Here is a 230686-nt window from a genome sequence, read left to right as displayed (position 1 = left end):
ATGGAAGGTGGCCTGATCACTCAGGTCGGCCCCTATACAACACTCCGTGACACGCTGGAGAAAGATACGACTGTTGTCTCTTACGGCGACGCCCTGATCTCGGCAGGCTTCATCGACACCCATGTGCATTACCCGCAGCTACCGGTCATCGCATCATGGGGGCGGCAGCTTCTGGAGTGGCTGGACCAGTATATCTTCCCTGCGGAAGCCGCGTTTTCGGATCCGGTGGTGGCACGGAACACCGCTCAACGGTTTCTCGGTGAACTGTTACGCGCCGGAACGACGACCGCCGCCGTTTACTGCACGGTTCATCCGCAGTCAGTGGACGCCTTCTTTATGGAGGCTGAACGGATCGGCGCACGCATGATCGCGGGCAAGGTGCTGATGGATCGCAACGCCCCCGACACCCTGCGGGACTCGGTGCAAACCGGCTACGATGATTCAGCGGCGCTTATCGGGCGCTGGCACGACAGGGGACGGCTGTCCTACGCCGTCACGCCGCGCTTCGCGATCACGAGCACTCCCGAACAGCTGGAGGCTGCCGGTCATCTGCTCCGCCAGCATGACGGGCTCTTCATGCAGACACATCTTTCCGAGAATCTGAATGAGATCGAGACCGTCGCCCGCCTGTTTCCGGAGCGCTCATCCTATCTCGATGTCTATGATCATGCCGGACTGGTCGGTCCCCGCAGCATCTTCGGTCATGGCGTCCATATTGGAGAAAAGGAGTTCTGTCGTTGCCATGAAAGCGCGGCAGGTCTGGCGCACTGCCCGACTTCCAATCTGTTTCTTGGCAGCGGTCTCTTCAAACTTTTCGAAGTACTGTCTCCAGAACGCCCGGTGCGCGTAGGGCTCGGCACCGATGTCGGCGCAGGCACCTCCCTCTCCCAGCTCCGGACACTGGGGGAAGCCTACAAGGTCGCGCAACTGACCGGAAATTCGCTGCATCCGGCGCAGGCTTTCTGGCTGGCGACCGCCGGCGGAGCCCGTTCCCTGCATCTGGACAACAGAATCGGCACGCTTGCGCCGGGCATGGAGGCAGATCTGTGCGTGCTCGATCCACATGCCTTTCCCCTGCTCGATTACAGGGCTTCCCGCTGTGAAAGCATCGAAGAGCTGCTTTTTACCCTGATGACCCTCGGCGATGAGCGTTGCATTTTAGCCACATGGGTGGGTGGGGCGTGCGTCCATACGCGCGAAAACGGCTCTTTATACGGCTAGAAACCGCAGAATTCCGCCAGTGCAACAAAACTGAAATACCTGTGTCATTCAAGCTTCACGCCGTTTTCCGTGAGCAGAGATTAACAGGGCGTCATCCCACGGCTCCGGATCAAGAGAGAGATGACCCTGTCCTCCCGTTTCCTACTTCTTTCGCTGACAGTACTGAGCGGAGCATCAGCCCTGTCAGTGTCCCCCGCACATGCTGCAACGTCTGACAGCGCAGAAGTTGCAGCGCTGCGTCGTGAAATGGCCGAAATGCGCCATGAGATGCTGAGCATGCGCTCCGAGCTGCGTCACCGGAACACGTTCCCGACCAACCATGACGGTCGGCCGGCTTCCGATCGCGGCGAAGCTCACTCATGGAAAAACGCTCACGCAGCGGCCGCCCATACGCCGAACGATTATAACGGCTCTCCGGAAGCCGGCATCGCGTTCAACCAGCCTGCGAAGATCAACTATCACGCCACAGGCGATGGTCGCCCGGCTTCCGATCGCGGCATCACCAGCTCGTGGGAAGATTTCAAGCGCGCTTCCGCCGACACGGAAGTCGTGCAGGTTGGCGGCATGAAGATCGGCTTCCCGAACGGCCGTCCGACCATCCAGTCCGAAGACGGCAAGTATGCCTTCTCGATCGGCCTCGCTTTCCATGAAGACTTCGGTGGCTTCATGGGCGTGAGCCCCAAGGCGGGCGAAGCCAAAGGCAAGTTCAACGGCTTCACGTCGAACGCACGTCGTCTGCGTATTCCGTTCACCTTCCGCTACAAGGACTGGGTCGCCAACGTCACGCCTGACTTCGGTGCAGGCAACAACGACGGCACCGTCGGTCTTTACGAAGCGAACCTGAACTACGCCGGCCTGCGCAACACCATCCTGACGGTCGGTTACTTCCAGCCGCGCGTGACCGAGGAAGACTCCGAAAGCACGAACGAATTCGAGCTCATGGAGCGTCCGGGCATCACCGACATCGTGCGTAACATCGCAGCCAGCGATGCGCGCTTCTCGATCGGCGGTCTGCACTACGAAAAGCGCTGGTGGATTGGCGCCTACTTCACGGGTCAGCAGTTCGGTGGACGTAACGCCAGCGGTTACTACGGTGGCGATGGCGCGGTCAGCGACAGCCAGACGGGCGGCACCTTCCGTGTCGCGGGTCGTCCTGTCGCAACCAAGGACTGGGATCTGCATCTCGGCATTTCCGCCATCTCGGCCTTCAAGCCGAACAATGGCACGCACGGCCGCTCCTTCACGCTCAGCCAGCGTCCTGAAGTCAACCTTGGCGAAGACAGCCTGCTCGGCACCGGCGCGATCACCAATGTGTCCCAGGTCTGGGCAGCCGGTCCTGAAGTTGGCCTTCGCTGGAAAAGCCTCGTCATCAAGAGTGAATATTATCACATCGGTGTAAACCGCTCGCACAACGCTTCAGGCCAGTCTCTCGGCAACCTGAACTTTGGCGGCTGGTATGTGGCCGCGAACTACATCCTGTTCGGCACACCGCGTGCCTACAACTACAAGGAAGGCGCTTTCGCCGCTCCGGGTGTGAAAGAGAACCAGGAATTCAACCCTGCCACCGGTCACTGGGGTGCGCTTGAAATCACCGGTCGTTACAGTGAAACGGATCTCAACAGCCAGCCCAACTCCGCCACAGGCATCCGTGGTGGCAACCAGATCGTCTGGTCGGGTGGTCTGAACTGGTATCCGAACCGCCACTTCCGCGTGATGCTGGACTACAACCACTTCATCGACCAGCGGACCAAGAACGACGGTCTCGTCAACATCGCAGGCCGCAACGGAAACTCCGTCGCCGCCCGTGTGCAGGCCGCTTTCTGATCTGCCACGACAAGGAGGAGCGGGACATACCCCGCTCCTTTTTTATCCGTGTGATGCGGTCCGATTCTCCAACCGTTCCGACCGTCTGATCACAAACAGAAAGGCAGGGAGTGAAAACTCCCTGCCTTTTGTATTTTCATAAACTGAAATTCAGAAGCGATCAGGCGACGGCGCGGGAACCATCCTGCTGCGCGGCAATTTCCCTGGACGCCATGGCGGCGGCTGCATTGCGCTGCTTCAACGCCTCACGAAGAATGCAGACAACGCCTTTGACACAGTTGCCGCACTGAGCCCGACATTTTCGAGCCGCATAGACTTCTACTGGTCGTGTCGCTCCGGCTTCCACCGCAGCGCTTACATCATGATCGGTCAGCCCGTTACAGGAGCAGATATACATCCACGTGCCTCATAGCCTTAACGCAAGGGCACGCTAGCAGAGGATGAGAACGCTTCGCAATAACGTTTCTGTCAATTAATTTGAAAAAGTGCTTTCAGGGCATGACACGCGTCTGGTCACACGCCGGATATCCGGGAAAGACCGCACATTCTTTTCCCCTTACAAATATTTCACCTTTCGTTTTCCATCCATCAGGCAGATATGTCACCCGAAACAGTTTTGAGGGAGGTGATGTGAGGGACGCTCCGCACATTCTACAGGTCATGGCGGCACGCGGTCACGGCGGCGCCGAACTGTATTCCACTGACGTCATGCTGGGTCTGCACAGGGCTGGCGTCCGACAGACCGTCGTTCTTCATCCCGACTGCCCACGCCTGAAAGAACTTGAGGACGCGGGTCTCACCATCGATACCGACACTCTGAAGCCGCCTTTTCCTCTGTGGAGAAAGTGGCGCATGACCCAGTTGATCCGCCGCCTTGAACCCTCCATCGTCCATTGCTGGATGCGCCGCGCCGCCGCGAGCATGCCCGCCAACGCCAGCCATCTTTCCGGCAACCGTCCCGTCATCGGGTGGTTCGGCAACTACCGCGACCTCAAACCCTACGCGCACTGCACGCATCTCGTGGGCTGCACGCCGGATATCGCGGAGCGGATGCGCGCCGATCCGGACTGGCATCCCGCCGACAAAGCCACGGCGACAGACCGCATCTTCTCTGCACCAACCTTTTCCTCGGTGACGCCTGCCCCCGCACTCCCGCGCTCGGAACTCGACACCCCGGAAGGCGCACGGATTCTGCTGACACTCTCACGCCTGCATTCGGCGAAAGGTCTGGAGACGCTGATCTCGGCCATGCAGCAACTGCCGGACTGTTACCTGTGGATGGCGGGTGAAGGCCCGCTGCGTGAAGCTCTGGAAGAGCAGGCGAAACAGGAAGGCGTGATCGACCGGATTCGCTTTGCAGGATGGCGGACAGACCGGGGCGCTCTTCTGGCGGCATGCGATATCTGCGTTCTTCCCTCACGCTACGAGCCTTTCGGCACCGTCATTCTGGATGCCTGGTCCACAAAAACACCTCTGGTCGCCTGCGCTGCCGCAGGTCCGCGTGCTTACATTCGCACCGGCGAAAACGGCATGCTGACGCCGATCGACGATCTCCAGGCGCTTGTCGACGCCATCCGGTCCGTACTGGGTGACAGCATCCTGAGAGAACGGATTGTCTCCGGGGGACTTGCCAATTACGAGCACGGCTTTACGCCGAAGGTCGTGATCGACCGCTGGCGGGCAATCTACGGCGCGTGTCTGGCGTCTGTCTGAACCCTTCGCGTTGTCTGCGGTTGGCGCTGGGATTGTTCAGAAGAAGAATATTCTGCGGACAGAACAACGAACCGGCAAAAGCCGGCCGTTACACTCAGCAATATTTATGAACGCAACGTCACAAAAACAGTCTTGAGTTATATCTTAAAACATATATATCGTAAGATATGTTTAAAGAGCATAAATCCAAACAGCGTTCCTCCCGCCATGCAGGAGGCGAACATTTTAAAGGCCGTCGCCAGTTCGGTGGCGGCTCCCGTCACGGTTTCGGCAGAGGCGATTTCCCTGCCGGACGCAAACTCAGTTCCGGCGAACTGCAACTGGTGCTTCTAGCGCTGCTGGAAACCCAGCCCGCGCACGGTTATGAGCTGATCCGTCTTCTTGAAGAAAAATCCGGTGGTTTTTACGCACCAAGCCCCGGCATGGTTTACCCTGCCCTCACCTACCTTGATGAGACCGGTCAGGTCACGGCGTCTCCGGAAGGCAACCGCAAACTTTATACGCTGACCGATGAAGGCAAGGCTTTTCTCGAAGCAAGCCGGGAACAGGCTGAGGGCATCCTCGAAACCCTGAAGCGGATCGGCAGCCGTATGGGCGAGGTGCGGGATGCCTTCTCGGGTGTCGACGATGCAGACCCGCGTGCTTCCGACGAATTTCACGAAGCCCGGCATGCTTTCAAACAGGCCATGATGCGTCAGCGCGGATGTGGTCCTGAAGAAAAGAAGCGTATCATCGCCATCCTCAAGCGCGCCACAGCCGAAATTCTCAACAAACCTGAATAATTCAGACTCTTTTCAATGGAGACGCGCATGAACTCATTGTCCCGGACGCCTCTGCGCGTCCGCCAGCCCGTGCGCCTGCGTATGGCGCGTGTCGCACGGGTCGAACAGCTCTCACCGCTGATGCGCCGCATCATTTTTACAGGCGATGACCTGCATGATTTCAGTTCGGCCGCAGCCGACGATCATGTCAAACTGTTCTTTCCCCTGCCTGGACAGGACGCTCCCGTCCTGCCGGATGTGGATACGGGCGGACGCCCCGCGCGCACCGCCTCACCATCCATAATCATGCGTGACTATACACCGCGTTTTTTCAAACCAGAGGCAAATGAACTTGCCATCGAGTTCGTCCTGCATGGTGACGGCCCTGCCACGACATGGGCGGCTCAGGCGAAACCCGGCCAGACACTCGGTATCGGCGGCCCGAAAGGTTCTTTCGTTGTTTCCGAAAATTACGCGCATTATCTGCTGATCGGTGATCAGACCGCACTCCCCGCCATCGCACGTCGACTGGAAGAAATGCCGGAAAGCACTCATGTCACGGCCATGATCGAGGTTGCGGACGAGCGAGAAGAGCGCCCGCTGGTGAGCAGGGCCGACGCCCGCATTGTCTGGTTACCCCGAAATGGTGTCGAAGCTGGAAAATCGACCGTTCTTCAGGAGGCTTTAAAAAGCTACTCCCCGCCGTCAGATGATCTGCATGTCTGGATCGGCGCCGAAATCGAAACTGCGCGACAGCTCCGCGCGCTGCTCATCGAAGAAAAAGGCATGACGCGAGACCACATTCGCGCTGCGGGGTACTGGCGACTTGGCGCGACGGACGGTGGAGGGCGTGTGGAAGACTGAAAAAGTTTTCGGGTATCGCCTTGTTTTACAAAAAGTCGATGCCTGAAAAGATTTTTCCGTTATCTGCACCTGACAGCAGATCTGACTCTACAGACCACGATCCCGTTTGATAACGTCCCATGCCGCGTTGATACGGGAAATCCTCACAACCGCCGCATCAATTTCAGACTGCGAGGCATTGCGCGCCGAGAGCGCATCCGGGTGATTGGCGCGCACCAGTGTCCGCCATGTGGCCCTGATTTCCTCATTGGAGGCATCTATGGAAACCCCCAGCACATCATAGGCGGCGTTCTCGGCCATGGCCGGACGGGAACGTCCACCTTCAGCCCGGCTCCAGGCCCCCGCGCTCAGACTAAACGCCTTATGCACATTTTTCAGGAACCTGATTTCAGCCGGATGCAGGGCTTCATCTTTCGCGCAATCCGCCCGTGCGACGAAAAAGAGCACACCGAGCAGATCCTCAAGCATGAGCTGATCATCACGGTAAGCCTGACCAAGCTCACGGGCGAATCGCTCGTAATCGTCCGTCCGCTGCCGGGCGAGATCGAACAGACGACCAACCTCCGGCGCGTTTTCAGGCGGAATTCTCAGGCGCGACTTGAAAGCATCGATTTCCTTGCGGTTCACCGGCGCATCGCATTTCGCAAGTTTGGCGCAGAGCAGAACGGTGCAGAGCGCGTAAAGCTGGTCTTTCTTGCCCGTTACCGCAGCAAGCTTGGCCGCGACAAAGGCCGCCGCACTGTTGGGATCAGGCGCCGCACGGGCCGCCCAGCGATCACTCCAGCCGCCCGTCGGCGGCTCCAGAAGAGACCCACGATCAGCCGCATGCCCAAGAGCCGCGCCCAGCACCGCTCCCATTCGTCCACCAACCGCAAACCCAGCCACGGTTCCGAACAGTTTGCCCCAGATAGCCATGCGGAGACTCTAGCCTTACTTCAGCGGGGACTAAAGCCCCCTTGTGGTCAGGCCAGCCAGCCCTCCGTGACAAAGCCCGGACTTCCGGCATTTTCCCGTCTTACGATGTCGTGTCCGAAGACCGGTCAATGGCCGAATGAGCAAGACCGACCAGATCATTTGCAAGGCCCGGCAGACCTGCCTGCCAGACAACGTCAGCCAGCTGAAGCAGGGAATGGGAGATCAGCATCGGACTGGCCTCGGGGCAATGCGGCAGGCGTAGAATGTTCCCTGACATGGATTTCTCATCTGAGGTCGTAGGGTTTGAAGCGTTTTTTCTCCGGGCACGTGACGCTAGAAGTGCCGGGGTTTCTGAAGGGTTAATCGGACAAGAAATTGGAGCGTTCTTCATTTTGGTAAACTGCGCATTCCTGATGAGGCAGAGAGCGCCGTCCCAGACAGATTTTACCATTCTTCCTTATGGAATGCGGTTTTTCTGCCAGTTTTCATAAATCGGGAGACGACGGCGTGACTCTATCCTGTCCCAAAGGCGAAACAGCATCTGATCTGGAGGCCTGCAACGCTGCAACACGTAATGCCGACGCCAGAGGCCGATTCGGATCACGCTTTCCGTCTATGGTTTCCACCAGTTTGCCAATTGTCTGACCTTGCTGCTGCGCCATTTCATCCAGCACAGCCCAGAATTCCGGCTCCAGCGCCACACTGGTGCCATGCCCCGAGAGAATGAGGCTGCGCTTGAGAAGATGGCGGGTCACGATCCCTGACTTTCCGACGTCAAAGACGAAAACGCACGCGCTGCCTGTCCCGCCAGCCGTTCCACCGCCCAGTCCGCTGCCTCCGCCACGACCGGATCAGGGTCATGCCGTAATCTCTCCGCTGCCGGGCGCATCGCACCATCCCCTGAATTGCCGATGGCGATGAGCACATTCCGCACAAAGCGGTTGCGTCCGATCCGCTTGATCGGCGAGCCTGAAAACAGGGCGCGGAAACCAGCATCATCAAGCGCCGCCAACTCCGACAGGCGGGGCGAGATCAGATCTTCCCGGGCCTTCAGCTTCATCACCTGCGATTCCTCGGCAAAGCGGTTCCATGGACAGGCGGACAGGCAGTCATCACAGCCATAGATATGGTTTCCCATCGCTTCCCTGAATTCGTGGGGAATGGGACCAGCATGTTCGATGGTGAGATAGGAAATGCAGCGTCGCGCGTCCAGCCGATAGGGCGCGGGGAAAGCGTTCGTCGGACAGACTTCCAGACAGCGGGAACAGCTCCCGCACTGCCCCGCCCGGTGAGGTGTCGGCGGCAGTTCGAGCGTTGTGTAGATTTCACCCAGCAGCAGCCAGCTTCCATGATCCCGCGAAACGAGGTTGGTATGCTTCCCCTGCCAGCCCAGCCCGGCCTGTTCGGCCAAAACCTTTTCCGGCACAGGCGCGGTATCGACAAAAACCTTCACCTCCGCCTCAAGCTCGGCCCGCCGGGTTTCCGCCACCAGATACTGCGCCAGATGCTTGAGCATCCCCTTGATGATGTCATGATAATCCCGGTTCCGGGCATAGACCGAAATATTGCCGCATGCCCTGTCAGCAAGCGTGGCCAGCGGATTTCCCTCCGGCGCATAGGACAGGCCGAGAGAAATCACGCTGCGGGCTTCCGGCCATAATCCGTTGGGATGCGCCCGGGATTCCACCCGCTCGGCCATCCACGTCATCGTGCCGTGGTGTCCCTGCGCAATCATGTCCCGCAGACGGTCTCCAGTCTCCGCACCGATATCCGCGTGACAGATTCCAAAGGCATGAAAACCCAGTTCCCGCGCCTTGACCTCCAGCCGGTCGACAAGCCTGTGCATCAATGTGGGAGAGGAGGAAGGCATCCCGGCTCGCTCTGTAATGGACTGGTTCTACATAATGAAAATAAAAGTTTTGGGCGTCGCCTTTTTTCAGAAAGACGATGTTCCTGAAGCTTTTGAAAAAGCTTCGCCGACAGCTTCTTCATGATTCATCAGGGACATTGCCGAACGTATCTTTGAAACAGAGCAATGGACCGCACTTCTGCTCCGTTTCCATACAGACGGGCCAACGGCCAACGCCAGCATCCGGAGACCACACGTCATCTGGATTCAGAGAGTTACTGTCACCCCGAAGCACCCCCTCTTGCAATCACAGCCCGGATATCGCACCCCATAGGCGCATTCTGCGCATCCGCCACGGAACCGAGCCCATACGCGCCAGCCAGTGGACCAGACCGGGGGATCCAACAGGACGCACTGACAGGATCAGGAGATATCCGGCTATGGATGAAACCACCGCCCCTTCCTCTGCCGACGCCCGGCATTACGAACCTCTGAAGCCGGAAGCGCAGCAGTGGTTTGAGTCGCTGCGCGACCGGATCTGCGCCGCTTTCGAGAGCATCGAAACGGAAGCCGCAGAGAAGAACGCCCCCACCCTGCCGGGACGTTCCACGGCCCCCGGACGGTTCGAACGCACCGCATGGACCCGCGAAGCTGGCGACGACGCCCACACTGAAGGTGGCGGCGTGATGAGCGTCATGCGCGGACGCGTGTTCGAGAAAGTCGGCGTCAATGTCTCGGTCGTCTCGGGCGAATTCAGCCCGGAGTTCCGCAAGTCGATCCCCGGCGCATCCGAAGACCCGCGTTTCTTCGCCACCGGCATCAGTCTGGTCGCCCATATGTGCAGCCCTGTTGTGCCGGCAGCCCATTTCAACACACGCATGATCGTCACGACACAGGGCTGGTTCGGCGGCGGTGGCGATATCACCCCGATGTTCCCCGAGAGCGAGGAAGCGCAGGACGACGCCGCCATTTTCCACGACAGCTTCCGGCAGGCCTGCGAAAAGCACGATCCCGAATATTATCCGCGCTTCAAGGCCTGGTGCGACAAATATTTCTACCTGCCGCACCGTCTGGAGCCACGCGGCTTGGGCGGCATTTTCTATGACCGCCTCCACAGCGGTGATCCGCTCATGGATTTCGCCTTTACAAAAGATGTGGGACTGGCCTTCCTTGAGTCCTTCCCCAACATCGTGCGGTCCCGCATGATGGAGCAATGGACGCCCGAACAGCGTGAGCAGCAGCTGATCCGACGCGGACGTTATGTGGAATTCAATCTGTTGCAGGACCGGGGCACGCTCTTTGGCCTGAAGACCGGCGGCCACACCGAGGCGATCCTCATGAGCATGCCTCCCGAGGTGAAATGGCCCTGACGCTCTATGGTCTGATCGCCACAGAACGGCCTTAACTTTATAGTGGTAATATTCCTGAAAATATTACCCGGACCATCTTTCAAGGAGATCTCCGAGTTTTGTCAGAAAAAGACCTGCCATCCGATACCCGTTTTTCACGAGGTCTTCCGCGGCGCTATAACCGGCGGACCCTCCTGAAGGCGGCGCTCGGCCTCACGGCAGGTTCTGGCGCAGGCTCTTTTCTGGCAGGACGCGCCTTCGCCCACCGCTCCGAAACCGACAGCCTGCTTCACGCTGCCTCAACCGCAATCCCGGCTCCGACAATCGGCACGCCGGATCTGATCGTCGCAGGCAGCCCGGGCACCGGTCCGGCCCGCTGGGCTCCCGTTCTTGCCCCGTCGCTTGAAACAACGCTGCCGACCGACGGCCCGTTGAATCTGCGTAACGTGGCGGGTCAGGATGGCGTCACAGGAGCCAATCTTTTCGATGCGCAGGCATCCGGTGAAAATGCCCTCCTCGTTCCCGGCACAGCCATCCTCGCCGCGCTGGCCGGCGATTCCCGTGTGCATTTCGATTACCAGCGCTGGCTGCCGGTCGCGCTTGTAACCGGCTCTCCGCTGGTCGTGGGACATGTCGATTTCCGCCGCTCCCTGCGGACGCTCCTCCAGAACAGACCCGTGCGCGTCGCGGTCACAACCCCTACCGGGGCAGAGCTGCCGACGCTTCTGGCCATGGCCATCCTCTCGATGCGCGCCATCCCTGTCAGCGGGCTGGCGACACGGGACACCTCCATTGAAGCGTTGCAAAGGGGCGAAGTGGATGTAGCGCAGCTCTCTCCCGGCAGCGCTACGCCGGAACTGCTCGACGCCCTGAAAACGAAGGGGTTTGTGCCGCTGTTTTCCCTGACGGCAGAGGCTGGCGGAAGCCTTCCCGACTTTGCGGGCCGGTTCACCAGCCTCCGGGGGCATGCGCCGGATCACCCGCTTTTCCCTGCCTATCAGGCTGCGGCTCACGCGGCGTCCATTGAAGCCGCACTGGTGCTCCCCATGCTCACACCTCCGGCAAGTGCTGCGCTCTGGCGGCATGCGGCTCATCTGACCGCGAGCCTGCCCGGCGTTGATGAGGTCGCCCGAAGCAGCCACACGCGCCTCACGACAGAGGCGGATGTGCTGCCCTTTTACGCCGCGCTGAGTCCGCCGCTTGCGAGCGTCCTCGCCTTTCGTCGATGGCTGTCGGCATCCTCCGTCTCCTGGCGCACCGGCTGAATAACCAGCTCCCGGGCTGTACGCCGGTCAGCCGTGCTGAAAACCATCCAGAAGACGTCCGATTTCTCCGATATCCGTTTCGGCCAGAACGCGCCGCGCAAGCAGACGACAGTCATTATAGCTGATATTGCGCACAATCTGCTTCACACGCGGCACCATGGAAGCCGACATGGAGAAGGACCGACACCCAAGCCCGATCAGAAGAGGGATCAACCGGGGATTTCCGGCGATTTCTCCACAGACCGACACGGGGCATCGCTCAAGGAAGGCGGCGGAAAGAACTTCGCCGATCATCCTCAGAACCGCCGGATGCAGCGGATTATAGAGCGCCAGCACTTCGGATGAAGCCCGGTCCGCCGCAAGGGTGTACATGGTCAGGTCGTTTGACCCGATTGCCAGAAAATCAGCGTATTGCGCCAGATGCCCCGCCGTCAGAGCGGCTGCCGGGGTTTCGACCATCACTCCCAGCGGTGGCAGGCTCTCACCGGTTTCAATGCCCTTGCGCTTCAGACGACGCGCAACCCGTTCGTAAATCTCACGGGCCGCGACAATTTCCGAAGCGACGGTGACCATCGGCAGCAGCACCCGCACCGGCCCCTTCGCCGCAGCACGCAGGATGGCCGCAAACTGCGTCTCCAGCAGATCGGGATGCTCCAGAAGAAGCCGGATGCCCCGCACACCCAGAGCCGGATTGATGGAGTCACGCCCGACAATCCCGGCGCGAATAAGCGCCTCACCCTGTTTTTCTCCGCCCCAGTCCAACACACGAATGGTCGTGGGGTCAGATCCCATGGTGGAGACGATGGCGGCGTAAATGTCGTACTGGGTCGCCTCGTCAGGAAGCGTCTCGGCGTTGATGAACAGAAATTCCGTCCGCAACAAGCCGATCCCGGCGGCGCCCGACTGCGCGATCAGAGGCAGCTCGGCCGGAAGTTCCAGATTGGCCTGCAGGCTGATCTTCTCGCCGCTGGCCATGCGCGACGACAGCCGCCGCATCCGCCCGAGTTCCTGCCGCTCCTGCGCATAGGCCGCGACCTGTCTGCGCGCCTGCCGCGTGGTGCGGGACGATGGACCGACCGTGATGCTGCCTGAGTAACCGTCCACGACCAGCGTGGCCCCATCCGTCACGTGATCGAGCAGTCCCTCGACCGCAAGCACGGCAGGCACGCCAAGAGCCCGCAACATGATGGCCGTATGTCCTGTCGAGCCGCCATCCTCGGTGACGACCGCCGCAACACGGGCCGGATCGATCAGCGCCGCGTCGGCCGGACGCAGCGTATGCGCCACCAGAATTGCGCCATTCGGCATATTGGACAGGGAGAGAAAGGATTCCCGCATGAGGTTGCGGATCACCCGGCGACCGATCTCACGAAACTCGCCAGCCCTGCGCTCCGCTGCCGCCGCATCCTCTCCGACAAGTTGCCTCTCGTCTCTGGACGCCAGCATCAGATCCGCCAGCTCAGCCGTCGCCTCATACACAGCGGCTTCGGCGGTCATGCCGTCATCCAGCCGACTGACAACGCTGTTCTGCAGACGGGAAGGCCCCAGCATACGCTGGTAGACCTCCAGCATCGGCCCGATCTCGACCTGCGTTTCTTCCGGAAGTCGGGCGATGCGATTCTGAAGTTTTTTCAGCTGGCCAATGGAACGCTCAACCGCCTCACTGAACCGGGCGTGTTCCTGCTCCCGTGTCAGACGGCTGACCCGGACCTCCGGTTCCAGCGAAGGGTCCTCTCCGACAACAAACGCCGGACCGATCGCGAAGCCTGCACCGATGGGTTCTCCATGCAGAAGATGTTCGCTGCCCGGCTCATCCATTCCACTTCTGGCGAGGTCTTCTCCGCGACCGGAACTGCGCTGAGCGTTCATTTCATCCCCATCAGAGCGTCATCCGGCCACACGAAAGCGTCTGACCGGATCAGGATATCCGTCAAATCATTACGCGACGCAGCATTCATGAACGACAGTCGAAGCCTGCTGCTCTAACCCGCCTCAGCGGCTGCTTCAGTATCTTCCCCAAACCCGCTGCCGACAAGAGCGCCCAGAGCCTCAAGCGCTTCCTTCGCCTGCACGCCTGTCGCCGACAGGGTGATGGTCGCGCCAACACCGGCCCCCAGCAGCATGAGGCCCATGATGGAACAGGCAGACACCACTTCACTGCCGTAAGTGACTGTCACTTCGGCCTTCCATTTCTCGGCTTCGGCAACAAACTTCGCCGAAGCGCGGGCATGCAACCCCTTGGCGTTCACGATCGTGACCGCCCGGGTCAGCGTCATTTCAGAAGTCTCCATCAGCCGACAGCGACCTTCCGTTCAGAGACCAGACTCACAGACGGCAGCGGTTCGGGGCAGGGTCTGTCAGAGAGCGACGGAAAGATATGGACCTGATCGCCCGCGGCTCCCTCGGAACAGCGACGCGCTCCGTCCAGGCATTGCAGGGGAAGGTGGGAAGCGCGGCTGATATATTTATGAGCGGCCCGTTCAGCCGCTGTCGCGCACTCTTCCAGCGTATGCAGATCGCGCATCTGGGCCAGCTTGACCAGCATCGGGAGATTGGCCCCGCCCAGCACTTCGATCCGTCCGGCTTCCATCATCGCGACGGCGAGGTTGGAGGGCGTACTGCCGAACATGTCGGTCACCAGCATCACCCCGTCGCCGTCATCCACACCGGCGACACAGGCTTCCAGCTCCAGACGACGCGCCACCAGATCATCATCCGGTCCGATGCTGACGGCCGCCAGTCTTTCCTGTGGCCCCACAACATGTTCCAGAGTTTCCCTCAAGGCTACACCAAGCGCGCCCTGAGTGACCAGTACAATGCCGATCATGCGTTTCCCCGCGCCATGGAATGTGACGCCGACGTTCTGTCGTCCGTATTCACGTTACTGTTGTCCACAACGGTGACATCCACCAGCCGTTCCGCCAGATCCGTCTGGATGTCGGCTTTATCATCGGCCGGTTTTCTGGCCCACCGCCAGGCCGCGGAATCCGAACCCGTGATCCCGAGCCGCGCAAGCTCCCGGTGAACCACAGCCACCGGCCCTTCCCCGCCCGGACTGTCGGAGATGTCCGCCAGCTTCCGGCCCAGCGCTTCCACCAGCGTGACGGAGCGGTGACGCCCGCCCGAGCAGCCGACGGCGATTGTCGCGTATTTCTTGCCTTCCTGCACGAAGCGCGGAATGACCAGACGCAGCATCCCGAGAATCTGGTTCAGAAACGGCTTATAGTCCGGATCAGCCTCGACATAGGCCGCCACCGGTCGGTCAAGGCCCGTCTGGGGAGCCAGCACGGGATCATAATGCGGATTTCTCAGAAAACGTGCGTCGAACACCATATCCGCTTCCCGAGGCAGGCCGGCCGGAAAGGCGAATGACATCAGCACAACCGTCAGTCCCTCATCCGGGCCGCTGTGCCATGTGCCATAGCGTGTTTCGATCAACCGACGCAGTTCCGGAGCCGAAAGGTCGGACGTATCAATGACCAGATCGGCGCCGGCCCGAAGCTTTCCGGTCAGATCCCTCTCCGAGTCGATCCCTTCCTTCACGCTGCCATGCGGCGCAAGAGGATGGCGGCGACGGGTCGCCGTGTAGCGACGCAGGAGCGTGGCTTCATCAGCCGCCGCATAGATCAGTTCTGCCCGAAGATGCGGGTTCATCCGCAGACGCGCCAAGGCTTCCAGCACGGTCGACGTGTCAAAATCCCTGGTCCGCGAATCCACACCGATCGCAATCGGACGGTTTCCCCGCGCCACGATCTCATCCAGCATGCCAAGAGGCGGATTATCGATCACTTCATGCCCAAGATCCTCCAGAATCCGGAGAATCGAGGATTTTCCTGCCCCCGACAGACCCGTGACCAGCAGGATCTGACGTAGAGGAACCTCATCGGCAGTCTGAGACGTCACCATTGAAATCCGACAAACACCCTATAATGGAGAACAAAACAGCGGAGAGCTGGCGTACCGCCTGACTTTTCGGGCAGCGCCCCCATTGGAAGACACCATCTGATACTCCGACCGGACCATGCCCGGAACGCGGTGCTCAACAGCACACCGATCATTGGCTCTGGTCAGACCATAACAGAAGCCGCCACCTCTCTGACACATTTTTGTCGCCCTCAGTTATCACTGACCAGCATGGCGCTCTGCGGCAGGAGAAAGGCTCGCCCCTCCAGACAGTCCAGCGCCACATCAATCCGCTCCGGCGCTGAAGCCATCATACCGTCCAGCGTAAGAACCGGCAGCCCGGTTTCCCCGTCAGTCAGCCCTTCCTCTGGCAGCCGGGAGAACGCCTCTCCCGGCCGGATCAGCCTGACCGCCAGATGGGGGACGACCTCCGGCACGAAGGCGCGGCGCACGATCCCCCACCCACGGACCTCGACAAGGCCTCGCAACGCCGCCGGCGCCCTGACAAGGCCGTCCTCCATCTCGATCCGGTCATCAGCCACCAGATCATAGCCGCGAGCCAGCAGGCGCAGCAGCAGATCGGACTTGCCCGCCCCCGACGCGCCGAAGATCAGCACGCCCTGTCCGCGCCGCGCGACACATCCGCCGTGAAATCGCCTTACGCGATCATCGGCTGTCATGACGCTTGCATTCTGAAATCATTACGCTCCAATAGCGTTTCTCCAGAGAAACATCTTTCTTTGCCGTTCTTTTCAGATTATGACAATTTTATGTCGCCGACCCATGTCGTGCGTCTGTGTCACACAGACGGGACCCGGCCATAAAGGACAACCCAAATGGAAGCAGCAACAGCCCTCATGCGGACCCGATATGATCGACCAGAGAATGCTCCCGTAGACTCACTGTTGCGCCTCGATACTGTTCAGCCAAGCTATGAGCATTCCCACGAAGGCATGCGTGTGCGCCGTCTGCGCGGATTCGACTCCCGGACGGGAGATTTTCCGTCCCGTATCGGCGACCAGTGCCGACTGGCCTTCTCGGCTGGAGACGCCGCTCTCGCGACACGCGGCGCATCGCTTCAGGACGTGGTGCGCGTCGTCTATCTCGTCAAGGACGCCAGCAAGCTCTCCTCATGCGGCAGTTTCGCCAGCAATGCTCTGGGCGACAACCGCCCTGCAACCACCGTGCTCGTAGTTGAGAAATTCGATCGGCCCGAAATCGAAATCGAGCTGGAGCTGATCGCCCGCATTCCGGAAAACGTCCTCGCAAGCTGATCACCAGAGCCGATAATCAGATACGATATATTAACGCTCCATTCCCTTTGGACCCGTCCCTCTGTATGAGGAAGACACAGGGCTTGAGCCTCACCGGCGATGGGACGCGCCAGCACTAGCAGCCGGGTGACAGCGGAAAGCCTCCTTTCCGTTTCCGAGGCCAGACCGCTCAGTGTCCTTTTCTCCCGACAATCCCCACGCTTCTCCTCCGGGAAATGAACAGACGCACCCGTCTCAGGGCAGCCTACAGGATGAGCTGACGCGACTTCGCCTCCGGGCCACCGCTTTCGAGCGATCGGAAGCCACGGTCGAAGCACTGCAACGTCAGATACAGGCTTACGAGAACAGCACGTTCTGGCGGCTCACCGGCCCCGCCCGCAAAGCCCTTGAACACTCCCCCCGCCTGAAGAATCTGCTGCTCGGGTCAGTCCGCTCCTGCCGGGGACTTGCGAGCGGTCGCCTCCCTGACCGCCTGCGGCATTCCCGACGGACGCAGACAACGGCGTCTTTCCACACAGAAGAGCCTCCAGCGAAGACCTCTCATGACCGTGGAAAAGACGTTTCCCACCGCGCAGAAGACCACCTTCCTCTTCGCTTTCCCCGTCATGCTTTCCCCGTTCTGAGTATCGTCATTCCGGGCTACGGGCAGGCGCCCGTCACATTGCGATGTCTGCGCTCCATCATGCGCCATCCGCCATCCTGCCCATATGAAGTGATCGTCGCGGAAGATGCGTCAGGCGACCCGGCTGTCAGCGCCCTGCGCGCCATCGAAGGGCTGGTGCTGATCGAACGCAGCGAAAATCTGGGCTTTCTGAAGAACTGCAACGAAGCGGCAAAAGCAGCGTCCGGCACATGGCTTCACCTGCTCAATAACGACACGGAAGCGCTGCCCGGCACGTTCGACGCCCTGCTATCCCGCCTGCAAACCGACGACAGCATCGGTCTGACCGGCTCGAAACTGCTCTATCCGGACGGGCGGTTGCAGGAAGCGGGCGGCATCATCTGGAACGATGGATCTGGCTGGAACTTCGGCCGCAACGATGCGCACCCTGACCGGGCAGCCTACAGCTATCCGCGCGACGTGGATTACATTTCCGGCGCGTCGATCATGCTGCGCCGCGACCTGTTCGCCACCCTCGGCGGCTTCGATGAAGCCTTTGCTCCTGCCTATTACGAGGACACGGACCTCGCCTTCCGCATCCGTGCGTCCGGGCTGCGCGTGGTGTTCGAACCGGCTTCGGCGGTCATCCATCACGAAGGCATCTCGCACGGAACGGACGAGACCAGCGGCGTGAAAGCGTATCAGGCCCGTAACCGGCAGCTGATGCTGGAACGCTGGCGCGACGTTCTGGAAGCGGAACACTTCCCGCCAGCAACGCACTTTCTGCGGGCCGCATCGCATGCCCGGGACCGCAAGACCATTCTCATCATCGACCATTATGTGCCGGAGCCCGACCGTGATGCAGGCTCCCGCACGACCATGGACGTGATCCGCGCCCTGATCGATGCCGGATGGCTGGTGAAATTCTGGCCGGAGAACCGCCAGCGTAACCACTACTCTCCCGCGCTTGAACGGCTGGGCGTGGAGATCGTGGACGAGACCTGTCCCTCCGACTTCGCGACGTGGATCTCGGAAAACGGCCCTGATCTTGACCATGTCATGATCATGCGTCCCACCATCGCCCGCGCCTTCCTGCCGGATGTGGTGCTCAACACCGATGCGCGCCGTTCCTATTATGGCCACGATATTCACTTGCTGCGACTGGAACGCGAGGCAGAAGTGACAGGCAACAGGCAGACCCGTGAAGATGCGCTCACCATGCGGCGGCTTGAGACATGGCTATGGCCGCAATTCCATGCAGTGCTGTATCTGTCGCAATACGAAGCTGATCTCGTCCGCGAACTCGCACCGAATGCACAGCCACACGCCATCGCGCCGTTCTGCTTTACCCCGGACCGGACGGTGCGCTCCATTACGCTGGGCAAAACCATCCTGTTCGTGGGTGGGTTCGGTCATCCACCCAATGTCGATGCCGCCCTCTGGCTGGTGCGGGAGATCATGCCGCTGGTGCGTCGGCACGTGCCGGACGTGCGCCTGATCCTCGCCGGATCGAAACCCGCCGCTGAAGTCCGTGCGCTGGCCGGCCCGGATGTCACCGTCACAGGCTTTGTGTCAGATGAGGAACTGGCCCGGCTCTATACGACCTCCCGCGTGGCCGCCGTGCCACTACGTTTCGGCGCTGGCGTGAAACACAAGGTTCTGGAAGCGCTGCATCAGGGGCTGCCACTTGTCACCACGCCGGTCGGTGCGGAAGGGATTGCCGGATTGGGAGATGTGGCGGCCGTAGCGGAAACGGCTGCTCTGTTTGCAGATGCGTTGCTGATGCTTCTGGAAGACGATGCGCTGTGGCGGAAGCGCTCGGATGCGGGGAAAAAGCTGATTGCTGATGGGTATTCGCCGGAACGGTTTGGTATGGTTCTTCTGGAGGCTTTGGAAGAATAAATTTCGCAGAATGATTTTAGAAACTCTGTGAAAAAGACGTGTAATCGCGCAAACAGGTGTGTGTTCGGCTCACCGGCTCAACTGAAACAGGATCAGTTTTGGACCATGCCCATGTAGGCCAAGCTCTTGAGAAAACTCTTCTTGCCTGAATAGATGCTGTCAAATCTTAAAGAGATTATATCATGGAAAATAAAATTATATACACTCACAAAAACACCTGACTTTACTTTATCGGAAAGTAACGAAACAAAAATTTCATCTTTCCATCAACGCATCTTTCAAAAACAACCAAGCACCTAATAGAGCAATTCAATACCAAAAATTATATAAAATACCAATGTAAAACAATAAAAATTCAAATTTCATGTACAAATTTAGACGATAGCGACATTTACACAAGAATTGATTTCATCTTCTGCTGCAATCACACAGAGGAACAATTCCCATACCAACAAAAAAACACGGAAACTCTCGGAAATTTAAATAAAATTATTGTAATTACACAGATAAATTTACAAAAAACAGCATGACCTTGGTGAAGTGAAAAACAGCAAATCGTGCTAGCATACAGGCGATGAGTATTTTCAAGACTGATATCTGGCGCGTCGGCGTCGTGCAGGCCGGATTTTCCGATATCTGCGCGACAGGTTCTCTCGACCCGTTCACCATTCGCTGGTTACCCAATCCGGGCCGATACCGCTTTCTGGCGGACCCGTTCGGGATATGGCGGGACGACAGGCTGCATGTCTTTGTCGAACATTATGACTATCGCACCCGCAAGGGCGAGATCCATCTCCTGATCCTGAACCGGGCATTGGAAATCATCCAACAGGGAAAGGTTCTTTCCGAACCCTGGCACCTGTCCTATCCTTTCATTTTTGAGGCGGACGGCGAAACATGGATGCTTCCCGAAGCCTGCCGCTCAGGGAGGCTCACTCTCTATCGGGCGCGCCGTTTCCCATGGGAGTGGGAAACCGTTCCGGAATTTCGTTTTCCTCACGCCGCAATCGACGCCTCTCCGATCTTTGCTGAAGGCGTATGGTGGATGTTCTATGCTCCCTCCTCTCCGCATGCGGATCGGATGGCGGCTCTCCGGCTAGCACGGGCAAACACACTGTTCGGCACATGGGAGGATGTTTCCACCCAGCCTTTAAGGCGAGGACTGGGAAGCAGCCGGATGGGCGGCACACCCCGGATCGTGGACGGGCGACTCACTCTTCCCATGCAGGACTGTACCGAGACCTATGGTGGTGCGATCCGCCTTCTGACGACTGAAACATCCCCAAATGAATCCATGAGGTTTCAGGAAAGTTTTCGGATCACCGCGCCCCACGGCGCATACCCCTTCACGGCTGGCCTGCACACACTCTCGGCTGCTGGTGACGTCACGCTTATTGATGCCAAGCGCATCCTGCGTAATGTGCCAGCGCGTGCCGGCATCGATCTCCGTCACCATATCGAAAAATGGTGGAAGCAGAGGAGTGCGCGTTGAAGATCGCCTATATCATCAATTCGGTGGAAGGCGGTGGAGCAGCCCTGCCGGTGCCAGCCGTGACCCGGGTCATGCGCGAGCGGGGTCATCATGTCGAAATCTTCGCACTCAGTCGCCGGGATGGACGCGCCATCGCCTCAATGGAGCAGGATGGGCTGCACGTGCATGTGCGGGATGGCGCTCCGGGCGACCATCTGGCCGCCTTCCTCTGGCTGATGCGCCAGATGCAGGCATTTTCGCCAACCGTGATCTGGACCTCCCTGACCCGCGCGACCCTGATGGGGCAACTCATCGGAACCTGTCGGCGCTGCCCGGTGGTGAGCTGGCAACATTCAGCCCGCCTCAAACCGGCCAACGCCAGAATGCTGCGCTTTCTGCGGTCCCGCACCTCTCTCTGGATCGCCGACTCCTGCTGTGTGGAGAAAATGACCCGGGAGACGCTGGGAATTCCATCCACGCAACTCGCCTGTTGGCCCATTTTCCGGGCAGATGCTGACGTCCCTCTGGCGACGCCCTGGCAACAGGACGAACCTGTGCGTATCGGTTCGCTCGGACGCCTGCATCCGGTCAAGGGTTATGATATTCTCTGTCAGGCTCTGACACTCCTGCGCCAGCGGGGTGATCTTCCCCCCTTTGAAGTGCTGATCGCCGGAGAAGGTGAAGAACGCAACCGTCTGGAAGACCTGATCACACGGGGTAACCTGCCGGTCCGTCTGGTAGGCTATGTTGAGCACCCCAAAAACTTTCTGGCGACCCTGCACGCCTATGTGCAGCCTTCCTTCTGGGAAGGGCTGTGTCTGGCTGCGCATGAAGCGATGCTGGCTGGTCTGCCTGTCACTGCTTCTGCAGTGGGAGAACTTCCCTTTACCATCACTGGAGAAATGGGAAGCATAGTACCACCTCGCGACCCACAGGCTCTGGCGGATGCACTTGAAAGACTGCTCCGGTCACCGGACAGGCTGTCAGCATGGGGACAGGCGGGACGTCAGCGCGTGCTCGAACGGTTCAGCGCAGCACGCTTCGACGCCACCGGACACGATATAATAGAACGTGTGGAGCGGATTGCTCAGGCGTAACGTCTAAGATAATCCACCATGGCGTCGGCTGCAGCCGGAGCAGTCGGCTGGTTGTCGGGCAGTTCGAATGTTTCGGAAAAATAGGCCGTCTGCCTGTCTCTGAACTGCGGATGGATCAGAAACGCACTGTCCAGTGCGTCGGCCAGACGGTCAGGATTATCCAGCACTTCGCCCAACTGCCAGAAGCTGTAATTACTGTCGTTTTCCCATTGTGCGTTATGAGCGTTGAGGAAGACACAGGGACGCGGACGGATCATGAATTCGGCCACCTGACTGCTGACATCTCCCAGATAGAGATCCGCCGCCATGGTGTACGTCATGTCTACGCTGCGCGTACTGCCCGGATCAATCAGCAGGTTTTCACAGCCGGAAAAACGCTGTTGCAACGCTTCTCCCGCCTCCCTGTTCCGATCGAACAGACGGATATGCGGGGCGAAAATCAGATTATAGCGATCCTGCCGTGCGAAAAAACCAAGAATCCTGTCGCCGAATTTCTCCCATGAGGACAGTCGGGAAGAGAAATGCGGATTATAGAGCACGACAGGTCGGGTGTTGTTGAAAAGCGGACATGCTGCGTGATTCATACGCTGGACGATGTCGAATTTCGCATAGGTGCCGCGATGATAACGACCGGGCGTGATGGCGCCCTGCTGAAGAAGACGTTTTTCGATCTTCTTTCCTGAAAGAACGATAAAATCGAACAGGCGCGTATCTTTTGCAAAACCGACGGCTCTGTCGCCAGCACCGTGGCGGGTCCATGCCAGACGTGGTTTCCGAACACCCATGCGCTTGAGGTAGAGAGAAGTACGTTCAGGCACGACAATGCCGCTGAACTGTGAAAAGTAGGAACGGTTCATGGCAAGAACAGCGATTTTTTCGAGTGGTCCCGGCCCCTTTTCCTCTATCCTGCGTCGCAGACGGTGAGGCATCCGCAGCAGTTCGTACGAAACCTTGCTCTCCGGATAAAAGGAGGCAAGCGTGCGGGCGTATTGCAAATGACTTTCCGTCATGCAGGCCACCTGCACTTCGACATCCGGGCTACGGGCGGCCATTTCCATCCCTATGGGAAGGGAATGCAGCGTCTGATGCGGCTGGGCTATGAAGGGCAACACAACCTTCAGCATGGCTCACTGTTTCCGTAGGGGTTGAATATGTGCCCGTCTTTTGTGGCAATGCGCTCCAGCCAACAATAGTATTCCACGTCATTTTTTTGAATGTTTTATTTCAGTGTCACAGTGTTTCACTTTCATTATATTTTCATTGCACTGCGCTGACCTGAGATAAATGGTGTATCAGGTCCGTATCAAGAACAGGCCTCCGCGCTCTCTATGGAAGGAGAGACAACCGACGGAATGACGCAGGAGCAACGGTGCCGATGATGAATGATACGGGCCTGTTTCAGAATCTTGCCCATCTGTCTGACGTGCATCTTCCTCCGATGGGAGCCCTGTCACCGAAGGCTTTTCTCGGCAAGCGTGCTCTGAGCGTGCTGTCGTGGAAACGACGCCGTTCCAGGCTGCACGCCCTCCGGACAGCGCAGGCCGTGATGGACGATATCGCCGCGTTCGCACCGGACGCCATTGCCGACACCGGTGATCTTACAAACTTTGGCCTTGCGCAGGAGTTTTCACAGGCGGCAGACTGGCTGGAGCGGATGCCGGCTCCTACCGTCGTGGTGCCGGGCAATCATGACGCCATGACGTCGGGCGCCAGAAAGCAGGCGCTTGCCGCATGGAACAGGTGGACCGCGCCGCGCGTCGAGGATTTTCCTTTTGTGCGTCGGATTGGAAATATAGCGCTTATCGGTGTGTGCAGCGCCGTCGCCAGTCCGCCCCTCATGGCCTACGGGCATGTGGACAGCGACCAGGCGGCACGCCTGCGCAAAATTCTCGAAGTCACCCGTGACGCCTGCCGGATCGTGCTGATCCATCATCCCGTGACGCCGGGTCTGGTGCCATGGCGAAAATCGCTTCTGGGATGGCGGCACGTAGCCAACGCGCTGAAAGAAGCGGGAGCGGAGCTCGTGCTGCATGGCCATTCCCATTGCGCCACGATCCGCTTCATTCCCGACACATCCATCCCACTCATCGCCACACCGTCCGCATCCCTGATGTCGGACGAACCGGACAGGGCCGCAGGCTGGAATGCTTTCCGGGTTGTCACCGAGGCCAATTACTGGCGCATCGAAATGACCCGCAGACGGATGACCGAAACCGGCGAATTCATCAGTTCCGGTCAGATTACCTGGCTGCGCCCCCGTGTTCCTGCGCAGAACGCTCCCGCGGTCCCGGATGTTTTCGACACCCCTTCAATGCCGGTCTATCAGCATGCCGTAGGCGCATGACATGAGCGCTTCCCATCACCCTCTCATTCCTTCTGTTGCACACTTCATTTTTCCGGAACGGAAAATCGTCTGGCCTCGTGCGTTCGCCGTAGCCTCCGCTGCGCAGGCCGGTATGGAGCAGGTGATCGTTCACCATGCTGGCGAATTGCCTGCCGGTCCTCAGACCGATTTCCTGCAATCTCTGGAGCGCGTGGCATTCCGTCGGCTCGACAAGACCACTCTTCTGCGGGGTGTCGAAGAAAAGACGGGCATTCATGGTCTGTCGCAGCTTTACACCCTGTCGCCGGATCAGGAGACCCGCAACTGCATTCTCAGCGCAGCGCTGATCCATGCGCATGGGGGGATTTTTCTGACGCCTGAAACCCTCATGATCGCCCCTTTCCTTCATGAGCGAACAGGGTCAGTCTTCTTCGGGTCACGGCGCGTGTCGATTACTGAACGAAGCCTTACCCTGTCCCGCGCGTTCCGACCTGACTTCATGAAGCACACCCGGAGCAATGCAAAAAAAACGCCGCGCCGGTCATCGGCTTTTGCACCTGTCTATCCGGTGTTCGGCGCGGTAGCCGGGGCGCCTTTCCTGACGCAGTGGTTGCGCGCACTCGTCGAGGACCATAACCTTCAGGCTGAAATCGTCCTGCGCGGGCTGCTGGAGAAAAACACGGATACAGGCGTGATCGTGTATCCACCGGACACGATGTACTCACTGTCGTCGCGCTCCGCCTTGCGGCTCTTTCGTCGTTCGGCTTCCAAGCGTCTCCCGTCTCTTGTGCCAAAAGGCGCGCGAGTGGTGCACTGGAAGGCGTCTCCGGCAACAAAGCCTCACGAAACCCGGATTTCTCCTGACCACGTCATGAACCATGCCTATTGCCAACCCTACAGCGCGCTGGTCTGGAACCACGCATCGGCGGTCAAGAAAATTGTCTATCTCTGACCAGAACAGGAAAAATTCCGGATGGCGTCATCCGTGAACAGACGTTCCGACGCATCCATTCTTATCGTTGAGACCGGTCGAAAAGGCGAAATGCGGCAGTGCGAGGCGCTGGCCAACGCCTGTGGCCTGCCCTGGCAATTCACCAAAAATGATCGGATTCCCGCCGACGAGCCGACACTGATCCTGTCCTTCGGCAGAGCCTTGAGGCAGGCGTGGCGTCTGAAAGCAGCCTTCGGTGGTCGCCCTCTCATCATCCAGCTCGGGCGTCCGCGTCTGAAAGCGCCATCGGAGCTGGATCTGATCCTGTTGATGCCGCAGGACGACTATCCGGAAGGTCCGCAGACGCTGCATCTGAACATGCCGCTGAACGGCGCGGATATCGCACGGTCCATCCTTTCTGCCGAAACGACACGGGGACCGCTCTCCGTTCTGCTGGGAGGGCCGACCCGTCACTTCGGCTTCAGCGAAGAAGACGCGCTGGTGCTGCTGTCCCGCGCCGAACGACTGGCCGCAGCGACAGGCACGGAACTGCGCGTCGTGCCGGGTCCGCGCACACCGGATCATGTGATGAAAATTGTCGAGGAAAGGTATCGCCACACACCCGACCGCATCGACAGGCGACCGCTCTCGACAGTTCTGAAAGAGAGCGGAAGACTGGTGGTGACGGCGGACAGCGCCTCCCTGATCGCCGACGCATGGCGGACCGGCAAACCAACCTGGCTGTATCCGCTCCCGGTCCGGCTCCCACCTGTCCAGCGCCTGAAGATCATGGCGGACCGTATCACACCGGAACTCCGCAATACGCTGATCCGGAGAGGCTGGCTTGCCGGTGGGACTGACTTCACCCGCTGGCACCGGGCGCTTGTCCAGCAGGGACTTGTACGGCCATTGACGGAACAGGGCCTGAGAGAGCCAGACTGGCGCATCCCGTTTCCGACAGCGGATGAGGAATTACAGGCGTGCCGTGACCGGGTTCTCGCGCTGATCGCTGACAGAAAACCTGCCTCCAGCCGTATGGAAAGATGACGCTATTGCCGTTGCAAGACCGGACCTGTGTCGTCACCGTCACCTATGGCGAGCGCACGCATCTTCTTGCCGAAGTGCTGCGGGCAGCCTTCCGCTGCGGGGCGGCCTGCGCAGTCGTCGTGGACAATGGCACACCCCATTCAGCACAGGAGGCGCTCGCCTCGCTGCGGGATGAATTCGGAGCGGATGCCCTGCATGTCGTACGGCTGGCGGAGAATGAAGGCTCGGCGGGCGGTTTCCATGCCGGTCTGGCCTATGCGGCGCGTCTCCACGACATGCGTTTCGTCTGGGTGCTGGACGACGACAATGTACCGGACGAGGATGCTGTCTTCGTTCTGCTCGACCGCTGGAAACGTCTCGGCGCGGACGAACGCAACGCCATGATGAGCTTCCGCGTGGACAAGCGACAGTATCGCAAGGTGCTGGACCGCAAAACCCTGCACTGGGTCGAGCCTGACGCGTTCTTCGACTTCAATCTGGCGCATCTGTGGAACGGTGGAAAACGGAAAGCCGCGATCCGGGAAGGCTGTTTTGAACTCGGTGTCGCGGCCTATGGCGGCTTCTGGTTCGCCCGCTCGTGGCTCGACCGGATCGCCCTGCCGCCACAGCGTTATCACCTCTATTTCGATGATTACGCCTTCTCACAGCAGATTCCGGCTGCGGGCGGGCATATCTGGCTCTGTCCCGAAAGCCGTCTCCGTGACATCGACGAATCCTGGCGTGCGAACCGAAAGGCCATTCACCCCTGGCTGGACCCGAAGACCGAGGAACGGCGCGCTTTCTGCACGATCCGCAATCGGCTCTGGCTGGAACGGTCGCTGGCGACCTCGCCGATCCTGCATCGTCTCAATATGGCGCTCTACCTGCTGGTGAAGGTGATCGCGCCCAATCTTGGGACCGTTTTGACGCGCCCCGGTTCAGCGTCCGCCTTCCTGCGCCGGTTCAGACTGATCCGCCGCGCCTTCCGCGCCGGACTGTCCTGAATGACCGAGCCGTCGGGAAAAGACCACCGCGCCGACAAGGCAGGACAGAAAGACCCCGGCGCTTGAGGCCAGCGTGGCCAGACAGGCGCCTGTCAGATGGAAGTAACGGGTCAGCAGGTAGAGCGCGGGGAAGTAGAGCAGCGTGACGAAAACGCGCGTTCTGACGAGGAGCCGCAACTGGCCCGTCACGATCAGCAGCGGCTCCAGCGGCACGATCAGCAGGCTGAAAATGGCCGCCAGCAGCATCATCGTGATATAGAACGACGTGTGCGACACATGCACATGCAGCAGGGCGCGGAAGATCTGCGATCCCGCCACAGCCGTCAGGAGAATCAGGAACGCCGAGATGGCGAGCAGGATTCCGAAAATGGACAGCGTGACTTTCCGGAGTCCCGCCCAATCCTGCCGGTCGCGCATCTTGACAAGTTCCGGATACAGCACCGGTGAAATCAGTTGGGCAGGCGTTACGATGCCGGAAGCGATCTGCCGGCACACCCGAAAGATCGCGGCTTCGGCTGTGCCGATCTGCTTGCCGACAATCAGCGTCGCGACATGCGTGGAGGCGGAGGCCAGCGTCTGGTTGAGACTGACGCCCCGCGTGAAAGCCCACATGCCTTCGCCTTTCCAGCGCCAGTGCCGGAACGCCTCGAAATAACCGAAGGAAGCCCGCCGCCTGAGAATGGACAGGGCGAAGGCTGTGTAAAGGCCATAATCGAACAGCACGGCCGCCGCCCAGATGAGCAGGAACCAGCCCACGCCCAGATGCAGCGCATAAGCCAGCAGCACACCGCACATCTTGCCGAACGCCGTGAAACCGTCCGTGATCGGCACCAGCCGGAAACGCCCGGCCAGACGCAGCACGCCGTGACACCAGCCGGTGTACATGAAGGGCGCGACGCAGGCGTACAGCAGGGCCAGTGTGCGCTCATGATGCGTCCAGCCAACACTTGGGGCGTAGAGGATCACGACGACAAGGCTGAGAACCAGCGCCACCAGAGCCGACAGTCCGTCGAGGCGGATGCAGAAGGAAACGACCTGCCTGAAACGCCCCATCTCGCCATCGAAAAACGCATCGCTCCCGAAGCGGATCAGCGTCTGCCATGTCTGGAGACGTGAAAGCGTCGAACCGGTCATGGCGAGGGAGTGGATAAGGATCAGCAGCCCGAAATCAGCCAGCCCCAGCGCGCGCACGGCGAACGCCATATAGACGAAGCTGCACAGCGCGGTCAGGATCCGCCCGAGCGTCAGCATGCTGACATTGCGGAAGATCGAGTGGAAAGTGGAGCGGCTCCGGGTCATGCGGGCTTTCTGGTTGGCTGACAGTGGCCGAGGCGTACCGTCCCGGCTTTTGACATATCGAAAGGGATCGAAAAACCTTCTTTATCCGACACACCGTCAGGGAGAGCGCTATCGAACCCCAAACAGCACGAAGTCGCAGGACATGAGCCGGACGCGCTTCAGGAGCAAAATCTCATGAAGCTGTCACACCGGTTCCGGGCAAGCCTGATAAACAGCCATGCGTCTGTTTTTACAGCGGATCCGTGTTTGCAAACAGGACCATATCAGGCAATTTCAGGGACGGGTGATCCGCTTTGTGGCCCCCCGACAGACAGGAATATGAAGATTTTGAGGCTCCATTCCGAATGTGAGGCAGAAGGCGGCATTCTTCTGCATTTGCAAAATATACAAGAACCTGCCTTTTCTGTATGGTCCCGTCCGCCTGCCCCATCCGGCAGTCGGGGCGGATTGAGAATTATGGCGGTTACCGGCGAGAATAATGTTTGATTTTGCCTGGTCGGAATTTGCGCTGATCGGCGTGGTGGCGCTTCTGGTCATCGGACCAAAAGACATGCCCGCCGCCATCCGCTCCGTTGCTAAAGTCGTCAGGAAAGCCCGCAGTCTGGCCTCTGATTTTCAGGGGCATGTGGATGAGATGGTCCGGGAAGCGGATCTGGGCGACGTGCGGGATCAGGTCCGCCAGCTCCGCTCCCTCAATGTCCGTAACCAGATCATGCGGACCATCGACAATGACGGCAGTCTGCGCCGCACATTCGATGATCCCGCGCTGAAGGGCCGCCCGTTCGACGACAGACCGAAAAGCCTCCCCGCCACTGACGCGCCGGACCTGATTCCGCCACCGCCACGAGAGAATGTCGGCTCATCGCCTCTGGGTATAGAACCGCTCTCCTTTACAGGCAGCACACCAGTAACCGGGCCGGATCAGGCGCCCGCCGTGGTGCCTCCCGCCATCGCCCGCCGCATCGCCTCCGCGTGGCCGCGCCTTCGCACGCCCGCCATTCTTCCTCCGTCACGGGTGCTGCATGGCGACAGACGGGTCGCCCCTTTCATCGCGCCTGTTTCTGATACGCCCACACCGGATGTTCAACACTCACAAGACCAGACTTCGCCCCCAGACCAGACGAGGAACGACCTGTCGTGACGACGACTGACAATCCGATTCACGACGAACCCATGCCGCTGCTCGAACATCTGATCGAGTTGCGTCGCCGTCTGATCTGGTCCGCCGTTACCTTCGCCATCGCGTTCGCGGTCTGCTACCATTATGCGCAGGACATCTATCTGTTCCTCGCCCGGCCGCTCGGCGACATCATGCGCCAGAAGGGCGAGCAGCCGCACCTGATCTACACGGCGCTGTACGAGGCGTTCTTCACCTATATCCGCGTGGCGGCGTTTGGCGCGGCGTTCATTTCCTTCCCGATGATCTCCACGCAGCTCTGGATGTTCATTGCGCCCGGCCTGTACCGCTCGGAAAAACGCGCCTTCGCGCCGTTCCTGATCGCAACGCCAATCCTGTTCCTGATGGGCGCGGCGCTGGCCTACTATTTCATCTTCCCGATGGCGTGGAAGTTCTTCCTGTCCTTCCAGACCAGTGGTGGTGCGGACGGTCTCCAGATCGAACTTCAGGCCAAGGTGTCCGAGTATCTGACACTGGTGATGAAACTCATCATGGCGTTCGGCATTGCCTTCGAACTGCCCGTGGCGCTGACCCTGCTGGCGATGGTCGGCATCGTCACCTCCGAGCAGCTCAGGAAATTCCGCCGTTACGCGATTGTCGGCGCATTTGTCGCCGCGGCCATCCTGACGCCGCCGGATGTGATCACCCAGACGGGCCTCGCAGTGCCGCTGGTCATCCTTTACGAAATTTCCATTATCTCGGCGCGACTTGTTGAGCCGAAAAGGCCCTCCGAAACAGAAGAGGGCGAGACTGAAGAGAAAGAGGCTTCCTGATGCACGACCTTCGCGCCCTGCGCGCCGACCCCGCCGGTTTTGACGCCGATCTGGCCCGTCGCGGTATGGAGCCTGTGTCGGAGAAGGTCATGGCGCTCGACGAGGAGCGCCGCGCCGCCCAGACCGCGCTTCAGGAGAAGCAGACACGCCGGAATGCGCTGGCCAAGGAAATCGGCACGATCAAGCGCAACAAGGGCGACAGCGCAGTGCAGGAGGCGGAAGCCATCCGCCTGCGCGAAGAGATGGAAGCGCTGGAAATGCGCGCCCAGTCTCTCGACGCCGAGGTAAAGGCCGTTCTGGAAGTGCTGCCCAACCGTCTGGACGCCTCTGTCCCTCCCGGTCCGGACGAGACAGCCAACGTGCAGGTGAAGCAGTGGGGCGAACCGAAGACCTTCTCCTTCACGCCGAAGCAGCATTTCGAACTCGGCGAGGCCATGCAGCAGAATGGCCAGCCGCAGATGGACTTCGCCACGGCCACCAAACTGTCCGGCGCACGTTTTGTCCTTCTGCGCGGCGGCATCGCCCGGCTGGAGCGGGCGCTGGGTCAGTTCATGCTCGACCAGCATGTAAATGAGCACGGTTATACCGAGACCCATGTGCCGGTTCTGGTCAATGAGGCCGCAATGTATGGCACGGACAAGCTGCCGAAATTCGCCGATCAGTCCTTCCACACCGAGGACGACCGCTGGCTGGTGCCGACCGCAGAAGTACCGCTGACGGCTTCTGTGATGGGTGACATTCTCGACGCGGCTCAACTGCCGATCCGCATGACGGCGCTCTCGCTGTGCTTCCGTTCGGAAGCCGGGTCCGCCGGGCGCGACGTGCGCGGCATGCTCCGCCAGCACCAGTTCGAAAAGGTGGAGATGGTCTCCGTCACCACGCCGGAAGAGAGTGAAGCCGAGCATGAGCGCATGACGCTGTGTGCCGAAAAGATTCTTGAGCTTCTGGAAATCCCCTATCGTCGTATGCTGCTCTGCGCGGGCGACACCGGCTTTGGCGCGGCCAAGACCTTCGATCTGGAAGCGTGGATTCCGGGTCAGCAGGCATGGCGCGAGATCTCGTCCTGCTCGAACACCAAGGATTTTCAGGCACGCCGCATGAGCGCCCGCTATCGTGCGCCGGACCAGAAAGCGCCTGTCTTCGTTCACACACTGAACGGCTCGGGCCTTGCGGTGGGGCGCACTCTGATTGCGGTGATGGAGAACTGGCAGAACGAGGATGGCAGCATCACCGTGCCGCCGGTTCTGCGGCCTTACATGGGTGGTATCGAGCGGCTGGTCTGAAGGAGGGAGGCATCTGAAGAGTCTTAATCACGACTTTTCTGCCTGACTTTCCTATCATGTGGGGTTTCAGGGGCTCTGCCCCTAACCCCGCCAAAGGCTCGCCTTTGAAAACCGCTTGCCATCAACAAATGGGGTCAAGGGGCCTGCGGTCCCTTGCGGGCGCGGGCAGAGCCCGCATAAGGCGACCGTCCCGTTTACGCTTCCATCGCCCTGATCTTGCGATGCAGCGTCGACCGGCTGACCCCCAGTAACCGGGCAGCCGGGGCCACCTTGCCGCCTGACATGGCCAGCGCGCCCTCAATCACCGCCCGCTCGGCTTCCTGAAAATCCGGAACACCACGTCCACGCGTGCCAAGGTCGAAGCAGACATTGCAACCTGTATCGCCGAGGTTCAGCATCTGACGGGCAGCAAAGGTTGCTCCCACAACCACACGGGATTCATCCAGCGCCACCATCGGCAGCGAGATATCACTGCTTTCACCCAGCAGAACGACAGTGTGGGAACCGTAAGCCTGCAGAAAGCTCCGGCGCTCGATACGCCGGGCCGCATCCACCAGCACCGCTTCCATCATGATGGCGATGCGGCCTTCAGGGTCGGGACGGGTGGCGCTGGCGTTCAGTGCGCCGGCCACGCGTCCGTCCGGTCCGTAAAACGGCACAGCCGAACAGGCCAGATAGCGCAGGCTGAGCAACCAGTGCTGGTTCATGTGCACCGTGACGGGACGTCCTTCGGCGAGGCTGGTGCCGATGCCGTTGGTGCCCACCCGTTTCTCCGACCAACAGGCGCCCGGCCAGAGATGCCAGCGCCGATTTCCCTTTTCCTGTGGAGGATCGCCACGGCGCGCGAGGACGGTGCCATTCGGGTCCGCGAGCAGCACGGTATAATCCAGCGTCGAGACAATGCCATGCAGCCGGTCCAGTTCCGGCTCCGTCGTCTTCATGAGCGGCCCCATACGGGCACAGGCCTGCCTGAGTTCCGCGCCACAGAGCAGTTCAATGCACCCCTCGCCCGTCGGGGGAATGGCGTAAAGCGAAGCGCACCGCGTCCAGGAAGCACGAAGACCAGCAGGGATCATCGCCAGACGATCTGGAGTGACCAGCACGGCTTCGCTCATGACCTACACGCTCCCTGTGGATGTTGCATTCCCATTGAACTCTGTAGCGATACCGCGACAGTCTCTTTCTAACCTCGTCACGTACGTGTGACCAGCCTGAAAGCTCCCTTACCCGAAACGCTGCAACACCTCTTTTCTTGCTCCCGGATGGTGCGGATACCGGCAAGCCGCACAAGAATAAATAAAAACGAGGAATGTCATGCAGATTTCAAGGGATATCCTGACACGATCCTATCGCGCCATGCGCACGATTCGGGACTTCGAAGAACGACTGCATGTCGAATTCGCCACCGGAGAGATTCCGGGCTTTGTCCATCTCTACTGCGGAGAGGAAGCATCCGGCGTGGGCGTCTGCGCCCATCTGACTGACACGGACACCATCGCCAGCACGCACCGCGGACACGGGCACTGCATTGCAAAAGGCGTTGCCGTGGACGGCATGATGGCCGAAATCTATGGCCGTCAGACGGGCGTCTGTCGTGGCAAGGGCGGCTCCATGCATATCGCGGATCTGTCACTCGGCATGCTGGGCGCCAACGGCATCGTGGGAGGCGGACCACCGCTGATCTGCGGCGCGGCGCTCTCACACAAACTCCTGAAAGATAACGGCGTTGCCGTCGCTTTTTATGGAGATGGCGCCTCCAACGAAGGCAGCACGCTGGAAAGCCTCAACCTCGCTACCGTATGGCAGCTCCCGGCGGTCTTTGTCGTGGAGGATAATGGTTACGGTGAAGCGACAGGGGCTTCCTACGCCTGCGCCGGAACACAGAAAGACCGGGCTGCGGGCTTCGGCATGCCCTATTTCGAATGCGACGGCACCGATTTCTTCGCTGTCTATGAAACCGCTGGTGAAGCCATCTCACACGCCCGCTCAGGCAAGGGACCGGCGATGCTGCATGTGCATCTTTCCCGCTGGTATGGCCATTTCGAAGGCGACGCCATGACCTACAGAGCAGAGGGAGAAGTTGCGAGAGAACGTGCCGAGCACGACTGCCTTGTCAATTTCAGGAAGCATGTAACCGAAATCAGTCTTCTTGAAGGTTCGGCGCTGGACGATATCGACGCTTCGGTAAAAAGCGAGATTGACGCCGCTGTCGCCGCTGCCAAGGCGGCTCCTCTTCCGGAAGAGGCTGATCTGATGAAGGATGTTTACGTCTCCTACTGATCTCTCTTGCAAAAAAGGATAATAATATGAGCAGGAAAAGCTTTCGTCAGGCCATCAATGAAGCCCTACGGCAGGAAATGCGTCGTGATCCCCGCGTGATCCTTATGGGTGAGGATGTTGCTGGCGGACGCGGCGGCACATCCGGCGTGAAAGATGCGTGGGGTGGCGTTCTGGGTGTCACCAAAGGCCTTCTGACGGAATTTGGAGAAGACCGCGTTCTGGACACTCCCATTACCGAGGCCTCCTATATCGGTGCGGCGGCAGGTGCGGCGGCAACCGGTCTTCGTCCGGTCGCGGAGCTGATGTTTGTCGATTTTGTCGGCTGCTGTCTCGATCAGATCATGAATCAGGCGGCCAAATTCCGCTACATGTTCGGCGGCAAGGCGCGCACTCCGCTCGTGATCCGGGCCATGTATGGCGCGGGCTTCAACGCCGCCGCCCAGCACAGTCAGGCGCTCTATCCGCTCTTCACTCACATTCCCGGCCTGAAGGTGGTCGTGCCATCCTCACCCTACGAGGCAAAGGGGCTGCTCATCGAAGCCATCCGTGATGATGATCCTGTGATCTTTCTTGAAAACAAGGTCATGTATGACGATGAGGAGGATGTTCCGGATGAGCCGTACACCATCCCGTTCGGTGAGGCCAACCTGACACGTGAGGGAGACGACGTCACGATTGTCGCCTTTGGCCGCATGGTCAATCTCGCCAATCAGGCCGCAGACCGTCTGGAAAAGGATGGCATTTCCTGCACGGTGATCGATCCGCGGACAACTTCACCGCTGGATACAGGCACAATCCTCGACTGCGTGGCCGATACAGGCCGTCTTGTGATTGTTGATGAATCCAGCCCGCGCTGCAATCTGGCGACCGATGTCGCCGCTCTGGTCGCGGAAGAAGCGTTCGACGCCCTGAAGGCGCCGATCCGGCGGGTTGTGCCTCCCCACACCCCGGTCCCCTTCGCAACGGTTCTTGAAAATCTTTACATGCCCAGCGTGGAAAAAATTGAAGCGGCCGTTCGTTCCGTTGCTGCCTATCGCGTGAAAGAGGAGGCCTGATTTATGAGTGGCACCATCACACCGATCACCATGCCGAAATTCGGTCTGGCCATGACTGAAGGAAAGCTGGCGAGCTGGAGCCTCCCTGTCGGCAAGGAAGTCAAGGCGGGAGATGAACTGGCTGATATCGAGACCAGCAAGATTACAAACGGCTATGAAAGTCCCGCTGCCGGAATTCTGCGCAGGCAGGTTGCGCCGGAAGGGGAAATGCTGCCCGTCGGTGCGCTGATTGGTATTCTGGCTGATGCCGACGTTTCCGATTCCGAGATTGATGCCTTCATTCAGCATTTCAACGACAATTTTTCTTCAGGGGATGCGGAAGATAAAAACAGCGATACAACTGCCCGCAGAACGGTGGACGTTGGCGATCTCAAGATCTCCGTGCAGGAAAGCGGAAATAAAGAGACAGGAACGGCTGTCCTTCTCATTCATGGTTTTGGAGGAGATGTAAGCAACTGGATGCTGACACAGTCAGCGCTGGCTTCCTCGCATCATGTGATCGCTTTCGATCTGCCCGGACATGGCGAATCCACAAAACAGGTTGGAGACGGCACACCAGCTGGATTTGCAAAAACTGTTGAAGACCTGATCAAGGCGCTGGATCTGCCTGCCGCGCATGTCGTCGGACATTCTCTCGGCGGCGCGATAGCGCTGGAACTGGCGAAATCCTCTCCCGATCTGGTAAAGAGCCTGACCCTGATTGCACCAGCCGGTCTGGGTCAGGACATCAACATGAATTTCATCAATGGTTTCATTGATGCAGACAGACGCAAAACGCTTGAACCTGTCCTGCAATATCTTGTCCACGACAAAAGCCTTATTTCCCGGCAGATGGTGGAAGGAATCATCCGCTACAAACGGCTGGATGGCGTAGTCAGTGGTTTGAAAACCATTGCCTCCGCAAGCTTCCCAGATGGAAAACAGTCTGTTTCACTCAGATCGGTTCTGGAAACATTCGAAAAACCCATCCAGATTCTGTGGGGAGAGCAGGACGAGATTCTGTCCACAAAAGACGCTGACGGCCTCCCTGCCGCAATCAGCGTGACCCGTTTTCCTGAAACCGGCCATATGCCGCAGCTCGAGCAGGCTGCCGCAGTGAATACATCGATCAGCCAGTTCATCGAATAGCTGACCTTTCGCACGGTGCAGTAAAAACCGCACCGTGCGTTTTCACGGGACTTCTCAGAAAGAAGATCGAGAATCCACATAGTCCTTCATGAATTCCAGATATCCAATAACGCCAAAAACTTTGCGGCCACCCTGAAAACACGCATATAAAATACAGTATAAATAAAAGTTTTGGTTAAGCTTTTTTAAAAGCTTCAAATGACCATGTTTTTCTAAAAATACATCAAAACATTCCATCGCTGATCACACATCAAAATCAGCAGATCATTTTTTATATGTGCTACTCACAACAATGCGAGACAGCCTTATCGCAACCATTCCGCCAGAAGCCCGTTCTCCTCGTGACCACGCAACACTTCACAGGAGATTTTCATGGCGATCACTATTCCACCACAGAGCCAGGATCATCAGCCCGGTGTTGAAGGCAAAATGAAGCCTCTGGCCGTCCATATCCGCCCTGATTACAAGGGTAGCGGCAAGCTCACTGGCAAAAAAGCCCTTATAACCGGCGGTGACAGCGGCATTGGCCGGGCGGCGGCACTGCATTTTGCGCGCGAAGGGGCCGATATCGCCATCGTTTATCTTGAAGAGCATGAAGACGCCAAGGAAACGGCCCGTCTGATCGAAGCAGAAGGACGCAAGGTCGTTCTCATCCCCGGTGACGTCTCTTCCAGCACGTTCTGTAATGAAGCTGTCGAAAAAGCCGTTTCCCATCTGGGCGGCCTTGATATCGTCGTCAATAATGCAGGCGTGCAGTATGTCAGCAGTGATCTGACTGACATCACGGATGAAGTCTGGCAGCGGCACATGGATGTCAACATCAACGGCTATTTCTATATAACCCGTGCTGCGCTGAAACATCTGAAATCCGGTGCGTCGATTATCTCCACCTCTTCAATCAACGCCTTTGCCGGCAACAAGTCGCTGGTGGCCTACACCACCACCAAGGCCGCAGAAATGGGCTTCACGAGGGCGCTGGCTCTTCAGCTCGCAGAGAAAAAAATCCGTGTGAATGCGGTGGCGCCCGGTCCGATCTGGACACCGCTGCAGCCTGCAAGCTGGGGTCCTGTCGATCCGCAGGCCGTCGCCGATATGGGCAAGAGCACACCAATGGGACGCATTGGCGAGCCCAGTGAGATGGGACCTGCCTATGTCTATCTGGCATCGGAAGATTCCTCCTACGTCACCGGGCAGACGCTCCACGTCAACGGGGGCATGATCATCAATGGCTGAAATGCTGCCTTCCCTGATGGTGCCAACTTCAAGCTGGCTCCGTCGCTCCGTGCATCGCCGCTGGCTGGACCATCAGGGATTGCGGCTCCTCGATTTTTCAAAACCTTCCCGCATGAAACTGGGCTTCGGTCCGCTCGATGAGGAAGGGGTTCTTACCACCGACGCCTCACCGGACACCATTCTCACAGCCCGCATGACGCATTCCTATGCAATCTCCGCCATGCGGGGCGTACCGGGCTGCCTGCCGTTGGCCGAGCATGGTGTCACGGCTCTACGGGAGGGGTTGAAGGACAAGCTTCATGGCGGGTGGTTCACCGCGCCTCCGGAGACCCTGAAGACCGCCCAGAAGAAGCGGAAAGAGAACTACCTTCACGCCTTTGTCGCACTTGCTGCTTCTTCGGCGCATGTCGCAGGTGTGGCGGGAGCCAGCGCGCTCCTCAAAGATGCTGCGCATATCTGGGAAACCCATTTCTGGAGCGAAGAAGAAGGCGTTTTCCGGGAAAGTTTCGCCGCCGACTGGTCGGATGAAGAAAACTACCGCGGCGCAAACTCCAACATGCATTCGGTGGAAGCCTGCATGGCTCTGGCCGATGTGCTTGATGCCCCCATCTGGCGCATCCGCGCCCTGCGTAGTGCTGAACGCTTCATTCATCATTTCGCCCGTGAAAACGGCTATGCGGTTCCGGAGCATTTCGACCGGAGCTGGAAACGTCTGGACGACTATAACCGCGACAAGCCGACGGATGACCTGCGTCCCTTCGGCATGACGCCGGGACATTTCGTGGAGTGGTCCCATCTCCTGCTCAAGCTGGAAGCTGCTCTGCTGCGTCAGGACGGGCACGCGCCGTTCTGGCTGCTGACCGATGCGATCGGGCTGTTCAGCACCGGCATGAAAGCCGGCTGGTCACGCAGCGGAACGGGCGGGCTGCTGTACACTGTCGATTTCCAGCTTGAACCGGTCGTCCAGAACAAGCCGCACTGGTGTCAGGCTGAAGCGCTGACAGCAGCAGCGGCCCTGCTGAAGCGGACGGGTCATGCTTCCTACGAGACGTGGTACCGGAAAATATGGGATTTCATTGATCTGCACATGATCGATCGGAAAAAGGGTGGGTGGATTCAGGAACTGGATGCCGACAATCATCCGTCTGAAGCCGTGTATCCCGGCAAGGCCGATCTCTACCATGCCTGGCAGGCGACATTGAATCCGCTTCTGCCACTATCACCCAGTTTCGCAACCGCCATTTCGGAACTGGATGGCTGAGTCTTTTTTAACTGCGGTAACCTTCGGGGCTTCGCCACAAGCCCCACAAAGGGACACAGTCCCTTTGATCCCATTCTGCTAAAACTAAATGGGTGAAGGGATCAGTGATCCCTTCCGGGTGCAGGGCGGAGCTCTGCTTACAAAACACACTGCCGAAAACTGACAGCAGCCTTCCATTACCTCAGTAAGGCAGCCAGTTCCTGTCGCCACTTTCCTTGCACGCCTTGTCACCGACGCTCATGCGGGCGGCTTTCAACGTATTGCGCAACAGGCAGGCGATGGTCATCGGTCCCACGCCACCCGGAACCGGCGTAATGCGTCCGGCAATGGGCGCAACCTCGTCAAAGTCTACATCGCCGACCAGTCGGGTCTTGCCACCCTCTGTCGGGATGCGGGTGATCCCGACATCAATGACGGCCGCACCGGGCTTCACCCAGTCCTTCTTCACCAGCCCGCTCTTGCCTGTCGCGACAACCAGAATATCCGCCGTGCGGGAAATCGCCGCCGGATCAACCGTGTCGATATGACAGATGGAAACCGTGCACCCCTCATTGAGCAGCAGCAGCGCCATGGGCTTGCCGACCAGATTGGACGCGCCGATGACGGTGGCGTTCAGGCCGCGCAGATCACCAAGCTCGGATTTCAGCAGCATCAGGCAACCAAGCGGCGTGCACGGGATAATCCCCGGCAATCCGGTCATCAGACGCCCGGCATTGACCTCGCCAAGACCATCGACATCCTTGTTCGGCGCGATGGCGTTGGTGACACGGAACGGGTCGATATGCTTCGGCAGCGGCAGCTGCACGAGGATGCCGTGAATCTCCGGATCCTCATTCAGACGCTCGATCAGGTGCAGCAGGGACTCTTCCGACGTCGTCTCGGGCAGCATGTGCATGAAGGAACGCATACCCACGCGATGCGTCTCCAGCGCCTTGTTCCGCACATAGACTTCGCTCGCGGGGTCATTGCCGACCAGCACCACCGCCAGACCCGGTGTCACACCGTGCTTTTCGTGGAAGGCCCGCACCTCCTCCGCCGTCTTCTGACGCAGGTTTTTCGCGAAAGCCTTGCCGTCGATCAGTCGGGCTCCAGCATTTTTCCCAGCGTCTCCCGTGGAACCGCTGGCTGTTTCTGACGCTGTCTTTTCGGACATTGGGCTTGGCCTTCCATGGGTGCTAGAATGGACGGGTCGTATCAAAAGGCAGGAGGCGACATGGAACAGGCTGCTCAGACACCGCCGCTCAGTGACACGTTACCGGATGACGACACTGGGTCGCAGCGTATACGCACGAACTTCATGAGCGACAATGTGGGACCGGTCTGTCCTGAGATTCTGGCCGCCATCACGGCCGCGAATACGGGCGATGCGCCTGCCCATGGCGATGACGCCTGGACCGCCCGCCTCGAAGCCCGCGCCTCTGAAGTCTTTGAAGCCGAAGTGCGGGTTTTCCCTGTCGCAACAGGCACGGCGGCGAACGGTCTCGCGCTCACGGCCCTGACGCCGCCATGGGGAGCCATCCTGTGCGACGAGAGTTCCCATATTTTCCGTCGGGAATGCGGCGCGCCGGAATTCTTCACCAGCGGGGCCAAGCTGTGCCCGATTCCGTCGGCGGAAGGCCGGATGCACACGGACCTGCTGTCCCGCACGATCGCCGACCTTCAGGCGGGCGGGCGACGACTGAGCCGCCCCAGCGCCCTTTCCCTTTCACAGGCTTCGGAGTGGGGGACTGTCTACACGATTGAGCAGCTGGTCGAATTGACGACGCTTGCGCACGACGCCGGCATGGGCGTGCATATGGACGGCGCCCGCTTCGGCAATGCGCTGGCGCATCTGGGCTGCTCGCCTGCGGATGCGACCTGGCGCGCCGGTGTGGACATTCTCTCGCTTGGCGCGACCAAGAGTGGCGCTCTGGCTGCCGAGATGGTCGTGACCTTCGACACGACCCTTGCCGAAGATATGGAACGGCGCATCAAGCGCGCCGGCCACCTCTGGTCCAAACAGCGCTTCATTAGCGCGCAGATTCTGGCGTGGCTGGAAAATGACCTGTGGCTGCACAATGCGCGACAGGCCAACGAGATGGCGGGGCGTCTCGCGCGCGGTCTCCTGCGTCATCCTGCCGCGACCCTGCCGTTCGATACACAGGCGAACGAAGTCTTCGCCATCCTGCCCGAGCTTCTGGTGCAGGGACTTGAAGCGGCTGGATACGTTTTCCTCCGCAGGACTGCCCCTCCCGGCGTGGAAGGCACGCTGGTGCGCTTTGTCACGTCTTACGACACGCAGGCCGCCGATATTGACGCGCTGCTTGAGGCGCTGGCGTCCATAGAATAATGAATACGCTCCATCTTTTGGCTGAAACCCACCTGATGGAGCATGATTCATCTTTTTCTGGGACACATTCCCGTCTGAATTGATAAAGTTTTCAGGCGTCGCCTTTTTTCAGAAAGGCGACGCCTTCTGAAGCTTTTTGAAAAAGCTTCATCAAAAACTTCCTGATGGTTTAAATGGATTTTCGCAGGTGAACTTTAAAAACCCTGTTACCAGCTGAATCCTATACTGGCCTGAGCGTTTCGCCGCTCTCCATAATAACAGTATTCTCCATCAGCACCGTAAGCAAAGCAGTTCGAAATATAGTGTTTGTCGAAAAGGTTACGGACATTGGCTGATACTTTCCACCCCCGGAGTGAGCTGGACAGATTGGCGAGATCATAGGCCACGGAAGCGTCGAAAAGCGCATATTGCGGAAGCCAGACACTGCCGTAAGTCGCTTCACCGCCATAGGCCCGGGCTGAATACCGCATCCCGCCACCAAAACCGAAGCCCTTTAACTTTCCTTTTGGCATCGTATAAAATGCGAACAGGGAAGCATTTCCCTTGCCCGACTGGATAAGCGGTTTTCCGGTTGAGTCGTCATGCACTTTCTGGACGCTCACAGCCGCGGTGATCATGAGATTTTTATAGGGCTGTGCATGCGCCTCGAACTCAAAACCATCCGAATGAACAAGGCCACTCTGGATATTGTATCCCGTGTTGGCGACTGAAACGAGAACATTGCTCTGTTCGATATGAAACCCGGCTGCCGTAAACAGAACTGAGGTTCCGGGGATCTGATATTTCACGCCACCTTCAAGCTGTTTTCCCAGAGAAGGGTTTGCCTGTCGCATGGTGGCGCCTCCGTCATTGGAAACAAGCCCCGATTGCGGCTGGAAAGAAGTCGAATAACTGATGTAAGGCGCAAGACCGAAATCGAAATGATACAGACCCGAAGCACGCCATGTGATCTGACCAGCACTCTGATGGGTATCTGTCTGGCCAATCCGCTCGATCTGGTCTGAACTATACCAGTCATGGCGAATACTTCCTGTCAGGATCAGACGCTTCCAGCGAATCTCATCCTGACCATAGGCGCCGATCTGGTGTGATCTTGTCACATAGTCCAGAGACGGTGTCAGAGCGGGGATGTCCATGTGATAATCCGGATGCAGGACATCCAGATCCGGCGCATCACCATAAGCTTCGTGATCATCTGCTCTCTGCTGCATGTAGTCGAAGCCGAACATCATCACATGACGCAACGGCCCCGTGCGGACATGCCCCTTGAACTGGCTGTCGAAAGCAAGATTATAGGTATGTTCCTGCGTTCCATAGGCAGAACGGGACAGCATCTGGCCACCGCTGCCATCGTCGCTGTCATAATAACCGTTGTTGTAGACACTGCGGTAGATCGTCCTGATGTCATCGTAACGACCACGCGTGCTGAAACTCCAGTCATCATTGAAATTATGGTTGAACATATAGGTGAGCGCGCCATGCCGACGATTGAATTTCTCGGAAGGCACATCGCCGTCATAGAAATTTCGGGGCAGGTAGCCATAGGATGCCCGTTTGAGGGAACCGACCAGCGGGACGCCACCGTAAGAGCCGTTTTCAGGATCATACTGATAGTTGCCCAACAGGGTCAGTGTGGTCGGACCGTCTCCTCCGAACGTGAAGGACGGACTGATGCTGAAACGTCGGCTTCCTGTCCTGCTGAGTTGGGTATGCTGTCCATTCGCCGTCCCGTAAATACGGTACCGCACGAGCCCGTCCTTCGTCGCAAAGCCACCAACATCGGCATCGACACGATAGAGATCGAACATACCGCCTGTTGTGGTCACACCACCATAAAACCGTTGATTGGTCGGCAGTTTGCTCGACAACGCCGTGAGACCGCCCGGACTGGACTGTCCGTACAGCGCGGAGGCTGGGCCTTTCAGAATCTCGACCCGGTCAAGACGGAACGTATCGGTCTGGGCAACAGCAAAACCTGTTGGGCTATCCTGTAATTTCAGTCCATCAAGGAAGGTCGGCACGGTAAAGCCACGCAGGTCGTAGAGGTCATAGCGTGTCCCTTCACCGCCACGGGTGTCGGCTGTCACACCTGCTGCGTAACGTATGGCCTGATTGAGATTCAGCACACCGCGCGCATCCATCTCGTCGCGTGTAATGACAGTAACCGACTGCGCCGTCTCGACCAGAGGCGTGTTCGTCTTGGTCGCGGAAGAAGCCACGGTTGCCGGTATGTGGCCACGTACCTTGATCCGTTCAACAGTTGTCGCACGCCTTGCGGCAGGGCTGCCGGAAGAAGCCGCCGTGGTCTGCTCCGTCGCTGTCGTTCCGGAATGTCGTGGCCCATCAGGCGTTTTTTTCTCCTGATCTGCGGCAAGAGCGGCGTCACTCAGAACAAGCGAGAAAAGAGCCGAATAAATGATCCTGTAGCGCTGCATGCCCCACTCATTTCGTGACCGGCCTCTGCTACGTGAGGCGCGGCGGTGCGTGTTAATATTAAGAATAAGTCTTAGTTGCGCACCTAACCACATTCGGGACCCGTAGCAACCGACAAGACTGCGGTTGGCCCGAACACGAGCAAATTCTGCCTGATCGCTGACGCCGGGCCGCCAGACAGGCCTGCGGCTCAGGGAGCGTCAGCAGAATTTTGATCTGGAAATGAAGAGCTATAGCCTTATGGTGTCGGAGACACCGAAAGAACTACAATTGTGAACGTGGCTCCGAATTGAAGCGCAGGGTACGGGGCGCAACACCGAAAGTCCGGTGGAACATGGTGCTGAAACTGCTGGCGTTATCATACCCGAGATCGAACGCCACCTTTGAAATTGGCTGGCCCGCGGCGATGCGGGATGCGGCTTCTATCACCCGCACCCTGCGACGCCATGCCGCGAACCCCATGCCCATTTCCTGTTGAAAGAGCCGGGTAAAAGTACGGCGCGCCATGCCGGTTTCACGAGCCCAGTAATCAATGTCATGACAATCGCCCGGCTGAAGCATGATCGCCTCGCACACACGACGCAGCCGGGGATCGGATGGCAGAAGCAGGCGCTCCGCAATCCGGGGTGCGCGTCTGATTTCATCGACCAGCAACCGGGCGATCACCGACATCCGCTCATCCATGGTGAACTCAAAGCGCATGGCAACAATTTCGTCCACCAGTCCCCGCACCAAAGTGGAAAGATCGAACATCTTGCAGGGAAGATCAGGGCCGACGAATTCAGAATCAACATACACGACCTGAAACATCAGGTCGGTCCGGCAGTTTGCCTGATGAAGCGTGTTGGCGGGAATCCACATGCCCTGACCGGGACCCAGCACGAAACTTTTGTCCAGTGTGTTGATCGTTACGCTTCCTGCCAGAAACACCGACAGTTGCGCCCGGTCATGAGCGTGGAAACCATCCACAAAACCACCGGTATAGCTGTCAGAAAATCCCACGACAGGAGGTGGATGACAGGGCAGATCGGCTGTCCGTTTCATGATGCTACGCCCCCTCCGCCTTGCGCCATCAGTTTCGACACAGAAAGTATCCGTCAAAAGCTAATATCAGCTCTGTCCCCGGATTTCACGCGAACAGAGTATCATCGGTCGTTGCTGATCTCTCAGGATCGACCAGATCGGTGCACATAAGCCACCCCCATTCTTGTCATGGGTAAAGGGGAGGAGCACGTCCATCGCTCACGACCGGAAGATCGACATGGCTTTCCAGTGGGCCGCCCACAGCGATGCGCTGATGCGCCATCCGATAGTCTGCCGGATGGGCAAGAAAGATATTACGAACAAAGCTCTGCGGGTTGCGGTCATAGAGCGGGAACCAACTCGACTGGATCTGCACGACAATCCTGTGACCCGGCTGAAACGTATGGGAAACTTCTGGCAGGACGATCCGATAGGACTGAAGCACATCTGATCGCAAAGGCTCTGGATGCTCCAGGGATTTCCTGTATCGCCCCCTGAAAATATCCATCGCAACCGGCATGAGAGCGCCCGACACACCCGCCCCCGGCCTTGAGGCCGCAGGACAGGCGTCGATCAGCTTCACCACCCAGTCAGCGTCGGTCCCGCTGGTTGAGGCTCCGAGATGAGCGATCGGAGCGCCCTGCACCGTCAGGGGTTGGGTCAGCACATCCGATGAGAAGGTCAGCACGTCATTGCGCCCCGTGACGAAGCGCTGATCAGCCGCCAGCCAGGTTTCATCCGACACCACACCTCCTGCATCCGGCATGAAAGGAACGGGGTGAGCAGGGTCGGAGCGATATTCCAGTGTGTGCGTTTGCCCTGGACCGGCCGTAAAACCCAATCTGTGCTCAGGAAGGAGATAAAGCGGACGGGTCGTGGTGGCGGGCGGCCAGTCCGGGAGATCAAGCCACTGTCCGGAACCAGACCGGAACACCGTGACGGGCGCTACAGTCATCGGCGTTCCCTTGAGATAATGCGCGAGGAAGGGCGTCAGCACATCCTGACGCCACCATGCGGCAGTGTCCTGTCCCCATCGCAAAGCGCCCACAGCGGTCCCGTCTTCCAAAGCCTGCGCATGTCGCCAGGGTCCGATCGTCAGGAACGAGGTGTCCGCGCGTCTGCCCTGTGGCCGGAGCGCTTTCCAGACAGCAAGCGCTCCATAGAGATCTTCCTGATCCCACAAGCCGTGAACCAGCATCAGGGGAATGTGCGGAGGATGTGCGGCCAGAACACGATCAAGCGCTCTGGCCTGCCAGTAAGAATCATAGGCAGGATGGGCAAGAATTTCGCGCCAGAAAACCACATCGTCGATACCGTGATGATGCCCGAAGGCGCCGGCAGATCCTTCCTGCAGGAAAGCGCGAGCCTGCTCGCTGACGGTGGTGGGAAGAGAAATATCGGCATGTTTTCCATCCGCGCCGATCTGCGGAATCAATAACTGTCGAAAAGCACCATTATGAAACCAGTCGTCGCCGCGCCATCCATCGACCATCGGGTTGACGGCGACTGCTACCTTCACAGCCGGATGCACGTCGATCAGGCCCATCAGGGTGGTGAAGCCGTCATAGGAGGTGCCGATCAGTCCGACCTGACCATCGGTTTCGGCAACATGATGAACCAGCCAGTCGATCGTGTCGTAAGCGTCAGTGGATTCATCCGTAGAGGTGTGATTGTCTGCCGTATGGGCCAGCGGCCCCGTGACAACAAACTCTCCTCCCGATCGGTTCTGACCGCGGACATCCTGCAAAACCCGGATATAGGGGCCTCCCACAAGCCGTTTTCCCCAGCCGTCAAACGGGCTGGTCTCGCTCCGGTCATCCATCTGGCCGGTAATGTCGTCTGCCCCATAGATTGTTCTTGTGAGCAGGATCGGCAGACGGTTCGCTCCACCGGAAACCTCTTTGGGAAGCAGGATCACCGTATGCAGCCGGACACCATCCCGCATGGAAATATCGACAGTATAACGACGATCTTTCTGCTCAGGGGGCGTCTTATGACTGATTGCGGACGTGCAGGCTGCGAGCAGCAGGGAAATGACACCTGCCGCCATCATGCGCTGGCTTTTTTGGGTGATCGCACCCGCCATTGACCGGAACCAGCCAGAGATTTTTGTTTCGGAATGGCGTAGTGGAAGCTGAAAAGATTTCCGGATCAAAGGCGAGGGTAACCTGGGGGTCATGCATGGGTCCGGTATAGGCTACTGACTATCGTCAAAAAGATGAATCTGCTGAAAAATTCAGACAGGATGACAACAAAGCATAATGGCGATTCCACTCCCGCTTCAATCAAACGGGCATGTTTCGAAGCCTGAGTCCAATTGCTTCGGGCGGTGTGTCGATTGTTTCTTACAAAGAGAATACCTTTAAATCTCGTGTCATCAAGGTACACATCCCCCCTGGACCATTGCGCCTCTTCCAAAATCTTCAGAAACAGGCCAGACGTTCCGCTATAAGATCATAAGCGGCGTCAACATCACATTCCCTTAGAAACAGAACATTCTTTGATAAATCGCTGACGCCCCACCAGTCCACGACCGTTATACCCATTGTCAGTTCACTGCCGGTCTCCACGCGCACATTGACCTGCCGCCCACGATAGAGATCCGGCTTGAGGAGCCAGAGCACGGTGTTCGGGTCATGCAGCGGTCCGCCGTCCGTACCGTATTTGTTGGCTTCAAAGCGTTTCTCGAACCGCAACCAGTCGGCAACGACCGGACCGACACGGTTGGGAATGGCCGCAAGGCGGGCCAGACGGGCGGCACTCGTATGCAGCGTGTGCGTCACGTCCAGCGGCAGCATGGTGATCGGAATGCCTGATTCCAGCACGATGGCGGCGGCATGGGGATCGACATAGACATTGAATTCCGCGCTGGGCGTAATGTTGCCAACCTCCGAAAAGGCGCCCGACATGGTGACAATCCGGCCGATGCGTGTCCGCAACGCGGGCTCGCGTGACAGGGCCAGAGCAAGGTTGGTCATGGGACCGATGGCGCAGATCGTGATCGTCCCGGCCGGGTTCTCCATGACTGTGCGGATGAGGAAATCGACCGCATGCTCGGGAGAGGCCGCCGTCACCGGCTCAGGCAGATCCGCTCCTTCAAAACCCGTCCGGCCATGCACATGCGTGGCGTTGACGGGCGCACGCAGCAATGGGCGTTCCGCTCCCCGACACACCGGAATATCGGGACGACCACCCAGTTCCATCGTCTTCAGGGCATTGATGGTCGCCTGATCGACATCGACATTCCCTGAAACCGTGGTGACACCAAGCAACTCGATCTCGGGACTGACGAGAGCGAGGAGAATTGTCAGGGCGTCATCCTGTCCGGGATCTGTGTCGATGATGATTTTCAACGCTTTGTCTCCTCGTGTGGCGGCCCTGACCTCAAATCCGCACGAGCGGTCCATTGCCACGGCAACAGAAGCCTAGCCTCTGGAAGCGGCTTCGTCAGCAGCCCTCTTCATGCTTCGGATGTTCTTTTTCTGTGGGGCCTTCAGAGGATGGACAAGGCGACTCATCTGGCTTTCAGGGGCGAGGTCATTCGACAATGGAAAGGAGAACGGATTGTTCGCTGGTGTCATCCCGTTCATAGCCATGAATAATAGTTTTGAATATCTCCTTTCATTTTAAAACAAAAAAGAATTCAAAACCAGAAACAGACTCTTCGCACCGGACAGGAGTTCGCCCAGACAATCCACCACAAAATCACTGTGTCTCTGAATTTTTCTCCAGCAACCTTGAAAAACTCGTCCCTCACCAGCCTCAACCATACAATTATTCCCGACTTCTTAACGATAAAGACGATTCCGCAATGATTTAACCAAAAAGTCACAATTTCACATCACGAGATGCAATAGGGCTTCTCCGGCAAAACCACCGATCTCAACCGCCGTTTCCGGAACGATGCCCCATGAGCGATGAAATTTCTCTGGATCAGAACCAGACCTATACAAATGATGATGATCTGGTCACAAAGAAAACAACCGTAACGGCCACGCTTGATGAAATCTCCTTTCTGACGATCGCCAACAGCGGCACTCTGGAATCGACAACAAAACGGGGTATCGACACGTCAGGAGACGCCGCGTCCGGTACCGTGCTGGTCATTGAGAACAGCGGCACGATCAGCGGCAGCGATGACGGTATCCGCGTCGATTCAGATCTCCCCGACGGTGCGCTGGCCCTGATCAATACCGGCACGATTGAATCGACGACCGATGGGCAGGCCGTCGATTTCAACTCGATCGCCACAAACGACATCACGCTGATCTTCAATGTGGGTGACGGTGAAATCATCTCCACGGATGCGGACGCCCTGCGCCCCGGCAACAATGCCGTCATCTTCAACACCGGCACGATCGACGCTGGCGGCATCAACGGCGCCACGAAAAATGACGGTATCGATTTTCAGGATTACGGCGGCATCGTCCTGAATAACGGCACCATCACCGGCGCCCGACACGCCATTACCAGCAGTGAAAACGCCATTGTCATCAACGGCGCCAATGGCGTCATTCTGGGTCGCGACGGTTCAGGCGTGGGATCCGATGGCGACGGAACAGTCTTCAATTACGGCACCATCACCGGGGCCTATGACGGATCGGACACCGGAGATGGCGATGGTGTCGATATCGACGGTTACGCCACGATCACCAATTACGGGACCATTCAGGGGACCGGTGCGGGCGGCAACGGCAGCGACGGCCTCCCCAACGGGAGTGAAGGCGTGTCGATCGGTGGTGGTGACATCCTGAATGCCGCCAACGCCACCATCAGCGGGGCCAATAACGGCATTCTGGTCGATGACAGCAGTCAGGGTAATGCGCCGTATGCCACGACCATCGTCAATGCGGGCATCATTCAGGGGCTGGACGGTTACGGCATCCACATCACCGATACATTCGGCGACACCATCACCAACGCCGGTTACATCTCCGGCACCACGTACGCCATCCTGCTCGGCTCGGGTGATGATACGCTGAACATCCTGACCGGATCAGAGATTGACGGCACGGTGGATGGAGGAGCAGGCTCCAACACCGTCAATCTTGCCGGAACAGGCACCTTTGACGGCGCCGAGAACTTCCAGACCATGACCGTCTCCGGCAACTGGATCCTGACCGGCGACCAGTCCTACGATCTGGTAGCGCTCAATACCGGCGCCACACTGACACTAGAAGGCGCGGCGTTCTCCACGCAGACCATCGCGTTTTCCTCCAGCGGCACACTGATCCTTGACGCCGCGGACTCTTTCTCCTCCGCCGTCATCAACATGAGCGCCAGTGACTATATTGATTTCTCGGCGCTGGCTTACAGCACGGATGCGACCGTTCAGGCGTCCAGCAACACTGTCACCGTCACGTCCGGAAGCACCTCCTACACGCTGACGGTTTCTCTGGCGGACACTGTGAACCAGTTCGCGCTGGCGGCGGATGAGGACGGCTCTCTGCTGCTTACGGCGGTCGTCTGCTTCCTGCCGGGCAGCCTCGTCGAAACGGCGACAGGCGCTGTCGCGGTGGAAGACCTTCAGTCCGGCATGATGGTCCCCACCTTTGATCGTGGAGCCGCGCTGCTGAAGGAAATCGTCTGGGTGGGCCGACAGGATGTGCGTGTGCAGGCCGACCTGCCGCCGGATATGGCTGGCTGTCCGGTGCGTATCCGCAAGGGCGCTCTGGCGGACAATGTGCCGTTTACCGACCTTCTGGTGACGCCGGAACATTGCCTGTGGTTCGATGGTCGTTTCGTGCCGGTGCGGATGCTCGTCAATGGGCGCAACATTGCCTATGACCGCACCATCCGCTCCTACACCTGCTACCATGTCGAAACACGGGAGCATGCGGTCATCCGCGTCAACGGGCTGCTGACCGAAAGCTATCTGGACACAGGCAACCGTCGCAATTTCCGCCCCGTTACGGACGAACGTGTCGTGGCCGCCTTCTCCGGCAAGTCCAAAAGCTGGGAAACCGACGCCGCAGGACTTCTCTGTGTCGATCGCGCCTTTGTGGAGCCGCTGTTCAACACGTTTGCCGAGCGTGCCGTCGCCACGGATGCTCATGAAGCGCCAGCCCTTATTCATGATCCGGCACTGCGCCTTCAGTTACCGGATGGCACGTCGCTGGCCCCTGTTTCGACAGCGGATGGCCGGTTTACTTTCCATCTTCCGGCTGCTGTTTCTCAGGTCAGCATTGTGTCGCGGGCTTCGCGCCCCTGTGACGTCATTGGTCCTTTCATAGACGACCGTCGTTTTCTCGGTGTGCTCGTGGGAGAGGTCACTCTTGATGTCGGGGAGCATTCACATTCCATCACAACCCATCTGACCAAAGAAGGTGAAGGATGGGACGTGCAGGAAGCCGTTCCGATGCGCTGGACTCAGGGAGAAGCCACTCTGGACCTTCCGTTTTACGAAGCGGACGAACATGCGGTTCTGACGCTCCAGCTCCATGCGGCCGGACCGTATCTTGAGGATACGCATATCGACCTGCGTCGCTGTGCGTAAAAACTGACTTCTGACGATCTCTGCTTCGAGTTTCGGAGATCGTCAGGCTTCGGTGAATGGTGTTTCCGCCCTTCGGCTGGAGCAGAAAGACAAGATGATATAGCCTTCCTTCACCATGCTTACATTTTCCCGTCTCCTCACATTCCCTCTCGTGGCAGCCTCTCTCTGGGTCGTTCTGCCGGACATTGCGCATGCAGATCCGGCGCCAGTCCTTGATGAAGCCGCCCTCAGCGCCCAGTCGGTTCTGGCAACGGTCGGAGCCGCGCGCTTCACGGCGCCGGATTTCCAGCCAGGCACCCTCCGTCACATGGTGATGTTTCGTTTTCGTCCCGAAGTGACAGCAGCCTTACGCAATGAAGTGACAAAGCGCTTTCTCGCCCTCGCCAGCCTGTCCCGTCGCGCGGACGGCAAACCAGTCGTGGTGTCTATCGAAGCTGGTCCGCAGAACAGCGGCGAGAACAGTGACCTTGGCCTGCAGGAAGGCTATCTGGTGACTTTCAGGTCTGAAGGTGACCGGAATTTCTATGTCGGTCGTCCCGTTGTCACGGATGCCCGCTATTTCGACGCCGCACATGATGCATTCAAGACGTTTGCCGGTCCGTACCTGGAAAAAGTCGTGGTTTTTGATTTTCCTGTCAGTGCTGTGAACAAGCCATAACAGACCGTCCTGCGTCCGCCATCAGAAACGCGGGCTCTGTCCTTCCATGACAAGGGGAAGGAGGAGGGAATGAGCGGCTATGGCATCTCATTCCCTCTGTCCATCATCTACCGGGTGTCTCCAGACGAACCCAGGAAAAAGAAATTTTCTGCTGGCGATCCATGACTCCAGCCGCTCATTGCAGCCTTATATCAAAAGTAAAAACAAGAAATTCTACAAAGCGTCTCCCCCTCAAATATATCATAAAATGTCTACTGCATATTGATGTTGACAATGATTCTCATTTTCGTAGAAGCCATTTTCTCTAAAATGTGAATGCGGAAGAGTTTCATGCGGCAATCGCGATATCTGACACGCAGCGCCGTGCCCGTCGCCATCATGGCGTCACTCGGATCGACTGCCTGGGCAGCACAACCTGTCGCAACCGTGGACGGGAAAAAATCCACGAGCGGAAAAGTCAGCAGACCGACGCCCGGTCATGAAGTCATTGTCGTGACCGCCACCGGTCTGTCACATGCCGCCGCCAGCACAAAAACGCGCACGCCAATTATTGAATCGCCTCAGACAATCTCGATTGTCAGTCGAGAAGAGATCGAACTGAGAGCGTCTCCGACCATTGCTGACGCTCTGGCCTATACGGCAGGCGTACAGGCCGAACCCAGTGGTATCGACAGCCGTGTTGACGAGGTTTCCGTCCGGGGCTTCGGTGCGGGCGGATTTTCGTCCAACAACAATTTTGTCGATGGTCTGCGCCTGCCGGCAGGAGGCCAATGGACGCGCACCTCCTTCGATCCGTTCGCCCTTCAGCAGATCGAAGTCCTCAAGGGACCGTCAGGCGCTCTGTATGGTCAGACTGCGCCCGGTGGCATCATCAACCTGACCACCAAGAAACCCACCGAGACAAGTCACGGAGAGTTCTTTACCCAGACAGCCGGTTATACGGATCTCGCCAACTGGCAGGGACAGGCCGCCGGAGATGTGTCCGGCAAACTCAACAAGCAGGGGACCCTTCTGGGCCGCGTGGTCGCCCTTGCCCGTTACGGCGGCACGCAGGTCAACAGCGTCATGAACGGGCGCTATTACGTCTCCCCCAGCCTGACCTGGAAATATGCTCCCGGCTCATCATGGACCCTTCTGGCGCAGTATCAGCGCGACGCAGGCGGCTCCACCTTCCAGTTCCTGCCCAGGACCGGAACGCTGGTGCCCTCAAAAGGCAGATATATCGCCAACGACGCCAATATCGGTGAACCCGACTGGGACAAATTCGATCGCACACAGGCGCTCGCAGGCTCCTTTCTGGAACACAAATTCAGCCGCTTCCTGACGGTCCGTAACAATACCCGCTACACCTATCTCGACAATCTTTATAGAGCGACCGTTCTGAGCGGCGACACACTCACAGCCTGCCCCGGATCGGTCCGCGGATGTGTCGCGGGTGAAACCGTCAACCGCCGCGCCGTGGAAGGACGAGGCCGTTCCCAGGGCGTGGCGATGGACACGCAGGCTGAAGGGCATGTGAAAACTGGTCCTGTACAGCACACCCTTCTTGTCGGAACTGACTATTTCTACACAAGCTGGGAGAGCTCCCGCGATCTGGTTTCGCCTTCTCTCGTGCTGCCCATGCTGGATATTTTCAATCCCTCATCCCGTGGAGTGGGAGGCTATTCAGGTGGTCTCACTCCACAGGTCTATAGCGCCACAAAATCCTATCAGAACGGCGTTTATTTTCAGGACCAGATGAAGTTTGATCGTCTGCGTGTCACGGTTGGTGGACGGCAGGACTGGGCGACTGACGACACGCTCAACATCCTGACGCGCCAACGCTATGTCACATCTTCCAACAAGTTCACATGGCGTGCAGGCGCGGTCTATCTGCTGGATTTCGGGCTGGCTCCCTATTTCAGCTATGCGACTTCGTTCCAGCCTCAGGTTTCCGATCCCTCAACCGCGCTGGATGGGAAGCCGTTCAAGCCGACCACGGGCGATCAGTATGAGGCCGGCCTGCGTTATCAGTACAAGAAAAGTATTTATGTTACTTTTGGCGCCTATCAGATCAAACAGAAGAACATGACCACACCCGCATCGGATGGTGAAATGTGCGGAACAGCCACCTGTTACGTGCAGACCGGAGAGGGGCGTGTCAGAGGTCTGGAACTGGAAGGCCGCGCCAACCTTCCATGGGATATGTCGGTTATCTTTACAGGAACGCGCAGCGACCCCAGAGTTACGAAATCGAACACGGCTTACCAGATCGGCAACTATCTGCCACAGGCTCCCAAATGGATGGCTTCCCTGTTTGTCGATCAGCGTATTCGTCGTGGCGCTTTCCGGGGAGCGGGCGTTGGCGGCGGCGTGCGTTACACCGGGCACAGCTACGGCGATACGAACAACACACTGTCCATTCCCGGCTATACCGTCTTTGACATGTTCCTGCGTTATGATTTTGGACAAGCCCATCCACAGTATGATGGTTTGTCTTTCTCGGCCAACGTCCGCAACATTGCCAACAAGCGGTTTGTGGCGACCTGCACGGCCGTATCCGCCTGCTATTACGGACAGGGCAGAAGTCTGACAATGCGTCTGGAATATCGCTGGTGATGCAGCCTGATCTTTTCCTTGCGATCGGAAGCATGGCCACAGTGTTCGCAGGCATGATGTTCTACTGCGCTTCCGTCCAGCAGAGATTTTTTGCACAGCGCCTGTCGGGCAGCATGGGCGTGGGGGGCGGCGCTCTCCTCACCCTATGCGCAGTGGTGTGTTTTACGTACATCATGAGTCTGACAACGGCTCTGTTCATGACCGTGGTTCTACTGATGTTATGGCTTTGCCTTCTGCCGCCTGGAATCGCTCTCGTGAAATCACGCGGTGAACAGCGATGACACTCGATAACAGCGAGTGGAAAGGGAAACTCTCCGCTGGCATTATTCCGGGAGCCGGTCTGGCATTGGGAAGCATGGGGATCGCCGGCCTGCTCTGTCACACGACGGGCAGTCCCATGACGCTCTCCGCCCAGGCCCTTCTGTGGTCAGCAACATTCGTATGGATCGTTTCTGTCTGTACCTGTTTCCTGTTTCCTTCCGGACGCAAGGCCTGGATAGGGCTGGGTAGCGGCTGCGCTCTCGTCTGGCTGCTTTTTTTCATTCTGAAGAACATGATCCGATGAAACTTCGTGAAGATATTGTCGCTGTCTATCGGGAAGTTCACAGCTGGGTCGGCATACTGGCTGCTCTTTTTCTTTTTGTCGCGTTCTATGCTGGCGCAGTCAGCATGTTTGAACAAACATTACAAAACTGGCTGACACCGGAAAGCCATTTGCCTGCACCCGTGTCGCTCGACCGCACTCCCGAACTGATGGAAAAGGCCTTTGCCGCTTTTCCGGATGCACGTCGAAATTACACCATTGTACTGGCGCCAGATAAAACCCAGCCCGCCCGTCTGATCTGGCCCCAGAATCCGACAAGCCATGAACATGGGCCAATCCCTCTTGTCGCCGCTGCTCTCGATACAAATGGAATACTGATTACGGAGAAACAGCCGCCTTCGGAAACGGCGCATTTCATTGACGTCCTGCACCAGCGTGTGGGGCTGCCTTTACCGGAAGACGTGGCGATGCCCTTCATGGGTGTGGTTGCACTGGCCTACGCCGTTGCGCTGGTATCGGGTGTGATCGCCTTTCTGCCTGCACTGAAGCGAACTCTCTTTGCTGTCAGACTTGAAGGCGGCAAGCGCCGGGCGTGGCTCGATCTGCACAATGTTTTCGGTTTTTTCTCGCTGCCCTTTCATATCGTCATGGCGATCACGTCAGTGCTTTTTGCATTCCACGAACCGATTTATGCCGTGCAGAACATGCTCTTTCATAACGAGACCCATCCGGCTCATGCCCGACCGCATCCTGCGCCCGCACGGGATGCTGTCTCACTCATGACACCCGCTGCTCTTGTCGCGTCTCTCGCCCAGCAGGCGCCGGGCTTTGAGCCCGATACGCTGAATTATACCATACGGCCCGGCCCAGGCGGTGGAACGCTCACTCTTCGTGTCGCGGGGCATGACCCGCGTTTTGTAATGCGCGGTCCCAACGCCGGGTTTGCAGTCATGGACCCGGCAAGCGGTCGTATTCTTTCGACTGATTATCTACCCGGCCACCAGTCAGGCGGATTTGCAACGATCACTTCTTTCTTCAGTCTGCATTTTGGCAGCTATGGTGGTTACCCTGTTCGCTGGGCTTATCTTGTGCTTGGATTTGGCGGGGCTTTTCTGTTCTATACTGGCAATCAGCTCTGGATCATGGCGCGACAACGACGTGAACGCGCCACCGGTCTTGTCTCTGAAACACGCGGTTCACGCATTCTTTCCTCACTGACCATCGGATGCACGACAGGCTGCATGACCGGTATCGCAGCCATCATCACTTTTGCCGCCATCGCCCACGCTCCAATGGCGTACACGCCGGTCGCCCTGATCTATTACACGACCTTCCTGCTCTGCACGTTGCTGGCTTTTATTCTGCCCACACAGAGCAAGGCGCAGGTGCTTTTCTGTCTTGCTGCGCTCAGTCATATTGCCCTGGCTATGGCTGCGCTGACACGAGGCTTGAGCCTTGGCGATGACACCTCATTCATCGTCGCCGCTCTGGCGTTCATTCTGGCTCTCCTTTTCTTCATGGTGGCGAAGAAAAGAGGATATTCAGCACTCATTTCGCTGAAAAAAGCTCTGTAAATTTTACAGAAGCGTTTTTCAAACAGATTCGGGGAATATCGCCTTTTTGAAAAAAGGCGATGCCCAAAAACTTTTATTATTCGCCATCCGCCTGCTGATTGCGAATAGCTTTATCCCACCAGAAAAACGCTTTCTGATAGCGTGATGTTTTCTACTTCACGCAACCGGCGGAATGAGCGGCTGCGGCACCTCGTCCTCGCTCCAGTCCCCGGCCTGCCATTCGGCGCGAAGATGCTCCGCATGTGCCGAAAGCACACCATCCACAATGGCCGCACGGATGCCGCGCATCAGTCGCTGATAATAGGCAAGGTTGTGCCATGTCAGCAGCATCGGACCGAGGATTTCATCAGCGCGGAACAGATGGTGCAGATAGGCGCGGGAATGACGCGTGCAGGCAAGACAGTCGCAGTGCGGCGACAGCGGGCGTGCATCGAGCGCGAAACGGGCGTTGCGCAGGTTGATGTGACCGCGCTCGGTATAGGCGCGCGCCGTACGCCCGGCGCGCGTCGGCATCACGCAGTCGAACATGTCCACTCCACGCATCACACTGCCGAGCAGGTCGTCTGGCGTGCCGACGCCCATCAGATAGCGCGGTTTATCATCGGGCATGAGCGGCGTTGTCACGTCGAGCGTGGAGAACATCAGTTCCTGCCCTTCGCCCACCGCGAGGCCGCCGATGGCGTAGCCCTCGAAACCGATATCCGTCAGCGCCTTCACGCTCTCGGCGCGTAGTTCCGGCTCCGTACCCCCCTGCACGATGCCGAACTGGCCATAGCCTTCACGCTGGATGAACGCCTCGCGGGAACGGGCGGCCCAGCGCATCGACATCCGCATGGAAGCGGCGATGGCTTCGGGTGCCGCGGGAAGAGCCGGACACTCGTCGAAGCACATGGTGATGGTCGCATCCAGAGCATGCTGGATGTCGGTCGAACGCTGCGGGTCGAGGCGATGTTTCGAGCCGTCGATATGCGACTGGAACGTCACGCCATCCTGATCGAGCTTGCGCAGGGCGCCCAGCGACATGACCTGAAACCCGCCTGAATCCGTCAGGATCGGACCGGACCAGTCCATGAATTTGTGCAGGCCACCGAGTTGCTTCACCCGCTCCGCACCCGGACGCAGCATCAGGTGATAGGTGTTGCCCAGCACGATCCCCGCACCTGTCGAACGCACGGCGTCCATGGTCATGGCCTTCACCGTGCCAGCCGTGCCGACGGGCATGAAGGTCGGCGTCTGGACCGGGCCGTGCGCCGTGTGCAGCGTGCCGGCACGGGCCTGACCGTCGGTGGACTCGCAGATCCAGCGGAAAGTGCTGCTCATGATGTTCGACCTCTTGTCGTGGCGTTATGGGGCTCTGCCCCATGCCCCGGCAGGAAGCACGGCTTCCTGCACCTTGATTTGTTAAAAATGGTTTCCAAAGGCGTGCCTTTGGTGGGGTGTGGGGCAAAGCCCCGATAGGGAAAGGGCTTTACTCTTGACCCGCCAAAGGCTGTGCCTTTGGAAATCGTTTGTTGTGTCATGGGGTTTCCGCTCTGCGCAGCAGACAGGCGTCGCCATAAGAATAGAAGCGGTAACCGTCGCGAACCGCGTGGTCATATGCCGCCTTCATCCGCTCCGTGCCAGCAAAGGCGCAGACCAGCATGAAAAGTGTCGAGCGTGGCAGATGGAAGTTGGTCATCAGCATATCGACGGCGCGGAACTTGAAGCCGGGATGAATGAAGATCGACGTATCACCATCGAACGGCATCACCCGGCCCTCTTCCGAAACGGAACTTTCCAGCAGCCGCAAGGTGGTTGTACCAACCGCGATAATACGACCGCCCCGCTCTTTCACAGCGTTGATCCGGTCCGCCGTCTCCTGCGTGATGATGCCACGCTCGGCGTGCATGTGGTGGCCAGAAAGCGTCTCGGCCCGCACGGGCAGGAACGTGCCCGCACCGACATGCAGCGTCAGTGTTTCGCGCCCAACACCGGCTTCATCGATGCGACGAAGGAGGTCGGGCGTGAAATGCAGCCCCGCCGTCGGGGCCGCGACCGCCCCGCGATGCTCGGCGAAGATGGTGCGGTAATCGTTCTGATCCTCGGCGGTCGGACCTTGTGGACGAGCGATATAAGGAGGAAGCGCCAGCGCCCCGGCGGTCTGAAGGAACGTATCGAACGCGTCGCCTTCCGCGCTGAAACGCAGGGTCGCACCACCCTGCCCGTCGAGCGAAGCCACCTCGGCCGTGTCGTCAGTGCCGGGAAAGGCCAGCGTATCGCCCAGCTTGAGCCGCTTGGCGTTGCGGATCAGCGCACTCCACGAGCCATCTGCCTGATGCTGGTCGAGCGTGACGCCGATTTTCGCTTCTCCGCGCAGAGCATGAAGCTGCGCCGGAATGACCGCCGTGTCGTTGGCGACCAGCATATCTCCTTCCCGCAGCAGACCCGGCAGATCGGACACACGACGATCAATGAAAGGAGCCGTCGGATCGGCAGGCACATCCAGCAGGCGAGCGCTCTCACGCGGTCGCGCCGGATGCTGTGCAATCGAGCTCTCGGGGAGATGAAAATCGAAATCGGCGGTGCGGTCGTCCATACGGCCAGCATTTACGGAATTTGGCGGTTCTGTGCCAGCCATCATGAGAAAAATGATCCTATCCGGTGGAACAGGCGCCGCCGCCAGAATGTTCAGGGAGAGGAACGCGGTCGTAAGCTCTTCCGTGATTTCTGGCGCTTTGCTTTCGACCATGCCTGCTGCGACGCCTTCCGGCAGAGATCGAACAGATCCATGGATGGCTATGCTGCGCATCGATCGTCTGACCAGCGCTTACCCCACGCCTTTGCAGCGGCGGCGGCATTAGATCCTCGAGAGCAGACAACCCTGCTCAGCAGATCCTCACCAAGTGTGCGGATCATTGTTTGGTTCATCTTGCGCGGGCCCGCTCTTCTGGCAGGAGCCGTGAAACCTGCCCGAATGGACACGACAGACCTCGTATCCATTTTGAAAGAGGGAAGAATAATCACATCTCAATTTTAATCCGGCGCTCTTCAACATGCCGCCCAGAAAGCCCGAATCCGAGATTCTCCCTTGCGTTTGTTCTTATTTTGTTCCAAGAAAGAACAAACGCGAACAAATCCTTAACAAGACGTTTTTTGCCGGATCGCTGCGATTTTCTCGCAGAGGCGTCTTGATAAGAACAGATTACGGAACATATGCGGAACAGGGATAATTCCCCATGCCGCACATTGCGGGAAGGGTCAGGCTTGTGACAGACTCGTCAATCAGTGCGGTTTTTACACCTGACGAACCATCATTGTTCGCCCTCATGGGAGGAACAACCGGTGGAAACGGGTTTCGAGGAATGGACATGGACAAGACGAAGGCCCTTGAAGGGGCGCTGAGCCAGATTGAGCGTGCTTTCGGCAAAGGGTCGATCATGCGCCTCGGACAGCGTCCGAAAGAAGAAGCGGATGCGATCTCCACCGGCTCGCTCGGTCTTGATATCGCGCTCGGCATCGGCGGTATGCCGCGTGGACGTATTGTCGAGATCTATGGGCCGGAAAGCTCGGGCAAGACGACACTGGCGCTGCACATCATTGCCGAAGCCCAGAAAAAGGGCGGCACCTGCGCCTTTATCGACGCCGAGCACGCCCTTGACCCCGGTTACGCCCGCAAGCTGGGCGTGGATGTGGACAACCTGCTGATCAGTCAGCCGGATGCAGGTGAACAGGCGCTTGAGATCGCCGACACACTCGTTCGTTCCGGCGCTGTTGACGTGCTGGTGGTGGACAGTGTCGCGGCCCTCGTCCCCCGGGCGGAACTGGAAGGCGATATGGGCGACAGCCACGTCGGCCTTCATGCCCGTCTGATGAGTCAGGCGCTGCGTAAGCTGACCGGCACGGTCTCACGCTCCAACACGCTGCTGGTGTTCCTGAACCAGATCCGTCTGAAGATCGGCGTGATGTTCGGTAATCCGGAGACGACGACAGGCGGTAACGCCCTGAAATTCTACGCTTCCGTGCGTCTGGACATCCGTCGTATCGGGTCCATCAAGGACAAGGACGAAGTCGTCGGCAACCAGACCCGCGTGAAAGTGGTCAAGAACAAGATGGCCCCTCCGTTCCGGCAGGTGGAATTCGACATCATGTATGGCGAAGGCATCAGCAAGATGGGCGAACTGATCGATCTCGGCGTAAAGGCCGGCGTGGTCGAGAAGTCGGGGGCTTGGTTCTCCTATGACAGCCAGCGCGTTGGTCAGGGTCGTGAAAACGCCAAGAACTTCCTTCGCGAGCATCCGGAAATGGCGCATGCCATTGAACATCGCGTCCGCGAACAGGCCGGTGTGGTGGCCGAAGCCATGATGGACGGCCCGGACGAGGGCGAAGAGAACTGAGTTTGCAAGATGTTTTCCTCCGGTGTCAGGAATATCCCTGACACCGGAACCGTCTTTTTTCATTTGATCAGTACAGTTTGATCAGTACAGAACGATAAAAACCTTTTTCGTGTAGAATATTTATTCTGTCGCATTCTTTTCAGAACGACACTTCCATTACGATTTAAGCATCTGAATTTTTCTTGATAAAATCTCTAAAAAACAATATTAAATCGCTGCTGAATCAAAACGCGCTCTGACCGCGCCCCCTTCTGCTGCACGCACTTTACGGCCCCATCAGACAGAACGATCCTTGTGTGTTAAATACCCCTGTCAGCTACAAGGCAGAGGTCTCATGGTCGCCGCATCCGCACTCCGCATCGTCCCACCAGCAGGTCCGCTGAACGGCCACATCGAGCTGCCGGGATCGAAATCCATCACCAACCGTGCCCTGCTGCTTGCGGCTCTGGCTGATGGAGAAAGCCATCTGACCGGCGCTCTCAAAAGCGACGACACGCTCTACATGGCCGCAGCGCTACGCCTGATGGGTGTCGGTATTGAAGAGCCGACGGACACCAGCTTTGTCGTGAAGGGAAGCGGCACATTCACAGCGCCTCCCGAGCCCCTGTTTCTAGGCAACGCCGGAACCGCTGTCCGTTTTCTGACCGCCGCAGCGCCATATGTGAATGGCACGGTCGTTCTGGACGGCAACGCCCACATGCAGAAGCGCCCGATTGCGCCGCTGATCTCGGCCCTGTCCTCTCTGGGCGTCACCATTTCAGCCCCGACGGGTTGCCCACCGGTCACAGTGAATGGCACGGGGCGCCTTTCCGGTGGACGGGTCACAATCGATGCCGGTCTTTCCAGCCAGTATATCTCGGCCATTCTGATGGCCGCCGGGCGGGCCGACGCTCCCACGGACGTGGTGCTGGAAGGAAGCAGCCTCGACGCGCGGGGCTATGTCGATCTCACTGTCGCTGCCATGAAAGCTTTCGGCGGCAAGGTTGAGCCGCAGGGAGAGATGAGCTGGCAGGTCACACCGTCGCCCTACAAGGCGACTGACTTCCGGATTGAACCGGACGCCTCCGCCGCCACCTATCTCTGGGCCGCCGCCGCCCTGACCGGTGGGAAGATTGATGTGGGTCTCGCTCCGGAATCCTTCTCCCAGCCGGATGCGAAAGCCTTCAGCATGATCTCGCTTTTTCCGCATATGCCTGCGGAAATCGATGGTTCACAGATGCAGGACGCCGTCCCCACTCTGGCCGTACTGGCAGCCTTCAACGCCACACCCGTGCGCTTTGTCGGCATCCGCAATCTGCGGGTCAAGGAATGCGATCGCATCTCCGCGCTTTCCACTGAGCTCAACCGGATCAAAGCCGGTCTGGCGCGGGAGGAAGGAGACGACCTGATTGTGAACAGTGATCCCGCTCTGGCAGGACAGTTACTTCCAGCGAGGATCGAAACCTATTCCGATCACCGTATCGCCATGGCGTTCGCACTGGCAGGTCTGAAAATCGACGGCATCACCATTCTGGATCCTGCCTGCGTCGGCAAGACCTATCCCGGATACTGGGATGTGCTGAACAGCCTTGGTGTTTCTCTGATCAATGAGTGACATCAGCTGATCTCAAACCCCACAAAGGGACGCAGTCCCTTTGATCCCGACCTGTTGGAATAAAGGGCTGGGGACTCTTCAGGTATAGGGAAGAGCCCAGCCCCCTGTCTGCTTTAACAGGTCATGATCGAGGAAGCCGGGTCGCTCCGCCAAAACATCTTTCACAAAGTGGCTGCCGTCACCCTGTGAACCGGAGAAGCTGAAGCCGTCGGAATGGTGAGGTCGTCTCCGCTGAATGTGGTCACCCTCCATCCGCTCTCCGTAACCTGATCCGCAATGGCTATGGTGGGAGAGGGCGCACAGAAAATCACTCGATCACCTGCGTGAATCACGCTCGCCGGAGTGACCAGCAGCAGACTGCCCTGCCTGAAAGATGGCTCATAGACTGCGCTATCAAGCCGGATGGCGTAGTCATGCGGTCCGGCGTCTGCAAACGGAGAGCTGACCTCCGCCCAGAGATGCGGGACGGGCAGATGGGCACGATCAAACAGCTCGGCCGACCCAAGCCGGGAAAATTCGGCAACCCTTATGCGTCCGGCAGTCGGTCTGCGTTCCAGATCGTCCTGCCCGTGCTTCACATCCCCATCCAGATAGCTGGCGAAGTCACGCCACGGCATGTCGGCTGTCCGCAGTAACTCCAGCATGGTTTCCATCCGGGGCAGGCGAACCCGCCCATCAGTCGTGTACCGTTTCGACGGATTGAGCGCCGTGGGATCAAGCCCGGCGGCACGCGCCAGCCCGGAAGGCGTGAGGCCTTTCTCAAAAGCAAGCCGATCAATGGCGTTCCATACCTGCTCTGACCGGTCCCCTCTCATTTCTGCTTCAGAACCTCGGAGCGATGGCGCACCTCACCATCCTGCGTGATGTGAAAACGGCTGTCCTCCCCGACACAGGCCAGCCCCTTGCGCGTCAGCCGCTCAAGACAGGGCTCATCTTTCAGCCCGTGCGGCCGTCCATGCCTGCCGGAGAGACTGAGGCGATGCAGCGCTGACCGGCAGCATGTTTCAAGATAGGGTTCATTCCACATGAAGCGAATGTCCGTAATCCGACCGCATTGCGCAACAGCCAATCGGTCTGCAATGAGGCCCATGCGTTCACTTCGGGTGGCATGACGGCCATTCAGCCTGTATAGGAAGCCAGCTTTCCCTTTGAACAGGACGTCACATGAGCGCAGAATTCACAGACTACAAGGTCAAGGACATTTCCCTCGCAGAGTGGGGCCGCAAGGAAATCTCCCTGGCCGAGGACGAAATGCCCGGCCTGATGGCGCTGCGTGAAGAGTATGGCGCAAGCCAGCCGCTCAAGGGCGCCCGTATCGCCGGCTGCCTGCACATGACGATCCAGACCGCCGTGCTGATCGAGACGCTGGTCGCTCTCGGTGCGACTGTCCGCTGGTCGTCCTGCAACATCTTCTCGACGCAGGATCACGCCGCCGCCGCCATCGCCGCTGCGAACATCCCCGTTTTCGCCTGGAAAGGCCTGAACGACGAAGAGTTCGACTGGTGCATCGAGCAGACCATCAAGGGACCGGACGGCTGGACGCCGAACATGATCCTTGATGACGGCGGCGATCTCACCGTCATGATGCACGACAAGTTCCCGGAACTGCTGAACGACGTGCGCGGCCTGTCCGAAGAGACGACCACAGGCGTTCACCGTCTGTGGAAGATGCAGAAGGAAGGCACGCTCAAGGTTCCGGCGATCAACGTCAATGACAGCGTGACCAAGTCCAAGTTCGACAACCTGTATGGCTGCCGTGAGAGCCTCGTTGACGCGATCCGTCGTGGCACCGACGTGATGATGGCCGGCAAGGTCGCCGTCGTCGCCGGTTATGGCGACGTGGGCAAGGGCTCTGCCGCTTCCCTGCGCAACGCCGGCTGCCGCGTGCTCGTGACCGAAATCGACCCGATCTGCGCTCTGCAGGCGGCGATGGAAGGCTACGAGGTCGTGACGATGGAAGACGCCGCGCCGCGTGGCGACATCTTCGTGACGGCGACGGGCAACGAGGGTGTGATCCGTCTCGAGCACATGCGCGAGATGAAGCACCGCGCCATCGTCTGCAACATCGGTCACTTCGATTCCGAGATTCAGGTCGGTGCGCTGCGCAACTTCAAGTGGGACAACATCAAGCCGCAGGTGGACGAGGTTATCCTCTCCAGCGGCAAGAGCCTGATCCTGCTGTCCGAAGGCCGTCTGGTGAACCTTGGCAACGCCACGGGTCATCCGTCCTTCGTGATGTCAGCTTCCTTCACCAACCAGACGCTCGCCCAGATCGAACTGTGGACGGCGAAGCCGGGTCAGTATGAGGCGAAGGTCTACACGCTGCCCAAGAAGCTCGACGAAAAGGTCGCCGCCCTTCATTTGGCCAAAGTTGGCGCGCATCTTTCGAAACTAAGCCAGGAGCAGGCCGATTATATCGGTGTGCCGGTCAACGGTCCCTTCAAGCACGAAGAATACCGTTACTGATTGGCCGTGTGCTTCCCGTCTCAGAGCGGGGAGCACCGCACATGTGTGCGATTTCTGAACCCAGAGAGGGAGTTCTCTCATGAGCATTTTCGGTAAGATCGTCTCCGCCATTTTCGGCCATGCTGAGGCCGCAACGCCTGCCGCAGCCGGATCGACGGCCCCGGCCGCAACGCCGGCTGCTGGTAGTGCAGGCGCTCCGGCGGCAGCGGCTCCTGCTGCACCTGTCGATGTCGACGCCGTTCTGACCGCTCTGGCGGCGAAGTCCGGCCAGCAGCTGAACTGGAAAGAGTCGATCGTTGATCTCCTCAAGCTGCTCGGTCTGGACAGCTCGCTTGAAGCACGCAAGCAGCTGGCGACTGAGCTGAAATACACGGGCGACCAGAATGACTCAGCCACCATGAATGTGTGGCTGATCAAGGAAGTCCGTCAGAAGCTGGCGGAAAACGGTGGCAAGATGCCTGCCGGTCTCTGATTTTTCAGAGCTTCGGTAAAGCAGGAAGGAGAGCTTTATGCTCTCCTTTTTTATTGGCGTTTACAGATGCCTGTGTGGTGATTTCTGAGAGCTTTACCCAAATCCCACAAAGGGACACAGCCGCTCTGGTCTCGGCTGTTAAATAAATCAGATGAAAGCCTGCGTCCTCTTTCTGAACGCTGAGCATAACCACCTGAAACGATAGTCCGGCTTTTGGCAGGTCTGCTGCCCGTGCTCTCCCCTTCTTGAGAGAACTCAGGCCAGCAACAGGAAACCATCGATTTATAATGTTTTGAAACGAAGTGTAATGTTCGTCTGATCTTTAGAAGTGCCTTTAATATCCGGAAATAGGATCGACCTCGAAAAAAATCGGGGGCCTGTGCATATGAAACTTCTGGTGATCAATCGCGACTGCGACGTGGAACGTTATGACAGTTTCTGTCAGATGAACGGTGCTATTGCAGACATCGGGCGTTTCAGTGCGATCGATGGTCAGACACTCGACACGCAGGAATTACAGTCGGCGGGTCTCATCGCGCCTGACCTTGACTACAGTCGGGGCGCTGTTGGCTCGGCGCTTTCCCACATCCTTCTGTGGAATGCTGTGGTGGAAAATGATCAGGCAGTCACCATCTTTGAAGACGACGCCATTCTGAGCTGCAATTTTCAGGAAGAATCCAGGAGAATCATAGAATCCCTTGGAAATGAGTGGGATATTATTCTCTGGGGCTATAATTACGACGTCAATCTTGTCTTCGATCTGCTGCCCGGCGTCACCTATTGCGTCGCAAACTTCAACCAGACGCTGATGCGTCTTGGCGTCGAGCGTTATCGCAGTCGCCCCATCAGTGCGTCACCTTTCAAACTGTTCAAGGCTCTGGGAATCTGTGGTTACGCCATCTCCCCCAGAGGAGCGCGTCGCCTGCTCGATCTCTGCCTGCCGCTCCAGAACGCTGAATACTGGTATCGCAGAACCAATGAAACGCTGCGCAATACATCGCTCGATCATGTCATGTGCCATCACTATGAAAAGATAGACGCTTTCTGCTGTTTTCCTTCTCTCTGCATTTCCAGAAACGAGAACGCAAAATCGACAATCATCAACCCGTAACACGCTGAAGCCGCAATACGTCGATCGGTCTGTAAGGATGCACCATGATCCTGCTCGAAAATGACAGAACCCTGATTCTCCACACACCCAAATGTGGCGGGAAAGCTTTGCGGAAGGCATTTTCATCCATCGCGGCAGCAGGCCCCTGGTGGGACTGGACATGGCTCCGCCCAACAGGAGAATGGGTCGATCAGGCTCATGTGCCGCTCCATATCCTGCGTCAGACAGAAGAGTGGGATCAGATCCGTTCTTACACGGTCATTTCGGTCGTTCGTGATCCCTGGCCGCGATTTGTGAGTTCTCTGAAAGAACACATGAAACAGCACAGGAAAAGAAACGCACTGCAGGTTCTGGAAGAACTCGATGAAGTGCGGATTTCATATGATCCGCGCTACATCCACTTTATTCCTCAGTTCCGTTTCACACATCTCGGCAACAAGAGATATGCCGATTTTATCGTACGCACGGAATCCCTGCCTGAAGACCTGAGGGCCGTGGGAATGATCGGCGGCATGAGTAACGATTTTTTCAAGGCTGTGGATACTCTCCCTCCCTTGCCGACATCTGATCCAGAAAGCCTTCCTGCAGAAGTTGAGCAGAAGATGAAGTCGCTTCTCATGAGATTTTACCGGCGGGATTATGCTCTTTTCGGTTATATCCCTCCATCAGACGATGAAGCCGTTCCCGCAGGCTTCGATGCCCTCCTCATGGACCCTTTATGTGGGGGAGAATGGAATGGCTACGCGGCCGCGGCTCCTGCCTATGAACGGTTTGTGCGTCACAGCACAAAAGATTTTCTGATTTCTCATCTTACTGCAGAAGTTCAGGAATTACGGCAGAGGCTTCGCTCCTCCTGATACAAGGCGTCATTGATCCCGCAGATAATTTACAAATTCTTTTTAGACCTTAAATTTCATGTTCTCATTTCAAGGATTCTGAATGATGACCGTTGCGATTTATGGGATCAGATCATGTGACACAATGAAAAAGGCGATGGCCTGGCTGGATGCGCATGACATCGCTTACACGTTTCATGATTACAAGAAGGAAGGCGTGGACCGCACCCGTCTACTCGACTGGATCAAGGAAGCAGGCTGGGCAGAACTGATCAATCGTTCCGGCACGACATTCCGGAAGCTGCCTGATGCAGACAAGACTGATCTGACCGAGGAAAAAGCCGTTCAGCTCATGCTCAGCAATCCTTCCATGATCCGCCGCCCGGTTCTGGAAGCATCAAGGCTGCTCATCGGATTCAAGCCTGAAAAATATGCTGAATTCTTCAAAAGCTGAATAGCCTCCCTGCATTGCATACCGTTTCAGGCAGTCATGCACGACCGTCAGGGAACAATCACGGTTTTGATCAGTTAGGGACTGTATGCGCGCCTGTCATCATGACGGATGCAAGGCGATTTCCCGTTTCCTGACGGGCTGGTTCCGGCCGCCGACACAAGGCTGCCGACCTTATGGCCCAGAGCCAGAATCGCATTTCACGAGATTTCAGAAGCAGGGATTTACGTATGCCTTCCCAGACACGATATGACCTTTTTATTGATGGCTCCTGGAGAAAACCCACCAGCGGCAAGTGGACGGAAATCCGCAACCCGGCAACAGGTGATGTTGTTGGAGAAGCTGCGAAAGGACAGGAGCAGGACGTCAATGCTGCGGTAGAGGCCGCCAGCAAAGCCTTTCCGGCATGGCGCGATACGCCAGCTTCAAAGCGTGCTGATGCTCTCTATAAACTGCGCGATCTGGTGGAGCGCGACAAAGAGACACTCGCCAGAACCATCACCTCCGAAATGGGGAAGCCGCTGAAAGAAGCTCAGGGAGAAGTGGATTTTGCCATCTCCCTGCTGCGTTTTGCTGCGGAAAATATCCGTCGTCTTCAGGGGGAGATCATTCCCGGAGAACGCCCCGGCGAGAAAATCCTGATCGACCGAGTGCCACATGGCGTCGTGGGAGCTATCGCCGCATGGAACTTCCCGCTGGCGCTCTGTGCGCGCAAAATTGCGCCGGCGGTTGCTGCTGGCAACACCATTGTCCTCAAACCCCATGAACTGACGCCTCTTTCCGGACTGGCGCTGGCGAAGCTGGTTGAGGAAGCAGGTATCCCGGCCGGTGTAATCAATATCGTGACCGGCGACGGGCCGGAAGTCGGTGTGCCCATCGTCGCGCATCCGGACACGAAGCTGATCACCATGACGGGTTCAACGCCTGCCGGTAAGAAGATCATGGCGGCCGCCGCCGAGCATCTCAAGGAAGTGCGCCTCGAACTGGGCGGCAAGGCTCCCTTTATTGTCATGGATGATGCTGATCTCGACAAGGCTGTCGAAGCTGCCGTCATGGCCCGTTTCGGCAATGCCGGGCAGGTCTGCACCAGTAATGAGCGGACCTATGTGCACGAAGCCGTTTATGACCGGTTTGCCGAGAAGTTACGCGAGAAAATCAAAGCGCTGAACGTCGGGGACCCGATGGACCCGAAGACGGATATGGGACCCAAGGTCAGCGAAGATGAACTGAAAAAGGTTCATGAAATCGTTGAAAAGGCCGTGTCGCAGGGCGCAAAGCTGGAAATCGGTGGTCAGCGTCTGAAGGGCGGCATTTATGACAAAGGCAGTTTCTATGCGCCGACCCTGCTGACAGGTGTAACGCATGAGATGGACGTTGCCCGAAACGAGGTGTTCGGCCCCGTGCTGTCACTGATGAAAGTGCGCGACTTTGACGAGGCGCTGGAGCGGGCCAACGACTGCCGTTACGGACTTTCGGCTTACCTGTTCACGAAAGATCTCGCCACAATCCTGCGCATGACGCGGGAGCTGAACTTTGGTGAAGTCTACGTCAATCGTGAAGGCGGTGAGGAGCCGCAGGGCTTCCATCATGGCTATGGTGAAAGCGGTCTCGGTGGCGAAGACGGTCAACACGGGCTGGAAGCGTACGTGGATACGAAAACCATCTACCTGAACGCCTGATATAAAAAGGGCGGATATCCCCATGGGAATATCCGCCCTGAAACAGGAAAAAGTTTTTGGTGAAGCTTTTTCCAAAAAGCTTCAGAATACGTTGCCTTTTTAAAAAAAGGCGACACCAAAAGACTTTAATTAAATCAATGAGCAGCTCCCTCATCCGGCAGCGTGTAAGCAATGATCTCATCGCTCACATCCGGTGAATGGCTCATGCCGCCTGCGGAAATCACCACATATTCCTTACCGGTTTTTGGAGAGCGGAACACCAGCGGAGCCGCCGGAGCACCAGCAGGAAGACGCGCCTTCCATACTTCCTCACCCGTCAGCGAGTTCAACGCGCGCAGGTAGTAATCCTGTGTGCCAGCAAAGAACACCAGACCGGATGCGGTCGCCGTGGGACCGCCAAGCGTCGGCAGACCAAGCGGCACATCCATGCGCGTCTTCAGCCCCATCGGCCCCGTGTCCTTCACCGTGCCGAGCGGCACCTGCCACAGCAGCTTCTTGCTGCGCAGATCAATGGCGCTCATCGTGCCGAAGGGCGGCGTGTTGCAGGGTACGGCGAGCGGTGATTGCAGAATGTCGATGCGGACGCCCTGATAGGGGCCAGCAACCTGCGGACGCAGCGTGCCCATGAAGCCCGGAACCTCGTCCATCGAGATCTTGTAGTGCGAGGCATTGTTTTTGTTCACCAGCATCATACGCAATGGAACACGCATGTCGTTGACGAACATCAGACCACGGGCCTCGTCGATGGAAACGCCACCCCAGTTCATGCCGCCGAGCAGGCTCGGATATTCGATATAGGGCTTCTCGCCGGGAGGTGTGAACGCCCCTTCATAAACCGAATTGCGGAACATGATGCGGCAGTAAAGCTGGTCGAACGTGCTCACGCCCCACATGGAACTTTCGGTCAGCGGCCTGGCGCCGATGTCAGGCATCCCCACGGAGAAAGGCTGTGTCGGTGAGAGATGCTCCCCGTCCGCCGCGGGCTGTGTAGCGACTTTCTTTTCAACAACATCCGTCACCGGCTGGCCCGTGCGACGATCCACGACGAAGATGTTGCCGGTCTTGGTCGTCTGGATCAGGGCGGGAACGGTCTCGCCCTGCTTGTTGGTCACATCGAACAGAACCGGCTGGGAGGGAAGGTCATAGTCCCAGACATCGTGATGCACGGTCTGGAACACCCATTTCGTCTGGCCGGTCGAAGCATCGACAGCGACGATGGCCCCACCGAACTTTTCCTTCACGGCATCGCGGTCGCCACCCCAGTAATCCGGCGGTCCGTTGCCGGTCGGCAGATAGACGAGGTTGAGCGCGCGGTCATAGGTCGGGATGGTCCACACATTGGGTGTTTCCAGCGTGTAGGTCCTGCTCGGATCAGCCGCGTTGGCGTTGTCCGGATCACCCACATCCCAGGCCCATGTGAGCGCGCCGGTGCGCACGTCATAGGCGCGGACCACACCAGACGGTTCACCATGCACGATGTCCCGCACCCAGCCGCCAATGACCGCCGTATGACCCATCACCACAGGAATACCCGTCGGATGATAGCGTTTGCCGTTTTCCGCTGGCCCCATGCGCGGCTTCAGATCGACAACGCCGTTATCGCCAAACTTCGGACAGAGCTTGCCGGTGTGGGCGTCCAGACCGATCAGACGGGCATCGACCGTGTTGACGATAATGCTCTGGCGGCACGGCACGTCCGGCTCAGCCGCCTTGTCCTCGGCGGACAGCGTCTGGTCCTTGTCTGTGTCGTAGTATCCGACGCCGCGACAGGTGACATGCTCCGCCGAGTGCGCCTGTGGGTCGAACTTCCAGAGCGCCTTGCCTGTATCACCGTCAATGGCCGTGACCAGATTTTCCGGTGTGCAGGAATACAGCACGTTGCCGATCTGCTGCGGCGTGTTTTCATCGACACCCGTGCCTGCGCCGGTCAGGCGGCGGCCCGTGTGATAAACCCAAGCAACCTGAAGACGGCCGACATTCTCGGGCGTGATCTGGCTGTAAGGCACGTAGCGCGTGCCGTGCTCATTCCGGGCGAAATACTGCCAGTCCTCGGACACGTCTTCCTTTGCAACAGCGAGAGGCGGCTGCTTGCTGAATCCGGTGTCGTTGTGGATCGCGCCATGAGGCGAGAACGCCTCAAACAGGGTGAGCAGCAGGCAGCATGTCAGCGCCAGCCCACCCAGCATGCTCTGCTTGCGCGTCTTCGGTGTGAAAGACTGAAGCGTTGCGGCAGCCCACAGACTGAGGACGAACAGAATGGTCGGGACGACCAGACGCGGCAGAAGCGCCCAGTATCCGAACTCTGGCGTATCGAACATGGCCCAAAGCAGGGTAGCGACAAAGACGCCGGTCGAGAAAGGCAGCGCAATCCGCTGTTTCAGCACCAGCAGAATGGCGAGGACGATGTAACCGAAACCCGCGAACAGATAGTACAGCGAGCCACCGAGCATGACGAGATTGAAGCCACCTGCGGCAAGACCTGCTCCGATGAGCAGGCAGAGCAACGCGACCAGAACACGCCAGCCATCAAGTAAGCCGAGCTTCCGGTAAGTGGGCTGAAGATCACCCATAAAACACTCCAGAGCACATCCCGGCGGATGTCGGGATATTTTGAAAATTTGCCCGCTTCCTCTGGCTGAAAAAACAGAGGGCGCATAGTAAAAAATCTTTGTGCGGAGTGCGTCCTAGATCAGAGAGTTGAGGCGGCTGGCTTTTCTGAGAAAACGGTATTCCAGTCACAGGAACGATCCAACCGGAACAGAGTCAGCATTGACTGCTGTTTAATGGGAGAAAACGGAGCCAGACTGTCGTAAAATCTGTCTGACCCTATACCGACAGAAACCACAGCAGCCTGAAGGCGTTGAAACAAAAAGAGCCGCGGCAGTAACGTGCGGCAGCCGGTCTCCACGCCCGGACTCTGGAGGGAAATTAGCCTTGCATGGTCGAATACACAATTCTTACGCTGTGTTTTCAGAGCTTCCAATCCACAGATCTGAAGGCTCCCATAATGGATAACCAGTATTACAGTGAACGGCTACGGCGCTTGATTTTTCACTTGTAAAAATCTGTTCAAAGGAATGCTGTATCAGGGACCCTGCTTCGTGCCACTCTCTTTTATACATGTATAAGTAACGCACCAAAAAGTTCAAAATACCAAATTCAATTAATTCATTGCGTTATAATTTTACACACAATGGTTAACAAATTATTATTTCATTGACTTTTCCTTATAAAATAAACGATAATTTTATTTATTTTCTGTAGCCTGGAGCGTTTTTATGAGCGGGAACTCTACGGGATCAAGTATTCCTGATGTCATTTATGATGGCGGAACATACAGCGTTGAAGCGGGAATGTCGGTTTCCGGTGTCACCATTACCAGTGGGACCCTGAATGTCGCAGGCAGCGCTTCTGGAACCCAGGTCATTGGTTCTTCCAACGTTTATTCTTCTCAGGGGAGTGACGCCTCAGCCAAAGAGTATGTCCTTTCAGGCGGCGTGGAAACCCAGACAACGGTCAGCGATGGTTTTGTCAGTGTAGCAAGTGGCGGTTCCATCATTTCTGCATCAGCATCGGCGTCTGCCCTTGTCGCCGATGGCGGCACGATCGAGACCTTGCAGGCTACTTCCAATACAACAGTTTTCGCAATAAACGGCGGCACGATCAACTCGGGATCAGTATTGTCGTGGGGAAACATCACTGTTGATGATAAAAGTTACCTAAAAAACTGCACTGTAGGAGGCAGCAGTTACCTGAATATAGACAAGGGCGCAAAACTCGAGAACGTCACCATACAGAGTGGCAGTACCCTGAGCATGAATCCCGGGACGGTCTCGGCAACAGTCACGGACGCAGACTTTCAGGGCATCACACTAAACTCCGGCTCCGTCATTTCGGTTGCACAGGGAGCAATATCTGATTTTCATCTCGGTGCAGGAAATGTCCTTGCCATCAACAATGGTGTTTCCGCCAGCAATCTTGTGATTGCCGGCATAGAGACCGTCAGCTGGAATGGACATGATCAGAACAGCATCATTCAAAGTGGCGGAACGCAGCAGGTTCTGATCTCTGCCGTGACTTCAGGTGTGATCGTGTCATCGGGTGGAGAGCAGATTGTTTCATCCGGCGGCATCGCCTTTGAAACACATCTTGAAAGCGGCGGCAGTGTTTATGTTTCATCCGGTGGTTCCATCGTCAATTCTGACGACACACAGCTTTCACAGGGCGTGGTCAATCTTGATGGAGGAAGCATCGTCTTTACTGGCGACACAACGCTGAGCAGCGGCGTGATTTCCGGTTCCGGTTCCATCGTGCAGGAAGGAAGCGGCTCACTCCATATCGCCAGTGACGACGGTCTGTCCGGTTTTTCCGGAACCATCTACGTCACGGACGGAAAGCTTGTTGTTTCTGATATTTCTGATCTGCATTCAGCTTCTCTCGAATTCATGGATGGTCACACAGGCTCGCTTGTCATCAGCGGCTCGACATCTCCTTCAGGTATAATAGGGGATATCGATATAGGCGATACGATAGAACTGTCTTCTCTGACCTGGCAGGACGGTCTTACGACGCATCTTGATGGCACCAATACTCTTCAGATCGAGCAATCTGACGGCACTGTTGTGGGAACCCTCAATCTCGGCGACGCCAATTATACATGGTCTTCCTTTGTTCTCAGCAAAGGCGGTGACGGCGGCACAGTTATCGCTCTGGATGACAATAGTTCTCCAGGCGTGAGCGCGGATACGATATTTTCCAGCAACACCTCCAACGTCAATGTGAGTGGGACTGCTGCCGTCACAAATGGTGCTACAGTCAGCAATATGAGCATATCCGCCGCTACATTATATGGAGACGGCACGACAGGTCATCTGGTTCTGTATAATGGAACGAAGTCATTCTATACGAATATCAATCGGAATACAGAAGAAGTTATCAGGAAAGGAGCCTCCTCTTATAACTCCACAATAACGGGTGGAAATGAGCAGGTTTACGGAAACAGTTATAACTCTCAATTCACGACATGGACACAGGATAATTTTCAGCAGGTCGGCGCGTCCCAGTATATCTATTCCGGTGGAATTTCTGATGGCGCCACTTTTACACCAAGCGTTTATTCCATGCGACCCGGCTACTATGTGGGAACGACCGCCAATCAGTATATCTATTCTGGCGGGATTTCAAAAAATACAACACTATCAGGCGCAGAATATAGCGGATTTTCTGTTCCAGAAACCAAATATGTGACGGTCTACGCCCAATCTGTAGAGACAATTTACGGTGGCGGCATGGCCATAAATACCACCATTACACAATACGGTATTGTCAACGCGGCAAGCGGAGCGACACTGACCAACGCCGTTCTGGATGGCGGCGCGCTCAACATGGCGTCTGACACGATTATTTCCGGTGGGCTGACTTTTAAAAATGGCAGTATCTACCTAACCGACATGAAATATGCAGAAGAAAACGCCCTGCAGGTTTCACTGGACGGCAATGATAATCTTCTCATAACAGATGGAACCATCTCCAAGGAGATCCATCTCAATGGCGACTATTCGAATGCTTTCAATATAACACACGACGCTCAGGGAAATGTGTTTGTCACCTATGGCACACCTGCTCCCTGCTATGGCCGGGGTACCCTGATAGACATGCAGGACGGCAGAAAATGCGTTGAGGATATTGTCATAGGTGACGTCGTGAAAACAGCCGACGGGCAGGATCGCCCAGTGCGCTGGGTTGGATACCGTGCTTATGACGGTCTGTTCGCCAGAGGAAATCCCGATCTGATTCCTGTCGTTTTCAGAAAAGGGTCTCTTGGAAAGGGATTGCCGGAACGGGATCTGACGGTTTCACCACTCCATGCCATGTTTATCGAAGGCTGGCTGATCCCCGCCCACTGTCTGGTGAACAACAGAACCATTGTTCGCAGCGCCATCGGTGAAAAGCTGGAGTATTTCCATATCGAGCTTGAAACGCACGATATTCTTCTGGCTGAAGGTGCGCCCGCAGAAAGCTTTGTGGACGATCAGAGCCGCAACATGTTCCACAATGCTCACACATTCCATGAACTGTATCCTCATGCAGACCTGAGCGAAGCGCTCTATTGCGCCCCAAGACTGGAAGAAGGTGTGGTGCTGGAACATATCCGGCAAAAGCTTGATGGGGCAGATAAGCCTATAGAAGCTGTTTCTGTGTGCCTTGAAGATGTGACCGACACCATGATCAAAGGTTATGTGACGGGCAGCATGCTCAATCATGATGCGACTGTATTGAGTGTTTCAATCAATGATACTCACATCGGTTATGTGACTGCCGATCAGAGTGACACAAGCGGTCGGCGATATTTTGTATATGGTCTGACACGCTCTCAAAGACTGTCAGGAGATGAAAAGATCCAGATCACTCATCTTCAGGCTGGTCAGAAGCAGGCTGCATGAAATAATGAGAAGAGTAGATTGACCAACCACCAGGTTTCTCGTGAAGATCACTGGAGTATGTCCTGCACATACATACCGGCATTCTACTCTTCCTGTTTTTCCAGTGTGTTCTCACGGATTTCCTGCGAATAATCCGCGTCCGGACGCGCTCCCTCCGGACGGCGGATACGGCTCATCTTTTTCAAGGTTGGAAAATCGTATTTCTGATCCAGAAAGCCAAGATCATATGCCAGAGAGGCAGTATAACCGCTGAGCAGAACCCGCCAGTCAAGACGATAACGCCAGCGTGCATCAGCACGTTGCAGAATTCCGGTCGTGCAGTTGTCTGTCAGCGTGTTGTACCACTGGGGATGTGTGTTCAGACTGTGAATTTCAGTGAGATAACTGAGAAACAGACGCCGTTCTGTCTCCGACGCCAGTTGCAGATGATAAAGATAGACACGTTCCTTACGGATATCGGTCCTGACGCCGATCAGGTCGCGTTCATCGGCTGTCACATAGAACAGCTCATAATGATGAAAGAAACCGGCGATGGTCGAATAGGAAAAGCGCTTCTGTCTTCTGGTTTCGATCGAAATCGCCAGATGTCGGCCATCACTGAAGCCGAATGACAGGAAAACATGGGCGATGGCGTCACCGGCCCAGTAGGATGTGACAAGATCAACCCCGGACAACTTGTCGAGATCATAGTCAGCATCATAGTAAGATGGTGTGTAATCACTCTCGGTTTTGTAAGTAAAATTCCTCACATGACTGACATGTACCATGTGCCCATCAAGCTGCGTATCAGCCGGAATGGCGTATTCACCTGCCCAGATACGGTCATTACGAGGCGGATCGGTCAGATACCATCCCCAGAAACCCACCATGAGAAACGTACAGCCGAACAGCCTGATTTTTCCATTCCACCGAAGGCACGCCAAGAAGAGAACAGGAAAAAGAACAGCAAGGCCGGCCCGCAACCAGTCAGGGAAAATGGTCGAATACCAGAACGCCGCCGTGCCAAACAGCAGCATCACGCCGCAGGCCAGATAGCAGAACCATCGTCCGACTTTCTTGCTCATTATTTCCAGCTTCTCTCAGTCGGCACATATTCGCCACCGATATGCACGATATTCCTTTTCTCCATATCGCCCGAAGGTGGTTTGTCACTGGACGTTTCCATAATCTGCCGAAACAGGATACGTCGGACTTCCGCAATCGTCACGGGATTCGACTGGGTGGAATGCTCGGAGTGTTTCACAACCAGTTCGGAATTGACGTAGGGCACATGAGCACTTTCATAATCCACGACACCGTCGCTGGCAGTTGGTGACGGCCCGTTTTCCGTCACGGGGATGATGGAATGCGCCTCGACCTCCGGAGCAACTTCAATCGCGGCAAGGGACTGGATGAAACTGCTCTGCGGCGACATGCCGTAAACACTGGCCACCCGCCAGGGGCTCATATCCAGTCGCAACGCATCGTCGGCCTGAACAAGCTGGTTCAGAACATGCGTAACTGTAAAAGGAAATGTTATCATCCTGCCCAGAAAGCGTGATACGGAAAGCGTCGCCAGATAGCTGCCATGCTGCGGGGTCGAGATGAACACGACGTTCTTCACCTCCGGCATCACGGACGGAAACAGGGCTTCTCTCAGCAGGTCTCTGGTTTTCATCGTCAGATCCAACCGATCGAGAGGCACGGAAACCATCCCATCCCAGAGACGGTTTCCGGCATTGATCACCAGCATCTTGGAGAGCAGTCCGCCCTGACTGTGGCCGATCAGGGTGATGTGACCAAGCGCCGGGTCCGCCTGCACGCCACCAAGGTTATGGATGGCTTCCTGCAATGATTCCCTGAGTTGAATGGCGGAATACGGGATGGGATTACCCGTGCTGTAAGAGAAAACCCAGAATTCAAAATGTTTGCGGATTTCCCGGTCCGCCAGCAGATCATTGATCATGTTGGCCCAGCGTCCGGCGCTGGACGCGGTGCCATGGACCAGCACAACCGGCATGCGGCCCTTCTTGTGCGGTTCGATCGCAGCAAGCTGAAGCCGTTTGTGGTCGTCAAAATAACGACCATTCAGAAATCCGATATATTCCGCGGACCAGTCGACCGACTCACTCAGGCTGATGGCGCGGGCAGTGGTGGGATCATACTGTAACGGAACCTGATGGCTGTCTTCGCGACGTTCCACAGCATTGTCACTGGCCGTCAGAATCAATCGGCCTGACATATGATCGGACAGGACCTGTTCCCTTGCATGGTCAATCTTCATGAAAAGGCTGACCGGAACGCGCATCTTGTCCGAAATCTGGAAGGAGTGTGTCTCCCCCGCGTTCATCTGCGGAATGGCGGCAAGCGGCTCCCCCAGCCCGGGTTCGGTATAGATGTTGTTCAGTCCGCTGACCGTAAAACGGGCTGTCGGGCGGAAATCCGTCAGAGTATGGCCATGCCAGTTCAGGTCGTCAGGATTGGCCTGCAACTCCAGCCGTCCGACAGGCAGCGTCCAGACCTGCGAACCTACTCTGGCCGGGGAGCCGAGCGCCTCTGTCAGGGCCAGCATGTAGAGATCGCACGCCTGACGGAAATGCTCGTCATACGGGCTGGGGCGCTCTCCCTCCGGCGCGTCCGGCGACAGATAGGCGTAGGCATATAGAGCTGCCGTCATGAACAGAGCCGGATCATGGTGACGGCGCGCCAGCAGATAGTTCAGTTCCGCCAGAGCAAATATCTGGGATGAAACATCATCGGAATAGAACCCTGTCTGCGTTGCCGCCCGGAGGGAGGCAAGCGCCTTTTCAGGCTGTGTTTTCCAGACTGAAAGCAGGTTCTGTCGTTGCAGAACCGTATGGGTCGAGGCGCTGAACTGATCGGTCGCCAGAGCGCTGCGGGTACGCGCCCTGTAAGCATCGACCAGACTGAGACGGTGGATGGAAACCGGTGAACAACCTGAAAGCACTAATAGAACAGACATCCCCGCAACCGTCCGCCACACACCTTTCCGCCTCAAACTTCCTGCTCCCTGCATCAACCCGACCTGCCATATTCAGTATGTCGTTACCCTGACCTCACGCACTCTGACCACATACAGCACATCAGTTCTGATGTTCCGAACCTGTCACGGAAACCGGCTGGCCAAAAAAACACCCTGCCTCCAAACCGGAAGCAGGGCGTATCAGTCACCGAAGTCGTAAGGAACGATTACTTCTTCGCGGCCTCAAGAGACGCCTTGATGATCTCGCCAGCACGGGCCTTGTCGCCCCAGCCGGTGACCTTCACCCACTTGCCCTTCTCCAGATCCTTGTAGCGCGTGAAGAAATGCTCGATTTCCTGAATCAGGATCTCGGGCAGATCCTCGATCTTCTCGACCTTGGAGAACTGCGGGTGGATCTTGTCGTGCGGCACGCACAGGATCTTCTCGTCCTGACCGGCCTCGTCTTCCATCAGCAGCACGCCGATCGGACGCGCGCGGATCACGCAGCCCGGAACGACATTGCGCGGTGTGAGGACCATGGCGTCAGCCGGATCACCATCAGCGGCCAGCGTGTTCGGGATAAAGCCATAGGCTGCCGGGTAAGCCATCGGCGTGAACAGGAAGCGATCGACAAACAGCGCGCCGCTTTCCTTGTCGATCTCATATTTGACGGAAGACCCCTGCGGGATCTCGATCACGACGTTGATGTCGTTCGGCACGTCCTTGCCGGGGGAAAGTTTCGAGACGTCCATCGTCCTGCTCCATATGGATAAATTGCGGGCGAAGCGTAGCCCTGCGCCGCTTTCTTGCCAAGACAGACATATTTCCTTGCACTGGACGCTTGCAAAATGGGTTGGGTTGCGCGAATTGAAAAGCCGCCTGCGCGCCCGTAGCTCAATTGGTTAGAGCGGGCCGCTCATAACGGCTTGGTTGCGGGTTCAAGTCCTGCCGGGCGCAGGCGTCTCCATCGGCCGGGTTAAAACCCGTTCGATGTTCGCCCTCTCTGGCCATCTCAGGGCCGGTCCTTCCATTACTGTCACGGAGTTTCGTCTCATGGCGCCATATCAATATGTCTATGTGATGAAGGACCTGACCAAGTCCTATCCGGGCGGTCGTGAAGTCTTCAAGGGCATCACCCTGTCCTTCATGCCGGGCGCCAAGATCGGTGTTCTCGGTGTCAACGGCGCCGGTAAATCGACCCTGCTCAAGATCATGGCCGGGATCGACAAGGAATATGGTGGCGAGGCCTGGGCCGCTGAAGGCGTAAAGGTCGGTTACCTCGAACAGGAGCCGAAACTCGACCCGAACCTGACGGTCGGTGAAAACGCCGCACAGGGTTTTGGCGACCTGAAGAAGGCGGTGGATCGCTTCAACGAGATTTCCGCCAAATTCGCCGAGCCTATGGACGAGGACGAGATGACTGCGCTCCTCGCCGAGCAGGCCGATCTTCAGGAGAAGATCGACGCCGGTGACGGCTGGGAACTCGACCGCAAGCTGGAAATCGCGCTTGACGCGCTGCGCTGCCCGCCTGCCGACAGTCCCGTGGACAAGCTGTCCGGTGGTGAGCGCCGTCGCGTTGCGCTGTGCCGTCTGCTGCTGGAAAAGCCTGATCTGCTGCTGCTTGACGAACCGACCAACCATCTTGACGCCGAGAGCGTGGCCTGGCTCGAAAAGACCCTGCGTGACTACGAAGGCACCGTCATGGTCATCACCCATGACCGTTACTTCCTCGACAACGTGACCAACTGGATCCTCGAAATCGAGCGCGGTCGCGGCTATCCGTTTGAAGGCAACTACTCCTCCTGGCTGGAACAGAAGCGCAAGCGTCTGGCGCAGGAAGAGAAGGAAGAGAGTGGCCGTCAGCGGGCTCTTGCGGCCGAGCAGGAGTGGATTGCCTCCAGCCCGAAGGCCCGTCAGGCGAAGAGCAAGGCCCGTATCACCAAATACGAAGAGCTGCTGGCCAAGAGCAACGAAAAGGCGAACGGCACGGCGGAAATCGTCATCACCCCCGGCCCCCGTCTGGGCAATGTGGTGATCGAGGCGGAAGACCTGACAAAAGGCTTTGGCGACCATCTGCTGATCGACAAGCTGAACTTCAAGCTGCCGCCGGGTGGCATTGTCGGTGTGATCGGACCGAACGGTGCGGGTAAGTCCACGCTGTTCAAGATGATCACCGGACAGGAGCAGCCGGACAGCGGCAAGCTGACCATCGGTGATACGGTTGAACTCGGTTATGTCGACCAGTCCCGCGACAGTCTCGATGACAACAAGACTGTCTGGGAAGAGATTTCCGGCGGCACGGATGTCATCTATCTCGGCAAGCGTGCGGTTGCCTCCCGCGCCTATGTCGGTGCGTTCAACTTCAAAGGCGCCGACCAGCAGAAGAAGGTCGGCATCCTTTCGGGTGGTGAGCGTAACCGTGTTCATCTTGCGAAGATGCTGCGCAAGGAAAGCAACGTCATCCTGCTCGATGAGCCGACCAACGATCTAGACGTTGATACGCTGCGTGCGCTGGAAGACGCGCTGGCTGAATATCCGGGCTGCGCCGTTATCATCTCCCATGATCGCTGGTTCCTTGACCGTCTGGCCACGCATATCCTCGCCTTTGAGGGTGACAGCCATGTCGAATGGTTCGAGGGTAACTTCCAGGCCTATGAGGAAGACAAGAAGCGTCGTCTGGGCGATGCCTCGGTCGAGCCGAGCCGGATCAAGTATCGTCCGCTGGCGCGATAAGCCGGGCTGCAGGGTAGGGAGTTTTACGGGGCGTTGGCCCCGTGCCCCACAAAGGGACTGTGTCCCTTTGATCCCGACCTGCTTTTTTATCCTGTGAAAGTAAAAGCAGAATTTTTCTGTCGAGAGTGTTTCTGTGTAATTGCTGAACGGCTCTCCCCCTTAAATCATCCCAAAATTTTTATTGTTCATAATCAACACGCCGACACCAAAATTCTGCCGGTTTCCGTTTTACAAATTCACGTCAGGGTGTTTCTGATAGATCATCCATGAGCCTTCATATCCTCCGCACTGCCCGCCTCACACTGACGCCAGTTTCCTGGCGCGACATGGAGGACATTGCACGCCTCAAGGCGGATGGCGGCGCATTCGCCATGATGCTCGGTGGTGTGCGCAATCGTCAGCAGGCGGAAGCGGAGATGGTGTCAGACATCACCTTCTGGGCGAAACACGGTACCGGCATGTTTGCCATCCGCGAGAACGGAAGACTGATCGGCATTACGGGCGTGCATGAACGACCGGACGGGCGGGGTGCCGCTCTGAGGTTCGCCATCTATCCATGGGCCTCCGGACGGGGGCTCGCACGGGAAGCGGCGGCGGCGGCGCTCCGTCACGCGCATGCTGCGGGCCTGTCCCGTGTGGTGGCCGTCGCACGGGACAGCAATATCGCCTCCCGCAAAGTGCTGGGGGGCATAGGCATGAGGGTCTGTGACCATTTCATGCGCGGCGGACATGAAATGCTGGTGTTCGAGAGCGTGACCAGCAAAGCTCCGCTCTCGTCGCGGGAAACGGATGGGAGAATATCTTCGCTTTAGAGAGAAATGCTTTCTGAAGAGGCTGGCAGTTTTCCGCTGGAAAGCCTTTCCAATAGCGTTTTTCTATATTTTCTTTGAATATGAATACTACAAAATAAAAACAGTTATCTGTGTTTGATAATCAGGAATACCCTGTCTTCTTTCATTTAAATGTAGGACAGGTCAGTGACTTCAAGCGAGGGGATGTTCTTCTTGTGGATCATGCTCACCTGTCCTTCTGATTTTATCAGGAAGACAGCAGTTCCCACACCCCGCCCCTTCCGCAACTGATGTGGGGACGTTCATAATCCCCGGACAAAAAATCATGAGCATACGCTCTGGAATATATAAAAGAGAAAATCATTGTCATTTTTCAAAGGATATTTAGGTCTTCTGGTGACTGGTCCGGCTGCTGTCGCCATGGAAACCGCAGGGGGAGGCTATGCCAGACAATCCATAGCCTTCACCTCTCTTGGAGATGGACGACGCACGTTGTCTGTTTCTCAGTCCTGCAGTTTTGGTTATGCAACCACCGACTGGGGTTCTGTAACAGCCCTGGCTCTTTACGCTGACAATACGGCGACTTCAGAGCCTCTTGTTGCATGGTCGGTCTCACCTCGCACGATCAGCGTGGGACAAACATATTCCGTAGCTTCTGAATATTTATCCTTACTGATTCAGCGGGAAGGATTTTTCTCGGCTAATGATCAGATCGGAACCACGGAAAGTGGCACCGCTCTTATCGCTCGCCAGCCAGTCTCTATTTCCGCCGGCGTGATGACACCTGCCATGGCAGGCAGCACTTCGACGTCCGGTTCTGATGGTGACTCCCTTACATTATCCCAGCTCAATCAGGTTCTGTCTCAGTTGATGCAGGGGTTACCCACTTCTGACCCGGGAGATGGAACCTCTCTCTGGCTGAACGCCAATCTTCTGTCTCTGTCTGTAAAAAGCTAGAATAAACTTTCCTGTTTATGCAATCACATGAACGGGCTTTTCTCTGATATAATTTCAAATATAAAAAGAAAATTTCATTCATGTCCGACAGTCACAATGCTTATACAGAAGACAAGTTTCCGCTCATTCCTGAAAACGGCATTGATCCCCGTGAATTTGCTAAAAACAACGCCACAGCGACAACTACAGGATTCACCTTCCAGTCGGGTTCCGGGTCATCTTCAGGCACAACAGGGAATACGACTGCTCCCGTAAAAATCATTACAAATCCAGGAAGTCTTCTGCAGATTACTTTTCCTGAACAGGGTGACATGACCTACGACATCACACCAAACATGCCACTCACCCTGTCTCTGGCTGGCGGAACAACAGGTATCCTGCAACGCCTTACCGTTATCCTTCATCAACCTGGTGAGGGCGGAATTGCTGTCTCCTTACCTTCCGCTCATTACAAGGATGGAGCAAAGCCTGATGTCAGTCTTGAAGCAGGAGCCACGACCATCATCTCCTACATCACCGATGATGGTGGGAAAACGATTTACGGCGGACTCTAAAAAAGAAAAAATTTATGGATATAACAACACTTATCAATAACATACTACAATTCATACCGCCTTCCTATCTCGCCACGACAACTGCAATCATTTCTTTTATCATAGCAACCTGCGCCCTGATCATGCGCTTCTGGAAACCTCCTTCGAAAGAGTCCCGCTGGATCGGCATCTATCACATTGTCAGCGCTGTGGGGCAGGCACGGGGATGGAACGCCAGCGCCTATCAGCCCGACAGAAAAGCAATCATGGTTCCCACCTCAAAAGATCGTTCAGAAGTTGCGGAAAACCTTGGTCTTGATGTCAAACAGACCCGGCCCTGAATAGAGATTCAAACAAAAAATCCCTTTCCTTATTATAAAGGAAAGGGATTTTTCTAATACGTAATCAATCCGTTCGGACAGATCTATCTAAACGGATGAAAATCACTCAGACAGTTCAGAGAACGATTATTCGTCACCCTTACTGTCAGCATGCTCGATAGCATGGATCTGATCCTGCAGGGCACGTATCTTGTCATGACGATCTTTCGCAGCAGAGATCTGCTCAGCCGTCAGAATGTCATGCACCTTGACGGCCGTCGCCTCACGCGCGGCATTCTGCTTGGCGTCCAGAGCATTCTGTTCCGTTACCAGGGCATCCAGTTTCGCCTGATCAACCTTGCCCGGCGTCAGCATGATTGCTTCAAACTGGTCGTGAAGATCATGCTCCTGCTTGCGCAGGGCCTTCATGTCTTCATGGCCCTGCCTGAAGATCTTCTTGACCGAATCCTTCTGTTTGGCAGTCAGGTTCACTCCCTCAAGGAAGGGAAGTCCACCCGGTCCACAGCCATGTGGGCCCATGGGAGGCTGAGGCTGGGCATGAGCCTGACCCATAGCCATCGCACCAACAGTCATAACAGCAATCAGAAAAGAACTACGTGACATAATCACCATCCATTCTTCAAACGGGAGAGACCTGTTGCTCTCCGTTTTTCTGAGAATGAGAAGACCAATGATACGTGTCAAAAAAATCGCAACTTTGCTACGAAATGTAAGGCTATTCTATCCGTTTGATGAAAGACGCCTTTATTAAAATGGTTTAACAATCACCATGATAACAATAACCATCATGAGAACTGTCGGCACTTCATTCGCTATTCTGTAAAATCGTTCCGAATGCGTATTTCTGTCGCAGGCAAACTCTTTGCGCCATCGGGCGCAGAAGCCGTGAAAAATGAACATGCAGACAAGAGCGGCAACTTTCACATGCCACCAGCCGTAGGACCAGCTTATCACGCCCGGAATACTGACAAGAAGCATTCCAAAAAGCAGGGAAGACACCATAGCCGGGGTCGTAATCGCTCGCAGAAGGCGACGCTCCATGATCTTGAAACGTTCACTCTCCTCGGAACCTGCCGCAACCTGACAGTGATAGACAAACAGTCTGGGCAGATAAAAGAGCCCTGCCATCCAGGCCATGACCGACATGACGTGAAACGCCTTGATCCACGGATACCATGGCAGCAGCATTTCACTCACGACGCGTCTGCTTTGTTCTGTTCATCCAGAACATTCCCCAGCAGAACAGGCAGTTCGGACAGGGCATTGATCCTGACCAGCCCCGGCCATACAGGAATGGGGGCCGGTTCAGCCCTCAGAAGAACACAGGCCATCCCTGCCGCAAGAGCCGCTTTCGCTCCTGTATCGCTGTCTTCAATGACAACACAGTTCGCAGGAGGGACGCCTTCCTCTTCCGCCGCCTTCAGATAGACAGCGGGATCAGGCTTGGGCGCGTGCATGTCGGTTGCCGAGTGGATACGCCCCTCCAGCAGTTCAGCCAGACCACTTGTGCGGAATTTCGCATTCATCTCCAGCATGGATGAATTCGATCCGACCCGAACCGGGAGTCCTAGGGCCGCAACCTTTTCCAGCATCTCCCGCGCACCGTCGATCATATCGACGGACACAGTGAAGGACTCTACAAAACGATCCCTCATGAGAATGGGCCAGTCCTGCGGAAGGGCGGTGTCGGTCCTCTCCTCGATTTCCTTCTTCAGAAGCGTCAGAGCCTTGCCGCCAAACTGCGTCATGGCTTCTGCGTCTGTAATATCCCACCCGGCCTGACGGGCGTCTTCAGCAATCAGACGGCAGCTTGTGCCTTCGCTGTCGATCAGCACACCATCGCAATCAAAAATGACAAGCTGTAACTGGCCGTCGGAAGCAAGCGCGGATGTCATGGTCAGACGGTCCGCAATGCTGCGATCAGGTCACCGACATGTTCGGTCGGCGTCTCGGGCAGAACGCCGTGACCCAGATTGAACACATGAGGACGACCTCGACCGGCCTCCCGGATCGCCAGAGCTTCCTGCAACATGGCTTCACCGCCAGCCAGCACGGCAACCGGATCAAGATTGCCCTGCAGCACCAGATCGGAACGGACCTGCGAAGCGACCGTGGTCAGATCGGCGCCGGTATCGAGCGCCATCGCGTCCACGCCTGTTTCCCGTGCATATTCTGGAGCCATGACGCCGGCGAGCCTAGGGAAACCGATCACCGGCACGTCCGGATAACGGTCTTTCAGAAATTTCACGATCTGGCGCGTCGGGTTGATGACATGACGGCGGAATTCCCGCGGAGGCAGCAGTCCTGACCATGAGTCGAACAGCATCACCGCCTGTGCGCCTGCCTCGATCTGATCCGCGAGCATGGAAGCTGTCGTTTCGGTAAGAAGATCGATGAGGCGATCAAACAGCGCGGGATCACGGAACGCCATCAGACGGGTCTGGGCAAATTCCTTCGAACTGCCGCCATCGACCATGTAGCAGCTCACCGTGAAGGGAGCGCCGGCAAAACCGATCAGCGTGACGGTATCAGGTTCGGCAATGCCAACCTGCCCTCCAAGCGCTTTCCGCACCCGTCTCAGTGTTTCCGCGACGGGCGCCGTACGCTCCGGAATGCGCTTCGGGTCCAGCCTGTCCAGATCGGCCCGACTGCGGATCGGAGTGAGCACAGGGCCGCGTTTTTCAATGAATTCCAGAGATTGTCCCATGGCCCACGGCAGCACGAGAATATCCGAGAACAGAATGGCCCCATCCATGGCGAAACGGCGAATGGGTTGCAGCGTGATTTCCGTCGCCAGTTCCGGCGTCATGCAGCGTGTCAGGAAATCGGCCTTTTCCCGAAGCGCCCGGAACTCCGGCAGGAAACGCCCAGCCTGACGCATCAGCCAGACTGGCGGTGGCCACATCGCCTCGCCCTTCAGTGTGCGAAGAAGTCGTCGGTTCTCATCGGTTCCGTATGGGGCGTTCACTATCCGTCTACCGTCCGTTTCATCAGTCCCTCATCTCTAACGAATAAAAGAAAATAAAGAAATGATGAGGTTTCTATAGGGGGTGTGTATGTCGGGGTACCCACCTTTCCGAAAATGTACCCCAGTTTTCCCCGACTGTGTACAGAATGTATCCTCGCGGAAAATAAGGGTTTTCGAGAGTTATCCAGAAAAACCCCCAGAAGCCCTGTGTACAACTCACAGTGTCGGGTGAAGACTCACTTGTCCACGGTACTCGGTACTCATTGTGAAGAGGCCAGGTACTATCCCCATGTACCCCAGTACCGCACAAAGTACTCGGTACAGTACTCACTGAAGTACTAACGGTATGAATGATGGATTATCCTTGTTCAGCTCAGCGGAATGGAAGGCGCAGGAAAAATGATCGACTCGAGTACTGGTGAATATGAAGTACTGACGCCTCCCTGTTTCTCTCTGGTTCTGGCCAGCGGTTCCTCTGCACGACAGGCTCTGTTGAGGGACAGCGGTATTGCTTTCACTGTTAGAACGCAGGCGATTGATGAGTCTCTCCATAAGGAAGAAGGTCGTCAGGCCGGCGAGAGTGCCGCCAGCGTTGCTCTTCGTCTGGCGGCTGCAAAAGCACAGGTGGTCAGTCGTGAAGCCGACCAACATAACGCCTTTGTCATAGGGGCGGATCAGATGCTGAGCTGTGAGGGAGAATGGTTCGACAAGCCGGACTCCCGGCAGTCCGCCAGAGCGCAGTTATGTCGCCTGAGAGGAAAGACACACTTTCTTCATAGTGCGGTCGTGCTGTGCAGGCGGGGGGAAGTCGTCTGGTCGCATGTAGAAGAGCCGAATCTGGAGATGCGCGATTTTTCTGATGCGTTTCTTGATGCCTATCTTGAGGCGGAGGGAGAGGCCTGTTTAGCGAGTGTCGGCGCTTACAGGCTTGAGGGACCGGGTATCCAGCTTTTCAGCCGGATTGAGGGGGAATATTCCGCCATTCTGGGTCTGCCGTTGCTTTCCCTGTTTGAAGTGCTTCGCTCGCAGGGCGTGCTTCCCGGTTAATCAAGGACGTGGGCATTAAAGGGCTTGTCACGGGCACACCAACAGGATATATGCGCGTCACCCGGACGGTCTGTCACTGACAGGACGTCCTGATGGGGCCATAGCTCAGTTGGGAGAGCGCCTGAATGGCATTCAGGAGGTCGTCGGTTCGATCCCGATTGGCTCCACCAGATTTTCTGGTAATATCCAATAAAATCAAATAGATTTGCGGCAAGATCATAATCTTGCTCTGTATTGTGTCGCTCTTATGGACATAATCGGAGCGCTGTTCCGAGACATGAAAAAAGTTTCGGGCCCTGATCTGCGCCGGAATATTCTGAAACAGCTGTCAGGCTGACGTCACGAACCTTTTGCTCTTCGATGACTATCGCGTGCGCACTTGCGGGCCAGAGTTGATGATCTGCAAGACAAGAACCGCGCAAGTTGGGGTTGCTTTTACTACATGGCAGCTTACGCGGTGTAATGAGAAGTATTGCCAGCACCGGGCCTGACAGTCTTTCATTCGACTGGATGGTGATCACCACTCATGTTCGTTCCGACAGTCCGACATGTTTTCTGCTTGATCGACAGGGCGTGCTTCAAACCATGAAACGCGACCCGGATGGACCATGCTTCTGGATTGATCCGCATCTCTACAAGCTGTTGCATTTGCAAAATTACTTGGATGAGATTGGGACCGTCTGAAAAGATGGACTGATAAAGACCTTCTCTGGTCGCCATTCGTGACGCTGCTGACTTCCAGTGCTTCTCCTGAAGCAGATTCCGTTGTGACCGTCTTTAACATATCAGACGGCTCTCTGTGATACGGTCGAAATATTATCGAACAGATCATTCGGGTTCCTCGTGAAAACCAAACTTTTTTACCGTGAAAAGCCTTTTTTACACCGTCCGGCCTGGGGAATAGGTCTGATCATGGCGCTGTCAGTTTCGTTGACTGTTCCCGCCGTTGCTCAACACTCTGAAACGCTACCCTCTGGTGTTCCAGCCTTTCTTGATGAGATTCATGGTGCGGAGGCTCAGGATTGGGTCGAACGTCAGAACCGCAAGACTGTTTCCGTGCTGGAAGCGGATCCGCGATATCGGGATCTTTACGATCAGATCCTTTCCGCCGAGCAGAGCAGGAACCGTCTTGATGAACCAGAGTTTCTGGGCGGAAACATCTGGAATTTCTGGCAGGACGGACACCATCCGCGTGGAATCTGGCGACGCACTACTCTCGCGTCCTATCGTCAGCTGCTGACAGGCTGGCAAACGAAACTGGATGTCGACGCCCTTGCTTCCAAAGAGCATGAAAACTGGGTTTTTGAAGGCGCTGACTGTCTCAGGCCAAAAGATCGCTACTGCCTGATCTCTCTTTCGTCCGGGGGGGAAGATGCCCGGACACTCAGGGAATATGATACGCAGGCCGGTCTGTTCATTCTGAACGGTCTGACTCTGCCCCGCGCCAAGCAGACTGCAGCCTGGGTCGATCGTGACACGCTTCTGGTGGGGCGTGACTGGGACGGAACCGGCGATATGCTGACGACATCCGGATATCCATTCGTGATCAGGCGCGTTATCAGAAATGAGCCTTTTGATCAGGCGCTCGAGATCTACAGAGGTGAAAAGGACGATGTCGCCGTTGATCCTCTGACCGTAACAGATGGTGATGGCAACAGGATCTTTCTTATCCGGCGTTCTCCGGCATTCTTTTCCAGTCGGTTTGCCGTGCTCGAAGGGATGGAGACTGCTTTTCAGGGCAGGCAGAAGGGAACACTGCGCTGGCTGACATTACCTGATCGGGTTGATCTGAAGGGAATGATCCACGGAACGCTTGTGTTCAGTCTTGAAGAAGACTGGACACAAGCCGGTGAGAACAGCATTCCTGCTGGCAGTCTTGTCGCACTCGATCCGCACGATCCTCAGGCCAAACCGGAAATTCTGTTTGTTCCTGATTCCGGAAAAGTTCTTGAAAACGCGGCCGTCACCAGAAATACGATCATCGTGACCTATCTGGAGCATGTGCAGGGGCGCGCCATGGTTCTGCACGCCTCCCCGGACGCCAAGAATCGCTGGCATCAGGTGGTTCTGCCGCTCCCGGACATGTCATCCGTTCATATTGTCGATACGGATCAGTCTTCCGACGCAGCTTTTCTGAAAGTGGAAAGTTTTCTGTCCCCACCACAACTCTGGCTGGTGGGCACCACTCAGCCGGGTCTGGAAAAAATACGGCAGATAAAACCGCTGTTCAATGCGGATGAACTTGCAGTCGAGCAGCTTCAGGCACGCTCGCCCGATGGAGCCGAAATCCCGTATTTCCTTGTTCGCCCAAGGAATATGACACGGGATGGCACGCACCCAACCCTGCTGACAGCATATGGCGGTTTTCTCTCTTCCGTTACACCCCGGTATGATCCTGTCATCGGCCGCGCATGGCTGGCTCATGGCGGCGTCTATGCCGTCGCCAATATCCGTGGTGGCGGAGAGTTCGGTCCGGCCTGGCACGAAGCCGGAAAAACGATCCATCGTCAGAAGGTCTTTGACGATTTTACCGCTGTTGGACGCGATCTGGTGAAAAGAGGAGTAACGTCCCGAGACAGGCTGGGTATCCGCGGCCGGTCGAATGGCGGACTGCTCATGGGCGTCGCTTTTACGCAACATCCTGAGCTATGGAGAGCGGTGATCATCGGTGTGCCGCTTCTCGACATGGTCAATTATGAAAGCCTCGCCGCAGGGGCTTCCTGGGCCGACGAATACGGATCAATGAAAAATCCTGACGAGGCCCGCTTTCTTCAGTCAATCTCACCTCTTCAGCATCTGAAAGCTGATGTGAAGTATCCCACGCCTTTCATTTTCACCTCAACCTCCGATGATCGTGTCGGTCCGGTACATGCGCGGCGGTTTGCTGCGAGACTGGAAGCGCTCAAAAAGCCGTTTTTCTATTATGAAGATGTAGAAGGCGGGCACTCGGGAACTGTGAATGCGGAAGAAGTCGCGCATGAACGGGCGCTTGAGGCGGTCTATCTGGTGCAGCAGCTTATGTCAGGTCAGTAAATGTCCAGCCGTCTCCTGGAAACAATCTGTCTATCTCTCAGCTTTTCTGTATCAAAAAACTTTTGACTGAATGAAAGCCGATCAGACTTTACAGCAGACGGGTCACTTTCAGAACCAGCCATGTTCCCAGCATGATCAGGAAGCACAGCCCTCCGGCAATGACGGTTCCCCATTCACCGCTGGTCAGAAACATGCCGGCGGTGTTCATACCGAAGAAGCCGGTCACGAATGTTGCCGGCAGCATCAGGGTCGTACCGACAGAAACGATGTAAAGCCGTCGGTTCGTTTCTTCCGCCTGCCCCGATGTCAGTTCGTCCTGCAATGACCGGGCGCGATCCTGAAGCGCCAGAAGGTCATCCAGCGCGCCGTGGATCTGCCGCTCGGACCGGTCTTTCAGATCATCCTCGGCCCATTCCGGAATTTCCAGTTCCTCATCATGAAGTATACGATTGACCGGCGAGATGACACGACGCAGTTCGGTCGAACGACGACGCACCTGACCGAGCATGCCGCCCATGCGGCCAAGATCCGTATCGCGGTCGAGCAGCAGCAGCACGTCTTCGGCGCGATCAAGCTGGTCATCCAGACGGGAGAGCGTGCGCCGGGCCGTATCGGCGAATTCCAGCAACGCCATGTCCACAAGACCCGCCGGGTTATCCGGCATTTTCTTGCGATGCAGTTCCCTATAGACGACGCCAAGAGCCGGGACCGGATGCCGACGTGTTGTGATCAGCAGATTGGGACGCATGGCGAAGCGCCAGACACAGACATCGCGGTCGTCATCCGAAGCGGCATCATCGAAAGCCGGAAGAGCGCCATAAACCAGATCATCGTCGCCTTCGAGACGCGGTCCGACATCCGTGCTCGTAAGGGTCTGTTTCGCATCGTCTGTCAGCGTGGGAATGGCTTCGACCTGCGCCCGTGAACGGGTGTGCACGATGTCGAAATGCAGCCAGGCCCAGCCTTCTGCCGGGAAGGACAGATCTTCCAGACACCGGGTCGCCTCTTCGGCTGATAGTTTGACCGGCGTGTTTTCCGACGCATTTTCAGGCTGGCAATGGATGGCCCACACCAGACCGTCGGCCAGGGCATTGTTGACCTCGGAGGGAAGCGGAATGGCTGCTCTGGTTGCTGGCATTATGTCCCCTCCTTTCATTCATGCTTCAGGAAAACGTGGCGGATGAGAGACAGAATGTCTCAATATCAATATGGGCAGTGATCTTGCACAGGATAGATTGACTGACAATGCATCGTCTCCGCCAAAGCACTGACATCTTTCCGGAGGAAGAGCGTGCAGACCGTGCATTTTGACAGAATTTCAGCCGGCTCCCCGCGAAGCGTGACATAAAACGGTCAACAAACTCGGTGGCGTCGGACTGTGCTGTCCGGTGAGACCGTCCCGATCAGGGGACAGGCACGCTGTGGAGGGGCAGAGTGACCTGTGCTCGCAGGCCGCCGCCCGGACGATTGTCCAGAGAGAACGTCCCGTCCGCCCGCTCCACTTCACGCTTGACGATGGCAAGCCCCAGACCAAGGCCGCCGGTTCTGCGCGAACGGGAGGCTTCCACACGATAGAACGGGGTTGTGACCCGGCTGATCTCCGTCTCCGGAATGCCGGGACCGTCATCGTCGATATTCACAATCACATGTCTTGCCGTCAGATGTACGGAAATGGCGGCTGATCCGGCATAATGCAAGGCGTTTTCAACAAGATTTGTGAACACTCTTTTGATGGCGAGTGACGGCAGCACGAGCGGCAGCCGGTCCGGGCCTTCATAGGTCACGGTGTCGCCCCGGTCCGTGGCGTTGTCCATGATGGTCATCAGGATGGCTGCCAGATCGGTCGCGCGTGTGGCTTCCCGTTCTTTCTCGCCCGAGAGATAGGCCAGCACGCCATCCACCATGGCTTCCATCTCGTCGATATCGGCTTCGATGGCGTCCTGCGCTTCCGTATCCCCGATAAAACCGGCGCGCAGACGCAGACGCGCCAGAGGCGTGCGGAGATCATGCGAAACCGCCGCAAGTGCTTCGGTGCGATCTTCGATCAGATGCGTAATACGGGTCTGCATCGCATTGATGGCGTGCGCCAGTCGCCTGACCTCCTTGGGGCCTTTCTCGGCAAGCGGCTCCCAGTCACCAGCCCCTATCGTGTCGGCGACGGTTGCGAGCGCCCGCAAAGGCAGGCTGAGCGCGTGAACCAGCATGGCTGCGACCAGCAGAACAGCCAGCGTGACAATGGCGGCAGTGGCCAGTCCCTGCGTGACGACGTGACTGCGCAGGATGTCCGGCGCGGTGAAGGAGATCTGGCTTCTGTCGTTCAGTTCGACCGTGCCGCCGATATCCGTCCAGCGTCCGGCTCCCCCCGTGTAGAGCTGCAACGCCGAATGGCCGAGAATGGGATTGGCCTTTACCAGCCGCGCATGCAGCTGGTTCATGCCCTTGGGCTCCTGATGAATCTCAAGAACAGCGGTGGCAGGCCGCCAACTGATACGCAGATCGTCCGTGGACAGCATGGTGGACAGCATCGCACGGGTATTGGCAGGCGCACCGTCAATCACGCGGACATCGGTGGCCAGCCGCTCCCCGATCAGGTCGAAGCGATCGCTGTCCTCGATATAGGCTTCCGCGTGCTCGTAGAGCGTCCAGCTGGCGACGAAGACGATGCCGATCGACGCCAGAAGCACGAACAGCACGCGTCCCATGAGACCTCGCGGCCAGAGACGGATCAGTCTTTCACGTGGAGCAGTGTTGTCCGGCTGCACGGAAATGTCCGCTGTCAGACCCGTTCAACCGGCGCGGTGAAGATATAGCCCTGTCCCCGAACGGTCCGGATCAGGTTGTCGGCTTCCGTGCCCAGCTTGCGGCGCAGACGGCTGACCAGCACGTCGATGGAGCGGTCTGACACGTCGCCAAGGCGGGTGCGGGAGAGTTCCAGCAGCCGATCACGGCCGATCACCCGCTGCGGGTTATCGAGGAAACTGACCAGCAGATCATGCTCGGCGCCGGAAATTTCGACCACTGCGCCGGAGGGATCGTACAGTTCCCGGCGGCGCAGATCGAGCGACCAGCCCGCGAAGTTGATGACTTCCTTGCGCTGACGTCCGGCGGCGATAGCCGGGGCCGCACTGTTCTGGCCACGGCGGAGGACGGCCCGCACACGCGCCAGAAGTTCCTTCTGCCCGAACGGCTTGGCGACATAGTCATCCGCCCCGAGCTCAAGCCCCAGAACACGATCGAGTTCCTCGCCACGCGCGGAGACCATGATGATGGGGATATGAGCGAAGGACGCGTCTTCCACGCCTCCCTTGATGCCGCCCTGCCGGAGACTGCGACACAGGTCGAGACCGTTCATGCCGGGCATCATCACGTCGAGGATGATGAGATCGGCAGTCTCGGTTTCAAGCGCTTCCCACATGGAGCGGGCGTCAGGAACCGCACGGATGCGATAACCGTCCGCCTGAAGCGTCCGGCTCAGAAGGGTTCGCATGCCGGCGTCGTCCTCAACTACGAGAATACGGGTTGGGAGATCCTGCAAATCGGCGTCGTGCGAGACTTGTTGATTCATTTTTTTCGCATGGTCCGGTTCGTGAAACAGACTGAAACTCTAGTCGCTTTATTGCTGGCAGTCGAGAAGAGCACGCAACTCTGCTATGCGAACTGCTCATTTGTGCGGCAGATCAGGCCTCCGCCCAGCACGCGGGTGCCGTCATACAGCACACAGGCCTGCCCCGGAGCGGGAAGCGCCGGCTCGTCCAGAATGACCTCGGCTCCGTCGCCGAAAGGCCGGACCGTCGCCGCACGGGGCTTCTCGCGGGCCCGGAGCTGCACCATGCACCGTACCCCCTCGCCACTGGCTTCGGTCGGGGGTGTGATGAGCCAGTTCATGTCCCGCAGGTGACAGACGGTGGCCATTGAACTTTCACGCGGGGCTACGACGATGCGTCGCTTGCCGGGCTCGATCGCCACGACCATCTGCCGCTCACCAGCGATCTGGGCCGCATCGCCGAGGCGCTTGGTCTGGCCGACGGTAAAGCGCGTCACGCCCTCATGGTGGCCAAGGACGTTGCCCTGACGGTCCACGATCTCGCCTTCACCGCGGGTGTCGGGGCGAAGCGTTTCAACCAGATCGGAATAATTGCCTTTGGGGATGAAACACAGATCCTGACTGTCCGGCTTGTCGGCCACCAGCAGACCAAACCGCTCCGCTTCCTGGCGCACGGCGTCCTTGTCGGGCATCTCACCCAGTGGGAAGCGCAGATAGTCGAGTTGGTCGCGGGTGGTGGCGAACAGGAACCAGCTCTGATCGCGGTCGGCGTCCACGGGGCGATGCATCTCGGCTCCGCTGGAGCCTTCGACACGACGGACATAGTGGCCGGTCGCCATGGCGTCCGCACCGATATCCTTCGCCAGACCGAGCAGATCGGTGAACTTCACGCCCTGATTGCAGGACACGCAGGGAACAGGCGTTTCACCCTGGGCATAGGAACTGGCGAAGCGTTCGATCACGCTCTGACGGAAGCGTTCTTCGGCGTCGATGACGTAATGCGGGATGCCCAGCCGTTCCGCGACTTCGCGGGCGTCCTGAATGTCACGTCCCGCACAGCACGCGCCCTTCTTGGCTTCTCCACGGGTGTCGTAGAGTTGCAACGTGGCGCCGATGACCTCATGCCCCTGTTCGACCAGACGCGCAGCGACAACGGAACTGTCGACGCCCCCGGACATGGCAACGAGAATACGCATGATGGTCAGACCCCTTTCACGGGAAGAACGTCCGGCCTCCGCCGTCGTTCTTCCGACGGGACCGGGGTGGGCTCAGCTTTTGCGAGGCAGACGAACGGTCAGGCCGTCCAGCGCATCGCTCATGATGATCTGGCAGCCGAGACGGGATGTTGCCTCAAGTCCGAAGGCGAGGTCCAGCATATCCTCTTCATCTTCGGTCGCTGGCGAGAGTTTCGGCGCCCATGACGGATCAACGATCACATGGCATGTCGCGCAGGCCAGCGATCCCTCGCAGGCGCCTTCCAGATCGACGCCGTGCTTGTGGGCAATCTCCAGAACGGAAAGACCAACAGGCGCATCGACCTTGCGCTCGGTACCATCGGGCTCGACGAAAATCATGTGAGGCATTTCGGAGTTCTCGCTCAGTCTGTCCTATCGGGTGAAGCGTTCTGCCCGCACCCTCTGTGCTGCGTCGGCAAGCAACTCTGCCACACGCACGATATCGGCGGGCGTGGTAAAGCGTCCGGGCGAGAGACGCAAGCTTTCCGCCGCTTCCGTGGGGTTCAGACCCATGGCCGTCAGCACGTAGGACGGGGCCAGATCCGCCGAGGAACAGGCCGATCCGACCGACAGCGCCATCTCTGGAAGCGCTTCCATGACCTGTGCCGCCGGAGCGCCGCGAAGGCGAAGGCTGATGATCCCCGGCAGGCGGCGGGCCTCTTCCGCGTTGATGACAAAAGGTGTCTGTCGTTCGCGCAGACCGTGAAACAGTTCCTGCGCGAGCGTGGAGAGGCGCTTGTCATCGGCCTGCCACTCAGTGCGGGCAATGCGGGCGGCCTCGCCAAATCCTGCGATCAGGGTGGAGGGGAGGGTGCCGGACCTTAATCCCCGCTCCTGTCCACCGCCCGAGAACAGAGGCTCCAGCCGGACGCGGGGGCGTCTGCGGACAAAAAGCGCGCCCACCCCTTTGGGACCGTACATCTTGTGAGCGGAAATGGAGGCGAGATCGAGATTTAGCGCCCTGACATCGATCGCCATCTTACCCGCCGCCTGCGCAAGGTCCGAATGCAGGAGAGCGCCTGCTTCTTTTACAATGCGCCCCAGACCGGGCAGATCCTGCATCACTCCCGTCTCGTTATTGGCGGCCATGATGCTGACCAGCGCCGTGGGGACGGTCAGCGCATCCCGAAGAGCGTTCGGATCGACCCGGCCGTTATGGTCCACGCCGAGAATGACGGGGTCGAAGCCTTCCTGCGCCAGATCCTGCACGCTTTCCAGAACACATTTATGTTCCGTCGCCACCGTGATGATGCGTCTGCGCCCGTCGCCCTGTCCGGCGCGAAAGCGCGCTGCTCCCTTGATGGCCAGATTGTTCGCCTCCGTCGCGCCGGAGGTGAAGATGATCTCTCTCGGATCGCCACCGACCAGCGCCGCTACATGCCCGCGCGCCAGTTCGACGGCTTCGGCGGCGCGTTTTCCGGGCGCATGGGTGTCGCTGTGGGGATTGGCGAATTCCTCGGAAAAGAGAGGCGCCATGACCGCCATGACGCGCGCATCGCATGGCGTGCTGGCGGCATTGTCGAGATAGATCTCCTGCATGGTTCTCTTTCATGACGACAGGGAATGAGGCTGTCTCAAGAAAATGGTCGGTGCTCTGCCGAAGCACAAGGGCGAGCCGATAGCATGGCGTTTTCAGAGGAGAGAGGAAAAAGTCTTCTCGAATAACATGTTGATAACAGCTCATTATTTTCAGACGCTAATTTTTAGATGATAATAATTCTTAGTTTCATGGACATTGCATGGCTGATATGTCACAAACCCGTGATCAGCAACGTCTCAGGTCACAAAGGTTGGCGTACAGATGCCTTCAGTATCCACTTCATTCAGGCATGCTCCCCGCTGCGGGATAACTGTTCTGGCTTTTCTGTCGTTCATGAGCGTGAACGCGCAGGCTGCTGTAACCGTTGATCCTGACGAGGATAAAAAACAGCCATCGCTCAGCGCTGGAAAAGCGGATTCAAAAAAGCGTGCTGATAAAAAGACCGATCTGAAAAAAAACGGATCCGAGGCGAATGAGGTTCCGGGAAGCATTGAACAGCTTCTGGTGCTGGGACGCAGGCCGAACGCCACGACGGACGGTACCGGAACCTATACGGTGCGCGCAGTCACCACGACAAAGATGCTGATGAAACCACAGGATGTTCCGCAATCGATTTCGGTCCTGAGCACACAGCAGATGAAGGACCAGAATCTGAACACGATCGATGCGGCGCTGAAGCAGGTCGCGGGCGTGAACGTCAATCTGTACGGTGATGGAACTGCTGGTTATTCTGCTCGAGGTTTTCAGTTACAGGCGCAGTATGATGGCGTGCCCACTTCCGGCAGCCTTAATCTCAGCCAGCAGTATGATCTGGCCATCTATGACCGGATCGAGGTTCTCCGTGGCCCCAGTGGATTGCTGCAGGGAGCGGGAACACCTGCCGGTAGTGTGAATTTCGTTCACAAGCGACCGACGGACCAGTTTCAGGCGAACGGTTCCTTTTCCGCCGGCTCCTGGAATAACTACCACGCCATGATTGACGTTGGCGGGCCCATAGGAAATTCAAAAATCGTGTCCACACGACTGGTCATGGCCGGGACGGATCGGGACTTCTTTTACAAGAACGCCTCGGATCGCCGCTGGACCATTTACTCTGCGACCGATTTCCGCCTGACGCACCATGATACGCTGAGCGTCATGGTGTCCTATCAGGGGAATGACACGACCCGTTTCATGGGGCTTCCACGCAGTGCTACGGGCGGTGACCTGAATCTGGCGCGCAGCACCTTCATTGGCTCCAACTGGAATACTTCCTCCGCGCCGATGGTGGAGGTTGAGGGGCAGTGGGAGCATGTCTTCAGTCATGGCTGGCGGGCGAGGGTGAATGGTCGTCACCGGACATCCGACACGACGCTGCAATATGCCTATGTCAGCAGCTACAATGCTGCCGCCCAGACTGCGAACTTCACCGCGGCGAACACGAAGTATAGCGAGGTCAATGACGGCGTTGATGGTTACTTCACCGGTCCGGTTCATCTGTTTGGCCAGACACACACGCTCATGGCCGGTGCCGATTACAATCATTACGTTTATCAGGGCGGCGGGGCCTCGCTGACGGCGACCAGCAATCCCCAGTTGAGGGGCATTTCCATTTTCTCGCCTGACCGGCTCTCATCCATCACACTGCCGACCATCAGGAACCGGTATCGTGAGCCGAGTGACCAGTGGGGTGTCTATGGTCAGGCGCTCATCAAGCCCGTTTCCACCTTTTCCATTCTGCTGGGCGGACGGATCAGCGGGTATGTGAGCAAGGAGCAGCAGCTTGGTCCGACACGCGGTCCGATGGAAACTTCCATCAACCAGCAGGGAATACTGACTCCCTACATTGGTGGGGTATGGCGCGTCATTCCGGCCATTTCACTCTATGCCAGCTATACGTCGATTTTCTCGCCGCAATCGGCTTACGATACACAGGGCCGTCTTGCGCCCGTCCGAGGCAACCAGATCGAGGGTGGCATCAAGGGCGATCTCTTTAATCACGGTCTCGGTTTTACGGTTGCTGGTTACAAGATCATCGAGCGGAATGAGTCGATCTATAACAGCAGTCTGGGCATGGTCTGCGGACCGTCTCACAACGACGACTGTTACCTGTCCACCGGCAAGACCCGCAGTCAGGGCGCTGAAGTGGAAGTTATCGGTCGTCCCGCTCGGGGATGGGATATCAATGCCAGCTATACCTTCAATGACAACACCATCCTGAACAATGGAAACGCTACTCAGGCGGGGCTGGCTTATGCGCCCAACTCTCCCCGTCATCTGTGGAAACTCTGGACGCATTATCGCTTCGAGCCCTATGTCGGCGCCGAGAACAATATCTGGAGCATCGGAGGGGGCATCAACGCCCAGAGCGGAACATTCGGCACCAATCGTCTTGTCACGCAAAAAGGCTATATAGTCGCGTCGGCCCAGGTCGGGTATCAGTGGAACCGTCATCTGGAAGCCACTGCGACGCTCAACAATATTTCCAACACACGCTATTATCAGCGTCTGGGAAATCTGAATTACTACAACTACTACGGAGAACCACGGAATTTCATGTTCACACTGCGCTCCAATTTTTAAAAGCTGAAATTACCCGTGATCCGTCAACGAAAAATAACTGTTGTTTCAACGCTCGCCATGACAGCACGTCTTGCGCTGTCTTTTATTCTGGCATGGACCTGCGTGCATTTCATTACTCTGGGATCGCCTCGCTGGGGAGCGGGAAGCCGCCATGACGCCACAATACTGGGACAGATGATTGCGGTCCTGCTTTTTCCAGCCCTGTTTCTGATCGCTTTTGGAAACTGGCGGAAATTTTCAGGTCCGATTTTTGTCAGTTCTACAGGTGTAGTTTTTTATCTTTTAAGTCTTGTGCAAAAATGATTCCCGATACGTTAAGAGCGCGTATGGGATGGCTGCATGCGTGGATAGGCTTTCTGTCCGGGCTGCTGCTTGTGTGTGTGTTCATCACAGGCACTCTGGCCGTGTTCGATACGGAACTGACGCGCTGGCTTCAGCCGGAGGTGCCCCCGACAGCCGCCGCACTGAATGATACGGCTCTCGATAAAATGCTGCCTTCTGTCAGGGTCCTTCTGTTGAAAGGAGAGAAGCCTTTTATCGCGCTGCCCTCAGAGCGCGATCCTGTCCTGCGTCTGTCCTATCATGATGGACATGAAGTCCTGACACAGCCTTTCGCTCCACAGAGCGGACAGCAGATAGCGACAAGGCAAACTGTAGGAGGCACATTCTTCTATGATCTGCATTACACTCTGCGATCAGGGAGCGTGGGCATCACTTTCGTCACCTTTGCCGGACTCATGCTTCTCACGGTTCTGGTTTCAGGCGTCATCATCCATCTGAAGGCGCTGATTCCGGATCTTCTTGTTTTAAGGCCGTTTGCAGCACGCCTTCGCGCATGGCTCGATGTGCATGTTCTGGCTAGTGTGCCGTTTCTGCCCTTCGTGTTCATGATGGCTTATACGGGAACTTTTCTGCATACACGATCCGTGTTGCCGCCAGAGTCCTATGTAAGTCTGGCGAAAGAGATGCTCGTTCCCTCTCCCCGGAAAAGCGGGCCTGCTTCTCCAGACAGGGAGGTGCCACAGCTTCCATCTCTCCCGCCTCTTCTCCATACAGCAGAAAAAACCCTCGGCATTGGTCAGGTCGGTTCCATTCTTTTCCTGCCAGACACTATTCTGTTTATGCGCACGGATGCTTCAGGACCTTTAAGGACCAGAGAGCATGTGGATTTTTCTTACGACAGCCACTTTGTAAGACATGTTCTTCTGACCAGTCCGCTCACCCGGACACAGCAGGTTATGGAGGGAATCCATTACATACGCTGGGGCGGTGCGGGAATGCGCTGGCTGTATTTCTTTTCCGGTTCAATCACGACAATCATGATTGCGAGTGGACTGATCCTTTTCCTGATGAAAAGACGGAAAACATCTGGTGATCGACCGCTCTTTCAACTGGCTGAGGGACTCTCCATCAGTGTTCTTGTTGGGTTGCCTCTCGCCTGTGCCGGATTGCTTTGGGGCAATCGTCTGATTCCACAAGGATATGAAAACAGGATCAACACAGAAGTATTGGTGTTCTTTTCCATCTGGACGGTTGCTGCATTTTTCGGATTTTCAGGATGCTTCATTAAAAAATCTTTTGAAACATGGAAAATTCTACTTGTTGCTTTTTCACTCCTGACGGTTGGTATTGGATTTCTGGATGCTTTGACCCGACCAGGGTGGCAACTGGTCCATACTCCAACGGTCTTCGCTGCCGTTGATCTGATAGCTTTCGGTATGGGGCTGATCTCTTTGCAGATAGCAAGGCGTCTCTCATGATTTTCATCTGTTGCCTTCTCTGGACTGTCAGTCTGTCGATTCAGGCTGCGGCTGATCTCAGGATGCAGAGAATTTCCGGATTTGAGAGACTGGTTCTGCCTCGCTGGGTCATGATTTTTCGCTGGATCTGTCCACTGACCGGGCTATGGCTTTGTGCAAATGAAAGCCTTTCCACAGCGATTTTCGTATGGCTTGGGACGTTTTCTGTAGCAGCCGTTCTGGTCGCAGTAGGTTGGGCCACCGGCTCACGTTGGAAACAGATAAGAAAACAGGTTTGATTCAGACGTCTTCTGTTGAAGCTTTTTCCAAAAAACTTCGGGGGCATGGTCCTTTAAAAAGACCATGCCCCCGAATATCAACAGATACCCTGAACCAACCGATTACTCGGCAGGCACATAAACCTTGCCGCCAGCCTCACGGAACTCGCGGCTTTTTTCTTCCATGCCGGCGATGCGTTGCGCATCGTCGCGGATATCCTGCGAAATCCGCATCGAGCAGAACTTCGGACCACACATTGAGCAGAAATGTGCTGTCTTGTGCGCGTCTTTCGGCAATGTCTCGTCGTGATAGGCGCGGGCCGTATCCGGATCGAGAGACAGCTTGAACTGATCTTCCCAACGGAATGAGAAACGCGCGCGACTGAGTGCATCGTCACGTAGCTTGGCGGAAGGATGCCCCTTGGCCAGATCGGCTGCATGGGCTGCAAGTCGGTAGGTAATCACACCAACTTTCACATCGTCGCGGTTGGGCAGTCCGAGATGCTCTTTTGGCGTGACGTAGCAGAGCATCGCCGTGCCGAACCAGCCGATCATCGCGGCGCCAATGGCGGACGTGATGTGATCGTAACCCGGTGCAATATCTGTCGTTAACGGGCCAAGCGTATAGAAGGGAGCCTCGTGACATTCCTTCAGCTGCTTGTCCATATTGGCCTTGATCTTGTGCATCGGCACATGTCCGGGACCTTCGATCATGACCTGACAGCCCTTCGCCCAGGCGATCTTGGTCAGTTCACCAAGCGTTTCCAGTTCGGCGAACTGCGCGGCGTCGTTGGCGTCGGAAATGGAGCCCGGACGCAGACCATCGCCGAGAGAGAACGAGACGTCATACTTGCGCATGATATCGCAGATGTCCGCAAAATGCTCGTAGAGGAAGCTCTCGCGGTGCTCCATCAGACACCAGCTCGCCATGATCGAGCCACCACGTGAAACGATGCCGGTCACGCGCTCGGCAGTCAGCGGAATATGGGCAAGCCGCACGCCTGCATGGATGGTGAAGTAATCGACGCCCTGTTCGGCCTGCTCGATCAGCGTGTCACGGAAGACTTCCCATGAAAGCTTGCTGACATCACCGCCGACTTTCTCAAGCGCCTGATAAAGCGGAACGGTGCCGATCGGTGTCGGAGCGTTGCGCAGGATCCAGTCGCGGATGTTGTGGATGTTCCGCCCTGTCGAAAGATCCATCACCGTGTCCGCACCCCAGCGGATCGACCAGACCAGCTTTTCCACTTCCTCGGCGGCGGAAGAGGTGACGGCGGAATTGCCGATATTGGCGTTCACCTTCACAAGGAAGTTGCGACCGATGATGACCGGCTCAAGCTCCGGGTGGTTGATGTTGGCGGGGATGATGGCGCGCCCCCGGGCGATCTCGTCACGTACGAATTCCGGTGTGACGAACTCTGGAATGGCGGCTCCGAAATCCTCGCCATCGGCCCGACGTGCGGCGGCGCCTTCGGCAGCTTTCAGACGGCCAAGATTTTCACGGTGAGCGACATAAATCATCTCCTCCGTGATGATTCCAGCCTGCGCGAATTCATACTGTGTGACATGCTTTGCCGCGCCTGCTTCGAGAACCGTATGGGGCGCAGGACATGGATCGACGAGGTTATCGCCGGTCGCGCCGCCATTGTCCTCCGGTCTCACCGTGCGGGGCGTGGCCTTGCTGAAGCCGCGTTTCGCTAGCCACTCTGAACGAACTTTCGGCAGCCCTTTCGCGACGTCGATATTGATGTTGGTGTCCGTATAGGGACCGGATGTATCGTAGAGGCGTACCGGTTCTTCGTTCGCTGATGGATTGAGTGCGATCTCGCGAAACGGCACACGAATCTCGGGGTGGTTTTCCGGGCTTGAATAGATTTTTCTTGAGCCCCAGACGGGACCTGTTGTGACATGGCCCGGTGCGGGAGCCTTGGTGTCGGGGCCTTTGGGTGTAATATGGTTCATGACGACGTCCTCGCGTGCTTGCGAAGAACGGGCCGAGCCGGATGGGTCTGCCGTGGGTATGGGGGCGCACGGCGCTGCTCGCGACCAGACCAGTCCCTCCGCCGGTATTAACCGGATCAGGTTCCCCAACGCTGATAGAAGCGCTGGCAGGGTCGCTGCGCCGTCCTTTGCAGAACATGCAGCCTCTCAGTTCCTCTGGCGGAACCCCCCTTGGTAGGCGCTATGAGGCAACAAACGTGGCTCACTGTCAATCAGTGGTTTGATTGGACACGGTGACTGTCAGAAACGTGATGTGTCTGTCTTGAGTGCAATACTTCGTTTTCTGCATACACGCTGTCTTTCGCGGCTCATTCCCAATCATGACAGCAAGGAAGATGTCTGCGGAAGCCGGAACATGCTTCTGCAGCAAAAACGGATGAAACAGAGGATTGATTCGGAGAGCCTGTAAATTCGCTGGATTGTCTGGCACCCTGACGCGGAGAGAACTCTTATTGATCTGAGGAAGGAAGCGCGGTTCATGGCAGAGGCAGGCATCAAACTGGACGAAAGCTGGCGTGTAGCCCTGCAGAAAGAGTTCGACTCACCTTACATGAAGGACCTCAAGGCGTTTCTTCAGGAAGAAAAAAAGGCCGGAAAGATGATCTTTCCGCGTGGCCCGGAATGGTTCCGTGCTCTCAACCTGACGCCTCTCGGTTCTGTCAAGGTCGTCATTCTCGGACAGGATCCCTATCACGGGGCGGGGCAGGCGCACGGTTTATGCTTCAGCGTGCGAAAGAACGTGCGTATTCCGCCTTCTCTCAAGAATATCTACAAGGAAATGCTGAGCGATCTTGGAATTCCTCCCGCTCATCATGGCAATCTGACGTCATGGGCCAGGCAGGGTGTACTGCTTCTCAACAGCGTGCTGACCGTGGAACAGGGACGTGCAGCGTCTCATCAGCGGCACGGTTGGGAGCGATTTACCGACGCGGTTATCGCCTGCGTCAATGAGCAGAAAACACCAGTCGTTTTCATATTATGGGGCAGTTACGCACAGAAGAAAGCGGCTTTTGTCGACAGTTCACGGCATCTCGTGCTGAAGGCCTCTCATCCTTCTCCCCTTTCGGCCCATACAGGTTTTTTCGGGCAGCGCTATTTTTCAAAAGCCAATGCTTTTCTGGCAGAGCATGGATTGAAGCCGATTGACTGGCGTCTTCCTGATGACCCTGAAGAAGACTGAGTGTTTTATACTGATCTGGAAATATCGCGCACCATGACGATGGCGTCCGAGCCATCGTCATAATAGCGTTTGCGGGTGCCTGCTGTGACAAAGTCGCACGTTCTATAGAGCGTTTCTGCTGATACGTTTTTTGTGGAAACTTCCAGAAACAGTCTTGTGATCTTCTTCCTTTCCAATTCCCGTTCGACTGTCTCAAGTAGTTTTCTGGCGACGCCACGCCGTCTCCATTCTGGCGAGACAGCCAGAGTCAGGATTTCGGCTTCATCCAGAACAGTTCTGATCAGGATAAAACCAACAGGTTCTCCCTGTAAGGATGCGAGAAACGCCTGCGTGCCGGGCGTAGCAAACAGCTCTGCAAACGCGCTTTCCGACCAGCGTGCAGTTCCTTCAAACGCGCTTGCATGAAGCGCCGCCAGAACAGCAGAAAAATTCGATCCACTTTCGGAAATGACAAGACCAGACAGAGGAGTCATTGAGGCCTTGCTCGCAGACCCGCAGCAGGTAGCCTGGCTTCCGGAGGATCGACATACAGAGGAAGAGCCGGGCGGGACGCGATATGGCCCTCTAACCGGCTCAGCCCAGCTTTTGCGATCTCCTGCATGGATGCCTCTCCCTGGATTGGAAAAGCCACGAGAGCGCCAGGAGCTTTAAGAAGAACATCATCAACGACATCCCCTGCGATCAGCCAGTGTCCTGAGGGCGCTTCCCAGTCGGCCTGTCTGACAGCAACGACAGAACCGGATGTCAGACTATCGGGAGCAGCGCTTTCAACAAACCAGCGACCACTTCTTGCCGCCATTACACAGAGCCATCCGTCAAGATCGTGCTGTGTAACATAAGCGGAAAGCGCGCTGGCCAGCGCCTCGCCCCGTGTCACGCCGACGACCGGGCAGTCACATCCAAAGGCCAGACCGGCTGCGAGAGAGCAGGACGTTCTCAAGCCGGTGAACGAGCCGGGCCCGATCACGACGACGACAAGGTCGGGCCGTTCCCATCGTGCATCTTTCAGAACCTCGTCCAGAAGGCAGGCCATGTTGCCAATGCCCTCATGTCCGACTTCGGTGCGGCAGGACAGAACCTGAAACGCACTGCCATCCTGTAATACGCAGGCCACACGCGCCTGCACAGTCGCTGGTGCGGCATCAAGCACGACAATGCGATGGGTGGTGGTCACAGGATGCGGCATGCTTCATCGAAAGGCAGGCGCGGCGCACGCGGAGTTTCAACCGGCTCGCCGTAACCGAGGCAGACGAGAAAATTTGCCCGCCATCCTTCTCCGGCCAGAAATGTGTCCTCGACGATGGACGCATCAAAACCGGACATGGGAAGGGCATCCAGTCCCAGAGCGCGCGCGGCCATGATCAGGTAGGCCCCTTCCAGCGAACTGTTCCGGAACGCGGTTTCTTCTGAAAGTCCTACGTCTGAGGCGAACCATGTGCGCAGATCCGGGTCGCAGCCCAGACGGGAGAAATATTCAAAGAAAAGCGGATCATATCCCACAATCGCCACGACAGGTGCTGTCATGGCCTTCTCGATGTTGCCCTGCGACAGCCCCTGTTTCAACCGTTGCTTTGCATCCTGACTGGTGAGAAAGACAAAGCGCGCGGGCGAGCTGTTGCCGGATGTGGGCCCGGTCTTCACAAGGTCATACAGCGCCCGAAGCGTGTCTTCCGGGATGGGCTGATCGGTCCACTTCTCCGGTGTCCGTGCCGTGCGAAACAGATGGTCCAGAGCACTCTCATCAAGCGACATAACGGCTTTCCTCACCACTTTCTGCCTGTGTGAATACCGTTGTGTGGATCGTGTTTCCAGTGACGAGTTTCTTTCTATGGATTTTCGTGATGGTCTTTTCGTAACGGCCTGTAGAAAATCCGGATGAAAATAAAAGTTTTCGGGCGTCGCCTTTTTTCAAGAAGGACGAAATTGTCCGAAGCTTTTTTCAAAAAGCTTCACCAAAAACTTCCATATGGTCAGGAAGCGTAAAGCGCCTCGATCTTTTCATCCGTCAGAACGTCTGCAGGAGACCCGCACTCCATCAGTCTGCCGCTTCGCATCAGTAGCGCCTCGTCAAAAATCTGGCGGGCCCTGATGGGATCATGCGTGGTGCACAGGATGGTGTAGCCGGTTCCGGCCAGTTCACGCAGCCGGGTCCAGAGCCGTTTCTGCTGTCCGAAATCGAGAGCGGACGCCGGTTCATCAAGCAGCAGCGTCCGCCCGCCCTGCGCCAGTGCCCGGGCAATCAGCACAGCCTGCTGCTCTCCTCCGGAAAGCTGCGCATAGGCCCGACCAGCAAGGTGAGCGATGTTCATGAGACGCAGGGCGTGTGCGACCGCCTCCTGATCGTCCTTGCCGGCAAGAAGGCCAAAGCGGGCATGGGACAGACGGCCCATGGCGACCATATCTTCGACCGAGTAGGCAAAGGCGACAGAGTGGGTCTGCGGCACATAGGCGATACGACGGGCCGTTTCACGGGGCGACAGGGTGGACAGGTCTTCCCCGTTCAGAAGCACCTTCCCTGCCACCTTCTCCAGACCAAGGACTGCGCGCAGCAGGGTTGTCTTCCCTGCCCCGTTGGGACCAAGCAGGCAGGCGAGAACGCCATCGCCGATCGTGAAAGATACATCGTCCAGCACCAACCGATGATCCCGCGTGCATGTGAGATGCCGAGCCTCAAGGGTCATCGCCAGTTGCCTCGCAGGCTGGTTTTTACACGCGGAAGCAGCAACAGAAACAGGATCACGCCGGACAGTTCGGTCATGATGCCCACCGGAATTTCCGCTGCTGAAAGGTTGCGGGCGAGATCGTCTGAAAAGGTCAGGAAGATCGCGCCGGTCAGGGCGCTCATCGGCAGCACGAGACGGTTGCCGGGGCCGACAAGCAGTCGGGCGATATGCGGGATGACAAGCCCGACCCAGCCGATGATGCCGGTCATGGAGACGGTCAGCGCACAGAGCAGCGTCGCCAGCGCCACGACCAGATTCCTCACGAGGCGCACAGGTACGCCGAGGCTGCGGGCTTCGTCATCCCCCATGCTGAGTGCATCCAGATATCGTCCCATGACGCACAGGGCGGCCATTGCGCACACCATCGGGACCGTGACCAGCGACAGGGTTTCGGGCGTGACGCGGGACAGGGTTCCAAGGAGCCAGAACACGATATCGGGAAGCTGGCTGTCGGGATCAGCCAGATATTTGAGGATCGACAGCAGGGACGTGAAAAGGGCGTTGCTGACCAGTCCACCGAAAATCAGCATCAGGACCGAACTGTCGCCTGACAGGCGGGCGATGCCGGTTCCGAGAAGCACGGCCAGCGTTGAGCTCGCAAACGCCGAGACGCCGATCATCCACTGCGGCATATGCAGCACGATGCCGAGCGCCGCCCCAAATCCAGCGCCGCTGAGCGCGCCGAGAATGCCGGGAGAGACTAGCGGATTGCGGAACACGGCCTGATAGGACGCGCCCGAGACGGAAAGCGCCGCGCCAGTCAGGAGAGCGGCACACAGTCGTGGCAGACGGATATGCGCCAGAACGGAACAGGCGACGCTGTGGCAGGCGGCTTTGGTGGTGCTGAAAGACGACAGGAGGAACTCTGAAAGCTCATGAAACGGTATGGGATACCGTCCGATACAGAGCGAAGCCGCTGCAACGATCAGGAGAAGGACGAATGTCGTTGCAAGAGTAGCCGGTCCTTTCATGCTGGAGGCTGGGCCGCCAGAATGCGTCGCGCTTCATCCTGCGTCAGATCATAAGAGAAAAAGCGGCGATAGAAAGCACGCGTGATCTCCACCATATCTGTTTCGTGAAAAAGCTCTGGGTGAATAACAGTCGCCGCCCACTGAATCTGCAGGGCAAATTCTGTTCCATACCGGTCCCACGGAAAAACACCGACGGGGTTGCGGTAAACCTTTCCCGCTTTCACGGCGTTCAGTTCATTCCAGACCGGTCCGTCAGTTTTTGGTTCAGGATCTCCGCTCATCCCACCCAGAATAATGATGTCAGGATTCCATGCCGCAATCTGTTCCAGAGAAACCGGGCGTTTGGACCCTTTGATCTCTCCTGCCGCGTTCCGGCCTCCGGCCAGACGGATCCATTCGTCAATCATCGTGCCCGCACCATCAACCTTCAGGGGAGAAAGCGAGAGAATGTGCAGCACACGCGGGCGGGATGTCTCGGGGGTGTTCGTCAGCCGGGATGCGAGAGTTTTCTGCGTCTCAGCGAGATAGGCGCGATAGTCATGCGCAATCTCCTGCGCATGGGGCGTTCCGAGAATAGTGGCGGTCAGATCAAGACAACTGAGTAATCCGGCCGTGTCGTGAAACTCGACGCCAACCGTGGGGATGCCGGTTTTCCGATAACTTTCCACACCCGAAAGAGAGGGAGTGGCAAAAACCAGATCAACGTGACCTGCCAACAGAGTTTCGGCAGTCGGTGTGGTTGAGGGTAACTGGGTGGCGTTACGCAGGGCTGGCGCCAGACGGTACATCCAGGGGGACATGCTCTCCCGCTCCACCGTCATGGCGATAGCCGATGCGCCTCCGAGCATGACAGGCAGTTCGTTATGCGCATACCAGAGATCCGCAATATGAGTGGGTCTGGCGGGTAATTCGCTGACCACGCCAGTCATGTCCGTCAGCGTTCTTGTTTCGGCCGAGGCGGGATACGGTAATGCCCAGACAGCGGCGGCAAGGGCGAATATTTTCATTTTCCTGAGAAAATATCTGAGCATACTCTGTTTCCTTGTCTGCCGTGCTCCGGGATATGTGCAGGGTCTCGTTCCCTCCGGATATAGACAGGAAGCGCCTGGACGTCGAGGACCGGCCGCGTTCCACAGATCGTTAATTTTTAGATAGTGGCATTACATAAGTTACAATTCGAGGATTTTGGCGCAGTTTTCCGGGAACCCTTTTGTTTCCTTTTCGTTAGATTTTTTCACGGGCCTGAGGGGCTCGGAGTGTAATTCCAGCTTCTGAAACGGACCTGTGGCGGCATGCGTCTGACTTTACATACGGACTATGCGCTGAGAGCGCTTATTTTTCTTACCTGGACAACGGATCGTCTTGCTTCCATTCGGGAAATTGCAACGACATACGGGATTTCTGAGAATCATCTGGTCAAAATTGTTCACAAGCTTGGCCAGCAGGGTTTTATTGAAACGGTTCGGGGTCGTAACGGAGGTATCCGGCTGGCTCGTGATGCAAGCCAGATATATGTAGGCGACGTTGTTCGCGTTACCGAAGAGGGACTGGATGCTGTTCCCAGCGCAAAAAAGGGACAATCGGCTGAAGAACCGGGCCGTCTTCTGCCTCAGAGCCGCTTCCGGGAAGTGGTGAACGTCGCACTGAAGGCCTTCATGGCTGTTCTTGATGAAACCAGACTGTCAGATCTGATTTTCGATGAGCAGAAGCAGATGCTCGGTATTGCCACCAGTCCCCGGTCACGTCTTTTCAAGCAGGATGAAAGCAGGGAAGAGGTCGTCAGGATTGCATCAACTACGGTGGCGTGAAATCCGATCTCTGTCACGTCCGTAAAACAGGTTTCGATCAAGAAAGGCTCCGGAGAGAAATCTCCGGAGCCTTTTTCAATGCAACAGATTTCAGCCCCGACGGATGTCCGGAGCCTTGGCTTCTTCCGACAGGCGCGTGACGGCCTCGTCCAGCGTCAGCATTTCCTGATCCGCGCCGCCGAGACGACGCATCGCCACCGTTCCGGCCTCCGCTTCCTTGCGGCCCACCACCAGAATGACCGGCACGCGGGCGACGCTGTGTTCGCGGATCTTGGCGTTGATCTTGTCCGCGCGGGTATCGGACTCGACCGTGAGACCGGCCTTGCGCAGACGGGCGACAACTTCTTCCGCGTAGGGCGCGGCGTCACTGACAATGCTGGCCACGACAACCTGCATCGGAGCCAGCCACAGCGGGAACTTGCCCGCATGCTGCTCGATCAGGATGCCGATGAAACGCTCGAACGAACCGAGGATGGCGCGGTGCAGCATGACCGGGCGATGACGGGCGCTGTCCTCGCCGATGTAACTGGCGTCCAGACGTTCCGGCAGCACGAGATCGACCTGTAGCGTGCCGCACTGCCAGTCACGACCGATGGCGTCACGCAGTACGAACTCCAGCTTCGGACCGTAGAACGCGCCTTCGCCGTGGTTATATTCATACTCCACGCCGGCGATTTCACAGGCCTGCTTGAGTGCGGCTTCGGCCTTGTCCCAGACCTCGTCGGAACCGGAACGCTGCTCCGGACGGTCCGAGAACTTGATGCGGAAATGCTCGAAGCCGAGATCCTTGTAGACCTCCGTCAGCATCTCGACGAACAGAACGGTTTCCTGCGCAATCTGGTCTTCCGTGCAGAAGATATGCGCGTCGTCCTGCGTGAAGCCACGCACGCGCATGATGCCGTGCAGCGAACCGGACGGCTCATAACGGTGGCATGCACCGAACTCGGCCATACGCAGCGGCAGTTCACGGTAGGAGCGCAGGCCGTGACGGAAGATCTGCACATGGCACGGGCAGTTCATCGGTTTGAGCGCGAGGGTCTTGTCCTCGTCCTCGACGGTGGCGATGAACATGTGGTGGCGATATTTGTCCCAGTGACCGGACGCCTCCCACAGAGCGCGGTCCACGAGCTGCGGTGTGCGGACTTCCTCATACCCGGCGCGGGTCTGGGCGCGACGCATGTAGTCCTGCAACGCCGTGTAGAGACGCCAGCCCTTGGCGTGCCAGAAGACCTGACCGACGGCTTCTTCCTGAATGTGGAAGAGATCCATCTCCTTGCCGATCCGGCGATGGTCGCGGCGCTCGGCTTCCTCAAGCTGGTGCAGATGCGCTTCCAGCTCTTTTTTGTCGCGCCATGCGGTGCCGTAAATACGGGTCAGCATGGGGTTGCGATGATCGCCGCGCCAGTAGGCACCCGCCACTTTCATCAGCTTGAAGGCGTTACCGACATCGCCGGTGGTGCGCAGATGCGGGCCACGGCAGAGATCGAGCCACTCGCCCTGACGATAGATCGAGATTTCCTCGTCACCCGGCAGATCGCGGATCAGTTCGGCCTTGAAGCGCTCGCCACGGTCCTCGAAGAACCGGATCGCTTCGTCGCGCGGCCATGTCTCACGGGTAAACGGTGCGTTGGCCTTGATGATCTCGTGCATCCGCTGCTCGATAGCCGTGAAATCTTCCGGCTTGAACGGCTCGTTGCGGTAGAAGTCGTAATAGAAGCCGTTCTCGATCGACGGGCCGATGGTGACCTGCGTGCCGGGAAACAGTGACTGCACCGCTTCCGCCAGCACATGGGCGGCGTCATGGCGGATCATCTCCAGCGCTTCCGTGTCTTTGCGGGTCACGAAGCGGATGGAGGCGTCCTGTTCGACAGCGCGGTCCATGTCGCGGAGCTGTCCGTCAACTTCGATGGCGAGCGCCGCCTTGGCGAGGCCGGGACCGATGGACGCGGCGATGTCCGTGCCCGTCACCGGACCGTCAAACTGGCGAACGGAACCGTCTGGCAGGGTGATGGCAGGCATGGACAGGTGCTCCAGGCATTGAATGAGGCGGACGACCGGGATGGGCGTCCTTATGGGGAAGGCCGACTTTAATGGCGTCAGCCGAGGGCGGAGACAACCCTATCCACGGAAAGAGTTGCCATATCGTGCACCCGGAGCACACGAACCTGCTCGGCAGACCGCCCGATGGGCGCGGTGAGGCCGGGATCGCTCTCGGCCGAGAATAGCACAAGGCAGCGACAGCCAACGGCGGCGGCGAGGTGCATCGGGCCGGTATCGTTGCCGATGGCGATTGTGGCCCCCGCGCATATGCCGCCCAGATCAAGGATGGATGTCTTTCCTGTCAGGTCAACGGCTTCGGGGCAGGCTGACTGAATGACGGCCGCCAGAGACGTATCCGCCCCGCTGCCGATGACAACCGGCGTCAGGCCCGTCGCCGCAAGATGAGCCGCCAGCTCGCCATAGCGTTCCGCCGCCCATCTTTTTCCCGGACGATGTGGCGCTGCTCCCGGCACGAGGACGACGTAGGGTGCGCTCAGCTGCGCGGTGAACCGGCGGCCCTGTGTGGTGAGCCATCCGAGATCTGCCACTTCCGGCACCTCCTCCATCCCGGCCACCCGGAGTTGGTCGCGCTGACGGGTGCGGGTGTGCATAAGGGTGCGGCTGGGATTGGTGTGAGAAAGAGTTCCACTGCCTCCGATACCGGACCAGTCAGCTTTTCCAGTCAGGCGACGATATCCGCTGGAGCGACCGGAGGTCTGGAGGTCATAGATCCGGTCGAAGCCGTTCAACTGCTGTCTGAGCCGCTTCATCCCCCGGAAATCGGTAATTTTCGGGCGCGTATCAATCTCGATCTGGTCGAACCACGGGCTGGCCTCGGCAAGCTCGCGGAACGGCGCTGTCGTCAGCAGGGTGATGGAGGCATCCGGGTGATGGGCGCGGATGGCGGCGAAGGCAGGAAAACTCTGCACGAAATCACCAAGGGCGCTGAGGCGGATGACAAGAATGCGCATCATGGACGGCAGATTGCCCTGCCCTGCCCTTTCACGCCAGTGGGACATACCTGTGGGGAGCGTATCAGTGAGCGTCCGGAACGGGAGCGGCCGCAGAGGCGTGCAGCGTCACAGTGCTCGGCGGAAGCGCATCCGGATCGGAGGCGAGAACCGTCAGATCCTGTCGCGCCAGATCGGCCTCGTGGGAATCCGGCTCGAGAGAAATGACCTTTTCCCAGTCGGCGCGCGCGCCTTCCGGGTTGTTCAGGCGCTGACGGATGATGCCACGTTCAAGCAGGGAGGTCGTGTCATCAGGCTCAAGCGTCAGAGACTGCTCAATATCGGTTTGCGCCTGCGTTATCGCATCCGTCTGAACTTCCGCCATCGCTTTCAGCCTGTGTGTCTCCGCCGCAAGGAGCGGATTATCAGCGAGCGGCGTCAGATCACGGATGACGGTCTGTGGCTGATCCAGCTGAAGGAGCGCCCGGTCTTTCAACAGGCGGAGGGCGATGGATTCCGGCGTCAGGGTCAGTCCGTATCCTGCGGCGTCAGCGGCTTTGCCGGGCATGGCCGCAGCGAACCAGGCGCGGGCGGCGTCGGCGGCGACATTGGCCCGCTCCTCCGTGGAATCATCGTCAGCGCCCGCTTCGTGTCTGGCCGCTTCATGCGCCAGCTGATCGAGCTGCTCCGCCCCGGCGAGAGCGTCTCCGGTCATGACTTCCGCAACCGCCCGGCAGTGTCCGATAGCCCGTTCGTTACCGGCGACCATGTGGCTGGACACATAATCGTCCACATCAGAGGGATCGTCATCCAGAAGGGCGAGGCATTCGGACAGGACAAAAGGAGGTTGCGTAACCGCTGCCGCCGCACGGGCGGCGCTGGCCCCGGTCGCCAGGGAGGCGAGCAGCATGAGGGTCGTTGCTGTCGGGCAGCCTGAGAACTGGACAGATTTCCGCTGTCCCGCTGCCTCGTGTGATGAAAGCAGAGGTTCGGAAACCAGAGACGGAGAAGAGGCCGGACCAGTCATGGGAGCCATTGAGGGCAGGGATGACGTTGTGGTCAAGGCCGAACGAAAAAAGAGACAACAAGGTGCGGGATCGGCTGGTCCGTGCTATCCGCGGAAATTATGAATGCGTTAACTCGTAGGCCAGTCATTCTTCAGGTTCTGCCTGCCCTTGATGCGGGCGGGGTGGAACGTGGCACCGTTGAAATGGTGCAGGCCATCGCAAAGGCTGGTGGAATGCCGCTTGTCGCCAGCGCGGAAGGGCGGCTGGCCCCGATGATCGCATACTATGGCGGTCGCCATATTCCGCTGGAACTTGGCAGGAAGTCGCCCTTCGCCATTCTGCGGAATGCGCGGAAACTCAGAGCGATCATCAGAAAGGAAAAGGTCAGTCTGGTCCACGCCCGTTCGCGCGCGCCGGCGTGGGCCGCGAAGCTGGCCTGCCGGTCTCGCGGGGTTCCTTTCATCACCACGTGGCACGGGGTGCATAATGCGAACTTCCGGGGGAAAAAGGCCTATAACGCCGTGCTGGCCGCAGGCGACCGTGTCATTGCCATCAGCCAGTTCATCGCAGACCGGCTGAGGCGGGAATACGCGGTCGGGGAGGATCGTCTTCGCACCATCCCGCGGGGCGCGGATACGGTGCAGTTCGACCCTGAAAACGTGCGTGGCGATCGGGTCAGCGCTGTTCTGAATTCATGGAACATCGAGGATGATGGCGCCGCGATCATTCTCATGCCGGCCCGGCTGACGGAATGGAAAGGGCAGGGGCTGCTGCTGGAAGCGCTTGCCATCATGATACGGGAGAGGGGAACGACGCGCCCGTGGGTCTGTGTGTTCGCGGGAGAAACGCCGGAGAAATCGACCTTTCCCGCCCAGCTCAAGTCGCGTGTTGTCGAACTCGGTCTGACCCCGCATGTGCGTTTTGGCGGTCATTGCACGGACATGCCCGCAGCCCTGGCTTTGTCCGAAATGGTGATCGTGCCGTCCCTGCGACCGGAACCGTTCGGGCGCGTCGTGGTCGAGGCGCAGGCGATGGCGCGTCCGGTCATTGTCGCGGCGCACGGAGCAGCGGTGGAGACAGTCCAGCATGGTGAAACCGGTCTGCTGTTTCCGCCTGGAGATGCGCGGGTTCTTGCGGAAATGATCGCCGCCACTCTGGAAGCGACGGATGAAGAGCGTATGGCTTTGGGTCATGCGGCCCGGCTCAATGTGCTGGAGCACTATACGACCCGGTCCATGCAGCAGGCGACGCTGGCGGTTTACGATGAAATGCTGGGGGAGGGCCTGGCTGGTCGTTTTGCGGAGCACGATGCCGGAAAGTAGCGGATTTCGGGGTTTTACCCTGTGCCCACAGAGGGGCGCGGCCCTTCGATCCCGGTTTGTCAGAAAATATAAAAAGTTTTTGGTGAAGCTTTTTTCAAAAAGCTTTGGGAACATCTTTTCAGAAAAAACACGCTCAATAAAAATTTCACTGTTTACGATCCAAAAGGTTTCCCAAAGGACCAGCATGACCAGAGACCCCAAGCTGATCCAGTCTGTCGAACGGGCCACCGCCATACTGGAGATCATCGCGCAGCAGGGCGGTGCTGCTTCACTCAGACAGATCGCCGCTCTGGCCGGTATCCGCAAAACGACCGCGCACAATATTCTGCAAACGCTGAACAGCCTTGGGTATGTCCGGCGGCGTTCCGGGGATATGCGGTATTATCTTGGCGGCCGCATCCTGAATCTGGCGCGTATTGCGGGAAATGACAGTGCTACACGCGAGAAATTAAGACCTGTTCTGGAAAACATCGCACACAAAACCGATCAGACCGTCTGGCTTGCCGTGCCGAGCGGAGACGAGGCGGCGTATCTCGACATCGTGGATTTCAGAAACCCGGACAGGGCCTCCGTGCACGCACCTTTCAGGGAGAAGCTGGAAGGTTCCGCTGTGGGGCTGGTCTTTCTGGCGTTTATTCCCGGCATGGCCAGACGTCTGGCCCGCTCTCTCACCGACGCGTCCATCTCATCCGCCACGGAGGCGATCGAAGCCGTGCGCGCCAGAGGTTACGCGCTTGATCTCGAAAATTATCATTCCGGCGTACACGGCGTCGCCATTCCCTGGCGGGAAAACGGCGAGGTTCTGGCCAGCCTGTGTGTCACCGGGCCCGCCGCCGAACTGCCGCAGCAGAAGCTGGTGCAGATGGCGTGGATGATGATGAAGCTCCAGACGGATTCCGTTCAACCATAGTGAATAAATCTCCATTTCACGGTCTGCCGTATTCCATTGTGTGCCAACTGCCTTAGCGTGCGGGTTTTTCTGCACGATTGAGGTTGTCTGATGAAACTCTCTGTTGCTTCCGCCATGATCGAGGCTGCGCTTGCCGAGGCTGAAAAGCGGAAGGTGGCTGTCTGCATCACGGTTGTGGACGCAGCCGCATGGCCTGTGGCCTTTGCCCGCATGGACGGCGCACCCCTCGGGGTGATCGATGTCAGCAGCAAGAAGGCGAAAACCGCTGTTCTGTTCCATATGGACAGCGAGACGTTCGCCAAGGTCGCTCACCCCAATGGAGAAGCCTATTCACTGGAAAACACGAACGGCGGCCTCACCAGCTTCGGCGGCGGTCTGCTCCTGAAAACGGCGGATGGCGTCATCGCCGGAGCTATTGGCGTTTCGGGAGCCAGCACCGAAGATGACATCGCCATTGGCCGTATCGCCGCCCGTGTGCTTACACCTGCCTGATCACAAGCGTCCTGTTTTCCTGACAGGCTTATACCCGGATCTTTCATGACGACAGATACTGCACCAGCGACTGCACCGGCCGAGTTCGCCCCCGTGCCGGTCCCGCCACCACATGGTCGCACCGCTGCTTTCCTTGTTCTGACTTTCGGCACATTCGTGGTCGGCACCGGCGAGTTCGCCATCATGGGCATGCTGCCCGAGTTTGCGGCCTCGCTGAATCTTTCGACCGCCGATGCGGGTTACGCCATTACGGCCTATGCCCTTGGCGTGGTGATCGGCGCGCCGCTGATCACCATTCTGGGCGCACGACTGTCCCGGCGTGAACTGCTGCTGCTGCTCTATGTGCTGTTCTGCGGCGGCAATCTGCTCAGCATCGTCATGCCGACCGCAGGGCTGATCGAGATCGGACGATTCATCACCGGCCTCCCACATGGCGCGCTGTTTGGCATCTCCGCACTTGTTGCGGCGTCGATGGTCGATCACTCCCGCCGGGGCTGGGCGGTGGGGCGGGTTCTGTCCGGCATCGCCATCGCCACACTGGTCGGCGCACCCTTCTCCACCTTCGCGGCCGATCATTTCGGCTGGCGTGTGTCCTACCTGATCATCGGCCTGTGCGGTCTGATCACCTTCGCGGGCGTCTGGCGCTACATCCCTGCGGACAAGCCCAACCGAAAGAACTCTCCGCTGAAGGAAGTGACTGCGCTGTTCAACGCGCAGGTTCTGCTGACACTGCTGACCGCCGCCATCGGCTTTGGTGGCATGTTCACCATCTATACCTATCTCACCAGTGTTCTTCAGAATGTGACCCATGTGCCTGAATGGGAAATCATGACGTTCATGATCGTCTGGGGCGCGGGAATGCTTGCGGGTGCGAATGTCGGAGCCTGGCTGGTTGACCGCAATCTCTCGTTGGCCGCCATTCTGGCGCTTTCGGGAAGTGCGATCGGTATGCTGGTGTTTCCATTCGTGCTGCACAATCCGGCACTGCTTATGATCGATGTGTTCCTGATCCCGACTTTTGTGAACGCTCTCGGTCCGGCCCTTCAGACCCGGCTCATGGACTTTGCAGGAGACGCCCAGACACTCGCCGCCTCCCTCAATCACTCGGCGTTCAATGTCGCCAACGCGATGGGGGCTTCGCTGGGGAGCGCCCTGCTGGCGGCTCAGTACAGCTACGGCTCTCTGGGCATCGGGGCGGCTCTGCTCTCTGTCGGAGGTCTGGTGGTTTACCTTCTGGCGCTTGCCCTGCTGAAACGCTCTCTGGTTCCTGCCTGATAGATGTTTATAATTTACCTGTTTTACCCGGGAGCAACGGCTTCCGGGTTTTTATGAGAGCAGATATCAAGCATCGCCTGTCGTGGTGAAAAAACTGCTCCTGTCAGGGTAGGGATTTCGGTCTCTCGATTTGCTCATCAGCCTGTGTCTGTAGCGCATCGTCTATGATCCTTTCCGGCCCTTATCCTCCGATACGACAAAAATCTGCTTTCTCTGCCAGCCTTTTCGGAACTGGAACAGTGGATAACGGCTTGATGGGCGCTTTCTGAAGTGTGCCGTCAGTTAATCCGAACGACAGCCAAGACGGGTTGAATGTTGCGCATTGCTATGCGTTCAGTCTGGCACACAATCGTCTGATTTTAATGCAGCGAAAGGCCGGTTTTCTCTTGGAGGGATGACTGCTGTTATCTGCCTGTTCCGGAAGGCAATACGGACGGGCGGCGCAGCGTCATATCCCTGCCAGCGATTAAAGGCTTCTGGATCGACTTTATCTGTCGGGTGGCTGCAATCGTGACTTGTTGTTTCGAGTTTGTAATTTAATGAGGATTGTACATTACAAGTTCGAAAAATTCCTTCGACATCAATGTGTTTGCGCTTTGAAATTACGACGGATTACCAAATTCTTAACGTGACCTTTTAAAAGCCACAATATAAAAGGAAAAATTACCAACAGGAGCATGTCACCCCGACGTGACAGCAACGAAATCCATGCCGGGAAACCTCTGGTCAGCCCGTCTGGTGGACGATCATAAAATTATAAGGGAATGGAATGGCCACAGTAATCTGGACTGGCGCAGCAGGCAACGACTGGACCGTTTCGGACAACTGGCAGGGTAACAGCTGGAATGGGGACAATGTCCCGCAGAGTTATGACTCTGTGGTGTTCAACGAAGGTGCGGATGTCGTTCTGTCGCAGAATGAGTCTGTCGGCGGCATTACTGTGAACGGGGCTGTAACCCTTTCGTCGAATGCGCAGTTTCTCGACAACGGAAACTACAGTCTTTCCCTTTCACAAGGCTCTGTGCTGACCCTGAACGATATCACCCTGACGACGAAGGAAATGGCTGGTGATTCAGCCAATGCGACGATCGTTCTAAAGGAAGCCGGCCTGACCGTTCAGTATGGAAATACGCTGAAGGGAACCGTCGTCTTCAATGATGTAAGTAATCCTGACGGCAGCGTCAGTGGCTCAACTCTTAACGTCGTCTATTATGACAGCGGCAATACATCCAATGCTGTCATAAAGAATTTCAGCAATTATGATAAAATCATTATCTCCGGAAATGAGCCGGACAATGTCCATCTCGTCCTGAACAGTGATGGTGTCACCTACAGTTTGCAGGGTACCCTCTGGGGTGCGACGCAGACGCTTTTCAGCAATATCGCACTGGCGGCGGGCGTAACGCCGGCCGACTTCACCTATACGCAAAATAGCGATGGCACCTACACATTTGCCTGCTTTCTTGCGGATTCCATGATCCTTACACCGCGGGGAGAAGTGCCGGTTCAGGATATCCTGATCGGTGATGATGTTGTGAGCATGGTCAACGGTCTTCCTGAAATCAGGAAGGTCGTCTGGACTGGCGTCACGCATGTTTCCGTACGCGCCGATCTCCCGGATGATGAGGCAGGCTATCCGGTGCGTATCCTGAAAGGGGCTTTCAGCCAGAATGTGCCCTGGAAAGACATGCTGATTACATCAGAACATTGTCTTTATCTTGAAGGCCGTTTCATCCCGGCTCGCCTGCTCGTCAATGGGCGTTCCATCTTCTACGACCGGACAATCACGTCCTACGATTACTATCACGTGGAAACAGAGCGGCATTCGATCCTTTCCGCCGATGGTGTACTGACGGAAAGTTATCTCGATACCGGCAACCGTTCTTCTTTCCGGCAGTCCGGCACCGTGGCTGCGTTGCCTCTGTCACGTTCCCTGTCATGGGAAAATGACGCCGCGGCTCCTCTGGAAGTCAGCCCTTCCTTTACCGCGCCCCTGTTTCATCAGATTGAAACGCGCGCCATTCGTAATGGACTGGACAATCGCGCGCCTCGTGCGGACACGACCACTGATCCACAACTGCGTCTGATGACCGATGGCGGGACGTTCATTCCTCCAGAGCGGCAGACTGGGCAGTTTGCGTTTTTCACCATTCCTGCAGGTGTAAAATCCGTCCGTCTTCTTTCCCGCTCAAGCCGTCCGCATGATGCTGTTGGGGCTTATATCGATGACCGACGCTCCCTCGGCGTGCTCGTCGGACGAATTGTGATGTCGCAGGGCAAAAGCAACCATGCGCTGACACGTCATCACCAGAGCGCACCTCTCGATGGCTGGTTTCCGTCTGAATCCTCCGGCGCACGCTGGACTTCAGGAAACGCCGCCATTCTGCTCGAAGGCATTGACCCAACCCATGAGAGGCTTCTGGCTGTCGAAATCCTGTCGGCAGGACCTTACGTTGTTGAAAGCGCGCCTGTTCCTTCGGAGAAACTGACGGCCTGATACAGCGAAGAGTGTCTGACCCTTCGCTTCATCCACAATCAGACTGGAGAGGCTAATTCCGACACAACGGGAAATGCGGAACATACTCGACTGTTTTTATCGTAAAGATGCGCCCTGATCCTTTCTGGATCAGGGCGTTTTCGACTCAGCCGTCCGCTCGGCGAACCACGGCGTCATCCGACGGATAGCCTCCCTGATCCGGTCTGTTGACACGGCGAAACTGAAGCGGATGAAATGTTTCCCATCCACCGGATCGAAATCGATCCCTGGCGCTGTCGCCACGCCGGTGTCTTCCAGCAGGCGGGTGCAGAACGCGAGACTGTCATCCGTCAGATGGCCGATATCGGCATAGATGTAGAAAGCGCCATCCGGTGGCGCGATATGCCGCAGTCCCCAGACGGGCAACGCCGCAAGCAACAGATCCCGATTGCACCGATAGGTTTCCAGATGGCCGTCAAGTTCGTCACGACACTCGAACGCCACCAGAGCCGCATGCTGACTCAGTGAGGATGGTGTGAGAAACATGTTGCCCATCCGGGCCTTTACGGCGTCAATCCGCTCTTCAGGCGCGACAAGCCAGCCGAGCCGCCAGGGCGCCATGCTGAAATATTTGGAAAAGCTGTTCACCACCAGCGCATTATCATCATATTCGAGAACGCTGTGTGTCGGCTTTCCAAAACTCAGACCGTGATAGATTTCATCGGAGACGATGCGGATGCCCCGTGCACGGCAGACCTCCACGATTGCGGAAAGCTCTTCCCCTGAGAGAATGGTGCCGGTCGGATTGGCGGGACTTGCAATAATCAAACCGTCCGGCGCTGGAGACAGGGCGGCGACAGCCTCTGCGGTCAGTTGGAAGCGCACGGATTCACCGCAGGGAATCTCGACGGCTTCCATGTGAAGCGCGCGGAGCGTGTTGCGATAGGCCACGTAACCGGGCCTCGCCAGCGCGATCCGCATGCCCGGCACGAAACAGCCTGTCAGGGCCAGCACGAGCGCAACCGACGCCCCCGCAGTCAGCGTGATCCGGTCCGGGGTCAGCGTTACACCGTAGCTTTCTGCGTAATGCCGGGCGATCCGTTCCTTGAGCGGCTCACTCTCCCAGTAGCCCATCGGATCGGTATCCAGCACATGATGCGCCCGGGCCACCGCCGCTTTCGGCGCGCTGGTCGAGGGCTGCCCGAATTCCATGTGAATGATGCTTCGACCGTCCGCTGCCAGACGGTGCGCCAGAGTGCTGAGCGTCACGGTGTGAAACGGATCAATCTCGGGAACAGTCATCAGCAGGTCCAACAGGTTGCGGAAGGACGTCCATCCTGCCCCAAACCCTCTGTCCCGGCCATGTCTTACAGGAATTGATGAGTATTTCCTGATGCAATCCTGTATAGCATTGTGCATATTATGCGGGCGAACCCGCTCTCACCACGCAGATCAGAGACCGACCGTGCCGAACGCAGACAGCACCCGCCGCAGCCTCCCGGACGTTTTCGCAACTGTCCACGTTCCCGGTCCCGGTGCTTCCGCGTTGAAACGGTTTCTCGCTTTTGCCGGTCCCGGCTACCTCATCTCGGTCGGCTACATGGACCCTGGCAACTGGGCGACAGACCTGCAGGGCGGTGCGCAGTTCGGCTATGCGCTGCTCAGTGTCATCCTGCTCTCCAACCTGATGGCGATCCTGCTTCAGGCTCTGTCGGCGCGACTTGGCATCGCTACGGGACTGGATCTCGCACAGGCCTGCCGGGAGCGGTTTCCGCGCGGGATCAACCTGCTGCTGTGGATTGCCTGTGAACTGGCTATCATCGCCTGTGATCTGGCGGAAGTGATCGGCACGGCCATCGCCCTGCAACTCCTGTTCGGCTTTTCCCTGCTGACAGGCTCCCTGCTCTCGGCGCTGGATGCGTTCATCGTGCTGCTGCTGATGGGGCGAGGCTTTCGCTATCTGGAAGCCTTCATCATCGGACTGCTGTGCATCATCGCCGGGTGCTTCGCCGCGCAACTGGTCATGGCCCGCCCTCCGATGGGGGGCATCCTGCACGGCTTCATCCCCACAACCAGCATTCTGACCAACCATGCGATGCTCTACATCGCCATCGGCATCGTCGGCGCGACGGTCATGCCGCATAACCTCTACCTGCACTCCTCCATCGTGCAGACCCGCGCCTATGAGCGGACGCCAGACGGTAAGCGTGAGGCCATCCGCTTCGCCACGCTCGACAGCACCATCGCCCTGTCACTGGCGCTGTTCATCAACGCCGCCATTCTGATCGTGGCTGCGGCCGCCTTTCATGAAACAGGCCATAGCGACGTGGCGGAGATCAGCGTGGCCTACCATCTGCTCTCTCCCGTGCTCGGCGCGGCGCTGGCCTCGACCCTGTTCGCCGTGGCCCTGCTGGCAGCGGGGATGAACTCGACCATCACCGGCACGCTGGCCGGACAGATCGTGATGGAAGGGTTCCTGCATCTGCGTCTGCCCGACTGGGCGCGGCGGCTGGTGACACGCGCCCTCGCCATTGTGCCGGTCGTGATCGCCTCCGTGTGGTTCGGCGACAAAAGCGTGGATAATCTGCTGCTCCTGAGTCAGGTGATCCTGTCCATGCAGCTTCCCTTCGCCGTGGTGCCGCTGGTCTGGTTCGTCACGCGGCGCGACATGATGGGACCGTTCACCATCTCCCGGCCTGTCGCGTGGCTGGCATGGCTGGTGTCGGGCATTATTCTCGCGCTGAACTTCAAGCTGCTTTACGACACGTTGCTGGGATGAGTTATTGGCGTAAGAAACTGCCCACAAAACGGGTTATACTTTCGCTGTACTGTTTCTCCGCATGACCTCTGCACAATGCGAGAGACTGTTTCCCGGTCATTTCGACACACTAGGTTTGACTTACACACACAAGCGCAGTCATCATACGCAATGAAACCGGACGCCCGCTCCCCACAGGCAGCGGGCCGTTTCTGTTTCAGCCCTTTCAATTCCCAAGCTGGACACACGGCTCTCATGATTTCCGCCCTGATGCCTACCTACAACCGCGCCGACCTCGCCTTTGAGCGGGGAGAGGGCGCCTGGCTGTACACAACGGACGGGCGACGATTTCTTGATTTCGCGGCAGGTATCGCCACCTGCTCCGTGGGGCACGCCAATCCGCAACTGGTGAAAGCCATTACCGAACAGGCCGCGAAGGTCATGCACGTTTCCAACCTGTTCCGGGTGCCGCAGGCCGAACGCCTCGCCGCCCGGCTGGTGGAGGCGACGTTCGCGGACAGCGTGTTCTTCTGTAATTCCGGCGCGGAGGCGAATGAAGGGATGGTGAAGGCCATCCGTCGTGCGCAGGCGAAGAGTGGCCATCCCGAGCGGACCCGCATCCTGTGCTTCGAAGGCGCATTCCATGGCCGCACGCTGGGCATGCTGTCCGCCACGGGCAACCCGACCTATCTCGACGGGTTCGGTGAACGTGCGCCGGGTTTCGACCATGTGCCGCTCAACAACATGAACGCGGTCCGTGATGCCGTGACGCCGGAAACCGCTGGTGTGATGCTGGAACCCATTCAGGGCGAAAGCGGCATCAAAGCGGCGGACAGGCGGTTCCTGCAGGAACTCCGCGCCATGTGTGACGAGTTCGGCCTGTTCCTCGGTTTTGACGAAGTACAGACCGGCGTGGGCCGCACCGGCCGGCTGTTCGCCCATGAGTGGTCGGGTGTGAATCCCGATGTCATGTCGGCGGCCAAAGGACTGGGTGGCGGGTTCCCCATCGGTGCGATCCTGGCCCGCGAAGCAGTGGCGAAACATCTGACTCCAGGCACGCACGGCACCACGTTTGGCGGCAATCCGCTGGCCTGCGCAGCAGCGAACGCTGTTCTGGATATTCTGCTGGCCCCCGGCTTTCTGGAGCAGGTGCGGGAGCGCGCCGCGTTTCTCGACACGAAGCTGGATGCGCTGATCAAAGATTTTCCCGACATTTTCTCGGAGCGTCGGGGGCTGGGACTGATGATCGGTCTCCGCTGTGTTCCCAAAGTGTCCGATGTGCTTGCCGCCGCTCAGGCAGCCGGACTTCTCGCCGTCTCCGCCGGAGACAATGTTCTGCGGCTCGTGCCGCCTCTCATCATCTCGGAACAGGATTGTCTTGCGGCCGTAAAGTGTCTCCGTCAGGCAGCCGAAACCGTCCGGGCCGCTATTCTGGAGACGACTTCGTGACGACCTCTGCCAAGACCCCTTCCCCGGCGCATCAGCCTGCCGGGAAGGAGATCCGCCACTTTCTTGATCTGCGCGATCTGGACAAGACCACGCTCAGACAGATCATCGACGTCGCGGCTGGCATGAAGCGGATGCAGCATGGCAGAAGCCGTCCGCTGCACCCGGCGAAGCCGCTGGAGGGCCGGGCGCTTGGCATCCTGTTGTCCAAGCCTTCCACCCGGACCCGTGTTTCCTTTGAAGTCGGCGCCCGTCAGCTGGGCGGTGACGCCGTCGTGCTGTCCGCAGGCGACACACAGTTGGGCCGTGGAGAGTCCGTGCAGGATACGGCGCGGGTTCTCTCGCGCTTTCTGGACGCCATCGTTCTGCGCACGGGCCGTACCGCCGCCCTGCACGAACTTGCCCGCTGGAGCTCCGTCCCGGTCATCAACGGCCTGACGCCGGATTCTCACCCGGTCCAGATCCTCGCGGACATCATGACGTTCGAGGAGCACAGGGGACCGATCGCGGGCCGCACTCTGGCGTGGGTCGGTGACGGCAACAATGTCGCCGCTTCCCTGATCGAAGCCGCGGCCCAGTTCGACTTCACCCTCCGCGTCGCCACGCCGAAGCAGCTGACGCCAAAACCGGAGGTCGTCGCCTGGGCGCGTCAGCAGGGTGCGAAGCTGGTTCTCACCAATGACCCACAGGAAGCCGTGGACGGCGCGGACTGTATTCTGACCGACACATGGGTCAGCATGTCCGATGAAGCCGCCGCCGAGCGCATCACGCTTCTGGAGCCTTACCGGGTGGACAGGGCGCTCATGCAGCGTGCGGCCAGGGACGCCCTGTTCATGCACTGTCTCCCGGCCCATATCGGAGAGGAAGTGACCGAGGACGTGTTCGAAAGTCCGGCTTCGGTGGTGTTCGATGAAGCTGAAAACCGGCTTCATGCCCAGAAGGGCCTGCTTGTCTGGGCGCTGGGCGGCGAGGACTGGACACGGTTTGGGGAGGAAGCGAAATGAGCGACGACAAAGCCGAAAATATCGTTGGAACAGGCCCTGAGGACGGTCCGCTTCAGATTTCCGCTACGGAAGACGGTCCGGCTGCTCCGGGCTGGCTGGAGCCGGAAGTGGACAAGGCGTTCGCCACGCTCGGCCTGCCTGCGGACAGGCTCCGTTCCTTTCGGGATTCCTATATCGACTGCCTTGCCTCGGCGCCCCGCAGTCAGGATCTCGATGTCGCCCATGACGCCTGTCGGCAGGGACTTCTCACCGCCCTGAAGTCGGCTTTCCCACTGGATGATGAAAAGCAGCAGGCTTTCAGGCAGACGCTGGAGGCTCTGGAAGCCCGGCTCACGGCTGACCTGTAAATCCGGTCATGGCGTGACCATATAGGGTTTTCTTCGGTGGCCGACAGGCTCGCGAAGAAGGACCGAAAAAGGAGAGGCATGTTGGAAACCCCTGCGTTTCTTGATCGCGATCGACCGGATGTGCCGGATATCGTTGTCCCCGGGGGGGTGACGCCTTTCCATCTGGCCGGTCGGCCGGTGCGTGGGCGTCTGGTCCGCCCCGGAAAGCTGGCTGACGCCATTCTCACGCGGCATAACCATGCGCCTGCCATCTCCGCTCTGGGCGGAAAAGCGCTCGCGCTTGTCGCCGGACTGGCCAGCGCCCTGAAATTTCAGGGCTCCTTCTCGTTGCAGATCAAGGGTGACGGCCCGGTCAGTCTTCTGCTGGCGGACTGCACCGACACTGGCGGCCTGCGCTTCTATGCCCGGCAGGATCAGGAACAGCTCGACGCGCTGCTTGCTTCCGGCAAACAGGTCACTGACCGTGACCTGACCGGAAACGGTTACCTCGCCCTGACGGTCGATCAGGGACCGGAGATGGACCGGCATCAGGGGATCGTTGAAATCACGGGTGACAGCCTCGCCGAGATGGCGATGCATTACTTCCAGACCAGTGAGCAGCACGCCTGCTGGACCATGCTGGCGGCGAAGCATATGGATGCGGGCTGGCGGTCCGGCGGGCTTATTCTTGAGCGGATCGCTGGCGGTGGTGGTTCGGAGGCCGATACTGACCTCTCCGATGGCCTCAATGAGCAGGGCGAGGATGCGTGGAACACGGCTCTTGCGCTTGCCGGGACGCTGACGGACGCCGAGTTGCTGGATGATGCGCTTCCTGCTGAAGAGTTGCTGTATCGTCTGTTCCATGAAGAGGATCTGGTCGTCGGACAGTCCCGGGCGCTTGCGTACGGATGTCGCTGTTCGAAAGCGAAACTGTCCGATGTTCTCTCGCGTTTCTCCGATGATGATCTCGACCATATGGTCGAGGACGGCGTCATCAGGATGACGTGCGAGTTCTGCAACCATGACTTCTGTTTCGGCCGCAATGAAGTCGGGGCGTTATCCGTTGCGGATTGACGTCTTTCCGATGGGCGAAAAACAGAAATGTCGCTAAAGTATTCAGCCAGACACTGAGGCAGCAGAGACAATATGCCCGAGGCATCGCAGGACAAAGTCGCTCCGGCAAAAGACGGAAGCATTGTCATTACTTTTCAGGGGCAGGCGCATACGCTGACTGTCAATCATCGTCCTCTCGTAAAGTTCTATCCCGGCTGGGCTCCGTTTGCCCTGCATGTCAGCCTGTTGCCTCTGCCGGTTCTGCGTCTGCGCCACGAGAAGGGAGCGGAGGCGCTCTGGTTTCTTGATCCGTCCTTCAATTATCGCACCAGTCGTTTCGCGGCCCTCACACCCGAAGAACGGAACGCCATCGTCGATGCCCTTGCGCCCTATTTCAAGGCGCTGATCTCCTCGGCTCTGGAGGCGCTTCGCCCCTCAACGCTTCAGCTTACGGAGAAGGTGCGCAATCTGGGGCGTGTTCTGTGTGAAGAGATTCTGTCCGCCTGGCTGGAGCGTTTCCCGCCGCCGGGTCGCTTCACTCCCCAGATGCTGCCGCAGGACGGTCTCTCATTCAGGGCCGAAAGTCCGCCGCTGAAGGCGACTGCTTTCCTGCAATTACTGTCTGTCGCACATGGGCTGACGTCAAAGACGTCTCCTGTCATCCTGTCTCCTTATGGCGGCGCCATTCTGCGTGGTTTTCCGCTGCTGCGCCTGCCTGATATGGAACTCACCCGGTTTGCTGACCCAGCCGCTAATATCGTGCTGTATATCGGCACTCTGAAACCGTCCGCAGATACTGAGATCGCTGTAATCTACTGTCCCCAGCAGGATATCATCCTGATGGAGAGGGATACGGATCTCGCCCGGCTCATTCCGGTGCGGCTGCTGTCGCTCTTTATCGGCAATCCGGACTCCGTCGAACTGGCTCCAAGAGAACTGACCGTGGACTTCGGTAAAGCCGGACTGTCCGGAGCCTTTGCGTTGGGTGCGGCGTCTTCGCTGCCGACATCCGTTCCCACCCTGCCCGGCAACTGGCCCAATCGACAAAACAGAACCTGATCAGCCGGATTTCCAAATACTTTCCGTTTATCCCAATCTGGCAGATAGTGCTCTTCAAAGAAACGCATGTCCGGTCAGGGTATCGTCTGGTCGGTAGTTCAAAATGGAGAATGGTGGGATGTCTCATATCCGCAAATGGCTCACTGTTACGCCCCGTTTCAGCCGTCAGGCCATGCGCCGGACAACGATGTTCAGTGCGCTTGCCGCGCTCACCCTGATCGCGGGCTGCTCATCATCAGACAATGCGATGACTGCCTTTCCCCCGTATCAGTATGGTTATCTCAACCAGATCCATCTGAACGTCGCCAGTTTGCAGGTGGCCGATCATGGTGCGCCGGGTTCAGTTCCGGGTGATGAGTCGGCGAATGCGCCCATTCCGCCAGATCAGGCCCTGACCCAGATGGCCCAGCAGAGGCTTGTAGCCGCCGGTCAGTCTGGCTCCGCCATTTTCACGATTGACGGCGCCTCGATTGTTCATGAGCCGGGCGGCACTCTGTCCGGGAAGATGGACACACATCTCGACATACAGTCCTCCACGGGCCAGCAGGTGGGAGAAGTGGAGGCGCATGTCACGCGCACCATGAAGCCTGATCTGAGCAAGGGTGATGCCGACAGCCGCGCCAATCTCTACGAGATCACGCGCCAGATGATGCAGGACATGAATGTCGAGCTGGAATTCCAGATCAGGAACAAGCTGAAGGACTGGCTGGTCGATGCGGGCGGCATGCCCACGGCAGCGGCAATCCAGACGGAATCCCTTGGCGGAAGCGCCGCGACGTCGGCGTCCTCTGCCGATACCGGCAGCGGCGTGACGACGACTGCCGCGGCACCCGCTTCGTCTGCTGCTCCCACCTCTCCAGCAGTTAAGGAAGCGGTCCCGGCCTCTGCGTCCTCTCAGTCGACTTCTGTTGAGTCTTCAGAGCCGAATGCGATTTTCCCTGGCGGCGTGGCGGATGACGCGACGGAGGCCACCAGCACGACCACAAAGGCGCGCTCTCCTGCCGCAGGCTATCTGAAAGCGCCTGCAAGCGTCACAAATCCCTGATTGCTGTTCCTGAAAGAGCCATCCTGTGAGGTGGCTCTTTCAACAGCCTGTGGTCTCCTTTGTGGCCCGATTTCAGAAGCTTTTTGGAAAAAGCTTCACCAAAAACTTCCGATGATTTTCAGACAGATAGACAGTATCCTTCTGTAATAATTCCTGATTCTTTCAGGATGTATTAAGGATCAGTTGTGCCGGAGCGGCTTCTTTTGTGGAAGACGGTTGAGCACAAAGCTCAGTTTCCACCTGCCGTGACGTTCTCATAACTCGACCAGTGAAGCGCCAGTTCCCGCACAACCGTGCTGCCAACCAGCCATGCCGCATCAAGAGAAGGGATGAAACCTGAAAAGCCGGTTTCATCAGCTTCTTCTTTTAGAAGAGCAGCCGCGCTTTCACCTGTCGGCGGCATGTCGTAATTGCTTGCCGCTCGCAGGATCAGCACGCGATTGATATCCACCCGTCCGGCTTTCGCCTGTGCGGAGAGAGCCTGCATCAGGCCGATATCTTCTTCCGCCGTGGTTGCGAACGTCCCCTGATTGTCGGTCCAGTATCTGACCCAGCGCTCCGCCCAGCCGTTCATCTTCGCGCCGACCCAGAAGGTTTCGGAAGAAAGCGTATCGCCTACCATGACCTGTGGCGGTTTCTGTGCGGCGGGGTAGTCCTTGTAGCGCGCACGGCTGGCCTGAAGGGAGGGCGCATCCGGGATGGTGACCGTGTGCGTCAAGGTATAGGCCCAGTTCACAAGGTGGGGATTGAGCGTATAGCCCATGTCGCCCCACTGTGAATGCAGCGCGGGCACCGGATGTAATGTCGGGCTGGCTCCCTGCACTGGTACAAAACCATCCGGCCAGTCAGAGGGAATTTCCCGCGCGTCGATCATATGGGCCAACCCGCCATTGATGACACGTGGCGCCCAGACCGCCGAACCGACAGACCCGAAATTCGGATTGATCCCGCCGATTCCGGCAAGCAGGAAATAGGCTTTTCGCAGATCAAAGCGCGGGTCAAGCACCAGTCCCGTCATGGCCGAGGCCATGTGCGATGGTCCCTCTCCCGTCACAATGCCCAGAACATGCAGGTCAGGATTATAACGCAGGACTTCATGATAGCTGCCCCGGGCCGGCAGCTCTTCGCTGAGTGGAAGTTTCTCCACCCAGTGCTGGAACTCTCCGGGCATGTCGCCTGTATCATTGCCGAGTTCGAATGTCGTCACAACCACGACCCGCACTGGTATTTTCGCAAGACTGGCAGCCTGGGCCTGAGACAGCACACTCCACACGGCAAGCGGGAGGCAGGCAAGGGAGGCAGGGAGGCGCATCAGGAAGTCCTTCAGGAAAAAGCCGGTTCAGTTCTTGAGTGGCTGGCCGGTCGCCACCTGATGCTCAAACTGGCTGAACTGATTTTCGAGATCCCATTGCAGTCGGGCTTTCTGGCTGTGTGCGAGCAGTTCCCTGCATAGGCCCTCCGGTTCCGCCTCTCTGGTGTCGACATCCGCACAGGCGGCCGCACGATGAAAAGGCTTTGTGCCGTCCCACAGGCTTTCTCCCGCGACAAATCCGTGCTCCAGCCCCATGCGGGATAGATCCTTCAGATCAGTGTAGGACAGGGCGTAGGTTTTCGCGGCCCGAAGATATTCATCGGTCAGGGTGATGCGTGAAACGCCTTCGTCGTCGGTGGACAGAGCGACCGGCACACCGTGTTCGCGGTAGGTCACGAACGGATGGGCGTTATCCTTGATGTCGAGGATCTGTTCATTGCTGCTCAGATTGATCTCGACGAGGATATTCCGCTTCGCCATTTCCGCGAGCAGGCCGTAAGGATCACGCTCCTGCATGATGTCCACGCCATGCCCGATCCGCGATGCACCGGCAATCTCGACTGCCTGCCGGATATGATTGTCCAGCCCTCCTGGAGCGACCAGCCCCGGAGACAGCTCGCCAGCATGCAGGGAGAGTTTCACCTTTGGCCAGCGCTCTGAAAGCGTGTGGAACATCTGCATATGCAGTGTGTAATCCTGCATGGCGATCGGATTGTCTTCCGGTCCGACGATATTGATGCCGACAAAGCGGCTGTCGGCGGTGGCCAGCGTGTAGCCGAAAGCGATCTGGGCCAGCACCATGCCGGGCGGCATCGTTCTGATCGTCTGGTAGAGATACCGGACCGCCACATGACAGCCGGGGGCGGCCTCACTGGTCCCGCACTTCATGGTCGCGCGAGCCTTGCGTTCCATGGAGTCCGTCTCTTCTCGCGCCAGTCTCACCAGATGGTTGAGATGAGGGACGACGCGGATTTCCGCCTGGGCGATATCGCTCTCACGACTGATCCTGCAAGAGGAGCCCAGCCGGGCCACGGCGTTCAGTTGCGGCGACACCATCAGTTCGACATAGGTGACATGATCCCGCGCCGCCTGAGAGAGGGCATCCACCAGCATGTCAGCGTCATGACCGGTTGTGGCGGGCAGGAATTTGTCGAATGTCGCAAAGAAATGGTCATGGCCTGACCGGTCCTGCGGCGAAGGGACAAAATTCCGCATCGAAATGGCGTCAATCGTCTGCGTGTAGAGGGCCTGATCCTGCATGATCCGGGCGGCCGGGATCGCGTCCTTTGAGGTGTGGAAGCCAAAGGCGCAGCGGGTCGGGCCGATCGCTCCCGTCTCCGGGTTCACGCAGAGCTGATCCTGTTTCGCCCATTCCAGAAGGCGTTCCGCGTAAATGGCGCCGACCAGATGGTTGTGCAGATCCGCCCCCTTCGGGAAGGCGCGCATGAAGAGGGAAAGCTCCTGCGGACTGGAGCGGATGGCTTCAAAACGGCTTGAGACTGCCGCCTGATCGGGGCTGCCCGGAGAGGCGGCAAACGCCACGGTTACAAACGGAAGGCTCAGCAGAGCTGGCAGAAAACGTCGGATCATTGCCTGCATGGTGTGCTTTTCACGTTAGGATGACAATTGCGGACAATATCGTGTTCACCTTGACGATGCTATCTGATGGGGTAGCACGGTAATCCGCCTGATGTCAGGAGACAGCGCATGCTGAAGAAACAGTCTTCCCCCCATTTCGTTTCCCGGATCGGGCGGGTGGTTCTGAAACGCGGCATGATCTGCCCGAAACGACGGAGTCTGCGCGTTGCGCTGCTGCTGACGGCCTTCGCGCTGCCCAGTTCTCTGACGACCCTCCACGCAGCGGATACCGGTGCGACGCCTGTGCAGGACGCGGGCAGAATCTTCGCGCCTCTGGCGTACCCCGATGCACCGAATGTCTATCGTTCCGGCAGCGGTCGCCGGGGACCACAGGCCTGGCAGAACAGGGCTGACTACGACATTAAGGTGACGATCGACCCGACCAACCGGACACTGTCCGGCAGCGAGATCATCACCTACACCAATAACAGCCCCGACGCTCTGGACGCACTGTGGGTGCAGCTCGATCAGAATATCTATCGGGAAGGCTCAAGAGCGGATTTCGTCAATCCCGAGCGGCATGAGCACCATACCGACGGCATCGCCATCGAGAGCGTGTCCATTGAGGATGAGGGCCGAAGCACGCCGCTGGTGCCGGTCATCTCCGATACACGCATGCAGCTTGCGCTGGCTGATCCGATGCAGAAGGGGGAGAAGCGGAAAATCCGTATTGTCTGGCATTATACCGTGCCGGGCGAGTGGGGTGGCCGCACCGCCGTTTCCCCCAGCAGGAACGGCGATATTTATGAAATAGCGCAGTTCTATCCCCGTATGGCCGTATATGATGACATTCGGGGATGGGATGCAGCGCCCTATCTCGGCCAGGAATTTTATCTGGAATACGGAGATTTCGACTACAGCGTCACCGTGCCGTCGCGTTTTGTCGTTGCTGGCTCTGGCGCACTTGTGAATCCCGCTGAAGTGCTGACGCAGGAGCAGCGTGACCGTCTGGCGCAGGCGGCGAAAAGCGAACAGCGGATCATGATCCGCACACAGGCAGAGGTCGAAGGCGCACAGCTTCCGCCGCCTCAGCCTGAAGCAACCCCTCCCGCGAAGAAGGGAGCCACCGAGCCGGATAAAAAAGCGGAGCCGCCGCAACCCGCGACCAGAACATGGCACTTCCGGATGGCCAATACCCGCGACGTGGCGTTCATGGCCTCCGCCGCCTTCCTGTGGGACGCCGCGAAGCTGGATCTGCCGCCTCTCTCAACGGGGAACGAGAAGGACAGGCAGCCTGCGCCCCGTCTGGCCATGTCCTTCTATCCTGTCGAAGGCATTGGCGCGCATGGATGGGACCGGTCCACGGCCTATGTGAAACACGCGATCGAGTATTTTTCGTCGCAATGGTCGCCCTATCCCTGGCCTAACGTCATCAATGCGGCAGGGCATGGCGCGAGCATGGAATATCCCGGTATCGCTTTTGGGGACACCAAAAAGCGGGATCCCGACCTTTTCGCCATGACGACCCATGAACTCGGCCATCAGTGGTTTCCCATGATGGTCGGGTCGAACGAGCGACGGCACGCCTTCATGGATGAAGGGTTTGACACTTTCATCGACACGATGGCGGCCACCCACTTCAACGGCGGAGAATTCGCCCCGAAACGGGATGCGGAATACGCGGCGCAAACCGGCAAACCCGCCATCGACATCGTCTCGTTGCTCAGGGACAGGGCAGCGCCCGTTCTGATGGCGCCCTCTGATACGGTTTCAGAGACGTACCGGCATGATCTGACCTATTTCAAGTCGGCTTATGGGCTGACGTTGCTGAGAGAGCAGATCCTCGGACCGGACCGCTTCGACCGGGCTTTGCGTGGTTACATAAAGGAGTGGTCTTTCCATCACCCCACGCCGTCAGATTTCTTCCGTTTCATGAACAGCGAGACGGGTGAGGATCTCTCCTGGTTCTGGCGTGGCTGGTATTTCAATAACTGGGCTGCCGATTATGCGGTGGGGGCAGTGTCCTATGCGGGAAATGATCCCAGGAACGGCGCCATCATTCCGGTCATCAACAAGGGACGGCTACCTTTGCCGGTGGTTCTGCAGGTGACATGGATGGACGGCAGTTCCGCCCGTATCCGCATCCCTACGGAAGCGTGGATGCTGCGCAGTCAACTGAACGTGCAGGTTGCCGGTAACCAGCTGGTCCGCACCGCCATTCTTGATCCCGACAAGAGCATCCCGGATATTGACCGCAGCAACAACAGTTTTGGAGAAATTCCGACGGCGTTTCCTGCCGCCGCTGGGCATTGAAGACGTTGCGGGTGGCAAACAGCCTTTCCGTCCGGTAAGCCAAAAATACTGCACGCATTGTCCGGAAGGCCGACATGCGTGCGGGGAATGCGAGCGTTACAAAAGAGCACAGGCTGCCCGGACAAGGTCGTTATTCAGTCACAAAACTGTGGCGAATGCTGCTTACATTCTGTTGTTGTCCGTATGATATCCTCGGTGGCGCAGGCCCCGGGTGACCCCCATATGGATATTATGGCCTTCCTTGGATGGCCCCCTGTCGTTTTTTGATCCCGTGCCCTGTCACGCAGAAAGATCTGATCGAAATTCCTGGAGAAGCGCCGTGAACATCAACCGTTTCAAGTTGCTGCAGAAGGCTGCTGTTGTTGCCCTGTCCACCTCGGTTCTCACACCGGCCTTCGCTCATCCGGGCGGAGGCGGTGGTGGCTTTGGCGGTGGCGGCGGTGGTTTTCATGGTGGTGGGGGCGGCGGCTTTGGCGGCGGAGGTGGTGGATTCCGCGGTGGCGGTGGCGGCGGCGGTTTCCGAGGCGGCCCGGGTGGTGGCTTCCACGGCGGTGGCTTTGGGGGTGGTCCAGGCGGTGGTTTCCATGGTGGAGGCCTTGGAGGGGGCTTCCGTGGCGGTGGTCCCGGTGGTTTTCGTGGAGGCGGTTTTGGCGGACGTGGTCCCGGCTGGGGCGGTGGCTGGCGTGGCGGCTGGGGAGGCTGGGGCGGCGGTTGGGGTGGACCCGGCTGGGGTTGGGGCTGGGGTGGATATCCCGCCTATTACGGCTGGGGCGGCTACCCATACTGGGGCGGTTACGGCGGCTGGGGTTGGGGCTGGGGCTGGGGCGCTCCGTTTGCTTTCGGGACCCTGTTAGGAATGTCCGTCGGAGCAGCCGCCGCAGAACCCGGATATTATGGTGACTACTACCAGCAGTCGGGAGGGTATGCTCAGCCTCCCGGTGATTATTCCCAGGGCTACGCCCAGCCCTATGGAAACGCCTATTATGGCGGGTATCAGCAGGCACCCGCGCCAGCTGCGACGCAGGTGCCCAGCAATGTCGTCACCTGCTCGCCGGGGCTGTATTTCAACAGGCTGACCGAAAGCTGTGATCGGCGGTAAAGGCCTGTTGTCCTGAGTGCTGAAGACAGAAAACCCCGCCGGACAGGGGCTGGCGGGGCATCGGCGTCATGAAAGCGGGATGGTGTGTAACTACCCCATAAGGCTGCTCATCATCTGGCGCGCCATGAAGGGCTCCACGAGATATTGCAGCACCAGCAGGATGACCAGCGGCGACAGATCGACATTCCCGAAGCTGGGAAGAATGTTCCGGAGGGGCGTCAGGACCGGCTCCACCACGGCGTTCAGAAAGCGGCCAATCTGCCAGACAATCCGGTTTCGTGTGTCCAGCACACCGAAAGAATACAACATACTGAAAACACAGTAGATGATGATGACCGCTTCATAGAGCTTTACCACCGTCAGAAGCAGGCGCCACAGATCATACACGGAAAGCTGTATCCTCTTGCAAAAACGTCAGGCGCATTGTGCGCACGGTTGCGCAGACTACAGGAGACCCGGAACGAAGCACAATACGGTTTGGCTCCTCCCCGCGGATATGGCTTGACAGTTTCCGGAGGCAGGCTATCTACCTTCTGGCAAAGGCGGGGCTGTAGCTCAGATGGGAGAGCGCCTCGTTCGCAATGAGGAGGTCAGGGGTTCGATCCCCCTCAGCTCCACCAGCCGCCTTGTGCTTCGCCGGTAAGATCAGTGTTGAAACGGTGAGGCGATGCCTCGCCAAATGTGTGGTGTGGATAAAACCGCCAGCGTGCCGGGTTGACCGGAAATCTGATGAAACATGAAGAGTTTCGCCCTGGTGAGTCATTCTGGACTCCTTCGGGCGAATGGCACTGTACCGATATTGGTCGCAGAACAATTGTCGCTATCCAGCTTGAGACAAACCTTGAGCCGTCATGGTTCAAGGGACCGCCTTATGCTATCCCTGAAGTTGTGTTCGACGAATACGACTTCGCAGTCTGCTACCCGAGCGAAGAAGCCATGTTTGCTGACAGGGCAGCGCAGGAGGCGTTTAAGCCAGTGCCGGGAAACTACGGAGAAGGATGAGCCCTCGCAAAGGACCGCCACGTCATATTCAGGCGTCATAAATCCTGTTGGCCGGACGCATTCTCCGAGGGAGCGCGGGAGATTGGTCCCATGAGGACTTTCAGATTATGGCGGCAGGGTCAGGACAAGACCGCTCCCCCGGATGTGACTGAATGAAATGTCCGGCATCAACCTCCTGTGAAGGATAATCGGTTTCTCTGTGTCGTTTCAGGCGTGCAGAGAGGAACTGGTGCAATGCGGACGTTTTCAGGTCTCATGATGGGCCTCATGGTGCTGGCGTCACCTGTCATGGCGCAGGATTACTCCAATGGCCCGGCGACAAAGAGCAGCGGTCAGTGGGACTACTCCACCGGCAGTCAGTCCGCATCACCTGGCGACAGTTATGAAGGCTATCCTCCTCCCCCGACGCAGGTCATCATTTCACCGGGAATGGGCGGAGGTTATGGCGGCTATGCTGGTGGCGTCAGCACGACATCCCGGAATGGACAGACATCGCAATCAGGGGGGCGCGGGAATGGCGTCAGTCCCGGTGGTGTCGGGTGGGGCAATACCGGTATGGGAAATGTGGGCGCAGGAAATATCGGTGCTGGCAATGTTGGAGCGGGAAACGTCGGATACGGCAATACCGGCGGCAGGAACCGATAAGGCCATCAGGTTAGAATGATCTCGATATGTTCTTTTTGGGGGCGCAATCCCCTGTAAATCCGTGAGAAGCGTCCTATATTGTTCAGTCTGAACACAAGGACATACGACCGGACGATGACAGCCAAACCCGTTGCAGGCCCCGCCATTCGTGTGAAGGGCGCTCGCGCCCATAATCTCAAGTCCGTTGACGTAGATATCCCGCGTGATCAGATGACGGTCATCACCGGCCTGTCAGGGTCAGGCAAATCGTCGCTTGCGTTCGATACGATCTACGCGGAAGGCCAGCGCCGCTACGTCGAAAGCCTGTCCGCCTATGCCCGCCAGTTTCTGGAACTGATGGGCAAGCCGGACATGGACTCCATCGAAGGACTTTCGCCGGCCATTTCCATCGAGCAGAAGACGACCTCCAAGAACCCGCGTTCGACGGTCGGAACAGTCACCGAGATCCATGACTATATGCGTCTCCTGTGGGCGCGTGCGGGTGTGCCGTACTCACCCGCCACGGGTCTGCCGATCGAGGCGCAGACGGTCAGCCAGATGGTGGACCGTGTCATGGCCATGCCGGAGGGCATGCGTCTGATGCTGCTGGCTCCGGTCATCCGTGACCGCAAAGGCGAGTATCGCAAGGAACTGGCCGAGCTTCAGCGCAAGGGTTTTGCCCGCGTGAAAGTTGATGGCGAACTCTACGACATTGAGGATGTTCCCAATCTGAATCGCAAGCTGCGCCACACGGTCGAGGCGGTGGTGGACCGGATTGTCGTCAAACCCGGTATTGAAAGCCGTCTGGCCGACAGTTTTGAAACGGCGCTCTCCCTGTCGGACGGTCTTGTCTATGCGGAAGAAGTGAAGCGGGACAGCAAGGAGCCTGCGGAACGCACGGTGTTTTCCTCGCGGTTCGCCTGTCCTGTCAGCGGTTTTACGCTCGAAGAGATCGAACCGCGTCTGTTCTCGTTCAACGCGCCGCAGGGGGCCTGCCCGGCCTGTGACGGTATCGGCACCGAGACCTTCTTCGATCCGCGTCTGATCGTGCCGGATGAGCGTCTGTCTCTGGCGCAGGGAGCCGTCGCGCCCTGGCGGAACGACAAGACGCCGCTGTATGAGCAGACGCTCCAGAGTCTGGCGAAGCATCTTGATATCAGCATGGACACGCCGTGGTGTGATCTGCCGGAAGAGGCGCGTTCCGTCATTCTCGATGGAACAGAGGAAGACGTACACTTCGTCTATCGTGATGGTGGAAAGTCCCACACGCTGACAAAGCCGTTCGAGGGCGCTGTGGCGAGCCTTCAGCGCAGGCTGCGCAATACGGACAGTATCTGGCAGAAAGAGGAACTTTCCCGCTATCAGGCGGACAAGCCGTGTCATGTCTGTAATGGCGCGCGTCTGAAACCTGAAGCGCTTTCCGTCAAGGTTGCGGGATTCAATATCGCGCAGGCGTCAGACCTTTCGATCCGTGACGCGCATGACTGGTTTGAGGACGTCCTGCCGACCCTGACGCCGCAGCGTGCGGAAATTGCCCGTCGTATCCTGCGTGAAATCAATGACCGACTGAAATTCCTTGTCGATGTCGGGCTGGATTATCTGACGCTGTCCCGTGGCTCGGCGACCCTGTCGGGTGGTGAAAGCCAGCGTATCCGTCTGGCCAGTCAGATCGGCTCTGGTCTGACGGGTGTGCTTTATGTGCTGGATGAGCCTTCCATCGGGCTGCACCAGCGCGATAACGAGCGGCTTTTGGCGACGCTGCAACGTCTGAAAGCTCTTGGAAATACCCTGATCGTTGTCGAGCATGACGAGGACGCCATCCGCAGCGCGGACTGGCTGATCGACATGGGGCCGGGCGCGGGTGTGAAGGGCGGCACGGTGATCGCCAGCGGCACACCGACCGAAGTCGCCGCCTGCAAGGACAGTCTGACCGGCGCGTATCTGTCTGGCCGCAAGCGCATCGAAGTGCCGAAGGAACGCCGTCCGATCGATCCGAAGCGATTTGTGACGGTTCGTGGTGCGACAGGCAACAATCTCAAGGATGTGACTGCCAAATTCCCGCTCGGCACCTTCACCTGTGTCACGGGCGTGTCGGGTGGCGGCAAATCCACGCTTGTCATCGATACACTCTACAAGACCCTCTCCCGGCGTCTGATGGGCTCGTCGCAGACCCCTGCGCCGTGCGAGCGTGTGGACGGGCTGGAACTGCTCGACAAGATCATCGACATCAATCAGTCACCGATCGGTCGGACGCCGCGCTCCAACCCGGCGACCTACACCGACCTGTTTACGCCAATCCGTGACTGGTTCGCGGAACTTCCTGAAAGCAAGGCGCGTGGTTACAAGCCGGGGCGCTTCTCCTTCAACGTAAAAGGTGGTCGCTGCGAAGCCTGTCAGGGCGACGGCGTCATCAAGATCGAGATGCACTTCCTGCCCGACGTGTTCGTCACCTGCGATGCCTGTAAAGGCGCCCGCTATAATCGTGAAACATTGGAAGTGAAGTTCAAGGGCAAGTCGATTGCCGACGTGCTGGCGATGAGCGTGGACGAGGCGCTGCCCTATTTCGAGGCGCAGAACCGTATTCGCGATCGTCTCGCCATTCTTCAGAAAGTCGGCCTCGGCTACGTCGCTCTTGGCCAGCAGGCCACCACCCTTTCCGGTGGTGAGGCGCAGCGTGTGAAGCTCTCCAAGGAACTGGCGCGGCGTGCGACAGGCCGCACGATGTATATTCTTGATGAGCCCACCACAGGTTTGCACACGGAGGACGTCCGCAAGCTGCTGGAAGTGCTTCATGCGCTGGTCGATCAGGGAAACACCGTCGTGGTGATCGAGCACAATCTGGAAGTCATCAAGACCGCAGACTGGATTATCGACATCGGCCCCGAAGGCGGCAGCGGCGGCGGTGAAGTCGTGGCCGAAGGCACGCCGGAAGAGATCGTTCAGTGCAAGGCCAGCCACACAGGGCGCTTCCTCGCACCGCTTCTGATGTAGGAAGGGGATTCTTTGCCGTCAGCGGCGAAGAGGCCTGCGCGTGGGCGGAAGAAGAAGGTGGGGTGATTGTTGGGTGTGTTGGGGGGGGATTCAAGGGCGCTGCCCTTGACCCGCAAAGGGGCGTGGCCCCTTTGATCCTGATTTGTGGAAGGTAGACTATGTCTGCTTTCGCCTTCCCAAGTCGGGCATATTTTCCAAGCAACAGCTTTCTGTATAGCTGACATGAGCAGCACGATCTCTTGGAGGCGAGTTGGGCGCAACGTCGGTCAACGGCTACGGTCGTTCGCGACTGTTTGCATTCATTAGCCAATGACTTAGGCGAAAAATTTGGACCGACCCGGTTGAAACTCGATGCGGTTTCCCTTTGGTAGCACCTCCCAAGCGATGACTTGGTACTCTTTCGGTTTCACCACTTCCGGCCGCGGAGCGGTTCGGCGTGTTGTTACGCGCTCTGCAAATCTGAAATCTTGATAAGGTTCGAAGAGTTCCCTAAGCATCTTGAACCTGACAGGGACAAGCGGTACTAACGGGGTGGTGTGAATGACATTGCTATCGTGACGGAGTAATGGCCGACGGTGCGGCCTAGTCCTAGCGTCCGAAAAAGCCGAATGGTCGAAGATCTCCTTGAGCTTTGCACCAGTGCCCGCGAGCAGGAAAATGCAACGGGCATTTTCGTGGTGGGCGATGAGTTCGAGTCTGACGAGATCCCACAAGATTTCCTTTGTCGATGGCGTGGTGCGCCCCGCCCATTTCGTCTCGACGGCAAGTACGATTTTGCCGCTTTCGTCGTGAACGATGAAGTCGACCTGCGGCCTCCGACCGGCACCTTTCTTAATCGACGCGAGTAATGGATGGGTGAATTCTGCCTTGACTCTATTTCCTGTTCTGGCAGCCAAAATCTGGCCGACTGCCGAGGTCAGGTATTTTTCGCTGAAAAGACCGGTGCGATCGCAGGCTCGCTCAAACTCAAGCCATGCCGCAACGCCACCTGTAAGCACTTTTGCGAAGTCCATCAGATTGTTAACCCTATCTAGTCGCTCTTCAGCGATAGTTCCAGAACTCCGCATCTGGCTAGCGCAATCAACGGTGGCTTCTCGACCTAGGCTTTCAAAACCCGCCTAAGAATACTCCTCCATAGGTTGACGTTCGAAAAGCGGCGCGACACATGACGATAGAAGAGTGGATTTCAGGATCATGATTAGGTGATCGCTTGCATGTTGGACATACAAATATCCAAATCGCGTTCCACATTGAAGACATGACGAATAGCCCTTAGATTGATGCCTACCTACGACAGGAAGGTAAATTAAGTGATGGCTGCTTGTCGATATTGCCAGAATCGCAACAGAAACATAGGAAGTTTCAAGAAAATTAGAAGGGTTCTACTATTCACAGGTTGAATAATTTGCTAAATAACTGCTCAGAGCAGGAATATTCAAAATAACTTAAGATAAAAAGAAATGTGATGTCGGAAAAAATAAAATTTGACAGTCAAGACTATGCAATAAAGTGTCTTCTTTCCACAAGCAGCGCAGAGGAAATTATTTCAGAAACAAAAGAGTATAAAAATATTTTTTTTGAAATAAAAAATGATAACACTACAGTAGGATATTTCTTTCCTCATGAAGAATTTCTTAATATTATTATGACTGGAAAACAAAAATATTACCAAGGAAATGGAGACGCTATCAGATCACTTTTTCTAATCACTAACAAATCGGCTATTAAATCCTCAAAACTACTAGACGAGAATGACGATTGGCTCGAGACTAAATTGGATTCTGAATATTTAGATAATATTCGACAAAAAATTATTTACTTATCTGATATAGACAAGAAGCAAAATAGTAAAGTGTTCCTTAATTATTTATATCACGTTCTTACTCATGGGGAAAAAGCAGAGAAAATATGGAAACTAATAGGAGATAATTTATCTAATCACCTAACATTTAACCACATCCCTTCAGACGCAAGCTTCCAAGATTCTAGCAACAAGGATGGTGGTATCGATGATTTAAGAGAAACGAGATTTGGATTAATGGCGACCCAAGTGAAAGGAGGAAAAGTCTATACCGGAACCGTAGTAGATTCCGAAACGGTCGCAAATAACTTCTTTATAACTAATGATCCAAACAAATTTTCAGAACGTGCACGTCGCAAGAGAATAAAAAAATGGTCGTTTCTTGCGGGACCTTTTGTTGTTCCTAAAATAGAATATAATAGCACAATAAATATAAAACATGCTGATGATGCGCTACTTATCCACTATTTAGCCATAGGGAAAAATTGTCCCCGCGATCTAACACAGAAGGGATACTCAGCAAATTGGCCCACAGAACCACCTCATAGAGAAGACGAAAGGTTTTTGTTTGTGACAGGGCTCGATATTATCGTAATAAATGGAGGCGATACAATAACTAAATTGGATACAACCATGACAAGTCAAGATGGTTATTTATTTCTAAAAGGGATCATAAATTCACTTAATCAATGTGGCTAGTGTAGATGCGATATTTATCTACGCCTTAAGAGATTGGAGCATCATGACTGGTCAACATACTGACAGAGCCTGAATGTAAAATTTGGACTTCACAAAACGTTTTCGAACGATTCCACCGCGTTAATAATGACCGTCGACATCAAGTCCAAACAGATTGATCCGCTCATTGTGTTGGGGGGAGCGTTAGCGGCATGATTATGTCGAGCAAAACTAATGTCAATTTTCAAGCAATTGCATGACCGCCATATGTGACTTTTGTTACAAACCGGACTTTCTGGTTCCCCTCCAAGCAAGACATCCACCAACAGGTTTCCAAAGGCACCACCTTTGGTGGGGTCCGGGGCAAAGCCCCTCTACCCTCGCCCCCAGCACAACACTCCCTCGACCTTACCGCCGTTCTTTCTGTTTCCGTGTCCGGCTCTGCTGCCGCAGCACGCTTTCGATCCACTCGTTGAGCTTGCGGGTGGTGTCTTCGGCTGATTCCAGATCCGGGTAGGTCTCCGGGAAACGCAGCGCCAGCCAGCGCCATGCGACGAGCCGCTTGTGACGCTTCTCGGCGCGTTCAAGCTCTTCCCGGCCTGCACGGTCGGGTGCCGGGAGACGACCTGTGCCGGGTGGCGGGATACGGGCCCCGGCGGCGTGGTCGGCGGCCCAGCCGACAAGACGGCTGATGCCGTTGTCACGGTCATCGACGGGACACATGGCGTAGGTCCAGCGCTGGGTGAGATCGAGCCCTTCCACGCCTTCCAGAGCGGACGCAATGGCGAAGGGCTGCTCCATGTCCGACAGACGGTAGTTGGGGTCGTCGTGACGAAGCACGGCGCGGCGGATGCGGGCCAGCACACCGTAGAGACTGTCGGAGCCAATTTCCGTGGCGATAGCGCGGACGATGTCGGCATCCGGCTGCACGAGCGGACGCAGTTCGTCGGGCGGGACCGGATCGGCGTTGAGGTGTTCGCGGATGAAGCGCGGGCTGCCAGCGTCGGCCAGCACGGCGACAATGCCTTCCTCGTGCTTGCCGTAACGGCCCGCACGACCACCGATCTGCTTGACCTCCTGAATGGTCAGATCGCGGGTCTGGCGACCATCGAACTTTCTGAGAGCCGCGAACACCACGCGACGGATGGACAGGTTGAGCCCCATGCCAATGGCGTCGGTGGCGATCAGGATGTCCGCAGCGCCCGAGTTGAAGCGCTGGGCCTCGGCGCGACGGACTTCCGGGCTGAGCGCGCCATAGACGACGGCCACGCGACGACCGCGCTCCATCAGGGCGGCGCGCAGGTCCAGCACTTCACGGCGGGAGAAGGCGATCAGGGCGTCGCCGGCTTTGAGTTCATTGAGCCGGACGGGGGCTGACGCCGCTTTCAGCGGGCTTTTGCGCTGGAGGGAGATTTCGTCGATCGGGTCGCCACAGAGTTCGGCGATGCGGCGGACCATCGGGATACATTCGGGCGCGCCGAGAATGTAGAGGTGGCGGGCGGGCGCACCCATGATCGCGGCGGTCCAGGCGGCGCCCCGGTCGGGGTCGAAGAGCATCTGCGCCTCGTCGATGATGGCGACATCGACGGGGTTGAAGAAGGGGCACATCTCGACCGTCGCGGCGAGATGTTTGCTTCCGTGCGCGACGATGCGCTCTTCACCGGTGGAGAGCGAGGCTTCCACGCCACGGGCCGCCAGAGCCTCGCGGAACTCGTGGGCGAGGAGACGCAGGGGAGCCAGCGCAAGGCCGCTCTCGGCTTTTGCCAGCGCATCGAGCGCCGTGTGGGACTTGCCGCTGTTGGTGGGGCCTGTGACGAGCGTGATGCGGCGTTCAAGAGCACGGGCCGTGCGGAAATGGGCGGCATAGCGGTCGAGGGCCGCCACACGGGCGATGACCGAGTTGGCGACGTGTTTGCCGACCCTGGGCGGTTCCGGCAGCGGCGCATCCCGCCGTCCGTCACGGTCGCGTCCGCGCTTCTGTTTGCGGTCGAAGAGTTCTTCGCTGATCCGACGCCATTCGGGCAGGGCAGGGCGCAGGGCGATCAGTTCGTTGGGATCGAACTCCCAGAGTTCCTGTCCGTCCTTCTGGAGGATGCGGCGGGCGACCGGGATGCGGTTCTCGGCGATCCAGCGCAGCGCCTCGCGGTGCGAGCAGCGGAGGATGGCGGGCACTTCCTGAAAGCGGACGAGGCTGCTTTCCCAGTCCTCAAGGCGCTTTTCTTCGCTCTCGCGTCGGGCGCGGGCGGTCTGCTGGATGGAGGCTTCCTGACGGGCGCGGGCCTCCTCGGCTGCCTGCGCCCGGTCGACAAAGCGATCACGGTCGGAGACATTGAAGGCGTCGGCGATGGCGTCAGCCAGCCGTGCGGTCTGGGCTGCGGAGAGGACGCGCCCGGTGTCGAGCAGGTCGGCCTGCATACCCGCCAACGCTTCTCTGGGCGTGTCGCCAAGCTCATGGAAGCGGGCGGCCATGACCGGTTTGAGGGCGGCGAAAAGATCGTCGTCCGTGGCGTTGGGCTTCTCGACTGTGCTGGCCGCCTGCTCCATGTCCTCGCGCGAGATCCAGATGCGTCCGTCCCGACGGGTCTGGTCCATCAGCCGGGATGCCCAGCGCTTGCGCCTGACGGCGCAGAGAGCGCTGATGAAGACCTCGTCAGGCACTTCCTGCGCGCCGGGTGTCAGGGCGCGTCCTATGCGTCTGAGAAGGGCGGGTTCTTCCCGTGGTTCAATGGCAAGCGCCGTGCGGGTCAGAGCGGTCTGGAGAGCGGCTCTGGCGGGAGAGGTCGTCTCCGGCAGTGCGGAGGCGAGGGAGAGCGTATTGGTCGGGCGGGAGCCGCTTGGCGCATTCATGATGCTGATTGTGCGCGATCCGCCGCACGCGAACAATAGCGGACACAGGCAGGGCGTGTGACGTTTTGCCGAAAAAGCGCAGTGTGTTGGCACAGTCCTTTGACGTCAGGCCAAAACCCCGTCAGTCCATCAAACATAAAAAAGCCGACCGGCGTGACCCGGTCGGCTTTCGTAAGGTGACAGCCTTGTAGGGGGACGGAGCTTACTGAAGCTCCTGACCCTTCTTCGTCAGGTCGCTGCAAAGCTTGACGCGCTTGGACTTGTCGAGCGTGGAGACATCGAACGGCGTGGATGTGGCGTTCGACAGCAGACCCTGTCCACCGAGCGAGTAGTTCTGGTCATTCTTCACATCGGCGCGCTTCGCCAGCTTGCGGGCGACGCTGCGGGATGTCGTGCTGTTCACATACTTCTTGTGGATGCAGTAGGACAGCAGGCCCGCGACATTGCCGGGTGTGGCGTTGTCGATGGATGGCAGACCGTTTTCACCGAGAGCGCCCGGGGTTGCAGCTGTGGCCGCACCGGTAATGCCCTTCACCATCTGCGCGCCTTCTGTGGGCGCGGAAGCGGCGTTGGCCGGGTTGGTTACAGGCAGAGCGCCATTCGGGGCGGTCGACAGGGTCGTGCCGGCCGGAAGCTGCTGGGCTGCAGTCTGGGCATGAGCTGCGCTGAATGAAGCGAGCGCCATGCCGAACGATGCGACAAGAGCGATATGCCGTGATGCGAACATGAAAACCTCTTACAGATAATGCGACCTGTTGATGCACCCGGATCAGCATATTTTCTTGCTTTTGACCGCTGGTGCAGGTCGCTTTCGTGTGACTAAACATCGCAGCGCATGAAAAGTTTCATAGCGATCGAATAATCATCATCTGATAATTTTGTGTAAGTCTGCTGCCGGGGTCCGAAGACCCAGTATACCACAATATGTTGTAGAGGTTATTGTGGGGAGCGGCATATATGCCTGCCCGCGACTACAGTCGTCGCTGTTTTCTTCAGAACCGACTGCCACTGTCAGTTCCGGGAAATATTTCTTGAAATGTTGAGGAGGTAATCCTGGTGGGCGCACAAGGGCTCGAACCTTGGACCCGCTGATTAAGAGTCAGCTGCTCTACCAACTGAGCTATGCGCCCAGGATTTCCAGTTCCAGACCCGCAGGCTTGGAATAAGGCGGGCTTTTAACAGCCGTTCCGCTTCAGTGCAAGAGTGAAATCGCACTTATCTGTTAAGAAGTGCGAGCAATCCATCAAGCTGATCCAGTGTGCGGTAGGAAAAGCGGAGTGTCCCACCCTTGCCATCGAACTGAATCTGAACCGGAAGTCCGAGTTTCGCCGTGAGATCGCGCTCCAGCATGGCGATTTCGGGATCACGCCGCTCCCGCACCGGCTTCTGCTGCACGGGCTGCGCTGCGTCCCTGAGGGCCTTCTGTGCGAGCGCTTCGGTCTGTCGGACAGACAGGTCCCGTGCGATGACATCCTTTGCCGCCGCTACAGGATTCGGATGGGTCAGAAGCGCTCTGGCATGGCCCGCTGAGAGGCGGCCTTCCACGACATCCGAGCGGAGTGCGGAAGGGAGACGCAGAAGCCGCAGGGTGTTTGTGATGTGCGGGCGGGATTTGCCGATGGCCCGCGCGAGTTCCTCCTGAGTCAGGCGATAATCCTCGATCAGGCGGCTGAAACCTTCGGCTTCTTCCATCGGATTGAGATCGGCTCGCTGGAGGTTCTCCACCAAAGCGGCGGCCATGGCGTCCGTGTCGTCGAGTTCACGCACCAGAACCGGCACATCGTGGAGGCCTGCCTGCTGTGCTGCGCGCCACCGACGCTCCCCGCCGATGATCTGGTAGGTGCCGGGCTTGTCCGGGTGCGGACGGGCCAGAAGCGGCTGAAGAATACCCCGGGCGCGGATGGATTCCGCAAGCTCGCTCAGCGCTTCCGGAGCAAAGTTCTGGCGTGGCTGAAAGGGGCTGGGCTCCAGGGATTCGACGGGCAATGAAGAAACGCCGTTGCGCGCCATCTGGGGAGCCGCTGTTTCGCCAGCATCTGAGGTGGGTGCCGGTTCTGTCGGGGCCGGCTGTTCACCAAGCAGGGCGGCGAGTCCGCGACCAAGACGTGGACGGGCGGGGGATTTCTTCGTGCTCACGCTCGGAACCTCAGTTGCTCGTGTTTTCAAGACGCTTGCGCAGTTCAAGCGCAAGAGCCGTGTAGGACGTCGCACCGCTGGAGCGCGGGTCATAGGTCATGACAGGCGTGCCATGGCTCTGGGCTTCGGAGATGCGGATGTTGCGCGGGATGATTGTTTCCATGACAGCCTCACCGAAAAAGCTGCGGGCGTCAGCCGCGACGAGTTCGGAGAGATTGTTGCGGCGATCATACATCGTCAGGACGATACCTGTGGTCTGAAGCGCCGGATTGAACTGCTTCTTGACCTTCTCGATGGTGCGGGTCAGGTGGCTGATGCCCTCAAGCGCAAAGAACTCGCATTGCAGGGGCGCGATGACGCCGTCGGCGGCCACGAGCGCGTTGAGGGTCAGCAGGCCGAGACTCGGCGGGCAGTCTATGATGATATAGTCAGTGGAACCCGCCAGAGACCTGATGGCGGATTTCAGCCGCTGCTCGCGCTCATCTTCGGTGATCAGCTCAATCTCTGCGCCGACAAGTTCCGTGCTGGCCGAGATCACGCCAAGGTTTTCGATGTCGGTTTTCTGCACCAGTGCGGAGGCTTCGGCCTCGCCCATGAGCAGGGTGTAGGAGCCGCGTTTGCGGGCGTTATATTCCACACCGATTCCGGTTGAAGCGTTGCCCTGTGGGTCGAGATCGATCAGCACAACCCTCTGCCCGCTCTGGGCAAGGGCTGCGGCAAGATTGATGGCTGTCGTTGTCTTGCCGACGCCTCCCTTCTGGTTGGCTACGGCGAGGGTAATGGGCTGGGCCGATCCGCGTGCCGGATGCGAGGCTGGTTTCGAAGTTTTCGTATTCTTTCTGGATTCAGACACGCCTGATATCGCTTATTTTCAGAATGGTGCCGCCCGGAGTGCGACTGGGAATATGTGTGACTGTCATGTGCCAGTCGCGCTCGGCATTGGTCAACTCATCGGCGGCCTGCTGCCCCTTCAGAAACAGCGCATAGCCGTCATCTGTGACAAGTTTTTCCGTCCAGGTGAGAAGTTGCGACAGATTTGCCAGAGCGCGCGCGGTGACGACCGGAGCAGGCGGCACGGTGGCCGCTTCGATTCTCTGGTTGACTACGGTTGTCCGGCAACCGGTTGCGCGGCTGGCTTCGCGCAGAAAAGTGGCCTTACGCCGGTCTGATTCAACCAGCGTCACGTCTGCATCCGCCGCGATGGCGAGAATCAGCCCCGGAAACCCGCCGCCCGAACCCAGATCGGTCACGCGCGTGCCGCGCTCGATCAATGGGACAAGTTGCAGACTGTCGAGGATGTGGCGCTCCCACAGGTGGGGCACATCGCCGGGAGAAATCAGATTGATCTTCGCCGTCCACCGGACCAGCAGATCGGCAAAACATGTCAGACGGTCCAGTGTTTCACGTGAAACGCCGGGAATGGAAGCGGGTGGTGTAGGGGTCATGCGGCCTGCCTGATGTGGGCGAGAAGGGCGACCAGAGCCGAGGGGGTAATGCCCGGAATTCTCTGGGCTGCGGCGAAGTTGGCCGGACGAACCCGCTCGAACCGTTCTTTCATTTCGGCACTCAGACCGCCGACCTGACTGAAGTCAAAGCTCTCAGGAATGGTGACAGCGGCCTCGGCATGAAGCTGTCTGATTTCCCGCTCCTGCCGGATCAGGTAGCCGCTGTAACGGGCCTCTGTTTCCACATGCAGGCGCACACGGTGAGGCAGTTTGGCGAACCATGGAGCCAGTCGTCCGGCGATGGACGTGTCTCCGCCCGACGCCATGATTTCAAAAAGAGACCGCCTGCGGCCATCCTGTGAGGCAGTGCCTCCCGCATGGGTAATATCTGTCGGGAGCCATGTCTCTGCTCTGGCGCGTTCTGTTGCGGCCTGAAGTTCCGCACTAACTCTCTCGAACTGACGGGCGCGTTCCGTGCCGACACATCCACAGGCAATGCCGAGAGGTGTAAGGCGAAGATCGGCATTGTCGGCTCGTAAAGTCAGCCGATACTCCGCGCGCGAGGTGAACATGCGATAGGGTTCGGAAACACCCTGTGTTACGAGGTCATCAATCATGACGCCCAGATAGGCCTCGCTGCGGCTGATGGTCAGCGCATCGCTTCCGGCAGCGCGACGTGCGGCGTTGATGCCGGCCAGAAGACCCTGCGCTCCGGCTTCTTCATAACCCGTGGTGCCGTTGATCTGTCCTGCCATAAACAGGCCGGGGATCGCCCGGAGTTCCAGCGAGTGAGAGAGCGCCCGCGGATCAATGTAATCATACTCCACGGCGTAACCGGGGCGGACGATGCGGGCCTGCTCCAGTCCGGGAATGGTGCGGATCATCTGCTCCTGCACAAAGGGTGGCAGGCTGGTCGAAATGCCATTGGGGTAGACCAGATCGCCACCCGGATTGCCGGGAAGCGCCTCCGGTTCCAGGAAAATCTGATGGGAAGTTTTTTCGGCAAAGCGGACGACCTTGTCCTCAATGGACGGGCAGTAGCGGGGACCGAGTCCGGCAATGGCGCCACCGTAAACAGCAGACAGATGAATGTGCTCACGGATGATGGCGTGGGTTTTTTCATTGGTCGCTGTGATGCGGCAACTCACCTGTGGATTGGTGATGCTGGTCGTCAGATAGGAAAACGGTTCTGGCTCGACGTCGCCCCGATCTTCCGGAAGCGAGTCCCAGTCGATGCTGGCGCGGTCGATGCGGGCAGGGGTGCCGGTCTTGAGACGACCCATAGGTAGCCCCAAAGCTTCGAGACGCAGGCCAAGCGCATTGGCGGGCAGGTCGCCGACACGTCCTGCTGGCTCGGTCTCATGGCCGAAATGAATGATGCCTCGGAGAAAGGTTCCGGCAGCGATGACAACGGCCGGGGCCAGAAAGCGTCGACCATCTTCGCAGACGACACCGGCCACTGTTTCTTCGGAGGTCAGGAGCAGATCACCAACAGCCGCTTCGATAATGGTCAGATTGTCGGTCGCGCGCAGAAGATCATGAATCGCGCTGCGATACAGTCCGCGATCGGCCTGAGCACGGGGGCCATGCACGGCAGGCCCTTTTGAGCGGTTTAGAAGTTTGAAATGGATTCCGGCGGCGTCAGCGGCGCGACCCATCAGTCCGTCGAGCGCATCGATTTCGCGGACCAGATGGCCCTTGCCAATGCCGCCGATCGCGGGGTTGCAGGACATGGCGCCGACGGTGTCCATGCGATGCGTGAGAAGAACTGTTTTCGCCCCACAGCGGGCCGCCGCTGCGGCCGCCTCGCAGCCCGCGTGTCCGCCTCCGACGACGATGACATCGAACTGCGTTTCCATGGTGATTTCCTCTTACTTCCCGATGCAGAACTGACCGAAGATGGTATCCAGTATATCTTCAACGCCGACTTCGCCAGTCAGGCGTCCCAGTGCGCGCATGGCCAGACGCAATTCCTCACCGCGCATTTCCGGCCAATCCATGCTCAGCGCCGCTTCCAGGCTGGCCGAAGCGGCCTCCGCCGCAGCCCGGTGGCGTGCGCGTGTCAGGGGTGGCGGCCCGCTTCCTTGTGTCAGTTTGAGGGCTTCTCTTTCAAGCGTTTTTCGCAGTTCGGGAACGCCATCGCCCGTTTGCAGACTGATGCCGAGCACGGGATGCGAGTCCAGTGTGGCGGGAGGAAGCATCAGATCGGTCTTGTTGCAGACGAGAAGCGCCTGAGGAAGTGGCTCGGGATAGGGTTGGTCTGAGGGGAAGAGTTGCAGGACGAAGTCCGAATGTTCCACGTGAAACATCGCTCGCCGGACGCCTTCCGCTTCGATCGGATCGTTCGTCTCACGCAGGCCCGCTGTGTCGACGAATGAGACTTTCACTCCGGCCAGAATGGTCGCGATTTCAATCGTGTCGCGTGTGGTGCCCGCTATGGGAGAGACAATCGCGGCGTCCCGTTCGGCGAGCAGATTCAGAAGGCTGGATTTTCCGGCATTTGGTGGGCCGACAATGGAGAAGACAAGCCCGCGACGGATTCTCTCACCGCGTTCTCCATCCGCAAGGTGGTGGCGGATCTCCGTGTTGAGCGTCGCGATTTCGCCCAGAAGAGCGTTCTCCACTTCCGGAGGAAGTTCCTCGTCAGGAAAATCGATCAGGGCTTCCTGCTGGGCAAGGACACCGCGCAGTCTGTTCGCCCAGTTCTTGTAAAGCGCCCCGAGAGCGCCGTCAGCCTGAGCGAGAGCCTGCTTGCGCTGCGCCTCCGTCTCGGCCTCGATCAGGTCAGCGATACCCTCGGCTTCCGTCAGATCGACACGTCCGTGCATGAAAGCCCGGCGTGTGAATTCTCCCGGTTCAGCTGGACGTGCTCCTGCTGCCACCAGAGCGTCGGCAGTAGCGGAAATAATGGCCGGTCCGGCGTGAAGATGGAGTTCGAAACTGTCTTCGCCGGTATAGCTGTTGGGGCCGGGGGACCAGACGACAACGGCGTCGTCCAGATGGTCTTCCTGTTGTGCTGCGTTGCGCCAGATCTTGCGAAAGGACGTTCGGCGTGGTGCGGGGAGTTGGCCGGCAAGGGTGCGGAGAATGTGGTCGCTGCCAGCGCCGCTGACCCGCATGATGGCGATGGCCCCGCGTCCCGATCCTGTGGCGAGGGCAAAGACTGGCGGTAGGGCATGATGGTGAACTGATGCGTCTGACGGCATGATGTGCAGTATCTCGTTCGAAAATCTTAAGTGAATATTGACGTGAGGCGGGCTGGCGCTGACAAGAGGTAGCACGTCCTGCCCACATCTGTGTGGCCATATTGTCGGAGTGATCCCATGCCCCAGTTGTCCCTGCATTCTCCGTTGGGGCCTCTTACGATAACGGAAGAAGACGGCGCGATCATTGCTCTGGACTGGGGATGGGGACGTGACCAGACCGAGACGCCTCTGCTGTGTGAAGCGCGGGACTGGCTGGATCAATGGTTTGATGCGCCGACAGGTTCGTTCCCTTATCCGATGAAGCCGTGGGGGACGGAGTACCAGAAGAAGGTCTGGGCTGCGCTCTGCGAGATTCCTCTTGGCGAAACCCGGACCTACAAGCAGATAGCGGAACAGGTCGGTGGTTCGCCTCGTTCCGTCGGGCAGTCCGTGGGGCGTAACCCGCTGCCGATCCTGATCCCCTGTCATCGTGTCGTGGCTGCACACGGTCTGGGGGGGTATTCTGGTGATGGCGGTTTGGATGACAAGATCTGGTTGCTGGAATTTGAAGGGGCGTCGTTGCCTTGAATTTTTGAGAGCGTAGCCGTGTATTCTGTTTGGGAATAACAGAACGAAGCGGGTTTGTTGTTTGGGTCAAATGCTCCTTGGATGGCTGGTAGTGTTTGTCCCGTCAGATGATTGTGGAAAGAATACAGGTCATGACGGATCTTCCGGTTGAACCGAAAGTCATTGTTGGTTTGGCGACTTCGGGACGTGCGCCTGTTCTGGCGTCTCTCATCAGGGAGCTGAACCGGCAGAGTGTAAGACCGGACAGGATTGTCATCTGCTATAAGAACCCGACCGATATCGAAGGCGTCACGCCCGCACTTGTGCCGGGATGTGATCTTGTCCTGCTTCAGGGTAGTCGTGGCCTGCCTGCGCAAAGAAACGTCATTCTGGACCATGCGCGGGATGCGGACATTGTGCTGTTCCTTGATGATGATTTCTTTCCACAGCATGACTACATCGAGAAAATGCTGGCCGTTTTCAGGAGCGACAGTCGCATTGCCGGAATGACTGGCAAGGTTCTGGAGGATGGCGCCGTCGGTCCCGGACTGACGGTGGAGCACGCGCTTGCGGCTCTCGCGAAACCGGTGGCCTCGCGGGACAACGCGATTGTTGATGTCTTTAATACCTACGGCTGCAACATGGCTTTTCGTATGGATGTAATCAGACATACAGGCATCCGTTTTGATGAACACCTGCCTTTGTATGCCTGGTATGAAGACATCGATTTTTCAAGGCGCATTCTGCCCTATGGCCGCATTGTCCGGGGAGAAGGCGCGCAGGGTATTCATCTGGGTAGCAAAAAAGGCAAAACATCCGGCGTGCGCTTGGGATATTCCCAGATCGTCAATCCGCTGTACCTTGCCCGCAAGGGATCGTATCTCTGGGGACATGCCTTCAGAAGCGCTGGACGTCATACACTGATCAATGTCGTCAGAAGTGTTCGCCCGGAACCATGGGTCGACCGGAAAGGGCGCATGAAAGGAAACTGGCTTGCCTGGAGGGACGTGCTGCGCGGACGTCTCCAGCCCGGGCATATTCTGGATCTGTAAAAGTGACTGTTTTCGGCGTGAAATGAACTGGTAGGTTAATGCGTTTTTCCCTTGTAATCCCGACTCTCGATCGCCCTCGGGATGTAAGGGCCTTTCTGGATGCTCTGGCTCGTCAGACCTTCCGGGATCTTGAAGTCATTCTCGTGGACCAGAGTGGGAGTGATATCTACGATTCTGTTGTGGCGGACTTTTCGGAGATCCTGCCCATCCGGCATATCAGGATCGATGTCCAAAAATGTCGTTATGCCTGCATTGTCGGTGCATCCCATGCGACAGGAGACATCATCGCTTTTCCGGACGATGACTGCCTTTATCTTCCGGATACATTGGCGCAGGTTGACGCCAGTTTCAGGAAAAACCCCTCTCTGGGCCTGTTGACTGGCGCTGTGCTGAATCAGCATGGACGTCCTTCGCAGATGGGACGGTGGCTGACTGCCAGCGCAAGGCTGAATGAAAGCAACATCTGGACGGGGCTGGTGGAGTTCAACATGTTCATCCGTCGGGCCGCGTATGAAGCTGTTGGCGGGTTTGACGTCAACATGGGCCCCGGCTGTCGGTTCGTTGCTGCGGAAGGGCAGGATCTGGGGCTGCGGCTGCTGGCGCATGGCGTAAAGGGTTATTTCGACCCGCGGATTCAGGTGATGCATCCGGACAAGCCGACTGACGTGAATCTGACGCGCGCCAGAAGTTACGCCAGAGGGATGGGGTACGCACTGCGCAAAAATGCAGCACCCTGCACTGTGCTTCTGGAGTTTGTGATCAGGCCTGTTGGTGGAATCCTCTTCAACATCCTGAAAGGTGACCGACATACAGCGCTTTATCATGCGTATGTGTTGCTGGGGCGCGTGGAAGGATATTATTCATCCGCAGCCAGACAGGCTCAGAGAAGCCTGAGAGGCAAGACCTGAAACTTTCTAATGATCTCTTTATTTAGAATTTTCTAAATAAAGAAGTATTTATCTATTTTAGATATGAATACTTCCAATAACCATGTCTGTATTCAAAATATGAAACGAAGCGCTGAGGCAGAAAATCTATAGATTCGTTCGCGATTAAAATAAAAATCACGAAAAAACAGTGTGTTGTTTATACGTTGCAGCTTTTTTACATGTTATTCGTTTGATAAAAGTTAACAAGGCGTATAAACGTGTACCGAAAAGTATCTGTAACAATTGTCTTCTGCGTACATCCTGACTGTTCTTCAGGGAGGGATGTGCGACGGATGTCCGGTCTCTGACCGGCTTTCAGCGAACGAGGTCCGTAGATGGCTACAACTTACTGGAATGGGTCAACGTCGGACGATTTTTTCGATCCCACGAACTGGTCGAATGAAGACCTTCCTCAGAGTCACACATGTCAGGCAGCCACCATTGCCGGGACCAGTGAAGATGATCGCGCTGTCGCTGTGGCGAATGCCGTGTCTTACGGACAGATACATTCGCTCAGCATCGGTGATTACGGCACCCTGAAGATCACGGCGCAGGCCTCTTCAACGGATGCTGGAAACGTATTCTCGACCTACGGTATGGAAATCGCTCCGACCGGTGAGCTGATCGTCGATACGTCGTCGCAGGTGGAGCTGGGCCTCTACACGCAGAATCGTGGCGGTACGATCACGATCATTGATAACCCGGGCAAGGTTGTTCTGGATGGCAACAGCCTGAACGGAACCGGCACGCTCAATCTGGTCAACTCCACGCTGGGCAGTGCGGAAGCGCCGATCCATATCCCGGATATGGACATCACGCTCCAGAACGGCAGCACGCTTTATACCGGCTGGAACACGACCGGAAGCTCGATCACGTTTGATCCGTCCTCGACCAACACGGTTGTTCTGGACGCAAATGATTCGACGATTTCGACAGCCATTTACGGCGTTTCAGAGAATTCGCAGTTTGCCATCAACGGCACCGAAGGGGTTACGCCTGCCAGCGCCAATGTTGTGGCGAATGGTGACGGTTCATACAGCTACACCATCTCCTTCACGAACGGGCATTCCCTGACGCTGTCCGATATCGTGCCGGCTGACGGGTTTGTTCCCGGTTCGGTGTCGTTCAGTAAGGATGCCGCAGGTGACTGGCTGTTTACAGAGCAGAACGCCAGCACCGTCACGCCTGACTATGCGTCCACAACACAGCATGAACAGCTTCAGGCCGTTGTCACGCATGCTGACGATGTCGGTTCCGGCACAGCAGCAACGACCAATGGCTACACAAACCACTCATCCGTAGCGACGGACACCTTCATCGGCACAGGCACGGAAAGCAATCCGGCGAGCTGGTCTGACACCAGTAACTGGTCTCAGGGTGATATCCCGCAGTCAGACAGCTGCTTCCACGCCTCTCTTTCAGGCTCGGACACAGATCCGCTTTACGTCGTCGCCGATCAGTCAAATGTGGGGCAGTTCGTCAGCCTTTCGGTCAATCCGAACGCCACACTGACCATTACGGCCAATAACCCCCAGAACCCGAACAGCTACGTGTTCTCAACGGCGGGTTTTGAAGTTCGCGGCAACGGTGTGCTGAACATCGATACCCCGGCGAAGGTCGAGCTTGGCGGCGTCAGCGCCATGGACGGCACGCTGAACATCACGGGCAATGATGGAAATGTCGTTTTCGACAGCAGCCATCTTGCTGGTGGCGGAACGCTGAATCTGTCGAACTCCACGCTGGGCACACAGGCCAATTCGATGATGGTCGATCTGCCGCAGATCAACCTGACGGATGACAGCACGTTCTATGCACGGCTGTATGGCAACACGAGCACGATCAGCTTCGATGACAGCAGCAACACGCTTGTTCTGGCTGGTGACACGAAGCAGATCGATACGACTTTTGTCGGGGTCAATGCGAACACGCATTTCGCCATTGATGCTGACCTGAACACGCAGCCGACTGCGGCCGTCTATACGAAAAACGATGACGGCAGCTATTCGCTGGCGATCACACTCGATAACGGTCAGACCTACACGCTGTCTCACATCGAAACGGCTGACGGCTTTGTTCCAGGCTCTTCGACATTCTCGAAAGATGCCGCTGGTGACTGGCTGATCAACACGGTCGCGACCGATGTCTGCTTTGTTGAGGGCACGCTCATTCGCACAACGCGCGGTGATGTGGCTGTTGAAGACCTGTCCGTTGGTGATGAACTGATTGTCGTCGATGCCGACGCTAGCAGCCGTCCTGTTGTCTGGGTCGGTTTCCAGAACGCTGTCATACGTCCGGAACTTGATGATGCCGACGCGGGCTATCCGGTTCGTATCCTCAAGGGCGCCATTTCCGAGAATGTGCCGTCTGCTGATCTTCTGGTCACAGCCGAGCACGGTCTGTATCTCGAAGGCGGCTTTGTGCCGGTGCGTATGCTGGTGAACGGGTCGAGCATTTTCTATGATCGCTCCGTGACGTCCTATCGCTACTTCCATGTCGAAACAGAGCGTCACAGCATCATTCTTGCTGAGAATGTTGCTACAGAAAGCTATCTCGACACGGGTAATCGTCGCTCGTTCACTGGTGGCGCTGTCGTTTCGCTGACTTCACGTCATCTGACATGGGCGGACGCTGCGGCGCCTCTGCTCACAGACCGTGAGACGGTGGAAGGCCTGCACCAGCGTATCTCCGCACGGGCAGTGAACGCTCTTGGTCTCGCTGTCCCTGCCAGGCAGCCTCTGACACGGAAATCAGATCTGTCGTTCCGCACACTTTCCGGGCAGACGCTGCGTCGTCTGGACGAAAAGAATGGCGTTGTGACAGTCGAAGTTCCTGAAAATGTCACGGAAATCCGGATCTGCTCGCGTGCGGACAGACCGTCTGACATCGTCGGTCCGTTTGTCGATGACCGTCGTATGCTCGGTGTTCTGGTGGGCAGCGTGACCCTGCTGGAAGGCGGTTCCTATGGTCGTGCTGTCAACAGCCACCTCGACGGACAGTCTCATGTCGGCTGGCATGGTGTTGAGAAGAATGCTTCGGTTCGCTGGACCAACGGAGACGCTGTTCTCGATCTTGGTGAGAGAGTGCTGAATACAAAAGCTCTGCTCAAAATCCAGATTGCAGCAGCCGGTCCCTACCGTCTTGAGGCAAATGGAAAGACCCTTCGTCTCTGCGCCTGAATGACGCTCTGACGAGTGATTGAAAAGGCCGTAGCAGGAAATCTGCTACGGCCCTTTTTTTATGGCGCATGTGTTTTGCAGGCAGGAGAGAAAGCGGCGCTATAACCGATGAAACCGGTTTGTCTGCTTCCGGAAGTAAAAAGATGCGAAAAGACTTTTGATTTAGCAGGCGGGCAGTTCGCCTGCTCTTGTTGCTCTCTGGCGTGATCAGACTTTTTAGATAGATCCGTGCTTGCGAAAAATTACCCTGGAATTTTTCTGGAGACGATCAGCCTCCAGTTTTGAAACCGCTTTTTATATCGGCGGTCTGTTCATAAGCGAGAATGCGCTGCACACGTTCGCCCGACCATTCCCGCTTCTCCAGCCAGCGTTTGTATCTTTGCTGAAGCGTATAACGCAGCCATCGGCCTGTAGACATGCGCTTTCTGTATGGCGCGAGTTCTGGAAAAGTGCCGGTGATTTCATCGTAAGGTGAGGAGGCCGTCACATCCCAGGGCGGCAGGTCGGCATCCCAGGGCTTGGGAGATGACATGAAGTGATAGATACAGGGCGCAATGATGGAATCCAGACCGATATTTCTGAAGAAGATCGGAAAGTTCCACGCAAAAGACATGGAAAGACGATGGGAGCGCCCGACGAGATTGAGAACATCCTGATCGGGATAACGTGTTTTCGACTGGAACAGTCCAAACTTTTCCCATGCTTCCCGTCCTATGCGCCCCCAGCCAGCGCGATCGGCGTAAAGAACGCCGGAATTGAAATACTGTTTTGCGTCATCATCAGAAAAACCGAACGCGGAAAAATGCTCCAGAAATGAACGGGCCGCCGGATCATCATCGCCCACGGCAAAACTCATGGGGTCCGTTACGGCTCCAAATGTTCCGTCAGCAAGCGGCTGTTTCAGGAGGCGGTCCAGATCGCCGCGTATCTGGGTATCTCCGTCCACATACAGGAAGCGTTCGTAAGGAGTGGGCAAAAGATCATCGAGAAAGAGGCGGGCCAGCATGGCGGGTGCATGTCCGATATCTCTGGCCGTATAGCAGAGAAAGACAATATCGTTCTGATCGCACAGTCTGGAAAAGATTTTTTGTGTGGCAGGATCTATATCGATTCCGATCAGCAGAATATCGGTGAGATCCCTGCTGGTATTGCGTCTCGCCTGTATGGCGCTGACGAAGCTTGGGAACAGGTAGCCGACGTCGGATGTGTAGCAGACACAGACTTTAGGCATGGAAACTCCCTACAGACGACAGCACTGCTTTTGTTCGGTTTCTGAATATCGTTTTCTGTCCTGAAAATATGCTCAGGCAGGTATGATTATGAAACATATAAAGGGTTGTTTCACAATAATTTATTCAGAGTAACCAGCGGGCTTGGGTGTTTCTTTTCAGTCAGGAAGTAGACCAGATGATGCTTTCACTGCCTCAGTTTGAAACCATCCTGAAAATATAAGCGATTTCCAGTCAGTTCTGTTCGATCGCCCGTACGACCATATCCGGAGTCAGAACCTGTGGCAGGATACGTCCTTCCGCATGAGGCGGATAATAAACATATAGCGGCACGCCATCGCGCCCATGCTCACGCAGGAACGTGGTGATGTCCGCATCCCTGCTGGTCCAGTCGCCTTTCATGAAAACAATGCCATGCTCGACAAAGGCTTTCTGAACGACGGAGCTTTCGAGCGCTACGTGATCATTGACGAGGCAGGTGATGCACCATGCCGCCGTCATGTCCACGAAAACGGGTTTTCCGTCCTGCCGCAGAGCCGCGAGACGTGCCGGTGAGAATACTGTTCCCGCGCCAGCGTCTGCATCCGAGGAATGTGCGGGCGTTTCCGATGATGACGACAGGAGAGGCAGTAATGCGAAGGGAGACAGGGCGGCAAGGATCGACGCAAGCATGACCAGACGGGAGCGTCGGGAGGAGATCGTCCGGGAAAGGGTCATGAGCCAGCCGCTGAAACCCAGAGCCAGAAGCCCGGCGCAACCGATCGCTACCGGGGTGCCGCCGCCCTGCTGTGCAAGAACCCAGACCAGCCAGATACAGGTCGCAAATATGGGAAAAGCCAGAATCTGTCGGAAGATATCCATCCAGCGGCCGGGGCGGGGAAGAAACCGTCCGGCGTTCGGGACAAGGGTCAGTGCCAGATAGGGGCTGGCCAGTCCAAGACCCATGGCCAGAAAAATACCGAGCGCCGCCAGAGATGGAGCGGCGAGCGCGCCTGCGATGGCGGCTCCCATGAAGGGCGCCGTGCAGGGGGTCGCCACAAGAACGGCGAGCAGCCCGGTCAGAAAATCACCCGGAAGTCCACGATGCCGGGTCAGAATGGACTGCCCGGCGCTGATGACGGGTAATTCAAAAGCGCCAAGCTGGCCCAGTCCGACCGCAAACAGAAACCAGCAGATTGCCGCGACAAACACAGGAGACTGGAACTGGAAACCCCACCCGGCGGACAGCCCGGCATGACGCACCACCAGCATCACAGCGCCAAGAAGTCCGAACATCGCCAGCACGCCCGCCGTGTAGGCGAGGCCGCTCTGAAAATGCTTCCGGTCTTCATGCAGGCGTAAAATCGCCAGAGCTTTCATGGCCAGAACCGGAAAGACACAGGGCATCAGGTTCAGGATCAGACCGCCCAGAAAGGCAAAGGCCACCAGAGCCGGCCAGCCAGTCTCCGGCACAGGATTCACAGTCACTGCAACAGGCGTGGCGCTGAAGGACAGGACGCTTCTTTCATTGGCCGCATCCCGCAACTCCAGAAGACCGGTAAAGGATTTCCCTTCGGCAAATCCTTCCTCCGGTTTCAGTCGAAGCGTCATCCGATCCTGATCGACCGTCAGGGGTTGTGGCGCGACCTGATCAATGCGTCCGGCGACGTCCGGGATGACCCATGCCTGTTTTACAGCCTGCGAGGAGAAGCCATTACCCTGCACGGTGAGCAGGCCATCTGGCGTGACGGTTGTCTGAAAAGGGGAGGAGCGGGGCTGCTGTTCTGCTGCACGCCTGAAGAGAGGTGCCTGCGCGGAGGGAGTGGCTGGTCCTATGGGGAGGTCGAGGTGGAAGTCGGCCTGTTCCGGAACGCAGACGGCAGCACACACAAGCCAGTCTGCATGAGCGCTGATGGTCACGCTCCGACCTTGCGCATCGGCAGCCTGAGGTGTGACCGTGACTGGCAGCAGCACGTCGCCGGTATAGCCGTAAGACATCAGCGGGCCTTCCGGCAGACGTTCCGGCGCGGGCCACTCAATGGCGTCCGCTTTCCCGGAGAGGTTGCCGGAGAGCGTGACAGTGAGGTTCACCGGCTCTCCCGCATCACCGGGGTTTTTCCAGTAGGTGTGCCAGCCGGGTTTCAGATGCAGGAGCAGCCCGGCCTTGAAAGGATGTCCTGCTTCGATCCGGTCACTGTCGGACACAAGACTGGCTGTGTCCCGTTCGCTTGTGACCGGCTGGCTTTCAGCAGCGGAGGCGGACAGGGAGAAGAACAGTCCGGCAAGCGCGAGGAAGCTGGTGGACAGGGGGCGGAGAGTGCGCAGGGTCGCGCTCCTGTGGCTGTGACGGATGGACGGATCTCTTTACAGCAAAGAGGCGGCGGCGGGGAGCGGCGTTCTGCCCCATGAAACAGGCATCCCATTCCGGAAGATTGCTCCGATCCACACCTCCCGTCATAACCGCTGCATGAACGACAGAACCACCCTCATTGCCAATCTCCTGAACGCACCGGGCGATGAACTCCCCGTTCGGGCCTGCCTGCCTGTTCTGACCGAGACGCTGGAAATACAGCCCAATGCCGTGCTGGTGGCCCCTCCGGGAGCAGGCAAGACCACGCTCGCCCCACTGGCTCTGCTTGAGGCGACATGGCGCGGGGAGGGCGAGCGGATCATCATGCTCGAACCCAGACGGCTGGCGGCACGGGCGGCGGCGCAGAGGATGGCGTCCCTGCTGGGTGAGCGGGCCGGGGAGACGGTCGGGTTTCGCACACGGCTTGAAAGCGCCGTCTCGGAGGCGACCCGCATCGAGGTTGTGACGGAAGGGCTGTTCCTGCGTCGTCTGCTGTCCGATCCGACACTGGACGATGTGGCCTGTGTGATCTTCGACGAAATCCACGAGCGGTCTCTGGACGCCGATCTGGCGCTCGCCTTCTGCCTTGATCTTCAGCAGACGCTGCGCCCCGATCTCCGCCTGCTCGCCATGTCGGCGACGGCGGATACGGCGACGTTGTGTGATCTGATGCAGGCTCCGGTCGTGGAGAGCGAGGGGCGACAGTTTCCCGTCGAAATCCGCCATGCGAAACGCGACCTGACTTCGCCGCGAGATCTGCCGATGGAAGCCGCGCGTGCCGTGCGCGAGATGCTGGCGGAACACGAAGGCGACATTCTCGTGTTTCTGCCGGGAACCGGCGAAATCAGACGCGCCATGGCGGAACTGCAGGGCGTGTCGGCTCTGGTGCTGCCCCTGCATGGCGAACTGCCTCCCGCCGAACAGGCCCGTGTGCTGACGCCTGAGTCCGATGGTCGGCGTCGCGTGATTCTTTCGACTTCCATCGCCGAAACGTCGCTGACTGTGCCCGGTGTGCGCATCGTGATTGACGGCGGTTTTCGCCGTGCGCCGCGTTTCGATCCCGGAGCCGGACTGGCCCGACTTGAGACGATGCGCATCTCCCGTGCGGCGGCGACGCAGCGGTCTGGTCGTGCGGGGCGTGAAGCGCCGGGTTTCAGTCTCCGGCTGTGGACGGAAGCGACCGGTCGCGGTCTCACGCCGCATGATCGCCCGGAAATTCTGGACGCCGACCTGTCCGATTTCGTGCTGGCCACCAGCCTGTGGGGCGACGCCATGGGTGGAGAGAGTGCGCTCCGTTTTCCTGATACACCTCCGGCGGGCGGGATCGCGGCTGCGCGTGAACTGCTGGGGCAGTTGGGCGCTGTGAACGAAGAGGGACACCCGACGGAACTGGGGCGTAGAATGGCGTCGCTCGGCACGCATCCGCGTCTGGCGGCGATGATGGTGGCCGCCCGTAATCCGCCCGAAGCGGCGCTGGCGGCCGATCTGGCCGCGCTGCTGGAGGAACGTGATCCTCTGCGGCCTCGAATGGGCGGACGTTCCGGCGGACCTCCGCCCGTCCCGCCAGCTGACCTGTCCCTTCGTCTGGAGCTCATTGCCGGTGGCGATCATCCGGACGCTGACCGAGGCGCTCTGGCGCGGATCAGGCAGGCGGCGGGGCAGTTCAGACGTCGCCTCGGGCTACGCGTACAGACACCCGCAGTGGGAGATGTGGCTGCCCTCGTGGCGGCCGGGTTCCCTGATCGCATTGCACAGGCGCGGGGAGAGCCGGGAAGCTATCGCCTGTCCGGCGGAGGCAGCGCCCGCATCAGCAAGGCGGACAGATTGGGAGAGGGGAAGTTGCTGGCGGTAGCCTCCCTGTTCCTGCGGAAAAGCGCTGAGATCAGGCTGGCCGCGCCGCTCGATCCAAACAACCTTCCGCAGGCGCTGCTGGACAGGGCGACCGAGCAGGTGGAAACGGCGCTCGACTCGACCACCGGCTCGATCATTGCGCGTCGTCGGTTGCGTGTGGGTGCGCTGGTCCTGCGGGACCGGACCGAAACGGTAAAGTGCGAAGACGCTTCGGAACTGCTGCTGGCGCAGGTGGCTGGCTCGCTCGACACGGCTCTGACATGGACCGAGGCGGCCCGGCAGTTTCAGGCCCGTGTCATTGTTTCACGGGAAACACTCGGTCGGACCGATCTCCCGGATCTGTCGAATGAGGCGCTTTCCGCCACTGTCGCGGAATGGCTGTCACCCTGGCTGAATGGCGTGACGACGCTGACTGCGCTGAAGGGACTCGATCTTCTGGCGATCCTGCGTAGTTGTCTGCCTCATGCGGAACTGGTCGCGCTGGACCGGGATCTGCCGACCGAACTCACCCTGAAAGGCGGGCGCGTGAGGTTGGATTATACCGAGCCTGTCCCGGTTGCTGCTGCGCGGGCGCAAACCTTCTACGGCACGACGGAGACACCGCGTCTGGCTGGCGGTCGGGTGCCACTGCGTCTGGCGTTGCTGTCTCCCGCCGGACGTCCGCAGGCGTTAACGGCGGATCTGGCGTCTTTCTGGTCGAACGGATGGCTGGACATGCGGCGCGACATGCGGGGCCGCTATCCACGCCATGACTGGCCGGAGAACCCGGCTGTGGCGTCCCCGCCCGAGCCACGAAAAAGACACTAAGACGCGGCATCCGTGCCACAGTGTGACATAAATTAGCAGCAGTACTGTATCGTTAGGGTTGTATTCACGTTTCGTTTATCTCAACGCATGAGGGTGTGATGAAGATGCTGAACGCATAATGACCGGACTATCCTGCTTTCGGCCTTCCCGTCTGCGCCTCGGTCGGCGTCGGGACTGGCTTTCTTCGCCGGCCAGAGGCCGCTTCGCTTTCTCCCTGCTGTCCGCTGGTCTTCTGGCCGGGCAAGGGTTTGAGGCGTCCAGGGCTCATGCTGATGGCGTGGCGGCTTCCCCGGCAGTTTCTGCCGCCAGTTCCCCTGTCAGCGGTCCGGTCAGCAATGACATGGCGGCTGTGCTGGGGGTCGCACGCCCTCTGACATTTGCCCCTCTTGTCAAAAAGGTGGGACCTGCCGTCGTCAATATCGCCGTGACGCGGGACATCAATCCCTCCAGCAGCAAACGTCTGCACGTTCTGCCGGACGTCAAGGGAACGCCTCTTGAGCGCCGGTTCCGGGAGCGTCTGCGGCGGCATGGCGAGGAGATGCTTGGGGCAGGTTCCGGCTTCATCATCGATCCGTCCGGCATCATCGTGACCAATAATCACGTCGTCGGCGACGCATCGAATATCACGGTGTCCCTGTCCAACGGGCATGAGCTTCCGGCGCGCGTCCTCGGCGTGGATGACCTGACGGATATTGCCGTCATCAAGGTCGAGAGTCTGACGCCGCTGCCTTATGTGAAATGGGGCGAGAGCCGGCAGGTGCAGGTCGGCGACTGGATCATGGCGGCGGGCAATCCGTTCGGCCTGGGTTCCTCCATTACGGCGGGGATCGTATCGGCGCGTGGACGCGATATTGGTGCGAGTCCGTTCGACGACTTCCTGCAACTTGATGCGCCGATCAATCCGGGCAATTCCGGTGGTCCAACCTTCAACATGCAGGGCGAGGTGATCGCCATCAATACCGCCATCGTCTCGCCTACAGGCGGCTCGGTGGGCATCGGCTTCTCCATTCCTTCCGAGCTTGTGATTCCGGTGGTCGAGGCCCTGCGGACCAGCGGTCATATCGAGCGCGGGTGGCTGGGCGTGACGCTTGAGGATGAAGAAGGGCAGGACGGAGCGAGGGTCGTCGATGCTGACAAGGGCGGCGCAGCCCAGCTCGCCGGTCTCAGGAAGAACGATTTCATCATTACGGTGGGGGCCGAGCATGTGGAAAACGCCCGCACTCTCATTCGTATCATCGCCGCCACAAAGCCCGGAACAACGCTGCCTCTGACCGTAAGGCGCAAGGCTGTCGTGCTGAAAATGCAGGTATCCATCGGTACACGACCTGTTGATGACGGACGTTATGGTGATGGTGACGACCAGTGACGTCGACAGGAAGAATCCGGATTTCTATTGTGGTGAAAGAGAGACTGGAACTGTCTTGAGGCGGTTCCAATGAGTCGCGCTCGGTGATGATCAGTCTTCACCGGGATAAGTATAAATCAAATAAGGTGAGAACACTTGATCTTGACGGTTCCCGTACGCACATAATGCGATTATATGCTAGCAGGGATTCGGGAGCCCGGAGGGGTTGCCGCGCTTTGTGCCGTCACGTTGACAGGAGCTTACCATACCAAGACCACCCATTCCCACCCCGCCTAATCGTGAGGGGCCCCGCGTAAACGAAGAGATCCGCATTCCTCAGGTCCGCCTGATTGATGAGGAAGGCGAAATGCAGGGCGTGATGACGACGCGTGAGGCTCTGGCCCGTGCTTATGGCGTCGGACTGGATCTTCTTGAAATCAGCCCGAACGCGGAACCGCCGGTCTGCAAGATACTTGATTACGGCAAGTACAAGTATGAGCAGCAGAAAAAGCGTAATGAAGCGCGGAAGAAGCAGAAGGTCATCGAGATCAAGGAAGTCAAGGTTCGTCCGAACATCGACGAAAATGACTACCAGGTTAAGATGCGTTCCATGAAGTCGTTCATTGGCGATGGTGACAAGGTCAAGGTCACGCTCCGTTTTCGTGGACGAGAGATGGCTCATCAGGACCTCGGCGTGAAGGTTCTGGAGCGTATCCGCAACGAGATGGAAGAAGAAGCCAAGGTCGAGCAGATGCCAAGGCTTGAAAACCGTCAGATGGTTATGGTCCTCGCACCGCGCTGAATCAGGGCGGTTGAAGACAGGAAAAGGGGCGCTGGACAGAGCTTGTTCAGCGCCCCTTTTTTGTGTTTTGTGGAATCAGGATCAAACGGTCTGCACCCCTTTGTGGGTGTGGGACAAAGTCCCATCAATAACCGTCTGGCAGTGACGCCGTTGTCATCCCCCGGAAATTTTACTCCTCGTCCGAAGGCTCTGTTTCCAGTGGAGGAGGCAGGCGACGGTCGGACTTCGCGTGGCCGATCGCTTCCCCGCCATGTTCACGGCTGGTGGAAGTCTCTGCCTGAGGCAGGTGGATGACAAACCGGGCGCCCAGCACCTTTCCGGAGGAATCCATCCGGTTTTCTGCTCGGATGGTGCCTTTCAGCGCCTGAATGATCTGCCTGCTGATGGACAGACCAAGACCGGAATGTTGTCCGAAATGCTCTGATTTCGGACGCTCGGAATAGAAGCGATCAAAGACGGAATCGAGTTTTGAGGCGGGGATGCCTGGCCCTTCGTCAGCAACCGACAGCTCCACGAAGGGACCGGCTGCATGCGCCTCCAGCCAGATATGCGCTTTGGGCGGCGAGAAGGAAATGGCGTTGCCGATCAGGTTGCGCAGGACTTGCACAAGCCGGTCCTCGACCGCCAGAGCGCGGAGCGGATGCGCAGGCGTGTCATCATGGACGCTCACAATAATTTCCGGCTGCTCGGGCTTGCGGGTGGACTGATGGATTTCGGCAAGAAGGGAAAGCAGCGGCCCTATCGCCACAGGCGTTGCGCGCGCACGCGACAGTTCCGCATCCAGTCGGCTGGCGTCGGAGATATCGGTGATCAGACGGTCCAGTCTGCGGACATCCTCCGCGATGATGGTCAGGAGACGCCTCTGACGCTCCACGTCGTCAATGCGAAGGAGTGTCTCGATGGCGGAGCGGATGGATGTCAGCGGGTTCTTGATCTCGTGCGACACATCGGCTGCAAAGCGCTCGATCGCATCCATGCGTGTCCACAGGGCCTGCGTGCTGTCCTGAAGTGCGCGGGCGAGGTCGCCGATCTCGTCGCTTCGACCCAGCAGGCTGCTGGGCACGGTGCCGGAGCGTCCGGAGCTTTCCCGCATGATGTGCGCGGAGGTGGCGAGCCGCAGCAGCGGGCGTGCGATGGTCAGCGACAGGTACCAGGACAGCAGAACCATGATCGCCATGGCCAGCAGGAAAAGCGACAGGATGGAAGAGCGGATCTTGAAGAGCGATGTATCGATCGCCTCGCCGGTCCGCGTCAGTTGCAGAATGCCGACCGTCTGTCCGTCATGGACGATAGGTTCCGCGATGGTGATGACCAGCGTGTGATTTTCCGTCCGGCGGATGTAGGGCGGCGTTTCCACCTCATCGAAGGAATGGTCGTTCGGGGCTTTCGTATTGTGGTGTCGGGGATGGCCATCGTCCCGCAGGGGGCTGTCATCCACGCCGCCGACGAGAAAATCGATAACCGATCGCATGATGCCCGGATGGGGAGGCGGTTCCGTGACTTCTCCCTGCGGGAGGGTGTTCTGCGTCTCCGGCGGCGGCGGGTCGCTCGCAATATGATGCGCCAGTTTTTCCTGATGGCTGTCGGCGATCAGTTGTCCGTCAGGCGAATAGACACGCGCATCGGCCCGGGGGCTCGGTTCCGTGAGACGCAGCAGAAGCGGACGCGTCAGCCCCGGCTCAAGCGTGTAGGCCTCGGTGGGAAGAGCCGGGTTGCGACGTGAATGAGTGCTCGGATTCTGGGTGACGGCGCTCTGACCAAGAGCGCCCGCATAGATACGCGCCTGCTCACGCAACGCTCCGACTTCGGCCGCCAGCAGGCTGTTGCGGAACTGGTTGAGAAACAGCAGCGTCATGCCGAAAACGGCGAGCGGCAGGATGTTGACCAGCAGGATGCGACGCATCAGCGGCGAGATCAGCCGCTTCGGTGCGTCGGCGTCACGCTGTCTGGAAGGCGACAGAAAGGTCGTGGCCTTCAGTATTGTCCGGCGACAGAAGGCGAGGACGCGCGCAACAGGAGCAGGAAGGTCCGGCTTCGCTCCGGCCAGCTTTCTGATCTCACCCGACAGTTGGGTCAGGCTGGCGGGAAGGGACGCTTTCCGATGCGGGTCGCCTTCCGGTGGAGTGGTCACCGTTCTTCCTCTGCCGGCCTCATGGCTCAGTCTTCCTTGTAGCGGTAACCGATGCCGTACAGCGTTTCGATCTGGTTGAAGGCGTCATCGACCTGCCGGAATTTCTTCCGCACGCGCTTGATGTGGCTGTCGATGGTCCTGTCATCAACATAGATGTTGTCGCCGTAAGCCGCGTCGATCAGCTGGTCGCGGGATTTGACCAGTCCGGGACGGGAGGCAAGCGCCTTGACCAGCAGGAACTCGGTGACGGTCAGGGGAACATCGGTGCCTTTCCACTGACACCGGTGGCGGGCCTCGTCGAGCGTCAGATCACCGCGGACCAGAGTGTTGCTGGTGATTTCCCCGGCTGCCTCGGCGCGATTGACGTCGTTGCGGCGCAGGAGCGCGCGGATGCGCTCGATCAGAAGCCGCTGCGAAAAAGGTTTTGTGATGTAATCGTCTGCTCCCAGCCGCAGCCCCATCAACTGATCAACCTCTTCATCCTTGGAGGAAAGGAAGATGATGGGCAGGTTGGAGCGGGCGCGGAGCCGCTGAAGGAGTTCCATGCCATCCATGCGCGGCATCTTGATATCAAGAACGGCCAGATCCACCGGGCGGCTGGTCAGATCCTGAAGGGCCTGCTCTCCATCAATAAAGGCGCGAACGGCATATCCCTCGGCTTCCAGCGTCATCTGGACGGAGGTCAGGATGTTGCGATCATCATCAACCAGCGCAATCGTCTGTTTTTCTGTCACGAAATCGATTCCCTCCGGGGCGCTGGCGCACCCGTTCTGTGGCTTCATCAAGAGCAAACTGAGTTGATAATAGCCGGGTCTGACATGCCGGGCTACCGGGGGCGGCGGTCAGTGTTTTATTTTTAGAAGGTTCAGGGGATTAATGCTGATGGCAAATGCAAATAATGAAAGCAAAAATTAACCATCGGGCGTGCATCCTGAAGCGGAAGGAGGCGGGAGAAATGCATCTGGCTGTGGGCTGAGCATAAAATTCGTCCGGTCTGCCTTCTTGTCGATTGCTCCGAGGATGCCTAATTCTTACCCTATGACGAACATGACAGACACCCACGAGGCCGGATCGCCAGCGGATGAGGCGGCGACTGACCTCAACGAGCACCATTCCTCCGTTCATGGAGACGCGGCAGCTGATGATCAGGCGTCTTCGTCTGATCAGGTGATGAGCGCGGCCAGCAGCCGGATCAAGGAACTGGAAGCGCAACTGGCTGAAGAGCACGACAAATGGATGCGCTCTGAAGCCGAAATGCAGAATCTTCGGACCCGCACAAAGCGTGAGATCGACGATGCGCGTCAGTACGCCGTGCAGAAATTCGCACGCGATGTCGTGGAAGCGGCTGAGAACCTGAAGCGTGGACTCGCCAGTCTGCCGCCGAAAACCGAAGGTGAAGACAGCATCATCACCAAGATGCGTGAAGGGATTGAAGGCACGGAACGGTCGTTCCTGTCCATCCTCGAGCGTCATGGTGTTGTGTGCCACGATCCTGCAGGACAGGCTTTTGACGCCAATCATCATCAGGCCATGGCGGAGCAGCCCAGCCCTGAGCACGAGACGGGAACCGTCATTCAGGCCTGGACGCCCACATGGACGCTGCATGGCCGTCTGCTGAAACCGGCGATGGTTGTTGTTGCCAAGAATTGAGTCCGGACGTGTCGATTTTCGGGAGCGACAACTCTTGAAAGCCCGACATGAGGCTCCTACATCGGATTTAAAGATGATGTAGCCAGCCGCTGTTTATGGCAGGACTATTGAAATAAGGGGCGCATCCGGTGCTTCGGGCCGAGTGCGACCGCTGAAAGAGGATTAGTTATATGAGCAAAGTTATCGGTATTGACCTTGGTACGACCAACTCCTGCGTAGCGATCCGCGAGGGTAACGAAACAAAGGTTATCGAGAACAGCGAAGGCGCACGCACGACGCCGTCGATGGTGGCGTTCACCGAAGGTGGTGAAATGCTCGTCGGACAGGCCGCGAAGCGTCAGGCCGTCACCAACCCGGCCAACACCCTGTATGCCGTGAAGCGTCTGATCGGTCGTCGCTTTGACGATCCGACCGTCCAGAAGGACAAGGAACTCGTTCCCTACGCCATCGTGAAGGGTGACAATGGCGACGCATGGGTCGAGGCACGTGGCAAGAGCTACGCACCTTCCCAGATCGCAGCCTTCGTGCTCGGCAAGATGAAGGAAACAGCCGAGTCCTATCTCGGCGAGAAAGTGACCCAGGCGGTCATCACGGTTCCGGCTTACTTCAACGACGCCCAGCGTCAGGCCACGAAAGACGCCGGTAAGATCGCGGGTCTTGAAGTCCTGCGTATCATCAACGAGCCGACGGCTGCTGCGCTGGCTTATGGTCTTGAGAAGAAGAACGGCGGCACGGTCGCGGTTTATGACCTTGGCGGCGGCACCTTCGACGTTTCGGTTCTCGAGATCTCCGATGGTGTGATCGAAGTGAAGTCCACCAACGGTGACACGTTCCTCGGTGGTGAAGACTTCGACAACCGGATCATCGACTTCCTCGCCAGCGAGTTCAAGCGTGATCAGGGCATTGACCTGAAGTCCGACAAGCTGGCTCTGCAGCGTCTGAAGGAAGCTGCCGAAAAGGCGAAGATCGAGCTGTCTTCTTCCAAGGAGACCGAGATCAACCTGCCGTTCATCACGGCTGACGCTTCGGGTCCGAAGCATCTCGTGGTGAAGCTGACCCGTGCGAAGCTGGAAAGCCTCGTTGACGACCTGATCGCCCGCACGATGGAGCCCTGTAAGGCTGCTCTGAAGGACGCAGGTCTGAATGGTTCCCAGATCGACGAAGTCATTCTCGTCGGCGGCATGACCCGTATGCCGAAGGTGATCGAAGCCGTTAAAGAGTTCTTCGGCAAAGAGCCTGCCCGTAACGTGAACCCCGACGAAGTCGTGGCGATCGGTGCGGCCATTCAGGGCGCGGTCCTGAAGGGTGACGTGAAGGACGTTCTGCTTCTCGACGTGACGCCGCTGTCGCTTGGTATCGAAACGCTGGGTGGCGTGTTCACCCGTCTGATCGACCGCAATACGACGATTCCGACGAAGAAGAGCCAGACCTTCTCCACGGCTGAAGACAACCAGAACGCCGTGACCATCAAGGTCTATCAGGGTGAGCGTGAGATGGCGGCTGACAACAAGCTGCTGGGCAACTTCGACCTGACCGGTATCGCTCCGGCTCCTCGTGGCGTGCCGCAGATCGAAGTGACCTTCGACATCGACGCCAACGGCATTGTCTCCGTGTCCGCCAAGGACAAGGCGACCGGCAAGGAGCAGCAGATCAAGATCCAGGCTTCTGGTGGTCTGTCCGATGCCGACATCGACAAGATGGTCAAGGACGCGGAAGCGAACGCAACGGCTGACAAGGCGAAGCGTGAAGCGGTCGAAACCCGCAACAACGCCGAGGGTCTGGTCAATCAGGTCGAGAAGTCTCTGTCCGAGGCAGGCGACAAGGTTCCGGCTGCTGACCGTAGCGAAGCGGAAAGCGCCGTTGCCGCAGTCAAATCGGCCCTTGAAGGCACGGATGCCGAGGCGCTGAAATCTGCCTCCGAGCGTCTGACGCAGGCTGCGATGAAGATCGGTGAAGCGGTCTACAAGGCTGAGCAGGCTGGGGGTGCGGGTGCCGAAGGCGCCGCTGCCGGTGGTGCAAAGCCTGACGACAAGGTGGTTGACGCCGATTTTGAAGAAATCGACGACAACAAAAAAGGCTGAGCGGAAACTGTCCTGACAGGGTGACCGGGTAGAACCGGTTTACCCTGCAAGGTAGAAACGCCGTATCTTCAAGGCGCCCGCTCCATCCATTGGGGCGGGCGTCATCTTTTATGTCCTCCCGGCGTCATGATGCGACGCGTGCGAGAGGGAGCCCGCTTACGAGGAAATCAATGGCCACGAAACTTGATTATTACGCTGTTCTGGAAGTCTCTCGAGAAGTCTCTTCTGATGAACTGAAAAAGGCGTACCGCAAGCAGGCCATGAAATATCATCCGGATCGCAATGCCGGAGATGCGTCAGCGGAAGAGCGCTTCAAGCAGATCAACGAAGCCTATGACGTTCTGAAAGATGCCGACAAGCGCGCGGCCTATGACCGCTTCGGTCATGCGGCGTTCGAAGGCGGTGGCGGTGGTCCCGGCGGGTTCGATTTTGGTGGCGGCTTTGCCGGAGGCGGTCTGGGCGACATCTTCGAGCAGATGTTCGGCGACATGATGGGCGGTCGTCGCGGCGGCGGCGGTGGACGGAGCGCCGGCGCCGATATCCAGACACAGGTCGAGATCACGCTGGCGGAAGCCTTCACGGGCATCAAGAAATCCATCACCATCAAGACACGTGTCATGTGCGAGTCCTGTGATGGCACCGGTTCGAAGGACAAGGAAGCCGGTGTCGAGGTCTGCCCGAGCTGTCACGGTGCCGGGAAGGTCCGTGCGCAGCAGGGTTTCTTCGTGGTCGAACGCCCATGCCCGAGCTGCCATGGCGCAGGTCGTGTCATCAAGGATCCGTGCCCGGCCTGTCATGGTGTTGGCACGATAGAGCAGCCGCGCACGCTGGAGATTGCGATTCCGGCCGGTGTTGAAGACGGCACGCGGATCAGATTGTCCGGTGAAGGTCAGTCGGGTGGAAAGGGCGCTCCGTCGGGAGACCTGTATGTCCATATCGCCGTTCAGGCCAGCGAACTGTTCCAGCGTGACGGCTCCAACATTTACTGCCGTGTGCCGCTGCGTATGGCGCAGGCCGCGCTCGGTACCGAAGTTGAAGTGCCAGTGGTTGATGGCGGCCGGGCCAGTGTGAAAATCCCGGCCGGAACGCAGAGCGGCGAACATTTCCGTTTGAGAGGAAAAGGTTTTTCCGTACTGCGGTCGTCGTCGCGGGGCGACATGTACGTGCAGGTCGTCGTGGAGACTCCGCAGAATCTTTCCAAACGCCAGAAGGAGCTTCTGGAAGAGTTTGAAAAGGAAGCGGGTGAGCATGTGAAAAGCAGCCCGGAACATGCAGGCTTTTTTTCACGTGTGAAGGACTTTTTTGAAGGCCGGAGTTGAGGGCCTTCAAAAACACAGATCGATCCGCCTGAAAACTGATTCAAAAGCGTCTTATCCGAGCTTCTTTTGAATCAGACAGGGGGCTCTGGTGAAGCTTTTTCAGAACGCTTCAGAGGTGCCGCCCTTTTTAAAAATGGCGGCGCCAGAAACTTTTATCATAAATCCCTCCTTTTCATTTTTCCCTGTTCTGCGCGGGCGGCGTTTCATGCCGTGGTGAGGAGGAGAGTGTTCCCTTCGTGGTCGTAGGAATAGGCTGCGACTCCGCAGGGCGTCCGCTGCCTGGTGGCGTATCGTTTTTGGAAGCCTGTCCTGCGAACGGATATTCACTCAGAATATGCTGGGCGACCTGCGGATAACGGTTCATCAGACCGAGCAGGGTGCCGTTGGTCCATCCGAAGCCGATCTGCATCGGATACTCGCCACCGCCCGCACCGCCTGTCGGGCTGATTTCAGGATTGACAACATCGTATTTTTCAAGAAGTACGCCGCTTTTTTCATAAGTGCCGATGACGCGCTCCATCCAGCGTTGCGCAATATCCTGCGCCAGAACATCCTCGCCATACAGATTGAGACCCTTGATCGCCATCCATTGCAGCGGGGCCCATCCGTTGGGAGAATCCCACTGTTGTCCGCTGGTCACATCTGTTGCCACAAGCCCGCCGGGTTTCAGCAGCTTTGCCTTGAGGGTTTTCGCGACAATATGCGCCTGCTGGTTTGTGGCCATGTGCAGGAACAGAGGCACGGCCGTTGCCGTTGACAGCACATCGGTCAGCTTTCCCGTTTTCCAGTCGTAATCGTAGAAAGCGCCTCTTTTCTGATCCCACAGCACGCGTCGGATAGCGGCGATGCGTCGGTCAGCATCAGCCTTATAGAAAGCGGCCTTCTGTTTGTTTCCTGTAAGCTCGTAGGCACGGGAAAGAGTTTGCGCGAGATGGGCCACCATGCAGCTCATCTCGATCGTGATGAGGTCGGTTGTGTGAATGGAAGAGAGCGTATGGCGGTCCATCAGCCAGCGTGACGAGAAATCCCATCCTGTTTCTGACCCGGCCCGCAGATCGCGCCATACCTCGGAAGAGGGACGGGAGGTAGACGCCGCTGTGGCGATGTCCTGCGGGTAACTCTCATCGCGGGGGGTATCGAGATCATCCCATGGGCGCGTCAGCAGGGTGCCGTCTTTCAGTCGGACAGCATGTCGCCAGGCATGGCCGGGCGCGAGCTTCGCTTCTCCATCTGTCCAGTATTCATATTCGCGTTGTAGTTCAGGCAGATACTTGATGTAGGTCTTGTTGCCGTCGTGACTGGCCAGCAGGTCTGTCATCAACGCGAAGAAAGCGGGCTGCGAGCGGCCGAGATAGTAGGTGCGGCTGCCATTCGGAATATGTCCGTAGCGGTCGATCAGCGACGCCAGATCCCTGTAGGTGGAGCGCATCAGATCAATGCGTCCGCCCTCATACAGGCCGATCATCGTGAAATAGGTGTCCCAGTAATACAGTTCCGTAAAACGGCCTCCGGGAACAACGTATTTTTCCGGTAAAGGCAGAAGCGATGACCAGGGAACAGGGGTATCCGGCTGCCGGGTCAGCACATCCCACATGCCCGCGATGTAATCCTTCACGTTTTCGCCCGGCTTGCGCTGATAGGCGGCAGAGGTGATGGCCGGGATCGTGAAATAGGTGGCGACGAAGGTTTTCAGGTCAAAGCCCGGGTCGTTCTTCTGCGCTCTCCATGTGGCCAGAATCTCTTCCGGCGGTCGATTGGGATAGGCGTCCGCGGCGGCTTTCGCGTCGATGAAGATGTGGGCCTTTCCGATGGCGGAAAACAGACCGTCCAGAGCGATCGAGGGCGGACGCAGATCCTGCTGTGACGGCAGTCTTGGAGCCTGAGGCGGAGGAGTGATGGCGGGATGCAGGATAACGGTGGGCACCCGGGCTGGCGGGGGGCCAGCTTCATCGCGAAAATCGGAAGTCATTACCGGCTCTCCTGGCGCTGTGGTCTGCGCAGAGACCGGCCATGACGATAGCAGGGAGGAGGCGAAAAGACTGGAGGCCAGTGAACATGCGAGGAAAGAAAAAGGGTAGCGCCTCAAGAGAAATCCTTTCGTGCGACCGTGTCCCTGTGGGATAATGACGCGATAACCGCCTGCGGGTTTTCCGGGTCGGAAGAAACCAGTTATGACATAAGGGCGTATCGTGATGGTGAACGCCAGTCAGGACGTTCCCACTTTCTACCCCGGAGTTTTGCCCATGTCGTCCACTGCCTCAACCCGGAATGTTGCTGTCTCTGCCGGAGAAAAGAGTGTGCAGTCCTCGGTCGCGGGGCTTGGGCCTCTTGCCGCGACGGATCATCTTTTCTTCGAGCGCGCCGGTGGTCTGCTGAGTCGGGACGAAGCGGAGAGCATGACCGCCCATGCGCTGGAAGGCATGGAGGACGGCGAACTCTTTCTCGAATACCGCGAAAGTGAAGGGCTGGCGCTTGATGACGGAGTCATCCGGTCAGCATCCTTCGATACATCCAGTGGCTTTGGTCTGCGGAGCGTGCTGGGTGAGGAAACCGGGTTCGCCCACTCCGACGAGATCAGCAAGTCCTCTCTCCGGCGCGCTGCTGAGACGGTCTCCGCCGTAAGGAATGGCCGGTCCGGCATCATGGCGCCCCCGCCACGCTCAACCAACTCGCGCCTCTACAGCGACAATAACCCGCTGCATGAGACGGATTTCGCCCGTCGGGCGGCGCTGCTCGGCCAGATCGACGCTTATGCGCGTGGGAAAGACAGTCGGGTCGTGCAGGTGATGGCGTCCATCGCGTCCGAGTGGCAGGCGGTGCAGATCATCCGGGCTGACGGGCTGAGAGTCGCGGATATCCGTCCGCTGGTGCGCCTGAATGTCTCCGTCGTGGTGGAGAAAGATGGTCGTCGCGAGAGCGGTTCCTATGGGTTTGGTGGTCGTTACAGTGTGACGAAACTGCTGGAAGAAAATGCCTGGCAGCACGGTGTGAATGAGGCGTTGCGGACAGCTCTGATCAATCTGGATGCGCGTCCTGCTCCCGCTGGGGAAATGGAGATCGTCCTTGGCTCCGGCTGGCCAGGCATTCTTCTGCATGAAGCGGTCGGTCACGGTCTGGAGGGCGACTTCAACCGCAAGAAAACCTCCATGTTCTCGGATCTGATGGGAAAGCGCGTCGCCAGTCCCGGCGTGACGGTTGTGGATGACGGCACATTGCCTGATCGTCGCGGCAGTCTGACGGTTGACGATGAAGGCACGCCTTCAGGCAGAACGGTGATGATCGAGGACGGTATCCTGACGGGTTTCATTCAGGATCGTCTGAACGCTCGTCTGATGGGCGTTGCGCCCACAGGGAATGGGCGTCGTCAGTCTTACGGCTATATGCCGCTGCCCCGTATGACCAACACGCTCATGCTGGCGGGACAGGCGAGCACTGACGATATGATCCGGTCAGTGAAACGAGGCCTCTATGCGGTGAACTTCGGTGGTGGCCAGGTGGACATTACATCCGGGAAATTCGTGTTCGCGGCTTCCGAAGCCTACATGATCGAGGATGGAAAAGTGACGGCGCCGGTCAAGGGGGCGACACTGATCGGCAATGGTGCGGACGCGATGACCTCCATTTCCATGATCGGCTCCGATATGGCGCTTGATCCGGGGATCGGCACCTGTGGCAAAGCCGGGCAGGGTGTTCCTGTCGGGGTGGGGCAGCCGACCCTGAAAATGACTGGTCTGACCGTGGGAGGCACAGCATCCTGATCAGGTAAAAAGGTTCTGCTCTTTTGCTAAAAATGCAGAGTGACGCAGGATTCTATTTGATAAGTCTCAGACCGCTGCTTGTGACGATGCTTGAGAGAGACGATGTGAGCGCATTTTTAATGGCCGGCCCATCGTCAGCCTCGAAGTAATAGTCGGAGCTTGTGGCGCAGGCCTGCATGGCTCCCTCCATGGAGCCTGTCCCCGTTGTCGGCAGGGGGGCAATCAGGGTGTTATACTGCTGCGATCCATAAATGGGATAGTAAGGCACCCATACAGAGAGAAGAGTCACCCCCATCTGCTTTAGGGTATTGCAGGCGGCCTGATAATTCACGGTTACTATATGCTGATAGCTGTTAGCGGTGCTGTAGATGTCCTGCGCCCCATCAGAAATGAAAATGACATAGGTTCTTTGGCTGTTTTCGCTTTCACCCTGTCCAACATTTGTAAGTTGGCCGGCAATGGTGTTCAGCGCGTCACTCGTCCTTGTATATCCGAGGATGGGCATGGGAACGGCAGTTTCGAGATCGATGGTGGAGGCTACGGACGTCGCCGCGGCAATATCAGTCGTGGGTGCCTGTATCTGCTGTATTGTTGTTCCGTAAGTCGTAATGCTTGCTGTGATATTGTTTTGATCTTTATTTGAATAGTCTACAAGCTGCGCCATGAATGTCTGAATGGCCTGATTGACATAGTCGATTTTTAGGTTGATCCCGGCCTGCTGCGCTGTAACCCGCGTATTGCATGGCGGAAGTCCGAAAAAATTAGAGGATGATTTTTTCGTGCAGGATCCCCGGTAACCGTTTGGATCGTGGCAGGCGAATGCGCACTGAGCAGAACTGTTTTCAAGGGCGGATATATCTGCGGGAGTGCCGCCGATTCCCATGGAATTTGAAATATCCACCAGAAATATAATCTGAATGTAGGAATTGCCGAGCGTCATGGTGGCGGTGGAAGTGACCGAGACAGGAATCCCACCGCCGGGAAGAACGCCCGACATGAAAAGAGAGGTTTTTCTCGAAAGGGTGACTGTAACGTTCCCCGAATAGGTGGAAAGGGACGTATAGGCCACCTGGATGTCGGGGACGGTGGAACCCGCCGGCGTATTCGCCGCCACATAGCTTTGAACAGTCGTCTGGGCCAGGGCGGCGATGTCGGACTGGCTCATCGTGGTGCTGGCGCTAGCCTGTGCCGCCTGAACGGTTTTTTCTGCCTGAAGGGCCGCGGCGTCGGAGATTCCCTGCAGCGTTTTTTTGTTCTGAACAGCAGCTCCGAGGTTTATGGCCGCAGCAACCCCTATGACCGCCACCGAAGTGCTGACGGCAACCATAAGGCTCACCCCACCGTTCCGGCAGTTATAAAACCTCTGAAATCCAAACATTGTGACGTGTCAAAACCGTTTGTGATTGCTAAATCACACAAGTAAGGATCAAGGCGTTGATAAATTATTAATCTACGACGGAATTACAGGCTGAAATCATTAAAAATCACTTTATTCCGTCATTGCTCCCCTGAAATTTTCAGTCTTGTTTATGGTTTCAATATCGAAACAGGCACTGAAGCATTAATGAGGAACAAAAAACTTCAGAACAGAAGCGGCTGCGATAAATCCGACGGTGCTCATGGCCCATATGGCGATGAACCATCCGAACCGGCGGAGCAGACTGCGGGGGGCTTTCTCCCCCCGGCCGGAAACGATGGCGTCAGTGATACGCATCGGCTTCTGTGACCTTTCCGCGGAAGACGCGATAGGAATAGACCGTATAGGTCAGGATGATGGGCAGCAGAATGGCTGTGCCCACCAACTGGAAGGCCTGACTGGAGGGGGGAGAGGATACATCCCACAGGGTCAGGGACGGCGGCACCATATAGGGGAAAATGGAAATCCCTAGGCCGGTGAAGCAGAGAAAGAACCAGCCCAGCGCGCAGAGAAACGGCGCTACTGGATGCTCTCTCTGCAACCCACGCACAAACAGGAACGCCAGAAGGATCACCAGCACAGGCACCGGCGCGACAAACAGGATGTTCGGCCAGTCTGTCCAGCGTACGAGGTAAGGCTCGTGCAGCATGGGTGTCCACAGACTGACGGCGACAATACCCACGAAAAGACCGATGGCCAGACGCCGCGCCCAGTGACGGCAACTTGCTTCCAGCACGCCCGTTGTGCGCCAGACCAGCCAGCAGGCGCCAAGCAGTGCGTAGCCGCACATCACGGACAGTCCGCAAAGAATGCTGAAGGGGGTCAGCCAGTCGAGCGGACCGCCGTTGAAGGCGCCTTTCGTCACGGACACGCCCTGAATGACGCCACCCAGAATCGCGCCCTGACAGAATGCGGCTGTCGCCGATCCCCCCATGAAGGCGATGTCCCAGAGTCCGGACCGTCCGCTATCCCGTGTCATGATACGGAATTCAAAGGCGACCCCGCGAAAGATCAGCGCCAGAACCATGAGAAGAATCGGGAGGTACAACGCCGGCAGCAGGGTGGCGTAGGCGCCGGGGAAGACGCCATAAAGCGTGGCTCCCCCGAGTATCATCCAGGTCTCATTGCCATCCCACACGGGGGCGACAGTATTGACCATGACATCCCGTCGTCCCTGATCCCGCTCGACGGCGAACAGCATGCCGATCCCGAGGTCGAAGCCATCCAGAATGACATAGATAAGGATTGCGGCGGCAAGGATCACCGTCCAGATGACCGGCAGCCAGTAAGCAGCACCACTCATTGTATCACGCTCCGTGGTCTGGAGAGGAAAGGACGGTTTCGGGATGAGACCGTGTGCCGAGAACCGAAGCCGTGCCCTGTTCGCTCAGGTCATGCTCGCCTTCTTCCGGCTGACGGCTCAGCATGCGGAGAAGAATGCCGATCCCGGTGCCGAAGACGATGACATACACCACGACGAACGCTGTCATGGAGATGGCCATGCTGGGCAGCATGATGGGAGAAACGCTGTCAGCCGTTCTGAGCAGGCCGTAAACGGTCCATGGCTGACGCCCGACTTCAGTCGTCACCCAGCCGCAGAGCAGGGCGAGAAAGCCTGACGGCGCCATGACGAGCGCCATTCTGTGCAGAAGCGGGCTTGTAAACAGCCTGCCACGCCAGCGCATGTAGAGAGACAGGAAGCCGGTCGCCGCCATCAGCATGCCGAGCGCGATCATGATGCGGAAGGTAAAGAAGATGATCGGTGACGGAGGACGCTGATCCGCCGGGAAGTCCTTCATGCCCGGCACTTTGCCGTCAAGGCTGTGTGTCAGGATCAGGGAACCGGCGAAGGGAAGCTTGATGGCGTAGTCGGTATGCTCGGTTTTCATGTTCGGAATACCGAACAGGATTTCCGGAGCACGGCTTTCCGTTTCCCAGTCGCCTTCCAGTGCGGCAATTTTCACGGGCTGATGCTTCAGCGTGTTCAGACCATGCGCATCACCGGCAAGAATCTGGAGAGGAGCCACGATGGTCGCCATCCACATCGCCATGGAGAACATGACTTTCACGGGCTGGCTGATGGGCAGCCCTTTCCGCCTGTCCCGCATCATATGCCACGCGGCGGTGCCGCCGATGATGAACGCGACAGACAGGAAAGCCGCCATTCCCATATGCACAAGGCGATAGGGGAAGGAGGGATTGAAGATGATCGCCAGCCAGTCCTCCGGCATGAAGCGTCCGGTTGCAGGATCGATGCTGTAGCCTGCAGGAGTCTGCATCCATGAATTGGAAGCCAGAATCCATGTCATGGAGATCAGGGTTCCGACCGAGACGCAGCAGGTGGCGGCGAAATGCAGTCCGCGTCCGACCTTGTTCATTCCGAAAAGCATGACGCCCAGAAAGCCGGCTTCCAGAAAGAACGCTGTCATCACTTCATAGGACAGCAGAACGCCCGTAATCGGTCCGGCCTTCTGGGAGAAGACGGACCAGTTGGTGCCGAATTCGTAAGACATCACCAGTCCGGAGACGACGCCCATTCCGAACACGACAGAAAAGATCTTGATCCAGTAACGGTAGAGATCGAGATAGACCTGTTTGTCCGTCCTGAGCCACAGTCCTTCCAGCACAGCCAGATAGGCGGCCAGCCCGATAGAAAAAGCAGGAAAAACGATATGAACGCCTACGGTAAAGGCGAACTGAAAGCGGGCCAGAAGTAGTGCTGATGCCGCGGAGACCATTCGGGCGCTCCTTGAATTATCGCATGAAGGTAATTCGTTTTATAACGTCTGACGGTTCAGACAAGTTGCGCTGGAATTTTTTATTTATATCAGAACCGATTATGCAAATAATAATGCGTATCAATAAGGAATCTTTTTTGGCCAGATTGTTTTCAATGGGTTTGATGCGGCTTCAGAAACGTTTTTATCTGCAGGACAACGTTGGATCGTTTTTTAACAGTGAAAGTTTTTGGTGGCATTTTTTCAAAAAGATTCAGAGGGTGTTGCCTTTTTTGAAAGGCAACACCCAGAAGCCTATTTTGATTCAGGCAGGTCCCTGTCAGGAAAGTCCGGCTCCCTGTGTTTCAAGTAGCAGACGGAACATCTGAGACCCGCAGCACATATAAAGCTCGTTCCTTTTGGGGCCACCGAAAGTAAGATTGGAGCATCCGAACGGCAGGCGAATGCGTCCGATCAGTTTTCCGGCCGGGTTGTAACAGAGGACGCCCGCCAGTCCGAAAGGGCCGGAGGCCCCACACCACAGATTGCCGAATACGTCTGCCCGTATGCCGTCCGGAATCATGTTGTGATTTTCAAGCATGAAGGAACAGAAGACGCGGCGATTCCGGGGAAGGCCATCCACCATGTCGAACGCATAGATCACGTGCTGAGCGCCACTTTGGGAAGAATTTGAGGTCGTGCCAGTGGCGTAAAAAATCTTCTGATCTGGTGAAAAGCACAGACCATTCGGGGAAGGGACGTCTTCCGGAGAAAGGACGGCTTTGAGCTGGCCGTTCTGGCCATCGACCCGGAAAATATGAACGGCCTGTCGGGCATGACCGGCGAACTGAACCGGGATCTCAGTGCCCAGTGTCCACCGTAACTTACCGGTGGGGTTGGCACCGTTTCCGGGTGAATCCGGGTGCCCTTCGATCAGGGTGTCGCCATAGGCCGGGTCAGTAAACCATATGCTGTTGTCGAGCGGATTGACGATAACGTCGTTGGGAGAATTGAGTGGTTTTCCGTTGAAAGAGTCCGCGATGACACTGCAACTTCCGTCATGCTCCCAGCGGATGACACGCCGCATGTCATGTTCGCAGGTGATGATGCGCCCCTGTGTATCGAGGGTGTTGCCGTTGCTGTGATAGCTTTCCTGCCGAAAAATGGACAGAGATCCTTCACCCGATTCAGCCGGGGGAATCAGACGGTATTGCTGGCTGCGGATGGTGTCGCTGAGCAGCAGAATGCGGGCTTCACCAAGCCAGGTTGGGCCTTCGAGCCAGCCGCCGCCTGTCAGCACGCGCTGGATGGGCGTGTTGGGAAACAGCAGATCCCTGAAGGAGGAATCGAGGCTGATGACATCCGGGTCAGGCAGGAAGCTGGTTGGAGCCTGACCGGCCCATGAGCGGGGAGGCGAGGATATGGTTGATGGTGGTTCGGGTTGTGCTGACGCCGCTTTCACGGTTGATGCGGCCACCATGCTGAGACCGGTGGCAAGAAATGTCCGTCGTCCGGTCAGTGTCGGCATGAATACAGTCCCCCGATTGGCTTCTCTGTTCGATGATCCGGACTGGCGTGAGAGGCCCGGTTCTCTGGTCTCGACAGAGTATGGTTTAAAGCATGCAGAATTTACAGATCAATACATCTTGCGTTTTCAGTCTTTACAGTTCCAGCCTCCCGTAACGGATCAAATGCACCATATCGGGTGGGGTGGAAACAGTGAGGAGACCGCATGAAAACGGATGAGATTCTCCGCGAACTGGCGCCACAGGGCGTCATCAGAACGGCGATCAATCTGGGCAATCCTGTTCTGGCATGTCGCGATACGACAACTGGCGAACTGGCTGGTGTTTCAGTCGATCTCGCCAGAGAAGTCGGGCGACGGCTGGGTGTGGAGATTGAGTTCAGGCCGTTTGATGCCGCAGGCAAGGTGACGCAGGCTGTTTCGTCCGGCGAACTGGATATGATGTTTCTGGCGGTGGACCCGGTTCGAGCAGCCGAGATCCTTTTTACCGCGCCTTATGTTGTCATCGAAGGAACCTATCTTGTCCGTGACGATGCGCCTTATCAGGCTGTCGAGGATCTGGACCGCGCCGGGGTTCGTATCGCTGTTGGAAAAGGAGCCGCCTACGACCTGTTTCTGACACGCCATCTGCAACAGGCTTCTCTGGAACGGGCGGCCACTTCGCCTGACGCCATTGCCCTTTTCGTGGAGCAGAAACTGGATGCAGCCGCTGGTGTGCGTCAGCCTTTGACAGCTTATGCTGCGGACAATCCGGGCTATCGGGTGCTTCCCGGACGTTTCACGGCGATCGAACAGGGAATGGGCGTTCCGAAAGGGCGTGAAATCGCGAGAGCCTGGTTACAGGACTTTGTTGAGGACGTGAAAAAAAGCGGTCTGATAAGGATATTACTGGATCAGCATGGGCAGAGCGCAGCCAGCGTTGCACCGCCTTCGGTCGGTTGGCCTGCTTTCTGAGTGGTGAAGTCTCATGTTGCAGGTCTGAGAAAGACGGGTTCGTCATTTGGCCGCCAGGGATTGAAACGATGCATGATCTGCCCGAAACGACGTGAGGATATGAAGTCTCTGAGCCATGTTTGCAGATGGGGGATCTTCTGCGCTTCGAACCATTCTGAATCCGTTGCAGCAAACTGGCGCACAAAAGGCGCTATGGCGGCGTCCGTAAGACCAAAGCGTGCTCCGTTCAGAAAAGATGTGGTTCCCAGAAGTTTTTCCAGATCAAGAAGAATCTGCAACGCTTCATGGCGGTGGTGATGTGGATCGCTTTGATGGCGGGTGGCGTATTTGTAAAGATCGAGATGGTGTTTGAAGAGTGTGTCATTTCGCTCGATCAGATCGAAGCGGGCGTTTTCCAGCCAGTTTTCAGGATCGGATTGAGAGAGCGTCCATTTCATGATGTCCAGACTTTGGTCAATAACGCGGCTTTCTGACAAAACGAGGACAGGCACGGTGCCTTTTGGCGACGCGTTCAGCATTGCCTCGGGTTTTGCTGATAGCTTGATTTCCCGACATTCACAGACGGTCCCGCTGGACAGAAGAGCGAGGCGCGCCCGCATTGCGTAGGGGCAGCGTCGGAAAGTGTAGAGAACAGGGAATGTCATTTTTGCACGCAAACTGGCCTGAATGAACAAAGTGAGTGACTCTGTTTAAGAGAACTATAGGAGAAAATGAATCTGATCATTCCTGAATTTCCCTGAAAACTGCGCCGGACGATGATCAGTCAAAAATTTCCAGAAGGATACTTCGTGAATCCAGAAGAAGTTTCTGGTGCAGCTTTTTCAAAAAGCTACGGAAAACGTCACGATCAGGAAAACCGGATGAGACCTGTCGCGACACTCCGCTCGACGCCCCACAAAGAAGCAAAATTATTTTTGAATCTATCCTTTTGGGCGCAGCATTGTTCGCAGGGCAGAGTGATGTCCGATGGTAGGACACAAAAAAAGCCGCCCTGATGGGCGGCTCTTCCAGACGGCATTACTGCCAATCTTTAATCACGCAGCCTTAAGATTGACTGCGGATTTCTTGCCATTACGGCCAGCTTCGATCTCGTATGAAATCTGCTGCCCTTCATTAAGCGAAGCCATACCGGCGCGCTCAAGGGCTGTAATGTGGACGAATACATCCGGGGAGCCATCCTCCGGCTGAATGAATCCAAAACCTTTTGTAGAATTAAACCACTTTACGGTGCCTGTTGTCATAACGAGGCTCCTTTTTAACATGGTGGTCGCGCACAGAACACGTGCACAATCGTAACTTCCAACGGGACAGACTGACACAACGTGCATCAGCGACCCTCATATAGAGCATCCACCGAGGAGGTTATTCACATAAAGGAGAGTGAAAAGCAAGAAAAATAATCGCATTTCATCAGATTGGTAAAATAATAAATGTTACGGAATGTGTTTTTTCCTGCGAAATAAGCTTTTTATTTTTTAGGTAATATTTTCCATTGCAGAAAGACGCATAGAAATAAGTGGAAATGAGGCGAGGGCTTCTGGCTGATAAAATCATCGGAAGAAGCCTCGTTCTGCCAGCCATCCTCCAGCCTCCGTGCTGGCGGCCCACCCAAAAAAGCAAAGCCGAAATTCAGGGGAGTGTTTGGCGCTGGAGGCAGCCTGCCCTTGAACAGAAAGCTCCGACAGCCCATTTTCTTCCGCAGATCATTTGATCCGAATTTGTTTGCAGGAGTTTCACTATGTCCTACGCGCTGCTTGATGCCGCCCGTGTCGCCAAGGCCGCCAAGACGTCCCTCGACGTGCTCAAGGCCGCCAACGAGTCCTCGGAAGCGCATCAGCGTAAAACGATCATGGTCGAGCGTATTGCCGCCCTCGCTCTCGCCGCCTCGGAGTCGCCGAAGAATGATGGCGTGACACTGACGTCGGAAGAGTTCTGGCTGATCAGCCTCAACTGGTAACCGAAAGAGTCCACACGATAAGGAGTCCCTCCCATGGCGTTCACCTTGACGAGCCCGGCTTTCAGCAATGGTGCCGTGATGCCTCAGGCGCAGGTCTATTCCGGTATGGGGCAGACGGGGGGCAATCTGTCTCCTCCGCTGCAGTGGGACGGGGCTCCAGCCGGAACAAAGAGCTTTGTGGTCACGCTTTATGATCCTGATGCTCCCACCGGTTCAGGCTGGTGGCATTGGGTCGTCGCCAATATCCCGGCAGGCGTGACTTCACTGCCTGAAGGTGCGGGTTTGGGTAAGGGTGGCCTCCCCGAGGGCGCACTTGAAGTGCGGACCGACTTTGGCGTTCCTGGCTATGGCGGAGCCGCGCCTCCTCCCGGTCACATGCATCGTTATGTGTTTACCGTCACGGCGCTGGATGTTCCAAAGCTTGAAGTGAGTGCCGATTCCAGCCCGGCTCTTGTTGGGTTCATGGTGCATCATCACCGTCTGGCGTCGGCCCGGCTGACTGTTATTTACGGTTCCGGCGCAAAAAGCCCATAATTCCGTGACTATGATATGGTGAGATGACGTCTTTGGAATGGGGTTGCTGTTTTTGCATCCTGTTCCCACCTTAAACACAGGGTAGTCCGGCCAGCACGGCCATGAGGGATCAAGCAGATGAATAGCCAGGAACGCGATCTGATATCTAACTTCATTGCGCGTGTCGGCGGGGCGCCGCAGGCCAGTGCAGGGAGTGTGCCATCCACCAACCCGTCCCTGCCGCCGATTGATCCCGAAGCGGATGCCTTCATCGCCCAGAACTTCCAGAAATATCCGGAAGCCCGTTATCGCATCACCCAGATGGCTGTGGTGCAGGAAGCGGCGCTCGTCGAGGCCCAGAACCGTATCCGCGAGCTGCAGTTCCAGCTTCAGCAGGCGCAGCAGGCCCTGCAACAGGCCCAGCAGTCAAAAGGCAGTTCGGGCGGTTTCCTTGGCGGACTGTTCGGCGGTGGTCAGCAGCGCCCGCAGCAGGCGCCGCCTCCGGGGTGGGGCGGTCAGCCGCAGGGCTATGCCCAGCAGCCGCAGATGCAGCCCATGCCTCCGGGGTTCCAGCCCGGCATGTTCCGTCAGGGCGGATCGGGTTTCCTTGGGTCGGCTCTGACAACTGCTGCTGGTGTTGCTGGCGGCATGATGGCTGCGAACGCGCTTGAGGGCCTGTTCAGTGGTCATCATGGTGCAGGTGACATGAGCGGAAACGCAGCCGGTGGCTGGGGCGCTCCCGATCAGACGGTCGTCAACAACTATTATGGTGATTCGGCCGGTGGAGCTGGCGCGCCTGATCCGTTTGCGGGCGCAGGCACCACGGCTGATTCGGGCTTCGACGCCGATGGTGGCGGCAATGATGGCTGGGGTGGCGATGGCGGCGGCGACTGGGGTGGCGGAGACGATCAGTCGTTCTGATTGAATCCGTCGATTCTCCAGTTCTTTCATCCACACTCTTACGTTCTGAGTTTGGTTTTCCGGCCCGGTTCTCTTTCGTGAGGACCGGGTCTTTTTATTTGATGGGAAGGTGAAGCAGGATTCCCCCTTCCATTCCTTGATTTCAACAAGTCGGGATCAAAGGGACTGCCCCCCTTGTGGAAGGCAGGGGCAAGGCCCCCAAAGGACAGTTATCTCTGCATGTAACTCCGATCTGATTTGGCCAAACAGCCAGCATTTCCCTGTCATCCAGCAAGCCCGCGGCCTGTGGCTTCATCGCAACAGACGACGAAAAGAGCCGGAGAAAGACAGAGGAGCCTCAACCACCCGCGCTGTTTCGCGTTCACAATGCTGGCGGCCGCCCTGATCAGGGGGCGGGAGCGTGGTGGTGAGAGCCATTCACACAATGGCAACTGATTGCATCCGGGCGGCGACGTGTTAGACAGGGCAGTAGATAGACGCTCAGAGAAGCATAACATGTTCGTCCTGCTGGCTGGCCTTGCGGTCCCGGAGAGGGCTGACGGGGTAACGGAGAGACTGACGGGCATGGGCTCAGTGAAGGAAGACCTGCATCTGGAACCTTTTTCCAGTGCTTCGGGCCGTTCGGTGAAAACCCGCATCCGCGCTTTCCGTAACGGAACACTGATGCTCGGGACGCTGGTTCTTGCTGGCTGTTCCTCCTGGGTGGCCCCCAAGCCGACCGATCCTGACGCGCTGGCCGAATATAAAGAAGCCAACGACAAATATGAGCCTCTCAACCGCAAGATGTACAATCTTTCGGTGACGGTGGATAAATACTCCATGCGCCCTGTCGCCAAGGCCTATGTCTGGGCCGTGCCGGTTCCCGTGCGTAAGTCGCTCGGCAACATGGTCCAGACCATGAACGAGCCTGTGGTGTTCTTTAATGACGTCGGCGCAGGCAAGCCGCGTCGTGCGGGAGACGCTTTCGTCCGCTGGTGCATCAACATGGTGGCCGGTGTCGGTGGTTTCATCGACGTGGCGAAGTATGCGGGTTATCCGCACCACGACAATGACGGCGGTCTGACCCTTGCCACGTGGGGTATCGCTTCCGGGCCGTATCTTTTCCTGCCCATGATGGGGCCGTCCACTATCCGTGACGGCATCGGCTATGGTCTGGATCAGGGGCTTTCTCCGTGGAACTATGTTCCGCGTGGCTACGGCCTGCTGACGTTCAACTGGGCCTATAACATCATGGGCGTCATCAACACCCGGGCCAATCATCTTGACGATCTGGATCAGGTGCAGCGCGATGCGCTTGATCCGTATGCGACCATCCGCAGTGCGTATCAGCAGCAGCGCAAGGCCATGGCGGATGCTATCAAGAACGACCATCGGGCGACTGTTCCCGACTGGTATAATTGATCCGCCTTAAGAAGATTCCAGAAGAAGACCAGGGGCAGAGTTATTATGAAGATCAGTTTTACCCGCCGCTTCCTGCTCGGAACGCTTGTCGCAGCCGGTCTGGCGTCCGGCGTTGCGCGCCCGGCTTCTGCTGAGCAATCCGCTACGGCATTTGTTCACAGCCTCGGTGATCGTCTGGTTACGATCGTGAACAGCAACCTGTCAGGGGCGCAGAAGAAGGAAAAGGTTCTTCCCATTCTGCAGAGTGACGTGGATGTCGACGCCATCGGACGCTTCTGTCTCGGGCGGTACTGGCGTACGGCGACGCCGGAGCAGCAGGCCGAGTATCTGAATCTGTTCCGTCAGGTGCTGGTCAATACGATCACCGACAAGCTGGGTGATTACCGCGGCGTCAGCTTCACGATCGGCGGGGCTACGCCCAAGGGTGAGGATCAGTCTGTCGACACGATCCTGCATCGCCCGCAGCAGGCCGACGCCAATCTTGAATGGATTGTCAGCACCAGCAGCGGGTCTCCGAAGGTTGTGGACGTCCTTGCCGAAGGCGCAAGCCTTCGTCTGACGCAGCGTCAGGATTATGCGTCCTTCATCCAGCAGCATGGCGGTCAGGTTTCAGCAATCCTGAGTGCGCTGAAGCTGCAGGTCGAGCGTCATAAAACAGCCAAACCCGGCTGATCCGCATTTCACAATGCGGTGACGCAATGCAACGGCATCCTTTCAGGGATGCCGTTTTTTTGTGCCTTTTTCTTCAGTCACGGTCTGGGATGGCGCTGTTTCTGGAATGCGGAAGTATGCCTGTAAAATGCGCTGAATCGGCGGAATTGCGCCTGTGACTCCGTGGGTGACGCCCGGATGCTGTGTGAAAGACATCCCCCTCCAACCTGCACGGTCCGGCAGGATGATCAGCGCCGGGACGAGCGGGTTTGGTGGTCTCCTTCCATACGACTCATGACTGGTCGCATGAGGTTCTGGGCGCTAAGGTCTGCGCAGAATTATCGTACCGAACCCTGTGAGTACGCCGTGCACCCGATCATTCTTACACTCGTCACCTATCTGCCGCTTCTGGGCGGTCTGGCCATTCTGCTCGCCAAGGGCGCACCGGAGACGGCGGATCGGACTGGTCGCTGGATCGCATTGTGGACGAGCCTCGCGGTGCTCGCGCTCTCCGTGGTCATGTGGGTCGGTTTCGATCCGCAGATACCGGGCGCGCAGTATGAGACCCAACTGGCGTGGATGCCGAATTTCGGCATTTCGTACCATACGGGCGTCGATGGCGTCAGTCTCGTCTTCGTTCTGCTGACGGCTTTCCTGACGCCGCTTTCGATCGGGGCCGGGTGGCGGAGCGTGCAGGGGCGCGCCTGTGACTTCATGGCCGCTGTCATGTTCCTTGAAACGGCGCTGATGGGCCTGTTCTCGGCGCTCGATCTTGTCGTGTTCTACATGTTCTATGAGGCGACCCTGATCCCGGCGAGCCTGATGATCGGCGTGTGGGGCGGTCCGAAGCGCATCTGGGCGTCGCTCCAGTTCTTCCTGTTCACCTTCGGTGGCTCACTGTTCATGCTCGTCGCGTTGGTGGCGATGTGGAACATGGCGGGCACGACCGATATTCCGGCGCTGATGCAGGGGCATTTCTCGCTCTCCGTACAGTGCTGGCTGCTGATGGCCTTCGTCATCGCCTTCGGTGTGAAACTGCCGCTGTTCCCGCTGCACGCCTGGCTGCCGGACGCCTATACGGAAGCGCCCACGCCGACCACGGCCCTTCTTTCGGGCGTTCTCTCCAAGACCGGCGCTTACGGTCTGTTGCGCTTTGGCGTGCTGATGTTCCCTGATGCGGTGCATCGTTTCGCGCCCTATATCCTGCCGCTCGGCGTGATCGCCATCATCTACGCCGCTTTCATCGCCTTCGCGCAGAAGGACATGAAGAAGGTCATCGCCTATTCCTCCTTCTCGCACATGGGCATGATCGCGGTCGGTCTGTTCACCCTCAACGCCGAGGGTGTGGACGGCGCGATCTATCAGATGCTCTCGCATGGCGTGGTGATTGCGGCGCTGTTCTTCTGCGTCGCCGCCATCGCGTGGCGCGCCGAGACCCGCGACATCTCAGCCCTTGGTGGCGTGGCGTTCCGCATGCCCGCGCTGGCTTCTCTGGCCATGCTGTTCACGATGGCCAACGTCGGCCTGCCGGGAACAGGCTCCTTCGTGGGTGAACTGCTGGTCCTGATGGGCGCGATCCATGTCTCCTTCTGGCTGGCGCTTCTGGCCGGGACGACAATGATCATGGGCGCGGTCTATATGCTGGCGCTCTATCGGGATGTGATCTTCGGTTCCGTGAAAGGCACCGTCAGTCTGCTACGGGACCTGACGCCCGCCGAGATGATGGTGCTGGTGCCGCTGGCAGTGGTCACGCTGTGGATGGGTGTCCATCCGGCGTCCTTCACCAGCCTGTTCGATCCCGTGATCGTGCATGCCCTTGGCGCACCCAATCAGGAAGCCATGGCGCACACGGCGCATCAGGTGATTGCTGCCCGGTAAAGCGGCGGCATCCCGTCAGTTTTTGGCGGAGGCGGGTAAACGGCTCCGAGAAGACCTGGCCTCCGCGTATCATGGCCCCTTGCGGCCTCTGGACTGTTTCGTTTCAGAGGCCGCAAGGGGTTTCTTTTTCGTAAAATAGATAATGGACATACCCTTGGACGGAGGGGCGCTTTCCGGACAAAGGACGGAACTGATCCGTTGTTCTTCGGGAATCCGATAAGGCTCGTCCCGGCGCATGGACAAAACTCCAGCTTCGCTTTCTGATGCAGAAGAATTCACTGACTTGAACAGGGATGATCGTCTTATGCGCAGGCAGGAAAAGGCTGGCCCAGATACGGTTTGTTTCTAAGAAATCTTCAGGAACACGTCATGCAAACAGAAGACGTGGAGTCCACATTGCAGCCCCGGTTGAAGGGGAGAGGTGGCAACGTGACCTGAAGGCTCTCTGCTTTCAAATGTCACCACACAATAGATACGGTTTTCATATTTTTGATATGCGTGATCTTTTGACGAAAAATCGTTCGGATATGATCGAAAACCACTTCGCAACATAAATGAAACTTTAGCGTAACATTCATCCTTCAGATAAGAATAATTCTCTTTTACTTCATGTTGTTCGCCCTGACTGTGAATGGCAACGGCATAGCGGCTTGCTTGTACCTCAGGTGCCATTTTGCATTCTTCTTTCGATAAAGAATCTTCTGAGGAGTCCGCGTCGGTCAGTGCGCTGGAACGGGCCATGTTTCGCCCGATCCCGCTGTGGCTCCTGCTGCTGTCACTCGTGACGGGGGTTGTCGTGATGATCGGCTTTGGCGGCCTTGTCCTGCATCCGCCTCGTCAGACGCTGGTGCGGGAAAGCACGCTCTGGCTGGCGAATATTCCTTCCGTTCTGAAAAAGACGGTCAAAAGCGTTACGAAAATCCCGAGAAGCTATGCTCCTTCGTCCTATGACGAGCGTCTGCCAGAAGGGCTCTGGCGGAATCCGGATCAGCCTTTTGTCGATGATGGCTATGTGCTGGTGCGGGCGTTCGATGAAAATCTGAAGCGTTCCGTTGTCCGCCTGATCAGTCTGCGCGATGGAACGGTTGTCCATCAGTACGCGCCCGACATCCGCACGATGAATAGCCGTTCGACCTTTGTCTCGCCGTTGATTGATGTCCGGCGCGACCGGGATGCCCGACGTAATCTCATGATGCACCCGCTGCTCATGCCCGATGGCGGCATCGTCATTCACGACAGTTCACCGCTGGCCCGCTTCGATGCCTGCGGACATATGGAATGGATGATCGACGGCATCTTCCATCATTCGCTCGAGCGTGATGGTGACGGCAATCTCTGGGCCCCCTTCCGGTATCCGAAGGCGAAAGTTCCTGATGTCGGGCCGCTCTTCGAGGATGAGAGCATCATGAAGGTCAGCCCTGACGGGAAGATTCTCCATGAAGTGCGGATCGCCGACATTCTCGACAGCAACCAGCTTGGCTGGCTCTGGCGCGGGCGGCCTTACACGGATGATCCGTTCCATCTGAACGATGTGCAGCCGGTTCTGAAATCCGGCCCTTACTGGCTGGCGGGTGATCTGTTCATCAGCCTGCGCAACCTGTCGCTCGTCATGCTGTACCGTCCCTCGACCGGGAAAGTCCTGTGGTGGAGATCCAACTTCTCGCACATGCAGCATGATGTCAGCATCATCGACGACCACCGGATTGCCGTGTTCGACAATAACTGGCGGGTTGCCGCGCCCGAAGGCGAGGTCGATGGCTTCAACCGGGTGGCTGTCTACGATTTCGCCACGGACAGCGCCAGCTATCCCCTTGATGATGCGATGAAAAAGCTCCGCGTCCATACACGGGCGCAGGGACGCGCCACACCGCTTCCGAACGGGGACTTCATGATCGAGGAAACCGAAGGAGGGCGGCTGATGCGCGTCGCGCCTGATGGCGCCGTCCGGTGGCGTTACATCGCCGCCACGCCTTCCATGCGTCGTCTGGAACTGCGCTGGAGCCGATACGTGGATCCTGCCAGCAATCAGGAAGCAATCACCCTAGCGAAAGATGCAAAATGCAACTGACCACACCCGCTCTCTGTCGTCTGGGCGCTTTTGCCCTGCTCATCGCCGGACCGACTCCGGCGCTCGCTTACATGGGGCCCGGCCTCGGACTTGGTGCGATCGGCAGCGCGCTGGGTATCGTGGGGGCCGTGTTGCTCGCAATCGTTTCGGTGGTCTGGTACCCGTTCAAGCGCATGCTGCGCCGGATGCGTGGGAGCAGCGCCTCCGCTCCGGCAACTCGCCGGCAGTCAACACCGCAATCGTGAACCGGTCCGTCAAGACCGCCTTTTTTCCTCCGGACGGCGCTGAAGCATTTCAGGAGTGGTCTGCTTGATCGGCGTCGTCGTTCTGCTGCTGGCCACGCTGGCGTCCATCGAACTGGTCTGGGCGACCGGTGTTCTGCGTTGCCTGATGGACGTGAACCGGATGGGTCGGCGAGCCACCCGTATCGTCACGCGTCGTCACGTGTCCGAATGGGCCAAGGAACGGGCGATGCGGCTGATGTCCGGTCGCCTCATGGCGCAATCCCTGCGTGGGCTGGCGCTGATTGCCGTGGTCGCCTCTCCCCTGCTTCTGGCCATGGCGGTGGACAGGCTGTGGCCTTACGGGTTCGCGCAGGCCTTTACCCACTGGCCCACGCGCGTGGCGCTGCTGGTGATTTCGCTCGCCTATCTGTTCACACGCCGCCGTTTCCGGAACGCCGCGTCCACATCGGCTGGGGAGAAAGGACCGGGGGCGGAGCGCCTGTTGCAGCGCGTGGCGTTGGGCAATCGCGCCATGCTGGAGATCACCTTCGACATCGAGCGCGCACGTTACAAACCGTGGAAAGACGACGCGCCACAGCCCGGTCCGTTGTTTGTCACAGGTCTTGCGCGGGCAGGCACGACCATCCTGACGCGCCTGCTGCACGAACAGTATGGCATGGCGTCCCTCACATACCGTGATCTCCCGTTTCCACTGGCGCCCAATAGCTGGGCCAAACTGTCGGCTGGTTTCAAGCGGCAGGTGGAACGGTCCGAGCGTGGCCATGGCGATGGCATCTTCCACGATCTCGACAGCGCGGAGGCCATCGAAGAGGTCTTCTGGCGTCACTTCGAAGGCAAACGCTATGTGGGAGCCGACGGTCTTTCTCCCGTTCCGCCGCTCCCCGAAACGGTCGACGCCTTCCGCGATTATGTCGGTCTGATCCGTCGGCGCTATGACGGCGCGCGCTATCTCTCGAAGAACAACGCCAATGTGCTACGTCTGCCCGCGCTGATCGAGGCGTTTCCACAGGCCGTGCTGGTCCATCCGTTCCGTGCGCCGCTGCAACAGGCGGAGTCGTTGCGTCGCCAGCATGAGCAGGCCCTGCAACTGGCCGCCGATGATCCGTTCCGGCTGGAATTCATGCGCTGGCTTGGGCATTACGAATTTGGCGGCGATCAACGGCCTTTCCTGTTTCCCGGCCACCCTGCGGCGGACGGCGACCGGGGTACGATAGACTACTGGCTCCAGTTATGGGTCAGCGTCTATTCGGCCCTGCTCAACGCTGAAAAGGCCGTTCAGGCACGACAGGTCTTCGTTGATTACGAGACGATCTGCGCGGAAAAAACCACGATTTCCGCACCACTGTCGCACGCGCTGGCTCTCCCTTCAGACTGGGATCTGTCGAGCCTGCGTGTCGCTTCGCCACGCGCCGTAAGTGGGGCTGGTCAGCAGATGCTGGAACAGGCTGACGCGGTGCATGCAGCCCTTCGCGCCCGCAGTGCCCAGATTATCGGCTGACTCCACGAAAGCGCGGCATGAAGAGCGCCAGCAGGATCGCTACGTGGTCATTGATGCCGCAAGGGGGCTGGGCATCCTCGGTATAGGGCTTTGCAATGCTCCCGGTTTTGCGGCGCCCCTGAGCCAGGCCGACCAGCTTCCTGCGCTGGCGTCGCAGATGGACCGTTTTCTGTGGGTTGCTGAACAGACGCTCATGCAGGGCCGGTTTGTGGCTCTCTTTTCCCTTCTGTTCGGCCTGTCCATGCTCTGGGTTGGCGGCGACGGCCATGACCCGGCAGCCAGCGCCCGTCTGACCCGTCGGCTTTGCTGGCTGGCCGCGTTCGGCGTGCTGCACGGTGCGCTGTTGTGGTGGGGCGATATTCTTCTGCCCTATGCGCTGACCGGACTGATCCTGCGGCCGTGCCGTTGCTGGTCAGCCCGTCGTCTGCTGACTGTTGGCGCGGTGGCATATGTAACTGGCGTTGCATTGCTGCGGATCGACGGTCTGGTTGCGCTGTGGAGCGGCGGTCACATTGCAGGGCCTGTTCCCCGGAATACACAGGTTCTGTCGCCCTCTTTTCTGTTCCTGATAAAAGAGAATGCGGCTGACTGGCTCATCTCGTTGCCGCAGACTCTGCCTGCCGTAATGCTTGCCAGTGGCCCGCTTATGCTGATCGGGATGGGATTGTGGCGCGCAGGCCGCTTCCTCCCACGCGCAACTCCCCCATGGGACGTGTGGTTTCTGATCGGCGGTATTGTGGCTGCGCTGGTGTCCCTGCCATTGGTCCTGATGCAGATCGGCGCACTCCCTGCGTATGGAGACCTGCACTCAGCAGATATGGCGTTTCTGTCCGTTACGGTGCGGCTGCTGGTTGCGCCTTTCGGAGCGCTCGGTTGGCTCTGGATTGTGGCGCATACGACAAAAGCGCAGGAAATGTTGGCTCCAGTGGGCAGACTGGCGCTCAGCGCCTATCTCAGCCAGTCATTGCTGGCGCGGCTCTGTCTGCTTGTTGCGCCGGGGTACTATGGAGGCGTGCCGTATGCCCCGCTTATGGCGCTGGCAGGTTTGCTGGTGCTGCTGCAAGCCGCTGGAGCACGGTTTTGGTGTCGCCGGGGCTGGGCTGGGCCCGCTGAAACAGTGTGGCGACGGCTTTATCGCAGAGCGTCACTTTGATGAGCCCTTATCTGGAGACGCAGGATCTTCCTTAAGGAAAAATTGTCGTTCGAGCGGGTTATGCCCGACGGTTGGAGCGCCCCGCTTGGTACTGTGTCGCACCGTCGACGATGCGGCTTGCTACGCGGTTCAGAGTCAATTTCGGAGACTGGCGCGGCAGACTGTTGTCATGCTGAGCAGGGGTGTTCTGTGCCCGTGTTTCTGTTGTTTTCAGAGACATCCATCTTGTTTCATGTCACATCATTCTGAAACTTCATTGCCAGTCGCTGGTTATATTTTTATCGTAGCACCACAGCGCGACGCTGTCGGATGAATGCGTCTGCACCCGATGCAATCGGGACTGTCTGACACTCTGTTCGGGCATGATGTCGTATCAGGCATTCAGGTAATCATAATAATCCGGGAGATCACCATGCGTATTCCTGATCTTACATTGAATGACGGACTGTCGTTTCCTGTTCTGACGTTCGGAACCTATAAAATGAATGGTAAACCCGGTGTTGATGGCATGAAAAGCGCCATTGAGGCGGGGTACCATGCCCTTGATAGCGCCTTCAATTATGAAAACGAGGGTGCGGTCGGGAAAGCTGTCCGTGAAAGCGGCCACAAGCGCGAGCATCTGCGTATCGCGTCCAAACTTCCGGGACGCCATCACAAATTTGACGAAGCGATCCTGACGATTGAAGAATCTCTCTATCGCGCCCAGCTCGACTATTATGATCTTTATTATATCCACTGGCCCAATCCGAAACAGGGACTTTATGTCGAGGCGTGGAAGGCTCTGATCGAAGCCAGGAAGCGCGGTTATGTAAAATCCATCGCCGTCTGCAATTTTCTGCCCGAACATATTGATCGGCTGAAAGAAGAAACTGGCGTTTTGCCGAGCATCAACCAGATCGAACTTCATCCGTATTTCCCGCAGGAAGACATGCGGGCTTATAACAGGAAGCACGGTATTCTGACGCAATCCTGGAGTCCGCTGGGGCGAGCCAACGATCTTCTCACGAACCCTGTCCTGGAAAAGATCGCTGGTAGCCACAAGAAATCGGTCGCACAGGTTATTCTGCGCTGGCATCACCAGCTGGGATGCGTTCCCATTCCGAAGGCCGCCAGTCACAAACGTCAGATGGAAAACAAATCCATTTTTGATTTTTCCCTGACCGAAGACGATATGAAGAACATTGCTTCGCTGGCGCGTCCGGATGGACGATTGAAGGGGCAGGATCCTGCCGTTTACGAAGAATTCTGATTTCACAAAAAAAAGGGCGTGTCTTCAATGAAGTTGAAGACACGCCCTTTGGTTTTTATCGCCGTCGATAGAATGCTGTCCGCAGGATTTCCCGAAAACGTCACCCGGACCTATCGGGAGGCGTAAGGAGTTTAGTCAACAACCTGTTCGACAGAGACAATCTCCGGAACGTAATGACGGAGCATGTTTTCGACGCCGTGCTTGAGCGTTGCTCCCGAGGACGGGCAGCCAGAGCAGGCGCCCTGCATGCTCAGGCGGACAATGCCCTCCCGGTATCCACGGAAAACAATGTCACCGCCATCACTGGCGACGGCCGGGCGGACACGTGTCTCAAGGAGCTCCTTGATCTGCTGGACGATCTCTTCATCGCCGGGCGTCACGGGATCTTCAACCGATGCAGCGCCAGCTTCGACAGTCGGGCGACCGGAGACGAAGTGGTCCACCAGAGCGGAAAGCACCAGCGGCTTGAGTTCGGCCCAGTCTTCGGAATCCGCCTTGGTCACGGAGACGAAGTCCGATCCCATGAAGACCCGCGAGACGCCCGGCAATTCGAACAGGGCTTCAGCCAGCAGAGACCGCCCGGCGACAGCATCCGCATCGATGAAGTCAATGGTGCCGGCCTCGCCGGTCACATCGCGGCCGGGAAGGAATTTCAGGGTGTTGGGGTTGGGTGTACCCTCGGTTTCGATAAACATGACAAACTCTCCTTCAGGCGCACCACCGGCGCTGATTCTGCCAGTCAAAGCATTCCGGCCGTCAAAGAGGACTTTTTGAGTCCTGTATCTCTTTCAGGAGATGAGCCAGCCGACCCGGAAACGCAAGCCCTCCCGGGTAATATCAGTTCCCTGTTGCGCGGGAAGCGGGGGCACTTCCCATAAGGCATGGCGCTGAGAAGCGTGTGGTATGTCGTGCGGCGAACGTTTGAATCTGTATCTTCATTCAGGCGGAACAGGCAGTGAAAAGAAGACGCGTGTAAACAGAGGAACGACGCGACGTGCTTCTCACCGGATCTTCGGTCGCGGGCTGATCTGTGCGGCGAAGATCGTGGCCAGCCAGAACATGTACCACATGGGGGCGGGCCCTTTCACGACCTGTGCAAAATCAGTCATCGAACTGACCAGTGTGTGAAGCAGGATGGCGATGCTAAGCGGACGCGCACTCTTTGCAAAAGACGAAAAGAGGCTTTTGCACACGGTACCGAGATAAACCATCAGGGCGACGACCCCGACGGCGCCGGCGTAAAGCCATGTCGAAAGCAGCAGATTGTGGGGAAAAGGTTCCCCGGGCGTATTGAATTTCGAAGCGGGACCGTGTCCGAACACAGGCATCTGGCAAATGTCACGCCAAGCGAGAGACCATAGCATGAAACGATGGGAGTCTCCGCGTCCGATCTGCTCCTGAACAAGATGGAAAACCCCGACATCCATCCGGAGTCCGATCACCGTTATGACAGCGAGGACGGGAAGGGCTGTGAGTATGGTTTTCGGATACTTCATCCCGGCGAGGACCGGCACGGCCAGCAGGATCCCCATGAGGGGGCCCCGGCTTCCCGTCAGAAGAATAAAAACAAGCGCGGCTAACGTTGCGGCCCAGTAACGCCACTGGTGCAGGGAAAGAGCTTTCGACAGCGCCATCAGAAGGATCGTTCCCATGATGACAGCGCCGAGAATGGGATGTCGTGTCAGTCCCCATCCCTGCATTCGCAGAATGTCGCCTTCCCAGGGAAGGGGTTGAAAACCAAGACGCAGGATCAGGGCGATCAGGATATTGATCATACCGGCCCCGATCATCAGTCTGATGAGACGCTCCCGGTAATTGGTCTGTTGCGTAAAGGCATCGGTCAGCAGAAAGACGAAAATGGACGTGCAGAGGATGTTCCACATCCAGAAAGCCGACGCGCCAATCTGCGAAGGCGCAGTCACATTGACCATCGCGCTGATGCAGAAAGAGAGCATGATACCGCCCGCGGCAAGAAGCGGAGCAGGGCAGGACTTCAGGCGGACATCAAAGTCTTTTTTGCAGATGGCATAGATGAAAAGCGGGATGATCCCGATATAGAAAACATCCGACCACACTGGCTCATTGGGAAGAATGAAGCCTGAGCCGATAAAGAGCAGCATCAGTTCGTGCAGGAGCGTTCGACGGTCCTCCCGCCACAGACGCGCCAGAAAACGGGGAGAGGCGAGCACCGTCTTCACCAGGGCATCGTTTCCGGGGCGCACTCATCCATGATCACGTCGATCATGAACTGAGCCACAGCCTGTTCGTTGAACCGCTCCGCATAACGGGCGCGACCGGCTGAGCCTGTCCGCATGCGCACCTCAGGTTCGGCGGAAAGGTGGGCAAGTTTTTCGACCAGTTCGTCAATACTTGAAAAGAACAGCATCTCTTCTTCAGAGAAATAATCCGTGTACCCAGTCGCCCGTTCAATCGCCACGACACAGCCGTTACCCGCCAGATGCGCGATACGATCGGATGTGTAGAGATAGTAATCGGCGCGTCGGGAAAGATTCAGCCCTATGGCGCTGGTTTCCAGAGTTTTCTGATACCGTGCGCCTGAAAAATGTGGGCGTCCCTCAATGCCGCCCAGCGCCATTCGGAGAGATGGCAGCCGTGCGCCGATAAGTCCGATAAATTCATCCATGTCCCATTCCCGACCACAGATTTCACGGAGGGGGCGGGAAGGGTGGCCGCAGGCATAGAACAGGTCGTTGGGCAGGGTGCGGATCAGATCCGCACGACCGGTCTCGACGGAGAAATCCACGGGGTTTGGGAGAAAACTCATGGCATGCCCGCCAGCACGCATCCGTTCGAGTGGTTCGCCCGCTGTTGAAATGAAGGTTTTATCCACGACAGCCAGCTTGCGGCGGATGCGTTGCACATTGTCCGGCTCAAACAGCGGGTCCACGTTCCACTGCGCAATCCGCACACCCGGAACGATATCCCGGATGGCCGCGAGTGTATCCGGCTCGATCATATCCGCATGACCCATCAGCAGGATATCGGGGCAATGCTGACGACAGAATGCCATAAGAGCCTTGTTGACCGCACGCCGCCCGAACTTGCGGTTCCCGAAAGGGGAGGCGGCCCTTGCGACATCGCGCTCGGCAAAATTGAGCACGAGATGGCCCCGCCGGATGAGACCGTTCGACAGTTTGATCTGGACGGAATGCCTCGGTCCCACACGCAGACCGGTCATGAATGGACCGACATGGATAATGGTGAGGGAGGATTTGTGCATACCTTAAGATGCTGCCTTATCTGTCAGGGCCTTTCGACCAGTAATAGCGTACAGATTATGGCAGGCTTTTGGCAGATGCCATACAGTCGGGTCGATCTTTTGCTTTCTGATGCTCGGGAGCCGTAAACATCACGACAGGGAGAAGTCCTGTCCGCCTGCTATGCCCCGATTACAGCAGAACCCAGGAAAACGTCTCGTAACTCAGACATTCCCGTGCCCATCCCGAAACGAAATCCTCCACGATCGAGACGAAAGTTCCGTCCTCTGCGCGAATGCTTCCGCGTTTGCCCTGTTTTACCACCGACAGATTTCCCGGCGTCGTTCTCAGGGAAATGATATTTTCCTGTTTTTCAAGGAAGAAGCTCTTTCCAAAGTAAGACACTGTCGGATAGACGACGCCATCATATTCAATGGAACCGACGGGTGCCGCATCGCCTTCCATCCAGACGATGTTCGAACTCGTGAACTGCCGTCTTTTAAGCGAATATCCGAGCGTTCGGCCTCGGTGATCCAGAAAGATGGAACGGCCTTCGATAAACGGGTCATCCTTCAGGGAGGACAGAAGAAACGTCCCGGTCGCATGGTAACAGATCATCGCCCTGAGCAGGGATCGCGCCTGATGGGTGTATCCCCGGTTGTTCAGAAGGGCGGCCAGCCTGTAAAAGACGGTTTCATCATTCAGGATGGTGTCCATCTTTCTCACTTCCGCAAAACGGCGGCTTGCAAGAAGTTGCCAGGTCAGAAGCGGATGCCGTTCGAAACCGGCCCGAATGCGATTGTAAACATTGACCGCATTCTGGCGGCGGAAGACGCGTGTCTGTCGCGCCAGCAGGGCCTGACGCTCCCGTGCCGGACGACCTGATTGGGCTGTCTCGATCAGCGCCATCAGGTTTTGACTGCCCTTGAGGCTTTCATAGACGATATGACCGGCGCTCGGGACGTTGACGAGACCGACGAGAGTATCTGAACGACCCAGCGTATAGCTGAGAATGGTCTCAGCAACGTGTCGGTCACCCGCATGGTGGCGATCATAGAGAATGAAGATGTCGCCGCTGATATCCTCCCGCTTGATCCCCATTCCACGCATGGCCGGCGTACAGAGCGCCGCCCATTCCGGGATGACGGCCGTTTCCCGGTCATCAATGGAAAGCTGGGGCGCGAGGGCTATCGTGACGTCCGTCTTGAGTAACATTGAGTATTTGATGGCGGCATAGGCTCCGGCGGACAGACCGAAAGCGATTGTCTTCCTGTAGCCTGCACAGTAGCGCCAGATGATTTCCAGCGCCTTGATCATGTTGGGAGAATAATACCAGTTACGTTTCTTGGTCGTAATGCCGATGCATGAAACATCATGCTTCCGGAAGACAGGCTTGCCGAAGTAAAGAGTGTAGGCGCTTTCCTCGTGGCCAATGCCAATAAACGTAATAACAAGAAAATCAGAGTCTCCTTTGTGAAAATGAACAACGATATCTTCACTGTCGAAAATAATCTGATCGTTCATTTACGCACCTGGAAACGATAACCTCATTCACTCCTTTATAGATAAAAATATAAAAAAGATAACTTGTAATTAAAATGAGAATTAATGTCTGTTCCTGTGGACGTTTCTCACATTCGGCAGATGTGGGGGAGGGATCTGCACTGTGGGAAGTGGCTCAAGAACGGGAGCCGGAAGCGGAACATTCGGGATCACCATCCGCCAGGGCAGAATCCTGATGGAAATATGCTTCTCGACCGGCTTCACCATGATCTTTCCGGGGCGCGTCATGTAAAACAGACCCGCAGCGTAAATAACGAGCAGGCACAGCAGAACCCCGACTTTCCCGCCCCGTTGGCGGGGGCGTTGCGGCATGCCGGGGACAGGAACGGACAGGAGGGCGCGCTTCATCTTTCAGCCGCTAGCCCATCAATCCTCTCCATGCAATCAGTTTGCTTTCGTTTCGGTCCCGCTTCACATTGCCTTAACAGCCATTCAGAGACAGCCGTGCCCTTTCAGCCCACTTCCGTCTTCCCATGATCAGCCTGCTCGATCCGGCCGTCATTATCCTCTGGCTTGCCGCTCTTACCGCCGGATCGCTCGCTCTTTCCGGAGCCTTGCCGTGGAAGCGGTCAAAAGTCCGCTCACCGGAGGATCTTCTGGATGCGCACCGCAGTCTGCCTGCATGGGCCATCTGCCTGTCCATTGTCGCCACCGAGACCTCGACGCTGACGGTCATCAGCGTGCCCGGCATCGCCTACACGCAGGGAATGGTGTTTGTCGGCCTCGGCGGCGGTTATCTGCTGGGCCGTATCATTGTCGCCCGCTACCTGCTGCCGCTTTACATGCGCGGCGACCTCGCCAGCGCCTACCAGTATCTCGCCCTGCGTTTTGGACGACGGATGCAGCGACTCGCCGCCGTCACGTTCCTCGTCACGCGACTGCTGGCGGAGGCCGTGCGGCTGTTCGCCTCCACTCTGCCCATCTGCGCCCTGCTCGCCGCACGGGGCATGTCGTTGTCGCCTTTTGCTGTTCTGCTCGGCCTGACCGGACTGACTGCGCTTTACACCGCTATCGGAGGGCTTCGTGCTGTCGTGTGGTCAGATGCGGCGCAGTTCCTGCTCTACAGTTTCGGGGCCGCGCTCTGTGCCTTTCTGCTCTGGCGGCATCTCACGCCGGAGCAGATGGCTCTTCTCCCCGGGTCCGGCCATCTGCTGCCTTTCGCATTTCATGCGCCTGTTCTGACAAGTCCGTACGCGCCACTGACGGCGCTTCTTGGCGGGGCGGTCCTTGCGATGGCGTCGCATGGAACGGACCAGCTCATGGTGCAACGCGCTCTCGCGGCCCGCTCGTTGCGTGACGCGCAACGGGCCATGATCGGCAGCGCCTTTGTGGTGACGATGCTGTTCGCCCTGCTGTCTCTGGTCGGCATATTCCTGTGGGCGCGTCATGGCGGACTGCCTCTCCCGGCGCTGGGACTCAGTTCCCCGGACGAACTCTTTCCCCGTTTCATCGTCAATGACCTGCCCACCGGTCTGTCCGGTCTGCTTGTCGCGGCGATCATCAGCGCCACGATGGGTTCCCTGTCTTCGGCGCTGAACGCCATGACCGGATCGACCTTTGCCGATCTGATCGGAACGGCGCGTCCTGCCAGCCGCGCCGTGACATGGAGCGTCACCGGGTTCTGGGCGCTGGCGCTCATCGCCACGGCCTGTGCGTTTTCAGCCTCAGCCCAGTCGGTGCTTCTGTTCGGTTTCCAGATCGCGGGCTATTCCTACGGCGCGCTGCTGGGAGCGTTTCTGCTTGGACTGCTGTGCCGTCGTGTGACGGAAAACGGGGCGATCGTGGCTTTTACAGTCACCGTGCTGGGCATGGCTGCGCTGATTGCAGGCGTTCATCCCGGAGGGACCAGTATCGCCTTTCCATGGCTGGTCCCTCTTGGCGTCTGCGTCACCTTCCTCGTCGGCCTGCCGCTTTCTCGCGTTGTCGGTCGTCCATGACGGTCCGCAGACAAATAGCTTCCGGGAACGGGCTGTTACGAAGAGCCCTGTAGCGGGGAGGCTCAGAAAGTAATGCCAGCCCGCATGCCCACGATATTGCCACCCGTCACGCCCGGATACTGACTGGTGCGGTTATTCACATGTGCATAGGTATAGTTCAGCATCAGGCGTGCATAGTTCACAAGATACCAGTTGATCCCGGCAGTTGTGGTCCAGGCATTTCCGCCGGAGGGGATGTCTTTCGCATCCAGCCAGTCTCCACGCAGAGCGACTTCCCACGCGCCGGGACCGCCATCCAGAACAGGGGAAAGCACGCGAGGAGCGGCCCACTGGCCGGTATGGGCAAAGTAGTTGGGAGTTTCTCCTGTCAGGAACAGGCCCGCCTGAAGGCTGGCGGCCTGCATGGTGCCGGTATGACCTCCCAGATCCACTCCGTTATAGCTGTTGCGGAACTGCATGTGCCGTGCCCCATATTCTCCCAGAAGCCACGCCGATTTCCAGATTGCGAAAAACTCCAGACCACCGGCGATGGAGTTCGCAAGCGGCACCGTGTTGATGCGCGCAGAGAAAGCATCATCCGTGCGGGCGAGCAGTCTGATGTTCTGGGTAAACTGTGCGGTGGGTTTGACGTCTTCATAAAATCCCCATGCGCCGAGATGGATCAGTGATTCTTTCGAGCGATAGGGAATCCAGTGCGCACGGGCTTCATAGGTCAGGTCATCGCGAAGGTTGCTCGAGCTATTGACCGAATTGACGTCATCACCCGAAATCTGGGCGGCGAAATGCCAGTTTTCGCCAAAGATCTTGAAAGCGCCACCGAGACCATACCATCCCTTGACCGGCAGAATGGCGTTGGCGACCAGATCGCGGTCCAGAAAGACTGTCGCATCCGATCCTGTAGAGCCGTCAAAACTGCGTTCGTTAAATTTGTTGCCCAGACTGAATTCGGTCAGATGTCCACCGAACTTCATGCTCCATGTCGCAAAGGCGCTCATGACGGAAGGGCTGTTGTCGGCAAAGTCACTTTCAAACACCCATGACAGCTGTTTGGCCCGTCCTTCCACGCCGAGCCGCGCCGCGCGAAGCCGTGTGCGGGAGACGTTCTGATCATGATAATCCGAGCCGAACGATGCGCCGTAATCCGCCAGAATACGTCCACGAATGCGGATGGAATACTGACCGTCAGGTGTGGTGATCGCGGGGAGACCCCGGCCCCATTTCAATACGAGCCCACCCACTGTCGTCGTATGAGAAGAGTAGGGAATGGTCGATTCAACACCATAGACCGGAGCCGAGCCTGAGGGCATGGCCGACACTGCGCCGGAGGTTCCGGGAGCTGCAGCTTTCAGAGGGTAGTTGGACAGGCCGGGATCAGAGAGTGCGGTGGATGTCGTATGAGGAGCGGCCGCATTGCTGAAAACAGGCGTGACGTCGGGATCGGTGCCCGGCTTTCTTTCGCTTGCGGAAGACGCTGTCTGCGTATTTCCATGAATGGGCATCCGCACATGAGGCTGGTTCACTTCAGCGACGCTCTGATGGTGCGCCACCGATGCCGGCGCTTTGTGGACCGGGGCATGTTCGATGGCATCCAGACGACTTTGCAGGGCCTGAATCTGTCTGGCCTGTGATTTTACCAGCTCAGCCAGAGCACGCACATCCACGCCGCCGGTATCCGCCGCCAGGGCCTGAGCCGACCAGAACAGGGAGGCGGTGCCGCCAGACAGAAGCAGGGTACGCAGGGGTTTTTTCTGGATGTACATCGGACGCAGTTCTTATAAATCGGGGTGTCGGTTGATCATTGAAGCCGTGTCAGGAAACGGAGGGTTTCCTGTCATAGGGCCGTGCAACCAGAGTGGCGATCAGTCCGCAGACTGCGGCAAGGGAAAGCCATAGGCCGGGCATGGAACGGTCATGTGTTGTTCCGATCAGCCAGGTGCAGATGGCTGGAGTAAAGCCGCCAATGCAGGTCGCCAGACTATAGGCCAGGGAAAACCCTGTTGTCCGTATGCGGGGAGGCACAATTTCCGTCAGGAAAGGGACAGCTCCGCCATTATAGGCGCTGTAAATCAGTGCAAGCCATAATTCGACAATCATCAGATGAATGAAGGATGGATCAGCAGTCAGCCATTTCATGGCTGGCCATGCTGTTGCGATCGCAAGAATGGTTGAGCCAGTCAGAAGAGGCTTGCGGCCGATGCGGTCAGACAGCGCTCCAAATAATGGTAATGCGAGAAAATTCATTATGCCTACACAGAGCGTCACAATCAGGGCGTCGCGCGATGACAGATGCAGGACGGCGTGTCCGAAAGCCGGTGTATAAGCTGTGATGACGTAAAATGATGTGGTGGTCATCAGCACCATCATGATTCCGGTCAGGCAGATGCGCCAGTCTTTCAGCAGAGCCGAAAGCGTTTCACGAAATGTGGGGTGATGATGGATCTTCTCGAAAGATTCGGTCTCTTTCAGATTGCGTCGTAGAAAAAAGAGAACCGGAACAATCAGGCAGCCGATCAGCAGGGGGACACGCCACCCCCATGAGGCCATCTGGTCTGGCTCAATGAAAGCCGTCAGAGTCACGCCGATGGCGGCTGCGGCCATCACGGCCACCTGTTGCGAGGCGGACTGAAAGGCGACGACAAAGCCGCGTGTTCTGTCCGTTGCAATTTCGGAGAGATAGACTGAGGTCGATCCCAGTTCGACGCCAGCGGAGAAGCCCTGCAGAAGCCGTCCGCACAGAATAAGCAGCGGTGCGATAAACCCGATTGTCGCATAGCTCGGGGTCAGGGTGAGGGAGAGTGTTCCCACTGACATGAGCGCGAGCGTGAGAAGCAGTCCTTTTCTCCGGCCGATCCGGTCCACATAAGCGCCCAGAATGATGGCGCCCAGCGGACGCATGAGAAATCCTGCGCCGAATGTCGCAAATGACTGCAGAAGCTGGGCTGAAGGATCTTTGGAAGGAAAAAAAGCCGCGCCAATGGCCGCTGCATAATAACCGAACACCATAAAATCATACATTTCCAGCATGTTTCCGCTGGTGACCTGAATGATGGCTCGCACAGGATGCTGTGTTCGCTGGTGTGCTGCGGATGTTGGCAGGGAAGAGACTGATTCGGGAGTGCTGGTCATGGACGGGTCACATTCTCACTTTTTGGCAGGCCTCTAATTCGCTTGACGCCTTACGCTCAAAATCATGCATTTGTTTCAAATGTGTCTATCCATAAAAGACAGCCTGCCTCGTTTACGACGGAAAAGTGATATGTTTGTCGCACTTCGGGGCTGCGATCACAGGACTGCTGGAGCAGGATCAGGCTGGAGGTATTGAAATTTCATGCTTCTTTGGGAACGCAGAAACTCTTTCCCGGCCATGCGTTTATGTGAATGACGGGCACGTTCCGGCGAGGCAGGAGGCTGCATGAATATACGAGACAATCGGGCCGAGAATCGCTTTGAGACAGAAGTGGATCAGGTCACGGCGTGGCTGGACTATGCGAAATCGAGCGAGAGCCTGACCATCCTGCATACCGACGTGCCCGAAGCGCTGGCTGGGCGGGGTGTAGGGTCGGCGCTTGTGAGGCACGCCTGTGACGTTGCGCGGGCAGAGGGCCTGAAACTGGTTTCGCACTGCTCATTCGCAACAGCGTGGATGAAAAAGAATATGAAATAAAAATGGAGTATTTAAAATCAGAGTGAATTTTTTGGGTATTGTTTGAAAAATACCCCATTCTGTCGTATGGTATTTGGAAATAGATATGGAGATAGACAGAAATCATGATTGCAGAAAAGAATCTTTCCAGTCTTCCTGTTGGAGTGAATGGTCCTCTTTACGATATCAAAAAGATAAAAAACGGTATTCTTCATTTTGGGGTTGGTAATTTTTTTCGTGCTCATGAAGCCTTCTATGTTGATGAAATTCTCAAGGATGATCCGGAATGGGGGATTGTCGGCGTCGGGCTTACGGGAAGCGAGCGCTCCAGAAAAAAGGCAGAGACCTTCACCGCTCAGGATTGCCTCTATTCGCTGACCGCACCCTCACCCTCTGGAGAACACTCCACGCGGATCATCGGATGCCTGCGGGACTATCTTCTTGCTCCGGCAGATCCTGAAGCCGTGTTGAAACACCTTGCTGATCCGGCGATCCGCATCGTTTCCATGACCATCACAGAAGGTGGTTACAATATGGATGAGAAAACCGGAGAGTTTGATCTCGAGGGCGAAAGCGTCAAGGCAGATCTTCAGAATCCGGAAAAGCCTTCCACCGTTTTCGGCTATGTCGTGGAGGGGTTGCGCCGTCGTCGTGAGGCTGGTCTTCCCGCCTTTACCGTCATGTCCTGCGACAACCTGCGTCACAATGGCAACGTCGCCCGCAAGGCGTTCCTCGGCTACGCCCGCGCCCGCGATGCGGATCTTGCCAGTTGGATCGAGGACAACGCCACGTTCCCCAACAGCATGGTGGACCGCATCACTCCCACCGTCACGCCGGACATCTATGACAGGCTGAACAAGGAAAGTGGTCTGGATGATGATCTTCCTGTCATGGCCGAAGATTTTCATCAGTGGGTCATGGAAGACCGGTTCGCGGATGGACGGCCGCCACTGGAAAAGGCTGGCGTGCAGTTCGTCGAGGACGTGACGCCCTATGAGCAGGTGAAGATCCGCATGCTCAACGCTTCACACATCATGCTGTGCTTCCCCGGCATTCTCGTCGGTTATGAGTATGTTGCTGAAGCCGTGAAAGATTCCGATCTGCGTGGCAATGTCGAGACATTCCTGAACGAAGATGTCATTCCCACGCTCAAGGCGCCTGAAGGTCTGAGCCTTGAAGACTATCGTGACAGTGTGCTGCACCGCTTTTCCAATGCGGCGATGGGCGACCAGACGCTTCGGATTGCGGGTGATGGCAGCTCGAAGATTCAGGTCTTCTGGACGGATACGGTCAGAAAGGCGCTCGAAGGTAAGCGCGACATCGCCCGCATCGCTTTCGGCATGGCGGCCTATCTCGAAATGCTGCGCGGTGTGAACGAGAAGGGCGATCACTACACGCCCAACGAGCCGACGTTCAGGGACGCCCAGTGGAAGCTCGCAAAGTCTGACGATTTCACAACGGCGCTGGGCCTGCCCGCTTTCGACGCATGGCGGGATCTGGACACTACAGCTCTCGATCAGAAAGTGGTCGAAATCCGCAAGATCATTCGGGAAAAAGGGGTGAAGGCGGCGTTGCCTGCACGGTGATGGCGGGGGCTTTGCCCCCTACCCCACAAAGGGGCGCGGCCCCTTTGATCGTAGATTATTTCTGGTTAGGCGTTGCTTGTTAATATGTAAAAATATCCGGATAAATAGGCTTGTCTTTTTTATTTTTATTAAGCTCAATTATTACAATATCTTTTGTTTTTGCATCTTTGAAGAAACGATTCGAAGAAAAGTTTGGTATGGTTTCGCGACGATCTTCATAGAGATTTGATATAACATTGAGAGCTTCAGGAATACACTGCGTCGCTTGCTCAACATTCCATCGATCCTTTCCATCTCTGGTGCAGATCTGGCTTATCGCAAATAGAACGTGGAAGGCTCCGTCAATTATTGAGATTTCTCCTTTCTTTAAAGGGATTTCTTTGCTTATATTCTTTCTTACATTTTTTTTGTGCTCATCTATTTTTTTCATTATTAGATACGAGTTAAGAAGTTTTTCGGCGGTTAGTTGCTCTGAAAACACTGTTTCATACAGATCACCAAAAACGCGGCCTCTATCTTTCTTCGCAACCTCAGGAAACCCAACTGCATAAGCAAGGTATGCTTGCCCAGCACTTAATGCATCCACCCTAAGGTCGGATGATTGCTCAGAGTGCTGGCTCGTTTTTCTTTCGTAATAATATCCTATGTCAAGAATGGATTCTTCTAATTGTCTCTGTTGTCGATCGTTTGAGCGTAAGTCTCTTACATTTATTGGTGTTTGACTGTTGGTTGTTTCAGAGATTGTCGATTTAACTTCATCGGATGTTGTTTCTATTATTCTGGTTAAGATTATGACATCTTCTACTTTATTGGCATCTGCTTTATTCGCTTCAAACAAACAATTCGATGTTTGTCCACCGTTAACAATTTGAACGTTGTGCAGTTTTAGTTTTGGCGCACGTTTTGATGGTGCTACGTCGATTTTATCGCAAGTCATTGTAATTCCGTTATTCTGATACCAAAACATATGGTTTTGATCAGATAGTGCGGATTCTATAATTCTCTTGTTAATCCTGTTTTGTTTTTTTAAGTATATTCTTACATTTTGATCGAAAATCTTCATATCTACATTTTCTGGATCTTCCGTCGATCTGATCATATTTATAATGTCTGGTGCAGATATTGAACAAACAATTCCTTTTATATTTCGGTCTACACGTTCAAAAAAGTTAGTATCAACTACAGTTATCTCTCGGTTGAGTGAAGGGGCTTTTTTTTCCAAAAAGAAATCAGATAATGTATCCAGATCGTGCATCTCAAAGGATATAGCTCTATATCTTGAAAATGCCGTATTCACTCTTTTGGTTTCGGCTTCGGTTAACGGCGCCATATTTCCCACGAAATGAACCGTGAGTGTAGCGTTAGGCTCTGATAATATATCTATTGCATCTTTTATCTTTTCTCTTAATATTGGATTTGATGATGTTAGAGCTTCATGATCGTGTCCAGTTAAGTCAACGATGAAGGATGCTATTTTATCAATTTCTCCACTTGGGAAGTTGTTTTTTGCCTTATCAAAACTTGAAACACACTTTGCTTGAAATAGATGAATATCTTTTCGGCTGTCGCGATCATCAATAAAAAGTGCATCTACTCCTCTATCATCACTGCCGTCGGTGATAGAATCTATCGCTTGATCCAAATCTATTTCTAAGATGGCCGAGGCAGCTACAGCTGTAAGAGCTTTTGTTCTGTTTAACTCATCATTCTCATTCATGACATTAGAAATTTTTTGTTCTAGAGCGTTCCAATCAAATCTATTGGCCATGTGAAAATACTCCATGTTTGACAGATAGTTAGCATATTATGCAGGAAAATTAAAAAGGGTAGTTTTTGTGAAAATAGATCATTTTATTTGGGCAGATTCTTCGATTTGCTTCATCCAAGTAGCTGGATTAAAAAATAAAATTATTTTTTTCTATTGATCGTAAAACGCTTCCTTTCGCAGATCTCAAACGACCCTCTCCCCACCCACAAACGCCTCCGTCACCTCAAACCCTTCATCCATCACCACCAGATCGGCCCGCAGTCCCGGTGCGATGCGTCCGCGATCGTGCAGGCCGAGATAGGCGGCGGGGCTGGTCGAGGTGAGGCGGCTTGCGGCGGGGAGGGACACGCCGCCCACTGTCACGGCGTTGCGTAATGCGACGTCGAACGTCAGCACGCTGCCCGCAAGGGTGCCGTCGGGAAGTCGCACAGCGCCGTCGCGGATGACAACATCCTGTCCGCCAAGCTGGCTCGGCCCTTCTGGTTGCCCGGTGCCGCGCATGGCGTCGGTCACGAACAGCAGCCGCTCGCCCATGACACGGGACGCCAGACGGAATGTGGCCGGGTGAACGTGGTGGGTGTCGAAGATCATCTCGGCATAACCGGCGTCGCTGCACATCAGTGCCGTGACAGGGCCGGGATTGCGGCTCTGGATCGGGGCCATGGCGTTGAACAGATGGGTCGCGCCGATGGTGCCTCCGGCAGCGCAGACACGGCAGATCGCCTGTTCCGTTTCTTCATAACCGGCGACGGTATGACCGAGGCTGACGCGCACACCGGCCTCCGCAAAGCGGCGCATGGCGGTGTCGGCGTGATCGAGTTCCGGCGCGAGGGTGACGACGCGGACGATGCCGGTCTCCAGCGCCTCCTCTACACGGTCCGGCGTCGGCGGAATGGCGAAAGGGGGCTGTGCGCCCAGCTTGTGCGGGCTGACGAACGGCCCTTCCAGATGCGCGCCGTGGATGGCCGGCCCATTCCCCGATGGGGCGTTGCGTGCCTCCGCCACCGCCCGCAGCGCGCCCATCACCTCGCGCCAGGGGCTGGTGATGGTGGTGGGCAGAATGGTCGTGGTGCCGTGTGTCAGGTGAAAGCGCGACAGGCGGTGAATGGCCGCGACTCCGTCCATGGTGTCGGCTCCGTCGCCGCCGTGAACATGTCCGTCGATGAAGCCGGGCAGGATGAAACGCCGTCCCGCATCGGGACGCGGCGTGACCGACTGGATGCCGGTTTCGTCGAAGACCACCTCACCGGAAACAACGCGATCAGGGAGAACGATCTGGCCGGTCAGTTTCATGGCGGACGGTCTTTCAGTTGCCGGAAGGAACCTTGGGAATATGGCGCGAGGTCGCCTCTCGCAAGCCTGTCAGCCCCATGCGTTGCACCGCCACAACCAGAAACAGAGCACCATGAAGAAGTTTCTGGTGAAGTGTTTTCCAAAAAGCTTCAGAGACCGTTACCCTTTGAAAACGCCCCGGAAACCTTCACTGATCACCCATAAAGTTCTTCCATGCACTCCCCTGAGGACGTGTCAGCACAATATGGGCCCGGCAGTTCGGCGTGCCGTAGACGCCAACAATGGTGTCGCCTTCAGGATGGCCTTCGAATACCATCGGCAGGGGACGCTCCTTCATGTCCTTGAGCAGCAGCTGGGCGTGAAAGCGCTTGTGACTCTTGTCCGGCACGCCGCGCAGCACCAGCGTGCCGGTGCCCGGCGCAAAAAACAGTTTTTCAGACCTCACCTGCAGAACGGAAGGTTTCTCATCCGGGCAGGTTCCCTTGTCGGTCACCAGCGTCCCGATCCAGTCGCCGAGCGGATCATCCTGCGCTGAAGCAAGGGCGGGCGAGGCCGTGCCGCCGAGCAGACCTCCGGCCAGCAGACCCCCGATCAGCAGATGGGCGCGAAGCGTGTGTGAAACGGAAAAGCGCATGAACGGGACCTCTGGCTGATACGGGTTGCGGACGCCATCCTAACCCAAATATGAGGGAAACGGGTGACGTCGGCGCACGCTCGTCCTATACCGCGCCAAAAGCATGCTGCAATGTAGTGCGTCACCCCGATGTCGTGCCTTAAGGAGCCCTTCATGTCCGCCAAAGATCAGGACGCCGCCACACCCGCCCTCGACGCCTCCCTGCACGCCGATCGGATCCTGATCCTTGATTTCGGCTCACAGGTGACGCAGCTCATCGCCCGCCGCGTGCGCGAGAGCGGCGTTTACTGCGAAATCTGGCCGTTCACGGCGAGCGACGAGCGTATCCGTAAGTTTGCGCCGCGCGGCGTCATCCTCTCTGGCGGTCCGGCCAGCGTGCATGACAAGGGTGCGCCGACCATCCCTGACGTGGTGTTTGCGCTGAACGTGCCGGTGCTCGGCATCTGCTACGGCCAGCAGGCCATGTGCAACCAGCTTGGCGGCAAGGTCGAAGGCTCCGACCACCGCGAGTTCGGTCGCGCCTTTGTGGACATCACCGAGGACTGCGCCCTGTTCCGTGGCGCATGGGCGCGTGGCGGCCGTGAGCAGGTGTGGATGAGCCACGGTGACCGCGTGACGAAACTGCCGCCCGGCTTCCGCGCCGTGGCGATCTCCGAGGGTGCGCCGTTCGCTGTGATCGCCGACGAGGGGCGCCGCATGTATGGCGTGCAGTTCCACCCGGAAGTGGTTCACACACCGCATGGCGCGGCGCTGCTGAAGAACTTCACCCACAATGTCGCGGGCTGCACCGGCACATGGACGATGGCCCGGTTCCGCGATGTCGAGATTGAGAAGATCCGTCAGCAGGTGGGCGACAAGCGGGTGATCTGCGGCCTGTCCGGTGGCGTGGATTCCTCCGTCGCCGCCGTACTGATCCATCAGGCCATCGGTGACCAGCTCACCTGCATCTTCGTCGATCACGGTATGCTCCGTGCGGGCGAGGCCGAGGAAGTGGTCAAGACGTTCCGTGGCCAGTTCAATATCAAGCTGATCCACCGCGACGCATCCGACATGTTCCTCTCGGCGCTGGAAGGCGTCACGGACCCGGAGATCAAGCGCAAGACCATCGGCCGTCTGTTTATCGAAGTGTTCGAGGAAGAGGCCGCCAAGATCGGCGGCGCGGAGTTCCTCGCGCAGGGCACGCTCTATCCGGATGTGATCGAGAGTGTCAGCTTCACCGGCGGCCCTTCCGTCACTATCAAGTCGCATCACAATGTCGGTGGGCTGCCCGAGCGCATGAACATGAAGCTCGTCGAGCCACTGCGTGAGCTGTTCAAGGACGAGGTCCGTGATCTTGGTCGCGAGCTGGATATTCCGGAGAGCATCGTCGGCCGTCATCCGTTCCCCGGACCGGGTCTGGCCATCCGCATTCCGAGCGACAGCATCACCCGCGAGAAGCTGGACCTGCTGCGCAAGGCGGATTCCATCTATCTGGAAGAGATCCGTAATGCCGGTCTCTATGACGCCATCTGGCAGGCCTTCGCCGTGCTGCTGCCGGTCCGCACGGTCGGCGTGATGGGCGATGGCCGCACTTACGATCAGGCCGTGGCGCTGCGTGCTGTCACCAGCACGGACGGCATGACGGCGGATGTGTATCCGTTCGACATGGGGTTTCTGAACCGCGTGGCGAGCCGCATCGTCAACGAGGTGCGCGGCATCAACCGCGTGACGTATGACATCACGTCCAAGCCGCCCGGTACGATTGAGTGGGAGTGAGGGGGTATATAACTCATTGATTTAATTTAATAAATCAATGAAAAATGGCGATGTTTCCCACATCATCAATGGCATTTTTCATGGTATTCGGGTGACGCGCCATTGAAGAATACGCCGATACCATGAACGGGTGTCTGACCCCATCATGGTATCGGGTGAGCCTCACGACTACGTAGAGAGCATAGCGTTCATCCACTGATAAAGAAGGCGCATCAGTTGCGGACCGCGCCGGTCGTCCCGCGACAAGCGGCAATAGACACAGGCATCAATCACGCTGCTTACTGGAGCGCGTCGATATTCTGGGCATGATGGAATGACTGAGAAGGGTGGATTAAAGACAGGTGGTTTTGGGCTCGATTGAGAGGAAACGCACATCCCTTCTTCGAGTGGCGCCCTGCATCGTCGTTCGGTATGTTACTGAGAGGATGGAGCATCTGGACGTGATGACAGCAGATAAGCAGCCAGAAAAACGATCCGCTAGAAAGCGGGCCGAGGCGATACGGGACTTCCGGTGCAAAAACCTTATCGTCGTCATCGAAGACCCGGAAAACCCGCGTAATATCGGTACCGTTATCCGAAACGTAAACGCCCTTGGCGCAGAAAAAGTATATGTGATCGATCCTCGCCGGATTCTGTCAGACGACTGGAGCGAATTACGCACCGAGCCAAAATTGTCGAAACTATCTGTGTCCGCAGTGAAGTGGACATTCGTTAAGCGCTTCGACAGTACCGAAGATTGCCTTGTGCATCTCGAAAAGAACCATTTCGTATCAGTCGTTACGTCACCTCATAGAAAAGGTAAAAATAATACTCTCCTTCATGAAGGAGATTACACCGAACATGCGAAGTTGGCTGTTTGGTTTGGGAGCGAGACAAAGGGGATTAGCGACCTCGCAGTCGAACGAAGTGAACGGTGTGTATCGATACCCATGTTTGGGATGATCGAAAGCCTCAATCTCGGGACAAGCTCCGGCATTGTCCTCTACGAAATTACAAAGCAGCGGCGACAGTATCAAAGTCGCTACAGGCTGCGTGATCGCCGGGGTGAGCGTGAGGTGCCGCTACCTACTATTCTTGCTGAAGAGGCATAATTCGGCGCACTTCCGCAAGTGAGGACGATCCTTAATGACGGCTCCCAGTCATGGTGTTTTCATGGTATCAGGCGATGAGGTGTACGCAAGGCATTGAAATATAATGTTTTTTTTGCGATATAATAATCGAGTGGGAGTGGGGCCACGTCTGGTTTGTTGCTATTTTGAAAAGCCCGCATAAATGCGGGTCTTTTTCTCAGACGCTTCTGTTTCTGAGGAAAAGACGCAGCAAATTCACGGATCAAATGTCAAAAACCACTATAAATAACAAAGAAGTTTCTGGAGAATATTTTTCAAAAATCTTTAGAGAGCATCAGTCTCTTTAAAGAAGATAGTATCCCTGAAAAGGAAGCGGCGTTCTAAGCCGCTTCCATCAGCTTCCGCACCAGAACAAGATCCGCAGGCTTGTCCACATCCACAGCCGCACGGCCATCCGGCATGAAGACAAACTTCCCCTGTGCGCCAGTCAGCTTCAGAATGCGCGCCAGCAGGTTTTTCGTTCCCAGACGCTTCAGCAGAAATCGCAGCAGGATGGAAGGGCCGAGCAGCCAGCCCATCCGGAGCGGGTGCTTGCGTTCCTTTTCGACTTTCCGCCACAGCATGGCGACTCTCGCGGAAGCATGTGTACGGAAAAGGAAAAGATTGCAGCCAGAAAAGGCGACATCGGAAAGGCGGATGAAGGTTCGGCGTGTTCCCGGAACATCCCGCGTCACAGCGGCTTCGCTGGCGACACCGACGGCGATGTCGGCGCTTCCGGCATCGTCGAGGAAAAACTGCACCCATTCCGGTCGCAGAAGCGGGTTGTCCGCCGTGGTGACCAGAAGCGGTGTTCCGCAATCACGGATCGCGGCAAGAACGCTCGCGCTCGGTCCCTGAGCGGCATCCATCGTTTCCACACCGTCTGGAAGAATGCCGTCCAGAACAGAAGGGTTTTCAATACAGACAAGAATGCGCCCGATACACGGCACTGCGAGAAGCGTATCGAGCACATGCGTGATCATCGGTTTTCCGGCAATCGGGATCAGCGCCTTGTGCGAAAGCCCGGCGGCGACCGCCATCGGATCAGCGGCTCCTGCGCGCGACCCGGCCAGAACGATCGCTGTCAGTCCGGATTCACTTGCGCCGGACTCAGTCACGCCGCATCACGGTTGGCTGAACGGGTGGAAGGACGGGCGCCGTCGGGACGATCGCGTGGGGGAGAGCCGGTCAGCTTCATGACCCACGGATACCGCTTCGCCTGCTCCAGATTGTAGCCGAGGTTGAACACGCTCGGGCTGCGGGGACGGGCGCGCGCCTCTTCATAGAAAGAGCCGAACGCACGATCCACGACATAGCTGGTGATGCCGAAATTGCCGTCTTCATCATGGAAGTGATGCAGGACGTGCCACGCCTTCATCCGCTGGATCCAAGCCGCCTTCGGCTTGTAGTTCAGATGCTGGATGCAGTGAAAGAATTCGTAAATACAAGTGATCGTCACACCCGCGCCGAAAGCCGTTGCAGCGGCTCCCCAGCCGCCGATCAGCCAGCCGACGGGAATCGTCACGGCGCCGATGGTGGGCAGAGTCGTTGCAGGCGCGCCGAACAGAACATCCAGCAGATGCGGGTCCTGATGATGATCGAAGTGGATGCGCTTCCACAGCGAGGCGGTCCAGCGGGATTTGTAGAGCCACTGTCCATGCAGAATCCAGCGGTGCAGGGAGTACCAGACGACCGGATAGACCAGCATGACGGCGAGGATGGATGTGATTGTCGCACCCCAGCCGGCGAAGAAGTGTACGCTGAGAATGACGCTGACCACAATGAGGACGAAATACAGCAGAATCGTCGGATAGGTCAGATAGGCGATCCAGAGCTGACGCAGATTCATCTTGCCGAGATCGAAGCTCCGCCCGGACCTGATGGTCGGATTCCGCAGGGTGCCACTCATTTGTCTTCGTTCCTTAATAACGCGGTGCCTGCGGCCAGTGCAAAGATGATAAGGCCGGGGACAGTCGCGACCGGAGCCGGTAGGAGACCTGCGTTGCCCATCGCACGGAACATGCCCTGCACAATGATGAACAACAGACCGGCGCCGAGGCACCAGACCGGCAGCCAGCTCCTCAGCCCTGTTCTGGGGGGTATATAGATCACCGGCATCGCCAATAAAAGCATGACGATCAGAGCGAGGGGTCTGAGAAAGCGCTCGAACAGGGCCGCGCGGAGGTAACCGGGCGTCTGGTTGGTGGCGATTTTGCCGTGTAGCGCATCCAGAATCATGCCTGAAGACAGGGGAGCGGCGTCCATCGAAAGCCGCAGCATGTCGTTCGGCCCGAACGGATTTTTCCACAGGGCGTCAAGAACCGTGCTCTCGTTCGCCGTGGTGTCCAGCTCGGCGAACGAGACCGTCGCACAGTGAATGTCGGACAGGTGCCAGCCGCTGTAGCTGTAAACGGCGTGCTCTGCGTGCAGGGTGCGCAGAATCCGTCCGTCCGCGGTGCGGTCATACAGATCGACATTGAACGCCTCCCGACCCGATCGGGCGATATAGCCGACATGCGCGAGCTCACTGTCGGTCGCGGGGAGTCCGATGGCGGACCCCATGCAGGCCTGGGCGACACCATCGGGAACGTGAAACCAGAACGCCTTGCCGTTGGCCGGAGTCGGATTGGTGCGGTTCCACCACGATGCAAGAGCCAGTTCCGAGCGCGGCGTGATCTGATCCTCCAGCACGCACCCGAACAGTCCGATCAGAATCGCGGACGGCAGCAGCTTCCTCAGAAAACCCCACGGAGAAAGACCCGCCGCCCTGAGGATGGCGATTTCACTGGAGATGGTCATCTGCGTGAACATCAGCAACCCGGCGATCAGCACGCTGAGGGGCAGGGCGGTCTGGAGCATCGCGGGCAGATGCAGCCCCATGTAGGTCAGCACGCCCTTGACGCCGAGGTGACGCTTGAGGATCGGCGTCATCTGCTCAAGGAGCGCGAGAATCTCCATGAGGGCGATGAGGATGCCGCAGCACATCACCGTGCGGGAAATGAGCGTGCGGGAAAGATAGCGCAGAAGAACGTGGCGGGGACCTTTTGCGATCCGCTCTTCGGTCATCGGGCTCCCTCCACTATATCCCCGGAGGAGCCTGTGGGAGGAGTCGCAGGGCGACTGCGCCGGATCGGCAGGATGCTGGCCCGGAACAGCAGCAGCAGGGTGCAGGCGGTGCAGAACACGACGGTCGGCAGCCAGATGACCAGAAGCGGCGAGGATTTGCCGCTGGCGATCAGGCTCTCTCCAAGCTGGAGGATATGGTCATAGGTCACCAGCAGCAGGACTGCGACCGCGAGTCCGGCGCTGCCCCGTCTGCGTTTGCCGATCACGGCCAGAGCCGTGGCGAGAACGGGAATGAAAGGGATCGACAGACTGCGGGCCAGCCGGAAATTCAGTTCGGCCCGCATGTTCGTCAGGGGAATGTCGTTGCTGTCCGAGACCTCGGGAGCCGGTATCAGATCTGTATCCGTGTCCCGTGACGTGTCCGTCTTCGCGGCATGGCGAACCGCGTCGATCTTACGGGCGAGTTCACGCGAGGTCAGTTCACGCTCATCATCGCCACGGGTACGGAACGTCGCCTTGTTCGTGCGGCTGATCAGACGTTGTGCATGATCGAAAGTCGTCACGGTGGGTTGCACACCGGGCCGGATGGTCAGGATCGAGCCATGGAACAGCTCGATCTGGACTTCTCCCTTGGCGGCGTCCGTGCGGAGGGAGCCGGTCTGCGCCGTGATGTCGCGTTCCTTGCCCTCGCTCAGATCCCTGATGAACACGCCTTTCAGCTGCGACCCTGCGTGACTGACATGGTCGGCTGTCAGCATCAGGCGAGGGGAGGGGGACGCGAACATGCCGGACTGAAGAACGGGCGCCCATCCGGCGTGGCTGGCGAAATAGAATCCTTCCCGGAACTGGTAACGGGCATGGGGCTGGATATAGCCGTAAAGCAGAATCGAAAGCAGCCCGATCGCAGCGCCCGTCAGCGCGAAAGGGCGACAGATGCGCGCCAGAGAGACGCCGCTGCTCATCAGGGCGTCGATCTCGTCGCCCTCACTCATGCGTCGGATGACCGTGAAGACGGACACGCACAGCGCGGCGGGCATGGCCAGCCCCAGATAGTGGGGCATCAGGTCGGCCAGGAGCCGCAGCAGGGTGAAAAACGGACTGGCCTCGGACGCCAGCACGTTGAGAAGCACCAGAAGCCGTTCGAGCAGGAGCGCGATCAGCACTACCGAAACGGCGATGACAAAGGGTGGAATGGTCTGACCCAGCAGGTAGGTGTCGAGTGTGCCGGGACGAATCCAGGAGGGCAGCCTCGCCAGAGGCGGCCTGTAGCGGTCATTCCCCGGTGTCGTCACAGCACGGACTCTTTCGTGGGCCGGATGTCCGCTTCTGCTCGCAGGGCGGGGCGTGTGAAGCGGGTCGTCCGGAAGTCATGAAGCTGCCCGTCCGGTGCAAGGCGACGGGATTCCACCGTGATCTGCCAGTCACGGTCTTCCTTGTGGATGCTGATCCTGTTCCAGCCTGCCGCCCGTTTCAGACTATGGCCCGGTCTGTGCGACGCGGAGGTGACGCCGATGACCGGGATCTCGCTGTCGGGTATCGTGCTGAATGTCCCCTGATGGGAGTGGCCGTGCAGGACCATCTCCGCACCGGCGGACCGGACGGCTTCCGTGAAACGATCCAGCCCCCGTAACGCCTTGCTCCAGAGAACCAAGCCCTTGCGTGGCGGGTGATGAATCATGACGACGCGGCACAGTCCCTGCTCACCCGTGCGCCGGAGCAGTTCGGCCATTCTGTCGATCTGGATGTCACTGACCCGGCCAGAGGCGAAAAAGGGCGGTGAGGGAACGGCGGAACTGACGCCGATCAGGGCGGCGTCTCCGACTCTCAGGAAAACGGGAGTCTCCTCATCAGGCATGCCGCCGACATCGCGCCACAGTCCCGGCCCGTCCGCCCAGGACGCCCGGATCATGGTGTCGTGGTTGCCGGGGATGACGGCGCGGGGTGTCGGCAGGCGATCGAGCCATCGCGTGGCGGCGATACATTCCTCGCGCGTGCCCAGATTGGTGAGATCGCCGGTGATGGCCAGCGCATCGGCTCCGCAGGCGTCGATATCGCGCATGACGGCGGCGAGCGCCCTGGTTCTGTGAATATGACGTCTGTTGAAGCGCCATGAGATCATGCTGATGATCCGCTTGATCGCCCATTCCCTACGGGACGGCACGATTTCGAGCGGCAGATGTGGATCAGACAGATGTGCCAGAACGGCTGACAAGGTGCGGCTTCCTGACCTGCCTGTGCAGATCCCTTGAGGGTCACGGTTCCTGAAAGGGGCCTTGCTCCCAATCTGCTGCATCGATCCCCCAAACCGCCCGGTCAATCAAGAGTGCTGAGGGTGGAATTAATAGGCAGCGTTCTTCTCTACACCAGAACGCATCTTTTTTCGAAGCCCGCAAAGCTGCGGGTCAGGCTATCAATTAAACGCCATGATCCACAGGGATGGTCTGCGTGCGACGCATGACCGGGACCGCCGTGCGCAGAGAGGCCAGAGCCGGAAATGTGACAAGTCTGCGATGCACGTCTATATGACGCCGCGTATTCACGAAATGAGCCGTCCGGGACGGTGGTCTGGAAAGAGCGGATTGCCGAATGCCTGAACGCGTAGCCCTGATTCATAATCCGCGCAGTCGTCGTAATATAAAGAGCGGTGGGCAATTCGCCGAGCAGGCCCGAGCGGCGCTAGGTCCGCTCTTTATATGCCCTGAAGGCCGGAACGGGCTGGTCGAAGCGATTGAAGAACTGGCGCGTCAGGATGTCCGCGTGATTGCGGTGGATGGCGGCGACGGAACTGTCAGTCATGTCATCAGCGCTGTCCTGAACGCCTATCCTCACGAGCGTCTTCCGGCTCTCTCCATCCTGCCGTCAGGCAACACCAACCTGATCGCCAGTGATGTGGGATGCAGTCTGAGGGAAATGCCTGCTCTGACGCGCCTTCTGGAGAAAGCGGGGCAGGGAACGCTGATGAACGACGTGTCCTGGCGTCAGCCGGTCATTGTTTCATGGAGCGACCCGGACCGACAGCCCGTCGCCGGGATGTTCGGTGGGCTGGCGGCCTTCACCCGCGCCATCGAGCTGGCGCACAACCCCGCCATTCTCGACCGTTACGCTCATGACACGGCCATTTTCGCGACCGTTCTGTGGGGATTGCGGCTTTTTTTCAGGAAAGAAGTTCGGAACCAGTGGCTCGGCGGTTCCCCGATGACCGTTACCGTGGACGGTGGAGCACCGGATGCTCATCCCCGCTTTCTTTTCCTCTGCACGGGGCTGCACAAGCTGTCCCGCGGCGCCTGGCCTTTCTGGCTTGATTCCAGTCCGACAGGCGGCCTGATCTATCTCGATATTCTCGGACATCCGCCCCGTCTGGCGCGGAATCTTTTCTCGGTTCTGCGGGGGCGTATCTCGGCTCGACTGCGAGGTTCCAATGCCTATCGCAGTGGCATGGCGGCGACCATCAGCATCAGCACACAGGATCGTCTGGTGATGGATGGGGAAGAACTGGAGGCTGGTGCGGATGGTCTGCTGCATCTGACGGAGGGGCCGCGCATGGCCTTTGTCCGATGCTGACCTCCGACCGGACACTGGCATCGGCGCGTGCGGCGGGTGTGGTGGCCCGGACCGTGGTCGCTGAACTGACGGAACCCGTTCCCCCCATCATCACCCGCTTCGTGGAACGCATGATCGGATCGGCGCGGCCTGTCGGCGTTCTGTTTTATGGTTCGCTGGTGAGGACGCTGACAAAGGGCGATACGACGCCCGAAGCTCTCGCAGAGGGTGTGCTCGATTTCTATGTGATCGTGGACCGGCAGGCGGACTGGCCGCGCGGTCGGCTGGCGCGTCTGGCGAACGCCGTGCTGCCGCCGAATGTCGAATATCATGAGCATGAAATCGACGGCGTGCCGCTCCGGGCCAAGGTGGCGATCCTGACACTGGCCCAGTTCCGTCGTCTGACACGGCCTCAAAGCCGGGACACGACCATCTGGTCGCGCTTTTCCCAGCCGGTCCGTCTCGTCTGGGTGCGTGATTCCGGGGCTGCGGATTCCCTGCTGCGGTGCGTTGTCCGCGCTGTTGGTACCGCCGCCCGCTGGGCTGCCGAACTGGGGCCGGAGCACGGTCGGCCGGAACAGTATTGGGAGGCGCTTTTCCGCAGGACCTACGCCGCGGAACTGAGAGTCGAGAAAACCGGCCGCTCCCGCAGTCTGATCGAAGGCGAGGAGGCCCGGTTCAGCCAGCTTCTGACGGCGTCCTGGGTGGCCGGAGGGCTGGAAGCCTCTGTTCTGTCTGACGGAGAGATTGCGCCGGATATTGCGCCTGCCGAGCATACAACCGCCCTTCGTCGTTGGACGGCCCGTGCACGGCTGGGCCGTCCGCTGAACGTTGCGCGCCTGATCAAGGGAGCGTTCACCTTTACCGGTGGAGCGCAGTATCTGGTCTGGAAAATCCAGCGTCACAGCGGGATCGCCATAACGCTCACCCCGTTTGCCGAACGCCATCCGATCCTGTGCGCGCCGGCTGTACTGTGGCGACTGGCCCGGGCTGGAGTTTTCTCGCGGTCGTCCTGAGTGATGTGAGGGAATTCGGAAGAAAAAGAAGCAGGAAGACTTTTGTGTGTCTGGAAGTCGGTTTGCTCGACTATGGCATCTTTCAATCAACCAAAGTTTTGTTTCTTTTTTGAAAGAATACCCCTTCCTCTCCGCCAACCGGGAAAATCCATCAGGCATGTCCCGGCCACGTATGGGAAAGCCGCGCGCTTTACGGTAGGAAAAATCAGGCAAAACAATCATCGGGAGCCACAGGCTCCCTGTCCGGACGGGAGTGTCTTTGCATGGCGCGGTCAGCACTTGTTCTCGGTGGAGGCATGGTCGGTGTCAGCACCGCATGGCACCTTCAGCAGCGTGGTTACGACGTCGTTCTGGTTGAGCGCGGCGAGCCGGGACGTGAGACGTCCTACGGCAATGCCGGGCTGATCCAGCGCGAGGCCGTCGAGCCTTACGCCTTTCCGCATGATTTCCAGAAACTGGTGCAGGTCGCGCTCAGGCAGGGGAATGATGTCAATTACCGCCTGTCCGATCTGGCCGCCATCGCGCCCCGGCTGGTGGAATACTGGTGGAATTCCGGACCAAAGCGTTATGACACGATCACACGCGGCTTCGAGGCCCTGATCCGTCACTGTCTGACCGAGCATGACCGCATGATTGATGCGGCGGGCGCTGGAGATCTGGTCAGACACGGCGGCTGGACCCAGATCTTCCGCACGGAAAAGGGATTCGCTGACGGCGCCGCCAGAGCGCGTCATCTCGCCCGTGAGTTTGGCGTCGAAGGCCGGATTCTCGACAGTGCGACGCTGTCCCGTGCGGAACCTGCCCTGCATCGCAAAATGACGGGCGGCGTTTACTGGCCATCTCCCTACAGCGTGAAAGACCCCGGCGCGCTCGTGCAGCGTTATGCTGATCTGTTCGTCGCCGGTGGTGGGAAGATCGTGCATGGCGACGCCCGGACGCTGGCGCATCTGGCTTCAGGCTGGACGGTCCGGACGGCTGACGGACCGGTGTCCGCCGAGCAGGCGGTCATTGCGCTGGGGCCGTGGTCTTCCGATCTGACGCGCTCCATGGGGTATAAATTCCCGCTCTTCGTGAAGCGCGGCTATCATCGTCACTTCAGATGGGACGGTCATCTCAACGCGCCGATGATCGACACGGATGCCGGCGTGGCGCTGCTGCCGATGGCGCAGGGGCTGCGTGTCACCACGGGAGCCGAGTTCGCCCTGCGGGATGCGCCGCCTTCATGGAAGCAGATTCTGAAAAGCGAGAAGCTGGCGCGGGAAATGCTGGATATCGGCGAGGCGGTGGAAACGACGCCGTGGATAGGAAGCCGTCCCTGCGTGGCCGACATGCTGCCGATCATCGGCGAGGCCCCGGCCCACACCGGGCTGTGGTTCCACTTTGGCCACGCGCATCAGGGCTTCACGCTCGGTCCGGCGACTGGCCGCCTGTGCGCCGAGATGATGAAGGGTGAAACGCCTTACATCGACCCGCTGCCGTATCGTCCGACCCGGTTCCGCTTCGGACGTCGCGCTTTTCCTGTGTAAGGAAACAAGTCAAAGGTTTTTGGGTGCCGCCTTTTTTCAAAAAGGCGGCACCCAAAAACTTCTTTATGCTTGAGAAAGGCGGAATGAGCCGCCTCGCCACTGCCCTCAGGCAGAAGCAGGCAGTCGCGCCATAGCTTCGCCGAAGATCTCCACGGCGCGGTCAATCTGCTCGCTGGTATGCGTCGCCATGACGGAGCAGCGCAGTAGCGGATGATGGTCCGGCGTTGCGGGCGGCAGGCTCAGATTGACGTAGAGGCCGAGGCTGAGGAGCGTGTTCCACAGCATGATGGCTTCCGGAATCGTCTCCAGAACCACACCGACAACCGGGCTGACCGTCTTGCCCGTCGTCAGGCCAAGCCTGTTGAGGCCAGCGTGGAAGCGGGCCGCATTGTCCATCAGGCGTGTGCGGAGTTCCGGCTGCGCTTCCATGTCGTCCAGCGCGGCCATGGTCGCCGCGATGACTTCCGGCGGCAGCGAGGCGGTGAACATGTAGGGGCGGCAGTGCAGGCGCACCAGTTCCAGTTCAGGATGACGGGAGACACAGTAACCGCCCACGGTGCCGAGACTCTTGGAGAAGGTGCCGACAATGAAATCGACATCGTCTTCCACGCCGGCGGCTTCCGCCACACCGCGCCCGTTCGGGCCGAGTACGCCGAAGGAATGGGCCTCGTCCACCAGAAGGGTCGAGCCGGTCTCGCGCTTCACAGCGGCCATTTCCGCCATGGGAACGACGTTGCCGGTCATCGAGTAGATGCCTTCGACCACCACCAGCTTCGCGCCCGGTTCGTCCTTGATCCGGTTCAGGCGCTTGTGCAGGTCGTCCGGGTCGTTGTGCCGGAAACGGATGACCTGCGCGTGACCGAGACGGCTGGCGTCATAGATGCTGGCATGACTGTCGGCGTCCAGCAGCAGGTAGTCGCCCTTGCCGGCCAGCGTGGAGATCATGCCGAGATTGGCCTGGTAGCCTGTCGAGAAGACCATGCAGTGCTTCTGGTGAAAGAAGCTGGCGATGCGCTGCTCAAGCTGTTCGTGCAGACTCTGCGTGCCGTTGGCGATGCGTGAGCCGGTCGTGCCGACGCCACGGGCCTTCACGGCCTTTACGGCAGCCTCAATGGCGCGCGGAGACTGGCTCAGGCCAAGATAGTTGTTGGTGCCGAACAGAAGGGTCTCGCGGCCTTCGATAATCCCGACGGTCGATGACAGCGGACGCTCGATGACGACGGAGAACGGATTGCGCCCTCCCTCGGCCTGCAGCTCGGCGAGGCGCTGTTCGACGCCACGGAATTTGTCGAAGATGCTCATGACCAATCAGCCGCCCTTCTTCAGGGAGACGATGCATTCAGCGAGGTCGTCGATCGTGCGGATCTCGGCCAGACGGTCGAGAGGCACGGACACGTCCAGCTCATCCTCGATTTCCATGACGAAATTCATGACCGCGAGCGAGTCGAACGCGAGGTCTTCGACAATCTTGCTGGATCCGTTGATGTCACGGGGCACCTTGGGATTGGCAAGGAGCTTGTTGATGATCAGAGCCGAGACGTCCTGAACCGTTTCACTCATTCGGGCACCTTAAAACAGTCATTGCGGAGTAACCTGTGAAGGCATCTCTCCGCTCAACTGCGGGGTTATGGCGGAAAAGCCGGTCATTCGCCAGAGGTAATGTCACGCCCCAGGCGCCGCCCGGATGTGACAGGAGGACATCGGGGCGGAGGAAGCCCTGTGAACCGGGCCTTGAGCCGCCCCGAAATCAGGCGGCGGACTGTGTGTGTTCGTCGAGCCGGTTGAAAGCGCCTGCCAGAAGCATCGTCTTGGCCTTGGCCCGGGTGAGCTTGCCGGAAGAGGTCTGCGGCAGGGAGTGCGGCGGCAGCAGGATCACGGTCGCGTCCACGCCGTGACGCCGGAAGACCGAGCTGACCTGTTCGGTCAGAGACGTGCGGGCTTCGGGAGACGTGGCGCGACAATGGACCAGCGCCACGACCTTTTCCTCGCGATTCTCTTCGACGGAAAAGACCGCCACGTCATGGTTGCGGAGTCCCTCGATCTCGTTCTCGGCGCTCCATTCAAGATCCTGCGGCCAGATATTCCGACCGTTGATGATGATGAGGTCTTTGGCCCGGCCGGTCACAACAATCTGTCCATCCAGCATGTAGCCAAGATCGCCCGTGTTCAGCCATCCGTCGGCGCTGAGAGCCTCGGCGCTTTCTTTCGGGAGGCGGAAATAGCCGCTCATCAGGCTGGGGCCGCGCGCATAGATCGTGCCGATATGGCGCTCCGGCTGAACGGAACCGTTGGGCGCCCGGACCTCGATTTCATGGCCGGGCAGAACCTCGCCGCACAGCACGAAGGTCCGCAGCAGGTGGGACGGGTCATTGCAGGGATGCGCCACGCCTTCCGTTTCCAGACGACGCAGGTCGATCGTATCGGTCCGCAGGCCGACATTCAGCGGAGCGAAGCTGATGGCGAGCGTGGCTTCAGCCATGCCGTAGCTGGCGACGAATGCGCGGGCGTCGAATCCCTGCGAAGCGAAACGCTCGGCGAAGTTCTCAAGGATATGGGGGCGAATCATGTCGCCACCGATTCCAGCGACACGCCAGGTTGAAAGATCGATGTCGGCAGCGCCGGAGCGCCGTGAGCAGAGATCGTAGCCAAAGGACGGGCTGTAGGACAGCGTGCCCTTGTTGCGGGAGATCAGGTCCAGCCAGACATGCGGACGGCGCGCGAACTCACGTGTTGGCAGCAGGTCCACGGTCAGCTGACAGGCCATCGGCGTCAGGAAGAATCCGACGAGTCCCATGTCATGGTAGAGCGGCAGCCAAGAGACGCAGCGGTCGCCTGTCTCACGGACCTGAAGGCCGTCATGGCTGATGGAGTGGGCGTTGGCCATGCCGGAGCGCTGGGTCACGCAGACACCCTTCGGGAAGCGCGTGCTGCCCGAGGAGAACTGGAGATAGGACAGATCGTCCGGTCTGATGGTCGGCAGGAGACGCTCGGCGGCGGGAAGCTCCATCAGCTGGGCCGGTGAGCCACCAAACTTCAGGTCGAAGCCGGCGATGATGTCATCTGTCCAGCCAGCGATGATCTCCGGCACCACAATGGCCGAGACATCGGCGGTCTCGATCATGCCGCGGATCGTGCCGACATACGTCTCACGACCACCGAATGCGACAGGCAGCGGCATGGGTGTGGCGACAAGGCCGGCATACTGGCAGCCAAAGAAGATACGGGCGAAATCACCGTCGCTCTCTGCGATGAGGCCGACGCGATCTCCAGCTTGAAGCCCGAGCGTCAGCAGTCGGCGCGCCATTTCACGGGCCTGTTCGCGCAGCAGGCTGTAAGGCAGCGCTTCGAGCAGGACGCCACGCCCGGAATAGATGTTGTATCCCGCAGTGCCTTCGGCAGCGTAGTCCAGCGCTTCCGTGAAGGTCGCGAAATCACCGTAACGACGCTTCTGGTTGGAAGCGGTGGGAACGGGAGTGGGAGTCGTGTCCTGAAAGCCAGTGATGGTAGGCATGCTTTCGATACGGGATATGACAGTCATTCAGCTGGCCATTCTCAGGTAATATGACAACCGCTTTGCGGGCCGACGAAGGGGTAGAGACTTATCGCCGTTTCTGTCGGATTTGAGGCCTATATAATATTTTTGCCGTTTTATGAAAGGTTGCGCCGTGATCGGCGGCTTCCGATCCCTTTATCAGTCCCTGTTTTCTCACCTGCGTATCGGTCCGAAACTCTGATCGTGTGCGGACGTTTCTGGTTTAATATTATGTTTTTAAACGATATATTTTCTGGTCCTGTTTTTGAGGCGATGCTGACCCTCAGGGGTGAAACGGGCATGGAAGATATGATGCCGCAGCATTCCGCGAGACTGTTCGGTCAAGAGTTTCCAGAAAATTAAAAAAAGAAATTTCTGAATATATACAAACAGTTTTGTGAAAATTCCTGTTCTATGGGGGTGCTCTCATGAAACGGAGGGAAATAATTTTTGTTGCCTGATTGTGTCCCTGTTCAGATGGAAAAATAACGGTTTAGGCGCGGTGGGCCGTTGGTTTCGTCGTTCGCTTTGTAGGACTCCTCGTGCGGGAGTTTTGAGCCTCATAAGTGCAGAAATAAGCCTTCACCTGTTGTGGGCTGAGGTGAATATCCGGTGCCTATCTGTCGTTCTTGCATGCCTCAGCGGTCGCGTTTGCCTGCTCTTCATGGATGAGGGGCGGCATAAACGACGTAAGCACTATGTTCTGGGGCGTTACAGTTCGCGCTTTTGCGTGCTCTGCTGTGCAGCCAGTCCCTATATATGGTGGCTACCAGAGTCACCGTGACTGTCTGATGTGGGCAAGAGCCAGACGTGCGCCATTTTGGTGCTCTCGACTGATGGACGTCCTCAGCCAACCGCTCCCCCGCTCAATCTCTGCTCAGGAAAATAGAACGGTCCCCACAAGATAGGAGCGCCGGATAAAAGCAGGGGGCCGTATTCTCTCTTAAGGGGTGCCTGAAGGTTAGAGGTAGCGATCCGGTCTGGCGCCTCTTTTTTTCGAAGTGGGGTGGAGATTCTCAGGCGGCGCTGGGCAACCGGAGTGTTTGTGTGTGCCTGGTTCCTGACTGCTCTCGTGAGCCGAGAGTGATCTTCGTGGCGTGTATTAGATTCGGAGCGTCGTTTTTTTGGGAGTTCCCAGGCTTTGGCTGGCGGGATTGAGCAGGAATCGGTTGATGTTGTTCGTCTGTATGGGGCTCTTGGTGGTGGCTGGGAGGGAGCTTTCTGATTTTATTGGTTTAATTTTCCTTGGTTTTCTGGGGTTTTTGGTTGGTTTTTGGATTTTCTGTGAGATTTTTTGTGAAAGTGTGTTGACGGTATTTGTTTGTGGGGCTTATAAGCCGCTCAC

192 protein-coding genes and 4 tRNA genes (1 of these 196 cut by a window edge) are annotated in these 230686 nt (G+C 57.8%); 104 read left to right on the top strand and 92 right to left on the bottom strand.

Translation table 11 applies throughout. The features are described from left to right. Together guaD and GVI59_RS05200 are read left to right on the top strand one after the other, a co-directional pair. Positions 1 to 1221: the 3' portion of a guanine deaminase gene (guaD, locus tag GVI59_RS05205; RefSeq protein WP_173573235.1), read on the top strand. 117 nt of this gene lie to the left of the window's left edge; 1221 of the gene's 1338 nt are visible here — the last part of the coding sequence; its start codon lies off the left edge, out of view; its stop codon occupies positions 1219 to 1221. Between the two features lie 120 nt (positions 1222 to 1341). Further along, a complete protein-coding gene (locus GVI59_RS05200; RefSeq protein WP_173573234.1) occupies positions 1342 to 3045 on the top strand; it encodes an OprO/OprP family phosphate-selective porin in 1704 nt (567 codons plus the stop codon). Between the two features lie 160 nt (positions 3046 to 3205). Here GVI59_RS05200 and GVI59_RS05195 read toward each other — a convergent pair whose 3' ends face one another. Further along, positions 3206 to 3442: a (2Fe-2S)-binding protein gene (locus GVI59_RS05195; RefSeq protein ID WP_173573233.1), complete on the bottom strand. Its 237-nt coding sequence runs from the start codon at positions 3440 to 3442 to the stop codon at positions 3206 to 3208. A 233-nt stretch (positions 3443 to 3675) separates the two neighbouring features. On the opposite strand from GVI59_RS05195, the gene GVI59_RS05190 reads away from it, so the two are divergent. The 3 genes from GVI59_RS05190 to GVI59_RS05180 all read left to right on the top strand — a co-directional run bounded on the left by GVI59_RS05190 (position 3676) and on the right by GVI59_RS05180 (position 6383). Next, positions 3676 to 4758, top strand: a complete 1083-nt coding sequence (locus GVI59_RS05190) for a glycosyltransferase (RefSeq protein ID WP_338422067.1) — start codon at positions 3676 to 3678, stop codon at positions 4756 to 4758. 167 nt (positions 4759 to 4925) lie between these two features. Further along, on the top strand, positions 4926 to 5540 hold the full coding sequence (locus GVI59_RS05185; RefSeq protein ID WP_173573232.1) for a PadR family transcriptional regulator: 615 nt from the start codon (positions 4926 to 4928) through the stop codon (positions 5538 to 5540). A 27-nt stretch (positions 5541 to 5567) separates the two neighbouring features. Beyond that, on the top strand, positions 5568 to 6383 hold the full coding sequence (locus GVI59_RS05180) for a siderophore-interacting protein (RefSeq protein ID WP_242012954.1): 816 nt from the start codon (positions 5568 to 5570) through the stop codon (positions 6381 to 6383). Positions 6384 to 6470: 87 nt separating this feature from the next. Here GVI59_RS05180 and GVI59_RS05175 read toward each other — a convergent pair whose 3' ends face one another. The 4 genes from GVI59_RS05175 to queG all read right to left on the bottom strand — a co-directional run bounded on the left by GVI59_RS05175 (position 6471) and on the right by queG (position 9168). Next, positions 6471 to 7298 carry a TerB family tellurite resistance protein gene (locus tag GVI59_RS05175; protein WP_173573230.1) on the bottom strand — a complete coding sequence of 276 codons (828 nt, stop codon included), beginning with the start codon at positions 7296 to 7298 and terminating at the stop codon, positions 6471 to 6473. Positions 7299 to 7398: 100 nt separating this feature from the next. Continuing rightward, positions 7399 to 7575 carry a hypothetical protein gene (locus tag GVI59_RS05170; RefSeq protein ID WP_173573229.1) on the bottom strand — a complete coding sequence of 59 codons (177 nt, stop codon included), beginning with the start codon at positions 7573 to 7575 and terminating at the stop codon, positions 7399 to 7401. 208 nt (positions 7576 to 7783) lie between these two features. Next, on the bottom strand, positions 7784 to 8053 hold the full coding sequence (locus GVI59_RS05165) for a ribbon-helix-helix domain-containing protein (RefSeq protein ID WP_173573228.1): 270 nt from the start codon (positions 8051 to 8053) through the stop codon (positions 7784 to 7786). Further along, complete coding sequence (queG, locus tag GVI59_RS05160; RefSeq protein WP_173573227.1) at positions 8050 to 9168, bottom strand: tRNA epoxyqueuosine(34) reductase QueG; 1119 nt, start codon at positions 9166 to 9168, stop codon at positions 8050 to 8052. Before queG ends, GVI59_RS05165 begins: the two co-directional genes overlap by 4 nt. A 419-nt stretch (positions 9169 to 9587) precedes the next feature. On the opposite strand from queG, the gene hemF reads away from it, so the two are divergent. Beyond that, positions 9588 to 10517: an oxygen-dependent coproporphyrinogen oxidase gene (gene hemF / locus GVI59_RS05155; protein ID WP_173573226.1), complete on the top strand. Its 930-nt coding sequence runs from the start codon at positions 9588 to 9590 to the stop codon at positions 10515 to 10517. Between the two features lie 98 nt (positions 10518 to 10615). Beyond that, positions 10616 to 11761, top strand: a complete 1146-nt coding sequence (locus GVI59_RS05150; RefSeq protein ID WP_173573225.1) for a hypothetical protein — start codon at positions 10616 to 10618, stop codon at positions 11759 to 11761. Positions 11762 to 11788: 27 nt separating this feature from the next. Here GVI59_RS05150 and ptsP read toward each other — a convergent pair whose 3' ends face one another. The 5 genes from ptsP to GVI59_RS05125 form a co-directional block, all read right to left on the bottom strand. Next, on the bottom strand, positions 11789 to 13630 hold the full coding sequence (gene ptsP / locus GVI59_RS05145; protein ID WP_173573224.1) for a phosphoenolpyruvate--protein phosphotransferase: 1842 nt from the start codon (positions 13628 to 13630) through the stop codon (positions 11789 to 11791). A gap of 113 nt (positions 13631 to 13743) precedes the next feature. Continuing rightward, positions 13744 to 14052: an HPr family phosphocarrier protein gene (locus GVI59_RS05140; RefSeq protein ID WP_173573223.1), complete on the bottom strand. Its 309-nt coding sequence runs from the start codon at positions 14050 to 14052 to the stop codon at positions 13744 to 13746. Continuing rightward, complete coding sequence (locus GVI59_RS05135; protein ID WP_173573222.1) at positions 14052 to 14588, bottom strand: PTS sugar transporter subunit IIA; 537 nt, start codon at positions 14586 to 14588, stop codon at positions 14052 to 14054. Before GVI59_RS05135 ends, GVI59_RS05140 begins: the two co-directional genes overlap by 1 nt. After that, on the bottom strand, positions 14585 to 15667 hold the full coding sequence (rapZ, locus tag GVI59_RS05130; protein ID WP_173573221.1) for an RNase adapter RapZ: 1083 nt from the start codon (positions 15665 to 15667) through the stop codon (positions 14585 to 14587). Before rapZ ends, GVI59_RS05135 begins: the two co-directional genes overlap by 4 nt. Positions 15668 to 15876: 209 nt before the next feature. After that, the gene (locus GVI59_RS05125; protein WP_173573220.1) at positions 15877 to 16344 is read right to left on the bottom strand and encodes an HPr kinase/phosphorylase; all 468 of its coding nucleotides are present in this window, start codon (positions 16342 to 16344) and stop codon (positions 15877 to 15879) included. 156 nt (positions 16345 to 16500) lie between these two features. Between GVI59_RS05125 and GVI59_RS05120 the strand changes: the two genes are divergently transcribed. The 4 genes from GVI59_RS05120 to GVI59_RS05105 all read left to right on the top strand — a co-directional run bounded on the left by GVI59_RS05120 (position 16501) and on the right by GVI59_RS05105 (position 22009). After that, positions 16501 to 16938, top strand: a complete 438-nt coding sequence (locus GVI59_RS05120; protein ID WP_173573219.1) for a Rid family hydrolase — start codon at positions 16501 to 16503, stop codon at positions 16936 to 16938. A gap of 172 nt (positions 16939 to 17110) precedes the next feature. Next, a complete protein-coding gene (locus GVI59_RS05115) occupies positions 17111 to 19441 on the top strand; it encodes a glycosyltransferase (RefSeq protein WP_173573218.1) in 2331 nt (776 codons plus the stop codon). 574 nt (positions 19442 to 20015) lie between these two features. After that, positions 20016 to 20933: a glucosamine inositolphosphorylceramide transferase family protein gene (locus GVI59_RS05110; RefSeq protein ID WP_173573217.1), complete on the top strand. Its 918-nt coding sequence runs from the start codon at positions 20016 to 20018 to the stop codon at positions 20931 to 20933. After that, on the top strand, positions 20930 to 22009 hold the full coding sequence (locus GVI59_RS05105) for a glycosyltransferase (protein ID WP_408736603.1): 1080 nt from the start codon (positions 20930 to 20932) through the stop codon (positions 22007 to 22009). The genes GVI59_RS05110 and GVI59_RS05105 overlap by 4 nt, the downstream gene beginning before the upstream one ends. On the opposite strand, the gene GVI59_RS05100 is transcribed toward GVI59_RS05105, so the two are convergent. Continuing rightward, on the bottom strand, positions 22000 to 23133 hold the full coding sequence (locus GVI59_RS05100; RefSeq protein WP_173573215.1) for a sensor domain-containing protein: 1134 nt from the start codon (positions 23131 to 23133) through the stop codon (positions 22000 to 22002). The genes GVI59_RS05105 and GVI59_RS05100 overlap by 10 nt on opposite strands. 251 nt (positions 23134 to 23384) lie before the next feature. Here GVI59_RS05100 and GVI59_RS05095 point away from each other — a divergent pair, with 251 nt between their 5' ends. Genes GVI59_RS05095 through GVI59_RS05080 form a run of 4 tightly spaced genes read left to right on the top strand, consistent with a single transcriptional unit; the run spans position 23385 to position 27293 of the window. Continuing rightward, on the top strand, positions 23385 to 24353 hold the full coding sequence (locus GVI59_RS05095) for a metallophosphoesterase family protein (RefSeq protein ID WP_242012953.1): 969 nt from the start codon (positions 23385 to 23387) through the stop codon (positions 24351 to 24353). Position 24354: 1 nt separating this feature from the next. Next, on the top strand, positions 24355 to 25284 hold the full coding sequence (locus tag GVI59_RS05090; protein WP_173573214.1) for a hypothetical protein: 930 nt from the start codon (positions 24355 to 24357) through the stop codon (positions 25282 to 25284). A gap of 33 nt (positions 25285 to 25317) precedes the next feature. Further along, positions 25318 to 26310: an ELM1/GtrOC1 family putative glycosyltransferase gene (locus GVI59_RS05085; RefSeq protein ID WP_338422066.1), complete on the top strand. Its 993-nt coding sequence runs from the start codon at positions 25318 to 25320 to the stop codon at positions 26308 to 26310. Beyond that, positions 26307 to 27293, top strand: a complete 987-nt coding sequence (locus GVI59_RS05080) for a glycosyltransferase (protein WP_173573212.1) — start codon at positions 26307 to 26309, stop codon at positions 27291 to 27293. The genes GVI59_RS05085 and GVI59_RS05080 overlap by 4 nt, the downstream gene beginning before the upstream one ends. On the opposite strand, the gene GVI59_RS05075 is transcribed toward GVI59_RS05080, so the two are convergent. Then, entirely contained in the window at positions 27228 to 28592 is a 1365-nt protein-coding gene (locus GVI59_RS05075; RefSeq protein WP_173573211.1) for a lipopolysaccharide biosynthesis protein, read from the bottom strand. The two genes, GVI59_RS05080 and GVI59_RS05075, sit on opposite strands and share 66 nt — an antisense overlap. Positions 28593 to 29070: 478 nt before the next feature. On the opposite strand from GVI59_RS05075, the gene tatB reads away from it, so the two are divergent. Genes tatB through serS form a run of 3 tightly spaced genes read left to right on the top strand, consistent with a single transcriptional unit; the run spans position 29071 to position 31825 of the window. Then, positions 29071 to 29733, top strand: a complete 663-nt coding sequence (gene tatB / locus GVI59_RS05070; protein ID WP_173573210.1) for a Sec-independent protein translocase protein TatB — start codon at positions 29071 to 29073, stop codon at positions 29731 to 29733. Positions 29734 to 29765: 32 nt separating this feature from the next. Next, positions 29766 to 30542, top strand: coding sequence for a twin-arginine translocase subunit TatC (tatC, locus tag GVI59_RS05065; RefSeq protein ID WP_173573319.1), 777 nt, complete (start codon positions 29766 to 29768; stop codon positions 30540 to 30542). Further along, the gene (serS, locus tag GVI59_RS05060) at positions 30542 to 31825 is read left to right on the top strand and encodes a serine--tRNA ligase (RefSeq protein WP_173573209.1); all 1284 of its coding nucleotides are present in this window, start codon (positions 30542 to 30544) and stop codon (positions 31823 to 31825) included. Before tatC ends, serS begins: the two co-directional genes overlap by 1 nt. Before the next feature lie 194 nt (positions 31826 to 32019). On the opposite strand, the gene GVI59_RS05055 is transcribed toward serS, so the two are convergent. Next, positions 32020 to 32940, bottom strand: a complete 921-nt coding sequence (locus GVI59_RS05055) for a helix-turn-helix domain-containing protein (RefSeq protein WP_173573208.1) — start codon at positions 32938 to 32940, stop codon at positions 32020 to 32022. Positions 32941 to 33139: 199 nt separating this feature from the next. Between GVI59_RS05055 and GVI59_RS05050 the strand changes: the two genes are divergently transcribed. The 5 genes from GVI59_RS05050 to GVI59_RS05030 all read left to right on the top strand — a co-directional run bounded on the left by GVI59_RS05050 (position 33140) and on the right by GVI59_RS05030 (position 38782). Beyond that, the gene (locus tag GVI59_RS05050) at positions 33140 to 34105 is read left to right on the top strand and encodes a thiamine pyrophosphate-dependent dehydrogenase E1 component subunit alpha (protein WP_173573207.1); all 966 of its coding nucleotides are present in this window, start codon (positions 33140 to 33142) and stop codon (positions 34103 to 34105) included. Positions 34106 to 34131: 26 nt separating this feature from the next. Then, positions 34132 to 35160, top strand: a complete 1029-nt coding sequence (locus GVI59_RS05045) for an alpha-ketoacid dehydrogenase subunit beta (RefSeq protein WP_173573206.1) — start codon at positions 34132 to 34134, stop codon at positions 35158 to 35160. Between the two features lie 3 nt (positions 35161 to 35163). Further along, positions 35164 to 36288, top strand: a complete 1125-nt coding sequence (locus GVI59_RS05040; RefSeq protein ID WP_173573205.1) for an acetoin dehydrogenase dihydrolipoyllysine-residue acetyltransferase subunit — start codon at positions 35164 to 35166, stop codon at positions 36286 to 36288. A gap of 372 nt (positions 36289 to 36660) precedes the next feature. Next, positions 36661 to 37521, top strand: coding sequence for a glucose 1-dehydrogenase (locus GVI59_RS05035; RefSeq protein WP_173573204.1), 861 nt, complete (start codon positions 36661 to 36663; stop codon positions 37519 to 37521). Further along, complete coding sequence (locus GVI59_RS05030; RefSeq protein ID WP_173573203.1) at positions 37514 to 38782, top strand: AGE family epimerase/isomerase; 1269 nt, start codon at positions 37514 to 37516, stop codon at positions 38780 to 38782. Before GVI59_RS05035 ends, GVI59_RS05030 begins: the two co-directional genes overlap by 8 nt. 181 nt (positions 38783 to 38963) lie before the next feature. Here GVI59_RS05030 and folD read toward each other — a convergent pair whose 3' ends face one another. After that, a complete protein-coding gene (folD, locus tag GVI59_RS05025; protein ID WP_173573202.1) occupies positions 38964 to 39935 on the bottom strand; it encodes a bifunctional methylenetetrahydrofolate dehydrogenase/methenyltetrahydrofolate cyclohydrolase FolD in 972 nt (323 codons plus the stop codon). 60 nt (positions 39936 to 39995) lie between these two features. Between folD and GVI59_RS05020 the strand changes: the two genes are divergently transcribed. Further along, a complete protein-coding gene (locus GVI59_RS05020) occupies positions 39996 to 41111 on the top strand; it encodes a threonine aldolase family protein (protein ID WP_173573201.1) in 1116 nt (371 codons plus the stop codon). A gap of 206 nt (positions 41112 to 41317) precedes the next feature. On the opposite strand, the gene GVI59_RS05015 is transcribed toward GVI59_RS05020, so the two are convergent. The 4 genes from GVI59_RS05015 to GVI59_RS05000 all read right to left on the bottom strand — a co-directional run bounded on the left by GVI59_RS05015 (position 41318) and on the right by GVI59_RS05000 (position 47920). Beyond that, positions 41318 to 43546, bottom strand: a complete 2229-nt coding sequence (locus GVI59_RS05015; RefSeq protein WP_173573200.1) for a TonB-dependent siderophore receptor — start codon at positions 43544 to 43546, stop codon at positions 41318 to 41320. Positions 43547 to 43808: 262 nt separating this feature from the next. Further along, positions 43809 to 44588 (bottom strand): AraC family transcriptional regulator, encoded by a 780-nt coding sequence (locus tag GVI59_RS05010; protein ID WP_173573199.1) that lies wholly within the window; start codon positions 44586 to 44588, stop codon positions 43809 to 43811. Positions 44589 to 44754: 166 nt separating this feature from the next. Beyond that, on the bottom strand, positions 44755 to 46653 hold the full coding sequence (locus GVI59_RS05005) for a CocE/NonD family hydrolase (protein ID WP_173573198.1): 1899 nt from the start codon (positions 46651 to 46653) through the stop codon (positions 44755 to 44757). Positions 46654 to 46990: 337 nt separating this feature from the next. Continuing rightward, positions 46991 to 47920, bottom strand: a complete 930-nt coding sequence (locus GVI59_RS05000) for a nucleoside hydrolase (RefSeq protein WP_173573197.1) — start codon at positions 47918 to 47920, stop codon at positions 46991 to 46993. Between the two features lie 557 nt (positions 47921 to 48477). Here GVI59_RS05000 and GVI59_RS04995 point away from each other — a divergent pair. From GVI59_RS04995 to GVI59_RS04970, 6 genes are all read left to right on the top strand, one after another. Further along, the gene (locus GVI59_RS04995) at positions 48478 to 51063 is read left to right on the top strand and encodes a Hint domain-containing protein (protein ID WP_173573196.1); all 2586 of its coding nucleotides are present in this window, start codon (positions 48478 to 48480) and stop codon (positions 51061 to 51063) included. Positions 51064 to 51178: 115 nt separating this feature from the next. After that, on the top strand, positions 51179 to 51721 hold the full coding sequence (locus tag GVI59_RS04990) for a Dabb family protein (RefSeq protein WP_173573195.1): 543 nt from the start codon (positions 51179 to 51181) through the stop codon (positions 51719 to 51721). 330 nt (positions 51722 to 52051) lie between these two features. Next, positions 52052 to 54319: a TonB-dependent siderophore receptor gene (locus tag GVI59_RS04985; protein WP_173573194.1), complete on the top strand. Its 2268-nt coding sequence runs from the start codon at positions 52052 to 52054 to the stop codon at positions 54317 to 54319. Beyond that, positions 54319 to 54600 (top strand): hypothetical protein, encoded by a 282-nt coding sequence (locus GVI59_RS04980; protein WP_173573193.1) that lies wholly within the window; start codon positions 54319 to 54321, stop codon positions 54598 to 54600. Before GVI59_RS04985 ends, GVI59_RS04980 begins: the two co-directional genes overlap by 1 nt. After that, positions 54597 to 54884 (top strand): hypothetical protein, encoded by a 288-nt coding sequence (locus GVI59_RS04975; protein ID WP_173573192.1) that lies wholly within the window; start codon positions 54597 to 54599, stop codon positions 54882 to 54884. Before GVI59_RS04980 ends, GVI59_RS04975 begins: the two co-directional genes overlap by 4 nt. Beyond that, positions 54881 to 56437, top strand: coding sequence for a PepSY-associated TM helix domain-containing protein (locus GVI59_RS04970; RefSeq protein ID WP_173573191.1), 1557 nt, complete (start codon positions 54881 to 54883; stop codon positions 56435 to 56437). Before GVI59_RS04975 ends, GVI59_RS04970 begins: the two co-directional genes overlap by 4 nt. 156 nt (positions 56438 to 56593) lie before the next feature. Here GVI59_RS04970 and tgt read toward each other — a convergent pair whose 3' ends face one another. Both tgt and queA read right to left on the bottom strand, forming a co-directional pair. Continuing rightward, on the bottom strand, positions 56594 to 57757 hold the full coding sequence (tgt, locus tag GVI59_RS04965; RefSeq protein WP_173573190.1) for a tRNA guanosine(34) transglycosylase Tgt: 1164 nt from the start codon (positions 57755 to 57757) through the stop codon (positions 56594 to 56596). A gap of 196 nt (positions 57758 to 57953) precedes the next feature. Then, on the bottom strand, positions 57954 to 59012 hold the full coding sequence (gene queA, locus GVI59_RS04960) for a tRNA preQ1(34) S-adenosylmethionine ribosyltransferase-isomerase QueA (protein ID WP_173573318.1): 1059 nt from the start codon (positions 59010 to 59012) through the stop codon (positions 57954 to 57956). Between the two features lie 772 nt (positions 59013 to 59784). On the opposite strand from queA, the gene recA reads away from it, so the two are divergent. Then, positions 59785 to 60810, top strand: coding sequence for a recombinase RecA (gene recA, locus GVI59_RS04955; protein ID WP_173573189.1), 1026 nt, complete (start codon positions 59785 to 59787; stop codon positions 60808 to 60810). A gap of 334 nt (positions 60811 to 61144) precedes the next feature. After that, positions 61145 to 62404 carry a 3-phosphoshikimate 1-carboxyvinyltransferase gene (locus tag GVI59_RS04950; RefSeq protein ID WP_173573188.1) on the top strand — a complete coding sequence of 420 codons (1260 nt, stop codon included), beginning with the start codon at positions 61145 to 61147 and terminating at the stop codon, positions 62402 to 62404. A gap of 161 nt (positions 62405 to 62565) precedes the next feature. Here GVI59_RS04950 and GVI59_RS04945 read toward each other — a convergent pair whose 3' ends face one another. Both GVI59_RS04945 and GVI59_RS04940 read right to left on the bottom strand, forming a co-directional pair. Continuing rightward, complete coding sequence (locus GVI59_RS04945) at positions 62566 to 63219, bottom strand: helix-turn-helix transcriptional regulator (RefSeq protein ID WP_173573187.1); 654 nt, start codon at positions 63217 to 63219, stop codon at positions 62566 to 62568. Further along, positions 63216 to 63431 carry a hypothetical protein gene (locus tag GVI59_RS04940; RefSeq protein ID WP_173573317.1) on the bottom strand — a complete coding sequence of 72 codons (216 nt, stop codon included), beginning with the start codon at positions 63429 to 63431 and terminating at the stop codon, positions 63216 to 63218. The genes GVI59_RS04945 and GVI59_RS04940 overlap by 4 nt, the downstream gene beginning before the upstream one ends. A gap of 137 nt (positions 63432 to 63568) precedes the next feature. Between GVI59_RS04940 and ahcY the strand changes: the two genes are divergently transcribed. From ahcY to aldA, 6 genes are all read left to right on the top strand, one after another. Continuing rightward, positions 63569 to 64870 carry an adenosylhomocysteinase gene (gene ahcY / locus GVI59_RS04935; protein WP_173573186.1) on the top strand — a complete coding sequence of 434 codons (1302 nt, stop codon included), beginning with the start codon at positions 63569 to 63571 and terminating at the stop codon, positions 64868 to 64870. A gap of 79 nt (positions 64871 to 64949) precedes the next feature. Then, a complete protein-coding gene (locus GVI59_RS04930; protein ID WP_173573185.1) occupies positions 64950 to 65342 on the top strand; it encodes a DUF3597 domain-containing protein in 393 nt (130 codons plus the stop codon). 385 nt (positions 65343 to 65727) lie between these two features. After that, complete coding sequence (locus GVI59_RS04925; protein ID WP_173573184.1) at positions 65728 to 66453, top strand: glycosyltransferase family 25 protein; 726 nt, start codon at positions 65728 to 65730, stop codon at positions 66451 to 66453. Positions 66454 to 66497: 44 nt separating this feature from the next. Then, complete coding sequence (locus GVI59_RS04920) at positions 66498 to 67310, top strand: sulfotransferase family 2 domain-containing protein (RefSeq protein WP_173573183.1); 813 nt, start codon at positions 66498 to 66500, stop codon at positions 67308 to 67310. 82 nt (positions 67311 to 67392) lie between these two features. Beyond that, entirely contained in the window at positions 67393 to 67743 is a 351-nt protein-coding gene (locus GVI59_RS04915; RefSeq protein WP_456304140.1) for an ArsC family reductase, read from the top strand. Positions 67744 to 67970: 227 nt separating this feature from the next. Then, a complete protein-coding gene (gene aldA, locus GVI59_RS04910) occupies positions 67971 to 69419 on the top strand; it encodes an aldehyde dehydrogenase (protein WP_173573182.1) in 1449 nt (482 codons plus the stop codon). Between the two features lie 134 nt (positions 69420 to 69553). On the opposite strand, the gene GVI59_RS04905 is transcribed toward aldA, so the two are convergent. Next, positions 69554 to 71989, bottom strand: coding sequence for a membrane-bound PQQ-dependent dehydrogenase, glucose/quinate/shikimate family (locus tag GVI59_RS04905; RefSeq protein ID WP_173573181.1), 2436 nt, complete (start codon positions 71987 to 71989; stop codon positions 69554 to 69556). Between the two features lie 708 nt (positions 71990 to 72697). Between GVI59_RS04905 and GVI59_RS04900 the strand changes: the two genes are divergently transcribed. After that, the gene (locus GVI59_RS04900; protein ID WP_173573180.1) at positions 72698 to 75862 is read left to right on the top strand and encodes a Hint domain-containing protein; all 3165 of its coding nucleotides are present in this window, start codon (positions 72698 to 72700) and stop codon (positions 75860 to 75862) included. 83 nt (positions 75863 to 75945) lie between these two features. Here the strand turns inward: GVI59_RS04900 and GVI59_RS04895 are convergent, their stop codons facing one another. The 3 genes from GVI59_RS04895 to ppa all read right to left on the bottom strand — a co-directional run bounded on the left by GVI59_RS04895 (position 75946) and on the right by ppa (position 79576). After that, positions 75946 to 76926, bottom strand: coding sequence for an Lnb N-terminal periplasmic domain-containing protein (locus GVI59_RS04895; protein ID WP_173573179.1), 981 nt, complete (start codon positions 76924 to 76926; stop codon positions 75946 to 75948). Next, positions 76926 to 78824 (bottom strand): esterase/lipase family protein, encoded by a 1899-nt coding sequence (locus tag GVI59_RS04890; protein WP_173573178.1) that lies wholly within the window; start codon positions 78822 to 78824, stop codon positions 76926 to 76928. Before GVI59_RS04890 ends, GVI59_RS04895 begins: the two co-directional genes overlap by 1 nt. Positions 78825 to 79051: 227 nt before the next feature. Continuing rightward, the gene (gene ppa / locus GVI59_RS04885; protein WP_077811460.1) at positions 79052 to 79576 is read right to left on the bottom strand and encodes an inorganic diphosphatase; all 525 of its coding nucleotides are present in this window, start codon (positions 79574 to 79576) and stop codon (positions 79052 to 79054) included. A 131-nt stretch (positions 79577 to 79707) separates the two neighbouring features. Between ppa and GVI59_RS04880 the strand changes: the two genes are divergently transcribed. The 6 genes from GVI59_RS04880 to GVI59_RS04855 all read left to right on the top strand — a co-directional run bounded on the left by GVI59_RS04880 (position 79708) and on the right by GVI59_RS04855 (position 84179). Then, positions 79708 to 79781, top strand: a tRNA-Ile gene (locus GVI59_RS04880). A gap of 96 nt (positions 79782 to 79877) precedes the next feature. Further along, positions 79878 to 81557: an energy-dependent translational throttle protein EttA gene (ettA, locus tag GVI59_RS04875; RefSeq protein ID WP_173573177.1), complete on the top strand. Its 1680-nt coding sequence runs from the start codon at positions 79878 to 79880 to the stop codon at positions 81555 to 81557. Between the two features lie 266 nt (positions 81558 to 81823). After that, positions 81824 to 82369 (top strand): GNAT family N-acetyltransferase, encoded by a 546-nt coding sequence (locus GVI59_RS04870; RefSeq protein ID WP_173573176.1) that lies wholly within the window; start codon positions 81824 to 81826, stop codon positions 82367 to 82369. Positions 82370 to 82711: 342 nt separating this feature from the next. Beyond that, a complete protein-coding gene (locus GVI59_RS04865; protein ID WP_173573175.1) occupies positions 82712 to 83305 on the top strand; it encodes a phage tail fiber protein in 594 nt (197 codons plus the stop codon). An 80-nt stretch (positions 83306 to 83385) separates the two neighbouring features. After that, entirely contained in the window at positions 83386 to 83859 is a 474-nt protein-coding gene (locus GVI59_RS04860; protein ID WP_173573174.1) for a hypothetical protein, read from the top strand. A 14-nt stretch (positions 83860 to 83873) separates the two neighbouring features. Continuing rightward, on the top strand, positions 83874 to 84179 hold the full coding sequence (locus GVI59_RS04855) for a hypothetical protein (protein ID WP_173573173.1): 306 nt from the start codon (positions 83874 to 83876) through the stop codon (positions 84177 to 84179). 126 nt (positions 84180 to 84305) lie between these two features. On the opposite strand, the gene GVI59_RS04850 is transcribed toward GVI59_RS04855, so the two are convergent. The 4 genes from GVI59_RS04850 to hemE form a co-directional block, all read right to left on the bottom strand. Beyond that, on the bottom strand, positions 84306 to 84782 hold the full coding sequence (locus GVI59_RS04850) for a Spy/CpxP family protein refolding chaperone (protein WP_242012952.1): 477 nt from the start codon (positions 84780 to 84782) through the stop codon (positions 84306 to 84308). 144 nt (positions 84783 to 84926) lie between these two features. Beyond that, positions 84927 to 85367: a protoporphyrinogen oxidase HemJ gene (hemJ, locus tag GVI59_RS04845; RefSeq protein WP_173573314.1), complete on the bottom strand. Its 441-nt coding sequence runs from the start codon at positions 85365 to 85367 to the stop codon at positions 84927 to 84929. A gap of 5 nt (positions 85368 to 85372) precedes the next feature. Continuing rightward, positions 85373 to 86074: an HAD family hydrolase gene (locus GVI59_RS04840; protein WP_173573172.1), complete on the bottom strand. Its 702-nt coding sequence runs from the start codon at positions 86072 to 86074 to the stop codon at positions 85373 to 85375. A 2-nt stretch (positions 86075 to 86076) separates the two neighbouring features. After that, complete coding sequence (gene hemE / locus GVI59_RS04835) at positions 86077 to 87084, bottom strand: uroporphyrinogen decarboxylase (protein ID WP_232877346.1); 1008 nt, start codon at positions 87082 to 87084, stop codon at positions 86077 to 86079. A 462-nt stretch (positions 87085 to 87546) separates the two neighbouring features. Here hemE and GVI59_RS04830 point away from each other — a divergent pair, with 462 nt between their 5' ends. Both GVI59_RS04830 and GVI59_RS04825 read left to right on the top strand, forming a co-directional pair. Continuing rightward, entirely contained in the window at positions 87547 to 88194 is a 648-nt protein-coding gene (locus GVI59_RS04830) for a Maf family protein (RefSeq protein ID WP_173573170.1), read from the top strand. 94 nt (positions 88195 to 88288) lie between these two features. Then, positions 88289 to 88364, top strand: a tRNA-Ala gene (locus GVI59_RS04825). Between the two features lie 328 nt (positions 88365 to 88692). Here the strand turns inward: GVI59_RS04825 and GVI59_RS04820 are convergent. Continuing rightward, positions 88693 to 88914, bottom strand: coding sequence for a hypothetical protein (locus tag GVI59_RS04820; RefSeq protein ID WP_173573169.1), 222 nt, complete (start codon positions 88912 to 88914; stop codon positions 88693 to 88695). A gap of 192 nt (positions 88915 to 89106) precedes the next feature. Here GVI59_RS04820 and GVI59_RS04815 point away from each other — a divergent pair, with 192 nt between their 5' ends. Beyond that, entirely contained in the window at positions 89107 to 91227 is a 2121-nt protein-coding gene (locus GVI59_RS04815) for a prolyl oligopeptidase family serine peptidase (protein ID WP_194299029.1), read from the top strand. 88 nt (positions 91228 to 91315) lie between these two features. Here the strand turns inward: GVI59_RS04815 and GVI59_RS04810 are convergent, their stop codons facing one another. The 6 genes from GVI59_RS04810 to GVI59_RS04785 all read right to left on the bottom strand — a co-directional run bounded on the left by GVI59_RS04810 (position 91316) and on the right by GVI59_RS04785 (position 97545). Next, a complete protein-coding gene (locus GVI59_RS04810; RefSeq protein ID WP_173573167.1) occupies positions 91316 to 92365 on the bottom strand; it encodes a CorA family divalent cation transporter in 1050 nt (349 codons plus the stop codon). A gap of 265 nt (positions 92366 to 92630) precedes the next feature. Continuing rightward, a complete protein-coding gene (locus GVI59_RS04805; protein ID WP_173573166.1) occupies positions 92631 to 93989 on the bottom strand; it encodes an ATP-binding protein in 1359 nt (452 codons plus the stop codon). Between the two features lie 14 nt (positions 93990 to 94003). Next, positions 94004 to 94792 (bottom strand): response regulator, encoded by a 789-nt coding sequence (locus GVI59_RS04800; protein ID WP_173573165.1) that lies wholly within the window; start codon positions 94790 to 94792, stop codon positions 94004 to 94006. A gap of 83 nt (positions 94793 to 94875) precedes the next feature. Then, positions 94876 to 95967, bottom strand: coding sequence for a tRNA 2-thiouridine(34) synthase MnmA (gene mnmA / locus GVI59_RS04795; RefSeq protein ID WP_173573164.1), 1092 nt, complete (start codon positions 95965 to 95967; stop codon positions 94876 to 94878). Between the two features lie 72 nt (positions 95968 to 96039). Beyond that, positions 96040 to 96354 carry a ferredoxin family 2Fe-2S iron-sulfur cluster binding protein gene (locus tag GVI59_RS04790; RefSeq protein WP_173573163.1) on the bottom strand — a complete coding sequence of 105 codons (315 nt, stop codon included), beginning with the start codon at positions 96352 to 96354 and terminating at the stop codon, positions 96040 to 96042. A 24-nt stretch (positions 96355 to 96378) separates the two neighbouring features. Then, positions 96379 to 97545, bottom strand: coding sequence for a cysteine desulfurase family protein (locus tag GVI59_RS04785; RefSeq protein ID WP_173573162.1), 1167 nt, complete (start codon positions 97543 to 97545; stop codon positions 96379 to 96381). Positions 97546 to 97807: 262 nt separating this feature from the next. Here GVI59_RS04785 and GVI59_RS04780 point away from each other — a divergent pair, with 262 nt between their 5' ends. Beyond that, entirely contained in the window at positions 97808 to 100108 is a 2301-nt protein-coding gene (locus tag GVI59_RS04780; protein ID WP_173573161.1) for a TonB-dependent siderophore receptor, read from the top strand. A gap of 326 nt (positions 100109 to 100434) precedes the next feature. Beyond that, positions 100435 to 101868 carry a PepSY-associated TM helix domain-containing protein gene (locus tag GVI59_RS04775; protein ID WP_194299028.1) on the top strand — a complete coding sequence of 478 codons (1434 nt, stop codon included), beginning with the start codon at positions 100435 to 100437 and terminating at the stop codon, positions 101866 to 101868. 380 nt (positions 101869 to 102248) lie between these two features. Here GVI59_RS04775 and thiC read toward each other — a convergent pair whose 3' ends face one another. Then, a complete protein-coding gene (gene thiC / locus GVI59_RS04770) occupies positions 102249 to 104087 on the bottom strand; it encodes a phosphomethylpyrimidine synthase ThiC (protein ID WP_173573160.1) in 1839 nt (612 codons plus the stop codon). A gap of 517 nt (positions 104088 to 104604) precedes the next feature. Here thiC and ung point away from each other — a divergent pair. Continuing rightward, on the top strand, positions 104605 to 105306 hold the full coding sequence (gene ung, locus GVI59_RS04765) for a uracil-DNA glycosylase (protein WP_173573159.1): 702 nt from the start codon (positions 104605 to 104607) through the stop codon (positions 105304 to 105306). 5 nt (positions 105307 to 105311) lie between these two features. Here ung and rimI read toward each other — a convergent pair whose 3' ends face one another. The 6 genes from rimI to GVI59_RS04735 form a co-directional block, all read right to left on the bottom strand. Further along, positions 105312 to 105779: a ribosomal protein S18-alanine N-acetyltransferase gene (gene rimI / locus GVI59_RS04760; protein WP_173573158.1), complete on the bottom strand. Its 468-nt coding sequence runs from the start codon at positions 105777 to 105779 to the stop codon at positions 105312 to 105314. Beyond that, positions 105776 to 106480, bottom strand: a complete 705-nt coding sequence (gene tsaB, locus GVI59_RS04755) for a tRNA (adenosine(37)-N6)-threonylcarbamoyltransferase complex dimerization subunit type 1 TsaB (protein WP_338422064.1) — start codon at positions 106478 to 106480, stop codon at positions 105776 to 105778. The genes rimI and tsaB overlap by 4 nt, the downstream gene beginning before the upstream one ends. Next, positions 106477 to 107058: a malonic semialdehyde reductase gene (locus GVI59_RS04750; protein ID WP_173573156.1), complete on the bottom strand. Its 582-nt coding sequence runs from the start codon at positions 107056 to 107058 to the stop codon at positions 106477 to 106479. The genes tsaB and GVI59_RS04750 overlap by 4 nt, the downstream gene beginning before the upstream one ends. A 218-nt stretch (positions 107059 to 107276) precedes the next feature. After that, positions 107277 to 107987 carry an ABC transporter ATP-binding protein gene (locus GVI59_RS04745; protein ID WP_173573155.1) on the bottom strand — a complete coding sequence of 237 codons (711 nt, stop codon included), beginning with the start codon at positions 107985 to 107987 and terminating at the stop codon, positions 107277 to 107279. Next, positions 107984 to 109000: a FecCD family ABC transporter permease gene (locus GVI59_RS04740; RefSeq protein ID WP_173573154.1), complete on the bottom strand. Its 1017-nt coding sequence runs from the start codon at positions 108998 to 109000 to the stop codon at positions 107984 to 107986. Before GVI59_RS04740 ends, GVI59_RS04745 begins: the two co-directional genes overlap by 4 nt. After that, positions 108997 to 110007: an ABC transporter substrate-binding protein gene (locus GVI59_RS04735; protein WP_242012951.1), complete on the bottom strand. Its 1011-nt coding sequence runs from the start codon at positions 110005 to 110007 to the stop codon at positions 108997 to 108999. The genes GVI59_RS04740 and GVI59_RS04735 overlap by 4 nt, the downstream gene beginning before the upstream one ends. A 285-nt stretch (positions 110008 to 110292) precedes the next feature. On the opposite strand from GVI59_RS04735, the gene GVI59_RS04730 reads away from it, so the two are divergent. Further along, on the top strand, positions 110293 to 110808 hold the full coding sequence (locus tag GVI59_RS04730) for an Rrf2 family transcriptional regulator (RefSeq protein WP_173573153.1): 516 nt from the start codon (positions 110293 to 110295) through the stop codon (positions 110806 to 110808). A gap of 90 nt (positions 110809 to 110898) precedes the next feature. On the opposite strand, the gene thrS is transcribed toward GVI59_RS04730, so the two are convergent. The 3 genes from thrS to GVI59_RS04715 form a co-directional block, all read right to left on the bottom strand. Then, positions 110899 to 112827, bottom strand: coding sequence for a threonine--tRNA ligase (gene thrS, locus GVI59_RS04725; protein ID WP_173573152.1), 1929 nt, complete (start codon positions 112825 to 112827; stop codon positions 110899 to 110901). A 77-nt stretch (positions 112828 to 112904) separates the two neighbouring features. Continuing rightward, the gene (locus GVI59_RS04720) at positions 112905 to 113822 is read right to left on the bottom strand and encodes a glycosyltransferase family 9 protein (RefSeq protein ID WP_173573151.1); all 918 of its coding nucleotides are present in this window, start codon (positions 113820 to 113822) and stop codon (positions 112905 to 112907) included. Between the two features lie 61 nt (positions 113823 to 113883). Beyond that, the gene (locus GVI59_RS04715; RefSeq protein WP_242012950.1) at positions 113884 to 114708 is read right to left on the bottom strand and encodes a tetratricopeptide repeat protein; all 825 of its coding nucleotides are present in this window, start codon (positions 114706 to 114708) and stop codon (positions 113884 to 113886) included. A 216-nt stretch (positions 114709 to 114924) separates the two neighbouring features. Between GVI59_RS04715 and GVI59_RS04710 the strand changes: the two genes are divergently transcribed. The 5 genes from GVI59_RS04710 (at position 114925) to GVI59_RS04690 (ending at position 121301) form a co-directional block, all read left to right on the top strand. Next, a complete protein-coding gene (locus tag GVI59_RS04710; RefSeq protein WP_173573149.1) occupies positions 114925 to 116127 on the top strand; it encodes a glycosyltransferase family 4 protein in 1203 nt (400 codons plus the stop codon). Between the two features lie 184 nt (positions 116128 to 116311). Then, positions 116312 to 117037, top strand: a complete 726-nt coding sequence (locus GVI59_RS04705) for an IclR family transcriptional regulator (protein ID WP_173573148.1) — start codon at positions 116312 to 116314, stop codon at positions 117035 to 117037. A gap of 90 nt (positions 117038 to 117127) precedes the next feature. Continuing rightward, complete coding sequence (locus GVI59_RS04700; RefSeq protein WP_173573147.1) at positions 117128 to 117529, top strand: GlcG/HbpS family heme-binding protein; 402 nt, start codon at positions 117128 to 117130, stop codon at positions 117527 to 117529. A gap of 45 nt (positions 117530 to 117574) precedes the next feature. Further along, positions 117575 to 118804: an MFS transporter gene (locus GVI59_RS04695; RefSeq protein ID WP_173573146.1), complete on the top strand. Its 1230-nt coding sequence runs from the start codon at positions 117575 to 117577 to the stop codon at positions 118802 to 118804. Positions 118805 to 119573: 769 nt separating this feature from the next. Next, positions 119574 to 121301, top strand: coding sequence for a Hint domain-containing protein (locus GVI59_RS04690; RefSeq protein ID WP_173573145.1), 1728 nt, complete (start codon positions 119574 to 119576; stop codon positions 121299 to 121301). A 129-nt stretch (positions 121302 to 121430) separates the two neighbouring features. On the opposite strand, the gene GVI59_RS04685 is transcribed toward GVI59_RS04690, so the two are convergent. Further along, positions 121431 to 122582 carry a pyridoxal phosphate-dependent aminotransferase gene (locus GVI59_RS04685; RefSeq protein ID WP_173573144.1) on the bottom strand — a complete coding sequence of 384 codons (1152 nt, stop codon included), beginning with the start codon at positions 122580 to 122582 and terminating at the stop codon, positions 121431 to 121433. Positions 122583 to 122745: 163 nt separating this feature from the next. Here GVI59_RS04685 and GVI59_RS04680 point away from each other — a divergent pair, with 163 nt between their 5' ends. From GVI59_RS04680 to GVI59_RS04650, 7 genes are all read left to right on the top strand, one after another. After that, complete coding sequence (locus tag GVI59_RS04680; RefSeq protein ID WP_173573143.1) at positions 122746 to 124059, top strand: Nramp family divalent metal transporter; 1314 nt, start codon at positions 122746 to 122748, stop codon at positions 124057 to 124059. A gap of 234 nt (positions 124060 to 124293) precedes the next feature. Continuing rightward, positions 124294 to 125487 (top strand): aspartate aminotransferase family protein, encoded by a 1194-nt coding sequence (locus tag GVI59_RS04675; protein ID WP_173573142.1) that lies wholly within the window; start codon positions 124294 to 124296, stop codon positions 125485 to 125487. Continuing rightward, complete coding sequence (gene argF / locus GVI59_RS04670; protein WP_173573141.1) at positions 125484 to 126488, top strand: ornithine carbamoyltransferase; 1005 nt, start codon at positions 125484 to 125486, stop codon at positions 126486 to 126488. Before GVI59_RS04675 ends, argF begins: the two co-directional genes overlap by 4 nt. After that, a complete protein-coding gene (locus GVI59_RS04665; RefSeq protein ID WP_173573140.1) occupies positions 126485 to 126835 on the top strand; it encodes a hypothetical protein in 351 nt (116 codons plus the stop codon). The genes argF and GVI59_RS04665 overlap by 4 nt, the downstream gene beginning before the upstream one ends. Positions 126836 to 126916: 81 nt before the next feature. Continuing rightward, entirely contained in the window at positions 126917 to 127888 is a 972-nt protein-coding gene (gene hslO / locus GVI59_RS04660; RefSeq protein ID WP_173573311.1) for an Hsp33 family molecular chaperone HslO, read from the top strand. Positions 127889 to 127960: 72 nt separating this feature from the next. Then, positions 127961 to 128926: a hypothetical protein gene (locus tag GVI59_RS04655; RefSeq protein WP_173573139.1), complete on the top strand. Its 966-nt coding sequence runs from the start codon at positions 127961 to 127963 to the stop codon at positions 128924 to 128926. A 118-nt stretch (positions 128927 to 129044) separates the two neighbouring features. Further along, positions 129045 to 129971, top strand: a complete 927-nt coding sequence (locus tag GVI59_RS04650; RefSeq protein ID WP_173573138.1) for a YajG family lipoprotein — start codon at positions 129045 to 129047, stop codon at positions 129969 to 129971. Between the two features lie 229 nt (positions 129972 to 130200). On the opposite strand, the gene GVI59_RS04645 is transcribed toward GVI59_RS04650, so the two are convergent. Continuing rightward, positions 130201 to 131286 carry a purine nucleoside permease gene (locus tag GVI59_RS04645; protein ID WP_173573310.1) on the bottom strand — a complete coding sequence of 362 codons (1086 nt, stop codon included), beginning with the start codon at positions 131284 to 131286 and terminating at the stop codon, positions 130201 to 130203. A gap of 24 nt (positions 131287 to 131310) precedes the next feature. Further along, complete coding sequence (locus tag GVI59_RS04640) at positions 131311 to 132882, bottom strand: adenosine deaminase family protein (RefSeq protein WP_173573137.1); 1572 nt, start codon at positions 132880 to 132882, stop codon at positions 131311 to 131313. A 108-nt stretch (positions 132883 to 132990) separates the two neighbouring features. Between GVI59_RS04640 and GVI59_RS04635 the strand changes: the two genes are divergently transcribed. Next, positions 132991 to 135174, top strand: coding sequence for a M1 family metallopeptidase (locus GVI59_RS04635; RefSeq protein WP_173573136.1), 2184 nt, complete (start codon positions 132991 to 132993; stop codon positions 135172 to 135174). Positions 135175 to 135493: 319 nt separating this feature from the next. After that, on the top strand, positions 135494 to 136273 hold the full coding sequence (locus GVI59_RS18760; RefSeq protein ID WP_194299026.1) for a hypothetical protein: 780 nt from the start codon (positions 135494 to 135496) through the stop codon (positions 136271 to 136273). 90 nt (positions 136274 to 136363) lie between these two features. Here GVI59_RS18760 and GVI59_RS04625 read toward each other — a convergent pair whose 3' ends face one another. Next, positions 136364 to 136660 (bottom strand): YggT family protein, encoded by a 297-nt coding sequence (locus GVI59_RS04625; RefSeq protein ID WP_173573135.1) that lies wholly within the window; start codon positions 136658 to 136660, stop codon positions 136364 to 136366. A gap of 157 nt (positions 136661 to 136817) precedes the next feature. On the opposite strand from GVI59_RS04625, the gene GVI59_RS04620 reads away from it, so the two are divergent. From GVI59_RS04620 to uvrA, 4 genes are all read left to right on the top strand, one after another. Then, positions 136818 to 136893: transfer RNA gene (locus GVI59_RS04620), tRNA-Ala, on the top strand. A gap of 109 nt (positions 136894 to 137002) precedes the next feature. Continuing rightward, complete coding sequence (locus tag GVI59_RS04615) at positions 137003 to 137275, top strand: hypothetical protein (protein WP_173573134.1); 273 nt, start codon at positions 137003 to 137005, stop codon at positions 137273 to 137275. Between the two features lie 234 nt (positions 137276 to 137509). Beyond that, the gene (locus GVI59_RS04610; RefSeq protein ID WP_173573133.1) at positions 137510 to 137920 is read left to right on the top strand and encodes a pentapeptide repeat-containing protein; all 411 of its coding nucleotides are present in this window, start codon (positions 137510 to 137512) and stop codon (positions 137918 to 137920) included. 114 nt (positions 137921 to 138034) lie between these two features. After that, positions 138035 to 140890, top strand: a complete 2856-nt coding sequence (uvrA, locus tag GVI59_RS04605) for an excinuclease ABC subunit UvrA (RefSeq protein WP_173573132.1) — start codon at positions 138035 to 138037, stop codon at positions 140888 to 140890. Positions 140891 to 141204: 314 nt separating this feature from the next. Here uvrA and GVI59_RS04600 read toward each other — a convergent pair whose 3' ends face one another. Next, positions 141205 to 141903, bottom strand: coding sequence for a hypothetical protein (locus GVI59_RS04600; RefSeq protein WP_173573131.1), 699 nt, complete (start codon positions 141901 to 141903; stop codon positions 141205 to 141207). 452 nt (positions 141904 to 142355) lie between these two features. Between GVI59_RS04600 and GVI59_RS04595 the strand changes: the two genes are divergently transcribed. After that, a complete protein-coding gene (locus GVI59_RS04595; protein WP_173573130.1) occupies positions 142356 to 143390 on the top strand; it encodes a hypothetical protein in 1035 nt (344 codons plus the stop codon). Between the two features lie 387 nt (positions 143391 to 143777). Here GVI59_RS04595 and GVI59_RS04590 read toward each other — a convergent pair whose 3' ends face one another. The 8 genes from GVI59_RS04590 to mnmE all read right to left on the bottom strand — a co-directional run bounded on the left by GVI59_RS04590 (position 143778) and on the right by mnmE (position 153003). Further along, positions 143778 to 146216 carry a helicase-related protein gene (locus GVI59_RS04590; protein ID WP_232877181.1) on the bottom strand — a complete coding sequence of 813 codons (2439 nt, stop codon included), beginning with the start codon at positions 146214 to 146216 and terminating at the stop codon, positions 143778 to 143780. 202 nt (positions 146217 to 146418) lie between these two features. Continuing rightward, the gene (locus tag GVI59_RS04585; RefSeq protein WP_408736605.1) at positions 146419 to 146901 is read right to left on the bottom strand and encodes a DUF2501 domain-containing protein; all 483 of its coding nucleotides are present in this window, start codon (positions 146899 to 146901) and stop codon (positions 146419 to 146421) included. Between the two features lie 369 nt (positions 146902 to 147270). Further along, positions 147271 to 147346, bottom strand: a tRNA-Lys gene (locus GVI59_RS04580). An 85-nt stretch (positions 147347 to 147431) separates the two neighbouring features. Continuing rightward, on the bottom strand, positions 147432 to 148352 hold the full coding sequence (locus GVI59_RS04575) for a ParB/RepB/Spo0J family partition protein (RefSeq protein ID WP_173573128.1): 921 nt from the start codon (positions 148350 to 148352) through the stop codon (positions 147432 to 147434). 10 nt (positions 148353 to 148362) lie between these two features. Next, positions 148363 to 149133, bottom strand: a complete 771-nt coding sequence (locus GVI59_RS04570; protein ID WP_173573308.1) for an AAA family ATPase — start codon at positions 149131 to 149133, stop codon at positions 148363 to 148365. A 64-nt stretch (positions 149134 to 149197) separates the two neighbouring features. Further along, positions 149198 to 149797 carry a 16S rRNA (guanine(527)-N(7))-methyltransferase RsmG gene (gene rsmG, locus GVI59_RS04565; protein WP_173573127.1) on the bottom strand — a complete coding sequence of 200 codons (600 nt, stop codon included), beginning with the start codon at positions 149795 to 149797 and terminating at the stop codon, positions 149198 to 149200. Next, complete coding sequence (mnmG, locus tag GVI59_RS04560; RefSeq protein WP_173573126.1) at positions 149794 to 151656, bottom strand: tRNA uridine-5-carboxymethylaminomethyl(34) synthesis enzyme MnmG; 1863 nt, start codon at positions 151654 to 151656, stop codon at positions 149794 to 149796. The genes rsmG and mnmG overlap by 4 nt, the downstream gene beginning before the upstream one ends. 12 nt (positions 151657 to 151668) lie before the next feature. Further along, entirely contained in the window at positions 151669 to 153003 is a 1335-nt protein-coding gene (gene mnmE, locus GVI59_RS04555; protein WP_173573125.1) for a tRNA uridine-5-carboxymethylaminomethyl(34) synthesis GTPase MnmE, read from the bottom strand. A 117-nt stretch (positions 153004 to 153120) separates the two neighbouring features. On the opposite strand from mnmE, the gene GVI59_RS04550 reads away from it, so the two are divergent. The 4 genes from GVI59_RS04550 to GVI59_RS04535 all read left to right on the top strand — a co-directional run bounded on the left by GVI59_RS04550 (position 153121) and on the right by GVI59_RS04535 (position 158706). Beyond that, positions 153121 to 153570: a methylated-DNA--[protein]-cysteine S-methyltransferase gene (locus GVI59_RS04550; RefSeq protein WP_173573124.1), complete on the top strand. Its 450-nt coding sequence runs from the start codon at positions 153121 to 153123 to the stop codon at positions 153568 to 153570. 131 nt (positions 153571 to 153701) lie between these two features. Further along, the gene (locus GVI59_RS04545; protein WP_173573123.1) at positions 153702 to 154601 is read left to right on the top strand and encodes a glycosyltransferase family 2 protein; all 900 of its coding nucleotides are present in this window, start codon (positions 153702 to 153704) and stop codon (positions 154599 to 154601) included. A 38-nt stretch (positions 154602 to 154639) separates the two neighbouring features. Further along, entirely contained in the window at positions 154640 to 155509 is an 870-nt protein-coding gene (locus tag GVI59_RS04540; RefSeq protein WP_173573122.1) for a glycosyltransferase family 2 protein, read from the top strand. Positions 155510 to 155865: 356 nt separating this feature from the next. After that, a complete protein-coding gene (locus GVI59_RS04535; protein WP_173573121.1) occupies positions 155866 to 158706 on the top strand; it encodes a Hint domain-containing protein in 2841 nt (946 codons plus the stop codon). A 268-nt stretch (positions 158707 to 158974) separates the two neighbouring features. On the opposite strand, the gene GVI59_RS04530 is transcribed toward GVI59_RS04535, so the two are convergent. Together GVI59_RS04530 and GVI59_RS04525 are read right to left on the bottom strand one after the other, a co-directional pair. Next, positions 158975 to 159937, bottom strand: coding sequence for a glycosyltransferase family 8 protein (locus GVI59_RS04530; protein ID WP_173573120.1), 963 nt, complete (start codon positions 159935 to 159937; stop codon positions 158975 to 158977). Positions 159938 to 160169: 232 nt separating this feature from the next. Next, on the bottom strand, positions 160170 to 162119 hold the full coding sequence (locus GVI59_RS04525; RefSeq protein ID WP_338422063.1) for a protein-disulfide reductase DsbD family protein: 1950 nt from the start codon (positions 162117 to 162119) through the stop codon (positions 160170 to 160172). A 10-nt stretch (positions 162120 to 162129) separates the two neighbouring features. On the opposite strand from GVI59_RS04525, the gene GVI59_RS19285 reads away from it, so the two are divergent. The 4 genes from GVI59_RS19285 (at position 162130) to infC (ending at position 167069) form a co-directional block, all read left to right on the top strand. Beyond that, a complete protein-coding gene (locus tag GVI59_RS19285) occupies positions 162130 to 162261 on the top strand; it encodes a hypothetical protein (protein ID WP_277876299.1) in 132 nt (43 codons plus the stop codon). A gap of 120 nt (positions 162262 to 162381) precedes the next feature. After that, complete coding sequence (gene hrpB / locus GVI59_RS04520; RefSeq protein ID WP_173573306.1) at positions 162382 to 164922, top strand: ATP-dependent helicase HrpB; 2541 nt, start codon at positions 162382 to 162384, stop codon at positions 164920 to 164922. Positions 164923 to 165040: 118 nt separating this feature from the next. Continuing rightward, positions 165041 to 166288 (top strand): S1C family serine protease, encoded by a 1248-nt coding sequence (locus GVI59_RS04515; protein WP_173573119.1) that lies wholly within the window; start codon positions 165041 to 165043, stop codon positions 166286 to 166288. Between the two features lie 259 nt (positions 166289 to 166547). After that, positions 166548 to 167069, top strand: a complete 522-nt coding sequence (infC, locus tag GVI59_RS04510) for a translation initiation factor IF-3 (protein ID WP_026200089.1) — start codon at positions 166548 to 166550, stop codon at positions 167067 to 167069. Positions 167070 to 167238: 169 nt separating this feature from the next. Here infC and GVI59_RS04505 read toward each other — a convergent pair whose 3' ends face one another. Together GVI59_RS04505 and GVI59_RS04500 are read right to left on the bottom strand one after the other, a co-directional pair. Beyond that, the gene (locus GVI59_RS04505) at positions 167239 to 169200 is read right to left on the bottom strand and encodes a stimulus-sensing domain-containing protein (protein ID WP_173573118.1); all 1962 of its coding nucleotides are present in this window, start codon (positions 169198 to 169200) and stop codon (positions 167239 to 167241) included. 26 nt (positions 169201 to 169226) lie between these two features. Beyond that, complete coding sequence (locus GVI59_RS04500) at positions 169227 to 169982, bottom strand: response regulator transcription factor (RefSeq protein WP_173573117.1); 756 nt, start codon at positions 169980 to 169982, stop codon at positions 169227 to 169229. Positions 169983 to 170238: 256 nt separating this feature from the next. Between GVI59_RS04500 and GVI59_RS04495 the strand changes: the two genes are divergently transcribed. From GVI59_RS04495 to dnaJ, 3 genes are all read left to right on the top strand, one after another. Then, positions 170239 to 170850 carry a nucleotide exchange factor GrpE gene (locus GVI59_RS04495; RefSeq protein ID WP_173573116.1) on the top strand — a complete coding sequence of 204 codons (612 nt, stop codon included), beginning with the start codon at positions 170239 to 170241 and terminating at the stop codon, positions 170848 to 170850. Positions 170851 to 171020: 170 nt separating this feature from the next. Continuing rightward, positions 171021 to 172931 carry a molecular chaperone DnaK gene (gene dnaK / locus GVI59_RS04490; RefSeq protein ID WP_173573115.1) on the top strand — a complete coding sequence of 637 codons (1911 nt, stop codon included), beginning with the start codon at positions 171021 to 171023 and terminating at the stop codon, positions 172929 to 172931. 170 nt (positions 172932 to 173101) lie between these two features. After that, complete coding sequence (gene dnaJ, locus GVI59_RS04485; RefSeq protein WP_173573114.1) at positions 173102 to 174250, top strand: molecular chaperone DnaJ; 1149 nt, start codon at positions 173102 to 173104, stop codon at positions 174248 to 174250. Between the two features lie 172 nt (positions 174251 to 174422). Here dnaJ and treF read toward each other — a convergent pair whose 3' ends face one another. Next, entirely contained in the window at positions 174423 to 176219 is a 1797-nt protein-coding gene (treF, locus tag GVI59_RS04480; RefSeq protein WP_173573113.1) for an alpha,alpha-trehalase TreF, read from the bottom strand. A 274-nt stretch (positions 176220 to 176493) separates the two neighbouring features. On the opposite strand from treF, the gene tldD reads away from it, so the two are divergent. Beyond that, the gene (tldD, locus tag GVI59_RS04475; protein WP_194299024.1) at positions 176494 to 178008 is read left to right on the top strand and encodes a metalloprotease TldD; all 1515 of its coding nucleotides are present in this window, start codon (positions 176494 to 176496) and stop codon (positions 178006 to 178008) included. A 52-nt stretch (positions 178009 to 178060) separates the two neighbouring features. Here the strand turns inward: tldD and GVI59_RS04470 are convergent, their stop codons facing one another. The 5 genes from GVI59_RS04470 to GVI59_RS04450 all read right to left on the bottom strand — a co-directional run bounded on the left by GVI59_RS04470 (position 178061) and on the right by GVI59_RS04450 (position 183670). After that, positions 178061 to 179344, bottom strand: coding sequence for a vWA domain-containing protein (locus tag GVI59_RS04470; protein ID WP_173573112.1), 1284 nt, complete (start codon positions 179342 to 179344; stop codon positions 178061 to 178063). A 225-nt stretch (positions 179345 to 179569) separates the two neighbouring features. Next, positions 179570 to 179722 (bottom strand): DUF2474 family protein, encoded by a 153-nt coding sequence (locus GVI59_RS04465; RefSeq protein WP_173573111.1) that lies wholly within the window; start codon positions 179720 to 179722, stop codon positions 179570 to 179572. After that, a complete protein-coding gene (cydB, locus tag GVI59_RS04460) occupies positions 179709 to 180728 on the bottom strand; it encodes a cytochrome d ubiquinol oxidase subunit II (protein WP_173573110.1) in 1020 nt (339 codons plus the stop codon). The genes GVI59_RS04465 and cydB overlap by 14 nt, the downstream gene beginning before the upstream one ends. A gap of 4 nt (positions 180729 to 180732) precedes the next feature. Next, the gene (locus GVI59_RS04455) at positions 180733 to 182163 is read right to left on the bottom strand and encodes a cytochrome ubiquinol oxidase subunit I (RefSeq protein ID WP_173573109.1); all 1431 of its coding nucleotides are present in this window, start codon (positions 182161 to 182163) and stop codon (positions 180733 to 180735) included. Positions 182164 to 182482: 319 nt separating this feature from the next. Beyond that, positions 182483 to 183670: an SMP-30/gluconolactonase/LRE family protein gene (locus GVI59_RS04450; RefSeq protein WP_173573108.1), complete on the bottom strand. Its 1188-nt coding sequence runs from the start codon at positions 183668 to 183670 to the stop codon at positions 182483 to 182485. A gap of 204 nt (positions 183671 to 183874) precedes the next feature. Between GVI59_RS04450 and GVI59_RS04445 the strand changes: the two genes are divergently transcribed. After that, a complete protein-coding gene (locus GVI59_RS04445) occupies positions 183875 to 184621 on the top strand; it encodes an ABC transporter substrate-binding protein (protein ID WP_173573107.1) in 747 nt (248 codons plus the stop codon). Between the two features lie 11 nt (positions 184622 to 184632). Here the strand turns inward: GVI59_RS04445 and GVI59_RS04440 are convergent, their stop codons facing one another. Further along, positions 184633 to 185265 carry a glutathione S-transferase gene (locus tag GVI59_RS04440; protein WP_173573106.1) on the bottom strand — a complete coding sequence of 211 codons (633 nt, stop codon included), beginning with the start codon at positions 185263 to 185265 and terminating at the stop codon, positions 184633 to 184635. Positions 185266 to 185409: 144 nt separating this feature from the next. Here GVI59_RS04440 and GVI59_RS04435 point away from each other — a divergent pair, with 144 nt between their 5' ends. Further along, the gene (locus GVI59_RS04435) at positions 185410 to 185616 is read left to right on the top strand and encodes a hypothetical protein (protein ID WP_206752364.1); all 207 of its coding nucleotides are present in this window, start codon (positions 185410 to 185412) and stop codon (positions 185614 to 185616) included. 39 nt (positions 185617 to 185655) lie between these two features. Here GVI59_RS04435 and GVI59_RS04430 read toward each other — a convergent pair whose 3' ends face one another. Further along, a complete protein-coding gene (locus GVI59_RS04430; RefSeq protein WP_010667901.1) occupies positions 185656 to 185862 on the bottom strand; it encodes a cold-shock protein in 207 nt (68 codons plus the stop codon). A gap of 497 nt (positions 185863 to 186359) precedes the next feature. Here GVI59_RS04430 and GVI59_RS04425 point away from each other — a divergent pair, with 497 nt between their 5' ends. From GVI59_RS04425 to GVI59_RS04400, 6 genes are all read left to right on the top strand, one after another. Beyond that, entirely contained in the window at positions 186360 to 186578 is a 219-nt protein-coding gene (locus tag GVI59_RS04425) for a hypothetical protein (RefSeq protein WP_173573104.1), read from the top strand. A gap of 33 nt (positions 186579 to 186611) precedes the next feature. After that, positions 186612 to 187112: a kinase inhibitor gene (locus GVI59_RS04420; RefSeq protein WP_173573103.1), complete on the top strand. Its 501-nt coding sequence runs from the start codon at positions 186612 to 186614 to the stop codon at positions 187110 to 187112. A gap of 117 nt (positions 187113 to 187229) precedes the next feature. Beyond that, entirely contained in the window at positions 187230 to 188012 is a 783-nt protein-coding gene (locus GVI59_RS04415) for a DUF2076 domain-containing protein (protein WP_173573102.1), read from the top strand. A gap of 663 nt (positions 188013 to 188675) precedes the next feature. Then, the gene (locus GVI59_RS04410) at positions 188676 to 189413 is read left to right on the top strand and encodes an MlaA family lipoprotein (RefSeq protein ID WP_232877333.1); all 738 of its coding nucleotides are present in this window, start codon (positions 188676 to 188678) and stop codon (positions 189411 to 189413) included. A 45-nt stretch (positions 189414 to 189458) separates the two neighbouring features. Beyond that, a complete protein-coding gene (locus GVI59_RS04405) occupies positions 189459 to 190085 on the top strand; it encodes an MlaC/ttg2D family ABC transporter substrate-binding protein (protein WP_173573101.1) in 627 nt (208 codons plus the stop codon). Positions 190086 to 190430: 345 nt separating this feature from the next. Beyond that, positions 190431 to 191942 carry a complex I subunit 4 family protein gene (locus GVI59_RS04400; protein ID WP_173573100.1) on the top strand — a complete coding sequence of 504 codons (1512 nt, stop codon included), beginning with the start codon at positions 190431 to 190433 and terminating at the stop codon, positions 191940 to 191942. Positions 191943 to 192287: 345 nt separating this feature from the next. Here the strand turns inward: GVI59_RS04400 and GVI59_RS04395 are convergent, their stop codons facing one another. Continuing rightward, a complete protein-coding gene (locus GVI59_RS04395) occupies positions 192288 to 192683 on the bottom strand; it encodes a hypothetical protein (protein WP_173573099.1) in 396 nt (131 codons plus the stop codon). Here GVI59_RS04395 and GVI59_RS04390 point away from each other — a divergent pair. From GVI59_RS04390 to GVI59_RS04370, 5 genes are all read left to right on the top strand, one after another. Beyond that, positions 192682 to 194010 (top strand): arylsulfotransferase family protein, encoded by a 1329-nt coding sequence (locus tag GVI59_RS04390; protein ID WP_173573098.1) that lies wholly within the window; start codon positions 192682 to 192684, stop codon positions 194008 to 194010. The two genes, GVI59_RS04395 and GVI59_RS04390, sit on opposite strands and share 2 nt — an antisense overlap. Beyond that, positions 194001 to 194255 (top strand): hypothetical protein, encoded by a 255-nt coding sequence (locus tag GVI59_RS04385; RefSeq protein WP_173573097.1) that lies wholly within the window; start codon positions 194001 to 194003, stop codon positions 194253 to 194255. The genes GVI59_RS04390 and GVI59_RS04385 overlap by 10 nt, the downstream gene beginning before the upstream one ends. A 64-nt stretch (positions 194256 to 194319) precedes the next feature. Continuing rightward, positions 194320 to 195753 carry a sulfotransferase gene (locus tag GVI59_RS04380; protein WP_173573096.1) on the top strand — a complete coding sequence of 478 codons (1434 nt, stop codon included), beginning with the start codon at positions 194320 to 194322 and terminating at the stop codon, positions 195751 to 195753. Then, positions 195713 to 196906: a DUF418 domain-containing protein gene (locus GVI59_RS04375; RefSeq protein ID WP_242012949.1), complete on the top strand. Its 1194-nt coding sequence runs from the start codon at positions 195713 to 195715 to the stop codon at positions 196904 to 196906. Before GVI59_RS04380 ends, GVI59_RS04375 begins: the two co-directional genes overlap by 41 nt. Before the next feature lie 412 nt (positions 196907 to 197318). Continuing rightward, positions 197319 to 198155: an aldo/keto reductase gene (locus tag GVI59_RS04370; RefSeq protein WP_173573095.1), complete on the top strand. Its 837-nt coding sequence runs from the start codon at positions 197319 to 197321 to the stop codon at positions 198153 to 198155. Positions 198156 to 198286: 131 nt separating this feature from the next. Here GVI59_RS04370 and GVI59_RS04365 read toward each other — a convergent pair whose 3' ends face one another. The 5 genes from GVI59_RS04365 to GVI59_RS04345 all read right to left on the bottom strand — a co-directional run bounded on the left by GVI59_RS04365 (position 198287) and on the right by GVI59_RS04345 (position 203284). Then, entirely contained in the window at positions 198287 to 198850 is a 564-nt protein-coding gene (locus GVI59_RS04365; RefSeq protein ID WP_173573094.1) for a NifU family protein, read from the bottom strand. A 306-nt stretch (positions 198851 to 199156) separates the two neighbouring features. Next, positions 199157 to 200353: an O-antigen ligase family protein gene (locus tag GVI59_RS04360; RefSeq protein ID WP_338422061.1), complete on the bottom strand. Its 1197-nt coding sequence runs from the start codon at positions 200351 to 200353 to the stop codon at positions 199157 to 199159. After that, complete coding sequence (locus GVI59_RS04355) at positions 200350 to 201396, bottom strand: glycosyltransferase family protein (RefSeq protein ID WP_173573092.1); 1047 nt, start codon at positions 201394 to 201396, stop codon at positions 200350 to 200352. Before GVI59_RS04355 ends, GVI59_RS04360 begins: the two co-directional genes overlap by 4 nt. Positions 201397 to 201565: 169 nt before the next feature. Further along, positions 201566 to 202897, bottom strand: a complete 1332-nt coding sequence (locus GVI59_RS04350; protein ID WP_173573091.1) for a hypothetical protein — start codon at positions 202895 to 202897, stop codon at positions 201566 to 201568. 81 nt (positions 202898 to 202978) lie between these two features. Next, positions 202979 to 203284 (bottom strand): hypothetical protein, encoded by a 306-nt coding sequence (locus tag GVI59_RS04345; RefSeq protein ID WP_242012948.1) that lies wholly within the window; start codon positions 203282 to 203284, stop codon positions 202979 to 202981. Between the two features lie 125 nt (positions 203285 to 203409). Between GVI59_RS04345 and GVI59_RS04340 the strand changes: the two genes are divergently transcribed. Continuing rightward, the gene (locus tag GVI59_RS04340; RefSeq protein ID WP_173573090.1) at positions 203410 to 204873 is read left to right on the top strand and encodes a sodium:solute symporter; all 1464 of its coding nucleotides are present in this window, start codon (positions 203410 to 203412) and stop codon (positions 204871 to 204873) included. Positions 204874 to 204935: 62 nt separating this feature from the next. On the opposite strand, the gene GVI59_RS04335 is transcribed toward GVI59_RS04340, so the two are convergent. Continuing rightward, positions 204936 to 206633 carry an OprO/OprP family phosphate-selective porin gene (locus tag GVI59_RS04335; protein WP_173573089.1) on the bottom strand — a complete coding sequence of 566 codons (1698 nt, stop codon included), beginning with the start codon at positions 206631 to 206633 and terminating at the stop codon, positions 204936 to 204938. A gap of 49 nt (positions 206634 to 206682) precedes the next feature. Then, positions 206683 to 207999 carry an MFS transporter gene (gene tcuC, locus GVI59_RS04330; protein WP_173573088.1) on the bottom strand — a complete coding sequence of 439 codons (1317 nt, stop codon included), beginning with the start codon at positions 207997 to 207999 and terminating at the stop codon, positions 206683 to 206685. Between the two features lie 286 nt (positions 208000 to 208285). Between tcuC and GVI59_RS04325 the strand changes: the two genes are divergently transcribed. Further along, a complete protein-coding gene (locus tag GVI59_RS04325) occupies positions 208286 to 208537 on the top strand; it encodes a GNAT family N-acetyltransferase (RefSeq protein ID WP_173573087.1) in 252 nt (83 codons plus the stop codon). A 104-nt stretch (positions 208538 to 208641) separates the two neighbouring features. Then, entirely contained in the window at positions 208642 to 210102 is a 1461-nt protein-coding gene (locus GVI59_RS04320; protein WP_173573086.1) for a mannitol dehydrogenase family protein, read from the top strand. A gap of 79 nt (positions 210103 to 210181) precedes the next feature. On the opposite strand, the gene GVI59_RS04315 is transcribed toward GVI59_RS04320, so the two are convergent. The 3 genes from GVI59_RS04315 to GVI59_RS04305 form a co-directional block, all read right to left on the bottom strand. Then, on the bottom strand, positions 210182 to 211870 hold the full coding sequence (locus GVI59_RS04315) for an AIPR family protein (RefSeq protein WP_173573085.1): 1689 nt from the start codon (positions 211868 to 211870) through the stop codon (positions 210182 to 210184). Between the two features lie 183 nt (positions 211871 to 212053). After that, positions 212054 to 213163: an N-acetylglucosamine-6-phosphate deacetylase gene (nagA, locus tag GVI59_RS04310; protein WP_173573084.1), complete on the bottom strand. Its 1110-nt coding sequence runs from the start codon at positions 213161 to 213163 to the stop codon at positions 212054 to 212056. Between the two features lie 187 nt (positions 213164 to 213350). Then, positions 213351 to 213797 (bottom strand): hypothetical protein, encoded by a 447-nt coding sequence (locus GVI59_RS04305; RefSeq protein ID WP_173573083.1) that lies wholly within the window; start codon positions 213795 to 213797, stop codon positions 213351 to 213353. Positions 213798 to 213950: 153 nt separating this feature from the next. Here GVI59_RS04305 and guaA point away from each other — a divergent pair, with 153 nt between their 5' ends. After that, on the top strand, positions 213951 to 215552 hold the full coding sequence (guaA, locus tag GVI59_RS04300) for a glutamine-hydrolyzing GMP synthase (protein ID WP_173573082.1): 1602 nt from the start codon (positions 213951 to 213953) through the stop codon (positions 215550 to 215552). Positions 215553 to 215995: 443 nt separating this feature from the next. Next, positions 215996 to 216643: a TrmH family RNA methyltransferase gene (locus GVI59_RS04295; protein WP_173573301.1), complete on the top strand. Its 648-nt coding sequence runs from the start codon at positions 215996 to 215998 to the stop codon at positions 216641 to 216643. 359 nt (positions 216644 to 217002) lie between these two features. On the opposite strand, the gene GVI59_RS04290 is transcribed toward GVI59_RS04295, so the two are convergent. From GVI59_RS04290 to GVI59_RS19280, 6 genes are all read right to left on the bottom strand, one after another. Next, positions 217003 to 217779, bottom strand: coding sequence for an NTP transferase domain-containing protein (locus GVI59_RS04290; protein ID WP_173573081.1), 777 nt, complete (start codon positions 217777 to 217779; stop codon positions 217003 to 217005). Beyond that, positions 217776 to 218570, bottom strand: a complete 795-nt coding sequence (locus tag GVI59_RS04285) for a sterol desaturase family protein (protein ID WP_173573080.1) — start codon at positions 218568 to 218570, stop codon at positions 217776 to 217778. The genes GVI59_RS04290 and GVI59_RS04285 overlap by 4 nt, the downstream gene beginning before the upstream one ends. Beyond that, entirely contained in the window at positions 218567 to 219727 is a 1161-nt protein-coding gene (locus GVI59_RS04280) for an LptF/LptG family permease (protein WP_173573079.1), read from the bottom strand. Before GVI59_RS04280 ends, GVI59_RS04285 begins: the two co-directional genes overlap by 4 nt. Further along, positions 219724 to 221019, bottom strand: coding sequence for an LptF/LptG family permease (locus tag GVI59_RS04275; RefSeq protein ID WP_173573078.1), 1296 nt, complete (start codon positions 221017 to 221019; stop codon positions 219724 to 219726). Before GVI59_RS04275 ends, GVI59_RS04280 begins: the two co-directional genes overlap by 4 nt. Then, positions 221016 to 221939 carry a metallophosphoesterase family protein gene (locus tag GVI59_RS04270; RefSeq protein ID WP_173573077.1) on the bottom strand — a complete coding sequence of 308 codons (924 nt, stop codon included), beginning with the start codon at positions 221937 to 221939 and terminating at the stop codon, positions 221016 to 221018. The genes GVI59_RS04275 and GVI59_RS04270 overlap by 4 nt, the downstream gene beginning before the upstream one ends. Positions 221940 to 222141: 202 nt before the next feature. Continuing rightward, positions 222142 to 222267: a hypothetical protein gene (locus GVI59_RS19280; RefSeq protein WP_277876297.1), complete on the bottom strand. Its 126-nt coding sequence runs from the start codon at positions 222265 to 222267 to the stop codon at positions 222142 to 222144. Positions 222268 to 222313: 46 nt separating this feature from the next. Between GVI59_RS19280 and GVI59_RS04265 the strand changes: the two genes are divergently transcribed. From GVI59_RS04265 to GVI59_RS04255, 3 genes are all read left to right on the top strand, one after another. Then, positions 222314 to 223288, top strand: a complete 975-nt coding sequence (locus GVI59_RS04265) for a diacylglycerol/lipid kinase family protein (protein WP_173573076.1) — start codon at positions 222314 to 222316, stop codon at positions 223286 to 223288. Continuing rightward, positions 223282 to 224283: a hypothetical protein gene (locus GVI59_RS04260; protein ID WP_173573075.1), complete on the top strand. Its 1002-nt coding sequence runs from the start codon at positions 223282 to 223284 to the stop codon at positions 224281 to 224283. The genes GVI59_RS04265 and GVI59_RS04260 overlap by 7 nt, the downstream gene beginning before the upstream one ends. Positions 224284 to 224546: 263 nt before the next feature. Further along, entirely contained in the window at positions 224547 to 225809 is a 1263-nt protein-coding gene (locus GVI59_RS04255) for an NAD(P)/FAD-dependent oxidoreductase (protein ID WP_173573074.1), read from the top strand. Positions 225810 to 225914: 105 nt separating this feature from the next. Here the strand turns inward: GVI59_RS04255 and spt are convergent, their stop codons facing one another. The 3 genes from spt to GVI59_RS04240 all read right to left on the bottom strand — a co-directional run bounded on the left by spt (position 225915) and on the right by GVI59_RS04240 (position 229347). Beyond that, entirely contained in the window at positions 225915 to 227111 is a 1197-nt protein-coding gene (gene spt, locus GVI59_RS04250) for a serine palmitoyltransferase (protein WP_173573073.1), read from the bottom strand. A gap of 6 nt (positions 227112 to 227117) precedes the next feature. Continuing rightward, positions 227118 to 227369, bottom strand: coding sequence for an acyl carrier protein (locus GVI59_RS04245; protein ID WP_173573072.1), 252 nt, complete (start codon positions 227367 to 227369; stop codon positions 227118 to 227120). A gap of 187 nt (positions 227370 to 227556) precedes the next feature. Beyond that, positions 227557 to 229347, bottom strand: a complete 1791-nt coding sequence (locus GVI59_RS04240; RefSeq protein ID WP_173573071.1) for a fatty acyl-AMP ligase — start codon at positions 229345 to 229347, stop codon at positions 227557 to 227559. Positions 229348 to 230686 lie beyond the last annotated feature (1339 nt).

Source organism: Acetobacter sicerae (genome assembly GCF_011516765.1).
Taxonomy (GTDB): Bacteria; Pseudomonadota; Alphaproteobacteria; order Acetobacterales; family Acetobacteraceae; genus Acetobacter; species Acetobacter sicerae.
This window is presented reverse-complemented; position numbering and strand designations above follow the sequence as displayed.

Coding starts and splice junctions, on each gene's coding strand:
- GVI59_RS05200 (WP_173573234.1), top strand. CDS start 1,342: ATGACCCTGTCCTCCCGTTTCCTACTTCTTTCGCTGACAGTACTGAGC.
- GVI59_RS05195 (WP_173573233.1), bottom strand. CDS start 3,442: ATGTATATCTGCTCCTGTAACGGGCTGACCGATCATGATGTAAGCGCT.
- GVI59_RS05185 (WP_173573232.1), top strand. CDS start 4,926: ATGTTTAAAGAGCATAAATCCAAACAGCGTTCCTCCCGCCATGCAGGA.
- GVI59_RS05180 (WP_242012954.1), top strand. CDS start 5,568: ATGAACTCATTGTCCCGGACGCCTCTGCGCGTCCGCCAGCCCGTGCGC.
- GVI59_RS05175 (WP_173573230.1), bottom strand. CDS start 7,298: ATGGCTATCTGGGGCAAACTGTTCGGAACCGTGGCTGGGTTTGCGGTT.
- GVI59_RS05170 (WP_173573229.1), bottom strand. CDS start 7,575: ATGTCAGGGAACATTCTACGCCTGCCGCATTGCCCCGAGGCCAGTCCG.
- queG (WP_173573227.1), bottom strand. CDS start 9,168: ATGCCTTCCTCCTCTCCCACATTGATGCACAGGCTTGTCGACCGGCTG.
- hemF (WP_173573226.1), top strand. CDS start 9,588: ATGGATGAAACCACCGCCCCTTCCTCTGCCGACGCCCGGCATTACGAA.
- ptsP (WP_173573224.1), bottom strand. CDS start 13,630: ATGAACGCTCAGCGCAGTTCCGGTCGCGGAGAAGACCTCGCCAGAAGT.
- GVI59_RS05140 (WP_173573223.1), bottom strand. CDS start 14,052: ATGGAGACTTCTGAAATGACGCTGACCCGGGCGGTCACGATCGTGAAC.
- GVI59_RS05135 (WP_173573222.1), bottom strand. CDS start 14,588: ATGATCGGCATTGTACTGGTCACTCAGGGCGCGCTTGGTGTAGCCTTG.
- rapZ (WP_173573221.1), bottom strand. CDS start 15,667: ATGGTGACGTCTCAGACTGCCGATGAGGTTCCTCTACGTCAGATCCTG.
- GVI59_RS05125 (WP_173573220.1), bottom strand. CDS start 16,344: ATGACAGCCGATGATCGCGTAAGGCGATTTCACGGCGGATGTGTCGCG.
- GVI59_RS05120 (WP_173573219.1), top strand. CDS start 16,501: ATGGAAGCAGCAACAGCCCTCATGCGGACCCGATATGATCGACCAGAG.
- GVI59_RS05110 (WP_173573217.1), top strand. CDS start 20,016: ATGAGTATTTTCAAGACTGATATCTGGCGCGTCGGCGTCGTGCAGGCC.
- GVI59_RS05100 (WP_173573215.1), bottom strand. CDS start 23,133: ATGCTGAAGGTTGTGTTGCCCTTCATAGCCCAGCCGCATCAGACGCTG.
- GVI59_RS05095 (WP_242012953.1), top strand. CDS start 23,385: ATGATGAATGATACGGGCCTGTTTCAGAATCTTGCCCATCTGTCTGAC.
- GVI59_RS05090 (WP_173573214.1), top strand. CDS start 24,355: ATGAGCGCTTCCCATCACCCTCTCATTCCTTCTGTTGCACACTTCATT.
- GVI59_RS05080 (WP_173573212.1), top strand. CDS start 26,307: ATGACGCTATTGCCGTTGCAAGACCGGACCTGTGTCGTCACCGTCACC.
- GVI59_RS05075 (WP_173573211.1), bottom strand. CDS start 28,592: ATGACCCGGAGCCGCTCCACTTTCCACTCGATCTTCCGCAATGTCAGC.
- tatB (WP_173573210.1), top strand. CDS start 29,071: ATGTTTGATTTTGCCTGGTCGGAATTTGCGCTGATCGGCGTGGTGGCG.
- tatC (WP_173573319.1), top strand. CDS start 29,766: ATGCCGCTGCTCGAACATCTGATCGAGTTGCGTCGCCGTCTGATCTGG.
- serS (WP_173573209.1), top strand. CDS start 30,542: ATGCACGACCTTCGCGCCCTGCGCGCCGACCCCGCCGGTTTTGACGCC.
- GVI59_RS05055 (WP_173573208.1), bottom strand. CDS start 32,940: ATGAGCGAAGCCGTGCTGGTCACTCCAGATCGTCTGGCGATGATCCCT.
- GVI59_RS05050 (WP_173573207.1), top strand. CDS start 33,140: ATGCAGATTTCAAGGGATATCCTGACACGATCCTATCGCGCCATGCGC.
- GVI59_RS05045 (WP_173573206.1), top strand. CDS start 34,132: ATGAGCAGGAAAAGCTTTCGTCAGGCCATCAATGAAGCCCTACGGCAG.
- GVI59_RS05040 (WP_173573205.1), top strand. CDS start 35,164: ATGAGTGGCACCATCACACCGATCACCATGCCGAAATTCGGTCTGGCC.
- GVI59_RS05035 (WP_173573204.1), top strand. CDS start 36,661: ATGGCGATCACTATTCCACCACAGAGCCAGGATCATCAGCCCGGTGTT.
- GVI59_RS05030 (WP_173573203.1), top strand. CDS start 37,514: ATGGCTGAAATGCTGCCTTCCCTGATGGTGCCAACTTCAAGCTGGCTC.
- folD (WP_173573202.1), bottom strand. CDS start 39,935: ATGTCCGAAAAGACAGCGTCAGAAACAGCCAGCGGTTCCACGGGAGAC.
- GVI59_RS05020 (WP_173573201.1), top strand. CDS start 39,996: ATGGAACAGGCTGCTCAGACACCGCCGCTCAGTGACACGTTACCGGAT.
- GVI59_RS05015 (WP_173573200.1), bottom strand. CDS start 43,546: ATGCAGCGCTACAGGATCATTTATTCGGCTCTTTTCTCGCTTGTTCTG.
- GVI59_RS05010 (WP_173573199.1), bottom strand. CDS start 44,588: ATGAAACGGACAGCCGATCTGCCCTGTCATCCACCTCCTGTCGTGGGA.
- GVI59_RS05005 (WP_173573198.1), bottom strand. CDS start 46,653: ATGGCGGGTGCGATCACCCAAAAAAGCCAGCGCATGATGGCGGCAGGT.
- GVI59_RS04995 (WP_173573196.1), top strand. CDS start 48,478: ATGAGCGATGAAATTTCTCTGGATCAGAACCAGACCTATACAAATGAT.
- GVI59_RS04990 (WP_173573195.1), top strand. CDS start 51,179: ATGCTTACATTTTCCCGTCTCCTCACATTCCCTCTCGTGGCAGCCTCT.
- GVI59_RS04985 (WP_173573194.1), top strand. CDS start 52,052: ATGCGGCAATCGCGATATCTGACACGCAGCGCCGTGCCCGTCGCCATC.
- GVI59_RS04980 (WP_173573193.1), top strand. CDS start 54,319: ATGCAGCCTGATCTTTTCCTTGCGATCGGAAGCATGGCCACAGTGTTC.
- GVI59_RS04975 (WP_173573192.1), top strand. CDS start 54,597: ATGACACTCGATAACAGCGAGTGGAAAGGGAAACTCTCCGCTGGCATT.
- GVI59_RS04970 (WP_173573191.1), top strand. CDS start 54,881: ATGAAACTTCGTGAAGATATTGTCGCTGTCTATCGGGAAGTTCACAGC.
- tgt (WP_173573190.1), bottom strand. CDS start 57,757: ATGAGCAGCACTTTCCGCTGGATCTGCGAGTCCACCGACGGTCAGGCC.
- queA (WP_173573318.1), bottom strand. CDS start 59,012: ATGGACGACCGCACCGCCGATTTCGATTTTCATCTCCCCGAGAGCTCG.
- recA (WP_173573189.1), top strand. CDS start 59,785: ATGGACAAGACGAAGGCCCTTGAAGGGGCGCTGAGCCAGATTGAGCGT.
- GVI59_RS04950 (WP_173573188.1), top strand. CDS start 61,145: ATGGTCGCCGCATCCGCACTCCGCATCGTCCCACCAGCAGGTCCGCTG.
- GVI59_RS04945 (WP_173573187.1), bottom strand. CDS start 63,219: ATGAGAGGGGACCGGTCAGAGCAGGTATGGAACGCCATTGATCGGCTT.
- GVI59_RS04940 (WP_173573317.1), bottom strand. CDS start 63,431: ATGTGGAATGAACCCTATCTTGAAACATGCTGCCGGTCAGCGCTGCAT.
- ahcY (WP_173573186.1), top strand. CDS start 63,569: ATGAGCGCAGAATTCACAGACTACAAGGTCAAGGACATTTCCCTCGCA.
- GVI59_RS04930 (WP_173573185.1), top strand. CDS start 64,950: ATGAGCATTTTCGGTAAGATCGTCTCCGCCATTTTCGGCCATGCTGAG.
- GVI59_RS04925 (WP_173573184.1), top strand. CDS start 65,728: ATGAAACTTCTGGTGATCAATCGCGACTGCGACGTGGAACGTTATGAC.
- GVI59_RS04920 (WP_173573183.1), top strand. CDS start 66,498: ATGATCCTGCTCGAAAATGACAGAACCCTGATTCTCCACACACCCAAA.
- GVI59_RS04915 (WP_456304140.1), top strand. CDS start 67,393: ATGATGACCGTTGCGATTTATGGGATCAGATCATGTGACACAATGAAA.
- aldA (WP_173573182.1), top strand. CDS start 67,971: ATGCCTTCCCAGACACGATATGACCTTTTTATTGATGGCTCCTGGAGA.
- GVI59_RS04905 (WP_173573181.1), bottom strand. CDS start 71,989: ATGGGTGATCTTCAGCCCACTTACCGGAAGCTCGGCTTACTTGATGGC.
- GVI59_RS04900 (WP_173573180.1), top strand. CDS start 72,698: ATGAGCGGGAACTCTACGGGATCAAGTATTCCTGATGTCATTTATGAT.
- GVI59_RS04895 (WP_173573179.1), bottom strand. CDS start 76,926: ATGAGCAAGAAAGTCGGACGATGGTTCTGCTATCTGGCCTGCGGCGTG.
- GVI59_RS04890 (WP_173573178.1), bottom strand. CDS start 78,824: ATGTCTGTTCTATTAGTGCTTTCAGGTTGTTCACCGGTTTCCATCCAC.
- ppa (WP_077811460.1), bottom strand. CDS start 79,576: ATGGACGTCTCGAAACTTTCCCCCGGCAAGGACGTGCCGAACGACATC.
- ettA (WP_173573177.1), top strand. CDS start 79,878: ATGGCGCCATATCAATATGTCTATGTGATGAAGGACCTGACCAAGTCC.
- GVI59_RS04870 (WP_173573176.1), top strand. CDS start 81,824: ATGAGCCTTCATATCCTCCGCACTGCCCGCCTCACACTGACGCCAGTT.
- GVI59_RS04860 (WP_173573174.1), top strand. CDS start 83,386: ATGTCCGACAGTCACAATGCTTATACAGAAGACAAGTTTCCGCTCATT.
- GVI59_RS04855 (WP_173573173.1), top strand. CDS start 83,874: ATGGATATAACAACACTTATCAATAACATACTACAATTCATACCGCCT.
- GVI59_RS04850 (WP_242012952.1), bottom strand. CDS start 84,782: ATGTCACGTAGTTCTTTTCTGATTGCTGTTATGACTGTTGGTGCGATG.
- hemJ (WP_173573314.1), bottom strand. CDS start 85,367: ATGCTGCTGCCATGGTATCCGTGGATCAAGGCGTTTCACGTCATGTCG.
- GVI59_RS04840 (WP_173573172.1), bottom strand. CDS start 86,074: ATGACATCCGCGCTTGCTTCCGACGGCCAGTTACAGCTTGTCATTTTT.
- hemE (WP_232877346.1), bottom strand. CDS start 87,084: ATGTGGCCACCGCCAGTCTGGCTGATGCGTCAGGCTGGGCGTTTCCTG.
- GVI59_RS04830 (WP_173573170.1), top strand. CDS start 87,547: ATGATCGACTCGAGTACTGGTGAATATGAAGTACTGACGCCTCCCTGT.
- GVI59_RS04820 (WP_173573169.1), bottom strand. CDS start 88,914: ATGGCGACCAGAGAAGGTCTTTATCAGTCCATCTTTTCAGACGGTCCC.
- GVI59_RS04815 (WP_194299029.1), top strand. CDS start 89,107: ATGGCGCTGTCAGTTTCGTTGACTGTTCCCGCCGTTGCTCAACACTCT.
- GVI59_RS04810 (WP_173573167.1), bottom strand. CDS start 92,365: ATGCCAGCAACCAGAGCAGCCATTCCGCTTCCCTCCGAGGTCAACAAT.
- GVI59_RS04800 (WP_173573165.1), bottom strand. CDS start 94,792: ATGAATCAACAAGTCTCGCACGACGCCGATTTGCAGGATCTCCCAACC.
- mnmA (WP_173573164.1), bottom strand. CDS start 95,967: ATGCGTATTCTCGTTGCCATGTCCGGGGGCGTCGACAGTTCCGTTGTC.
- GVI59_RS04790 (WP_173573163.1), bottom strand. CDS start 96,354: ATGCCTCACATGATTTTCGTCGAGCCCGATGGTACCGAGCGCAAGGTC.
- GVI59_RS04785 (WP_173573162.1), bottom strand. CDS start 97,545: ATGCAGGAGATCTATCTCGACAATGCCGCCAGCACGCCATGCGATGCG.
- GVI59_RS04780 (WP_173573161.1), top strand. CDS start 97,808: ATGCCTTCAGTATCCACTTCATTCAGGCATGCTCCCCGCTGCGGGATA.
- GVI59_RS04775 (WP_194299028.1), top strand. CDS start 100,435: ATGGGATGGCTGCATGCGTGGATAGGCTTTCTGTCCGGGCTGCTGCTT.
- thiC (WP_173573160.1), bottom strand. CDS start 104,087: ATGAACCATATTACACCCAAAGGCCCCGACACCAAGGCTCCCGCACCG.
- ung (WP_173573159.1), top strand. CDS start 104,605: ATGGCAGAGGCAGGCATCAAACTGGACGAAAGCTGGCGTGTAGCCCTG.
- rimI (WP_173573158.1), bottom strand. CDS start 105,779: ATGACTCCTCTGTCTGGTCTTGTCATTTCCGAAAGTGGATCGAATTTT.
- GVI59_RS04750 (WP_173573156.1), bottom strand. CDS start 107,058: ATGTCGCTTGATGAGAGTGCTCTGGACCATCTGTTTCGCACGGCACGG.
- GVI59_RS04745 (WP_173573155.1), bottom strand. CDS start 107,987: ATGACCCTTGAGGCTCGGCATCTCACATGCACGCGGGATCATCGGTTG.
- GVI59_RS04740 (WP_173573154.1), bottom strand. CDS start 109,000: ATGAAAGGACCGGCTACTCTTGCAACGACATTCGTCCTTCTCCTGATC.
- GVI59_RS04735 (WP_242012951.1), bottom strand. CDS start 110,007: ATGAAAATATTCGCCCTTGCCGCCGCTGTCTGGGCATTACCGTATCCC.
- GVI59_RS04730 (WP_173573153.1), top strand. CDS start 110,293: ATGCGTCTGACTTTACATACGGACTATGCGCTGAGAGCGCTTATTTTT.
- thrS (WP_173573152.1), bottom strand. CDS start 112,827: ATGCCTGCCATCACCCTGCCAGACGGTTCCGTTCGCCAGTTTGACGGT.
- GVI59_RS04720 (WP_173573151.1), bottom strand. CDS start 113,822: ATGATGCGCATTCTTGTCATCCGCCTCAGCGCCCTTGGTGATTTCGTG.
- GVI59_RS04715 (WP_242012950.1), bottom strand. CDS start 114,708: ATGCTGCTCGCCTCCCTGGCGACCGGGGCCAGCGCCGCCCGTGCGGCG.
- GVI59_RS04710 (WP_173573149.1), top strand. CDS start 114,925: ATGAATGCGTTAACTCGTAGGCCAGTCATTCTTCAGGTTCTGCCTGCC.
- GVI59_RS04705 (WP_173573148.1), top strand. CDS start 116,312: ATGACCAGAGACCCCAAGCTGATCCAGTCTGTCGAACGGGCCACCGCC.
- GVI59_RS04700 (WP_173573147.1), top strand. CDS start 117,128: ATGAAACTCTCTGTTGCTTCCGCCATGATCGAGGCTGCGCTTGCCGAG.
- GVI59_RS04695 (WP_173573146.1), top strand. CDS start 117,575: ATGACGACAGATACTGCACCAGCGACTGCACCGGCCGAGTTCGCCCCC.
- GVI59_RS04690 (WP_173573145.1), top strand. CDS start 119,574: ATGGCCACAGTAATCTGGACTGGCGCAGCAGGCAACGACTGGACCGTT.
- GVI59_RS04685 (WP_173573144.1), bottom strand. CDS start 122,582: ATGACTGTTCCCGAGATTGATCCGTTTCACACCGTGACGCTCAGCACT.
- GVI59_RS04675 (WP_173573142.1), top strand. CDS start 124,294: ATGATTTCCGCCCTGATGCCTACCTACAACCGCGCCGACCTCGCCTTT.
- GVI59_RS04665 (WP_173573140.1), top strand. CDS start 126,485: ATGAGCGACGACAAAGCCGAAAATATCGTTGGAACAGGCCCTGAGGAC.
- GVI59_RS04655 (WP_173573139.1), top strand. CDS start 127,961: ATGCCCGAGGCATCGCAGGACAAAGTCGCTCCGGCAAAAGACGGAAGC.
- GVI59_RS04650 (WP_173573138.1), top strand. CDS start 129,045: ATGTCTCATATCCGCAAATGGCTCACTGTTACGCCCCGTTTCAGCCGT.
- GVI59_RS04640 (WP_173573137.1), bottom strand. CDS start 132,882: ATGCAGGCAATGATCCGACGTTTTCTGCCAGCTCTGCTGAGCCTTCCG.
- GVI59_RS04635 (WP_173573136.1), top strand. CDS start 132,991: ATGCTGAAGAAACAGTCTTCCCCCCATTTCGTTTCCCGGATCGGGCGG.
- GVI59_RS04615 (WP_173573134.1), top strand. CDS start 137,003: ATGAAACATGAAGAGTTTCGCCCTGGTGAGTCATTCTGGACTCCTTCG.
- GVI59_RS04610 (WP_173573133.1), top strand. CDS start 137,510: ATGCGGACGTTTTCAGGTCTCATGATGGGCCTCATGGTGCTGGCGTCA.
- uvrA (WP_173573132.1), top strand. CDS start 138,035: ATGACAGCCAAACCCGTTGCAGGCCCCGCCATTCGTGTGAAGGGCGCT.
- GVI59_RS04600 (WP_173573131.1), bottom strand. CDS start 141,903: ATGGACTTCGCAAAAGTGCTTACAGGTGGCGTTGCGGCATGGCTTGAG.
- GVI59_RS04595 (WP_173573130.1), top strand. CDS start 142,356: ATGTCGGAAAAAATAAAATTTGACAGTCAAGACTATGCAATAAAGTGT.
- GVI59_RS04590 (WP_232877181.1), bottom strand. CDS start 146,216: ATGAATGCGCCAAGCGGCTCCCGCCCGACCAATACGCTCTCCCTCGCC.
- GVI59_RS04585 (WP_408736605.1), bottom strand. CDS start 146,901: ATGGCGCTCGCTTCATTCAGCGCAGCTCATGCCCAGACTGCAGCCCAG.
- rsmG (WP_173573127.1), bottom strand. CDS start 149,797: ATGACCCCTACACCACCCGCTTCCATTCCCGGCGTTTCACGTGAAACA.
- mnmG (WP_173573126.1), bottom strand. CDS start 151,656: ATGGAAACGCAGTTCGATGTCATCGTCGTCGGAGGCGGACACGCGGGC.
- mnmE (WP_173573125.1), bottom strand. CDS start 153,003: ATGCCGTCAGACGCATCAGTTCACCATCATGCCCTACCGCCAGTCTTT.
- GVI59_RS04550 (WP_173573124.1), top strand. CDS start 153,121: ATGCCCCAGTTGTCCCTGCATTCTCCGTTGGGGCCTCTTACGATAACG.
- GVI59_RS04545 (WP_173573123.1), top strand. CDS start 153,702: ATGACGGATCTTCCGGTTGAACCGAAAGTCATTGTTGGTTTGGCGACT.
- GVI59_RS04540 (WP_173573122.1), top strand. CDS start 154,640: ATGCGTTTTTCCCTTGTAATCCCGACTCTCGATCGCCCTCGGGATGTA.
- GVI59_RS04535 (WP_173573121.1), top strand. CDS start 155,866: ATGGCTACAACTTACTGGAATGGGTCAACGTCGGACGATTTTTTCGAT.
- GVI59_RS04530 (WP_173573120.1), bottom strand. CDS start 159,937: ATGCCTAAAGTCTGTGTCTGCTACACATCCGACGTCGGCTACCTGTTC.
- hrpB (WP_173573306.1), top strand. CDS start 162,382: ATGAACGACAGAACCACCCTCATTGCCAATCTCCTGAACGCACCGGGC.
- GVI59_RS04515 (WP_173573119.1), top strand. CDS start 165,041: ATGACCGGACTATCCTGCTTTCGGCCTTCCCGTCTGCGCCTCGGTCGG.
- GVI59_RS04500 (WP_173573117.1), bottom strand. CDS start 169,982: ATGAAGCCACAGAACGGGTGCGCCAGCGCCCCGGAGGGAATCGATTTC.
- GVI59_RS04495 (WP_173573116.1), top strand. CDS start 170,239: ATGACGAACATGACAGACACCCACGAGGCCGGATCGCCAGCGGATGAG.
- dnaK (WP_173573115.1), top strand. CDS start 171,021: ATGAGCAAAGTTATCGGTATTGACCTTGGTACGACCAACTCCTGCGTA.
- dnaJ (WP_173573114.1), top strand. CDS start 173,102: ATGGCCACGAAACTTGATTATTACGCTGTTCTGGAAGTCTCTCGAGAA.
- treF (WP_173573113.1), bottom strand. CDS start 176,219: ATGACTTCCGATTTTCGCGATGAAGCTGGCCCCCCGCCAGCCCGGGTG.
- tldD (WP_194299024.1), top strand. CDS start 176,494: ATGTCGTCCACTGCCTCAACCCGGAATGTTGCTGTCTCTGCCGGAGAA.
- GVI59_RS04465 (WP_173573111.1), bottom strand. CDS start 179,722: ATGCGTATCACTGACGCCATCGTTTCCGGCCGGGGGGAGAAAGCCCCC.
- cydB (WP_173573110.1), bottom strand. CDS start 180,728: ATGAGTGGTGCTGCTTACTGGCTGCCGGTCATCTGGACGGTGATCCTT.
- GVI59_RS04455 (WP_173573109.1), bottom strand. CDS start 182,163: ATGGTCTCCGCGGCATCAGCACTACTTCTGGCCCGCTTTCAGTTCGCC.
- GVI59_RS04450 (WP_173573108.1), bottom strand. CDS start 183,670: ATGCCGACACTGACCGGACGACGGACATTTCTTGCCACCGGTCTCAGC.
- GVI59_RS04445 (WP_173573107.1), top strand. CDS start 183,875: ATGAAAACGGATGAGATTCTCCGCGAACTGGCGCCACAGGGCGTCATC.
- GVI59_RS04440 (WP_173573106.1), bottom strand. CDS start 185,265: ATGACATTCCCTGTTCTCTACACTTTCCGACGCTGCCCCTACGCAATG.
- GVI59_RS04430 (WP_010667901.1), bottom strand. CDS start 185,862: ATGACAACAGGCACCGTAAAGTGGTTTAATTCTACAAAAGGTTTTGGA.
- GVI59_RS04425 (WP_173573104.1), top strand. CDS start 186,360: ATGTCCTACGCGCTGCTTGATGCCGCCCGTGTCGCCAAGGCCGCCAAG.
- GVI59_RS04420 (WP_173573103.1), top strand. CDS start 186,612: ATGGCGTTCACCTTGACGAGCCCGGCTTTCAGCAATGGTGCCGTGATG.
- GVI59_RS04415 (WP_173573102.1), top strand. CDS start 187,230: ATGAATAGCCAGGAACGCGATCTGATATCTAACTTCATTGCGCGTGTC.
- GVI59_RS04410 (WP_232877333.1), top strand. CDS start 188,676: ATGCTCGGGACGCTGGTTCTTGCTGGCTGTTCCTCCTGGGTGGCCCCC.
- GVI59_RS04405 (WP_173573101.1), top strand. CDS start 189,459: ATGAAGATCAGTTTTACCCGCCGCTTCCTGCTCGGAACGCTTGTCGCA.
- GVI59_RS04390 (WP_173573098.1), top strand. CDS start 192,682: ATGTTTCGCCCGATCCCGCTGTGGCTCCTGCTGCTGTCACTCGTGACG.
- GVI59_RS04395 (WP_173573099.1), bottom strand. CDS start 192,683: ATGGCCCGTTCCAGCGCACTGACCGACGCGGACTCCTCAGAAGATTCT.
- GVI59_RS04385 (WP_173573097.1), top strand. CDS start 194,001: ATGCAACTGACCACACCCGCTCTCTGTCGTCTGGGCGCTTTTGCCCTG.
- GVI59_RS04375 (WP_242012949.1), top strand. CDS start 195,713: ATGCAGCCCTTCGCGCCCGCAGTGCCCAGATTATCGGCTGACTCCACG.
- GVI59_RS04370 (WP_173573095.1), top strand. CDS start 197,319: ATGCGTATTCCTGATCTTACATTGAATGACGGACTGTCGTTTCCTGTT.
- GVI59_RS04365 (WP_173573094.1), bottom strand. CDS start 198,850: ATGTTTATCGAAACCGAGGGTACACCCAACCCCAACACCCTGAAATTC.
- GVI59_RS04355 (WP_173573092.1), bottom strand. CDS start 201,396: ATGCACAAATCCTCCCTCACCATTATCCATGTCGGTCCATTCATGACC.
- GVI59_RS04350 (WP_173573091.1), bottom strand. CDS start 202,897: ATGAACGATCAGATTATTTTCGACAGTGAAGATATCGTTGTTCATTTT.
- GVI59_RS04345 (WP_242012948.1), bottom strand. CDS start 203,284: ATGAAGCGCGCCCTCCTGTCCGTTCCTGTCCCCGGCATGCCGCAACGC.
- GVI59_RS04340 (WP_173573090.1), top strand. CDS start 203,410: ATGATCAGCCTGCTCGATCCGGCCGTCATTATCCTCTGGCTTGCCGCT.
- GVI59_RS04335 (WP_173573089.1), bottom strand. CDS start 206,633: ATGTACATCCAGAAAAAACCCCTGCGTACCCTGCTTCTGTCTGGCGGC.
- tcuC (WP_173573088.1), bottom strand. CDS start 207,999: ATGACCAGCACTCCCGAATCAGTCTCTTCCCTGCCAACATCCGCAGCA.
- GVI59_RS04325 (WP_173573087.1), top strand. CDS start 208,286: ATGAATATACGAGACAATCGGGCCGAGAATCGCTTTGAGACAGAAGTG.
- GVI59_RS04320 (WP_173573086.1), top strand. CDS start 208,642: ATGATTGCAGAAAAGAATCTTTCCAGTCTTCCTGTTGGAGTGAATGGT.
- GVI59_RS04315 (WP_173573085.1), bottom strand. CDS start 211,870: ATGGCCAATAGATTTGATTGGAACGCTCTAGAACAAAAAATTTCTAAT.
- nagA (WP_173573084.1), bottom strand. CDS start 213,163: ATGAAACTGACCGGCCAGATCGTTCTCCCTGATCGCGTTGTTTCCGGT.
- GVI59_RS04305 (WP_173573083.1), bottom strand. CDS start 213,797: ATGCGCTTTTCCGTTTCACACACGCTTCGCGCCCATCTGCTGATCGGG.
- guaA (WP_173573082.1), top strand. CDS start 213,951: ATGTCCGCCAAAGATCAGGACGCCGCCACACCCGCCCTCGACGCCTCC.
- GVI59_RS04295 (WP_173573301.1), top strand. CDS start 215,996: ATGACAGCAGATAAGCAGCCAGAAAAACGATCCGCTAGAAAGCGGGCC.
- GVI59_RS04285 (WP_173573080.1), bottom strand. CDS start 218,570: ATGAGTGGCACCCTGCGGAATCCGACCATCAGGTCCGGGCGGAGCTTC.
- GVI59_RS04280 (WP_173573079.1), bottom strand. CDS start 219,727: ATGACCGAAGAGCGGATCGCAAAAGGTCCCCGCCACGTTCTTCTGCGC.
- GVI59_RS04265 (WP_173573076.1), top strand. CDS start 222,314: ATGCCTGAACGCGTAGCCCTGATTCATAATCCGCGCAGTCGTCGTAAT.
- GVI59_RS04260 (WP_173573075.1), top strand. CDS start 223,282: ATGCTGACCTCCGACCGGACACTGGCATCGGCGCGTGCGGCGGGTGTG.
- GVI59_RS04255 (WP_173573074.1), top strand. CDS start 224,547: ATGGCGCGGTCAGCACTTGTTCTCGGTGGAGGCATGGTCGGTGTCAGC.
- spt (WP_173573073.1), bottom strand. CDS start 227,111: ATGAGCATCTTCGACAAATTCCGTGGCGTCGAACAGCGCCTCGCCGAG.
- GVI59_RS04245 (WP_173573072.1), bottom strand. CDS start 227,369: ATGAGTGAAACGGTTCAGGACGTCTCGGCTCTGATCATCAACAAGCTC.
- GVI59_RS04240 (WP_173573071.1), bottom strand. CDS start 229,347: ATGACTGTCATATCCCGTATCGAAAGCATGCCTACCATCACTGGCTTT.